The sequence below is a fragment of the Halostagnicola alkaliphila genome (assembly GCF_055379965.1).
Genome location: NZ_AP043824.1, coordinates 173,015 through 403,700 on the forward strand (window position 1 = coordinate 173,015; position 230,686 = coordinate 403,700).

Annotated in this window: 189 protein-coding genes and 3 pseudogenes (1 of these 192 only partly in view); 91 read left to right on the forward strand and 101 right to left on the reverse strand. The window is 58.8% G+C overall.

From position 1 onward, the window contains the following. Positions 1–352 precede the first annotated feature (352 nt). The gene (locus ACZ5C7_RS00730) at positions 353–1,255 is read left to right on the forward strand and encodes an NAD-dependent epimerase/dehydratase family protein (protein WP_464374483.1); all 903 of its coding nucleotides are present in this window, start codon (positions 353–355) and stop codon (positions 1,253–1,255) included. A gap of 750 nt (positions 1,256–2,005) precedes the next feature. Here the strand turns inward: ACZ5C7_RS00730 and ACZ5C7_RS00735 are convergent. Next, positions 2,006–2,428 (reverse strand): universal stress protein, encoded by a 423-nt coding sequence (locus ACZ5C7_RS00735; RefSeq protein ID WP_464374484.1) that lies wholly within the window; start codon positions 2,426–2,428, stop codon positions 2,006–2,008. A 153-nt stretch (positions 2,429–2,581) separates the two neighbouring features. On the opposite strand from ACZ5C7_RS00735, the gene ACZ5C7_RS00740 reads away from it, so the two are divergent. The 3 genes from ACZ5C7_RS00740 to ACZ5C7_RS00750 are packed head-to-tail and all read left to right on the forward strand — an operon-like array spanning position 2,582 to position 6,238. Beyond that, positions 2,582–3,883, forward strand: a complete 1,302-nt coding sequence (locus ACZ5C7_RS00740; RefSeq protein WP_464374485.1) for a four-carbon acid sugar kinase family protein — start codon at positions 2,582–2,584, stop codon at positions 3,881–3,883. Continuing rightward, entirely contained in the window at positions 3,870–4,916 is a 1,047-nt protein-coding gene (gene pdxA / locus ACZ5C7_RS00745; RefSeq protein WP_464374486.1) for a 4-hydroxythreonine-4-phosphate dehydrogenase PdxA, read from the forward strand. The genes ACZ5C7_RS00740 and pdxA overlap by 14 nt, the downstream gene beginning before the upstream one ends. 2 nt (positions 4,917–4,918) lie before the next feature. Beyond that, on the forward strand, positions 4,919–6,238 hold the full coding sequence (locus ACZ5C7_RS00750) for a nickel pincer cofactor-dependent isomerase, group 22 (RefSeq protein WP_464374774.1): 1,320 nt from the start codon (positions 4,919–4,921) through the stop codon (positions 6,236–6,238). A 21-nt stretch (positions 6,239–6,259) separates the two neighbouring features. Here ACZ5C7_RS00750 and ACZ5C7_RS00755 read toward each other — a convergent pair whose 3' ends face one another. From ACZ5C7_RS00755 to ACZ5C7_RS00765, 3 genes are all read right to left on the reverse strand, one after another. Further along, positions 6,260–7,651: a GntP family permease gene (locus tag ACZ5C7_RS00755; RefSeq protein WP_464374487.1), complete on the reverse strand. Its 1,392-nt coding sequence runs from the start codon at positions 7,649–7,651 to the stop codon at positions 6,260–6,262. Positions 7,652–7,743: 92 nt separating this feature from the next. Next, a complete protein-coding gene (locus tag ACZ5C7_RS00760) occupies positions 7,744–8,508 on the reverse strand; it encodes an IclR family transcriptional regulator (protein ID WP_464374488.1) in 765 nt (254 codons plus the stop codon). Positions 8,509–9,595: 1,087 nt separating this feature from the next. Further along, on the reverse strand, positions 9,596–10,357 hold the full coding sequence (locus ACZ5C7_RS00765; RefSeq protein ID WP_464374489.1) for an IclR family transcriptional regulator: 762 nt from the start codon (positions 10,355–10,357) through the stop codon (positions 9,596–9,598). Between the two features lie 650 nt (positions 10,358–11,007). On the opposite strand from ACZ5C7_RS00765, the gene ACZ5C7_RS00770 reads away from it, so the two are divergent. Further along, a complete protein-coding gene (locus ACZ5C7_RS00770) occupies positions 11,008–13,485 on the forward strand; it encodes a glycoside hydrolase family 31 protein (protein WP_464374490.1) in 2,478 nt (825 codons plus the stop codon). Between the two features lie 77 nt (positions 13,486–13,562). Continuing rightward, positions 13,563–13,712, forward strand: coding sequence for a hypothetical protein (locus ACZ5C7_RS00775; protein WP_464374491.1), 150 nt, complete (start codon positions 13,563–13,565; stop codon positions 13,710–13,712). A gap of 617 nt (positions 13,713–14,329) precedes the next feature. Here ACZ5C7_RS00775 and ACZ5C7_RS00780 read toward each other — a convergent pair. The 12 genes from ACZ5C7_RS00780 to ACZ5C7_RS00835 all read right to left on the reverse strand — a co-directional run bounded on the left by ACZ5C7_RS00780 (position 14,330) and on the right by ACZ5C7_RS00835 (position 28,481). Then, entirely contained in the window at positions 14,330–15,097 is a 768-nt protein-coding gene (locus ACZ5C7_RS00780; RefSeq protein WP_464374492.1) for a hydroxypyruvate isomerase family protein, read from the reverse strand. A gap of 1 nt (position 15,098) precedes the next feature. Then, positions 15,099–16,196, reverse strand: coding sequence for a Gfo/Idh/MocA family protein (locus ACZ5C7_RS00785; RefSeq protein ID WP_464374493.1), 1,098 nt, complete (start codon positions 16,194–16,196; stop codon positions 15,099–15,101). A gap of 64 nt (positions 16,197–16,260) precedes the next feature. Continuing rightward, positions 16,261–17,595 (reverse strand): alpha-galactosidase, encoded by a 1,335-nt coding sequence (gene melA / locus ACZ5C7_RS00790; RefSeq protein ID WP_464374494.1) that lies wholly within the window; start codon positions 17,593–17,595, stop codon positions 16,261–16,263. A gap of 50 nt (positions 17,596–17,645) precedes the next feature. Then, positions 17,646–19,715: a glycoside hydrolase family 127 protein gene (locus ACZ5C7_RS00795; protein WP_464374495.1), complete on the reverse strand. Its 2,070-nt coding sequence runs from the start codon at positions 19,713–19,715 to the stop codon at positions 17,646–17,648. A 64-nt stretch (positions 19,716–19,779) separates the two neighbouring features. Beyond that, complete coding sequence (locus ACZ5C7_RS00800; RefSeq protein WP_464374496.1) at positions 19,780–22,140, reverse strand: alpha-L-arabinofuranosidase; 2,361 nt, start codon at positions 22,138–22,140, stop codon at positions 19,780–19,782. Between the two features lie 181 nt (positions 22,141–22,321). Further along, positions 22,322–23,473 carry an ABC transporter ATP-binding protein gene (locus ACZ5C7_RS00805; RefSeq protein ID WP_464374497.1) on the reverse strand — a complete coding sequence of 384 codons (1,152 nt, stop codon included), beginning with the start codon at positions 23,471–23,473 and terminating at the stop codon, positions 22,322–22,324. Next, positions 23,470–23,718, reverse strand: coding sequence for a hypothetical protein (locus ACZ5C7_RS00810; RefSeq protein ID WP_464374498.1), 249 nt, complete (start codon positions 23,716–23,718; stop codon positions 23,470–23,472). Before ACZ5C7_RS00810 ends, ACZ5C7_RS00805 begins: the two co-directional genes overlap by 4 nt. Then, complete coding sequence (locus ACZ5C7_RS00815; RefSeq protein ID WP_464374499.1) at positions 23,715–24,377, reverse strand: YesL family protein; 663 nt, start codon at positions 24,375–24,377, stop codon at positions 23,715–23,717. The genes ACZ5C7_RS00810 and ACZ5C7_RS00815 overlap by 4 nt, the downstream gene beginning before the upstream one ends. Position 24,378: 1 nt before the next feature. After that, positions 24,379–25,254: a carbohydrate ABC transporter permease gene (locus tag ACZ5C7_RS00820; protein ID WP_464374500.1), complete on the reverse strand. Its 876-nt coding sequence runs from the start codon at positions 25,252–25,254 to the stop codon at positions 24,379–24,381. Next, the gene (locus ACZ5C7_RS00825; RefSeq protein WP_464374501.1) at positions 25,247–26,230 is read right to left on the reverse strand and encodes a carbohydrate ABC transporter permease; all 984 of its coding nucleotides are present in this window, start codon (positions 26,228–26,230) and stop codon (positions 25,247–25,249) included. The genes ACZ5C7_RS00820 and ACZ5C7_RS00825 overlap by 8 nt, the downstream gene beginning before the upstream one ends. Continuing rightward, entirely contained in the window at positions 26,227–27,552 is a 1,326-nt protein-coding gene (locus tag ACZ5C7_RS00830) for an extracellular solute-binding protein (protein WP_464374502.1), read from the reverse strand. The genes ACZ5C7_RS00825 and ACZ5C7_RS00830 overlap by 4 nt, the downstream gene beginning before the upstream one ends. Positions 27,553–27,707: 155 nt before the next feature. Further along, entirely contained in the window at positions 27,708–28,481 is a 774-nt protein-coding gene (locus ACZ5C7_RS00835; RefSeq protein WP_464374503.1) for an SDR family NAD(P)-dependent oxidoreductase, read from the reverse strand. A 186-nt stretch (positions 28,482–28,667) separates the two neighbouring features. On the opposite strand from ACZ5C7_RS00835, the gene ACZ5C7_RS00840 reads away from it, so the two are divergent. Continuing rightward, a complete protein-coding gene (locus ACZ5C7_RS00840) occupies positions 28,668–30,173 on the forward strand; it encodes an alpha-N-arabinofuranosidase (RefSeq protein ID WP_464374504.1) in 1,506 nt (501 codons plus the stop codon). 92 nt (positions 30,174–30,265) lie between these two features. Here ACZ5C7_RS00840 and ACZ5C7_RS00845 read toward each other — a convergent pair whose 3' ends face one another. Further along, positions 30,266–31,027, reverse strand: a complete 762-nt coding sequence (locus tag ACZ5C7_RS00845) for an IclR family transcriptional regulator (protein WP_464374505.1) — start codon at positions 31,025–31,027, stop codon at positions 30,266–30,268. Between the two features lie 146 nt (positions 31,028–31,173). Further along, positions 31,174–32,046 carry a fumarylacetoacetate hydrolase family protein gene (locus ACZ5C7_RS00850; protein ID WP_464374506.1) on the reverse strand — a complete coding sequence of 291 codons (873 nt, stop codon included), beginning with the start codon at positions 32,044–32,046 and terminating at the stop codon, positions 31,174–31,176. 192 nt (positions 32,047–32,238) lie between these two features. Here ACZ5C7_RS00850 and xacF point away from each other — a divergent pair, with 192 nt between their 5' ends. Next, on the forward strand, positions 32,239–33,687 hold the full coding sequence (gene xacF / locus ACZ5C7_RS00855) for a 2,5-dioxovalerate dehydrogenase (RefSeq protein WP_464374507.1): 1,449 nt from the start codon (positions 32,239–32,241) through the stop codon (positions 33,685–33,687). Positions 33,688–34,083: 396 nt separating this feature from the next. Here the strand turns inward: xacF and ACZ5C7_RS00860 are convergent. From ACZ5C7_RS00860 to ACZ5C7_RS00885, 6 genes and pseudogenes are all read right to left on the reverse strand, one after another. Then, positions 34,084–35,228 (reverse strand): annotated as a pseudogene (locus ACZ5C7_RS00860) (ABC transporter ATP-binding protein). Between the two features lies 1 nt (position 35,229). Beyond that, on the reverse strand, positions 35,230–36,375 hold the full coding sequence (locus ACZ5C7_RS00865; RefSeq protein ID WP_464374508.1) for an ABC transporter ATP-binding protein: 1,146 nt from the start codon (positions 36,373–36,375) through the stop codon (positions 35,230–35,232). A gap of 3 nt (positions 36,376–36,378) precedes the next feature. Next, positions 36,379–37,311 (reverse strand): carbohydrate ABC transporter permease, encoded by a 933-nt coding sequence (locus ACZ5C7_RS00870; RefSeq protein WP_464374509.1) that lies wholly within the window; start codon positions 37,309–37,311, stop codon positions 36,379–36,381. Between the two features lie 2 nt (positions 37,312–37,313). Continuing rightward, on the reverse strand, positions 37,314–38,276 hold the full coding sequence (locus ACZ5C7_RS00875; protein ID WP_464374510.1) for a carbohydrate ABC transporter permease: 963 nt from the start codon (positions 38,274–38,276) through the stop codon (positions 37,314–37,316). A gap of 80 nt (positions 38,277–38,356) precedes the next feature. Continuing rightward, positions 38,357–39,640, reverse strand: a complete 1,284-nt coding sequence (locus ACZ5C7_RS00880; protein ID WP_464374511.1) for an ABC transporter substrate-binding protein — start codon at positions 39,638–39,640, stop codon at positions 38,357–38,359. A 260-nt stretch (positions 39,641–39,900) separates the two neighbouring features. Next, positions 39,901–40,554 (reverse strand): ThuA domain-containing protein, encoded by a 654-nt coding sequence (locus ACZ5C7_RS00885; protein WP_464374512.1) that lies wholly within the window; start codon positions 40,552–40,554, stop codon positions 39,901–39,903. A gap of 129 nt (positions 40,555–40,683) precedes the next feature. Between ACZ5C7_RS00885 and ACZ5C7_RS00890 the strand changes: the two genes are divergently transcribed. The 7 genes from ACZ5C7_RS00890 to ACZ5C7_RS00920 all read left to right on the forward strand — a co-directional run bounded on the left by ACZ5C7_RS00890 (position 40,684) and on the right by ACZ5C7_RS00920 (position 50,550). Then, on the forward strand, positions 40,684–41,919 hold the full coding sequence (locus tag ACZ5C7_RS00890; RefSeq protein ID WP_464374513.1) for a mandelate racemase/muconate lactonizing enzyme family protein: 1,236 nt from the start codon (positions 40,684–40,686) through the stop codon (positions 41,917–41,919). 853 nt (positions 41,920–42,772) lie between these two features. Next, the gene (gene gfo6, locus ACZ5C7_RS00895) at positions 42,773–43,852 is read left to right on the forward strand and encodes a D-xylose 1-dehydrogenase Gfo6 (RefSeq protein WP_464374514.1); all 1,080 of its coding nucleotides are present in this window, start codon (positions 42,773–42,775) and stop codon (positions 43,850–43,852) included. A gap of 74 nt (positions 43,853–43,926) precedes the next feature. Continuing rightward, entirely contained in the window at positions 43,927–44,970 is a 1,044-nt protein-coding gene (locus tag ACZ5C7_RS00900) for a zinc-dependent alcohol dehydrogenase (RefSeq protein ID WP_464374515.1), read from the forward strand. 121 nt (positions 44,971–45,091) lie between these two features. Beyond that, the gene (locus ACZ5C7_RS00905) at positions 45,092–46,471 is read left to right on the forward strand and encodes a GntP family permease (protein ID WP_464374516.1); all 1,380 of its coding nucleotides are present in this window, start codon (positions 45,092–45,094) and stop codon (positions 46,469–46,471) included. Between the two features lie 92 nt (positions 46,472–46,563). Continuing rightward, complete coding sequence (locus ACZ5C7_RS00910; protein ID WP_464374517.1) at positions 46,564–46,992, forward strand: universal stress protein; 429 nt, start codon at positions 46,564–46,566, stop codon at positions 46,990–46,992. A gap of 96 nt (positions 46,993–47,088) precedes the next feature. After that, positions 47,089–49,326 (forward strand): alpha-L-arabinofuranosidase C-terminal domain-containing protein, encoded by a 2,238-nt coding sequence (locus ACZ5C7_RS00915; protein WP_464374518.1) that lies wholly within the window; start codon positions 47,089–47,091, stop codon positions 49,324–49,326. A 96-nt stretch (positions 49,327–49,422) separates the two neighbouring features. Then, the gene (locus ACZ5C7_RS00920) at positions 49,423–50,550 is read left to right on the forward strand and encodes a M24 family metallopeptidase (protein WP_464374519.1); all 1,128 of its coding nucleotides are present in this window, start codon (positions 49,423–49,425) and stop codon (positions 50,548–50,550) included. 808 nt (positions 50,551–51,358) lie between these two features. On the opposite strand, the gene ACZ5C7_RS00925 is transcribed toward ACZ5C7_RS00920, so the two are convergent. Beyond that, positions 51,359–52,345, reverse strand: a complete 987-nt coding sequence (locus ACZ5C7_RS00925) for an LLM class flavin-dependent oxidoreductase (protein WP_464374520.1) — start codon at positions 52,343–52,345, stop codon at positions 51,359–51,361. A gap of 540 nt (positions 52,346–52,885) precedes the next feature. Between ACZ5C7_RS00925 and ACZ5C7_RS00930 the strand changes: the two genes are divergently transcribed. The 3 genes from ACZ5C7_RS00930 (at position 52,886) to ACZ5C7_RS00940 (ending at position 56,993) form a co-directional block, all read left to right on the forward strand. Next, a complete protein-coding gene (locus tag ACZ5C7_RS00930) occupies positions 52,886–54,778 on the forward strand; it encodes a DUF8034 domain-containing protein (RefSeq protein WP_464374521.1) in 1,893 nt (630 codons plus the stop codon). 120 nt (positions 54,779–54,898) lie between these two features. Next, on the forward strand, positions 54,899–55,990 hold the full coding sequence (locus ACZ5C7_RS00935) for a lactonase family protein (protein ID WP_464374522.1): 1,092 nt from the start codon (positions 54,899–54,901) through the stop codon (positions 55,988–55,990). A gap of 64 nt (positions 55,991–56,054) precedes the next feature. Further along, positions 56,055–56,993 (forward strand): dihydrodipicolinate synthase family protein, encoded by a 939-nt coding sequence (locus ACZ5C7_RS00940; RefSeq protein ID WP_464374523.1) that lies wholly within the window; start codon positions 56,055–56,057, stop codon positions 56,991–56,993. 124 nt (positions 56,994–57,117) lie between these two features. Here the strand turns inward: ACZ5C7_RS00940 and ACZ5C7_RS00945 are convergent, their stop codons facing one another. Together ACZ5C7_RS00945 and ACZ5C7_RS00950 are read right to left on the reverse strand one after the other, a co-directional pair. After that, complete coding sequence (locus ACZ5C7_RS00945) at positions 57,118–58,359, reverse strand: mandelate racemase/muconate lactonizing enzyme family protein (protein ID WP_464374524.1); 1,242 nt, start codon at positions 58,357–58,359, stop codon at positions 57,118–57,120. 186 nt (positions 58,360–58,545) lie between these two features. After that, on the reverse strand, positions 58,546–59,319 hold the full coding sequence (locus tag ACZ5C7_RS00950) for an IclR family transcriptional regulator (RefSeq protein ID WP_464374525.1): 774 nt from the start codon (positions 59,317–59,319) through the stop codon (positions 58,546–58,548). A gap of 350 nt (positions 59,320–59,669) precedes the next feature. On the opposite strand from ACZ5C7_RS00950, the gene ACZ5C7_RS00955 reads away from it, so the two are divergent. Together ACZ5C7_RS00955 and ACZ5C7_RS00960 are read left to right on the forward strand one after the other, a co-directional pair. Next, positions 59,670–60,635: a dihydrodipicolinate synthase family protein gene (locus tag ACZ5C7_RS00955; protein ID WP_464374526.1), complete on the forward strand. Its 966-nt coding sequence runs from the start codon at positions 59,670–59,672 to the stop codon at positions 60,633–60,635. 115 nt (positions 60,636–60,750) lie between these two features. Next, positions 60,751–61,476 carry a ThuA domain-containing protein gene (locus ACZ5C7_RS00960; RefSeq protein WP_464374527.1) on the forward strand — a complete coding sequence of 242 codons (726 nt, stop codon included), beginning with the start codon at positions 60,751–60,753 and terminating at the stop codon, positions 61,474–61,476. 261 nt (positions 61,477–61,737) lie between these two features. Here ACZ5C7_RS00960 and ACZ5C7_RS00965 read toward each other — a convergent pair whose 3' ends face one another. Then, on the reverse strand, positions 61,738–62,172 hold the full coding sequence (locus tag ACZ5C7_RS00965; protein WP_464374528.1) for a PPC domain-containing DNA-binding protein: 435 nt from the start codon (positions 62,170–62,172) through the stop codon (positions 61,738–61,740). 207 nt (positions 62,173–62,379) lie between these two features. Continuing rightward, positions 62,380–63,936, reverse strand: a complete 1,557-nt coding sequence (locus tag ACZ5C7_RS00970) for a glycoside hydrolase family 28 protein (protein WP_464374529.1) — start codon at positions 63,934–63,936, stop codon at positions 62,380–62,382. Positions 63,937–64,077: 141 nt separating this feature from the next. Between ACZ5C7_RS00970 and ACZ5C7_RS00975 the strand changes: the two are divergent. Continuing rightward, positions 64,078–65,615, forward strand: a pseudogene (locus ACZ5C7_RS00975) (pectate lyase). An 81-nt stretch (positions 65,616–65,696) separates the two neighbouring features. Here ACZ5C7_RS00975 and ACZ5C7_RS00980 read toward each other — a convergent pair. The 5 genes from ACZ5C7_RS00980 to ACZ5C7_RS01000 form a co-directional block, all read right to left on the reverse strand. Continuing rightward, complete coding sequence (locus tag ACZ5C7_RS00980) at positions 65,697–65,927, reverse strand: hypothetical protein (protein WP_464374530.1); 231 nt, start codon at positions 65,925–65,927, stop codon at positions 65,697–65,699. Positions 65,928–66,772: 845 nt separating this feature from the next. Then, positions 66,773–68,965 carry an ABC transporter ATP-binding protein gene (locus tag ACZ5C7_RS00985; RefSeq protein WP_464374775.1) on the reverse strand — a complete coding sequence of 731 codons (2,193 nt, stop codon included), beginning with the start codon at positions 68,963–68,965 and terminating at the stop codon, positions 66,773–66,775. A 35-nt stretch (positions 68,966–69,000) separates the two neighbouring features. Next, positions 69,001–70,062 carry an ABC transporter permease gene (locus ACZ5C7_RS00990; RefSeq protein ID WP_464374531.1) on the reverse strand — a complete coding sequence of 354 codons (1,062 nt, stop codon included), beginning with the start codon at positions 70,060–70,062 and terminating at the stop codon, positions 69,001–69,003. After that, on the reverse strand, positions 70,049–71,044 hold the full coding sequence (locus ACZ5C7_RS00995) for an ABC transporter permease (protein ID WP_464374532.1): 996 nt from the start codon (positions 71,042–71,044) through the stop codon (positions 70,049–70,051). The genes ACZ5C7_RS00990 and ACZ5C7_RS00995 overlap by 14 nt, the downstream gene beginning before the upstream one ends. A 418-nt stretch (positions 71,045–71,462) precedes the next feature. Further along, positions 71,463–73,283 (reverse strand): ABC transporter substrate-binding protein, encoded by a 1,821-nt coding sequence (locus ACZ5C7_RS01000; RefSeq protein WP_464374533.1) that lies wholly within the window; start codon positions 73,281–73,283, stop codon positions 71,463–71,465. Between the two features lie 171 nt (positions 73,284–73,454). On the opposite strand from ACZ5C7_RS01000, the gene ACZ5C7_RS01005 reads away from it, so the two are divergent. Further along, positions 73,455–73,670, forward strand: a complete 216-nt coding sequence (locus ACZ5C7_RS01005; RefSeq protein ID WP_464374534.1) for a hypothetical protein — start codon at positions 73,455–73,457, stop codon at positions 73,668–73,670. Positions 73,671–73,812: 142 nt separating this feature from the next. Here the strand turns inward: ACZ5C7_RS01005 and ACZ5C7_RS01010 are convergent, their stop codons facing one another. The 3 genes from ACZ5C7_RS01010 to ACZ5C7_RS01020 form a co-directional block, all read right to left on the reverse strand. Then, complete coding sequence (locus ACZ5C7_RS01010; protein WP_464374535.1) at positions 73,813–74,829, reverse strand: Gfo/Idh/MocA family protein; 1,017 nt, start codon at positions 74,827–74,829, stop codon at positions 73,813–73,815. A gap of 812 nt (positions 74,830–75,641) precedes the next feature. Further along, the gene (locus ACZ5C7_RS01015) at positions 75,642–76,484 is read right to left on the reverse strand and encodes an NAD-dependent epimerase/dehydratase family protein (RefSeq protein WP_464374536.1); all 843 of its coding nucleotides are present in this window, start codon (positions 76,482–76,484) and stop codon (positions 75,642–75,644) included. Between the two features lie 129 nt (positions 76,485–76,613). Continuing rightward, positions 76,614–77,999, reverse strand: a complete 1,386-nt coding sequence (locus ACZ5C7_RS01020; RefSeq protein WP_464374537.1) for a pectate lyase — start codon at positions 77,997–77,999, stop codon at positions 76,614–76,616. 235 nt (positions 78,000–78,234) lie between these two features. On the opposite strand from ACZ5C7_RS01020, the gene ACZ5C7_RS01025 reads away from it, so the two are divergent. Further along, positions 78,235–79,353: an LLM class flavin-dependent oxidoreductase gene (locus ACZ5C7_RS01025; RefSeq protein ID WP_464374538.1), complete on the forward strand. Its 1,119-nt coding sequence runs from the start codon at positions 78,235–78,237 to the stop codon at positions 79,351–79,353. A gap of 193 nt (positions 79,354–79,546) precedes the next feature. On the opposite strand, the gene ACZ5C7_RS01030 is transcribed toward ACZ5C7_RS01025, so the two are convergent. Continuing rightward, positions 79,547–80,533 (reverse strand): Gfo/Idh/MocA family protein, encoded by a 987-nt coding sequence (locus ACZ5C7_RS01030; protein ID WP_464374539.1) that lies wholly within the window; start codon positions 80,531–80,533, stop codon positions 79,547–79,549. A gap of 204 nt (positions 80,534–80,737) precedes the next feature. On the opposite strand from ACZ5C7_RS01030, the gene ACZ5C7_RS01035 reads away from it, so the two are divergent. After that, a complete protein-coding gene (locus tag ACZ5C7_RS01035; protein ID WP_464374540.1) occupies positions 80,738–82,183 on the forward strand; it encodes an MATE family efflux transporter in 1,446 nt (481 codons plus the stop codon). A 428-nt stretch (positions 82,184–82,611) separates the two neighbouring features. On the opposite strand, the gene ACZ5C7_RS01040 is transcribed toward ACZ5C7_RS01035, so the two are convergent. The 3 genes from ACZ5C7_RS01040 to ACZ5C7_RS01050 all read right to left on the reverse strand — a co-directional run bounded on the left by ACZ5C7_RS01040 (position 82,612) and on the right by ACZ5C7_RS01050 (position 85,564). Continuing rightward, complete coding sequence (locus ACZ5C7_RS01040) at positions 82,612–83,067, reverse strand: universal stress protein (protein ID WP_464374541.1); 456 nt, start codon at positions 83,065–83,067, stop codon at positions 82,612–82,614. A gap of 207 nt (positions 83,068–83,274) precedes the next feature. After that, positions 83,275–84,102, reverse strand: a complete 828-nt coding sequence (locus ACZ5C7_RS01045) for an SDR family NAD(P)-dependent oxidoreductase (protein WP_464374542.1) — start codon at positions 84,100–84,102, stop codon at positions 83,275–83,277. Between the two features lie 457 nt (positions 84,103–84,559). Continuing rightward, positions 84,560–85,564, reverse strand: a complete 1,005-nt coding sequence (locus tag ACZ5C7_RS01050) for a Gfo/Idh/MocA family protein (RefSeq protein ID WP_464374543.1) — start codon at positions 85,562–85,564, stop codon at positions 84,560–84,562. A gap of 172 nt (positions 85,565–85,736) precedes the next feature. On the opposite strand from ACZ5C7_RS01050, the gene ACZ5C7_RS01055 reads away from it, so the two are divergent. Then, positions 85,737–86,477 carry a ThuA domain-containing protein gene (locus tag ACZ5C7_RS01055; RefSeq protein WP_464374544.1) on the forward strand — a complete coding sequence of 247 codons (741 nt, stop codon included), beginning with the start codon at positions 85,737–85,739 and terminating at the stop codon, positions 86,475–86,477. Between the two features lie 203 nt (positions 86,478–86,680). On the opposite strand, the gene ACZ5C7_RS01060 is transcribed toward ACZ5C7_RS01055, so the two are convergent. After that, the gene (locus tag ACZ5C7_RS01060) at positions 86,681–87,790 is read right to left on the reverse strand and encodes a Gfo/Idh/MocA family protein (protein ID WP_464374545.1); all 1,110 of its coding nucleotides are present in this window, start codon (positions 87,788–87,790) and stop codon (positions 86,681–86,683) included. Here ACZ5C7_RS01060 and ACZ5C7_RS01065 point away from each other — a divergent pair. Further along, positions 87,790–88,035 carry a hypothetical protein gene (locus tag ACZ5C7_RS01065; protein ID WP_464374546.1) on the forward strand — a complete coding sequence of 82 codons (246 nt, stop codon included), beginning with the start codon at positions 87,790–87,792 and terminating at the stop codon, positions 88,033–88,035. The two genes, ACZ5C7_RS01060 and ACZ5C7_RS01065, sit on opposite strands and share 1 nt — an antisense overlap. Here the strand turns inward: ACZ5C7_RS01065 and ACZ5C7_RS01070 are convergent. The 7 genes from ACZ5C7_RS01070 to ACZ5C7_RS01100 all read right to left on the reverse strand — a co-directional run bounded on the left by ACZ5C7_RS01070 (position 88,027) and on the right by ACZ5C7_RS01100 (position 95,353). Next, positions 88,027–88,230, reverse strand: coding sequence for a hypothetical protein (locus tag ACZ5C7_RS01070; RefSeq protein WP_464374547.1), 204 nt, complete (start codon positions 88,228–88,230; stop codon positions 88,027–88,029). The genes ACZ5C7_RS01065 and ACZ5C7_RS01070 overlap by 9 nt on opposite strands. Beyond that, positions 88,223–89,422, reverse strand: coding sequence for an ABC transporter ATP-binding protein (locus ACZ5C7_RS01075; RefSeq protein WP_464374548.1), 1,200 nt, complete (start codon positions 89,420–89,422; stop codon positions 88,223–88,225). Before ACZ5C7_RS01075 ends, ACZ5C7_RS01070 begins: the two co-directional genes overlap by 8 nt. A 25-nt stretch (positions 89,423–89,447) precedes the next feature. Then, positions 89,448–90,479 carry a carbohydrate ABC transporter permease gene (locus ACZ5C7_RS01080; protein WP_464374549.1) on the reverse strand — a complete coding sequence of 344 codons (1,032 nt, stop codon included), beginning with the start codon at positions 90,477–90,479 and terminating at the stop codon, positions 89,448–89,450. 1 nt (position 90,480) lies between these two features. Beyond that, the gene (locus tag ACZ5C7_RS01085) at positions 90,481–91,497 is read right to left on the reverse strand and encodes a carbohydrate ABC transporter permease (protein ID WP_464374550.1); all 1,017 of its coding nucleotides are present in this window, start codon (positions 91,495–91,497) and stop codon (positions 90,481–90,483) included. Between the two features lie 2 nt (positions 91,498–91,499). Beyond that, positions 91,500–92,972 (reverse strand): extracellular solute-binding protein, encoded by a 1,473-nt coding sequence (locus ACZ5C7_RS01090; protein ID WP_464374551.1) that lies wholly within the window; start codon positions 92,970–92,972, stop codon positions 91,500–91,502. Between the two features lie 262 nt (positions 92,973–93,234). Continuing rightward, positions 93,235–94,308, reverse strand: a complete 1,074-nt coding sequence (locus ACZ5C7_RS01095; protein ID WP_464374552.1) for a TrmB family transcriptional regulator — start codon at positions 94,306–94,308, stop codon at positions 93,235–93,237. 64 nt (positions 94,309–94,372) lie between these two features. After that, a complete protein-coding gene (locus ACZ5C7_RS01100; RefSeq protein WP_464374553.1) occupies positions 94,373–95,353 on the reverse strand; it encodes an aldo/keto reductase in 981 nt (326 codons plus the stop codon). 149 nt (positions 95,354–95,502) lie between these two features. Between ACZ5C7_RS01100 and ACZ5C7_RS01105 the strand changes: the two genes are divergently transcribed. The 4 genes from ACZ5C7_RS01105 (at position 95,503) to ACZ5C7_RS01120 (ending at position 99,516) form a co-directional block, all read left to right on the forward strand. After that, the gene (locus ACZ5C7_RS01105; protein ID WP_464374554.1) at positions 95,503–96,348 is read left to right on the forward strand and encodes a DUF8054 domain-containing protein; all 846 of its coding nucleotides are present in this window, start codon (positions 95,503–95,505) and stop codon (positions 96,346–96,348) included. A 120-nt stretch (positions 96,349–96,468) separates the two neighbouring features. After that, positions 96,469–97,116: a bifunctional 4-hydroxy-2-oxoglutarate aldolase/2-dehydro-3-deoxy-phosphogluconate aldolase gene (locus tag ACZ5C7_RS01110; RefSeq protein WP_464374555.1), complete on the forward strand. Its 648-nt coding sequence runs from the start codon at positions 96,469–96,471 to the stop codon at positions 97,114–97,116. Positions 97,117–97,319: 203 nt separating this feature from the next. After that, complete coding sequence (locus tag ACZ5C7_RS01115; protein ID WP_464374556.1) at positions 97,320–98,426, forward strand: Gfo/Idh/MocA family protein; 1,107 nt, start codon at positions 97,320–97,322, stop codon at positions 98,424–98,426. A 118-nt stretch (positions 98,427–98,544) separates the two neighbouring features. Then, positions 98,545–99,516: a carbohydrate kinase family protein gene (locus tag ACZ5C7_RS01120; RefSeq protein ID WP_464374557.1), complete on the forward strand. Its 972-nt coding sequence runs from the start codon at positions 98,545–98,547 to the stop codon at positions 99,514–99,516. Positions 99,517–99,943: 427 nt separating this feature from the next. Here ACZ5C7_RS01120 and ACZ5C7_RS01125 read toward each other — a convergent pair whose 3' ends face one another. Further along, positions 99,944–101,644: an MBL fold metallo-hydrolase gene (locus tag ACZ5C7_RS01125; RefSeq protein ID WP_464374558.1), complete on the reverse strand. Its 1,701-nt coding sequence runs from the start codon at positions 101,642–101,644 to the stop codon at positions 99,944–99,946. A 167-nt stretch (positions 101,645–101,811) separates the two neighbouring features. On the opposite strand from ACZ5C7_RS01125, the gene ACZ5C7_RS01130 reads away from it, so the two are divergent. Then, positions 101,812–103,182, forward strand: coding sequence for a CoA-binding protein (locus tag ACZ5C7_RS01130; protein WP_464374559.1), 1,371 nt, complete (start codon positions 101,812–101,814; stop codon positions 103,180–103,182). 46 nt (positions 103,183–103,228) lie between these two features. Here the strand turns inward: ACZ5C7_RS01130 and ACZ5C7_RS01135 are convergent, their stop codons facing one another. The 3 genes from ACZ5C7_RS01135 to ACZ5C7_RS01145 all read right to left on the reverse strand — a co-directional run bounded on the left by ACZ5C7_RS01135 (position 103,229) and on the right by ACZ5C7_RS01145 (position 107,100). Beyond that, on the reverse strand, positions 103,229–103,618 hold the full coding sequence (locus tag ACZ5C7_RS01135; RefSeq protein ID WP_464374560.1) for a universal stress protein: 390 nt from the start codon (positions 103,616–103,618) through the stop codon (positions 103,229–103,231). A 210-nt stretch (positions 103,619–103,828) separates the two neighbouring features. Continuing rightward, positions 103,829–105,331, reverse strand: a complete 1,503-nt coding sequence (locus ACZ5C7_RS01140) for an aldehyde dehydrogenase family protein (protein WP_464374561.1) — start codon at positions 105,329–105,331, stop codon at positions 103,829–103,831. Between the two features lie 353 nt (positions 105,332–105,684). Then, positions 105,685–107,100, reverse strand: a complete 1,416-nt coding sequence (locus tag ACZ5C7_RS01145) for a DUF3179 domain-containing (seleno)protein (RefSeq protein ID WP_464374562.1) — start codon at positions 107,098–107,100, stop codon at positions 105,685–105,687. 700 nt (positions 107,101–107,800) lie between these two features. On the opposite strand from ACZ5C7_RS01145, the gene ACZ5C7_RS01150 reads away from it, so the two are divergent. The 3 genes from ACZ5C7_RS01150 to ACZ5C7_RS01160 all read left to right on the forward strand — a co-directional run bounded on the left by ACZ5C7_RS01150 (position 107,801) and on the right by ACZ5C7_RS01160 (position 110,252). Next, a complete protein-coding gene (locus ACZ5C7_RS01150; RefSeq protein WP_464374563.1) occupies positions 107,801–108,676 on the forward strand; it encodes a fumarylacetoacetate hydrolase family protein in 876 nt (291 codons plus the stop codon). A 165-nt stretch (positions 108,677–108,841) separates the two neighbouring features. Beyond that, positions 108,842–109,027 (forward strand): hypothetical protein, encoded by a 186-nt coding sequence (locus ACZ5C7_RS01155; RefSeq protein WP_464374564.1) that lies wholly within the window; start codon positions 108,842–108,844, stop codon positions 109,025–109,027. Positions 109,028–109,175: 148 nt separating this feature from the next. After that, positions 109,176–110,252: a cupin domain-containing protein gene (locus ACZ5C7_RS01160; protein WP_464374565.1), complete on the forward strand. Its 1,077-nt coding sequence runs from the start codon at positions 109,176–109,178 to the stop codon at positions 110,250–110,252. A gap of 241 nt (positions 110,253–110,493) precedes the next feature. Here the strand turns inward: ACZ5C7_RS01160 and ACZ5C7_RS01165 are convergent, their stop codons facing one another. From ACZ5C7_RS01165 to ACZ5C7_RS01175, 3 genes are all read right to left on the reverse strand, one after another. Then, positions 110,494–111,204 carry an acetate--CoA ligase family protein gene (locus tag ACZ5C7_RS01165; RefSeq protein WP_464374566.1) on the reverse strand — a complete coding sequence of 237 codons (711 nt, stop codon included), beginning with the start codon at positions 111,202–111,204 and terminating at the stop codon, positions 110,494–110,496. Beyond that, the gene (locus tag ACZ5C7_RS01170; protein WP_464374567.1) at positions 111,197–112,579 is read right to left on the reverse strand and encodes a CoA-binding protein; all 1,383 of its coding nucleotides are present in this window, start codon (positions 112,577–112,579) and stop codon (positions 111,197–111,199) included. The genes ACZ5C7_RS01165 and ACZ5C7_RS01170 overlap by 8 nt, the downstream gene beginning before the upstream one ends. A 191-nt stretch (positions 112,580–112,770) precedes the next feature. Beyond that, on the reverse strand, positions 112,771–113,982 hold the full coding sequence (locus ACZ5C7_RS01175; protein WP_464374568.1) for an ABC transporter substrate-binding protein: 1,212 nt from the start codon (positions 113,980–113,982) through the stop codon (positions 112,771–112,773). 296 nt (positions 113,983–114,278) lie between these two features. Here ACZ5C7_RS01175 and ACZ5C7_RS01180 point away from each other — a divergent pair, with 296 nt between their 5' ends. Beyond that, entirely contained in the window at positions 114,279–115,106 is an 828-nt protein-coding gene (locus ACZ5C7_RS01180; RefSeq protein ID WP_464374569.1) for a UbiA prenyltransferase family protein, read from the forward strand. A gap of 83 nt (positions 115,107–115,189) precedes the next feature. Here the strand turns inward: ACZ5C7_RS01180 and ACZ5C7_RS01185 are convergent, their stop codons facing one another. The 4 genes from ACZ5C7_RS01185 to ACZ5C7_RS01200 all read right to left on the reverse strand — a co-directional run bounded on the left by ACZ5C7_RS01185 (position 115,190) and on the right by ACZ5C7_RS01200 (position 118,632). Further along, a complete protein-coding gene (locus tag ACZ5C7_RS01185; protein ID WP_464374570.1) occupies positions 115,190–115,894 on the reverse strand; it encodes an ABC transporter ATP-binding protein in 705 nt (234 codons plus the stop codon). Beyond that, a complete protein-coding gene (locus ACZ5C7_RS01190) occupies positions 115,891–116,610 on the reverse strand; it encodes an ABC transporter ATP-binding protein (RefSeq protein WP_464374571.1) in 720 nt (239 codons plus the stop codon). The genes ACZ5C7_RS01185 and ACZ5C7_RS01190 overlap by 4 nt, the downstream gene beginning before the upstream one ends. A 160-nt stretch (positions 116,611–116,770) precedes the next feature. Then, positions 116,771–117,796, reverse strand: coding sequence for a branched-chain amino acid ABC transporter permease (locus ACZ5C7_RS01195; protein ID WP_464374572.1), 1,026 nt, complete (start codon positions 117,794–117,796; stop codon positions 116,771–116,773). Continuing rightward, on the reverse strand, positions 117,793–118,632 hold the full coding sequence (locus ACZ5C7_RS01200) for a branched-chain amino acid ABC transporter permease (protein ID WP_464374776.1): 840 nt from the start codon (positions 118,630–118,632) through the stop codon (positions 117,793–117,795). Before ACZ5C7_RS01200 ends, ACZ5C7_RS01195 begins: the two co-directional genes overlap by 4 nt. A gap of 327 nt (positions 118,633–118,959) precedes the next feature. Between ACZ5C7_RS01200 and ACZ5C7_RS01205 the strand changes: the two genes are divergently transcribed. The 18 genes from ACZ5C7_RS01205 (at position 118,960) to ACZ5C7_RS01290 (ending at position 142,119) form a co-directional block, all read left to right on the forward strand. Then, positions 118,960–119,727, forward strand: coding sequence for an IclR family transcriptional regulator (locus tag ACZ5C7_RS01205; RefSeq protein WP_464374573.1), 768 nt, complete (start codon positions 118,960–118,962; stop codon positions 119,725–119,727). A gap of 438 nt (positions 119,728–120,165) precedes the next feature. Continuing rightward, positions 120,166–121,716 (forward strand): class I adenylate-forming enzyme family protein, encoded by a 1,551-nt coding sequence (locus ACZ5C7_RS01210; RefSeq protein WP_464374777.1) that lies wholly within the window; start codon positions 120,166–120,168, stop codon positions 121,714–121,716. A 127-nt stretch (positions 121,717–121,843) separates the two neighbouring features. Beyond that, the gene (locus tag ACZ5C7_RS01215; RefSeq protein ID WP_464374574.1) at positions 121,844–122,470 is read left to right on the forward strand and encodes an MBL fold metallo-hydrolase; all 627 of its coding nucleotides are present in this window, start codon (positions 121,844–121,846) and stop codon (positions 122,468–122,470) included. A gap of 143 nt (positions 122,471–122,613) precedes the next feature. After that, positions 122,614–123,948, forward strand: coding sequence for a methyl-accepting chemotaxis protein (locus ACZ5C7_RS01220; protein WP_464374575.1), 1,335 nt, complete (start codon positions 122,614–122,616; stop codon positions 123,946–123,948). A gap of 361 nt (positions 123,949–124,309) precedes the next feature. Continuing rightward, entirely contained in the window at positions 124,310–127,396 is a 3,087-nt protein-coding gene (locus tag ACZ5C7_RS01225; protein WP_464374576.1) for an FAD-binding and (Fe-S)-binding domain-containing protein, read from the forward strand. A 107-nt stretch (positions 127,397–127,503) separates the two neighbouring features. Continuing rightward, positions 127,504–127,872 carry a cupin domain-containing protein gene (locus ACZ5C7_RS01230; RefSeq protein WP_464374577.1) on the forward strand — a complete coding sequence of 123 codons (369 nt, stop codon included), beginning with the start codon at positions 127,504–127,506 and terminating at the stop codon, positions 127,870–127,872. 1,056 nt (positions 127,873–128,928) lie between these two features. Beyond that, positions 128,929–129,825: a ParA family protein gene (locus ACZ5C7_RS01235; RefSeq protein WP_464374578.1), complete on the forward strand. Its 897-nt coding sequence runs from the start codon at positions 128,929–128,931 to the stop codon at positions 129,823–129,825. Beyond that, positions 129,822–130,364 carry a DUF7970 domain-containing protein gene (locus tag ACZ5C7_RS01240; protein ID WP_464374579.1) on the forward strand — a complete coding sequence of 181 codons (543 nt, stop codon included), beginning with the start codon at positions 129,822–129,824 and terminating at the stop codon, positions 130,362–130,364. Before ACZ5C7_RS01235 ends, ACZ5C7_RS01240 begins: the two co-directional genes overlap by 4 nt. Before the next feature lie 424 nt (positions 130,365–130,788). Beyond that, positions 130,789–131,799: a HEAT repeat domain-containing protein gene (locus ACZ5C7_RS01245; RefSeq protein ID WP_464374580.1), complete on the forward strand. Its 1,011-nt coding sequence runs from the start codon at positions 130,789–130,791 to the stop codon at positions 131,797–131,799. 66 nt (positions 131,800–131,865) lie between these two features. Beyond that, positions 131,866–133,014: an ABC transporter substrate-binding protein gene (locus tag ACZ5C7_RS01250; RefSeq protein WP_464374581.1), complete on the forward strand. Its 1,149-nt coding sequence runs from the start codon at positions 131,866–131,868 to the stop codon at positions 133,012–133,014. Further along, a complete protein-coding gene (locus ACZ5C7_RS01255; protein WP_464374582.1) occupies positions 133,014–133,967 on the forward strand; it encodes an FAD-dependent oxidoreductase in 954 nt (317 codons plus the stop codon). Before ACZ5C7_RS01250 ends, ACZ5C7_RS01255 begins: the two co-directional genes overlap by 1 nt. A gap of 370 nt (positions 133,968–134,337) precedes the next feature. Then, entirely contained in the window at positions 134,338–135,498 is a 1,161-nt protein-coding gene (locus ACZ5C7_RS01260; RefSeq protein ID WP_464374583.1) for an ABC transporter substrate-binding protein, read from the forward strand. A 2-nt stretch (positions 135,499–135,500) separates the two neighbouring features. Continuing rightward, entirely contained in the window at positions 135,501–136,688 is a 1,188-nt protein-coding gene (locus tag ACZ5C7_RS01265; protein ID WP_464374584.1) for an ABC transporter substrate-binding protein, read from the forward strand. 477 nt (positions 136,689–137,165) lie between these two features. Next, positions 137,166–138,362 (forward strand): ABC transporter substrate-binding protein, encoded by a 1,197-nt coding sequence (locus tag ACZ5C7_RS01270; protein ID WP_464374585.1) that lies wholly within the window; start codon positions 137,166–137,168, stop codon positions 138,360–138,362. Positions 138,363–138,364: 2 nt separating this feature from the next. Further along, on the forward strand, positions 138,365–139,495 hold the full coding sequence (locus ACZ5C7_RS01275; protein ID WP_464374586.1) for an ABC transporter substrate-binding protein: 1,131 nt from the start codon (positions 138,365–138,367) through the stop codon (positions 139,493–139,495). A 2-nt stretch (positions 139,496–139,497) separates the two neighbouring features. Further along, positions 139,498–140,433 carry an NAD(P)/FAD-dependent oxidoreductase gene (locus ACZ5C7_RS01280; protein ID WP_464374587.1) on the forward strand — a complete coding sequence of 312 codons (936 nt, stop codon included), beginning with the start codon at positions 139,498–139,500 and terminating at the stop codon, positions 140,431–140,433. Between the two features lie 466 nt (positions 140,434–140,899). After that, positions 140,900–141,706, forward strand: a complete 807-nt coding sequence (locus tag ACZ5C7_RS01285) for a DUF7260 family protein (protein ID WP_464374588.1) — start codon at positions 140,900–140,902, stop codon at positions 141,704–141,706. Further along, the gene (locus ACZ5C7_RS01290; protein WP_464374589.1) at positions 141,703–142,119 is read left to right on the forward strand and encodes a metal-dependent transcriptional regulator; all 417 of its coding nucleotides are present in this window, start codon (positions 141,703–141,705) and stop codon (positions 142,117–142,119) included. The genes ACZ5C7_RS01285 and ACZ5C7_RS01290 overlap by 4 nt, the downstream gene beginning before the upstream one ends. Before the next feature lie 344 nt (positions 142,120–142,463). Here the strand turns inward: ACZ5C7_RS01290 and dpsA are convergent, their stop codons facing one another. Continuing rightward, the gene (gene dpsA, locus ACZ5C7_RS01295) at positions 142,464–143,009 is read right to left on the reverse strand and encodes a DNA starvation/stationary phase protection protein DpsA (RefSeq protein ID WP_464374778.1); all 546 of its coding nucleotides are present in this window, start codon (positions 143,007–143,009) and stop codon (positions 142,464–142,466) included. 437 nt (positions 143,010–143,446) lie between these two features. On the opposite strand from dpsA, the gene ACZ5C7_RS01300 reads away from it, so the two are divergent. Both ACZ5C7_RS01300 and ACZ5C7_RS01305 read left to right on the forward strand, forming a co-directional pair. Then, positions 143,447–143,818: a hypothetical protein gene (locus ACZ5C7_RS01300; protein ID WP_464374590.1), complete on the forward strand. Its 372-nt coding sequence runs from the start codon at positions 143,447–143,449 to the stop codon at positions 143,816–143,818. 1,205 nt (positions 143,819–145,023) lie between these two features. Beyond that, positions 145,024–145,170, forward strand: coding sequence for a DUF7563 family protein (locus ACZ5C7_RS01305; RefSeq protein ID WP_459890885.1), 147 nt, complete (start codon positions 145,024–145,026; stop codon positions 145,168–145,170). 74 nt (positions 145,171–145,244) lie between these two features. Here ACZ5C7_RS01305 and ACZ5C7_RS01310 read toward each other — a convergent pair whose 3' ends face one another. After that, entirely contained in the window at positions 145,245–146,177 is a 933-nt protein-coding gene (locus ACZ5C7_RS01310; protein ID WP_464374779.1) for an NAD-dependent epimerase/dehydratase family protein, read from the reverse strand. Positions 146,178–146,774: 597 nt separating this feature from the next. Here ACZ5C7_RS01310 and ACZ5C7_RS01315 point away from each other — a divergent pair. The 4 genes from ACZ5C7_RS01315 (at position 146,775) to ACZ5C7_RS01330 (ending at position 152,504) form a co-directional block, all read left to right on the forward strand. Beyond that, complete coding sequence (locus ACZ5C7_RS01315; RefSeq protein WP_464374591.1) at positions 146,775–148,205, forward strand: O-antigen ligase family protein; 1,431 nt, start codon at positions 146,775–146,777, stop codon at positions 148,203–148,205. Positions 148,206–148,542: 337 nt separating this feature from the next. Next, positions 148,543–150,000 (forward strand): sugar transferase, encoded by a 1,458-nt coding sequence (locus tag ACZ5C7_RS01320; protein WP_464374592.1) that lies wholly within the window; start codon positions 148,543–148,545, stop codon positions 149,998–150,000. A gap of 194 nt (positions 150,001–150,194) precedes the next feature. After that, positions 150,195–151,358, forward strand: coding sequence for a glycosyltransferase family 2 protein (locus ACZ5C7_RS01325; RefSeq protein WP_464374593.1), 1,164 nt, complete (start codon positions 150,195–150,197; stop codon positions 151,356–151,358). A gap of 15 nt (positions 151,359–151,373) precedes the next feature. Next, on the forward strand, positions 151,374–152,504 hold the full coding sequence (locus ACZ5C7_RS01330) for a glycosyltransferase (protein ID WP_464374594.1): 1,131 nt from the start codon (positions 151,374–151,376) through the stop codon (positions 152,502–152,504). Between the two features lie 140 nt (positions 152,505–152,644). Here the strand turns inward: ACZ5C7_RS01330 and ACZ5C7_RS01335 are convergent, their stop codons facing one another. Next, positions 152,645–154,249 carry an asparagine synthetase B family protein gene (locus ACZ5C7_RS01335; RefSeq protein WP_464374595.1) on the reverse strand — a complete coding sequence of 535 codons (1,605 nt, stop codon included), beginning with the start codon at positions 154,247–154,249 and terminating at the stop codon, positions 152,645–152,647. A 325-nt stretch (positions 154,250–154,574) separates the two neighbouring features. On the opposite strand from ACZ5C7_RS01335, the gene ACZ5C7_RS01340 reads away from it, so the two are divergent. The 4 genes from ACZ5C7_RS01340 (at position 154,575) to ACZ5C7_RS01355 (ending at position 159,702) form a co-directional block, all read left to right on the forward strand. Further along, entirely contained in the window at positions 154,575–156,041 is a 1,467-nt protein-coding gene (locus ACZ5C7_RS01340; RefSeq protein WP_464374596.1) for a lipopolysaccharide biosynthesis protein, read from the forward strand. Between the two features lie 129 nt (positions 156,042–156,170). Next, on the forward strand, positions 156,171–156,971 hold the full coding sequence (locus ACZ5C7_RS01345) for a hypothetical protein (RefSeq protein WP_464374597.1): 801 nt from the start codon (positions 156,171–156,173) through the stop codon (positions 156,969–156,971). A 558-nt stretch (positions 156,972–157,529) separates the two neighbouring features. Continuing rightward, positions 157,530–158,618: a hypothetical protein gene (locus ACZ5C7_RS01350; protein WP_464374598.1), complete on the forward strand. Its 1,089-nt coding sequence runs from the start codon at positions 157,530–157,532 to the stop codon at positions 158,616–158,618. Between the two features lie 190 nt (positions 158,619–158,808). After that, entirely contained in the window at positions 158,809–159,702 is an 894-nt protein-coding gene (locus tag ACZ5C7_RS01355; protein ID WP_464374599.1) for a glycosyltransferase family protein, read from the forward strand. A 284-nt stretch (positions 159,703–159,986) separates the two neighbouring features. Here the strand turns inward: ACZ5C7_RS01355 and ACZ5C7_RS01360 are convergent, their stop codons facing one another. From ACZ5C7_RS01360 to aglF, 3 genes are all read right to left on the reverse strand, one after another. Then, positions 159,987–160,706 (reverse strand): phosphatase PAP2 family protein, encoded by a 720-nt coding sequence (locus ACZ5C7_RS01360; protein ID WP_464374600.1) that lies wholly within the window; start codon positions 160,704–160,706, stop codon positions 159,987–159,989. Continuing rightward, positions 160,703–160,954, reverse strand: coding sequence for a hypothetical protein (locus ACZ5C7_RS01365; protein ID WP_464374601.1), 252 nt, complete (start codon positions 160,952–160,954; stop codon positions 160,703–160,705). The genes ACZ5C7_RS01360 and ACZ5C7_RS01365 overlap by 4 nt, the downstream gene beginning before the upstream one ends. A 156-nt stretch (positions 160,955–161,110) precedes the next feature. Continuing rightward, on the reverse strand, positions 161,111–161,845 hold the full coding sequence (gene aglF / locus ACZ5C7_RS01370) for a UTP--glucose-1-phosphate uridylyltransferase AglF (RefSeq protein WP_464374602.1): 735 nt from the start codon (positions 161,843–161,845) through the stop codon (positions 161,111–161,113). Positions 161,846–161,949: 104 nt separating this feature from the next. Here aglF and aglM point away from each other — a divergent pair, with 104 nt between their 5' ends. The 4 genes and pseudogenes from aglM (at position 161,950) to ACZ5C7_RS01390 (ending at position 166,795) form a co-directional block, all read left to right on the forward strand. Beyond that, positions 161,950–163,236: a UDP-glucose 6-dehydrogenase AglM gene (gene aglM / locus ACZ5C7_RS01375; RefSeq protein WP_464374603.1), complete on the forward strand. Its 1,287-nt coding sequence runs from the start codon at positions 161,950–161,952 to the stop codon at positions 163,234–163,236. Between the two features lie 195 nt (positions 163,237–163,431). After that, positions 163,432–164,928: an alkaline phosphatase gene (locus ACZ5C7_RS01380; protein WP_464374604.1), complete on the forward strand. Its 1,497-nt coding sequence runs from the start codon at positions 163,432–163,434 to the stop codon at positions 164,926–164,928. Positions 164,929–164,953: 25 nt separating this feature from the next. Beyond that, positions 164,954–165,096 (forward strand): annotated as a pseudogene (locus ACZ5C7_RS01385) (IS701 family transposase); the annotation flags it as partial. 247 nt (positions 165,097–165,343) lie between these two features. After that, positions 165,344–166,795 (forward strand): glycosyltransferase family 2 protein, encoded by a 1,452-nt coding sequence (locus ACZ5C7_RS01390; protein WP_464374605.1) that lies wholly within the window; start codon positions 165,344–165,346, stop codon positions 166,793–166,795. A 296-nt stretch (positions 166,796–167,091) separates the two neighbouring features. On the opposite strand, the gene ACZ5C7_RS01395 is transcribed toward ACZ5C7_RS01390, so the two are convergent. Both ACZ5C7_RS01395 and ACZ5C7_RS01400 read right to left on the reverse strand, forming a co-directional pair. Then, a complete protein-coding gene (locus ACZ5C7_RS01395) occupies positions 167,092–168,366 on the reverse strand; it encodes an IS4 family transposase (RefSeq protein WP_464374780.1) in 1,275 nt (424 codons plus the stop codon). A 415-nt stretch (positions 168,367–168,781) separates the two neighbouring features. Then, entirely contained in the window at positions 168,782–169,000 is a 219-nt protein-coding gene (locus ACZ5C7_RS01400) for a hypothetical protein (protein ID WP_464374606.1), read from the reverse strand. Positions 169,001–169,633: 633 nt separating this feature from the next. Between ACZ5C7_RS01400 and ACZ5C7_RS01405 the strand changes: the two genes are divergently transcribed. From ACZ5C7_RS01405 to ACZ5C7_RS01420, 4 genes are all read left to right on the forward strand, one after another. Beyond that, complete coding sequence (locus tag ACZ5C7_RS01405) at positions 169,634–170,953, forward strand: P-loop NTPase (RefSeq protein ID WP_464374607.1); 1,320 nt, start codon at positions 169,634–169,636, stop codon at positions 170,951–170,953. A 254-nt stretch (positions 170,954–171,207) separates the two neighbouring features. Beyond that, positions 171,208–174,807, forward strand: coding sequence for a molybdopterin-dependent oxidoreductase (locus ACZ5C7_RS01410; protein ID WP_464374608.1), 3,600 nt, complete (start codon positions 171,208–171,210; stop codon positions 174,805–174,807). A gap of 16 nt (positions 174,808–174,823) precedes the next feature. Continuing rightward, complete coding sequence (locus tag ACZ5C7_RS01415; protein WP_464374609.1) at positions 174,824–176,023, forward strand: 4Fe-4S dicluster domain-containing protein; 1,200 nt, start codon at positions 174,824–174,826, stop codon at positions 176,021–176,023. 22 nt (positions 176,024–176,045) lie between these two features. Further along, positions 176,046–176,930, forward strand: coding sequence for a TorD/DmsD family molecular chaperone (locus ACZ5C7_RS01420; protein WP_464374610.1), 885 nt, complete (start codon positions 176,046–176,048; stop codon positions 176,928–176,930). A 415-nt stretch (positions 176,931–177,345) separates the two neighbouring features. On the opposite strand, the gene ACZ5C7_RS01425 is transcribed toward ACZ5C7_RS01420, so the two are convergent. Continuing rightward, a complete protein-coding gene (locus ACZ5C7_RS01425) occupies positions 177,346–177,675 on the reverse strand; it encodes a cupin domain-containing protein (RefSeq protein ID WP_464374781.1) in 330 nt (109 codons plus the stop codon). A gap of 169 nt (positions 177,676–177,844) precedes the next feature. Between ACZ5C7_RS01425 and ACZ5C7_RS01430 the strand changes: the two genes are divergently transcribed. After that, positions 177,845–178,297, forward strand: coding sequence for a pyridoxamine 5'-phosphate oxidase family protein (locus tag ACZ5C7_RS01430; protein WP_464374611.1), 453 nt, complete (start codon positions 177,845–177,847; stop codon positions 178,295–178,297). Between the two features lie 28 nt (positions 178,298–178,325). Here the strand turns inward: ACZ5C7_RS01430 and ACZ5C7_RS01435 are convergent, their stop codons facing one another. Beyond that, entirely contained in the window at positions 178,326–178,475 is a 150-nt protein-coding gene (locus ACZ5C7_RS01435; protein ID WP_464374612.1) for a DUF7560 family zinc ribbon protein, read from the reverse strand. A gap of 139 nt (positions 178,476–178,614) precedes the next feature. Beyond that, positions 178,615–179,280 (reverse strand): helix-turn-helix domain-containing protein, encoded by a 666-nt coding sequence (locus ACZ5C7_RS01440; protein WP_464374613.1) that lies wholly within the window; start codon positions 179,278–179,280, stop codon positions 178,615–178,617. A 268-nt stretch (positions 179,281–179,548) separates the two neighbouring features. Between ACZ5C7_RS01440 and ACZ5C7_RS01445 the strand changes: the two genes are divergently transcribed. Then, positions 179,549–179,986, forward strand: a complete 438-nt coding sequence (locus tag ACZ5C7_RS01445; RefSeq protein WP_464374614.1) for a helix-turn-helix domain-containing protein — start codon at positions 179,549–179,551, stop codon at positions 179,984–179,986. Positions 179,987–180,053: 67 nt separating this feature from the next. Here ACZ5C7_RS01445 and ACZ5C7_RS01450 read toward each other — a convergent pair whose 3' ends face one another. From ACZ5C7_RS01450 to proC, 5 genes are all read right to left on the reverse strand, one after another. Further along, positions 180,054–180,314 carry a DUF2061 domain-containing protein gene (locus tag ACZ5C7_RS01450; RefSeq protein WP_464374615.1) on the reverse strand — a complete coding sequence of 87 codons (261 nt, stop codon included), beginning with the start codon at positions 180,312–180,314 and terminating at the stop codon, positions 180,054–180,056. A gap of 262 nt (positions 180,315–180,576) precedes the next feature. Next, on the reverse strand, positions 180,577–181,242 hold the full coding sequence (locus ACZ5C7_RS01455) for a helix-turn-helix domain-containing protein (protein WP_464374616.1): 666 nt from the start codon (positions 181,240–181,242) through the stop codon (positions 180,577–180,579). 103 nt (positions 181,243–181,345) lie between these two features. Next, on the reverse strand, positions 181,346–182,653 hold the full coding sequence (locus ACZ5C7_RS01460; RefSeq protein WP_464374617.1) for a glutamate-5-semialdehyde dehydrogenase: 1,308 nt from the start codon (positions 182,651–182,653) through the stop codon (positions 181,346–181,348). Next, positions 182,646–183,479, reverse strand: a complete 834-nt coding sequence (gene proB / locus ACZ5C7_RS01465; protein ID WP_464374618.1) for a glutamate 5-kinase — start codon at positions 183,477–183,479, stop codon at positions 182,646–182,648. The genes ACZ5C7_RS01460 and proB overlap by 8 nt, the downstream gene beginning before the upstream one ends. Beyond that, positions 183,472–184,248 (reverse strand): pyrroline-5-carboxylate reductase, encoded by a 777-nt coding sequence (gene proC, locus ACZ5C7_RS01470; RefSeq protein ID WP_464374619.1) that lies wholly within the window; start codon positions 184,246–184,248, stop codon positions 183,472–183,474. The genes proB and proC overlap by 8 nt, the downstream gene beginning before the upstream one ends. Positions 184,249–184,380: 132 nt before the next feature. On the opposite strand from proC, the gene ACZ5C7_RS01475 reads away from it, so the two are divergent. The 7 genes from ACZ5C7_RS01475 (at position 184,381) to ACZ5C7_RS01505 (ending at position 192,570) form a co-directional block, all read left to right on the forward strand. After that, positions 184,381–186,504: a beta-glucosidase gene (locus tag ACZ5C7_RS01475; protein ID WP_464374620.1), complete on the forward strand. Its 2,124-nt coding sequence runs from the start codon at positions 184,381–184,383 to the stop codon at positions 186,502–186,504. Between the two features lie 182 nt (positions 186,505–186,686). Next, positions 186,687–187,298 (forward strand): hypothetical protein, encoded by a 612-nt coding sequence (locus ACZ5C7_RS01480; protein WP_464374621.1) that lies wholly within the window; start codon positions 186,687–186,689, stop codon positions 187,296–187,298. A gap of 165 nt (positions 187,299–187,463) precedes the next feature. Further along, positions 187,464–188,066 (forward strand): hypothetical protein, encoded by a 603-nt coding sequence (locus ACZ5C7_RS01485; protein WP_464374622.1) that lies wholly within the window; start codon positions 187,464–187,466, stop codon positions 188,064–188,066. 28 nt (positions 188,067–188,094) lie between these two features. Next, the gene (locus ACZ5C7_RS01490; RefSeq protein ID WP_464374623.1) at positions 188,095–188,964 is read left to right on the forward strand and encodes a magnetosome magnetite crystal formation protein family; all 870 of its coding nucleotides are present in this window, start codon (positions 188,095–188,097) and stop codon (positions 188,962–188,964) included. 214 nt (positions 188,965–189,178) lie between these two features. Beyond that, on the forward strand, positions 189,179–190,513 hold the full coding sequence (locus tag ACZ5C7_RS01495; RefSeq protein ID WP_464374624.1) for a sulfatase-like hydrolase/transferase: 1,335 nt from the start codon (positions 189,179–189,181) through the stop codon (positions 190,511–190,513). A gap of 497 nt (positions 190,514–191,010) precedes the next feature. Continuing rightward, a complete protein-coding gene (locus ACZ5C7_RS01500; RefSeq protein ID WP_464374625.1) occupies positions 191,011–192,132 on the forward strand; it encodes a tyrosine-type recombinase/integrase in 1,122 nt (373 codons plus the stop codon). A gap of 114 nt (positions 192,133–192,246) precedes the next feature. After that, a complete protein-coding gene (locus ACZ5C7_RS01505; RefSeq protein WP_464374626.1) occupies positions 192,247–192,570 on the forward strand; it encodes a hypothetical protein in 324 nt (107 codons plus the stop codon). A gap of 248 nt (positions 192,571–192,818) precedes the next feature. Here ACZ5C7_RS01505 and ACZ5C7_RS01510 read toward each other — a convergent pair whose 3' ends face one another. After that, positions 192,819–194,048, reverse strand: coding sequence for an FAD-dependent monooxygenase (locus tag ACZ5C7_RS01510; RefSeq protein ID WP_464374627.1), 1,230 nt, complete (start codon positions 194,046–194,048; stop codon positions 192,819–192,821). An 851-nt stretch (positions 194,049–194,899) separates the two neighbouring features. Between ACZ5C7_RS01510 and ACZ5C7_RS01515 the strand changes: the two genes are divergently transcribed. Further along, positions 194,900–196,822 (forward strand): asparagine synthase-related protein, encoded by a 1,923-nt coding sequence (locus tag ACZ5C7_RS01515; protein ID WP_464374628.1) that lies wholly within the window; start codon positions 194,900–194,902, stop codon positions 196,820–196,822. Beyond that, a complete protein-coding gene (locus ACZ5C7_RS01520; RefSeq protein WP_464374629.1) occupies positions 196,806–198,008 on the forward strand; it encodes a carboxylate--amine ligase in 1,203 nt (400 codons plus the stop codon). The genes ACZ5C7_RS01515 and ACZ5C7_RS01520 overlap by 17 nt, the downstream gene beginning before the upstream one ends. 36 nt (positions 198,009–198,044) lie before the next feature. On the opposite strand, the gene ACZ5C7_RS01525 is transcribed toward ACZ5C7_RS01520, so the two are convergent. The 6 genes from ACZ5C7_RS01525 to ACZ5C7_RS01550 all read right to left on the reverse strand — a co-directional run bounded on the left by ACZ5C7_RS01525 (position 198,045) and on the right by ACZ5C7_RS01550 (position 203,306). Further along, positions 198,045–198,875, reverse strand: a complete 831-nt coding sequence (locus tag ACZ5C7_RS01525; RefSeq protein ID WP_464374630.1) for a phosphate ABC transporter ATP-binding protein — start codon at positions 198,873–198,875, stop codon at positions 198,045–198,047. Then, positions 198,872–199,732 (reverse strand): PstA family ABC transporter permease, encoded by an 861-nt coding sequence (locus tag ACZ5C7_RS01530; RefSeq protein WP_464374631.1) that lies wholly within the window; start codon positions 199,730–199,732, stop codon positions 198,872–198,874. The genes ACZ5C7_RS01525 and ACZ5C7_RS01530 overlap by 4 nt, the downstream gene beginning before the upstream one ends. Beyond that, a complete protein-coding gene (gene pstC / locus ACZ5C7_RS01535) occupies positions 199,732–200,661 on the reverse strand; it encodes a phosphate ABC transporter permease subunit PstC (protein WP_464374632.1) in 930 nt (309 codons plus the stop codon). The genes ACZ5C7_RS01530 and pstC (ACZ5C7_RS01535) overlap by 1 nt, the downstream gene beginning before the upstream one ends. An 8-nt stretch (positions 200,662–200,669) precedes the next feature. Next, positions 200,670–201,647, reverse strand: coding sequence for a PstS family phosphate ABC transporter substrate-binding protein (locus tag ACZ5C7_RS01540; RefSeq protein WP_464374633.1), 978 nt, complete (start codon positions 201,645–201,647; stop codon positions 200,670–200,672). A 533-nt stretch (positions 201,648–202,180) separates the two neighbouring features. Next, a complete protein-coding gene (locus tag ACZ5C7_RS01545; RefSeq protein ID WP_464374634.1) occupies positions 202,181–203,164 on the reverse strand; it encodes a YeiH family protein in 984 nt (327 codons plus the stop codon). A 4-nt stretch (positions 203,165–203,168) separates the two neighbouring features. Continuing rightward, positions 203,169–203,306, reverse strand: coding sequence for a hypothetical protein (locus ACZ5C7_RS01550; RefSeq protein WP_464374635.1), 138 nt, complete (start codon positions 203,304–203,306; stop codon positions 203,169–203,171). Between the two features lie 220 nt (positions 203,307–203,526). On the opposite strand from ACZ5C7_RS01550, the gene ACZ5C7_RS01555 reads away from it, so the two are divergent. After that, positions 203,527–205,524 (forward strand): hypothetical protein, encoded by a 1,998-nt coding sequence (locus tag ACZ5C7_RS01555; protein WP_464374636.1) that lies wholly within the window; start codon positions 203,527–203,529, stop codon positions 205,522–205,524. A gap of 144 nt (positions 205,525–205,668) precedes the next feature. Here the strand turns inward: ACZ5C7_RS01555 and phnE (ACZ5C7_RS01560) are convergent, their stop codons facing one another. The 5 genes from phnE (ACZ5C7_RS01560) to ACZ5C7_RS01580 all read right to left on the reverse strand — a co-directional run bounded on the left by phnE (ACZ5C7_RS01560) (position 205,669) and on the right by ACZ5C7_RS01580 (position 209,730). Next, complete coding sequence (phnE, locus tag ACZ5C7_RS01560) at positions 205,669–206,466, reverse strand: phosphonate ABC transporter, permease protein PhnE (RefSeq protein WP_464374637.1); 798 nt, start codon at positions 206,464–206,466, stop codon at positions 205,669–205,671. Beyond that, the gene (gene phnE / locus ACZ5C7_RS01565; RefSeq protein ID WP_464374638.1) at positions 206,466–207,305 is read right to left on the reverse strand and encodes a phosphonate ABC transporter, permease protein PhnE; all 840 of its coding nucleotides are present in this window, start codon (positions 207,303–207,305) and stop codon (positions 206,466–206,468) included. The genes phnE (ACZ5C7_RS01560) and phnE (ACZ5C7_RS01565) overlap by 1 nt, the downstream gene beginning before the upstream one ends. A 32-nt stretch (positions 207,306–207,337) precedes the next feature. Next, positions 207,338–208,159 carry a phosphonate ABC transporter ATP-binding protein gene (gene phnC, locus ACZ5C7_RS01570; protein ID WP_464374639.1) on the reverse strand — a complete coding sequence of 274 codons (822 nt, stop codon included), beginning with the start codon at positions 208,157–208,159 and terminating at the stop codon, positions 207,338–207,340. 56 nt (positions 208,160–208,215) lie between these two features. Beyond that, the gene (phnD, locus tag ACZ5C7_RS01575) at positions 208,216–209,364 is read right to left on the reverse strand and encodes a phosphate/phosphite/phosphonate ABC transporter substrate-binding protein (protein ID WP_464374640.1); all 1,149 of its coding nucleotides are present in this window, start codon (positions 209,362–209,364) and stop codon (positions 208,216–208,218) included. A gap of 138 nt (positions 209,365–209,502) precedes the next feature. Next, positions 209,503–209,730: a DUF7511 domain-containing protein gene (locus ACZ5C7_RS01580; RefSeq protein ID WP_464374641.1), complete on the reverse strand. Its 228-nt coding sequence runs from the start codon at positions 209,728–209,730 to the stop codon at positions 209,503–209,505. 206 nt (positions 209,731–209,936) lie between these two features. Between ACZ5C7_RS01580 and ACZ5C7_RS01585 the strand changes: the two genes are divergently transcribed. The 7 genes from ACZ5C7_RS01585 to ACZ5C7_RS01615 all read left to right on the forward strand — a co-directional run bounded on the left by ACZ5C7_RS01585 (position 209,937) and on the right by ACZ5C7_RS01615 (position 215,635). Continuing rightward, entirely contained in the window at positions 209,937–211,091 is a 1,155-nt protein-coding gene (locus ACZ5C7_RS01585; RefSeq protein WP_464374782.1) for an extracellular solute-binding protein, read from the forward strand. A gap of 21 nt (positions 211,092–211,112) precedes the next feature. Next, positions 211,113–212,033 (forward strand): ABC transporter permease, encoded by a 921-nt coding sequence (locus tag ACZ5C7_RS01590; protein WP_464374642.1) that lies wholly within the window; start codon positions 211,113–211,115, stop codon positions 212,031–212,033. 14 nt (positions 212,034–212,047) lie between these two features. Next, on the forward strand, positions 212,048–212,872 hold the full coding sequence (locus ACZ5C7_RS01595; protein ID WP_464374643.1) for an ABC transporter permease: 825 nt from the start codon (positions 212,048–212,050) through the stop codon (positions 212,870–212,872). Next, entirely contained in the window at positions 212,869–213,126 is a 258-nt protein-coding gene (locus tag ACZ5C7_RS01600) for a hypothetical protein (RefSeq protein WP_464374644.1), read from the forward strand. Before ACZ5C7_RS01595 ends, ACZ5C7_RS01600 begins: the two co-directional genes overlap by 4 nt. Then, a complete protein-coding gene (locus ACZ5C7_RS01605) occupies positions 213,119–214,138 on the forward strand; it encodes an ABC transporter ATP-binding protein (RefSeq protein WP_464374645.1) in 1,020 nt (339 codons plus the stop codon). The genes ACZ5C7_RS01600 and ACZ5C7_RS01605 overlap by 8 nt, the downstream gene beginning before the upstream one ends. 265 nt (positions 214,139–214,403) lie before the next feature. Next, complete coding sequence (locus ACZ5C7_RS01610) at positions 214,404–215,360, forward strand: TIGR03557 family F420-dependent LLM class oxidoreductase (RefSeq protein ID WP_464374646.1); 957 nt, start codon at positions 214,404–214,406, stop codon at positions 215,358–215,360. 14 nt (positions 215,361–215,374) lie between these two features. After that, positions 215,375–215,635 carry a hypothetical protein gene (locus tag ACZ5C7_RS01615; RefSeq protein WP_464374647.1) on the forward strand — a complete coding sequence of 87 codons (261 nt, stop codon included), beginning with the start codon at positions 215,375–215,377 and terminating at the stop codon, positions 215,633–215,635. A gap of 96 nt (positions 215,636–215,731) precedes the next feature. Here the strand turns inward: ACZ5C7_RS01615 and ACZ5C7_RS01620 are convergent, their stop codons facing one another. Then, positions 215,732–216,028, reverse strand: a complete 297-nt coding sequence (locus tag ACZ5C7_RS01620; protein ID WP_464374648.1) for a hypothetical protein — start codon at positions 216,026–216,028, stop codon at positions 215,732–215,734. A 287-nt stretch (positions 216,029–216,315) separates the two neighbouring features. Between ACZ5C7_RS01620 and ACZ5C7_RS01625 the strand changes: the two genes are divergently transcribed. Beyond that, entirely contained in the window at positions 216,316–217,329 is a 1,014-nt protein-coding gene (locus ACZ5C7_RS01625) for a metallophosphoesterase family protein (protein ID WP_464374649.1), read from the forward strand. Positions 217,330–217,534: 205 nt separating this feature from the next. On the opposite strand, the gene phoU is transcribed toward ACZ5C7_RS01625, so the two are convergent. From phoU to ACZ5C7_RS01685, 12 genes are all read right to left on the reverse strand, one after another. After that, positions 217,535–218,194 (reverse strand): phosphate signaling complex protein PhoU, encoded by a 660-nt coding sequence (phoU, locus tag ACZ5C7_RS01630; protein WP_464374650.1) that lies wholly within the window; start codon positions 218,192–218,194, stop codon positions 217,535–217,537. A gap of 18 nt (positions 218,195–218,212) precedes the next feature. Further along, a complete protein-coding gene (pstB, locus tag ACZ5C7_RS01635; RefSeq protein ID WP_464374651.1) occupies positions 218,213–219,073 on the reverse strand; it encodes a phosphate ABC transporter ATP-binding protein PstB in 861 nt (286 codons plus the stop codon). A gap of 1 nt (position 219,074) precedes the next feature. Then, entirely contained in the window at positions 219,075–219,974 is a 900-nt protein-coding gene (gene pstA / locus ACZ5C7_RS01640; protein ID WP_464374652.1) for a phosphate ABC transporter permease PstA, read from the reverse strand. Beyond that, positions 219,971–220,963, reverse strand: a complete 993-nt coding sequence (gene pstC / locus ACZ5C7_RS01645; protein WP_464374653.1) for a phosphate ABC transporter permease subunit PstC — start codon at positions 220,961–220,963, stop codon at positions 219,971–219,973. The genes pstA and pstC (ACZ5C7_RS01645) overlap by 4 nt, the downstream gene beginning before the upstream one ends. A 14-nt stretch (positions 220,964–220,977) precedes the next feature. Further along, positions 220,978–222,021, reverse strand: a complete 1,044-nt coding sequence (locus ACZ5C7_RS01650; protein ID WP_464374654.1) for a PstS family phosphate ABC transporter substrate-binding protein — start codon at positions 222,019–222,021, stop codon at positions 220,978–220,980. Positions 222,022–222,277: 256 nt separating this feature from the next. Beyond that, on the reverse strand, positions 222,278–223,657 hold the full coding sequence (locus ACZ5C7_RS01655) for a fibronectin type III domain-containing protein (protein ID WP_464374655.1): 1,380 nt from the start codon (positions 223,655–223,657) through the stop codon (positions 222,278–222,280). Continuing rightward, positions 223,650–223,877: a hypothetical protein gene (locus ACZ5C7_RS01660; RefSeq protein WP_464374656.1), complete on the reverse strand. Its 228-nt coding sequence runs from the start codon at positions 223,875–223,877 to the stop codon at positions 223,650–223,652. The genes ACZ5C7_RS01655 and ACZ5C7_RS01660 overlap by 8 nt, the downstream gene beginning before the upstream one ends. A 140-nt stretch (positions 223,878–224,017) precedes the next feature. Further along, on the reverse strand, positions 224,018–224,545 hold the full coding sequence (locus ACZ5C7_RS01665) for a hypothetical protein (RefSeq protein ID WP_464374657.1): 528 nt from the start codon (positions 224,543–224,545) through the stop codon (positions 224,018–224,020). 203 nt (positions 224,546–224,748) lie between these two features. Further along, positions 224,749–225,714: a TIGR03885 family FMN-dependent LLM class oxidoreductase gene (locus ACZ5C7_RS01670; protein ID WP_464374658.1), complete on the reverse strand. Its 966-nt coding sequence runs from the start codon at positions 225,712–225,714 to the stop codon at positions 224,749–224,751. 699 nt (positions 225,715–226,413) lie between these two features. Beyond that, entirely contained in the window at positions 226,414–227,130 is a 717-nt protein-coding gene (locus tag ACZ5C7_RS01675; protein WP_464374659.1) for a DUF8159 domain-containing protein, read from the reverse strand. A 183-nt stretch (positions 227,131–227,313) separates the two neighbouring features. After that, on the reverse strand, positions 227,314–229,185 hold the full coding sequence (locus ACZ5C7_RS01680) for a midas domain-containing protein (protein WP_464374660.1): 1,872 nt from the start codon (positions 229,183–229,185) through the stop codon (positions 227,314–227,316). A 268-nt stretch (positions 229,186–229,453) separates the two neighbouring features. Beyond that, a protein-coding gene (locus ACZ5C7_RS01685) for a hypothetical protein (protein ID WP_464374661.1) crosses the window boundary here: on the reverse strand, positions 229,454–230,686 show its 3' portion. It continues 657 nt past the right edge of the window; the window shows 1,233 of its 1,890 coding nt (coding positions 658–1,890); its start codon lies off the right edge, out of view; its stop codon occupies positions 229,454–229,456.

Sequence of the window (230,686 nt, forward strand, 5' to 3'; positions counted from 1 at the left end):
TGACGATTCTCCGATCCCCTTCGCTCTTCGGTATCCATCCGGATCGGTCGGGCGTCCAATCCGAATGTGTTTACAATCATAGGGTTGTAATGCAAAGATTGCTGTCGCCGATATTTCAACGATGTCGAAACAGTGGTGGCGTCGCCAACTCGTTCGCACACGTCCGTTTCCTGCAAGAATTTCCAGTCGGACCGAGCGAACACACTGGGAACTTCCGACTTCTGTTTCACCGATCGTGAAACGGAAGCGGCTCGGACGAACGACCGGATTCTGAACGCAGAATTCTCCTACTGCCCGAAGAGTCCCGAATACGCAATCTATAAGTGCGGCCCAGATGTACTCGAGTTCGTAAATGGCCAAACAGAACGTTCTAATCACGGGTCCGCACGGCGAAGCCGGACAGGCCTTGCGGAAACACCTGTTCGAGAAAGAGCAGTACGAATTCACGCTTCTCGACCTTACCGATCACCCGGACTACGAAACGCACGTCGCAGACGTCAGCGAGTACGACGAGATTCGACCCGCGTTCGACGGCCAGGACGCGGTAATCCATCTCGCAGCGCAGTCCGACGCGGGCGCGTCGTTCGAGGGCGTCATCGAACCGAATCTTGTCGGTACCTATAACGTCATCAAAGCGGCCGAAGACGCTGGTGTGGAGAAGGTAATTTTCGCGTCCTCACAGCGAGTGATGGGGCTGTACGAGGACGACAACTCTCCGGAACTGTACGAAGAGGATCATTCCCTCCTGCTCGACCACGAATCGCTGCCGAAACCGGACGGTTATTACGGGGCAACGAAGATGTTCGGAGAACACATCGGCCGCGTCCACGCACGAGACGACTCTCCCCCGTCGCAGTTTTTCTCCATTCGTATTTCGAGCGTGCGTCCCGACCCGTACGATCACCCCTACGGCGACGCCGAGCGGGGCGTTCGGCGGGGGACCGACGATGGAGTCGACCCTGAGGACGGTGCCTGGGACCCCTCACAGACGGGATCCTGGGAGCGCGGTAGCGAGGAGTACGAAGAAATGGTGAAGCGCTTGAAGTGTACTTGGACCTCCCAGCGGGACTTCGCCCACCTGATCGAATGCTGTCTCGAGAACGAGACGGTGACATACGATACGTTCTACGCGGTCAGCGATAATTCGGGAAGCTGGTTCGACGTCGAACACGCAAAGGAAGTACTGGGCTACGAACCGCAGGACGACGGTGCCGAATGGGAACAGCCGCCCGACGTCGAAAACCCGCCTCAATGAGACACTTTCGATCACTAAAACCCCAGTTTCGTTGGTGAACGATCCCGTGCAAGACGAGTGCGTAGCGACGCGTGTTAGTGACACGTAATTCTTGTCGTCGGTGGCGGTTTTTCGAACGATAGTTAGTCGGTCCGTCTCGAGTGGTCTCCTGCGAATACAGGAATCATCAGCAAAAATAACTTCTCACTTCACTTCCGAAGCTGTTATAATCGCTTCCAGTTTGCCTATCGTCTCTTCGTCCGTTTACTGTCGACCCCATTCGATCGGTAGGACCCCGTTGATGCGGAATTACGCCTCTTTCCCACACTTAAATAATTCGCGTGACCGACTGGCGTTCGTACGGACCTCTTCGGCTGGCGTCGGTTCTGGGCCCGAGCCGGGATAAATTCTTTTCAATCCGATCGGTAAAATCTATCTCGTTGCCGGCTAACCAAAGAACCCGGTAAAAAAGTGAACAATAACGACAATGATTGGTTTCGCGGTTACGGGCGGATATCAACGCTTCTGATACGAAATACGTCTGTGGTCATTCAACAAACGATATCAAATCTATATCGAGATGCGACGAAATAATTTTCGAGAAAATAATTATAAACCTATCCGGTCGCTATCGAGTCGATGGGTGACCAGAGACGATCTCGAGACGACTACCGCGTACCCGATCGGCGAGCACGCTCTCCTCGAGCGCCGCTGGACAACGGTGGTAGTGTCTCGAGAACCTGTCCGGATACGTCGTCGCGATCCGTTCAGTTACTGCATAACTGCAACGACCGGCTGCGTTGCGTCGAGGAGTACCGACTGTGTGACGCTGCCGAATAGCGCTTTGCCGACCGGGGACCGCTTTCGGCCGCCGATAACGATGTAGCGGGCGTCGACGTCGCTTGCGAACTCGAGGACTTCTTCGGCCGGATTTCCGTGACGGCCGTGGATTTCGCAGTCTCGGGAGACGGCTTCCGCGGCGTCCGCTGCAGCCAGCCGCGCGATTTCTTCTTTTTCTTCGTCCGAGTCGACGTGGTCTGTATCGATAGCCTGATTGACGAGGTGTTCGTGTTCCGATTGTTCGTACACGGAAACGATATGGACGGGTTCGTCAAATTGGTCGGCCAGGGTTTCAGCCTCCCGGACTACCGCTTTCGATCCGTCACCGCCGTCGACTGCAGCAACGATTGGCATGGAAGGAAATCATCACAAACAAGTAAATAGATTCGGGTTGGAGCTGTCTTTCGATTCGTTTCCCGGTCGGATCGCGCGAAAACCGCGTTCCACGAAACCGCCGTCTCTCCGAGACGAACAGTTTTGTATCACCACCGGTGAACTACGCGTGTGATGAACGCCCTCATCGTCGCGGATGATTACACTGGAGCGATGGATACAGGTCACGGGTTCGCCGCTCGCGGGCACTCAGTTCGTGTCCAACTCGCCGGTCCTGAACCCGGCGAATACGAATCGATGACTCCCCTGATCAACTCGCCGTCCGAAACGGATTACGACGTTCTCTCCGTCGATATGAACACTCGGGGTGTCTCCGCAGAAACGGCTCGAAAGGCCGTTTCGGGGCTGTTGAACGACGATATTTCGGCCGTCTACAAAAAAATCGATTCGACGTTGCGCGGGAACGTCGTCGCCGAGGTCGATGGAGCCGCGGATGCGATGGGGGCGGATTTCGCGCTCGTGGCTCCCGCGTTCCCTTCGACGGGCCGGAAGACGGTCGATGGGGTCCACCTCGTGAACGGCGTTCCGCTCGCTGAGGCGGGTTACGGCGCGTCCGCATCGGACCTTCAGGCTGTCTTCGAACCGTCACGGTATCCGGTCACCGCGCTCGGGACTGAAACGGTTACTCGAGGCGTCGACGCCGTGCGCTCGGCGCTCGCCGACGCGCTCAGCTCGGAACCAGTCGTCGTCACGTGTGACGCGGCAACGACGCGGCACCTCGAGACGCTCGCGTCGGCGGCTGACTCCCTCGAGGCGACCGTCCTGTTCGTCGGGAGCGGCGGACTCGCAACCTGTTTATCTCTCCCGAAAACGACGGCTACTCGAGAACTGTCGGGAACCGATAACCCGGCGGGACACGCGACCGGCAGTGCACTCGGCGTGGTCGGGAGCGTTAACGAACGGACGCTCGAGCAACTTCGTGCCGTCCCGGATCGTCTCGTCTACCGTCTCGACCCGGGTGCGGCCGTTCGGGAACCGGTCCGGGTCGGTCGGGAGGCGGCCACTGCCCTTACGGACCGGCTGGAATCGGACGGACGGGCGGTCGTTACCGGTGCGACTGAACAGGCGGATATCGAACGCGCTCGAAGTGCTGCTGGTGAACTCTCGTCCGATATCGATGCGGGTGATCGGATCGTCACCGCGCTCGCAACTGCCGCCGCAGAGACGGTTGAATTAGCTCCGCCATCGGGCCTCGTCTGTACCGGCGGATCGGTTGCACGCGGCGTCTTAGAGAGCCTTTCGGCGACGGCGATCGACCTCACCGGTGAGTCCGCCGGCGACGGAATCCCGGAAGGCCGCATCGTCGACGGGCCTGCGGCCGGAACTCGCCTCGTCACGAAAGCGGGCGGGTTCGGGGCAAAGGGGAGTATAGTTAACTGTCTCAACTTCGTAGGTGATGGCGATGACGGAAACTGACCGCCCAGTCGTCGCTATAACGATGGGTGACCCCGCCGGTATCGGAAGCGAAATTATCGTCGACGCGTACGACACCCTCCGAGAGGACGCTCATCCGCTCGTAATCGGAGACGTCGGAGTACTCCGATCGGCGATCGATGTCCGCGACTCGGACAAATCGGTCGAGGCTGTCGAAACCGTCGAATCGGCTTCCTTCGATTCGGATATCATCCCAGTTATCGACCTGGACAACGTCGCCGACCTCGAGTACGGAGTCGTTCGCGAAGCGTACGGCGAAGCGAGCCTCGAGTACATCGAACGGGCGATCGAACTCGCGAAAGCGGGCACGATCGACGCGATTACGACCGCGCCGATCAACAAACAGTCGACTCGGCTTGCCGGGAGCGAATACGCCGGTCACACCGGCATGCTCGCCGACTATACCGATACCGAGAACTACTCGATGATGCTCGTCGAAGACGACCTCGTCGTCACTCACGTCAGCACGCACGTTCCGCTGCGTCGAGCCTGCGAGTTGGTCACCGAAGAAACCGTCCTCGAAACGATTCGGGTCACCGACGACGGACTTCGGGATCTCGGCATCGACGATCCGACGATCGCGGTCGCCGGACTCAATCCCCACGCGAGCGACGGCGGACTACTCGGCGGGGAAGACGACGCGGAGATTAGGCCAGCGGTCGAGCGGGCGCAGGGCGAGGGTATCGATGCGGTCGGACCGGAGTCCCCCGATACCGTCTACGTTCGGGCTGCCCGTGGCGAGTACGACTGCGTGGTCTCGATGTATCACGATCAGGGCCACATCCCGATCAAGACGCTCGGATTCTCGAGCGGCAACGCCGTTTCCGGCGTCAACGTCACCGTCGGCTTACCGATTATCCGGACGAGCGTCGATCACGGTACCGCCTTCGATATCGCGGGTGAGGGAATCGCTTCGTCGGCCAGCCTGGTCGACGCGACCGAAGTCGCCGCCGACATGGCGCGTCGCCGTCGCCAGCGCGAACGAACGCCATCGGATGCGGAGGGCGGCGAATGAAGGTGGAACTCGAATTCCCCGACGCCGACGTCCTCCGCGATGCGAACGATCACACCCTCGAGGAGTTACCCCGGTTTGCGCCGGTTCACCGGAAGCGTGATCACGAGTGCATCGACGATGTCGAAGCCATCTCAAAAGGGGCGATCGACGACATTGACGCGTTCGACTCGCTTCCCGTCGGAGCCGAAATCGCGGTCACCGCCGGGAGTCGAGGCATCCACGACATGCCCGAGACGCTTTCGGCTGCGATCGACGAACTCCAGAATCGGGGCTACGAGCCGTTCATCATCCCGGCTATGGGAAGTCACGGCGGTGCGACCGCCGAGGGACAACGAGAGACCCTCGAGGCGCTCGGGATTTCCCCGGAGACGATGGGTTGTGAGATCCGATCCTCGATGGCGGTCGAAGCCGTCGGCGAGGATTCGTTAGGTCGGCCCGTCTACGCGGCGCGGGACGCGCTCGAGGCTGATGGGATCCTTCTGGCAAACCGGGTCAAGGTTCACACGGATTTCAACGGGGACGTCGAGAGCGGCCTTTCGAAAATCGCCGTCATCGGGCTGGGCAAACACCGCGGTGCGGAGTCGTTACACAACGCGGCCATCGCGACCGACTTTTCGGACGTGATCCGGGACAGGATGGAGATCCTGCTTTCGGAGACGCCGATTGTCGGCGGCATCGGGCTCATCGAGAACGCCGCGGACCGCGCGGCGCACATCGAGGGCGTCTCCGCCGGCCAGATTCCGGAGCGCGAGCCGGAGCTGCTCGAGCTGGCTCGCGAGTATTTCCCGCAACTCCCGGTCGACGAGCTCGACGTGCTCGTCGTCGACGAAGCGGGCAAGGACAAATCCGGAACCGGGATGGACACGAACGTCCTCGGTCGCTACCGCTTCCACGGCGAGGACGAACCGGAATCGCCGAGCATCACTCGAGTGTACGTTCGCTCGCTTACCGACCCATCACACGGGAACGCACTCGGCGTCGGGCTCGCGGATTTCGTCCACCGCGATTTCGTCGCAGATATCGATTTCGAGGATACGTACGTCAATATCGCGACGAGCGGCGAGACGAACCGAGCGAAGCTCCCGTTCGTGGTGCCCGACGATCTGACCGCGCTTTTGCTCGCCTGTTCGACGACCGGCGTCTCGAGCGCCGAGAACCTTCGCGTCGCTCGAATTCCGAGTACGATGGAACCCGATACGCTCGTCGTTTCCGAACCCGTCGCGAACGAACTGTCCGCTCGAGACGACCTCACGGTCGGCCCGCTCGAGCCGCTGTGCGTCGAAGACGGGACGTTGGCATCCGATCCGTACGGCACCTATTGAGCCCAAAAGAGAGTAACGGTGTCAGAACAGCACGTCGGGGATGGCCGATGGATCCGGAAGGAGCGCAGCGGCGATCAACACCAGGATAAGCCCGGTGACCGACATGATCGTTGCCGTTGCGGAGTACGTCTTGAACGTTTCTTCCTCGGTGATTCCAGCTATTTTGCTGACGGTCCAGAAGCCGCTGTCGTTGTACCACGGCGCGATCATGCCGCCGAATCCGACCGCCATCATCATGTAGACCGAGTTCGCTGCTAGCTCCCCGGTGAGTGGAGCCATCATCGCCGCTCCGGTCAGGATGGCGACCGTTCCCGAACCCTGTGACACTCGAACCATAGCGGCGATAAGCCAGCCGGCGAACAGCAGCGGTAATCCGTACTCGACGAGGCCGTTTGCGATATAATCGCCGACGCCGGCGATTGCCATCATTCCGCCGAACGTTCCGCCGGCAGCGGTAATCGCGGTGATGTTGCCGCCCGATTTGAGCGCCTCGGTCAACTCTTCGTTAAACAGCGACCGGTTTCCGACCATTTCCATCCGGTAGTACGTAAACGCGGAGATCGCGGCGGCGGCGGTCAGTGCGAGGTTTGGATCGCCCAGGAACGTCGCGACGTCCCGAACGATCATCCCTTCGGCAAACACGGCGTCGGTGATCGTCGCACCCGCGATGAACACGACGGGAACTGCGACCGGAAGCGAGGACTCGAGGAGTCCCGGAAGCTCCTCGGTCGGTCGTTCGGCTTTTTGTTTGAGACTTTCCGGAGTCGACCCCATCGCCTCACGAAGCGGGAACTCCTCCCGATTGTGGAGGAATCGTCCGTAAACGATCCCGGCGAACAGGGACGTGGGCAACGCCAGGGCGGCACCGACCAGCAGTGCGAGTCCGAGATCCACGCCGAGGTCGCTCGCCATCGCGAGTGGACCCGGCGTCGGCGGGACGAGCATGTGCGTCGCGAGGGCGCCCGAACACAACACGGCGATATACAACGAAAATTTCACGCCGGTCTTCGCCTTCATCGAGCGTCCGAGGGGGGCAAGAAGGAAGAACACGTTGTCGAAGAACACCGGAATCGACAACACGTAACTACTCCCCATCAGTGCGTACTCGGAGTTGTTATCCCCCGTCAGCGACTGAAACGCACGAACGATACGTTCCGCGGCACCGCTGTCCATCAACGTTTTTCCGATGAGTGCCGCCATCAGAATGGGGATACCAACGCTTACCATCACGTCCCCGAACTCCTGGGCGACAGTCGCCGGGACTGTCTCGAAGGGGAGCTCGGGGGTCACGACCCCGATGGCCATTGCTGCGATGATGAGCCCGAAAAACGCCGGTAGCTTTAGCCATACGAGCAACGCAACGACGACGATTAACCCGATGAGGAACGGTATAAGTGGGTTGGACAATACCATGCACTGGTATCTACATTATTAATATAAATTTCTTGCGACTGAGTATCACGATACTCTTCCAGTCAGGGGATGTTCCGTGATTCCCCAATTGCTCACTCGACGGACGAACTCCGGAGCTGGAGTTGTATTTCGTTCGCCGTTCCCATCGTCATCTCCGGAATCGTTCGCTCGAATCGATCATCCTGAAGGCGATTTTCGGGACCGGCTACGGCGATCGCACCGTAGAGGTCGTCGTCGAGGACGATCGAACTGGCGACGGCACGCCAGCCGTCGATATTTTCACCTCGATTCAGCGCGTAACCGCGTCCGTCGGTCCGTTTACGGCTTTCCTCGAGTTCGCTCGCGCTCGTAATCGTGCGATCGGTCCGTTGCTCGAGTCCGTGCTCCTCAACGATCCTGTCGACGTTCTCGTCGGGAAGTGCGGCGAGGATCGCTTTTCCGCCCGCGATACTGTGAAGGTCACACCGGGTCCCGATCGAGGCGTACGGCTGGAGCGCGTCGTTTCCGGTCGCCTTTTGAACGTACACCGCCTTGCCGTCCTCTTCGACGATGTACCAGACGATTTCGCCGGTTCTCGACGCGAGACCCTCGAGATACGGCCGAACGACGGCGGCGAACGCGATATCTTTCTGGACGTACCGGCCGGGAGTGAGAAATCGGAGACTCAAGTCGTACGTTCCGTTATCGTTGGTCAGATATCCGAGTTGAGCGAGTGTGCGTACGTAATCGTGCACCGTGCTTTTCGGTAACTCGAGCGCACTAGTTATCTCAGCGACGGTTGCGCCATCCTGGTTACGGATATATTCGATTATTTCGAATGCTCGACCGACCGTACTGAGTGGGACATCCGGTATCATTGCTCACATATCTGCCGGTCAAACGAATAAGAATTGCGTCTTCGAGCGGAACGCCTGACCGAGTATGTCGAATAGGCCGGACCGCACTCGGACGGATGGCGTTTGCATACTCGGGTTACGACAGATACAGGAAATATCGAGTAATATCTTCTAAATAATGCAAGATAATTACGTGAGATTGGAATGATTATCTTCCCGTTCGATTTACCCGGACAACAGAAGTTTACAAAGGTATCGATGTAAAACGAGGGCGTTCTGGTAGGTCGAAATACACTCGATAGAGACGACTGGGTTTACCGATTGGCGTCGGTGTTCTTCGTACGCCCGGTGTCTGTCGATCTTACTATAAAATTGAAATATAGATCACTCTGATCTTTATTCCGTTCCGGAATGAAATCTCATGGCGATTACGGCGACCCCTCGGTGAACCATTGTACGTTCTACCCAACACCGTGTCACGTGCAGGCACGCTACTACGAACGTCACTTCCCGAGTTCGTTTCAAGCGTCCGTATAGAACAATAACGACCGGCGCTATACAATATAAAAACCGATTTTCACCCTTTTTTTAGTTACAACTCTCGACAGTTGGTACTATCTTCGGACTTGCCGGTCCCGTTCCCCCTCTAGTTCGATGTCCGTACCGATATGCGGTCGGTCTCGGATGATGGTACGGACCAACCATTACTACGAACGGTTGAGTATGTCAATATGGGTCTTCGACTTTGTTCACATTTCATGACTCTTGTACAACGAAATATGCCGGAAAAGGGTTCCATTACAAAATATGGTCGCTCTTTCCGGAAAACCCGTGAAAAAGCACCGTGTTTGATGTTACCTTCTATCGAGGAATCAAAACGTCCAATAAGAGATAACATCTGATAATCATTACTAAGTTGTTAGTAAGCCGGACGAATATCGCGTTATGGAGGATTCGGTTTGATCCCGCTCCTCTCAGTTCGGACGGCGAGACTCCGACGTCGCTCGAGTCGGGATACGACTCGTTTCCACCCTATAGGGGGGTAGTTAGACGGGACTCGAGGGAGAGTTTGGTTAGCTGCACGTTCGCCGACCATCGAGATGCACCCTTAGGAGTAGTTGTGTTTGAGTTCGATGACGTTCGCCGTTCCCAGTACTGAGTCGGGAAGTTCCTCGTAGAACCGTTCATCGCTGATGCGGTGAACCGGGCACGCGACGCTGATTGCTCCGACACTTCGGTCGTTAGCGTTGGTGATCGGAGCGGCGACACAACAGAGTCCCGTTAATCGTTCCTCCCGATCGAACGCGTACTTGCGGCTGCGAATCTCCTCGAGTTCGTCGAAGAATCGCTCCCGGTCTGTTATCGTTTGCTCGGTCAGCGGTTCCATGCCACGTGCGTCGAGAATAGTTTCGACCTCTTCTCGAGGGCGGAACGCGAGAATAGCTTTTCCGAGTCCCGTACAGTGGAGTCCGACGCGTTTTCCCTCGTACGTATCGAGCTCGACCGCGTTCTCGCCTTCCGTCTGGTACAGATAGACGCCCATTTTGTTCCGTTCGATGAGAAGGTTTGCGAGCTCTCCGGTTTCGTCCGCGAGTTTGTCGATTTCTTGCCGTGCGTCGTCGTAAATATCGGTTCGATTTCTGGCGTACGCTCCGAGGCCGAGAAACGAGATTCCAATATGATACTCGTCCCCTTCCTTGGAGAGGTACTCGCGGTTGACGAGCGTATTGAGGTGGTTGTGAACGGAGCTCTTTCCGACGTCGACGCGCTCTGAAATCTCTGAAACCCCTGCGCCGTCGAGTTCCTGTACGACTTCGATGATTTCGAACGATCTGTCGACTGTTCGGACCGGGTGCTTCGGTTCGGCCATACCACACCTATACAAGGGAGGCGTATATAATTTTACTGCCATGTGGCCGATACGTTCCTGGGCTGGTGGTCCCAGTTATTGGTGACCCATCGGCGGCGCTCGAGATATCGAGTTTTGGATTGCGGAGGGTTCTGTGCCTAATACACGCGGTTTGGTTATTTTTATTCGAGACCGACTTTGTCGCTATCGTCCTCTCCATTCGAAACGTTGGCAAATATATAATTAAATAAATAACTACTGGTCTGCAAATCTTCCGTTCGCGTATCGAACGAGAGCCATCTCGTGAGACTCTCTGTCGCGTTCGAGCAGGGACAACTGCGTCTGGCCGCCGTGGTTCGTTTGTGCCGGTAATTCCGAAAAGACCCTTTCTAGACCAGCATTCTCGGAATATTACAAGATAGCATCTTGTTGTAATCTGTATTACTTATTCGTGGCTTTACACAACCCGATTCGGCTACGGGGAACTGAAATGTCGCAACTAGTCGAGGGAACCGACGCTACGAGAGTCCCGACTCAGCCACACGTCAGTCGCTCTCCGCCGCCTCGGTGACGAACGCCGGCAAGATTTCCCCGCCGGAACCGATACGGAGCGGACGAACGATCTGTCGACAGGGGGAACAGTAAAGAGACCACGGTTGTCTTTATGTAGTATGCAGTACGAAGACATTCGAACGGAATCGGACGGTCCGCTCGTCCGAACGGACGAGGGAACGCTAAAGCTTCAGGTCATCGACGATGCCATCGTCAGAGTTGTCGTTGCCGATGACGAGTCGATCAGCGATCCGTCGGCGAACAGCCCGATGATCGTCGAGCAGCCCGCTCGCGAACCAGATTGGTCGGTTTCTGAAACGGCGACGACCGTTACGCTCGAGACGAAAACACTCCGCGTGGAGATGGCAAAGGAAACCTGTGCGCTCACCTGGCGAGATATCGACGGTACCCTGCTCGTTCGCGAACCCGAAGCGGGCGGCAAGGAGCGGAATCCGATCGATGTCGAGGCGATGGCCGGTGAAAACGCCGCCACTCCGGCCGATACCCTCGAGCGTCGCGGATACTCGACGAAGCTCGAACTCGAGTTCGACGACGAGGCGCTCTACGGGCTCGGTCAACACGACGACGGCATCTCGAACTACCGCGGAAACGCTCAGCATCTCTATCAACACAACACGAAAGTAGCGATGCCGGTACTCGTCTCCACGCGTGGGTACGGTATTCTCTGGGACTCGTACTCGCTGTCGACGTTTCACGACGACCAGCACGGGAGCTATTTCTGGTCGGAGTGCGTCGACGAGTTCGACTTCTACGTCGTCTACGGGCCGGAGTTCGACTCGATCGTCTCCGGATTTCGCGAACTGACCGGCGAAGCGACGATGCTTCCGAAGTGGTCCTATGGGTACATCCAGTCGAAAGAGCGATACGAAACGGGCGCGGAACTGCTCGAGGTCGTCGACGAGTACCGCGAGCGGGAGGTCCCGATAGATTGCATCGTTCAGGATTGGCAGTATTGGCCCGACTCGACCGAATCGGATCCGGACTTCGAGGAGTGGGGTGGCCCCGGCGGTGACTGGGGACGGTGGGGACAGAAGTCCTTCGAACCCGAACGGTTCCCGGATCCCGGCGCGCTTACGGACCGGCTCCACGAGCGGAACGTCAACCTGATGATTTCCCTCTGGCCGAACATGCTCGCTGGCGACAATCACGAGGAGATGGCGGCGGCCGGCCACTTACTCGAGGACGGTGATCTTTCGGCTCCCGACAACGAGCGCCACTATTACGACGTGTTCTCCGAAGCGGCTCGAGAACGCTACTGGAATCAGACGGAGGCGGGACTGTTCTCACACGGCGTCGACGCGTGGTGGGCCGACTCGACCGAACCGTACAATCCCGACTGGGGGCTCGAGGCCCCTCTCGAACCGGAACAGCGTCTCGAGTTGATCACCAACGATTACAAGCAAGTGTTCGACCCGGCTTACATCAACGCCTACTCGATTTACCAGGCGCGGGGTCTCTACGAGGGCCAGCGAGGAACGACCGAGGAGAGCCGTGTACTGAACCTCACCCGGAGCGGGTATCCGGGTCAACAACGGTACGGGGCGATCACCTGGTCGGGCGACGTCGAAGCGACCTGGGACCGGCTCGAAAAGCAAATCGCCGATGGCCTGCAGTTTACGGTGACCGGTAACCCGAAGTGGACGCTGGATATCGGCGGTTTTTTCGTCCACGACGGGACCGACGAGGAGTTCTACGCCGACGGCGACTTCGATGCGGGCTACGAGGATGCGGGCTATCGCGAGCTGTACACGCGGTGGTTCCAGTTCGGTGCCTTTCTGCCGCTGTTTCGGTCCCACGGCACCGACACCCCTCGAGAGATGTGGCGATTCGGCGAGCCCGGGGAGCGGATTTACAACACCCTCGTCACGTTCGACGAACTGCGGTACCGGTTGTTGCCGTACATCTACTCGCTCGCGGGGCGGGAAACGCTCGAAAATTATACGATGTTTCGCCACCTCGCGTTCGAGTTCCGCGAGGACGAAGCGGTTCACGACATCACCGATCAGTTCATGTTCGGTCCGTCGCTGTTAGTGTGTCCCGTCACGGAACCGATGTACTACGGCCCAGCGTCGACGCCCCTCGAGGGGAAAGCGAAGGCTCGCGAGGTCTATCTCCCCGAGGGGACGGAGTGGTACGACTTCTGGACCGGCGAACGCTACGACGGCGGACAGACGATTCTCGCGGATGCCCCGCTCGAGAAGCTTCCGCTGTTCGTCCGAGCGGGGAGTATCGTCCCGATGGGACCCGTCGTTCAACACACCGGCGAAAATCCCGACGCGCCGTGGGAAGTCCGAGTTTATCCCGGCCGCGACGGTTCGTTCGACGTGTACGAAGACGCTGGCGACGGCTACGCGTACGAGAACGGTGAGTACGCCGTCACGCCCCTCGAGTGGGACGACGCCGCGAACGAATTTTCGATCGGGGAGCGGGACGGAACGTTCCCCGAACTGGTCGAACGACGCCAGTTCGAGACCGTCGTCGTCACGGAGGGTGTCGGAACCGGGGCCGAGACCCACGAAGCGCACGCGACTATTTCCTACGACGGGAGCGAGGCGAGTGCGGCGGTCGATCGGTGAGTTCGTGAGTCCCAGACCCGCCCTCGGTGTCCGTCCCGATCAGCGAGCCCGAGTAACTGCCCGGTGCCGTCGTAGAAATGGCGGGTCCACCAGCCGCTCGCGACCGCTCCGTCACCGAACTCTCACTCGAGCGTGTCCTGTGTAAAGGCAAGACGGACGGCGGCCGGATGCCAGCCCGTTCGGGATCCGTCGCCCACTCGAGTACCTCGGTTGCGCTTTTCGGGTGATACAGCTCCTATAAGCTCGGATCGCCCGGAGCGACCCCACGAAGTGTTACGCTGTTCCCGTCCTGATCTTCGGTCCATCTGTCGTTGGTCTGAAGACGCCGTATCGATGTCTTCGTCGTTGTCGCGGTAGCCGTCGGGAGACCGAATCGAGCGCCCTCATACCGATCCCCGTCGTGTTCTAGGTTGTCGTCGCTCTCGAGCGCTCACTACACCAGGGATCCTCGAGTTATCCAGGGATTCTTTCTTCCAGCAGAAACGAACTACGTTCGGCATAGAACGATTAACACGGTACACAGTACGCTCCCTCGCTGTCGTGTGGCGTCTGTTAGCGCGGTAGTACTCGGTTTCGCTCTCGTTCGATTCCCCCAATGGAACTGTGATGATTACACACGTATGGGTGTAACGACAACGCTCTCCCCATCGTACGCTCCCTTCGGTTCGTCCGACACCTTCCGTTTGTTTGATTACTGGATAGTACTGAGTCAGAGTGGAAGTCGTGCTATCGCCGGAGCTGTCGAGCAGTACACCCTCTGGACGGCCGTCGGATCGAGGTCCTGCTCACCCGTTTCACGCTGTTGTCACCGGTCGAGACGCCCGCTTCGCCGGTCGTTGAACTACTATTCGACCCCGCCCTCGAGCACGTCTAGGGCTTCCGCCACTGCCGTGTCCGGGTCTCCGGTCGGCGCAAACTCGAGACCGACGTAGCCGTCGTAGCCGCCGTCTTCGAGTGCATCAACCACATTCGCGTAATTCAGCTCTCCGGTGCCCGGTTCGTGGCGCCCGGGGACGTCCGCGACGTGAACGTGGCCGATGTGCTCGACGTTCTCCGTCAAATTCTGGATGATATTTCCCTCCGTAATCTGCTGATGATACACGTCGTACAGCAGTTTGACGTTGGGGGAGTCGACCGCTTCGATAATCTCGTATCCTTCGTGAGACGAGGTGAGGAAGTACCCCGGGTGATCCACGGCCGCGTTCAACGGTTCCACAACGATGGTCACGCCTGCGTCCTCGGCGTCCGGGGCGACAGCCGAAAGCACTTCGACGATGTTCCGGAATTGAACGTCCCGATCGAGTTCTGCATGGTCTTTGCCGACTGTCGAAATGACCGATTGACAGCCGATCTCGCTCGCGGTTTCGATCGATTCTCGAATCGTCTCGACGGCCGCCTCTGCCTGGGACGGATCGGTGAGTTCTCCGCCCGCCACACAGCCGACGATCGGAAGCTCCGTCTCCGCTGTCGCCGCTTCGATCGCCTCGAGATCCTTCTCGCGCCAGTCCCAGAATTCGATGCCGTCGGCCCCGGCATCGGCCGCACGGTCGACCCGATCGGCGAACGGCTCGTCGTCGTACACCATCTCGAGACAGAGCGAAACGTCCACCACGTCACTCCCCCTCCGTCGGCTCGGGCTGCAGTTGGCCGGATTCGACCATCGCCTCGAGCGGGTTGTCCTCGATGTCGAGCGGGAGATCGACACGGCCGCGTCGACGCGACGATTCCCAGGCTGCGAAGATGAGTTCGGTCGCGTTCAGCGCGTTTCGTGCGCCGAGTTCGGCTTCTTTCCCCGTCTCGAGGCTGTCGACGATATCGGCGATCGCTCTTTCGACGAGTTCCCAGTCGTGGAGGTCGCCCTCGGTGTCCACGGCAGTCCACGCGTCGTCGCCGGCGCGTCGGATTCGAAGCGACGGTAGGTCATCACCGGACGGTCCGACCTCGATCGTCCCGTCTGTTCCGATCAATCGGTTGTGACAGCCGATCGCTCCTGCCGGACCGCCCTCACCGGTCGCGTCACTCGTTCCGAACCCGTGAACGCCGTTCTCGTACTCCCAACAGACGATCGCCTGGTTTTCGTTGTGCGTGCCGAACTGAACGTTTTCTTCCCGGTAATCCACCTGTGCCATCACCCACTCGGCCGCCGTTTCGTCGTTGAAGTAGTTACAGAGATCGAACGAGTGAGAGCCGTAGTCGAAGATGCCGATCGGTGCCGAGAACTCGAGTCGCTCGAGGTCGCCGATTTCGCCCGCATCGAGGAGTTCCTTCGCCGTGCGAACGGGATCGCTGAATCGGCGCTGGTGGTTGAAGGTCACCTGAACGCCGTGACGGTCGGCTTCTTCGACCATCCGTCCGGCACCACCGTACGTATCGTCCATCGGCTTCTCGCAGTGAACCGCCTCGACGACTCCCGACTGAACGCAGTCAATGACGATCGAGTCATGAATCGCCGGCGGAACGCACACCGAAACGATGTCCGGTGCTACCGTTTCGAGCATGGTGCTGTACTCCTCGAAGATGCGGCCCTCGTCGATCTCGAATTCGTTCGCGAACGCCTCGGCGTTCGCCCGGACGATGTCGGCACACGCGACGAGTTCGCACTTCTCTACCGATTCGTACGCTTCGGCGTGGCGATACGCCATCGCGTAGCCGTCACTGCCTGGATTTTCCGGTTCAGAGCCTGTTCCGATTACGGCAACTGTGTAGGCCATATGAACACTTCATCGTCGATGATTATACACTTTGTGTGTCGTTGCCACAGATAGCGCTCCGTATTCAGGTGTACTCGGGAACGTATTCCGCGTTCGTCTCGAGCAGGGCGTCGACCATTCCGTCTATCTCCTCGAGCGTACAGACTGCGGCCGTCAAGGGATCGAGTTTCAGCGCCTGCCGGAGTTTGTCTTCGTCGCGCTCGAGTGCGGCATCGACGGCGAGTGACTGGACGTTGACGTTCGATCGGTTGAGTGCGGCGAGTTGGGGCGGAAGTTCGCCGACTGCACATGGGTGAACGCCCGTTCTGTCAACATGACAGGGGACTTCGACGAGCGCGTCGCCGGGAAGGTTCGTGATCAGCCGACCGTCGTTCGGAACGTTGAGGTTCATTCGGCGCGGTTCGCCGGTCTCGAGGGAGTGGATGATGCGTGCGGCGTACTCGCCCGACCGCGAGAGCGAGCGGTCCATCTCGGCTTCGTCGAACTGATCGGCGTGGTCGAGCGAACTCCACTGGTCGAAGTACTCGCCGGTCGGAAGCCAGCAGACGGGGGAGTATTCGAACTCCGCTTCGTTCGGGTCGTAGGCGCTGGTCTCGACGAGGCGTTCGATTTCGTCGTCGTCGTGGCGAAAGTACGGAAGGTACTCGCTCAAGTGATGACTCGACTCAGTGATGAACGCCCCGAAGTGATCCATCGTTTCGAAGCGAACGACGTCTTGGGCGTAGATTTCCGGATCCGTCATCGCCTCCCGAAGCTCGGGATACATATCTCGGCCGTCGTGTTCGATCTCGAGGAACCACGCCATGTGATTGATCCCGGCAACCCAGTACTCGAGTTCCTCGAACGGAACGTCGACGTAGGAAGCGACGTCGTGGGCCGTTCCGACGATGCTGTGACAGATCCCGTAGACGTCGATTTCGGTCTCCGCTTCGATAGCCCAACAGACCATCGCCATCGGGTTCGTGTGCTGTAAGAGCGGCGCGTCGGGACACAACTCCTCCATGTCTCGAGCGATGTCGACCATCGTCGGAATCGTCCGCTGTGCCCGGAAGACGCCGCCGGGACCGAGCGTATCGCCAACCGACTGGTTCACCCCGTAGCGCCGTGGAATGTCTATCTCGTTTCGGACCGGTTCGACGCCGCCGACGTGGATCATCGTGATGACGTAATCCGCACCCTCCAGCGCTTCTCGCCGGTCGGTCGTCGCTTCGACGGTCGCGGGGAGGTCGTGTTCGTCGACAAGGACGTTCGTCGCGGCCTCGATCCGCTCGAGTCGATCTGCGTCGATATCCATCAGGCTGAGCGTCGAGTCCTGTAGCGCCGGAAACGAGAGTACGTCGCGGACGAGCGTTTGCGTAAACGTGTGGCTTCCAGCGCCGATGAACGCGATTTTCACCATTAGCGATACGTTATCACCGTTCACAATAAACGTGAGGGTCGTGGTCGCGGTTACTCGTCCGGAGACGCTCTCCGAATCCAGACGGCCATTTCGCCGGGAGTTCGGTTGTCCCAGAGGAAGTACGGGACGGCAGTTACAGACACCGTCTCGTCCCCTACGTATTCGTCGGGCTGGTAAAGCGGTGGTTGCGCTTCGACGTCAGCTCTGCCGGACGTTTCAGATTCGCTCGTCGATTCACGCTCGGGTTTCCACGACTCGAGCGACGGGACAGTCGCGTCACAGTCGATGACGACGAGGTCCGAACCGTTTACGCCCTCGAGCGAATCGCCGATTTCGTCGCCAGCACGCGAGTCGAACCCGCCGTCCAACTCGAGACTGTACTGGTCGAGCGGGCGGTCGTTGTCTACCCCCTCGAGACAGTACACTAGCGGCCCTCGAGTAAGCGCGACGCGACCGCAGTTTTCTCCGACGGCGGGATGGGTTCGCATCGGGACGACCGATTGAGCGAACGTCACCTCGACTCGATCGTCGCCCCATTCGCGTTCGATCGTGACGTACTCGCCGTCGTCACTGGATAGCACGTCCTCGTTGATGCTGATTGGCTCCCCGTTGACGCGAACGGTCGCGTCGGAACACCAGCTCGGAACCCGGAGCTCGAGCGAGAACGTCGTCGGCTCCGCGGTTCGGACCTCGATCGTCACGTCGTCATCCCAGGGATACGCCGTCGTCTGCTCGAGTTCGACCTCACGATCCTCGACCGTCGTCGTAACCGTACTCCCGACGTACTGGTTGACGTAGATCGAATCTCCGGCGGTTGCGTACAGATACTCCTCGAGCGAGGCGAGCAGGCGCGTGACGTTCGGGGGACAGCACGCGCAGTCGAACCAGCCCCGACGGTGGTGGTCGCCGCTGCTCTCGAGGCGGTTGTCGTAGAAGAATTCCGTTCCGTCCACCGACACGCCGGAGAGAACGCCGTTGTACAGCGTTCGCTCGATCAGATCGGCGTATTTCGCGTTTCCGGTGAGTTCGAACAATCGCTGGTTCCAGAAGAGGCTCCCGATCGCCGCACAGGTCTCGGCGTAGGCGGTCTCGTTGGGGAGGTCGTAATCCTCGGTGAAGCGTTCGCCGTGCTCGCTCGAGCCGATCCCGCCGGTGACGTACATGCGCTTTCTCGTCATGTTCTCCCAGAGCGTCTCGAGCCGTGCAACCAGATCTTCATCGTCTGTTTCCGCGGCGATGTCCGCGACGCCCGCGTAGAAGTACACCGCCCGAACGGCGTGACCCTCGATCGTCTCCTGTTCGGAAAGCGGAGCGTGCGCCTGCGCGTACTGTCCGTCGTACTCGCCGTCCTCGTAGAAGGCCCCGCGAGCGTCCGTCGCGATGCCGCCGTCGTCGGGATCGTAGCCGGCGAGATCCTCGACGCGTTCGAACTCCCGCTCGAAGCGATCCGACCCGCCGCGACGGTCGACGAACGTCTTCGCGAGCTCGACGTACCGATCCTCGCCGGTGACGCGAGCGAGTTTCACCAGGGCGAGTTCGATCTCCTGATGGCCCGGTGCGCCGTCGATTTCGTCGTCGACTCGCGAGTCGATGTGATCGGCAAATCGCGCCGCCACGTCCAGTAGCGCCCGATCACCGGTCGACCGATAGTGGGCGACGGCCGCCTCAATGAGGTGGCCCGCACAGTAGAGTTCGTGCATCATGTTGAGGTTCGTCCAGCGCTTTTCGGGCTCCTCGAGCGTGAAATACGTGTTGAGATAGCCGCCTTCTCGTTGCGCACCGGCGACGAGGTCGATGGTTTCGTCGACTCGATTCCGAAGTTCGTTTCGTCGCGCGTCGGCACGCTCTTGACCGGGATCCGAGCTCTCGTCTGCCAGCACGTAGCTCGCGGCCTCGAGCCACTTGTAAGCGTCCGAGTCGGCGAACCACATACCCTCGAATCCGCCGGTTTTGCCGTTCGCGACCCGACGGAAATTATCGAGACAGCCGCTCGATCCGAGCTGTTCGTACTGATACTCGAGGGTTACCTCGCGGTTCCGTTCGAGCCGCGAGTTCCAGAACTGGTCGTCGATCGCGACGTCGGTCAGGTCGACTGACTCGGCGTGGGGAAAATTCGCCATCGATGTGAACTAACACGTTGGACGTGCGTAACGTTTCCCCTTCTGGCAATCGCCTCGAGATCCCTTATGCGTCGATTCGAACGCGTGCGATTGCCGAAGGCTCGAGCGATATCGTCAGCGATCCGTCTTCGACTGTCGATTCGAATTCGTCGATTTCGTACCCCTCGAGATCTTCCCAGTCGTACCACGCGTCAGGGAACTCGCCGACCCCTTCCTGCGGGTCGTGGGGGTCGTCCGTCGGCCGCTGAACGATCACGTCCGCCTCCGCACGGTCGAACGATTCGGGAACCTCGAGCGTGACCGATGCGTCATCCCGAAGGTTTCGATTCGTCAGGAACGCACAGAACGCGTCGTTCTCCGGCGTCGTCATCGACGTCGAGTCGACGTACGGGACATCGTCCATCGCGCGGATTCGGTAGCCCGTCTCCGGAATGTCTCGCGTTTCGCTGTCGACGGTCGTCTCGATCACTTTCCACTCTTCGTCTCCCTCGAAGGCGGTTGCGTACAGCCGGAGCGCATAGCCGACCGGTTTCAGCGGGTTCGGATTCGCCGGATGCTCGACGTTTTCCGGCGGAAACATCCGCACCGGAAGGTGGGTGTGACAGCCGCGTCGGATGTGGTCGCTCTCTCGGATGAACGCGTTGTACATCCCCGCCACGTACGACGCGCCCGCCATCGTCGGCATTCCCGGCCACGGGTCGCCCTCAGCGACCGTCGGGAACAGGCCCCACTCGCCGACCATGATGTGGGTATTCTCGAGGCCGGCCTCTTCGGCTTTCTCGGCGGTTTCGGCCAACAGTTCGCCGAACTGCGTCGGGAACATAATCAGCACTTCACTGTAATCGATGCCGTCCGCGTCGTGTTCGTCCTTCCACTCCTCGACGCTCTCCGAGTCCTCCTCGCGGATTCCCCAGTTGTATCGGTGCATGCCGATTCCGTCGAGGTACTCTCCCGCGATGTCGAAGAGCGCCTCGTTCCACTCCCGGGGATTCGGGAGGTTTGGATCGTCGTACTTCGGATCCATCCCGTCCGGGATGATCGTAATCGAGTCGTCGACCTCGAGCATCGCCGCCGCGAACTCGGTCACCCGTTCGGCGAACAGCTCCGGATCGTGGGTGCCGCCCGCTTGCCACCCGCCCCAGATTTCATTGCCGACCTCCCAAACCGCCACGTCGAAGGGCTCTTCGTAGCCGTGTTCCGCACGGAGCGCGCCGTATTCGGTGTCCGCGTCGCCGTTGCAGTACTCGACCCAGTTTGCAGCGTCCTCGGGGGTGATCGGTTCCGGCGGTTGGAACTCTCGTTCGTCGTCTTCGTCGACTGTTACGCCGACGGTGATCGTCGCCTCCACGTCCGTCAGTTCGCAGAATTCAACGTACTCGGCCGTTCCCATCTGGTTAGTATCCAGCCCGTCCCAGACGACGTTCGGCCTAATCGGACGCTCCTCGACCGGCCCAATCCCGTCTTCCCACTTGTACGTGCTGGTGACGTTTCCGCCGGGCCACTTTAGAAGGCTGACATTCCGATCATCCATGAGATCGACCGTCGTCGGATTGAATTTCCCCTCGATTGCATCGTCCGGCATTAGCGAAACCCAATCGACGTCGACGGAACCGTTCCCTTCGGCGACTATCTCGAGTACGTATTCGCCGTAGGGCGATTCGATTTCGTCGAGCGCACCAGCCTCGAGCTGACTCTCGCTTTGGTCGTTCAACTCGAGTTCGATCCCCTCGTACCGGTTCCACTGTTCGGTGAGACCGTCGAGACTGACGCTGGCGAGTTCCTCGCCATCCGGTGCGGTCAGACGGACCTCGAGGTCGTCGATTCCGTCGGCCCTGGCGGAGATGGCAAACTCGTAGGCGAGTGTTCGCCAGTCCGGAAGGACGAGCTGTTGGCGGATGCCACACGCGTCGCCTTCGGAGATGATTCGTTGGTGCGTGTTGGAGTACTCTCGATCGACTTCCGGCCAACCGCCGTCGGAGTCCCAGGTTCCGTAGCCGCGAACGCCGCCGTCGTCGGGACGCTCGAGGGTCACGTCCTCGCCTAGGGGTTCCCACGGAAACGGAACGTCGTCGTACTCGCCGATCCGATCGATTCCGTAGACGTGCGAGTCGTTCCCCTGAATCTGGGGCCAGTCGACGAACGAGGTGTTCGTCACGTGTTCCGCGTAGATGCCCGGATAAATCTCGTGAGAGCCGTAGTGTTCTCCAAACCGTCCGAACAACGTCTCCGGTACCGTTCGTTCGCCGCGCTCGTCGTCGTTTACCGTTACCGTCGCTTCCATTGGACCGTCCGCCTCCTCGTCGCCGTTTGCCCCGAATTCAGTACAGCCGGCCAGCAGCCCGGTCGCGGCCGCGCCGTTCAGGGCTAGGTACGTTCGACGAGAGAATCCACTACTCGAGTCTGTTCGCTTGTTATTGCTAGCCACACACATATACAAAGAACGAGTGGTAATAATACTACTGATTACTAGTATTGGATTTATATAACCACATCCGAATCATTTCTGCTGGTTCGCTGCTGTGTCTCTATATTCACACTCGTTCGAGTGGATTTGCTGTTTGCTTTTTGCCCGTATCGATCCGTTTCGGATCGAACTGAATCGCCGCTTAGGGCTTCGAAGCCGAAGAGGCGCTCGAGGCGGCCGCTTCGACCGAGACTGAATCCTGTTCGTCGAGCAGTAGGTTTTGCCCGCTCTTCGTATCGAAGACGTGGATATCCGAAACGTCGAACGTTGCGTCTACTGCCCCTTGTGCCGTAATCTCTGTGCTGCTCTCAGTTCGGACGGTGAGTTCGGTCCCGTCACGATCCAGATAAATGTAGGTATCACTTCCAGCGGGTTCGACAACATCGATTTCCGCAGGAATGCGACATTCGTCGGTTGAGTCGTCAATCGATAAGGTCGCGGGTCGGATCCCCAGTCGGAGTCCGGACCCCGAGCGTCCGGCTTCGATCCTGTCCGCTATCTCCGACGGAAGATCGACGCCAAACCCGTCGCCGACGAGGGATCCTTCTTCGTACTCCACCTCGAGGAAGTTCATCGTCGGACTTCCGATGAAGCGGGCGACGAAGAGGTTCGCGGGCTGTTCAAACACTTCCTCGGGCGTTCCGACCTGCTGGAGATCCCCGGCGTCGAGGACCACGATCCGGTCGCTCATCGTCAGCGCTTCCTCCTGGTCGTGCGTGACGTACACCGTCGTCGTCTCGAGGTCGTCCTGTATCCGCTGGAGCTCCGTACGCATGTGAAGCCGGAGCTTCGCGTCCAGGTTCGAAAGCGGCTCGTCCATCAGGAAGACGTCGGGGTCGCGAACGATCGCGCGGCCGGTCGCAACCCGCTGTTGCTGGCCGCCCGAGAGTTCGCTGGGGCGTTTGTTCAACAGATCCTCGATCCCCATCATTTCCGCGGCTTCCTCGACGCGTTTTCGAACGTCTTCTTTCGGAAGATCGCTCGTGAGCTTCAACCCGTAGGACATGTTCTTGCGCACGTTCATGTGGGGGTATAGTGCGTAGTTCTGAAAGACCATCGCGACACCCCGGTGCTGTGGTGGAATCTCGTTGACCGGCCGGTCGCCGATCGAAATCGTCCCGCTCGAGATTTCCTCGAGGCCTGCGATCATCCGCAAAAGCGTCGATTTCCCCGACCCCGACGGGCCGACGATGGAGACGAATTCGCCGTCTTCGATTGTCAGATCGAAGTCGTCGACCGCGATGATTTCCTCGTTGTACACTTTCCGAACGCTCTCGAAGCTAATGTGGCTCATTGATATTGCGTGTATTGTTCGCTACTAACTTGTTTCTTCGGTCGGTACTCGTTTCGCGTCGGATGGGCGAAACTGACGGCCACCCAGTCGCCCACCGCCGACTGATCTGCCATCGAAGCGCTCACCGCGGCCCGCTCCGTCTCCGGTACGCCTGTCGCCGCTCGCTCAGTTTGCGGTGTGCTCGTTTTCGACCGATCGACCTGCGGTGGGCTCACCGTTGATTGATCCGTATTTGGTGCGTTCATGGTGTTGTTGCCCCCGTCGTCGTCTGCTTCGGCGATCCGGTTCGCGGCTGATCCTCTCCGTAGAGCACGACGTGGTAACTAAAGGCGATTCCGGCGAAGATAAGGACGAACGCGACCATCAACAGGATCGTGACGATGGCGACGGCGGTCGTGAGCACCAGCGTCGTCAGGCTGAGCGTTGGCCGACCGGCCGTCCACGTGCGAGCGGTTCGAAGGGAGTCGCCCATCGACGCCCCGCCAGCCATCGAGACGAATGTCGGAATAAGCATGATGACGGCGTACATCCCGGCTGTAACGCCAAGAACGCCGAGCGCGCCGGACTGAATCGCTCCCGTAACGGCGTACTGATAGAGATACAGCGAGCCGATCACGGTAAACACGGCCGGTAAGAGACCGAGGGCGGCGGCATTGGCACCGTTCGTTTTGACGACGTGACGGACGTGGTTTCGATCGATCGTTCCCGCCGGACTCGAGCGCATGGACTGAATCGCGGCGTACGCGGCCAGCGTCGCCGGACCAGCGGTGACCACCGGGAGCGACGCGAGGAACCAGCCCACGCTCACGACGATGAGCCGATGGACGTTCTGGAAGACGAACCGGCCGGTCTCGCCGACAGCTGACATGAACCGTTCGCCGTCCGAATCGATGGTCGTCGACACGTTACTTCACCGTCCCTTGTAATGCGACCGCTTTGAACAGGTAATCCTGCATCGCCAGGAACAGGATCAAAAGCGGTGCCGAGGCGATGATCGCGCCGGACATCACGAGTCCGGGATCGGTCACTTCCTGGGTCTCGAGGGTCACGAGCCCGATCGGGAGCGTGTACATCGCTTCGTTCTGGAGGATGATCAGCGGCCAGAGGAAGGAGTTCCACAGGCCGATGAACGAGAACAGTCCCAGCGCGGCGATCGCGGGGAACTGCATCGGGGCGGCGATCCGGAAGAAGATCCGGGTCGTCGAAAAGCCGTCGAGCCTCGCGGCCTCCTCGAGTTCCTCGGGAATGTTCTTGAAGAACTGGTAGAGCATGAACACGCCGAAGACCCCGGCCGCGTACGGGAAGATGATCCCCAGCAGGTTGTTCACGAGCCCGAGTTCGGAGACGATCGCGTAGATCGGGATCAGGTTGACGGCCGCCGGAACCATGAAACTCGCGAGGATGATCCCCATCACGATTCGTCGACCCGGCCACTCGAGACGTGCCAGCGCGTAGGCAGCCATCGAGTCGACGAGGACGACGACGAGCGTCCCGACGGCGGCGAGCGCAAACGTTGCGATCGTCCAGGAAACGACGGGTGATTCGAACAGAATCACGCGATACCATTCGAAGGTAACGTCCGTGGTCAACCAGTGCGGACTGGAGTCGTAGATGAGGTGTTCGGGTTTGATCGAGGTGGAGGCCATCCACAGATACGGGACCAGGAACAGTCCCGCAAAGCCGTAGAGTCCGAGATGGAGGACGACGGACCTCACTCGGCTTTTGCTGATCTCGATACCGCCGATTTCGTAGCCGCGTGCGTACTGCGTTTCGTTACTCATTGGTATCCTCCTCGATGACTTCTCCCTCGACTCGAGACGTGTAGCCCTCGAGCAGGTAGTAGTTCGCGACCGAGATGATAAACAGGATCACGAACAGGACGTAGCCGATCGCCGCCGCGTAGCCGAAGTTCTGATTGCCGAAGGCCGCCTCGTAGAGGAAGACGACCATCGTTTGAGTGTTCTGTCCGGGGCCGCCATCGGTCATGATGAAGATGATCTCGAACACCTGGAAGGATGCGATCAGGGAGGTAATCATGACGAACAGCAGTGCGTGTTTCATCTGTGGAAGCGTGATATCCCGGAACATCTGCCACGTGCTCGCTCCGTCGAGTCGCGCCGCTTCGTAGAGCCGTTCGGGAATCCCTTGGCGAGCGGCGATGAAGATAACGAAGTTGACCCCCATTCCGCCCCACAGCGACGCGATTACGACCGCAGGCATCGCGTACGTGTGAGAGTTCAGCCAGTTCGGCGGGTTCTCCATAATGAAGCCGAGGTAGTAGCTTATCGGACCGTAGGTCGGCTCGTACAGCTGCATCCAGATGAGCGCGACGACGGCAACCGTGAGCATGCTCGGACTGAAAAACACCGTCCGGAGGAACCACTTGCCCTTCACGTCCTTGGTGACGGCGAGCGCGAGAACGAGTGGTACCGTGACGACGAGCGGAACGATCATCAGGGTCCACAGCAGACTATTGGTCAGGGACGTCCAGAACACCGGATCCTCGAACATGCGCGTATAATTGCTCAGTCCGACGAACTCCGATTGCCCGATGAAGACGGGGTCCCAGTTAAACAGGCTGATGTAGAACCCGTATGCGAGCGGGAACAACAAGAACAATCCGAACAGTGCGAGGAACGGACTTGCGAACCCGATTCCTGCGATACTTTCTCGAGCCGAACGACTGTTAGGGACGAACGGGATCCGCTCGAGCATCCCTTTCGATCGTTCGGTATCGGCCGATGAACCAGTGCTCATAGCGTCCACTCTCGTTCTTCTTCGATAATTCGGTTCGACCGCTCAGCGGCATCCTCGATCGCTTCTTCGGGTTCCATGCGGTGTGAGTATAACTCCTCGAGGTTTTCGTTCAACGGCTCCCACCACCGATCACCGAACTCCGTTCGTGGGGGATACGCCAGCGCGTCGTCTTCGGCCATCTCCTGTAGCGGCCCTTGAACCTTCCAGGATTCCGCTTCCCGTAGGGTATCCGATTCGGTCGCGGCGATACTCCCCGGAAGGTGGCCGCCGTTTAACGCCCACTCCTCGATGTGCTCGGTCGTCAGTTCTCTCGTAAACTCGATTCCCGCATCGGTTTCCGTGCTGGTCGAGGAGTGGCGGAGTTCCGGAAGCGGAACCGAGACGAGGTGCGTGTCCGCACGGGTAACCACCCGCTCGACGTCCGGGGCGATATTCGGTTTGAAGTAACCCCAGTCGAACTCGGCGCCGGCCGCAACCGGATACGCCCACGTCCCTTCGTAGACCATGGCGACGTTTCCGCCACGCCAGCCGTCCAATCCGGCGGCCATATCCGTGTGGTCCCATCCGCGTTCCCCGATTTCGTACATGAATTCTGCGGCTTTGATCCCGGGCTCTTCGTCGTATCGGACTGCCGTGTTATCTTCGTTGAGCATCTGTCCGCCGTACTGGCGGAGGAACATGAAGAACTCGCTGTCGATAATTGCGGACCGAAACGCGTAGGCATCGGTGTTTTCGACGATTGCGTCACAGGCGTCTGCGAACTCGTCGTAGCCGTCCGGCGGATCTTCCGGATCGAGGCCCGCTTCCTCGAAGAGGTCCTTGTTGTAGTACATCCCCTGCGGGTGGGCGTCCATCGGAATGCCCAGTTGTTCGCCGTCGTACTGGCCGCTTTCCCAGATCGCCTCGGTGTACTCGTCTTCGAGATCCGCGAACTCGTCGCTCAGATCCATGAAATAATCGTTGTATTGACCGAGTACGCTTCCGTGCGTAATCGTGAGGTCGGGTGCGTCACCACCCGTGAACGACGTGTACAGCCGGTCGTAGTGATCGTCCGGCGGAATTCGTTGTCGATCGATAAACGCTCCACTGGCGTTTTCGTTGTACGATTCGACGATCGCCTCGAGCGCCTCGCCATCACCACCGCCGAAACGCTCCCAAAACGTTACGATGGTCTCGTCGCTCTCGGCCCCGTCCGGAACGGCACCGCCGCCGGTAAAGAGGCCGATGCATCCCGACAGCGAGGCTAGTCCCCCGGCGCCGAGACCACCTAATATTCTCCGACGGCTGAGGGTACTCTCCCCATGAGTGGCTCTGTCTGCCATGTCAGTAAGATCATAACCATAACACATAAACATTTGGTTTATCGGGTGATCCGTTGAACGAAGCTCGGATCGAATCGATATCCCCGTTCCGCTTTCGTCGCCTCACACGATTTGACTGGACGAAACAACGACGCCGTGTGATTTCGCTTTCAGAGTCAGAACGCGCTATCCGCGAACCCGCCGTCGACGGTGAGGACTTCGCCGGTGACGAACGAGGAGGCGTCGCTCGAGAGGTAGATCGCCGCCCCGATCAGTTCTTCGCGCTCTCCGACCCGCCCAAGCGGCGTTCGCTCGTCGATTCGCTCGCGCTTTTCGGTTCCCTCCGCGTAGGTGTCCGCGTTCTGTGGCGTGATGAAGAACCCCGGCGCGATCGCGTTGACTCGAATGCGTGGCGACAGTTCCTTGGCCGAGGCTCGAGTAAACGCTTCTACTCCGCCTTTGGCCGCCGAATACGCCGGTAGGTTTTCCATCGAGAGCCGTGCTGCGAGCGAGGAGATGTTGATGATAGAGCCGCCGTCGTCCATTGCGGGTGCGAAGACCTGCGTTACGCGGCGTACGCCGTCGAGTGCGACGTCCGTGACGAACTCCCAGTCGTCGTCCTCGATCCCGACGACGGTCTCCCGCGAGATCGCTCCCTGCGAGGCGACGACGATATCGATACCACCTAGCTTGTCCTCGGCAACGTCACGAACGTTCTCGAGCGACTCGCGATCGGTCACATCACACGTGACTCGTTCGGTGTCCGACCCGTGATCCTCGAGCAGCTCGGCGGTGTCGTCGACTGCTTCTTGTCCGCGACTCGTCGCGATGACGTCCGCGCCATCGGCCGCAAACCCGACGGCGATCGCCTGACCGAGTCCACTCGTTCCGCCGATAACGATCGCACGCTTGTCCGCGACTGAAACGGGTGCGTGTGAGTACTCCTCCATGCGCGGAAAAAGCCCATCCGGTATCATGAACGTTTCCATTGGTAGCGGCGTTCATGCTCCACTGCTCGACCCGCGATGGCAAGGGCTGTGTCGGACGGTCCATCCGCTCTCGAGAGCGGTATCCGGTATCGTAATTGATACGTTTCGAAGTATTTATGCCACTCTCCGAAAATATCAAATTAGTGCATGACTGACGCACGAGTAGCAGTTCATACTGAGGCGACTATCGATCGCATCGCGCCCGAGGTACACGGCCACTTCGCCGAACACCTCGGTCGCTGTATCTACGGCGGTATCTGGCACGCCGACAGCGCGGACGAGGACGGATTTCGCGAGGATACCCTTTCTCTCCTGAACGATCTCGAGCTTCCCGTGCTCCGGTGGCCGGGCGGCTGTTTCGCGGACGACTATCACTGGGAGGACGGCGTCGGTCCACAGGAGGATCGGCCGCGCCGACGAAACCTCTTTTGGGCGCAGGGGCCCGAGGAAACGCCCGAAGAATCGAACGCCTTCGGCAGCGACGAGTTCCTGGAGCTGTGTGAACGGATCGACACGGAGCCCTACCTCGCGGCGAACGTCGGCTCCGGCGATCCACAAGAGGCCGCAAACTGGGTCGAATACTGTAACTACGAGGGCGATACTGAACTGGCCGACCGCCGCCGCGAAAACGGCCGCGAAGATTCCTACGGCGTCAAATACTGGGGACTCGGAAACGAAAACTGGGGCTGTGGCGGCCGCATGACACCCGAGCAGTACGCTCGAGAGTATCGGCGGTACGCGACCTACGTCGGAACCATGGACAACCTGCTTGTCGAAGAGGACCTCGAGCTCATCGCCTGTGGCTTCGAGGGCCACGAGTGGAACCGTCGCTTCATGGAGGAAGTCGCGGGCGCACCGTGGGGCGCGGAGTTCCCGCTCGATCACCTGACGCTCCATCACTACTACGGGCAGACGATGACCGTCTCGGAGGCCGACGAGGACCAGTACGATACGTTCCTCGCGGACGCACTCGAAACCGAACAACACATCGAACGGATCGCAGCTGCGATCAACGCGGTCGCGACGACACGCGATATCGGCGTTATCATCGACGAATGGGGATCCTGGCACCCCGAAGCGACGGCCGACAACGGCCTCGAACAGCCAGGTACCGTTCTCGACGCGCTCTCTGCTGGTGCCGTTCTCGACATCTTCAACGACAACAGCGACGTTGTCACGATGTCGAACATCGCCCAGACCGTCAACGTGCTCCAGTGTCTCGTCGAAACGGACGAAGACGACGCCTGGGCGCGCCCGACCTACCACGTGTTCGACCTCTACGCACCGCACAAGGGCAACGAAGCCGTCCAGACGTCCGTGACGACCCCCGCTCGAGAACTCGACGACGACGACCGCGAACTTCCACTGGTCGGCTCCTCGGCGTCGGTCGGCGAGGACGAAACGTACGTCACGATCACGAACCTCGACTGTCGCGAGTCTCACACCGTCGAACTTTCGCTCGAGGGTCCAGCTCCCGGTGAAGAAGACGTCACCGGAAAGGTCCTGTTTGCCGACCAGGAGCCGGATCTGGAGGTTACGGCCGATAACGCGGACGAGTTCGGTGCCGAAGAACTGGCCGTCTCAGTCGATACCAACGGAACGCTTACGACGGAACTTCCACCGTCGACGGTCGCGTCGGTTTCGATTCGGTAACCGCAACGGCGATTGGCCATCCCATAGCACCGTTTTGCTTTTCGCTCGTTCTCGAGAACACCTGTTCGAACGACTCGACCCGACTGGACCGACTAGGAGTAGTTGTGCTCGAGTTCGATGACGTTCGCGGCGGCGAGGACGGATTCCGGTAGGTCCTCGTAAAATCGCTCGTCACCGACGCGATGGACCGGACAGGCGACGCTGATAGCTGCGATACTTCGATCGTCGTCGTCGGTGATGGGGGCGGCGATACAGCGCAATCCGTTGAGTCGTTCCTCGCGATCGATCGCGTACCGCTGCTCGCGAACCTCCTCGAGTTCGTCTATGAGTTCGTTACGATCAGTGATCGTTTGTGATGTCTCTTCTGGGAGACCGTGATTTGAAATAATGCGTTTCACTTCCGCTTCCGGGCGGAAGCCGAGTATCGCTTTGCCGAGCCCGGTACAGTGTAATCGGACACGCTTTCCCTCGTGAGTGTCGAGTTCGACCGCGTTGTCGCCTTTAGCCTGATAGAGGTAGATTCCTTTCCCGTTTTTTTCGACGAGCAGATTGACCAGTTCACCCGTTTCTTCAGCGAGTTTGTCCGCTTGTGCCTGTGCGGTATCGTAGATCGGTGTTCGGTTTCTCGCGTAGGCGCCTAGTCCGAGAAACGCCAGTCCAATGTGGTATTCGTCGCCTTCCTTGTCGACGTACTCGCAGTTCGTCAGCGTCGTGAGGTGGTTGTGAACCCCGCTCTTTCCGATGTCGACGCGTTCGGCGATTTCGGAAACGCCGGCCCCGTCGAGTTCCTGTATTACCTCGAGGATTTCAAAAGTTCTTCCGACCGTACGAACTGGATGGTTCGGTTCTGCCATATTCCCATGTTACAGCCGAGACATATAAATCGTTCTGTCACACTGAACGCCATTCCCTATCACTTCATCACGACTGCCCATATATGAATCCCAAACCCAAACGCACAGCTCCTCGTCCGGAACTGACAGCGGTTCCAGACAGCTGATCAGACTTCGATTACGGTATTCGTGAGCGTGCCGATCTCTTCGATACCGATTTCGACCACGTCTCCTTCCTGCAGTGTGAACCCCTCGTCGGGGACGAGTGACGTGCCGGTCAACAGTACCGAGACGTCGGGAACGGCGTTGTGTTTGACGTAGTATTCGGCCAATTCCTCGACCGAACGGACCATTTTCGATGTATTCGTCGATTCGTCGTAGCGAATCTCGTCGTCGCGCGTGATCTGCATCCACATCTCGAGGTCGTGGGGATCGTCGATGGCGTCGGCCGAGACGATGCAGGGGCCGATCGAACAACATCGATCGTAAACTTTCGCCTGCGGAAGGTAGAGGGGGTTTTCTCCTTCGATCGATCGACTACTCATATCGTTGCCGATCGTGTAGCCGACGATTTCGTCCTGAGAGAGCACGATTCCGAGTTCGGGTTCCGGGACGTCCCAGTCTGAGTCCGCCCGAATGCCGACCGCTTCATCCGGCCCGACCGTCCGATTGGGCGTCGCCTTGAAGAACACCTCCGGACGGTCACTTTCGTAGACGTCCAGATACATATCCGGCATCGAACTTTCGGCCTCCCGCGCTTTTTCACTAATCTGGTAGGTAACGCCTGCGGCCCAGACTTCAGCGGACGCGACCGGGGCTTCTGTCGTGTGGTCGTCCACCGATTCGATTTCTCGAGCCGTCTCATTTTCGAGAAGCTGATCGACGACGACATCGATGGGCTGTTCGGTGATATCGGCCGCATCGAGCAGATCATCGAACGTTTGTAACCGGGGTTTTGCCGTCGTGAGATCGTAGATCGACCCGCCCGCTTTCACTGCGAGACGGGGAGTCTTTCCATCACGTAGTTGATAGTAACGCATGTGCGTATCCTTCAATTTATTCGCATCCGTAATAGGTCTGGTGCTCGTGTACTCTTTCACCGCTTCGAGTACCGTTCATCGAATACTTGCAGGGTACGGGTTATTTCCCCGGTCGCTTCGGACCGTTCGCATGAGCCGGAGAATCCTGTAAGAATCATAAGACCCGTATACGAGTATCACATACGACGACCCGTGACTGCGAATTACCAAAACTACGTGGACGGAGCCTGGATCGACGCGGAAACCGGCGAGACGTTCGAAACTACCGACCCGGCGGCACCCGAGGAAGTCGTCGCGACGTATCAAGAGGCGTCTGCTGACGATGCGGATGCAGCGGTCGAAGCGGCGGCCGGCGCTCAGTCCGAGTGGGCAAACACACCGGCACCGGAGCGGGGCGCAATCCTTCGAGAGGCGGGCTCGATTCTCGCCGACCGGAAGGACGAACTCACCGAACTCCTCACTCGCGAAGAAGGGAAGACTCACGCCGAAGCGGGCGGTGAAGTACAGCGCGCCATCGATATCTTCTACTACTACGCCGAGAAGACCCGCGACCTCGGCGGCTCGGTCAAATCCGCGAGCGGTCCGCGGACGAACCTCTACACCGTCAACGAACCCGTCGGCGTCACCGCGCTGATCACGCCGTGGAACTACCCGATCGCCATCCCGGCCTGGAAACTCGCACCAGCACTGGCGACCGGAAACACCGTCGTGCTCAACCCCGCCTCCGTCGCGCCCGGAGTCGCGCTCGAGTTGTTCAAGGCGCTGAACGAAGCCGGACTTCCGGACGGTGCCGCGAACGTCGTCACCGGTCCCGGAAGCACGGTCGGCGATGCGATTATCACACACGACGATGTCGACGGCGTCTCCTTTACCGGCTCCGGCGAAGTCGGCCACATGGTCTACGACAAGGCGACCGACGACGGCAAGCGCGTCCAGACGGAACTCGGCGGAAAGAATCCGACGGTCGTTTCAGACAGCGCAGACGTCGACGAAGCCGCCGAAATCGTCGCCAACGGCGCGTTCGGCGTCACTGGACAAGCCTGTACCGCCTGCTCCCGTGCGATCGTCCACACGGATGTCTACGACGAGTTCGTCGACGCAGTCGTCGACCAGGCCGAGTCGATCTCGATCGGGCCCGGCGATGAGTACGATATGGGGCCGCAGGTCACCGAAAGCGAACTCGAGGGCACCCTCGATTACATCGACGTCGCACAGCAAGAGGGTGCGACCCTCGAGACCGGCGGCGGTCAACCAGAAGGCGAACGCTTCGAAGACGGCTACTACGTCGAACCGACCGTCTTCTCCGACGTCGACAACGAGTACCGGATCGCCCAGGAGGAGGTGTTCGGTCCCGTTCTCGCCGTGATCGAAGTCGAGGACTACGAGGACGGCGTCGAAACGGCGAACGACGTTCAGTACGGCCTGTCGGCGAGCATCGTCACCGACGATCACACCGAAGCCGAGCGATTCGTTCGCGAGGTCGAGGCGGGCGTCGCCAAGATCAACGCGAAGACGACCGGACTCGAACTCCACGTTCCCTTCGGCGGGTTCAAACGCTCCTCGAGCGAAACGTGGCGCGAACAGGGCGACGCCGGGATCGACTTCTACACGATCGAGAAGACGGTCTACGACACCTTCTAACGGGCAACTGACCCAACGCGGCCACGATTCTTTTTCGATTGCGTACGGACGCTGTTCTACCTGGTGCTCCCGTCGGAAAGTGTGGCGATTTCGGTTCCTGCCGGACGAAATACCTGCACAGTCGTCTTCGTGTTGCTCACAGAGATAACGCGTCTAGTAGTCCGAAACGCTGTTCTTTATTACAGAACACCCCTCACCCTTCACAGAACACCACCGAAGCGAATCACAGCGTCAATTTTGAGGGGTAGTAAAATGGTCTTCTTCGCTACGAAAACGACCGTATAGCACCGGGGCGTTCGAACCGTTCTCCGCTGCGCTCGGATCGTTCTTCTCGATTTCCTGCCCGCAGACCGCCGGGGTACTCCGTCAGTATCGAACGTCCGGTTCGATCGGTTCCTACGGAATGACCTCACCAGGCGTTCCAGAAAACGATAACGTCCTATTTTTGATCGCGACGCCGCTATCGCCGTCGAAGAGGTGGACTACCGCCTCGGGAAATTCGACGTCGACCCGGTCACCGGCGCTGACGGTTGGAACACCTTCGGTCGTTACGATGAACTCGTCACCGGCTGTCGCGTCGTCGAACCGAAGGTGGATGACGTTCTCGTTCCCCATCGGCTCGACGACGATGACTTCGGTCGCGAACCGCTGGCCGTCCGACAGTGGCTCGTCGATTCGAACGTCTTCCGGACGGATCCCGAGCACGAAATCGGTTCCCGCTTCGATATTTCGCCGCAGATCCGGGGACAGTGAATACGCGAACGATTCGGTCACGAGCGCATCCTCTTCCAGAGAGCCGTCGAAGAAATTCATCGATGGTTCGCCGATAAAGCTCGCGACGACTGGTTGTTGGGCTCGTGGTAACACTCGAGCGGGGTCCCGGTCTGCTGGAGGACTCCCTCGTTGAGGATCGCGATCTGGTCGCCCATCGTCATCGCCTCCGTCTGGTCGTGCGTGACGTACACCGATGTTACTCCGAGTTGTTCCTGAAGGTGCTGAAGCTCCGTTCGCATCTCCGCGCGGAGTTTCGCATCGAGATTCGACAGCGGTTCGTCCAACAAGAACAGGTCGGGATCGCGAACGATCGCCCGACCGAGCGCGACGCGTTGTTGCTGACCGCCGGAAAGCTCCCCGGGCTTGCGGTTCAGTAGGTCCTCGATACCCATCATTTCCGCCGTCTCTTCGACCGTTTCGGCGATATCCGGGCCGGAACGCTCCGTCGACTCCTCGAGGCCGAAGGACATGTTTCCCCGGACGGTTTTGTGCGGGTATAGCGCGTACGACTGGAACACCATCGCGATATCTCGTTCCTGTGCGGGAACGTCATTGATGGATCGATCGTCGAGTCTGATCTCTCCATCGGTGACCGTTTCGAGGCCAGCGATCATTCGGAGCGTCGTCGACTTGCCACAACCCGAGGGGCCGACGAGAACGAGAAACTCTCCGTCGGCCACGTCCAGAGAGACGTCCTCGACGGCAACGACATTCATCTCTCCGTCCCGGTACTCCTTGGTCACGTCGTCGAGTGTTAAGCGTGCCATGTTAGATGGTGAGTTCGCGTGCGGTTTCGATTCGACGATTACAAACCGTTTCGCCGGTCTTTCCGTCGAAGACGTGAATCGTCTCCGGATCGATCGCGACGGTGACCGGTTCGCCCGGTTTGACGATGTGCATTCCGTCGGTGACCGCACGTAACACGTCGTGGTCGACCGACTCGGCTGCGTGCGTGAGTGACAGTATATTTTGATCGCCGTGCGTTTCAGTGACGGAGACGGTCATTTGGAACTCGTGCGAACCGAGGTTCGGTGCTGACGACTCGTCGACGCGGCGAACGTCCACAGATTCGGGACGCACCCCGAGGACGAGATCGTCGACACCGTCGACGGCTCGCTTGAGCCGTTCGTCGAACGGATACTCGATGTGCTCGCCGACAAATCCTGCGTCGGCCCGGTTCCCGTGGAGGAAGTTCATCATGGGCTCGCCGATGAATCCGGCGACGAACTGATTCGCGGGTTCGTGATAGAGCTCGAGCGGTTCGCCCACCTGCTGTAGCTGTCCGTCGTTCAACACTGCGATCCGATCACCCATCGTCATCGCTTCCGTCTGGTTGTGGGTGACGTATACCGTCGTCACGTCCAGATCCGCCTGCAAGCGTTGGAGTTCCGTCCGCATCTTCGCGCGGAGTTTGGCGTCCAGATTTGCAAGCGGCTCGTCCATCAGGAACACTTCCGGATCGCGAACGATCGCTCGGCCGAGCGCGACCCGCTGTTGCTGCCCGCCTGAAAGCTCGCCGGGTTTTCGATCTAGCAGGTCGTCGATTCCAAGGGTCTCGGCGACCTCCTCGACTCGTTCGTCCATTTCACTAGCCGTATACCCCGATTCCTCTTCCAGCCCGAATCGAACGTTTTCGTGAATCGTCATGTGCGGGTAGAGGGCGTAATCCTGAAAGACCATCGCGATGTCCCGATTCTGCGGAACGCGATAATTCATGTGCTCGCCGGCGATGTAGAGGTCCCCCGCCGTCGGCGTTTCGAGACCGGCCAGCATGCGGAGCGTCGTCGATTTTCCACAGCCGGAGGGGCCGACGAGGACCAAGAATTCGCTGTCCGCGACGTCGAGTGTGACGTCCTCGACGGCGGTCGTCTCTCCGAACCGCTTCGTCAGGTGATCGAGTTGAATGCTTCCCATTTGTTATCCACTCTCCGTTTCCAGTCCTTTGGCGAACTGTTCGGCGAACGCAACGTACAGAATGATCGTCGGCAGTGCCGCGAGGAACGCCGCCGACATCCGGATTCCGAAATCGATCCCGGAAGTCGAGGTCCCGATCGCCGGGATGATCAGGGTGACCGGCGCTTCCGGCGAACTCGCGCTCGAAACGAGGGTAAACGAGAACAGAAACTCGTTGTAGATCTGGGTGAACTGGTAGATGAAAACGACCCCGAACATCGGTTTCGAGATCGGCAGGATAATGCGTCGGTAGATCTTCGTGATGCTCGCGCCGTCGATTTTGGCCGCTTCGACGAGCGAATTCGGCAGACTCTGGTAGTACGACCGAAAGAGAATCATACAGATCGGAATGCCGTACGCAACGTGGGTGATTATCAACGGAACGAGATCGGCGTGATAACTCTGCAGGAGCGGTATTCCCGCGAACAGCGGCGACAACATGTCTGCGAGCGGGAAGGTATTGTTCCAGAACCGAGCCAGCGGCACCAAGACGGCCTGATACGGGACGAAGATCCCGATGAGGAACAAAATCAGTACCACGAGCTGGCCGCGCCATTTGACCATCGTGAGACCAAACGCCGCCATGCTCGCCAGCAACACGTTGATAATCGTCGCCGGGATCGCCATCAATAGCGAGTTGATGAACGCGTGCGATAGCTGGCTGAACGCGTACTCGAGGTTTGCCAGCGTGAATCCCTCGCCCAGTGGTGGCATGAACGGAACCGTCCGGGCGATGGCTTCGTTGGTTTTCAGCGCCGTCATGATCCCCGTCACTAAGGGGAGGAGAAAGAATCCGAGGAAGAAGATGATCAGCGTATAGTGACCGATACGTCTGAGATTGACATCCTCGACGACCGATGCAACGTCGATGTTCGTGTCGGGTGTTGATTGTGACATTATTAGAGCGCCCCTTGTCGGTACTGGTAGACGAGATACGGTGCGATAACGGAGAGCGATAGCAATAACAACATCGTCGCGATCGCTGCGCCGTACGCCCATTGTCCGTACTGGAACGCTTCTCGAACCATCAGCGTCGCCAGGATGTCGGTTCCGTTCGGCGGCCGATAGTCGCCGGTGATAGCGTAAAGGAAGTCGAACGCTTTGAGGGCGAACAGCATGAGGACGACGGCGGCTCCGACGGACGCTTGCTTTAGTTGCGGAATGATGATCCGGATGTAGGTCTTGGCCGTACTCGCGCCGTCGACTTTCGCCGCTTCGAACTGGTCCGACGGAAGCGACTGAAGCCCGGCCAGAAAGACGACCATCGCGTACCCGCTGAACTGCCAGACGAGCGCGAAGATAACCGCCGCGAGTGCGATCCGAGGATTACCGAGCCAATCGATCGAACCGAACCCGAGCGCCGTCACGAAGACGTTCAACACGCCGTTCCCGGGGCTGTACATCCACAGCCAGACCTGCGCCGTTACGACGAACGAGAGGGCCATCGGCAGGAGATAGATCGTCTGAATCGTCTCCTTGTACCTGATACCGTAATCGAGGAGGACGGCGAGAAACAGCCCGAGGGCGAGAGAAACCGACGTAAAACCGACGAGAAGAACGAAGTTTTGAAACGCGGCTTGTCGGAACGACCCGTCTGCAAGCGCCGTTCGATACATCTCGAGGCTCAAGTTGGAGAACTCCGGACGGCCGATCCCCGCGTAATCCGTAAAGGAAATCGCGAGATTGTAACCGATCCCGCCGTACACTGCGATTCCCATGAGAACGAACGGAATCCCCCAGTACGGTGAGGACCGAACGAAGTCGCTGTTGAGGAAGTATCGGAGTTTGGTCTTCCAAGTTATCACCTCTTTGCTCGGTCCCGTCGTCGAATCCGTCGTTTCGGTCGTGTCGTGTGTTGCCATTTAACTATTTACTCTCCTTTACCTTGATACAGGATTTATTACTTGTCGCATGTCGATCTCACGCGATTGAGTTTCCGCGGTTACTCGGATACGGCATCGAGCAACCCGTCCGCCGCCGCTTGGGCATCGTATGGATCCATGAAGTGATCCCCGATTGCACCTTCACAGTCGTTTTGCTGTTCGGGCTCGACTGCGAGTCCGTGTGCGAGTGTCGGTGGATACTCGTCGGAATCCAGAAGGTCCTCGTACGTCATCGCGAGGAAGTCCGACAACTCGTCCGACTCGATATCCGTTCGAAGCGGGACGGATCCTTTGAGGTTATTGAACTCGATCTGTGCTTCCCGGGTTCCGACGAACTTTTGCCACTCGACGGTCTCTTCCGGGCTCGGATTGTCTCCCGGCGTAACGAACGCGTCGAGGTGGTAGAAGTACACGCCTTCAGTTCCGGGGAACGGGATCCAGTCCCACTCCTCCCCGTAATTGAAGTCATCGTCGGCGCGAAACATTCCGTAGAGCCAATTTCCGCCGTGAATACACGCGGCATCGTCGGATATCAGGTTCTGTGCAGCCTGCGTGTAGCCGATCGAAGACGCGTCGTCGGTGATATAGTTCTCCTGAATCTCCTGTAGCGTTTCCAGCGCGTCGATTATAGCGTCCCTGTCGCCGTTCCCCTCGATGAAGTCCGTGTAGGCGTCGACGCCGCTCTGGCTCGCGAGAATCTGGACCCAGGTCTGTAACCCGAGGAACGCCGACCGCATTCCGTGAGCGAACGGGACGTAATCGGTGTCCTGATCGACCGTCTCGAGTGCATCGAGCAGGTCGGATGCGCTTTCGAGAGCCTCCGCGTCGATACCTGCTTCGTCGAATGCGGCCGTATTGTAAAACAGGTTGTTCAACCGGTGTGACCCGATTGGTACCGCCGGCATCTGCCCGTTGAACGTACAGAGTTCGACGGCTCGATCCTGCATGTTCTCTTTTAACCCTTCGGCCTCCCAGACGTCTTCCTCGAGATCCATGAGGACTCCTTCGTACCGCTCGAGGTTGTTTCCCGGCCAATTAGCGAACGAACTCATCGGATTTTCATTGGTCAACCGTTGCAGAATGGACGTATTCAGTTCGACGTTTCCGTCTCCGCCAACGGCTTCGAAGGTCCCGTCGATATCGGAATGCTCCTCCTTGAACGCGTCCGTAAGCGTCTCGATTGCGTCGGCTCCGTCGCCGCCGGTCCACCCGTGGAGCACTTCGAGTCCGTCCGCTGTGTTTCCGCTTGCACAGCCTGCCAATCCGGCCGCTGCTCCTGTTGCGATGCCCCCGAGATACGTTCGTCTCCCTATCCCATCGACAGGTTTGTCATTGTCAACCATGCTGTTTTGATGGTATTACCAATCGTTAATAAATGTGCCGATACGATGGGGTTCACGTCAGATGTCACGAGGTGGCGGTAGACGCTCCGGAGTTTCCGTTTAGGGGTCAACCGAACGGTGTGCAGTGATCTATCCGCGACCCACTCGATTGACCGATTACTCGATACGCGTGCGTTCCCGTCGATGAGACGGTAAGTTCGCGAGAACCTGTCACGATGTCCGGTTGGAGAGGTATTACCCGCAATCTGTTGGTCCGGTCATCAATCGCTTCCAGCGGCCCAACGGACTCCCCGCTCGAGTAGCGATTGCACGCCGTCGTTCCTGATCGCCGGGAGGTCGTGTCCGAGCGAGCAATAGAACACGCGGCCGTCGCCGTAGGGTTTCACCCACGTGACAGGCATGTCTCCGTTCTTTGGATGGTCCATGCGTGCGAGCACGCGAACGTCGTCGTCGTACTCGAGGACGTACGGTTCGTCCCAGACGGAAAACCCGTTTAGGTCGGCCGTGACGGGGTGATGGGTATCGACGACGGTCACGTCGAACGTCGTCTGCTCGGGGTGGGTGAGAAAGTGCCCGCCGAGGAGCGCTCGGAGTTCGGGAACCGGTTCGTCGCGGTTCTCCTCGGTCGTTGTCGTCAGATCCGCAGCGCCGTGGATGCCGACGTACCCGCCGCCGTCCTCGACGAACGAACAGAGACCGGATTGCTGGGATTCGTTGAACGTGCTGTCCGTCGTAAAATCGACGAGGACGTCGTACTCGCGTATACGGTCAGTTGCGAGTATTTCGCGGTCGGCACTGACGGTGGCTTCGATCTCTCGGTTCTCCAGAAATCGTTTGACCGGCGGCCCGAGTCGTTCGATTCGGTGAAACGGAAAGCGGTTTCCGCCGAGAATCGCTGCTTTTAGGTTCGGCATCTATCGTTCTCGTTGACGCGGAGGAGCTAAAATCCACCGCTCCCGCCGTTTCGTTCAGGGAGGGATGCTGGTCCTGTGAATATCCGACATGCCAAACGTGATATACCATGAGGAGTAAAATGCAGTTGTATGCCGAACTACCGGACGCTACGCGATCCGAACGCAGAGTATACCATGCGCGACCTCTCATCCGAGACGATGGAGTTGACCGCCGACCGCGGTCCGCGCGATGTCGAAATCACGGACGTTCAGACGACGATGGTCGACGGGAACTACCCCTGGATCCTCGTCCGCGTCTATACTGATGCCGGACTCGTCGGAACGGGCGAATCTTACTGGGGCGGCGGTGACGATGCGATCATCGAACGGATGACGCCGTTCCTGGTCGGCGAAAACCCGCTGGACATCGATCGACTGTACGAACACCTCGTCCAGAAGATGTCCGGCGAAGGCTCGATTTCCGGGAAAGTCATCTCCGCGATTTCGGGGATCGAAATCGCGCTTCACGACGTCGCCGGCAAAATCCTCGACGTACCCGCCTACCAGCTGGTTGGGGGCAAGTACCGCGACGACGTTCGGGTCTACTGTGATCTACACACCGAAGACGAAGCCGACCCGATTGCCTGTGCCGACGAGGGCGAACGCGTCGTCGAGGAACTCGGATACGACGCCATCAAGTTCGATCTCGACGTTCCCTCGGGACACGAGAAAGACCGTGCGAACCGCCACCTCCGCGGTCCCGAAATCGATCACAAGGTCGAGATTGTCCGCGAAGTCACCGAGCGCGTCGGTGACCGCGCCGACGTGGCCTTCGATTGTCACTGGTCCTTTTCGGCCGGCTCGGCCAAACGGCTCGCACGCGAGCTCGAGCCCTACGACGTCTGGTGGCTCGAAGATCCGGTCCCGCCGGAAAATCACGACGTCCAGCGGGAGGTCACGCAGTCGACGACCACGCCGATTACCGTCGGCGAGAACGTGTACCGGACCCACGGCCAACGACAGCTTCTCGAGGAGCAGTCGGTCGACATTATCGCGCCAGACCTTCCACGGGTCGGCGGAATGCGCGAGACCAGAAAGGTGGCCGACCTCGCGGACCTCTACTACGTCCCGGTCGCGATGCACAACGTTTCCTCGCCGATCGGGACGATGGCCTCGGCGCAGGTCGCAGCGTCGATCCCGAACTCCCTCGCGCTCGAGTACCACTCCTACCAGCTCGGTTGGTGGGAAGATCTCGTCGAAGAGGACGGCCTGATCGAGAACGGCCGGATGGAAGTTCCGGAAAAACCGGGCCTCGGGCTGACCCTGGATCTCGACGCCGTCGCCGAGTATATGGTTGATGGTGAGACGTTGTTCGACGAAGCGTAGCTTCGTCGTGCCCGCAAATCCTTGATTTGCATTGTTCGACGCGGCTTATGCCGCGTCGAGCTCGCTGAGTTCTACTCAGCGTTGTTCGACGAAGCGTACCTTCATCGTGGTCGCAAATCTTCGGTTGCGTTTTCAACGACTGCGATCCGAGCCAAATTCACAGCTGATTCTTCGGGAGCTGACCAGGCGGCCAATACGGCAGGACCTTCCAGCGTAGTCGTTGTTGTGCGTGACTCGAGGGGGTGAGTTATCATTTTCTCTGGTTTGACAAACGGACCGGCCCATCGGGCGTTTCCCGGAACGCAAATTTCGGTTGAAGCTGGCCGACTACTGTGTATGTGTTTCGGAGTTCTATTGTTGTGTAATACCGAAACCCATCTGAAAATCATGTGTCCCATATAAGAACAATCATTTACTAATAGAAGATAAATGAAGGGGAGGCAATTACTAGCAAGCGACGGTCGAAAACCGGTTCAAACGGTTGAATATTCGGTCTACCTGCCTGGACAGCCTGTATTCTAATGTAGTGCCGGTCGATGAAACGCCGACGGTAGAAGCAAGTCTAAGACGCACACAACGGACTTTTACGCCAATATGAATGTAAAATACTGCGATAGAGACTATCATAATCTTGTCACTGTCTGTCTCACAGTGATACCTACGTATTGGGGAACGACTGTTCCGGGTATAAGAACGATACTAGTCTACCAGAAGACGCGATTCTCGAAGAGTAACCAGCGGAGGATCTCCGTCTCGATGGTCACTGTCCGCAGTGGTGGTACCCTCCCAGTCGATTTGGGACCTTCTCGAGCACACCGAACGATTTTATTCCCCTCGCGCGAAACGGCTCGTTATGGAAACACATTCCGTGCTTGGCCGGTTCGAAGAACGCGACTGGGAGACGGGTGCAGACGGCACCGTTCGGTTCGCTCTCGTTGGTCTCGGGTGGTGGACGGTCGATGTCGTTATCCCCGCGATCGAACAGACGTCCCACTGCGAAACGAGCGTACTCGTCAGTTCGACTCAGGAGAAGGCCGACCGCCTGGCGGACGAAAACGACGTCGAACGCGGTCTCACGTACGCCGACTTCCACGACGGCGCCGCGGTCGACTCCTACGACGCGGTCTACGTCGGCACGCCCAACGCCTACCACCTCGAGTACGTCGAAACCGCCGCCGAACTGGGGAAGGCGGTGCTCTGTGAGAAACCGCTCGAGGCTACCGTCGAGCGCGCCGAGCGGCTCGTCGAGGCGGCCGAAGCGACCGACATTCCGCTGATGACGGCCTACCGGATGCACACCGAACCGGCGGTTCGACGCGCCAAGGAGTTGATCGACGACGGCTTCATCGGAGAACCGACGCACGTCTACGGAAACAACACCCAACCGATCCTCGAGATGAACCCGGACCCCGACCAGTGGCGTCTCGATTCCGACGTCACCGGATACGGGACGTCCGTGATGGATCTCGGTATCTATCCGATCAACACCGCTCGATTCCTCCTCGAGCGGGATCCGGTCGCCGTCACCGCTCGAATGTCCTCGTCCGCGGACGCCTTTAGCGACGTTCCGGATCAGAACGCGACGTTTACGCTCACGCTCGAGGGCAACCTGCCGGTCGTCTGTACGACGAGTCAACACGCCCAGACGGATACGCAACTCAAAATTATCGGGACCGAGGGATCGATCGAGTTCTCCCCTGCGTTCCACGGCGAAGCGACGCTTCACCTCTCCTCGGGAAGTCTTCGCGCCGAAATCGAGGTCACCGACTACGGTGCAGTCGAGGAGATGCGCGAGGAGTTCGACTACTTCGCGGATCGCATGCTCGGCGACGAGCCGATCCTTCCGGACGGTCGCCACGGGCTCGAAGACATGCGAACGATCCGAGCTATCCACGAGGCGGCCGAACGCGACGAACGCGTCGACATCGAATAGCTTCTCGAGCCCGCCCGGGTTCTTGGCTCGGACAGTCCAATAGAATTATACCGTTCGACCGAGCACTCGACAGCATGCGTGCACTTGCGAAAACGAGTCGAGAGTACGGGCAGATGGAACTCGCGGATCGGCAGCGACCCGATCCCGGCCCGGGAGAAGCGCTGATCGAAGTCGACTACGCGGGTCTCTGTGGCAGCGACGCGGGAATCTACAAATTCAAATCCGCCTTCGAACGAATGGCGCTTCCGACCGTCATCGGCCACGAGTACACCGGGACCGTCGTCGAGGTCGGTGACGACGTGTCGGAGTTCCAGACGGGCGATAGAGTCGTCGAGCGCCCGATCAGGGGTTGTGGGGAGTGTTACCAGTGCAAGCTCGGCGAGGAAAACGTCTGTCAGGACGCAGTGATCACTGGCGTCGATCACGACGGCGCATACGCCGGCTACATCGCCGTTCCGGAGACGGCCCTCCAGCACGTACAGGACGGCGTCGACCCGCGACACGCCGCGCTGGTCGAACCGACGAGCATCGGCGCTCGAGCGGTCATCCAGAACTCTCGAGTCGGGGCTGGCGACCGCGTGCTCGTTGCGGGACCAGGTCCGATCGGTCTCCTGACTGCCCAGATCGCGGATTCTCAGGGCGGTGACGTCGTCGTCGCTGGGGTCGGCAGCGACACGAGTTATCGACTCCCCCTCGCCGAAGAGCTCGGATTCCCGACGCTCAACGTCGAAGAAGACGATCTCGAGGGCGTCCGCGAAGATCTCACCGACGGTGCTGGCTACGATGTCGTATTCGATACCACCGGACACCCGTCCGGACTAACGATGTCCGTCGACGAGGTCCGGAAGGGAGGCCAGATCGTGATGGTCGGCCAGACGGGGGAGACGACCATGCCGTATTCGCCGCTCGTCCGCGCCGAAATCGACTTGCAGTGTTCCTACGCGTCGACGTGGGAGGATTTCGAGCGCTCGCTCCGACTCATCGAATCCGGCGACATCGATCTCGAGACGTTCCTCGACGAGCGGTATTCGTTGCTCGAGGCCGACGAGGCGTTCGAGGCGTTTTTGGCTGGTGATACCTGCAAACCGGTCTTCGACGTTAGCGTCCTCCGAGAGTAAGCTTCGACGGTTTCTGTTGATTTTTGCCGAGCGACGGATAGTGGCAATTGACTCTCCGGCTTCGGTAATATGTTAAAACAATCACCAAAGATTATTTCATAGCTCCTCTGAATGTGTGTGTATGGCATTCGAAAACCCACTCATCGTCTTCGGAATCGGATTGATCGTGGTCGTTGCGTTGCTGGTCTGGTTGCGCGTTCCCGCTTTCATCGGGCTGGTAATTGCGACGGTTGTCGTCGGAGCGGCGACATCCGAAGTGCCGTTGAGCCAGGTTCCTGAGGAGACGGCAACCGGCTTCGGTGAGACGATGATCAGCATCGGTATTCCGATTCTCATGGCTGCCATCATCGGGAAAACGATGATGGAAAGCGGAGCCGCAGAACGAATCGTTCGTTGGTTCCAATCGTTTACGAGCGAGGGGAACTCGTATCTCGCATTGGGTGGCTCGAGCGGCGTACTCGCTATTCCCGTCTTCTTCGACAACGTGTTCTTTTTGCTAGCGCCGTTGGCACGTTCGATGCGTGCACGAACGGGCCGAGATTACGCCTTGTTCATCACTATCGTCGGCGCAGCCGGGGTAACGGCACACGGCTTTATCCCGCCGACGCCCGGACCGCTCGCAGTGGCGCTCGAACTCGGCGTCGATCTCGGGGCGACGATATTGGTGGGTCTCGTCGTTGCTCTTCCCACGGTATTCGTCTCTGGCGTCCTGTACGGAAAGTGGGTTAACCGACAGATGGAGATTCCGCTTCGAGAGACGATGGGCTCGTCGGTCGATCGCGTCGAGGAGTTGGCCGACCGACCGACAGCCGAATTACCGGGGATGGTCGAAGCGACGCTTCCAATTTTGCTGGCGGTGTTTTTGATCGCCTCGAACACGACGGTGGACACGTTAATCGAAGCCGGATTCCTCGTCGAAGGTGGCGTTGCGGACGTGGCATCTAGCTTCGTCGGGGATGCAAACATCGCGTTGACCGCCGCCGCCCTCGCCGCGGCGATCACCTACTATCGGATGGAATCGCTCAGCCGAGAAGTGTGGTCCGACGAACTAGTCGAATCGCTTCAGAGCGGCGGACACATCGCTGCGATCACCGCCGCCGGTGGTGCCTTCGGCGGGATGCTCGCGCTGTCTGGAATCGGTGACTACATCGCGACCACGTTGGAAGGTATCGGCATTCCGGTATTGGTCGCCGGATTCGTTATCGCCGCGACAATCCGTATTGCCCAAGGGTCGGCCACTGTCGCCCTCCTCACGACTGCAGGCATTATGGCTCCGCTCGTCGGTGACCTGTCGGTCCACCCCGTTTACCTCGTCATGATCATCGGTGCAGGTGGAACGATTTTCTCCTGGTACAACGACAGCGGATTCTGGATCGTCAAAGAAATCGGCGGATTGACCCAGGCGGAGACGTTCAAAATCTGGACCGCGCTCACCACAATCGTCTCGATAACCGGGTTCGCCGTCGTGATGGTCCTCTCGACGCTCTTCCCGATGACCTAGTATCCGTTTATCTTTCGTTTCCGTCCTTCTCGTCTCCGACGGTCCTCTTCAGGCGCAAATCTATTTACGGGTCGACGTGAAATGGTCTGCGTATGACAATCGTCGCAGCGATCGACGGGGAGGAGGGCTCGGATAGTGTCCTTTCCGAAGGGAGCACGCTTGCCGAACGGTTCGACGAACCGCTCGAGGTTGTCCTCGTCTACGAGGCGGGCGACCATGCCTACCTTGTCAACCAGTACATGAACGAGGTCGAGTCACTGTCCGCGGAGCAAGCCCAGAAACTCGCCGAGAAAGTAATCGCCGATGTCTCCTCGGGCGTCATCGACAACTACGAACCTGTCGGTCGAGTAGGCGACCCCGCCGAGGAAATTCTCGGCTACGCTGACGAGGTTGGCGCGAATTACCTTGTCATCGGCGGTCGATCTCGCTCTCCCGTCGGAAAGGCGTTGTTCGGGAGCGTCACCCAATCGGTACTGTTGGACGCTGATCGACCGGTCGTTACGGTAATGGACGAGCCCTAGCAGTCGAGTATCCTGTGGGATTTCCCCTCGTGGAGCAACATTCTTCGACTGTTCCGAGAGGAATGAACTTATTACCCTCGGCGAAAATTCATAACTATGACGAGTCGACAGTTGTTAACGCACCACCCGGAAGCCAGCGACGACCACGGCGATACGGCGACGATCGTGGTCGATCCGACGGAGCGTTCCGCGGATCCGATCGATCCGAACCTGTTCGGGAAGTTCGGCGAACACCTCTATTCGACGCGGAACGCGAAGAACTCCTTTAGCGCTCAAATCCTTCACAATCCGACGTTCGGTGACTGGAAGTTTCAGGTCGAACACGCGTCCGTCGACGGCGGGCGACCGGCCGTCCACGACGCCGAGACGAAGGCCGAACGGATCGAGGCGTACGCCGAAACTCGAGGCTATCCCGACGTGGACCGCCTGATCGAAGCCTATCGTAACGCGAGCGCACTCTGGTGGTTCCCATTCGGTGACGAGGCCAACCAAGCCGATCACGCTGACGGTATCGGTGTTACGACGAGCCCGGATGTGGGGATCGCTGGCGACCGTGCACAGCGGATCGAGATAACGGCTAGCGGTGTCTCCCATCCATCCGAATCGCCGAGCGAAGGATCGTTGGACCGTCCAGCTGGCATCGCCCAGTGGTGTTACCTCCCTACCGACCGAACAAAGCAATTCGAGGGCTCGCTCACGGCGCGAGCGACGGCACCGACGACGGTCGCCGTCGCGATCCACGAAGTGGGGTCGAACGGGACGCTCAAAACACCGTTCGACAACACCACGGTGTCCGTAGATAAATCGTGGGACAGAATCGACTTCGATCTCGAAATCCCCGACGAGATCGAACCCTCTCTGGAGACGCAGTTCGCCGTTAGTATAACGACGGAATCGTCGGCCAATATCGTGCTCGACAAGGTTCTTTTGTACCCTGACGATCACGTCGGCACAGCCGACCCCGAAATACTCGAGTTTCTCCGCGACGCGGAGCTACCCGTGTTCCGGTGGCCCGGCGGAAACTTCGTTTCGGGCTACCGCTGGCGCGATGGCGTCGGCCCGATCGAGGAGCGACCGACGAAGCCGAACCTGGCGTGGGACGGCCTCGAGACGAACCTGTTCGGGACCGTCGAGTTCCTCGAGTTCTGTGAGCGGATCGGCTGCGAGCCGATGATCTGCGTTAACGCTGGCGACGGCTCCGCCGAGGAGGCCGCCCGCTGGGTCGAGTACTGCAACGGATCTACCGAGACGGAGATGGGCGCGCTTCGCGCGGAACACGGTCACCCGGACCCCTTCAACGTCACCTACTGGGAGGTCGGCAACGAGGTGTACGGCCCGTGGCAAGTGAGCTGGACGACCCCGGACGGCTACGCGGATAGGTTCCGCCGATTCCACGAGGCGATGGTCCAGGCCGATGACGATATCGAGGTGTTGGCCTGCGGGAATCGGTTGACCGACTGGAATGATCCCCTGCTGTCGACGAGTGCGGACAGGATCGATTGGCTGACAGACCACGTCCTCGTCGGGACCCACGTCGGATCGGAGACGGACCAGAACGAGCTGTACAACGCTCACATGGCACTCGCCGCTCGAGTGATGGACGAGTACGACGACGTTATTACGGATATGCGAGCGGCAGGCGTCGAGGATCCGAAGATCGCACTCACCGAATTACAGCTCTTTACGTTCCCGGATCGGGATCAGTGGGAGGGTGAGGAGGAGTCGCCGGAACTGCCGACCAACAGATCCGTCTCGGAGGCCGTCTACGACGCGACGTTCGTCCACGAGAGCGTCCGTTCGGGTGCCGTCGACATGCTCACCCATTCGGGAGCCGGAAACCACGGCGGCGGGCTTCGAAAGCACCGCGAGCGCGTTTGGGCGGATCCGTGTTACTACTATCACCGAATGGGGTCCTCGCTGTTCGGCGCGATGCCGCTTGCGGTCGAACTTAGCTGTGACTCCTACGAGACCGAGACGGCGTTCGCGACCGACACCGCCGAACTGTTCGGCGAACTTCCCCCTGTCTCGGCGGTTCCTGCTCTCGATCCGCTGGCAGTTTCGAGTCGGTCGGGAGACGAACTGCTCGTCGAGCTAGTTCACCGCGATGCGACGGCGGGGGAGATCGACGCCACGATCGACCTCGAGGACGGATTCGATCCCGCTCCGGAGGCGACGGTGACGACGCTTGCAGGTGAGACGATGGCGGACGAAAACACGATCGAAGACCCCGAAAACGTCGTTCCGTCGCGACAGTCCGTTTCCGTCGACGGGCGGTCGACCACCGTTTCCGTTCCGCCGTTTTCGATCGTCCGCGTGACGTTCTCTCGAAACTAACCGACGAGCGTCCGACTCTCGGCCGCACGAAGTTCCGTTCAACCCGCTCAACGAAGTCGAGAAAGACTTATACTCGAGACAGACGGTGTGAACGACATGACCGCTCCTGTGAGTGTCAAACACGATCGAATCGTGGCGGAACTCGAAGAACGCTCGTTGGAGGAACTGTGGCTCCTTCGTCCGGAGAACGTGGCCTGGTTCGCAGGCGGAACCACCGTCGTCGATGCGGCGAGCGATGTCGGGGTCGCCGCACTCGGTATCCCCGCCGACGGATCGGCCGTTCGATTGCTCGCGCCGAACAACGAACTCGATCGCATTCGAACGGAAGAACTCCCACTGCTCGATGATTCTGCCCACGATGTCGACCCCGAACAGTACGAATGGCACGAGTCGCCGTTGCCGGATGCCGTCGCTGACCGGGCCCGATCACCGGCAGGATCGGATGTTCGAATCAACGGAATGCAGACGGTTGACCCATCGCCCCTTAGAGTACCGCTTCCGAGGGCCGAACTCGATCGGTATCGGACCGCCTGTCTCGAGACGACACGCGCCGTCGAGACGGTCGGGAGGGAGGTGTCCGCCGAGACGACGGAACGAGAGGCTGCAACGGCGCTCCGGCGCGAACTCTCAGGTAGGGGGTTTACCGCGCCGGTCGTTCTCGTGGGCGGCTCCGACCGGTCGATGCGGGAACGACATTTCACGCCGACTGCGGCCCCGCTCGAGGTGTTCGGTCACCTGACGGTCGTCTCTCAACGGGGTGGCCACAACGTCGCCGTTACCCGGACGGTGGCGTTCGATCCGCCGGAGTGGTTCCACGAACGCCACGAAGCGACCGCTCGAGTTGCCGCGACGGCTATCGCCGCGACTGCGGAGGCGGCCCGAACTGGCGGAACTGCAGGCGACGTCTTCGCCGCAATTCAGGACGCGTACGCCGACGCCGGATACCCCGACGAGTGGCGTCGGCACCATCAGGGTGGCGCAATCGGATACGAGAGCCGCGAATGGACGGCCACACCCGATTCGGCGATGCCGATTCGCGGACCGATGCCGTTCGCCTGGAATCCGACGATGCCGGGAACGAAAAACGAGGAGACGGTGCTACTCGAGGCCGAGAGCGAAGGATTTGACGTACTCACCTCGACGGGCGAGTGGCCGACGGCGAGTTACGACGCGGTCGGGTTCGATGATACAGTCCCGTTGCACGAGCCGTTACCGGTGGAGTGAGGTGTGAAAAACCACATCATTCATAAGGTGTGGCGAGAATAGCCGAGTGGGTCGTCGACGGTCGTCTGCCCGCCTACTGACTCGATGCGACCGGACTATCATAGCGTCGTAGCTCACTGACTGTCTCCGACGACCCCCTCTGACTACGCGTCGGTTGTCCGTTAGAGACCCTTCTTTCTCCCATCGATTATTTGGTGGATTTCCTCCTGGAGTGAATGGCCAGTGAGACGAGTGCCCGTTCTTTCGACCAGGTGAATTCATGATGTCTTCTATATATGACCTAATACTAATAAAATAAAAACACATATCATATGACGTTGTTTAGTACTATAGCCGTGTCTAGAGGATATCGGATAGTTCACTCGGGAAAACCATCTATTTGGGATCTCTGAGAGGAGTTCCAACGATATCACCTCCGGTTTGCGGAATTGAATCGCACGATAGTATCTGCCTTCGAGTGATCAATTCAATACTCTCGAATTACTAACGGCCGCGCATCTCGAACGCTTCTCCACCGTGCCATTTGACCGCAATATATACCGACCATCCGGCTGTCGAATCATCGACTGTCTGTTCCTATCCAAATCATAACGAAAGCTAAAACTCTCTAAACAAATCAATATAATTATATAGTATGGTATAGAGAACACGTTCGTAGTGAAATAGCAATGTCTTAACTAAGTTGGTTGGTCTTGAGCGGTGGCTTCCGAATCTTCAACTGTCCTTTCGAGAGGACGATTTGGATTGGCATCGAAACGCCAATACTCGAGACTCGGTTCGATTATCTGGTAGGGTGCTCTCCTCCGTCTCACCTGAACTCGGGGATGACTTCGTCGCCAAACAGTTGTATTTGGTCTCGGACCAGCTCCGTTGACATCCCCGAGTGGTGGAATCGGAGCGCGAGGTGGTCGACCGGGAATCGCTCGCGCATATCCTCGATCTGTTCGACGATCTGACTGGGGGTCCCGTATATAAACCGGTCGTCGGCTAACGATTCGAACTGCTCGACGGAGTCGGCGGTCATCAACGGATGTGAAAACTCGCCGCCGTACTCGTCGCGGTACGTTCGGTGGACGTACTCCTTTCGTTCCCTGACCTCCGCTTCAGTCCGGCCGATGACGGCTTCGCGCATGAGCGGATGGTCGACCGACGCCCAGTCGACGCCCCGTTCGTCGGCGACTGCCCGCTGTTTCTCTTTTCGGTCCTGAACGGTCTCGAGGTCGGCGACGACGCCCGGAACCCACGCGTCGCTAAATTTGACCGAGCGAGCGATCTGTTTGTCGCCCCAGCCGCCTATCCAAAGCGACGGACGGGGGTTCTGTACCGTCTTGGGAAGCGGTTGCCAATCCTCGACCTGGAAGAACGGACACTCGTAGGAAATCGGTTCTTCCGAGGTGAGAAACTCGTCGATGAATCGAATCCCTTCGATCATCCGACCCGCGCGTTCATCCATCGGCGCATCGAACGCCTCGAATTCCTTTTCGATGTAGCCGAGTCCGACCCCCAGCGTCAGTCGTCCACCGGAAATGTTGTCGAGCATCGCGGCGCGTTGTGCGACGTGAAGCGGGTGATACAGCGGGAGAATCAAGACCGACGTGACCAACTCGAGTTCGTCGGTCGCGGTTCCGATGCTCGTGAGTCGCGTCAGCGGAGATGGCCAGTAGTTGTCTCCTTCCGTCGCCTGATGGTCGTTTACCCAGCACGATCGAAAACCGACGGTTTCTGCGAGTTGGCACGTTTCGTTGACTCCATCCCAGGAGTCACCACCCTCTGTCGGGAAGATTCCAAACTTCATGCTAGCTACGAAATCCCTCGCTCCGTACAAAAGTGTTTTCCTCAAATACGCTCGAACAGTGCTGTTGGAGGCCTTGTATCCGTTGATCTGACCAATTACGAGTTCCGCAGACGGGAACGCGGTCGCGGTCGGATATGATGCGGGAACGGATCGTTCGTTCGCGTTCGGCGTTCGTTCGCATCGAAGCCGATTGCAGTCTTCCAATCACGCTCTAAACTGTTCCCGGAAACCGAACGTACGGTTCGTTCACCCTCCCGAATCGATTTTGATCTCTTCGAGAACTAGCGGTGCCGTTCTGAGTAAGTACCGCATTTGGCTGGTAACGACATCGATGTCTCGAGCGACGATAGTCGTCTCCAATTACAAATATATGGCTGTAATCTTTACCCGGAATACGTTCCCGCTACGGGAACGGCTGTTAGCGAATATCCGACTCACAGCCCATGCTGGTTCGAGCCTGATTATTCGACGAACTCGTCGAATCGGTGGTCTCCTCGTGACCCAAATATTAATGAGACTAACAGACGCGTCTACTAGAATATGTTCGAGATAACGGCGCGTACACAGCGGAGAACACAGCCAGAATGGGCGAGACTCCAACGAAGTCTCTTCGAAGTGATGCGAACGTCCGTCGACCGCTTCGTAGACGACTACATCGACGACAATGGTGAGCCGCTGTGGCCTCCCGACGGTCACGTCGGCTCGGACGGCTTCGACGATATCGTAGAGGGGTTCTACAATTGGCCCCTAGTGTACGCAATGGGCGGCGACGATACCTTACTCGAGAACGCTCGAGACGTGTACGAAGGCGCTCTGCGGCGAGGGGCCGAGACTCCGACACCGTTCGGTCATTCGATGGTCGTCGACGAGTTCGAACACTGTCGGGACTGGTTTCACATGGGTGAGGGGAACCTGTACACGTACAATATGGGGCTTGCGGCCCCGGAGCACGACGGCGTCGTCGAACGGGCCAAGCGATTCGCACAGTTGTACTTCGAGGATGCCGACGTGAACAACTACGACGGGGAGAATCGTCTCGTTCGCGGCCCCATGAACGGCGGTGCGGGGCCGGACCACGCCGATTTTTCGGCGTACGAACACCACCCCTATGGGGCCGACTACCGGTGGGCGAGTCACGGACTCCCCTGGCGGGACCTCGAGTTCGAGGAGGCCGCCGATCTCCTCGATCCCGACTCCGAAGATCGGCTCTTCGAGGTGTTGAACGAGCGGTGTGGAAGGGGGGATATCCCGCTCAATCTCACCATCACGAGCCTGATGACCAACGCGTATCTCCACACCGGGGACGAGCGGTACCGCGAGTGGGCGATCGACTATCTCGAGGCCTGGCGTGAGCGAACGGCCGAAAACGGCGGGATAATTCCGGACAACGTCGGCCGATCCGGGGAGATCGGTGAATACACGGATGGGCGCTGGTACGGCGGTTACTACGGCTGGTCGTGGGGCGGCTGGCACTACGTCGGTATCGGGCCGACGGTCGCCGCGGAGAACGCCGTGTTGCTCGAGGGCGATCGAGCGCATCTCGAGTTCCCGCGGTCGCAACTCGAGACCTTGATCGAAAACGGGATCGAGGTGAGCGAGGACTCGGTTCACGATACGCTCTACGTACCGCACAAGTACGGCGGCGACGGGGACTACCACTACGACGCAAGCGGCGTTCTCACCGAAGACGATGGCGAAGTGTTGTGGCGGGACGGCTGGTACGAGTTTAAACCCCACAGAGACGACCCCTACGCCGTTCACCTCTGGTACATGTCGATGGACGAGAACGACCGTGAGCGGATTCGTCGGCTTCGAGACTGGAACAAACAGGACTGGCGACGCGTGGACCCGAGAGCGTCGACCAAGCACGGTGCGGGCCACGAGTACGCTTGGTTGGCCTATCTCGACGGCGAGTTTCCCGACTATCCGTCGCGTCTCATGGACGCGAACCACGAGCACGTTCAAGAGCAACTCGAACTCATGCGCCAGGAGGGTTCCGCTCCCGCGGAGCTGGACGAGGATTATCTTCGCGAACGGAATCCTGTCTTCCACCGCGGCTTACTTCAGCTAACGATGGGTGCCCCTCAGCCGGTGTACTACGGCGGACTCGTGATGGCCCAGGTTCGTCACTTCGACGTGAACCGTAAACGGCCCGGGTTACCCGAAGACGTCGCGGCACTCGTCACGAACGTCGACGCGGACGGCATTGACCTCACCCTAGTCAACTGCGGTGGACGGGATCGGGAACTGATCGTGCAAGCGGGCGCTTACGCCGAACACGAGTTTGCGACCGTCCAGTACGACGACGAATCGGCGCACGTCGACTCGAACGCCGTTCGCGTCTCGATTCCGTCGGGCACTCGCCTGTCTCTGTCTGCGGAGGTGAACCGGTTCGCAAACGACCCGACGTACGCACTCCCGTGGAATCGGTGACCGATTCACCGAGCCGTTGGCCGATCGCGGTTTCCGAACCCGAACAACTCCCGGGCCCAAAACAGCTGGCGAATGCCGGTTTTCGGTGGAGTTAAGCGCCGAGCGGTTGCACAACGTGTTGTGACCAGTCAGCGTTCGTTTCTGGTAGTCGTTTGCTCGAGTGCAGGTGAGAACGTCGGGGCCGTACACGGATATCTGTTCGATCCGGGTTCGAGTCGATTCCGTCGGAAGACCTCGACGAGACTCGCGGATCCCTCGTTCGTCGCGATCCATCCGGATCGGCGGTCGTTGTACGCGGTCGAACGGATCGACGGCGGAGTGATTTCCGCGTTCGACTTCGACGTCCGAACCGGCGCTCTCGAGGCGCTGAATCGGAAGTCGAGTCAGGGCGCCGGCCCGTGTTACGTCACCGTCGACGCGGACGGGCGGGTCGTCACGCTCGCCAATTATCGGGACGGAACCGTCGCCGCGTATCCGATCGAAGCTGACGGCCGTCTGGGCGATACCTGCACCGTCGTCGAGCACGAGGGCTCGAGCGTCGATGCGGACCGTCAGTGCGAACCGCATCCCCATTCCGTTCGCTTCGGCCCGGAGAGCCGCTTCGTTTACGTTCCTGATCTCGGCACCGATCGCATCGAGTGCTACAGACGGTTCGTAAGCGACGAGCCCCCGGAGACCGCCACCGGGAGAACTCCAGTTCTCGAGCCTACCGACAGCGGGGCGTCGATCCACGAGGGGGCGGGTCCTCGACACCTCGAGTTCCATCCCAACGGCCGGTTCGCATACGTTGTGAACGAACTCGATTCGACGGTGACCGTCCTCGAACGCGATCCGGCGACGGGCACGCTCGAGCCGGTTCGATCCGTTTCGACCCTTCCGCCGTCGTTCGCCGGCGACAGTACCGCTGCCGACGTGCATGTTCATCCGACCGGACGGTGGGTCTACGCAACTAATCGGGGCCACGACAGTATCGCAGTCTTCGCGACCGACGGCGGTGCCGATCGCCTTCGTCCCGTCGATCACGTATCCACTCGAGGACGGACGCCGCGAACGTTCACGATCGCCCCAAACGGCGAGTACCTCCTCGTTGCGAATCAGCACGGCGAGAACGTCGTCGCCTACCGAATCGACAGTGATTCCGGTTCGCTCACAGCGGTCGCGGAGGTACCCGTCCAGAAACCGGTGTGTGTCCACGCATTGGAACGACGGTAATCGGTCCGTCTCGAGGGTGGTGTTCGCCGGTGGGTTTATGCTCCCCGCAACGTACAATAATTTCATGCCACAGTCTGTTGAGCAGGTACAGGAATGCCTCCGTGGCGTTGCCGTCGGGCTCCTGACGCCGTTTGACGACGATCATCGTATCGAATACGAAAAGCTCCGCGAGAACGCGCGAACGCTTTCCGAAAGCGGTATTGAAACGTTCCTCGCGGCCGCTAATATCAGCGAGTATCACTCGCTCTCGCGGGACGAACGGGTTGCCGTTGCCGAAACGAGCGTTGATGCCCTACCGAACGATGCTTGCGTTCTCGCCGGAGTCGGCGGCAGTACGAGCGAGGCCCAGGATCTCATTCGAGCGTACGACGAGGTCGGCGTCGACGCGATGATGATTATGCCGCCGGATCACACGTACATTCACGAGCAGGGGCTGCTCGATTATTACCGCGAACTCGACGGCGTGACGGAGACGCCGCTGGTTCCGTACGTCCGCGGGTTCGATCCCTCGGTCGAGTACCTCGGCGCGCTGACCCGGATCGACGGCGTCGCCGGGATCAAGTACGCGATCGCGGATCCGGTAAAGCTCGGTGCAGGCGTCGCTGCCGGAGCCGACGACGTCGTCTGGGTCGACGGACTCGCGGAGCCATACGCGGTCTCGTTCTGGGCGGAGGGTGTCGAGGGGTTCTCGGCGGGCGTGAGCAATTTTCGTCCCGAGGTCGGACTCGAACTTTTCGCTGCGCTCTCAAGCGGCGAGTGGGAGTACGCACGCACCCTCCGAAACATCTGTCTGCCCTACCAGCGCTTCAGGGAGGAATGCGGCCAAGGGAACGACATCGATGGCGCGATCAGCGTATCGGTCGTCAAAAAGGGATTGCAGTTAGCCGGACTCAACGGCGGTTGCGTTCGAGAGCCGATCAGGCCGCTCGCTCCGGAGACGGAAAAACGGGCGACGGAACTCTACAACCAACTCGACGACGATATCGAACGGCTCATCGGTTGATACTGTTCGACGGCATGTCTTCCACTGCCGCGAACGTCGCATCCCCTCGTAATCGTCCGGCTCGATCGGGCGGTCGTACCGATTGTCCGTCTCTCCGAACGAACTGACTGTGCGATCGACCGTTCTACGCCTCGTCGTACCGGAACTCCGTCCACGGGCCGTCGACGAAGGGGTACTCCTCGAGCACGTCGAGGTTTACCTCGACTCCGAGTCCGGGACCGTCCGGAACGGTCAACTGGCCGTCCGCTACCGGAGGTTCGCCCTCGATGATGTCGAACGCGAGGTCGAACGGGTACATTCCCGGATCCAGTGCTTCGTCGAAAAGCGGATCGTCCTCGAAGAGGGGATACTCGAGCACTCGAGCGCCGGGAGCTGCCGCGACGAGGTGAGCGTTTGCGACGAGGCCGAGCCACGTTCCGAAGTTGTGCGGGACGAACTCGATATCGCGCCCGCGACAGTACTCGACTGCCGGCTCGCAGCCGGTAAACCCCTCGTGGTGTCGAACGTCTCCCTGCAGAAAGTCGATCGCGCCGGTCTCTCCCAGTTCGACGAGGGAGTCCGGCGAACCCTTGCTCTCGCCCCCCGCGAGCGGCGCTCCGGTTTCTGCGAGCGTCGCGTACCCCTCGTGGTCGTCCGGCTCGACCGGCTCCTCGATCCAGTACGCGCCGGCTTCCGCGGCGTACTCGACGAGGTCTCGGACGACATCATTACCGTAGGATTGGCGCAGCTTCCACCAGGTGTGGACGTCGAGCATGAACTCCATTTCCGAGAGCGTTTCTTCGAGGAGGTCGATGGTCCGGCGGTCGCCGTCGGGTCCGATCCCCGGCCGGTACTTGTATCCGAAGAACCCCAGTTCCTCGAGGACCTCGGCCTGGCGCGCGTACCCCTCCGGCTCCATGTACATTCCCGCGCTGGCGTACAACGGCATCCGTTTCGTCGGTTCGCTCCCGTACGCTTCGGCGAGAAGTTCGTAGATCGGAACGCCGAGTTCCTTCCCTCGGAGATCGTACAGAGCGACGTCGATCGCGGAGATCGCCTCCGTTCGGAGGTGCGTCGGAAGATTCGTTTCGGCGATGTAGCCGGCGGCGTCTGCGATCTCGTCGATCGTCCGTCCCTCGAGCGCTCTCGCCACGGACTCGCCGATAACGTCGGCGAACGTCCCCTGTGAGTCTCCCTCGAAGTACTCGCGCATTTCTGAACTGCTCGCCCCGGCCGTCGAGAACCCTCGCCGTCCGTCGGCGGTTTCGACGACAACGAGCACGACGTCTCGCTTGTTCAATCGCCGCGTTCCGCCATGGAATGACCGATCCTGCGGCGGTTCGATCGGCGATGACAATGCGTATCCGGTTACTGCGCTGATCTTCATACGTACACATACGAACCCGGTAGTATAATGGTACCGTCTCGCAAGGTTGTGGTACACGTCTCGCAGGGAAATAGTCCAATTTTACAGGCTGACGAGCGATGTTCGACAGTCTGGCGGAACGAACCGGTCCACTCATCGGTTCGGGAGGGTCTGATCGCGATCGACTAACCCGGCCGCGTTCGACAGTTACGAGAACTTCGTGTTGACCTCGATGACGTTCGCGGCCCGAATTACGTACTTCGAGAGGTCGCCGTGAAGTCGCTCGTCGGTAAATCGACTCGAGGGGCCCGTAATGCTGATGGCACCCATGACCGACTCGTCGTCTCTCACCGGCGCGGCGACGCAACGGAGCCCTTCGAAGTTTTCCTCGTCGTCGATAGCGTACCCTCGTTCTCTCGTTCGCTCGAGTTCCTCGAGGAGTTCGTCGCGACAGGTGACCGTTTTCGACGTTGAAGTCGTGTAATCGATCGAATCGACCAACTCTTGCGTTCGTTCGGGCGGGAGAAACGCCAATATCGTCTTGCCCAGGGACGTCGAGTGAAGGGGTTGCTGTGTCCCGACTCGAGACGCCGTGACGACGGCTCTATCGCCGCTTGCCTTGTAGAGATAGGAAATTTTTTGGTGTTCTTCCATTCCGAACTGGGCTATCTCTCCGGTTTCGCTCGCTAACTCCTCGGTTTCTTCGCTGATGACGTCGTAGTTCTCGACCTGTTTGCGCACGTGGTTCGCCATATCGAGAACGCGGAGGCTCAACCGATAGCCGTCGTTCTCACGAACGATAAGCTCTCGCCCCTCTAGCGTTCGGAGATGGCTATGGATCGTACTCTTCGAGTGACCGAGCTCCGTCGCGAGCTCCGTGACGCCGATTCCCTTTCGCGTCTGTAACTGATCGATGATGTTGAAGGCGATTTGGACCGAGCGAATCGTTCGGCCAGGGTTTCCGTCCATAGCGCGTGACATACTGTACCAATGGGATTATTAATACATAAAGTTGTTCCCGTGTTGGGAATTAAACACGTACTCGGTTTTCTGTTCCTCGAGACGGATCGGCCCATTCCATCGTTCGCAAGATGCGTGATTCGGACCGGAGACGTTCGAAACCCGCTGTATCGCGATCTCGAGGGCGGTGTCCAGCCCGGGTGGATGTCGCGCTTCGGAACGCTCGTAGTACGACGAAGAACGAGTCGACGATATTCACTCGTGACCGCGCTCGAAGTCACGGTATCGTTCGCCGCTCTCCGATTTGGACCGACTTCAAGCCGCGAGAAACCAAATCTTTTTCGTGACCGGCATCGATGCTCAAATAGCGCATGTTGAACGACAACTTTCGAGAGCTGAAAGACCGGATTGCAGGTGGAATCATTCCGGCAACGGCGACCCCGTGGACGCCGGAACCCGAGTACGAACTGGCCGAAGACGACCTTCGGCGACTCGTCAAATACCTGACCGGGGTCGACGGCATCGTCGCGGTGATCGCGAACGCACACACAGGTGAGTGTAAACTTCTGTCTCGAGCGATGAAACAGGAAGTCATTCGCGTCCACAAAGAGGCCGCGGGCGACACTCCCGTCTTTTCGGGCGTCTACGGCGAGAACTCGATTCAGGCCGCCGAGATGGCACGCGAAGCACAGGATGCCGGTGCGGACGCGGTCATGCTATTGCCCCTCGACACCTACGCGAATCAGGATCCCCGGACGCCCGTCGAGCACTTCGAACGCGTCGCCGACGCCGTGGATATTCCGCTCATCAACTTCCAGTTCCCGACGTGGGGTAGTTCCGGCATCCCGATCAGCGCACACGTCGAAATCTGTCGGCATCCCTCGGTTATCGCGTTCAAGGAAGCGTCGTTCGACCCGGTCCGCTACGAGGAAACGGTGCGCGCGCTCGATCACGTCCGAGACGACTTCACCATGATGACGGGCAACGATACGTTCCTTACTCACGCGTACCACCTCGGCTCGGAGACCGGCCTCATCGGGTACGGAAATCTGGTTCCGGAACTGCAGGTCGAGAAGCTTCGAGCGGTTAGAAACGACGATATGGACCGTGCGAAGGAGATTCGTGAGAAGATGTTGCCCCTGACCAACCACATCTTCGGCGAACCGCAGGGCCGGTACCGTGCCCGTACGAAAGTCGCGTTGGAGATGCAGGGTATCTTCGAACACGATACGTTGTTGCCGCCACAACAACAAATCGACATGGAGGAACGCCAGGAACTCCGAGAAATTCTCGCCGATCTCGACGCACTCGATCCGCTCTCTCCCGACAACGCGTAATCGACCAGTACGTCGGCCGATCAACGCGAACGACTGATCCGAGAGTGAGTGGAAGTAACGCCGGACCCACCGTTGTGGCGAACACTTTTATCGTTCTCCGCCGATCACTCACCATATGACAGTTCAGGTTACAGTCTGGAACGAGAACGTCCACGAACTCGAAGACAACCACGTCCGTGAGCTGTATCCGGACGGTATCCACGGTGCCATCGCCGCCGGTCTCGAGTCCCCCGAACGACAGGTCCGAACGGCGACGTTACAGGAACCGGACCACGGACTCGCCGAGGACATCCTCGAGGAAACGGACGTGCTCGTCTGGTGGTCTCACTGTGCGAACGATGACGTGCGCGACGAAATCGCCGACCGCGTGGTCGATCGGGTACACGACGGGATGGGGTTCGTCCCGGTCCACTCTGGGAAGAACTCGAAGCCGTTCGAGCGGTTGATGGGCACGACCTGTAACATCAAGTATCGCCACGGCGGGGAGACGGAACGAATCTGGGTCGCCGACCCCGGACACCCGATCGCCGACGGGCTCGAGGAGTACTTCGAAATTCCATCGACGGAGATGTACGGCGAGCCGTACGACGTTCCCGAACCCGATCGGACCGTCTTCATCTCGTGGTTCGAGGGCGGCGAAGTGTTTCGTTCAGGGCTCTGTTATCGGCGGGGACGCGGTCGGATCTTCGCGTTTCGGCCGGGTCACGAGGAGTACCCGATCTTCTTTCAGGACGAGGTCCGTCGCGTACTCTCGAACGCCGTCGATTGGGCGGCCCCGACGACGGGTGCGACCGTAGTTCGAGGCGAAGTCGGACCGCTCGAGCCGATCGACGACCCGTAGGCGGCCGCCTCGCCGCCGATTTACCGACCATAACGCGGCTTTCACCGCCTATTTGACGACGATGCGTTTCTCACTGCCTATACCGAAGACGCTAATCGTTCATCGACGGTTCCGTCGACGCGGTAGCCCAGCGATCGATCGACGCACGATGGTTCTACGAGTGCAGTCAGCATTCGATCGGCCATCGCCTTGATCGCCCGGCCGTGAACGCCGAGGCTGGCATCGATATCCGAACCATCTCCCCGAACGACAGTTGGTGAATTACCGTTCCTGTAACACGGACACGTTCATGTCGTTCTTTCGGCGCGTCATTTCGAGACCCTCGACGGGCCGGATGACGATTTCGCAGGTGATGTGGACTTCGTTTCCGTCCTCGAGGTGGCCCGCGACCGTCTCGTCGCCGTTGTACGCAATAACGTGGAGGTGGGGCTCGCCGTCGGCGATCGCTCCGTCGATCGTTCCGACCTCCCACGCCCCCTCGAGTTCTTCGAACGCGTTTCGCTCGTCGGGTTCTTTCGGGAACTCAGCGGTCGGGACGTAGTGATAGGTTAGGGTTCGAAGCGTTGCGATTCCGGAAACGATGACGCCGGAATCGACGTCGTATTCGTCGCACACGGTGCGGATGGACTCGAGGACCAGATCGCCCGAGCCGAGACGGACGAATATGTGGCCGTCGTCTGCCTGAGAGACGTTCATTTGAAAGCTCCAGACGGAATTTTCCCAAGGATGCGTTTAAGCGCTTCGACTGTTGACGGCCTCTGCCGATAATTCGTGACCGTGATCAAGCGTTCGCCGATGGGCTTCTAATTATTCGAGGCGGAAACCGACATCGCGAATCGAAAACGGTGTCGGATCCGCCGACGCGTTTGGTCTGTTTCTCCCTGGATCCTTCTCATCGCCGACCTATTCGAAGACGAGTTCGGGACACTCCGCATCGATATCGACGGTATCCCGAAGGTCCCCGTGATTCCCGGCGAGCGAGAGCCTGCGGCTGTCCGAACCTGATACCTCGAGAAACGTCCGGTCCCCGGCGGGAGCTACACAGCCTCGAACTCGCGTCTCCCCGACGTTCTCGAGCTCGATCGCCGGCTCGTCGCTCGTTCGCGCTCGCTCGATCTCGAGGCCGTCGATGGACACCAGATCGGTTTCTTCGAATCGGAGCGCCGGGTTGTCGGGGACTCGAACGCGAACGTCCGCAAACGACACGTCGCTCATCGACTTACAAAAGAAGCCGTGTCGCTGTTCGTAGTCGTCCGCCATCGCGGGATCGAGATCGGTTGCCTCGAGCGATCGCGTCGCATCGATCCGGACGTCGTCGAACGTGATGTCCTCGAACCGCCGCTCCGGCAAGCCGGCGAAGAATCCGGCCGATTCGACGTTTCGAGCGCTGATGTTGTGGAAGTGGACGTTTCTGACCATCGGCGTCCCCTCGTCGACCGGCTCCGGATCGCTGTCGATTGGCGTGAAGTAGTAGCCGTTGATGACGAACGGACAGGCAACGTCTCGCATGACGATCGTATCGAAACGCAGGTCTTCGACGACGCCGCCACGACCTCGTTGGGACTTGATTCGAATGCCTCGATCGGTATCGGTAAACGTACAGTTCGAAACGGTCACGTCACGAACGTCACCGGCCGTTTCGCTTCCGATAACGACGCCGCCGTGGCCGTGTTTGATCGTGCAGTTGGTGATGGCGATGTTCTCCGCCGGCTCGCTCACCGCTCGGCCCTGTTCGTCTTTTCCCGACTTGAGACAGATCGCGTCGTCGCCCGCGTTGATGAACGTATCGCTGATACGGACGTTTCTCGAGGAGTCGATGTCGATCCCGTCGCCGTTGGGCGCGTGTTCGGGGTTTACTACCCTGACGTCGGTGATCGTCACGTCTTCGGAGTAGACGACGTGCGTGTTCCAGAACGGAGAATTTTTGAGGGTAACACCGGAAACGCTGACGTGTTCCGAATCGCAGATCTGGAGTAACGGCGGTCGGAGTGTAAACGAACTCACGTCGTCCTGCAGGTCGTTTCGTTCGTCGAACTCCGCGACGCGTTCTCTGAGGCGTTCGGGATACTCGTCCGCTGGCCGGTCTCGATACTGCCACCAGTGTTCGCCCGATCCGTCTATCACTCCGCGACCCGTAATCTCGACGTTCGAGGCGTTCGCGACGAACAGGCACGGATGGAAGCCGAATTGGTCCCATCCCTCCCACCGGCTTTCGACGGTCGGAAAGGCGTCGAAATCTTCGACGAATCGCAGCGTCGCGCCGTTTTCGAGGTGAACGGTCGTTCGATCGCCGATCCGAAGCGGTCCGGTCAGATACTCGCCCGGTGGAAAGCGGATCGTCCCGCCCGTTTCGGCACAGCCGTCGAGTGCCGCCTGAATCGCGTCGGTATCTCGAGTTTCTCCGTCTCCCGTCGCGCCGAACTCGCGAACGTCGTATGGCTCTCGCTGGGTTTCTGCCATCGTTCGACTATTTCTGAGTGAGTTGATAAGCGTTGTGCCGAGCGAACCGTCCCGTGCGGATTCCCCGATATCGATACCCCGACGAATCGAATCACACCGGGCCAAGCACCCAAGTGTGTTGCTCTCACACGACCGAACGAGATGTCGCTACCACTGCCGAGCGAATTCCTCGAGCCGGTCCGCGAACACGCGGATTTCGTCCTCGAGGCGCGATCGACGGCTGAGAGGAGTCGAGCGCCGCTGTTCGCCGATGCGATCGATTCCGATACTGGCGAGGCGCTCCCGTACGACGGACGCGACGTCGCTGACGGACGGCGTTTGTCGAACCTCGCAGTCCAACAGGAATTCGTTCGAGCGCTCGTCGCGCTCACAACCCTGACCGATACCGAACGGTACCGGGACGCGGCCGAATCGGTCGTCGCGTGGGCGTTCGACGAATTGACCGACTCGGTCGGACTCCTCTACTGGGGCGGTCACACCGCTTACGATCTGGACGCGGGGGAGATCGTCGCCGGAAAACCGCACCACGAACTCAAGTTCGAGTATCCGTTCTACGACTTCCTCAGGGAGGTCGATGCGTCCGCGACGAGGCAGTTCGTCGAGGCGTTCTGGAACGCACACGTTATCGACTGGGCGAAACTCGACTTCAACCGCCACGGGGACTGGGACGATCCCGTGGGTCGGCTGTGGGATCACACGTACGATGGCGGCGACGTCTTCTTCTGGGCGACGGGCTCACGTTCGTAAATACGGGAAGCGATCTCTACTACGCCGGGGCCCTCCTCGCCGCGTGGACCGACGACGACGCGCCGCTCCGGTGGAGCCGGAATCTGGCTCGTCGGTACGTCCAGACCCGTCAGGATCCGGGGATCAGCGGCTACCAGTTCAGCCAGCACCCGAGTTACTGTAACGGGCCCGAAATTCGCGGCGACCGCGCGCAGTATCAGTTCGCTCCCTACATCACCGGCGATCACCTCGTTTACGAAGGGACGCTGTTTCGACCGCGACCGATCGTTCAGCGTAGGCAGTTGGAACTCGGAGCGCGCCTCGGCGAGCGCGGCGAGGCGTTCACGCGATGGGCGAAAGAAGAACTCCGCGCGTGGCGTCGCGGGCCGTACCGTCCGGTAGACAACGAATTCGACCCGATACTCACCGACGGACGAAGTCTCGTGGGGCTCGTCATCCGCCGCGAGGGCTACTTCGGCCCGAAGGGTCGGATCGTCGAGCCCATCGACTGTGGCCCGGAGTTCCTCTGGACCTACGCAACCGCCGTTCGACACACCGGTGACGAGTGTTGCTGGCGAACCGCCCGCGATATCGCTCGCGGTCTCGGACTCGGGGATATTGGCTCGCTCGAGGGTGACGGCGGGGAGACGAGTCTGGCGACCGGCCGGGGCGACGCCTGCCGGGCGTACGAATCGCTGTACGCGATGCTCGAGTTGTACCGCGCGACCGATCGAACCGCGTTTCTCGAGGTGGCCACCGAACTCGGAGGACAGCTCCTCGACGAACGGTTCCGAGACGATACGGGCGCGTTCACGGGCGAATACGGGCGAATTTTGCTCGACGATTCGGTCCCACTCGCAATGGTCCACCTCGCGGCGGTCTGCAACGGGCAAAACGCTACGAGCCTTCCGACGCCAGTTGGGACCCGCGGATCGTCGTCAGGCGGATTTTAGCCGGTGTGTTGGGATCATGTTCTGACGGGGTAGCCGGTGTGCTGGGGTCGTTGCCGGCGGATTTAACCGATGGGAGGAGGACTATTTTCTGGACCACCAGATCAGCCCGTAGGCCGTTGAGCCGACAACGGCCAATCCCGTCCCCCAGATCGGTAACAGCCCGGCCAAAACACCGGTTTGCATGACGAATCCGATCGCTATGAGCAAGATTCCTGCGGCGGCGAGCGTGAGCGTTACCGAACTGAGAACGGTCCGTACTCCCTCGCCTAACGTACCGACTAGAGCGGAGTCTTTGAACGTCTCGATTGCCATACCGGAACCAAGGTGGCGGTGAACATAAAGCATTCCCAAACTGCCGGTTGTGAGTGGAACCGCGCTATCGAGTGTTGTACCGGCACGCTGTGTGGTCCGATGTGCAGTCGTTTCGGCCGTTTCAGATTCGTCGACTGGAAGCTCGGCGATCGGCTCTCTCGAGGAGCGGTGCCGTCTCGAGATTCCGCCTGTACGGCTTTCGCTCGAGGACGAGGGGGTGCGGTAGCGTCATCGGTCGGTTCCGTGAGGTCCTCTGTTGTTGGGTTTTTTCAATCGTGAGACTTCGGTTATCTTCGTTCCCCCAAGAAGAACGCCAATCACTGACTTTCACCGACTAATCAGTGCCCGCGCCGTGAGCCGAATCGGTCGTTTGTTCTCGTCGGATGCTGTCGATGTCTTTCGTGACGAGTGCACTCGCCAGAGCGGTATTCCCTATCGCGTTCCGCTGTTCCCGCTGTGGGAACTACCTGTCCTATCTGTTTACACAGGTATGAGTGTAATAGATTCGGCCACCGACCGGGTCAATTGATTGGCCGTAGTGCTCTCACAGAGTCGTTTTCAATCACTTTCGTAATGAGAACCTCGTGAGAACTAGACGTTTTAACTCGAGTCTCACGTGAGAAAAATTCGTTTCACCTGCGAAACATTCCCTTCTGGGGAACAGCACGGTTTTCGCCCGTCTTCTATCAGTAGTGCGCATCGTGATTCTCGCTGTCGAACGCTCTTTCGAGACCACGAAGCGATCGTCTGTCGAGAATACGCACCTCGAGAAGAGCGGTTCGTCGCTCGGTCCGTGAGCAATTGGTTGGGTAAAGCGCAGACCGACGTGCCGGCCGATAGCCGTCTTACTCCTCGACGATGGAATCGCTCGTCCAGTACTCGTGGTCATCGACGGCTCGGAAACAGGCGGTTCGTTGATGGGTCTCGTCCGCGGATACGTCGACCATTCCCGGCTCGGCTTCGCGACAAGCTTCTCTCGCTTCGGGACAGCGCGTGTGGTATCGACAGCCCGAGGGCGGGTCCGTGGGATCCGGAATGTCGATCTTGCGCATCGGCGACTCGCCCGTTCGGTCCGTCTCCGTCATTAGTTCCGGCGTCGCCCAACAGAGCGCCTTGGTGTACGGATGTTGCGGATTGTTGATGATCTGTTCCGGCGTGCCGATCTCGACGAGCTTTCCGAGGTACACGACCCCGATGAGCCCGTCCGTTTTTTCGGTGATGTAGCGAGCGTTGGCGAGATCGTGTGAGATGAACAGGTACGAGGTGCCGAACATGTCCTGTAGCTCGAGCATCAGGTCCATCATCTCGACCCGAAGGGAGACGTCAAGGGCGCTTACCGGTTCGTCCGCGAGGATGACATCCGGATTCATCAACATCGCTCGAATCAGTGCAACTCGCTGTTGTTCACCGCCGCTCAACTGGTGTGGATACCGTTCGATATAGTCCTCCGGCGGTGACATCCCGACGTGCTCGAGCATGCTGAGAATCCGCTGACGCCGGTCGTTTCCGTCGAGCTCGTCGTACCACCTGACGAGGGGCTCCTCGAGGCTCGAGAACACTTTCCGGTATGAGTTCAACGCGTTTCCGGGATCTTGGTGGACGATCTGGAGAGCCTGTCGGATATCCTCGAACGGGACTTCCCCGCCGTCGTCTTTTGTCGCCCAGATATCCTGTCCTCGATACTCGATACTGCCGGCGGTTGGCCGCTCGAGTCCGACCGTCGCCTTACCGAGGGTGGTTTTTCCACAACCGCTCTCTCCGACCAGGACGACGACGTCCTCCTCGTAGATGTCGAACGAAATCCCGTCGACCGCTCGAACCGTTTCCGGGTCGGTGAACAGATTCAACAGCCCCTCGTTTTGGGTCGCTTCGAAGTGGACTTCGACGTCGTTCAACGAGACGACCGGCTCTTCACCCGCCCATCGAGGCCGAGTTTCTTGTGATGGAATCAATGACGGTTCGACGGTGTCGGCGCTACCGGTATCCGCTCCCGATCCTTCGTTCGGCATCGGTATCTCCTCGCTCGCGTCTTCCCAGTAGTGACAGTGAACGTCGTGATCCGTGTCGACGGTGTACGGACCGGGATCCTCGACTTCGCACCGTTGGTCGGCCATCGGACACCGCGAGTGGTACGAACAGCCCGAGAGTTCGTTTACCGGATCGGGGGCGCTCCCTTCGATCGGTTGCATTTCGTCGACGGGGGCGGTGAGGTTCGGCGTCGACTTGAGCAACGCCCGCGTGTACGGATGTGCTGCGTCCTCGAGTAATTCGTCCGCGGGACCGATCTCGATGAATTCGAACGCGTAGAGCACGCCGATCCGATCGGCGAGGTCGACGACCAGCGGGAGGTCGTGCGTGATGAAGACGATAGTCAGGTCGTACTTCTCCTTGATATCCTCGATGAGCGAGATGATCGAGCGTTGCATCAACAGATCGAGCGCCGCCGTCGGCTCGTCCATCACGAGCACTTCCGGCTCGAGGACGAGGCTCAACGCGATCAACACGCGCTGTTTCATCCCGCCGCTGAGTTCGTGGGGATAGGATTGGAGCACTCGCTCCGGGTCCATGTACAGATCCGAGAGGATCGTTCGTGCGCGGTCCATCCCCTCGGAAACGGTATGCCCGTGTGCGGTAAGCGTTTCGACGAAGTGGGTGTTGATGGTTCGAACCGGGTTGAACGAGCTCATCGCACCCTGAAACACCATGGCGATCTCTTCCCATCGGAACTGGTTGAGTTCGCTCTTGTTGAGATCGAGGATGTCGATCTCCCCCCCGGCATCCGGGTGATAGGTAATCTCACCGCTTATCGTTCCCGGGTCGACGATCGCGTCGAGAAACGCGGAGGCGAACATCGACTTTCCGCTGCCGCTTTCTCCGACCACGCCGAGTATCTCGTTTCGTTCGATGTCGATGCTGACATCGTCGAGAACCCGCGATTCACCGCGGTCCATACCGAACCGGACCGTGGCGTTTCGGACCTCGAGTATCGGGTCGCTAATCGTCGTGTTTCGAGTATCGTTCGGTGCGCCCTGTTCCATCATACTGCGTTCGTTTCGAGCCATTGGTATCTGTGTTAGACTTGTTTCATCATTCCGGTGTTGTCCGCCTCGCCGTCTTCGCTACCGGTATCCTCGGTCTGGCCGTTCTTGTGTCGGGCCCGGACGCGTGGATTGAATACCCGGTCGAGCGACTGACCGAGCAGTATGAGCCCGACAGAGATCCCGATAATCGCGATCATCGGGATGAGCAGCCAGTGCAGCGCTCCGGGCCGGTAGTGAGCACCGGCGTCGTAGGCTAGGTACAGCGTGATTCCCCAGTTTTGGTCCTCGAACGGCAGAACCCCGAGGAAGTACAACCCGACCGCCGAGAAGATGATGTTTCGAGTGGCGTTCATCAGGTTGATGACGATGTACGGCATCAGCCGCGGGAGGATATCCTTTCGAATAATTCGCGGCGTCGAGACGTCCATCGCCCGCGCCGCTTCGGTGAACGACTCCTTTCGCATGGTGAGGACCTGCGATCGGATCGCCCTCGCGAGTCCGGCCCACGCGGCGATGCTCAGCAGGATACCGACCAGTATCGGGTTTCCCGGCTCGAACATGACCGCGAGCACGATGACCAGTGGGAGACCGGGGATGTTGATGAACACGTCGGTGATCGAACTCAACACTGTGTCGGTCATCCCGCCCTTGTACCCTGCAATCGTTCCGAAGAGCGTCCCGACCGTGATCGTGAACAGTCCGCCCGAGGCCATCATGATGAGGATCGGACGAGTCGAGTGTATCACATCCGCGAACAAATCACGGCCCATACGATCCGTTCCGAACGGGTGTTCCCACGTTTCGAACGGTTGGATGAAGGCGGATCCGTCTAGATTCGTGGTCGGTTCGACCAGATAGACGCCGACCGTCCCGACGAAGATGTACAGCGCGATGATCGCCAGCCCGATGCGTGCACGCCAGTCGTCCCAGATGATCGAGAACGGCGCGTAGACGTACTCATCGTAGCGCTTTTTGTACCGATCTCGCCGAGTCTCTTCGATATCCGAAATCGCCTCGAACGGCGAATTGACGCTCCCGCCGTCGGCGGCCGTTGGCTGTTCGTCCTCGTTCGCGGTTTCTCTAGAGTCCTTCATTCTCACCACCTCCCGCACGCGGATCAATTTTCGAGTACGTCAAATCTGCGATCAGCAACGCGATGACGACGGCGACCGTGATGATCGTAAACGCACCCATCATGAGCGGATAATCGCGTTGATTGACCGCCGACATCATGTAGTATCCGACCCCCCGATAGGCAAATACCTCCTCGAGGATAATCGAGCCACCGAACATGCTCCCGATGCTGATCATCAGTCCGGTGTACATCGGGAGGATCGCGTTTCGAGCGACGTACTGGATCGCGATCGTCGAATCGGGAAGTCCCCTGAGACGCGCGACGCGGAGGTAATCCTCCCCGAGCACTCGGATACTGTTCCCTCGCATGCTCAACGACGCGGCTCCCGAGACGACCAACATGGATATCACCGGTAACGCCGCGTGGTGGATTACCCCGCGTATGTACGTCAAGTTGAATCCGGGTTCGACGCCGGTTGGTTGCCTGCCGCCCGTCGGGAAGATCCCGTATCGATACCCGAAGAAGACCAGGAGTAAAATGGCGAGAACGTAAAACGGAACGGATCCCATGACCGTCGCGTATCCGGTCAGTCCGAGGTCGAACTTGCCACCCTCCCAGTAGGCCATCAACGCTCCGAGCGTGATTCCGAGGAAGAAACTGATAAAGGCGGCCCAACTCAGCACGAACAACGTCCACGGAAGCGCGGTCGCGAGCACCTCTACCACTGGCCGGTCGTAGTACATCGAGTGCCCAAGATCGCCTTGCAGCATCGACCCGACGTAGTTCACGTAGGCGATCGGAATCGGCTCTTCGGGGTCGATGTTAAGCCGTAACTCGACCAGGTATCTCGCCTGTGTCGGCGAAATTCCTTGCTCTTCGAGTTCTACGATCATCGCAGACATCGGATTTCCCGGCATCAATCGCACGAGTAAGAATGAAATTGTTATCACACCCCACACTGTAAACAGTGCCTGTCCTATTCGCCGAACTCTCCAATCCATACGTTAGAAAGTACTCTCGCTAGTCACTATAAATGTGTGGGTTCACCACACACCACAATCGGCAGGGGGCTGTTCGGTAGCGAAGAGCGGAACCGAAACCCCCTTGGAACATTACGTGCTGGATACCTAAACTGGATTCGTACTCGGGTAGACATTCTTGCCTTGACACGTATGGTCGTCGAAACTGCACTGTTTCGGTGACTCCGCTGGGTCCGGTAGCGTGATTCTGTCGACATTCAGCAGCGTGGTGGCGCGTTCGTTCGGTCGCCCGGTGTTCGTTTCCGATTGTACTCCGTTGTTCACTCACACGGTCTGCTATCCGTCATTTTCGGAGCGTCCGCGACCCGTCCTGCGGTCTCCGGTAACCCGTTACAGCAGACCGTACCACTCGTTGCCGGTCTCCGTCTCCGGTGGACCGTTACGGTTCGTTCCACGTTATGCCCCCTTCCGTGATCGACGGCGCGTCGTAGAGGACCGTATCGAGACCGTGTTTGATTCCGTGCTCGGCTTCCAGTTCCCAGCCGTGTCCCGTATTGATGACCCCGTTCGAGGGCTCGACGCCCATCTCCACTTGCGGAATGTGTTGATTCCAAGCCCACATGAGTTCGCGGTGGTACTGGTCGTCGTCGGTAATGCGCCACTCGGTGAGGTGATCTTCGAGGGTAATCGTTTCCTCGCCGTCCGAACCCGACGGATCGCCGACCGGCATCGGTACGGTCATTTCGGGACTGTGGTGTGTGAGATCGCTGATCCAATCCCAGAGATCGAGCGACCACATTTCCGAGATACTGTCCGCGGAGGATCCGTCCGGAATGATGTCGTACTCGCCCGCCATCCGGCGTTCGTCGAGCGTCGCATCGTCGACCTCCTCCTGTTCCGTCTCGATTCCGAACTCCTCTAGGTTCGCGATGAGCGTCTGGATGACCACGTTATCGATACCGGTCAGGATGGTAATCTCGAACACGTCGCCGTCGGGCGTGTACCAGGTCCCGTCATCCAGGGAGTACCCTTCCCCCTCGAGCAGTTCCGTCGCCCTGTCGGTATCGTTCTGACCGTACTCGGTGAAGTCGCCGACGTCAACTTCGCCTTCTTCGATAGCGCCGTGTGGGACGCGACACGGCGGATACTCGAAGACTTCGACCTCGGTGTCCTCGGCCAGCGTTCGGAGCCCTTCTTTGTCGAAGACGTGAGCGATCGCCTGTCGAGTTTCGGGGGTATCGAACGGTGTGTCCCACACGTCGACGTCGTAGCCGCAGTTGAACGTGATGAGATTGTTGTGGGCCATATCTTCCGAGATGAGTTCCGACCCATCCGGCATCTGTCCCTGCAGATCGGGAGAAACCGGCCAGCCGCTGTGTGACGCATCGATGTTGCCCTGGAGGTACGCCTGAATCGGGTCTTCGAAGTGGTGGATCGAGAATTCGTTGAAATCGACGTTATCCGCATTCGGGTGGTCTTCGAATAGTTCGCAGACGATCTCGTCGTCGCCGATTTCACTCACCTGGAACGGACCGTTTCCGATCGGATCCTCGGTTAACTCCGGATGCGGGGTCGTGATGACCTCTTCGATAGCGTCCATTCGATCGCTATCGTCACCGTTGACGATTTGATCGTGCCATTCGCTCCACTGCTCGTCGTCGTGTTTCGTGAACACGCCGTGATCGGCGTCTCCGGGTGGCGTCGCGAGTGCGTTGATCGCAGCGAAGTGTTCCGACAGCGGATCGCGGAGCGTGAGACGAGCGAAGTGGTCGTCTACGACTTCGATATCTTGCACGAACGGTCCCGCGTCCTGTTCTTCGTCGTCTCCGACCTCCCCCTCGCTAATGAGTGCGTTATTGATTTGCACTTGCGTGACCCAGTCGTCGATGACGAACGGATCACCGTTTTGCCAGAGCCAATCGTCTCGAATTTCGACTTCCAGCGTATCCTCGTCGGGCTTGCTGTAATCTTCGACGATTACCGGATAGATGTCGTCGGCTGGAGCCGAATAAATCGCCATTTTGTCGAACACCATCCGTCCGGGGTGCCACGCGGCGGACCCGGTCGGATTGAACGGGTTGAAATGCCGATCTTCCGGTGCCGCATAGTCTCGGTCGTCGGTGCGGAGTCGATCCCCGTCAACGTCTCCCATTCCGTCGCCACCCATACAACCTGCGACCATTGCCGTGGTTCCGAGAGCACTGAGACGGAGGAAGTTCCGTCGCGTTGCTCCCCTTATACGATTGTTATCACTTGCCATTCCGGTTATTCATCTGCTGTCTTTTATGATAAACATTTCGGTGGTAGGACAGAACCACTCGTGACGCTGGCTCTCGCTTGTAGGTGCCTAAGCTTTCCCGGCGAGCATCTCACGAATTCGGGTCAGTTACGGAGTGCTAACATTTATCAGGAGTTACAGCGAAGGTTTCGTATGACATTCATGCAGTCCGTCTGCAAGACGATGATTACGCTCGATATTTTATTCGTCCTCCTGCTCGCGTTTTCGTACCCGTACGTAGAACCCGGTGGCGGCTCCTACGTCGTCGCGCAATTGACGCTCATCCCCATCGTTCTCACATTTTGTGCGAGCGTTATTATTCTCTACTTCGAGTGGGACCCGTTCGCCCAGTCCCCGACGGAGTACTGATCGATTACACTTTGACTCTTGACTCAAGAGAGAACGCCGCGTTCCGGAGCTGGGACGGCCGTTCCAACATGATGGGGATCGGCTATCGGTATTCCAACTCATCGGGGACCAACTATCGGTATTCCAACTCATCGGGGACCAACTATCGGTACTCGTCACGAATGGTTGCGACATCGACCCACTCTCCTCGGTCCGTTGCTGTTTCGATCGCAAACACGATATCGTGTGATTTGCGGGCCTCGTCGATCGGGATCATCGGCTCGCTATTTTCCCGAATCGCGTTTACGAAGTCCCGGACCTGCCCGAGATGTTCCGGTCCCAGGTGGAACTCAGTCGGCGTCTCGGTCCCCGTTCCGTCGACGGTTTCGAACGCCTCGAGTTCGTTCTGACGCCATCGGAGTGACCCCTCGGTTCCGTGCAATTGAAGCGTCATCGGCTCCTGGGGGTACGTCGCGGTCGTGGCGGTAATCTGGCCGTATCCGCCGTTCGAAAACTCGACGCTCGCGACGACGGTATCCGGAACGTCGATATCGTGGTGTATGGTTTCGGTCTGAGCGGCGACTCGGTCGATCCCACCGGATGTCCACTGGAGGAGGTCGATTCCGTGAAGCGCCTGTGTGAGAAGGATTCCGCCGTCGAGATCCTCCGTTCCGTGCCACCCTATGTCTTCGTAGTACGACCGTTTTCGGTGCCACTTCACCTGAACATTCCCGAGAACGATGTCGCCGAACCGGCCGTCTTTCACCGCGTCCCGAGCAAGTCGCGGCCCGCCGAACGTTCGCCGTTGAAAGACACACCCGAACGTGATCTCCTCGCGGTCGACGGTTTCGGCTATTCGAGCGACACGCTCGCGTGTGACCTCGAGTGGCTTTTCACAGAGGATGTCGACGCCTTCACCGGCTAGGGCGGTCACGATCTCAGCGTGTGTTCCGTTTGGCGTACAGATGCTGACAGCGTCCAACCCCTCGTCGACAGCCATCTCGAGTGGATCGTCGTACCACGTCGTCCCGTAACGCGTTGCGAACGTCCGGGCGTTTTCCTCGTCGATGTCTGCACAGGCGACGAGCGTCGCCCCGTCGGTTTCCGTGACGGCATCGGCGTGGTTCGTCCCCATTCCGGCACAACCGACGATACCGTATCGAAGTTCTTTCGCTACCATTCCTCGTCTACTAGACTATAGGGTGGCAGTATATTTGTTTTGGTGATTCACACGAAACCCGGCTTCGGGTCGAAGCGATCGATCGATCGAGGAACGGAACCGATCCGACGAAGCCGTCGGTTCTCTCGAGTATCGGTGGACTCGCCGAATCCACGAGCGAGTGAGACTTTCCCGACGGCTGTTTCACGTTTTGCAGGAGGGAACGAACGGTTTCTCGGTCAGAGGATCACGGGCTGGCATACTCCCTTCAAATTCTAACCAGTCCGCCACAAATACCTGTTAAAATACGACAAATGTCGGTGATTGTGGTGCTCTACTGCTGGTACACTTCGCCAGTCCGTTCCGCCTATCCAATCGTTCAGGGTCCGGTCGTCGCCAAACTGTTGGATACCGGCCCATAATCTCCGTCTATTACATTTGTATGTGTGTAACGCACGGCTCGCCGTTTGCGGACCATCTCTATCGGCCGTTTTCGTCAGCTGTTAGCACGCTCCCCGAGACCGGGTTTGACAACGCGTCTGCCATTTTACCCTTCGAAAATAGTTCTCCGGCCATGTGAGTTGGTATTGTTTGATCCAGTCCGGCGTCACATCGGTCTACGGGGGGCGACAAACCGCTCGTAGTACCGGGCCGAGCGGGGTTCGATTGTCTTCTGGGCTATTTCAGGAGCCGTTTCGTTCCTCGTGTGGGAACGGCCGTTTACAGACTGTTCGACACAACGGTGTAGCGCTCCCGTCACGTAGCGAATGCTGTTTGTGGTCGTCGCGTGTTCCGCATCGTCAGAAGGCGTTTGAACGACAATTGGCCCCGTTCTATTCTGGCGGCGCGCTCCACGATTCGGCGTTGTCCCGCGGTTCGTACCCGATTTTCGCTCGAGCGTTCTCGATGCTGTACCAGCGCCGGTCGTTATCACTGACGCCGTTGAAAATTTCGAACCCGGTCTCCTCGGCCTGCAGACAGCAGTCGATCATGTGCGCGAAATCGCGGCGGGACTGCCACATCGCTTTCATCCGCGCAACCTGCTGGTCGTACTCCTCGCTGTCGCTCTCGAATTCTTCGTCGTCGACGCCCGCTTCGGCGTCGCCGTAGGGATGATCGTACTCCGGCATTCGAACGCTACAAATACGGATCGCGTGGAATCGCTTTGGATACTCGAAGTTCTCCACGTAGTACCGCCCGAGATCCTCGCCGAAACTCTTCGAGACGCCGTAGTACGAATCCGGACGAACGGGATCGTCGGCCGAGAGGCGAAACGGAACGTCGGTCCCGGTGTACAGTTCGGGAGCGTTCTCGACTTCGTACATCCCCATGACGTGATTCGTCGAGCCGAAGACGACCGTCTCGAGTTCGCGCGTTCGAGCGGCCTCGAGGGCGTTTACCATTCCGAGTACGTTCGGCTCGAGGACGTCGGTCCACGTGCCGTCTGTATAAGGATATCCGGCGAGATGGATCATCACGTCCTGTCCCTCACTTGCTGTTTCGACAGCTTCGCCGTCGGCGATATCCGCAACGACGGTATCGTAGCCGCCGTACTCGTGACCGACGGGTCTATCGGACCGGTTCAGGTGGGTAAACTCGTACGCCGGGTCGTCGTGAAGGTGATCGATGAGTGCGGTTCCACACCGGCCGTACGTCCCAGTCATTAGTACGTCCATGCGTGGATGGTTGTGACAGGTCACCATATAGACTGCGGCTCAGTTCCCACTCCCAACGCGCGAGTCGGTTCGATTTCACGTCCGGCTTCCCGTTCGAAAACCGCTTTCCGAGCGCCGAGCCTGCTGGGGCTAGCTCGGCGCGGTTTCGTTCGGCAGTTCGACGGCTCGAGTGTGCTGGTCGAGCCACGCGGTGAACTCGGCCGGATCGGACGGAACGGTTAGCTCCCGTTCGGTTTCGGGAAGGTTCGGATAGCCGCCGACTTCCGCTTGGCTGTCGATGTGGGTTCCGCCCCTCTCGATCGTGTGTTCGACGATGCGTTCGTCGATCTCCGTTCGCTGGGCGGGCCGAGCCCCCACGGTGCTCAGTTGCTGCCCGAACGCGTCCTGTACGGGAGTCAATCCGTCGGGCCAGAGGGGCGGTTCGTCGTGCAGGTCGATGATTCCGTCGTCGACCGCACCTTCGTCGAGTAGCTGGAACGAATCTTCCACGTCGTTATCCCAGACGTGCAGGTCGATCGGCGTCTCGTCTCCGGTGTAGATGAACGGGAAGCTGAAGTCCGACTCGTCGCCGGATCGAAACGCGTTCCCGACGAAACTCGTCCGTGCCGGCGGATAGTCGATATCGCCGCCGATTCGGTTTGCGGCTTCGACGTTGTACGTGACATTGCTGGCGACGACGGTCGAGGTACCGCCCTTGAGCCGGACGTTCCGCCGCCAGTTGTTGGCATAGAGGTTCCCGAGAATCGCGGTCGTTTCCGCTTCGTTACCGACGAGCGTGCCGTATGCGCGCTGGTCGTCGCCGTCGTCTCTGACGACGCCCGTCGTGTCCTTCAGCCCTTCCGCGTTGATGTTGTTGCTGAACGTGATGTTCGCACTCGCCGATCCCGCGTTGACGGACATGTTTTCCTCCGATCCCCACGAAACCGAACAGTGATCGAATATCACGTTGTGGCCGTCGTCGCCGACGACCATCGAATCGGCGGGTTCGCCGTACTCGATGTCGGTTCCCGGTCGCGACCGAACGTGTTGGACGAGGATGTTTTCCTCGTCGAACTCGACGCCCGGGCCGCTCGTTCGAATGATGGTAATTCCCGGATCCGGAGCGGTTTGACCTGCGACGAACAGATCCGGTTCCTCGACCTCGATATCCTGCCCTTGCATGTCGATGACGCCGCCGACCTCGAAGACGACGATCCGGGGACCGTCGACGTCTTCGACAGCGTGCTTGAACGAACCCGGCCCGTCTGACTCGAGGGTCGTCACGCGGACGATCTGGAACGAGCGGTCGGTGAGCCAGTCGGTCGATGCCCAGCCGTCGGCCGGTGCGATTCCGGAACCCGGTGAGTTGGCTCCGAGGTCTTCCGTCAGTTCGATCTCGCTCGTTTCCGCACTTACACTCCCGATGCCACCGAGTGCAGTCGCCGTGAGGAGTCCACCGCTCAGTGCGAGGACGCGCCGTCGTCCCGTCTCGCCCTTGTCGGTACCACTGTCGCCTTTGTTGTCATGATCTCTCATGCGCCCCACTATACAACTGTCCGATATTAATAACTATTGGATATTCGGGCGGTGGAATTATGCGTTCTGCCGAGATGATACCGCCTGGAACCGTTTCGGTTACATCCAGCAAATAAGAACGCACGGGTAGTTTCGAAGAACACGATCGACGGTACTCGTTCACTCGTTTGCCGACGCGGTCTCTCGTTTCGATACGTCGTTCGAACGGATCCTCCGCCACCGTTCCACTCGAGGTATGATTATAACTATCTCCACCGGTACACCGTACGTGATGGTCAAAAACGAGTCCGACAACCTTCAGTTCGGATGCCAACTGGTCAGCTACGATGATGTCGACGGGACTGTACGAGATGCCGTTCGAGCGGAAACGGCCGGCTTCGATAGTATCACCGTCCCCGATCACCTCTTCCATCCGACCGAATCGGAGAACTATCTCGTCGATCCCCCGTGGGAAGCTTTCTCCATGCTCGGTGCGATCGCCCAGCACACGGACGAAGCGACGTTGCTGCCGGCGGTAACCGACTCCGTTCGGCGACACCCGACGGAGGTAGCGCATGCGACGGCAACGCTCGATCGGCTCACCGATGGTCGCGCGGCAGTTGGAATCGGAGCCGGCGAGGCGTTCAATTTCGCGCCCATCGAAGACATCGACTGGAGTGATCCCTTCGCCAGGTTCACCGAAACGATCGAGGTGATCGATTGGTTGTGGAGATCGCGGCCCCAGGAGCCGTTTTCGTTCGACGGGGAGTTCTTCCAATTAGCGGACGCACACATGGGATTCGAGCCAGTACAGGAGCCGCGACCGCCGATCTGGGTCGGCGGCTACGGGCCGAGTATGCGCGGGTTTACCGGTGCGGTGGCTGACGGGTGGATTCCCTGGATCCACGCTCCTGACCAGTACGAGGCCGACCTCCAGCGGATCCTCGACGCTGCCGACGACCGCGGACGGGATCCGGACGCGATCGACCGGGCGGTGATGATCCCCACGACTGTCTCCGACGACGACGAGGCGGCTCGACGACTCGCAATCGAGCGAAACCGGACGAGTCTCGCGTTGCGTCCGTCCCTTCTGGCGAAGATGGGATACGAAGACATAGCGAACGAGACGCCAGTTATGTTCGACATGTCCTTCGACCGGGAGCAAAAGCGGAAGTTGGACGCCGCGGCACGACGGATCCCCGACGAAGCGGTCGACCAGGTTACCGCCTCGGGCGATCCCGACCGAGTGATCGATCAACTCGAGTCGTTCGTCGATGCCGGTGTCGACCACGTCGTTCTCATTCCCGTCGGTGATTTCGACGAAACCGTTTCACACTACGAGGAAACGATCATTCCCTCATTCGAAACGACGTGATCGCCCTGCGTTCCGGGAGTGATAGTCCGAATTCGACGCAGTATCGAACTCCGACATGCGATCGCTTCCGGCCGTCGATTTGCGATCGCTTTCGACCGTCGATCTGTGGCCGCTTCCGGCCGTCGACCCGCGAGTGCTCCCGGTGTTTCTGTGTCCCTGCTTTGGGCCGTCGACACGTACTCTCTCCCGTCTGTTAGCTGCCGTCACGAACGTTGTCGACCCGAACTGCTCTCCCCGACGAGGCCGATTCATACGCCGCGAGGACCGTTTCGACGGCGGCACGAGCATCTCGACCGGTAACGAGCGGCTCTCGATCCTCACGAACCGCGTGGACGAAATCCCGAATTTGTCCCCCGAGACCCGTTCCGTGTGGCGGCCGCTCGAGTTCGGGCTCGACCGATCCGCTCTCGAGTACGAACGTTCCCGAATTGTACGACCCCTCGGTTCCGTTGAGCTCGATCCGTTCTCGTGATGCCCCCGTGACGGCTGTCGTCGCTTCGACTGTCCCGTACGCGCCGTTTTCGAACTTGAGGGAAACGGTGGCGACGTCCTCGCAGTCCATCTCGTGGACCAGCGTATCGGTGGTCGCGTCGACGCGCTCGATGCCGCCCATGAGCCACTGGAGGAGGTCGACGAAGTGAATCGCCTGCTGGAGCAACACGCCGCCATCGAGCTCGCGAGTTCCGTGCCAGTCGTCGTAGTACTCTGGGGGTCGATGGTACTTGACCGCCGTCGTTCCGAGAATCATGTCCCCGAAGCGACCGGACTCGACCCACTTGCGCGCGGTCCATCGCTCGGGGGTAAACCGTCGCTGGAAGATTCCCCCGAGCGCAACGTCGTTTTCCTCGGCGGCCCGAATCATTCGGTCGACCCGCTCGATGTCGACATCGAGCGGTTTCTCGGAGAGGACGTTGACGCCAGCCTCAGCCGCGTCGATCGCGATCGACGCGTGTGTCCCGGACGGCGTACAGATACTTATCGCGTCGAGGTCCTCCTTCTCGAGAAGCTCTCGATAGTCGGTGTATCCGGTTGCACCGTACGCCGATTCGAACGCGGCGATGGAGGACCGGCTCGTGGCTGCGCCCGCGACGAGTTCCGTCTCTGCGATCGACTCGAGGCAGTCTGCGTGGTTCGTTCCGTAGCCCGAGACGCCGATAATTCCGTATCTAATCGTCTCCATGGTGGGTGGTCGCACGTGCCACCCTATCAATGTTCTCTTCGACCATTCCCTTCACTGCCCCTTCGTTCCATTTCCCTTCCCCTCACTATCCTTTGCCCTGTTGTTGGAGGTTCCGGCTGTCGGGCCACAATCTCGCGCTCGAGGAACCCTTTGCCGGGTAACAAACATCCTTTGAATGCAACGCAAAAGACCTTCGAACACCTCGTGTCTCGGTATCCAAACCCACTTCATCTCACGATTCTGTACATCGGGCTCGGCCTCGCGTACATGGGATTAATAGACCGCGAGCGGGCCGTTCAGACGACCGTTCTCGCCTGGCCGCGGATCGTCACCGGCATCGCCCGGATGTCGAAAAACGCGGTCGACGTCGCGATGGTCGGCGTCGCGGTCGGTACGTCCGCCGTTGCCGGAGTCGGATTCGCCGGACCGTTCTGGGGGCTCGCTTTCGCGATCGGTGGCGGGGTCGCCGGCGGGACCCTCGCTCTGGTTTCCCAGCGATACGGCGCCGAAGCGTACGACGAACTCGGACTCGCGGTCCGCTCGAGCACCCTTTTCGTCGTCGCGATCACCCTTCCGGTTGCGGCCATCTTCTGGCTTTTTCCGTACGAATTCATCTCCCTACTCAGTAGCAACGAACGGGCGATCGAGCACGGCGGAACGTACCTGCAGGTCGTCGGTCTCGGGATCCCGTTTGCCGGACTCAACCTCGTCGGAAGTCGAACGCTCGTGGGTGCTGACGACGCGTACACCGCCATGCAAGTCCGAGCGGGTGGTGCCGTACTCAACATCGGCCTGAACGCGGTCTTCATCTTCGGCGTCGGGTGGGGTGTCGCCGGTGCGGCGCTCGGGACGGTCCTTTCGAACGTCGCGATCGCCGTCGTCTTCGCGATCGGAATCGCTCGCGGGCGATTCCCGAGGATCGGTGCGTTCCCGGTTCAGGTTGATCCGTTCGGAACGTACGTCGATCCCGAAACGCTTCGAGATATCACGCAGATCGGGCTACCCATCGGCGCTCGGAATCTCGTCTGGACCGTCGCCGAGTTCCCGATGTTCACGATCCTCGATATCTTCGGCGAAACAACGGTTGCCGCGTTCGTCATCGCTCGGCGGATCTGGGGGCTGATGAATACTCCGGGGTGGGGATTCGGATTGGCGTCCTCGAGTCTCGTCGGGCAGGCGCTCGGCCAGAACAACGAGCGATTGGCCGAAGCCTACGGCCGCGATATTATTCGGTTCTCGGTCGCTACGTACGCGGTCTCTGCGGTTCTCATCGCGGTGTTCGCCGAACAGATCGTCGTCCTCTTCGCGGACGATCCGACGAGCGCCGAAATTCCCCTCGCCACGAACCTCGTCTACGCGGCCTGCGTCGCCGTCCTCTTTCAGGGGGTGACGGCCGCCGCTGCCGGCCCGCTCGATGCGAGCGGCGATACCCGAATCCCCTTCGTGAGTCAATCTATCGGCGTCTTCGGCGGCGCTATTCCGTTGGCGTACCTCGGTGCGACGACGAGCCTCGGATATTGGGGACTCTACCTCTCGTTCCTCGCCGAGAAAAGCGTGCCCGCTGCGATCAACTACTGGCGGTTCCGGACGAACAAGTGGAAGTCGATCAGCGAGGAGTACCGCCCGGCAACGACTACTGCTGACGATTGATGGGAGTAGCGTATATTCTCGAGGCGACGAGATGGACGGAAAGTGATCGCAGTCTCGTCTTTCGTACGTTGATCGTCGTAGTAACAGTTTAGTTATCGTCGATTGTACGGCCCGTATGGAGTACATCTGTCCCCGTTGCACCGAACCCGTCACGCTAGGCCACCGCCCCTCGAGTTGTTCACACTGTGGCTACGTCCCGAATCAGGGCGCTGATTGATACGGATTGCTGTAACGATTTACCGGCGCAACCGCCGCCCGGATCGCGGTTGCGCCGGAGATGACTGACAGTAACCCGTATGAGTCGTCTACCCGACCAGAACTGTCAGTCGACCAGGAGCCGTCCAACCGATGCAATCGGTCGCATCCGGGCGGACGAACGGTCGAAAAGCGGGCTCCCCGATTGCCGTCGTACAAAGGCGACCGTCGGGTTAGTTTTTGCTGCAGACGAACGTCACCGGGCACGGCGCGGACAACAGTACCGTCTGGGCTGTCGATCCAAAGAGCGCCTTCCCGACCGGTGAACGGGTTCGACCGGCGACGACGACTCGATCCGCTTCGAGTTCCGTCGCTTGATCGACGATCATCTCTCCGTGTTCGCCGACCGAGCCTCGAATTTCGTACTCGATATCGGCCTCCTCGAAGCCGGCCGTAAAGTCCTGAATCCCTGCGTACCGGTCGGCTACGCTATCGGCGTCGATCGATTCGTCACTCGCGTCGAGATTGAGCTGTTCGAGAACATCGTCGTACTCGTCTTCCGTGAACACGTGCGAGAGGACGACCGTCGCGTCGGTCGGCTTTGCGACCTCGAGAACCGTCTCGAGGATCTCCTCGCCGCGATCGATATCGTTCGGTCCGACTGCTAACAGGATCGTTTCGAGCGTCATCGTCTCGGAGAGGGGTGGCCGCCTCCTTAACTGTACTGAAACCCTGATCTTCAGCTTGTTCACCCGCGTTACTCGAGCGTTCGGTGATCCCGAAAATACGGGTTGTTCACGCAGCGCCGATCGCCGATACCTCTCTCACGTTCGAGACCGTGAACACGGTAGCTCCGACCAGTATTGTGCTCCACACCCCGTCAGTCTCCGTTCCGGTCACACGATCTGGTATCCGCCATCGGCGTACAGCAGATGACCGGTAATATACGACGCATCGTCGGCGGCCAAAAACAGGTACGACCCTGCCATCTCTTCGGGCGAGCCCATTCGATCCATCGGGATCGCCGGCTCTCGTTTTTGTCCCTCTCCGACCGGCATTTCAACGTCGTCGTGGATAAACCGGTCATCGACGTGGCTCTCCGGTTCGGGATTTCCACTTCCAAAGGTGGTTTCGATGATTCCTGGCGCAACGGCGTTGACCCGTATATCGTGTCCGGCCAACTCGAGTGCAGCGACTCGAGTGAGCATCATGACAGCACCCTTCGAGGCGTCGTACATCGTGTGGCCGACCTGGGCGTACTCCGAACTGATCGAGGCTGTGTTGATGATCGAACCGGACTCCTCCCTCGCGAGCATGTCTCTGGCGGCCGCCCGACAACCGGCGAAGACGCCCCGAACGTTGATTCCGAAGACCTGATCGAACGATTCGACGTCGGTCTCGAGGAGCGATCCGTGCCGATAGATGCCGGCGTTGTTGACCATCACGTCGACGCCGCCGAACTCTCGAGCGGCCTCGACGACGGAGACGATGTCGGGCGGACTCGAGACGTCCGTTTCGACGAACGTCGCGCGGCCGCCGTCGTCTTCGATCGCTTCGGCCGTCGGAGCCGATTCGTCGGTTTCTTTTGGCTCCTCGCGGATGTCTGCGACGATAACTGTCGCGCCAGCATCACCGAATCGGCGGGAGACCTCTCGCCCGATTCCCGACGTTCCTCCCGTGACGATTACCGTCTCGTCCGTAAAGTCGTAGCTAACCTGACCCATACACTGTCTGTTTCGGTTCGTTATTTAGGTCTTCCGACGACATTACTGCCCTGTTAGCGGCGAGCTGTCGATTAAGTTTCAAAATTGCCTTCCCATTCTTAATCATCATTATCTTTCTGCCTCTCGTTCGAATTTCGTACCGTGCTTACCTCTTTCGCGTCTAATGACGCTTCGGCGTTTTGCACAATCGGACGTTTTACAATGCTGTTACTGTTTATATAATTCACATTAGAACTCTCCTCTCGTCCTCTGCGTTCCGCATCGTCCGTTAGTTCCGATATGTCTCCTCCTTTTCCTTTCTATGGAAGACGTATCGAAAGCGGATTAGCTCTATTAACAATGTTTCACGAGTTTAATACTTACTGTTTCTCCCCGCTGAACCTCTCTCGTTGCGGGCGCTGGTGCAGTGTCTATCCTTTAGTAGTGTAATAGAACGACGATATGAGTAGTTACTTCTTCAGGCTCTTGGCTCGACCGGTACCCGTTCGCCGCGTCGCGCCGACTCGTAGGCCGCCTCGGTGAGTGCCGTCGCCTGAAGTGCGTTTTCGGCCGTGGCGGGTGGCTCGGTCCCGTTTCGAACGGCCCGGACGAACGCGTCGACCTTTTCGTACGACGAAAGTTCACCCTCGAGCGACGTCCGAACGTCCCCCGTCGAGTCGGTTATCGTCACTTCCCGGTCGGTCCAGCCGGCTCCCTCGAGCAGACAGCGGCCGCCGTCGCCGCGGACGGCGATTCGCTCGGAGACGTCGGACGAATCTCCGGAGACGGTGATGTTCGCGATGGTCCCGCCCGCAAACCGCACCGCGAGTGCCGCTTGTACGTCTATCCGCGTATCCTCGTAGAATTCCATCTCCGCGCTGACGTGGGTCGGAACGTCCTCGAGCATCCAGATGATCGCGTCGAGGAGGTGGCTCCCGCTGTCGTAGAGTTGACCGCCGCCGCTCAGTTCGACGTTCGCTCGCCAGGTCCCAGCGACGTCTTGAATCCAGTCCTGCGTCAGTTCGGCGGTTACGACCTTTGGCTCCACGCCGCCACTCGAGATCGCATCCCTGATCGCGACATACGCCGGATTCACGTGACGCTGATAGCCCACCATCAACACCTGTTCGTCCGTCTCCGCTCGCCGAGCGAGATCTCGCGCTCGGTCGAGCCCCGGCGTGAACGGTTTCTCACAGAAGACGTGGAGATCCCGTTCGAGCGCGGCGATCGTGTGCTCGTAGTGGAGTTCGTGGGGCGAACTGATCTGGACGGCATCGAGATCCTCCTCCTCGAGCATCGCTTCGTGGTCTTCGTACTGGCGCGTCCTGTCGACCTCGAGCGTTTCTCCGGCCCGCGTCCGATTGGCCGTCGTGATGTCCGTGATCGCGGTGACCGCAGCGTCGGGGTGGTCGTGGAACTGTTCTGCGACGTGCGTTCCCCAGCCGCCGGTGCCGATAATTCCAGTTCGAAGGTGCGCTGGCATAGCTCACTAGTCGGGGTCCAGTTTGAAAAGCGATTTCGGTCGTTTCGGTACGTGATACGATCGCCGCTTCCAGCGCTTACCGCCTCTCCCTCTGCCGTATTGTACTCTCCGCTGTCGCGTCCTTCCTCGAGCAAACCGAACGTATTTGTTCGTTGCTGAGTAAATAGTGCCAATGACGACCCGTGTTACCGTCTGGAACGAGTACCGCCACGAGCGAGAGAACGACGTCGTCGCGGATATCTATCCCGACGGTATCCACGAAACGATTGCCGACGCGCTGGAGGACGATTTCACCGTCGAAACGGCGACGCTCGACGAACCCGAACACGGTCTCACGGAGGACGTACTCGAGGAGACGGACGTGCTCACGTGGTGGGGCCACGCCGCCCACGACGAAGTCGAGGACGAAATCGTCGACCGAGTTCACGACCACGTTCTCGACGGGATGGGCTTGCTCGTCATGCACTCGGGACACTACTCGAAGATTTTCAAGCGGTTGATGGGGACGACCTGTTCGCTGAAGTGGCGCGAAGCCGCCGAAACGGAGCGGCTCTGGGTCGTCGAACCGAGCCATCCGATCGCCGACGGCCTCGAGGAGTACATCGAGGTCCCCGAAGCGGAAATGTACGGCGAGCGGTTCGATATCCCTCGGCCGGACACGCTGGTGTTCAACTCCTGGTTCGAGGGCGGCGAGGTGTTCCGTTCGGGTTGTTGCTACACGCGAGGTGCGGGCCGAATCTTCTACTTCAGGCCGGGCCACGAGACGTATCCGGTTTATCACCAGCCCGAGATCAGGCAGGTGCTCCGGAACGCGGTCGAGTGGCTCGACTCGAGCAGCGAAACCCATCGCACGTTCGGCAACGCCGATCCGATCGAGGAAATCGATACGAGCGACGATCGCTCGGTCCATTAGCGATCGTTCGCCCTGCCGGTTCGGTAATTTCGGTCACCACAGTGGGAGAAACGGACCCGAATTCGACCATCTGTCGTATACAGTTGCCCAAAAATGTTACAGCCATAGCTATGTAATCCTCTCCGACGGTTCCATTCGGAGTGGCGCTCACACGGCTCGTACGGACGACATACAGTCAGAGCGGACGGACCCGCCCGTTCGGCCTATTTTGGGGGGGTGACGGGAGCTTCCTGAATTGACGACTCCGATTCGTTCATCACGACCGGCAGTCCGTTCTCGCTCGAGCGGTAGATGCCGTCGATGATACGCTGGACAGTCAACGCCTGTTCGACGTTGTCTTCGGCCGTTTCTCCTGCCGCGATGGCGCTAAAGAACACCTCCTGCTCGTCGCCGTGAGTGTCGTTCTCGGGAGTTCGAATCGTCGTGTCTTCGAACTGATTCGGTCCGGTCGACCGGACGGAGTGAACGGAGAGTTCGTTCTCGAGTAGATCGAATCGTGCGGCGGCGTCGGTTCCTCGGACGACGAACTCGTGGGTGGACGGCCGGTTGGTCGCCCAGGCCGTCTCGAGGCTGATCGTTCGGTTCTCGCTACAGCGGATGAACGCGCTCGTTGAATCGTCGACATCGAACCCCTCGGGACCGACGTCTTCGCCCCACATTTCCAGATAGGAGTAGTCCTCGCGGGGGCCAAATTCGGATCTGGTCACGCCGGAGACGGCGTTGATTTCGGGGTAGCCAAGAATGTGTAGCGAGAGGTCGATGGCGTGGACGCCCAGATCGATGAGCGATCCACCACCGGAGGTGTCCTTTCGCGTGAACCACGACCCTCGTCCGGGAATTCCCCGGCGTCGGACGTAGTTCGCCTCGACGTGGGTTATTCGTCCGAACTCGCCGCGTTCGATTCGATCTCTGATGATCTGGACGGCGTTCAAAAACCGGTTGTTGAACCCGACCATACAGTTCCCGTTCGAGTCGGCCGCGGCGGCTGCGATGCGTTCTGCGCTTTCGAGGTCGTGTGCGAGCGGTTTCTCGAGGAGGACGTGGAGATCCCGCTCAAGCGCGTCGACGGCGTACTCTTCGTGGAATCTGTTCGGGGTCGTGATCACGACAACGTCGACGTCGTCGTAAAGTTCCTGATGATTCTCGTAGACGGCGCTTTCGTATCGCTGTCCAAATCGTTCGCGCGCATCCGCGGAGACGTCCATTCCGCCGACTAGCGAAACGCCCAATTTCTCGAGGCGCTGGGCGTGGTGTTCTCCGATGTTTCCGAGTCCGACGATACCGGTTCGAATCTGTGTGTAGTTAGTACTCATTGATAGAGACGTTCGCAGTTGTTTCGACGCGAGTCAGCGCTGCCGGGACCGACGCGTTGACGTGTGATGTTGCGACGGTCGATGCGGTGATGGAAGCTGTTCCGATGCCCGACGTGTTGACGGACGATGTTGAGACGACTGCCGATGTGACGAGCGATTTCGTAGCGACGCGCCCAGTAGTGACTGGCGGCGTCGATCCGCACTTCACCGTCGAAATCGTTTTCTGCCCCATCGTATCAGTATAGCTGTCGTTCTTTCTCTTCGCGTTCCTGATCCTGTTCGTCCGCTTCGGCGAGCGTTCGCCGTCCCCGTCGGTACTGCTTGAATCCCGGAATGAACCTGTTCTTCAGGTCGCTTGCGAACGAGACGATCCCGTATATCCAGAAGAAAAACAGGACGAGAAATCCGCCGTAGTAGACGACGGGAATGAGGCTACTCATCGGCACCACCGACGGCGGGTTCGCGCTGTTTTTGCGCTGCTCCCGGTAGCACCTCGATACCGTGGGTGAGCGCCTCCCCGGACGCGCCGTCGAAGAGGTGGATCTTCGACCGATCGAGGGCGACGGTTACGCCTTCGTTTGCTTCGATCTCGAGGTCCGGTTCGACGCTCAGGAGGAGTTGATTGGACGACGCGCCCATTCCTCCGTCATCCGTCGACGCAGCCGTTTCGCTCTCGAGGTCGAGGTAGACGAAGATTTCGTCGCCCATCGGCTCGAGCACGTCCGTCGTCGCTTCGATCGGGGCCGTCTCGTCGTCGGCCGATTGGCCGATGTCCGAGAGGTAGACGTCTTCGGGTCTGATCCCCATCGTGACGTTGTCACCGGGAATGACTCCGGGGAGGTCTTCGGACTCGAACTCGAGGTTGAAGGTATCCGTCTCGAGTCCGGCCGCGGTGAGTCGCCCGTCGATGAAGTTCATCGACGGCGAGCCGATAAACCCGGCGACGAACAGGTTCGCGGGCTGATTGTAACAGACAAGCGGCGGATCGATCTGCTGGAGCGAGCCGCTGTTGATGACGGCGATTCGATCCGACATCGTCATCGCCTCGGCCTGATCGTGCGTGACGTAGACGATGGTCGTGTCCAGCTCCTGGTGGAGCCGCTGGAGTTCCGTTCGCATGTGAACCCGGAGCTTCGCGTCCAGGTTCGCGAGCGGTTCGTCCATGAGGAACACCGACGGCTCCCGGACGATCGCCCGCGCGATCGCGACCCGCTGGCGCTGTCCGCCGGACATTTCCTCGGGCATCCGGTCTCCCATTCCCTCGAGTTGGACGACGTCGGTCGCGTGTTCGACGCGCCGGTCGATTTCGTCCGTCTCGTAATCTCGGAGTCGAAGCCCGAACGAGATATTGTCGTAGACGTCCATGTGCGGGAACAACGCGATGTTCTGGAAGACCATCGCGACCCCGCGATCCTTCGGCGGGAGCGTCGTTACGTCCGTTTCGCCGATCCGGATCGTTCCGTCGGTCGGTTTCGTGAGCCCGGCGATCGATTCCATCGTCGTCGACTTTCCACAGCCGGAGGGGCCGACGAGACAGACGAACTCTCCGTCTTCGATCTCGAGGTTCATCTCGTCGACCGCGACGACGTCTTCGTAGCGTTTCGTGACGTCCTGTAGCGTTACTCGTGCCATATGTTCTGTCGTACCATGATTTTGATTACTCTTTGAGTGCTCCTGCGGTGAGTCCGCTGACGATCCGCTCCTGGGCGAGGATCACGATGATCACCACGGGGATAACCCCGATAATGCTCGCCGCCGCCATCAGGTTGAAATCCGTGGTGTACTGGTCCTGATAGCTCAGGATTCCGCCGACCAGTGGCGACCACTGTTCGGGCTGGTTCTGAAGGGACATGATCGAACTGAAGAAGTACTCATTGTACACCGAGATGAACGTCAACACCGCTGCCGTCGCGATTCCGGGCGCAGACAACGGCATGATTACTCGGAACAACGCGCCCAGTCTGGTCGTCCCCTCGACTCGAGCGGCGTCCTCTAACCCGTCCGGAATCTGCGCGTAGAACGTCGTCAGGATGAAGATGGCCAGCGGCAAGAACAGCGCGCTAAAGGGCATGATCATCGATCCCGGCGTGTTGACGAGCCGCGGCGCCGAGATGAGTTCCCACCCGACGAACGGAACCACGATCGCGTTCCCGAGGAAGGCGTCGAACAACGGAACCAAGAACGCCGCGGGCGGGAAGTACGAAACCACCAGCACGGCGAGCATCAGCGGTCCACGTCCGGGGAAATCCAGCCGTCCAAAGACGTATCCCGCGAGGCTCGCGATGGCCAGGACGATGATCGTCGTCGTCGTCGCGAGCACGAAGCTGTTGAACACGTAGAGGTGGAACGGGACCTGCTGGAACACCTCGACGAACGCGTGGACGTTGAATCCCTGCGGATGCGGGAACGGAATCTCGGTTCCAACGAACGGGATCGGAACGCCCCAGTCCCCGCCGATAATCTGGCTGTTCGGCGTCAGCGCGAGGACGAGCAGCCAGTAGAAGGGAAACAGTGTGGTTACGAGGAAAAACCCGGCCGCCACGTAGAACAGCAACTTGTAGAGCCGATCACGTTTGTCCGTGTTCGTGACGAGGCTCTGGGCCCAGCGCTCGAGCGGCCCCCCTTCGGGTTCGCTCGACGACTGGTCCGTCGTCTCCTGTTCGGTCGACGAGTGATCTGTCGTTGCCATGTTAGAGACCCTCCTTGTACTGTTGGTAGATGACGACCGTAACGAGCAGTCCGATGAGGGCCGCCGTTACGAACGCGATCGCCGAGGCGAGCCCGCGGCTGTTGTTGAACGTCATGACGACCATACACGAGAGCGACGGGACGGTCGAACAGCCCGATACGGAGTCGATGAGTCCGTAGACGCGCATCGCGTCGATCGTTCGAAAGAGGATCGCGATTCCGAGCGCCGGAAGAACCAGCGGGAGCGTGATCAGCTTGAACTGCTGCCAGCGACTCGCGCCGGCGACTCGAGCGACCTCGTAGAGGTTCCGATCGATGCTCTGGAGGCCCGCGAGGATGAGCAGGGCCATGAACGCCGTCGTCTTCCAGATGTCGGCGACGGTGATGATCAACAACGAACTCGCCGGATCGTTGAGCGTGTTATTCTGGGCGAGGATGCCGAGGGGGCCCAGGTAATCGACGAGAAACCCCGTATCCGGATGGAACATCAGGTAGAAGATCATCCCCTGGATAACGATGGGAATCGCCCACGGGATGATGATCGCGGCCCGAACCCATCGTCGGCCTCGAAAGTCCTGATCCAACACGAGCGCCTGGCCGAACCCGATTATCGTCTCGAAGAAGACGCTCACGACGGTGAACAGGAGCGTGACGATGAGTGCGCTCCTCAGGAGCCCCTCGATGTGAACGAACGGGAAGCTCCCGCTCGTGCTCACCCCGCCCGGAAGGAACGTCGTCGTTCCCGGTAAGTTCGCGTCCGCCTCCCCGGTGAACAACTGGACGTAATTTTCGAGGCCGACGAACTCCGGATCGCTGAGAACGTTCGTGTAAAGCGACAGCTCGAACGTCCGCAACAGCGGATACAGCGCGATGGTCCCGAGCACGAGAAACACCGGTGTCAACAGGAAGTAGGCGAACCCCGTTTCGCCGAGGTTCTCCATCCACCGGACGATTCTCACGAGCGGGCCCGTCCGCTGCGATTCTCGAGCGGGACCGCTCGGTTGGTTGTCTGTGCTCATCGTTACGATTCGGTATCTTCGAGACTATCCTGGAGGTCCGCGGCGGCGTCTTCCGGACTCTTCTCGCCGGCGACCGCCTGATTCACTTCTTCGGCGATGACGCCCGCCTGATTCGTCCACTCGCTCGTCGACGGGCGCGCCATCGCGTTCTCGCCGGCAACCCGAAGCGTATCCATGTAATCGCCGATCGGCTCGGCGTCCTCCACTTCTTCCGTCTCGAACAGGTGCGGCTTCGGAGGGATCCAGCCCCAGAGTTCGAACAGGCCCAAGTTGAGGTCGTCGGCCATCGCCGCTCGCATCACCTCGAGCGCTTCCGCTTTGCGCTCGGAGTTCGGGTTAAGGACGACGTGCCAGCCGCCGAGCGCGGAGGTCGTTCCGCCCGCTCCGGGTTGGGCCGCGTCTTCTTCGGAGACGGCGTAGGGCATCGGCATCGCGCCGTAATCGTCCGCGGAAACGCCGTTCTCGTCGTCCTCGATCGTATCCACGATCGCGTACGGCCAGTTGCGTTGCATGGCGGCGTCGCCGCCGGCGATCGCTTCCCGGGCGTCTTCTTCCTCCCACGACGTGATCGACGATGTGGCCAGTCCGGTCGGATACTCCTCGAGGGTGTCCTCGTCGTGTTCGTCGGCGACGAACGTCCGCATCATGGCGAGCGCCTCGATGAACTCGTCCTCGTCGACCGTTACGGGTCGGTCGCCGACCGGCCCGAGGAGGTTCTCCTCGCCGCCGAAGTACGCGCCGCCGAAGGAGGTCATCACTTCGTTCCACGTACAGCAGGCGGTTCCCTCGTAGGTTTCCCACTGCGTCGCCAGGCCGTACTCCGCGTCGGAGTTGTCGACGATATTTTCGGTGATATCGGCCCACTCCTCCCAGGTCATCGGTTCGGTCGCCCACTCCTCGAAGTCTTCGTCGTCGTAGCCGGCGTCTCGAGCGTAGTCCTTGCGATACTGCATCGTCGCGTAGTCCGGGAACAACGGTAGCCCGTAGAGGTCGCCGCTGTCCGGGTCTCGAGCGGTCTCGGTGAACGCCTCGAAATACTCGTCTTCGATTCGCTCGAGTTCGTCGTCGTCGAGTTCGTCGCTGAGGTTGGCGATGTCGCCTCGTTCGATGAACGTGTTAACCCAGCCGTTGTCCATCAGGAACAGATCTGGTTCCGTCTCTTCTGCCTGGAGGAGGTTCGTGTAGGTGTCGCGTCGGTCGCCGGTGTCGCTGTCTCCCGGTTGGAGTTCGATTTCGGTGTCCTCGTCGACGCCGTTTTCGTAGAAGAGATCGAGTATTTCTTCGCCGACGGCATCCTCCGCGTCCGGGTCGAAGCCGAACGTAACCCCGTCCGTGCTTGCACTGCCCCCGTAGATACAGCCTGCGAGGCCGACCGAGGCTCCGGTTGCTCCCGCCGCCCCCGCCGCTTTGACCAGTGTTCGCCGCGAAACGCCCGGTTCGTTTGTGCTTGTTCCCTGTGAGCCGTTATCAGGCATGAGCGAATGTCTCGATTGTAAGTATTTATAATTAGCGGATAAGTTACAACGGGTGTAGTCAATGACCGGGAGTTGCGCGATAATTGCCGCTCCCGTCCGCGAGAGGCGTTACATATCCGTTCGGTCAGGAGCGTGCAATCGCGAAAATGTGGCGTTCGTCTGCGGTATTCACCAGCCGACGGAGCCGCTTCAAAATCGTTTGTCGCGGCTGTCCGTAACTCGAGCAGCGTCGGCGCGGATTACTCAGCGGTATCGACGCGCACTACTCGGGCGGTTCGATCGTTATTCGCGTCGCTTCGATATCCTCGAGCAGGGCCGACCAGCCGCCGACGGTGTACGTTCCCTGGTCGGTCTCGAGACTGATCGAAACCTTCCCCGCGAGCTGGGAGACGGGCGCTTCCTGGTCGTCACTTGCGTTTATTCCGGCATAGGTCGCGTCTGTTATGGTGCCGTCCAACGTCACTTCCCGGCCCGTGTCGGTTTCGAAGCCGTGAACGATCGCTTCGATGTGGGTCCCCTCCCTGAGAAGCGGGTCGATGTCCCTGACACACTGGCGCATGTCGACGTAGGTAATGGGTTCTCCGTCGTGTTGTTCCGAGTAAATCGACTCGTGGAACTCCCAGAGACCGGTGAGAAAGTACCAGTGGAAGACGTACGCGTACGTCAGGTCGTTGACGATGATGCTGTACTGATCCGTGGCCCGTCCGTGGGGTGAGAAACAGGCCCACGACCGATCGATCAGCGCGACGAACGGCGAGGGGAGCTTCCGGTACCGCGCTTCCGTACACGTCGTTTCGAACACGTCGTCCGAGGGAAGCGACGCCCCCTCGTCCATCGTCGACAGACAGACCTTGACGTTCACGCCTCGCTGGTAGGCGTCTTCGAGCGCGTCCGAGAGTTCGTCGAACTGGCCGATCGTCAACGCGACCTTCACCTGGTCCTCCGCCGATCGGATCAGTTCGTCCGTCTGTGCCAACACCGTATCGAGGCGCTTGACGATGCTCACCTTGTGATCCTCGAGGTCGGGTCGGCTCCAGCGCTCCTCGATTTCGTCGGCGGCCGTGTTGAACTGGTCGGCTCGCGACCGCAGGTCCGAGAGTACCTCGCTCGGATCGTGTGCCCGCGCGTGAAGGCTGTCCTGCTCGTAGGTTTCGATGTAGCCGTCTTCCTCGAGATCCCGCAACACGTCGTAGATCCGCGCGTCCGGCACCGAACTCGCCTTCGCGATATCGGTGGCCGACGCCGATCCGCGTTCGAGCAGCGTGACGAACGCGTCGGCCTGATACGGAGAGAGCCCCGCATCCTCGAGCGTGTCGGCCAAATTGTCGCCGTTCATGGTGTATACGTACGTGGTTTCAGTTCACACACCTCAACTTGTCGGAACTCGATCCGGCGCCCGATCACCGGTCTTTCCCCGCCGGCGGCCAAACAGGCCGCTTCGGCGCTTCGATCCGTTCGATTTCCTCGTCGGTGAGCGAAACCTCGAGCGCTCCGACGTTCTCCTCGAGGTGGTCCATTCGGCGCGGGCCGATGATCGGAGCGTCGACGAGGTCCTTGTGGCAGAGCCAAGCGATGCTGATCTGTGCGGGCGTCTTTCCCTTCTCGTTTGCAATCTCGGAAATCGCGTCGAGCACCTCCCAGTTTTCGTCGGTAAATCGCGCCTGCGTGTACTCGTCAGTCGCCGCTCTGTTGTCCCCGTCCGGTTCGATGTCGCGGTCGTACTTCCCAGTCAGAAACCCGCCGGCGAGGGGCGACCACGGAATCACGCCGATGTCCTGATCCGCACAGATCGGCAGCAGGTTCCGCTCTTCGTGGCGATCGACGGCGTTGTACTCCGGTTGAAGACACGTGAACCGTTCGTAGTCCTCGATATCCGCGGTGTACAACGCCTTCGAAAACTGCCAGCTTGCCATCGTACTCGCACCGACGTACCGAACGAGATCCTCCTCGATCAGGTAATCCAGTGCCGAGAGCGTCTCTTCTATCGGCGTTTGGTCGTCCCAGCGGTGGATCTGGTAAAGGTCGATATAGTCGGTTCCGAGACGCTCGAGACTCGCTTCGCACTGATCCAGAATATGCTTTCGAGACAATCCCTGCTTGTTCGGTCCCTCGCCCATCCGCGAGTAGACCTTCGTCGCGATAACGAGTTCGTCCCGTTCGTAGCCGTCGATCGCTCGACCGACTATCTCCTCGCTTTCACCGTACGAGTACACGTTCGCCGTGTCGAAGAAATTGATCCCCAGTTCGCGGGCCCGATCGATGATTTCGCGACTCCGCTCCTCGTCGTCGATCATCCACGTCGCGTCGCTGCCGAAGTTCATACAGCCGAGACAGAGCCGTGATACCTCGAGGCCGGTCGAGCCGAGTCTCGTATACTCCATTTGAGTGCTACTCGTTCGTCGTCGTATATAACGCTGGTGCGGAGTCGGGGTATCGTGAACCGATGTCGTCGATTTGCTCTCGAGGAGATCGCAATTCCTCCTTCTCGCGGACACTACATTCAAGCGAGTGGGCCGAGAACGGACGAGCGATGACCGATCCGATGGAGCGCGTTCACCGTCCCGAACACGTCGGCGAGAATCGGTGCTGGCCGTGTACGATCGCAAACTCCGGTATTCTCGCCCTCGTCGTCGCGATACTCACAGTGCGTCGCCGTCTCTTTGTGGCCGCGGCTCTCGCCGTGACCGGCATTGTAGCGATCGTCTTTAGAGGGTATCTAATCCCCTATACGCCCCGGTTCGCACCTCGACTCGTCGCCGGGCTTCCGGGAGATCCGTTCGGTCACGACCGGGCGGGCTCGCTTGCCGATACGCAGGATTCGACCCCGTCGAACTCGAACGGAACGGACGGAGTTGGCGACGCCGCGGAGGCGTCCGCACCGAGCGGTGAGGATATCATCGCTGCGTTGCTCGAATCCGGCGTCGTCGTTCCCGACGGTGAAGAGTTCGTTCTCGAGGACTCGTTTCGACGCGAGTGGCGCGGGGAGATCGAACAGCTTCGCGAGCGCTCGCTCGAGGAACTCGCGGTCGTCGCGGATGCCCTTACCTCCCAGCCGATCGAGACGCGCATCGAACGGACGTGGGGTCGGCCTGCCGTCGTCCTCGAGGGTCCTGACGGGATCGTCTCGTTGCACGAACCCGTCGCACTCGCGGAACTCGGCGCGGCACGCGCGCTCGAGCCTCGTCTGGACGATGCGCCAATCCGCCTCGTAGCGGGTCGTCCCCTGCGCCCGTTCCTTCGCGAGTGTCCGCGCTGTGACGGCGAGTTGACCGTTACCCAGCGTGCCTGTTGTGGAGCGGTGACGCCGATCGGATCGTCGCCCGCGGAAAAGCTCGTTTGCCGATCTTGTGAGACAACCCTCTTTACGTACGAATAACGACGCACGGGCAAATACCGACGCTGTTGGTACATCGTGATCGACGCGGCCGTTGTGGTCGGTTCATCGGACGAGAACCGTCTAGTTAGATTTTAACCAGCGGCAGGCCAACCACCTCGTATGGTAACCAACGAATCCGTTACGGATCGCCTGGTGGAAAGCGGTGTCATCGCCGTCCTTCGTGGCATCGACGACGAACAGATCGTTCCCGTCGCTCGAGCGATTCACGACGCCGGCGTCAACGGAATCGAGGTCACGGCCGATGGCGACCGAGTGCGCGAAAAGATCGCCGCGGTCGACGAGGAACTGTCGGACACCGACGCGGTCATCGGCGCGGGAACCGTCCTGGACGCCCCGACCGCACAGTCCGTGATCGACGCGGGCGCAAAGTTCGTCCTCGCACCGGACGTCAACACCGACGTCATCACCACGTGCAACCGTCACGGCGTCGTCTCGGTTCCGGGCGTCATGACGCCGACGGAAGCCGTCACCGCTGTCGAGGCGGGTGCGGATATCCTGAAGATGTTCCCGGCGACGACGGTCGGTCCGGGCCACATCAGTGCGATTCAGGGGCCGCTCGGTGACCTGCCGATCGTTCCGACCGGCGGCGTCTCGACCGACAACGTGGCCGACTTCTTCGACGCTGGGGCGCTCGCAGTCGGTGCCGGAAGCGCTATCGTCGACTACGACGCGATCGAGGCCGGAGATATGGACCAGGTCCGGGAGACGGCCGAAGAGTTCGTCGCAGCCGTCGACGCGGCGCGCTAACCGAACGCAAGTGCGTAATCGCCCACTGGATGGTCGTATCGCGACTCGAGCCGACCGGACGAACTCGGTAGTATGAACTTCGGGTGGGAAATATCCCGAGAACGGAGTCTCGAATCCGCTGAGAACCGCTCGCAATCCGTTCTGCAACTCGCTGCGATCGCCGCAGGGAAAAAATTAATTACGTCTATTGATAATATCGAGATATGACACTCGACGTCGGCGTACTCGGCTATCGGTTCATGGGTAAAGCACACTCGAACGCGCTCGAGCGACTCCCGATGTTCTTCCCCGACGCGCCGGATATCGAACGAAACGTGCTCGTCGGTCGGAACGAATCCGAACTCTCGGATGCCGCCGAACAGTTCGGATTCGACTCGATTTCGACCGATTGGGAGGAGGTCGTCGACGACGTCGACGTCTTCTACAATCTCGGTCCGAACCACGTTCACGCCGAGCCCTCGATCGCTGCCCTCGAGGCTGGAACCGCCGTCTTCTGTGAGAAACCTCTCGCGCCGACTCTGGAGGAGGCAGAACGGATGGCCGAGGCGTCGCGCGAGGCCGGCGACGACGTTCCCGCCGGCTGCGCCTTCAACTATCGATTCGTCCCCGCGATTCAGTACGCAAAGGGTTTACTCGAGGCCGGCGAACTCGGAGAAATCCGCCACGTTCGCGGGCGTTACCTTCAGGATTGGCTGGTCGATTCCGATGCGCCGTGGTCGTGGCGAAACGACGAAGAGATGGCCGGTTCCGGAGCCCTCGGCGATCTGGGCGCGCACACCGTCGATCTTCTGCAGTTTCTCGTCGGCGACATTACCCGCCTGAGCGGCCACCTTCGAACGTTCGTCGACGAGCGACCGGTAGAAGGATCCGACGAAACGCGCCCGGTCACCGTCGACGACGCCTACTCCGCACAGGTCGAGTTCGACGGCGGAGCCATGGGCACGCTCGAGGCGTCCCGGTACGCGACGGGCCACAAGAACGATCACACGATCGAAATCGAGGGTTCGAAGGGAAGCCTTCGCTTCTCGCTCGAGCGCCTGAACGAACTCGAGGTGTGTCTGGAGCACAACCGCGGCTACGAGACGGTGCTGGTGACCGACGAGGACGATCCGTACCTCGATCACTGGTGGCCGCCGGGACACGTCCTCGGCTGGGAGCACACCTTCGTTCACGAGAACTACGAGTTCCTCTCGGCGGTCGAAGCCGGTGAGCCGTTCGAACCGAGCTTCGAAACCGGACTGTCCGTCCAGCGCGTGCTCTCCGCTATTCAGGACAGCGACGAGCGGGGCGAGTGGGTCGACCTCGAGTAATTCGCTGGATTTTCACTGTCGCCGTCAAATCTCGAGCCCGCCTCCGTTCGCTTTCGGGTTTCGGCTCCGCTTTCGGTCCCTCCGTAACGCATTACTCACCCCCGCGTGAACTCAGGGTATGTCACACGAGGTGGTCGTTGCCGGTGAGACGTTGATCGATTTTCTACCCGAACGGCCGGGCCCGCTCTCGACTGTCGACGGATTCGATCGCAGACCGGGCGGAGCACCCGCGAACGTCGCGGTCGCGCTCGCTCGACTCGAGTCGACGCCGCTGTTCTGGACGCGAGTGGGAGACGACCCGTTCGGCAGATATCTCGAGACGACGCTTACGGAACACGGACTTCCCGCCGACTACATCGAACGAGACCCGGAGGCGAAGACGACACTCGCGTTCGTCACGCACGACAAAACGGGTGATCGTTCGTTCTCGTTTTACCGAGAGGACACGGCGGATACCCGATTCGAATCCGGCACCGTCGACGATTCGACCCTCGCGTCGGCCGAGTGGGTTCACGTCGGCGGTGTCGCGCTCTCGAGTGGCTCCTCTCGAGGTGCGATGCGTACCTTGATCGAGCGGTCTTCCAACCACGGTTGTACGGTCTCGTTCGACCCGAACGCGAGGCGTGAACTCTGGCCGGACGAGGAAACGTTCAGACGGGTTACCAGGGAGGTACTCACCGATGTCGACGTACTCAAAGCGACCAGAGAGGAACTCGAGCAACTCGGATTCGAGGGGGAGTCGGTCGAACGCGTCGCCCGAAACGCGCTCGAGGTCGGTCCGCACACGGTTTTACTCACTCGCGGGAGCGACGGAGCCGTCGCCGTTACCGGTCCGGAGTCCCCCTGGTCGGGACCTGCGAGCCATCCCGGATACGAGGTCGACGTGACCGATACGACGGGTGCCGGAGACGCCTTCGTCGCAGGCGCAATCGCCGGATTGAACGACGGGCGGGGACTCGAGGACACGCTCGAGTTCGCCAACGCGGTGGCAGCGACGACGACGACGGCTACGGGGCCGATGACGGCGCTCCCGGATCTGGCGGCCGTCGACTCGGTCGTTGGCGAGGATGGACTCGAAAAAATCGATTGACCGATACTTGGGCTCGATTTCTCGATATCGTGCCCCTTCTCTCATATGATGTATTTAGATATGATTGAACGAAACTCACAATATTCCGGTGGGAGATACGACTGGTGGACGAGAATAACCACTGCCGAAGGGACGGATTAGCGTTTTTGTTTTACAATAACCAAGTGAGGTCTGGGGAATTTATGACGATCATTTTATATTCACAGCTATTCCTTCTGTCGGTCAATTATCTCCCTTTTCCCGATCTCGAAATAGCATTGCCGATTTCGCTCGTTCCGAGCTGCTCTTCCCGATTGTGCTCGATACTGTTGTATTACTTGCTCACACAGAACAATACTATAGCGATTACCCTCTAATAGACAGCTTCGTCCTTGACTGAATAGCGATCTCGTCTGATTCCGACTGATCGTCGCTCCCGCGCGTCGAACTACTCTCGGACAAGAATATCGACCTCGACGACGTTTCCGGCTTCGACGTCGGTGCGTTCGAGCAACTGGAGGAACTGCGTTTCGTCGTCGCCGCCGAGCACGCGGGCGAGGACCGTTCGTTCGCTCCGATCGAGCGCTGCCTCTATTTCGGTGAGCCGCTCTCGAATCTCCGCCTGAACAGTCTCCGGGGATTCGGCAACCTCCCCCTCTGTCGTGGCGGGTTCCCCCTCCGTCCGATCGGCGACTTCCGAACTCGTTTCTTTCTCGAGTCGTTCTACGGACTGACTCGCGGCTTCTTCATCCGAGACGTACGTGTGATATCTCTCCGGCGGCTCTCGAGAAAAGGCTTCCTCGAGCGCGTCGATATCCACGCCTTCGGCTTCGATATCGATCTCTCCTCTCCCGACGGTGGAGAGTTCGCCGTTTGTCGGAATTGAGGACTCTCGAACTGCTTGCCACTGGTTCCTTCGGATCTGTTTCGCAGCTTTCTCGCTAATCCATTGAGGTGCCTGCCACTCCCCGCTATCGTAGAGTCGGTACCGTTCCGAATCGTTGGTTCCCCACGTAAAACAGTGATCGAACCGGCGCTGTAACTGCTTCAACCTGTACCCTGATGCGTGTTTGATGACGACTTCTTTGGGTGCGAGCCGTTCCACTAACGCGTCGATCGTCGTCGGATTCGGGTGATTGCTACACTCGTAACTGTACGTCGTACAGCGCCCGTCGGATACGCCGCTTTGTTCGTTTGCTGACAGCTGAACGAACACCCCATCAGGATCTGGTTTAATCGTTCGAAAGAGTCGTCTCGTACTTCCTCTCTCGGGTGTATTCGGTCCCGAGATGGTTATCCCTCCGTGCTCGAGCACCTCCGTCGGCGATTCGAATACGTCGTACGCATCGACTCCGGGCGCGTCTATCCCGAGCGATTGGTACAATTTCGCCGCTTGGCCGACGATAGAGACGGGTATCCGTCGGTCGAGCGCGTCGATGGTGGTTCCCAAAAGCGCCGCGTAACGAACGCCGGTCAGCGAACTACAGGCGACGACCACCCGCGACCCGGCCGACGCTCGCTCGAGGACCGTTCGAATCGATTCGTTGCGAACCGTCGTCGGCGAGTCGCTCGTCGCGACGTTTACCAGCACGGTGTCGATTTCGAACGGATACTCCGTCGGCAATCCAGCGTAGCCTGCACAGGGACGTGTCGTGAAATCGCCGGTCACAAGGATGTGCTGTTCGGTGTCCAACTCCCGGGCTGACTCGCTTTCGTCACGAAACCGAAGCAGGAATCCCGACGCACCGGGTGCGTGTCCCGCCGGTACCGGTCGAACCTCCAACGCGTTGAGGATCGAAGTCCACGTCGTTATCGGTTCGATCGCCTCGAGTGCGTTCTGGACGTTTCCCAGATCGTTATCCTTCTGCGCTTCCGGGAGTGCGTGTTCGAGAATCGTCGCCGTGCTCGGAGCGGTATAGATCGGCGCGCTGTGTGTGGTGTTCTTTGCGAGGGTCCGATAGTGATCGATGTGGGCGTGAGTGAGGAGAATGGCATTTAGATACTCGTCTTCATCGAGTAGCGAGTCAATATCGACCTCGGCTCCAGAATCGATAAGGACACATGCTCGAGTCCCGTCGTCCGCAGTAAACCGGAGCAACGAAGACTCGTTACCGCCCCTGACGTTAGCGTGTTGATAGGATACTCGCATCGGCTTTTGATACTGATCGACGCTCTCAATATTTAAATAATGGTAATTTCGATTGGCAATTCAATCTAATCGCTGTTTGAGTGGTATCTGGTATATCATGACATGCATCAGCTCATTCTGGAACCTAATATCCAAATATATATTACAAACTTCGATAACACCTTAGTATGACTTGTTCCCATCTCTTCGATCCTGACGGTATCGCCGTTATCGGCGCGTCGAAAACGCCCGGAAAACTCGGCAACGACGCGATGACGAATATCGAATCGTACGACGGAACGGTGTACCCGGTCAATCCCTCGAGTTCCGGGACGGTCTATGGCTACGAGTTCGTCGATTCCGTTCACGAGACGGACGCTGATCTCGCGCTCTGTTGTGTGCCGGGTCCCGTACTGCCAGAAGTTATCGAAGAATGCGGTGAGGCTGGCATCGAAGCGGCGGTCATCTTCGCGGGTGGCTTTGCGGAAGTCGATTCGGAGGGTGAGCGGTTAGAAGGGACGATAACCGAACTCGCGGCTGAGTACGATATCACGTTACTCGGCCCGAACACGGCGGGATACGTTCTTCCACACCTCGACCTCTACGGGTCGTTCGTTCCGCGGATTCGGGAGGTCGAAGCGGGTAACGTCGGTATTCTTGCACAGAGTGGCGGCGTCGGCGTTACGGCTGCGTTCCAACTCGAGCGAGAGGGGTACGGCGTCTCCGCGATGTTCGGTCTCGGCAATCGTGCGAACACCGGTTTCGCGGAACTCATTCCGGCCCTCGACGAGGATCCGAATACGGATGCGATCGCGCTTCACATCGAGGGGACGGAAGACATCGACGGATTCCTCGAGGCGTGTAAAGCAGCGGATACGCCCATCGTCGCGTTCAAAGTCGGCAGATCCGACGTTGAGGACTTCGTTCAGTCTCACACCGCAGCACCGACTCAAGCGACCGCTCGGTACGAGAACGAACTCGCCGGCCACGGGGTAACGATAGTTTCCTCGCTAACGGAACTGATCGACGTGAGTCGCGTCCTGGCCGACACACCGGTTCCCGACGGGAAAAACGTCGGCGTCGTCACGGCTCAGGCGGGGCCCGGAATTATCGTCGCCGATGCCCTCAAGCAGGCTGGAATCGACTTCCCAGATCTGTCGGTGGAAACCCAGGAAACTGTCGATGATCTACTACACGGTATCACCTATACCGAAAACCCAGTCGATACCGGCCGTCCGATGCCCGAGTTCGGCGCCGTCGTCGAGGCCGTCGCTCGAGACGATAACGTCGATATCGTGCTCGTCTACGAGATTTACGAGGATTCGCTCGGCTACCCCGTCGAAGAACTCGAGAACCTTACCGATGAAGTGGACAAACCAGTTCTGTTCACGATCGCTGGTCCGAACGAGGCGCTCGCGGCCGAACGCGAAGCGATGGAAGATGTAGGCGTCCCGACGTTTCAGTCGCCGGAACGCGGTGCCGATGCGGTTGCGGCGCTGGTCGACTCGGTATCGGATGAGTCCGAAACCGAAACACGTACAGTAGAAACGCCGATCTGAGAACGGTCATCGTCTGCCCGTTTTCGACCGTGAGGCATACTGTAACTCAGCGTGGCTGACAGATGACCGGTCGGTCCGCTTCTAAAATCACTTCTTGTGTCACACTTCCGAATATCGCCTTTCCGGTTGGCGAACGTTTTCGGCCGCCGAGGCTAATCAAGTCAATATTATTATTGCTTGCAACTCGTATAATCTCTCGTTCAGGTTCTCCGCTGGTCCCGAGAATTTCCGGTTCTATTCCGTGGTCCTCGAACGCTTCCACCGCTGTACGGACGGAACTGACCTGTGGAGCCGCAATACCGTCCGGATTTTCGGTAAAAACGTGAAGTATGAGGATTTTATGATCGTCAGCATTCATCGGCATTGCGGTGATTTCTTCGGCCTGTTTTCGCGCCTGTTCGTCGGAATTATCGAGACAAACTAATGTCTTGTACATGTACTATACTGTCTCGTCTTACACGGATAAATCCATTCCCAATGAATTCTGACACAATTCTTTTTAGATAAAGCACATCACACTGCTCGTTCGTTACGTTACTCCGTTGCAGTTTCAACGTCGTCCAGTACCAGATACAAATATCGTCCAGTAGCGGAGACAATTATTGAACGGCGTTCGAGCGGTCGACCGTCGCGATCGGTCGACTAGTTAGAAGGGATACTCGCGCGGTTCGTGCTGGAGCGAGATCCACTTTTTCTCGGTGACTTCGTCGAGGAAGTCTTCGCTGTTGTAGCCGCCGACGCCGGACGCTCCGGTTCCGCTGAACGGGACGTGTGCTTCGTCGTTGATCGGCTGATCGTTGACGTGGACCATTCCGGTCTCCATCCGTCCAGCGATCTCCTTTCCGGTACCGACGTCACCTGCGTGAACCGATCCGGACAGCCCGTATTCCGTACTGTTTGCCATCTCGATCGCTTCGTCGACATCCGAGAACGGGATGACGGGAGCGATCGGTCCGAAGTGTTCGAAGCAGGCGGCGGACATGTCGTTGGTCACGTCCGAAAGCACCGTCGGTGCCACGACGAGACTGTCGTCGACGCCGTCGATGTCGACGGTACTTCCGCCGGTTTCGAGCGTCGCGCCGGCCTCGAGCGTTTCGTCGACGTACTCGAGCATTTCTTCGCGCTGGGATTCGTCGATGATCGGACCGACGATCGTGTCCGGATCGTGGGCCGAACCGACGGGGAGCGATTCGGCTCGTTCGGCGAGTCGCTCGACGTATTCGTCGTAGATATCCTCGTGTACGAGATGGCGGTTGATCGAAATACAGACCTGTCCCTGATGGACAAAGCTACCGAACGTCGCCGCGTCGACTGCCGTCTCGACGTCCGCCTCTGCGGTCACGATGTGCGCGTTGTTTCCGCCGAGTTCCATCGCGGCGACGGCCAGGTTTTCACCGGCCGAGGCTGCGACTTGTCGGCCCACCGGCGTCGATCCGGTGAATGCGACGACATCGCTTTCCGGGTGGCTTGCGACCTCGTCGCCGATTTCGGACCCGCGACCGGTAACGACGTTGAGAACGCCGTCGGGGAAGCCGACCTCGTCGAACAGTCGACCGAAGAGGAGTCCGCCGACGACTGGCGTGTTTGTCGACGGTTTGAGGACGACCGTATTCCCTGCGGCAACCGCCGGTGCGACCGCTCTCATCGAGAGGTTCAGCGGGAAGTTCCACGGCGAAATCACCGTCACGACACCTTTCGGTTCGCGCTCGACGATGTTCTCTTTGCCCGGAATGTTCGAGTGGGCGTGTTCGCCTTTCATCCGTCGCGGAAGCGTCGCCGCTTCGGCGAGTTGATCCTCGGCGAGGTGGACCGACGTCCCCCCCATGACGGCCGACCCCCCAGCTTCGTTGGTCAACAGTCCCATGATCTCCTCGCTCCGTTCTTCGAGGGTTTCGAGGAGTTCCTGGACGAGTTCTTCGCGCCGCGCTGGCGGTGTCGTTGCCCACTCGTTCTGTGCGTCTGCGGCCGCTTCGTACGCGTCATCGACGTCCGCCGGTGATCCGCGCGGAACGTGCGTTACCGTCTCACGCGTCGACGGATCCGCAACTGCGATCGTTTCCCCGCTCGCCGATTCGGTCCACTCGCCACCGATGTACAGTTCGTCCCACTTCCCCTCGATACGATATGATGACTGACTCTGTTGAGCCATACCGAACTTTGGACCGAGCCCGTAATCAACCTTTGGGCAGTTCTTCTCGAACGACCACCAAATCGCAAGCGGGCTACGACCCGATAACACGTCTTTTTCCCGGCGTTTCGTCACTCAATGTAATTGAACGCATGCTCTCCCAGTAACGTCAATGTAACCGCTCTCCCCCAGATCGAGATAACGACGATTATTCGGCGAATAGGGTGGTTACCCCTCGTTTTAGCTCTAGCACACCGTTTGACTGAGGAACCGTTAAAGTCAACAATATTGTAAATCGAGTTCGGGTTGAAACTCCGCCACTCAGTACGGAAAGGTGACAAACACTTTTAATTATAATAGCACGGATAGGACTACTATTTCGAGTCTCCAACCACGGTGAGGTCATCGTACTGACTGCGAAACGCGAACCAGAGACCGTGTCGACCCGTAATCCGGTCGAGTGTTTCCTCTCGACTCGAGAGTTCTTCTCGAGCGATCGTCCACTTTTCCCCATCGGCGTCGACGAGTGTGTCACCGTCCCGTTCGACCGGGAGGGGAGGCGCTCGGTAGACGGCTACGTCCCCGGTGGGGTCTTCGAGAACGACTCGTGGATCGCTCGATCCGTCGTCGACGATGACTCCTTCCTGGCGGACTTCCTCGGTCGGGTAAATTCTCGTCCCATCGGATTCGGTTGTGACGCCGTAGACTCGCTCCTTTTCGGGGAGTTCGCTTTCGTCCGCTTCGACGCCCGGTTGGACCACGCTTTCGTTCTCCCAGTAATGACGAAAGATTCCGATTTCGTCGGTGTAGTAGCCGTAGTCGTACTCGTATCCGGTTTCGATATCGAGGGCGCGGGTATCCGGATGTTCTCGCTTCCATTCGCCCCAACTCGTTTGCGTAACCGAACGAACAGTAAGTCGTTTCTCTCGGTTCACATACGTCCCGGCGATCGGGACTCCACGGTGTTGACTCCAGAGACTTTCGGTCTCTTCGTCGAACATTACTTTATTCCCGTCCAGTAGCATTCCTGAGCTCCCGAACGTCAACGTTCGGTCGCCGACCGTTCGGTCGTAGAGAATCGGCGCGTTACAAAGCGTACAGTACGTCAAACTGACCGGATGTCCCTCTATCGTCGCGTTCAACAACTCGTGAGGAAAGAGGATCCAGCGGGGGACTGCGTACGTCGTCCCCTCGATTTCGAACCCGAACACGAGGTCGTCGTCCGTCAGATACCGTCGGTCGCCGCGAGGATCGGTTCCCGCATCGACTTTCGTCCCCGGGACGAAGTCGGGTCCGTTGAGGGCGGCCAGAAACGACCTGTCACAGTTTCCCCAGCGGATGTCCCGCAGATCGAACGTTCGCGGCGTCGCCTCGAGGAGACTGCCGACCGGGGGAAGGTAGGATCGATACAGCTGCAGTTTCCACTCGTCGAAGCCCTCGAGCGGTTCGATATCTTGCTGGGAATACCAGGTTTCCCACTCGACCCAGGCGTGGTCGGAATCGAAGTTCGGTTCGGCGAGGGTACAGAGGGCATCGATGACACCGGGCCACGCTGTCTCCGGTAGCTCGAGGTACCTGGGCGGTGATCGATCGCGCATCACTTCGGGAAAGCCGAACGAGCCCCACTCATTTGCGATGGAGTCGATCATCACGATTTCCACGAGATGCGGAAGTACGCGTTCGTCGCCCTGTTCGCTCAATTTCTCGATCGCCGCCGCGTGACCGTCCACATCGCGGGCGAGTAGTTGCTCACACAATTCGGTTAGGTCGAGGGTACTTTCCGAGTCCATTGCCTGCTACTGTGTTTGCAATCCTGATAAAGCTAGATACTCACACCCACCCAGTACCAGTCCGATCCGTACTGGTCCTTCGGTCGATTATTGCTCTCGGCAGTCGTCGTCAGCCGATACTACAAATCACTGTTTGTAACGCTTGTTTCAAACGCTTGTACTTACATTCTTGCTCCCAATTGAATTACTCTCTCGAGTTTGCTGGTCGCCGTTGGTTCGAACTGTAGATTTTAGTCGACTCTCTGCCTCCGTATTTGTCGGTGTCTGGTAAATTGCTACCCTCATTGCCTGACAAACTCATTTTATCCATCTATTTTTCGATGTTCGCTGTCAGAGAACGCGCGCTGTATCGTCGCCATATACGTCTAGATGTCATGTTGTGGCGTAACAACGATATACATTACAGCCTTATGAATGTAATGTATGGAAAGATAGTTGTCAAACTCCGTTTCTTGCTGTCGAACAGCCGGATAGCGCGTTTCGCGACTAGCTCGTCACCGCTCTCACTGTCAATTCCTACTATGGCGGTATTACGTCCGCCCTCCGATTCGTTCTCTTCGGGCAGTTCCGGTCCGCGGAGTCTGTTCTCGTGCTACCGAATAGGCGTTTCAGCTATTGCACCCGGCTATCGCCCGATAGCAGTTCCGTGACGCGTCCCTAAATGGGATGTTTTATAACGCCATGTCCGAATGAATCAGGTATGCATTTCGTCCGATACGATGGCGACAGACTCGGAGTACTCACCGACGACCAGACCGGAATCGTCGACCTGACTGATCGACTCGGCCTCGAGAGCGAGGATCCACTGATCGAATACATTCAGGGCGACTACGACGCGAGCCAGTATGCTACGGAGGAGGCCGACCACGACGTCGAAGACGTTCACGTCGAATCCCCCGTCGAGCACCCGAAGAAAGTCATCGCCGCCCCGCTTAACTACGAAAACCACATCGAAGAAGCGATCAGCGACAAGGATATCACCACGGACGAATGGTTCTCGATCGAAGACAAGGGCTACTTCCTGAAAGCGCCCTCGAGCGTCGCCGGGCCGGACGACGGAATCGAACTTCCGTTCTCGGACCGTCGCGTCGACCACGAGATCGAACTGGCGTTCATCATGGATTCGGATGTCAAGGACGTCGACGCGGAGGAAGCCTGGGATAACATCTTCGGATACACGATCCTCCTCGACATCTCCGTCCGCGGAGATCAGGATCGTTCGAACCGGAAGTCCTACGACACGTTCACCATCATCGGCCCGTGCGTCGCGACGTCTGATGAAATCGACGACCCGCAGGATCTGGACATGGAACTCCAGCTTAACGGCGAGACCCAACAGGACGACAATACCAACGATATGGTCTACACGTGCGCGGACGTCGTTGAGTACGCTTCCCTCGGTGCGACGATTTCGGCCGGCGACGTTATCACGACCGGAACGCCGGAAGGTGTGAGCGAACTCAACGACGGCGATACGATCGACGCCGAAATCGAAAACGTCGGTTCGATGACCGTCGACGTTACCGAACGCGACGCTCGGTTCGCGGACGTCAACGTCGAGAAGGGCGGACAGTAACTCCGACGAAAGCCGTTCGATTTTTGCGGCGTTGCGTAATCCTATTTCGAACCGACGGAGAGAGCGTGTTCGCCGTCATTTGGTACCGTTTTGCTCGGAGTTTCCGAGCGGCGACCCGTCGGCCGAGGCAGTATTCTTATGACCGATCCGGTATAATGTCCGTCTATGGCTGAATTCGAGAACCCGTACGCAAAAGAAGACCCGTTCGTTCAGGCCCATTTCGACTGTCTCGACTGTGGTGGAAAGCTCTGGGAGTACGCGATCCAACAACAGATGGTCTGTGAAGATTGTCGCGAAGTCTTTCGATCGGAACGCGTCTTCGACGATCAAATCGACGAGCAGGATGTCTGACCCGAAGACAGTCCTTGTCGACGAACGAGACTTCGCTTAGTCAGTCAGCTCAATCAGTCAGGTGGGTAATTCGTGGTCCATCCTGTCGCCGGTGAAGACAGCGTTATTGCTCCAAACACTTATGGTGATTCTTGCGTAATCGTATGGTATGGCACAGCAAGAGTCCGAAGACCCGATAGAGTTGAGTTCCGAGACTCGGAGCATTCTCGAGGAGGAGAACCTCAGACCGCTCTGGGAAGTCGAAGATACGTTCGGCGACGTCATCGACGACCTTCAGGCTGATATCTGGAAGTGGGAAGATATCAAAAACGCCATCGATCACGTCGAGGAGGACATGCCGATCGACGACCTCCCACCGGGGTTCCAACGTCGAGTTGCGGTCCCGATCAACACGGCGCTCGGGAACTCGATATCGAATACGATCTACGTCGGCGTCCAGACCGTTTCACCCGGTGAAACCGCGCCATCCCACCGCCACGGGGCGAACGCGTTGCGATTTACCATCGACGGCCACGAGGACATGAAGACCGTCGTTGCCGGCGAGGAGTTCCCGATGGAGAACAACGACCTCATCACGACGCCCCAGTGGGAGTGGCACGACCACGTCAACGACTCCGACGAGACGGCCATGTGGCTCGACGTGCTCGATCTTCCCCTCGTTCTGGATTCGCTCAACGCCACGAACGTCTTCGAGAATCACGAACTCGAGCGCCAGCCCGTGACCAAAACGGAGGGGTACTGGGACTCACAGTACGGCCGAGCGCGATCGTACGACCAGTCGAAAGACGATTCGATCCCAGGTCCGTTCGAAGGAAACTGCGATCCAACCCCACCGTACCGGTTCCGCTGGGAGGATACGGTCCAAACCCTTCGTCAACGCGCCGATAACGACCAGCCGGATCCGTACGACGGCTACAGCATGTCCTACGTTAATCCGACGTCCGGAGCCCCGCCGTTGTTCCCGACGATGTCGTTCCGGGCGCAATTACTCACCGAGCCAACGGACGCTCACTTCCACAACGCGACGGAAGTCTACTTCGTTATCGAGGGCGAGGGTGTCACGCACGTCGAGGATGAGGTCCTCGAGTGGGGCAAGTGGGATATCTTCTGTGTCCCGCCCGGGGAAGCTCATCACCACGAACCGGACGGCGAAGCAATCCTTCTCGGAATGACGGATCGACCGGTGTTCGAGGCGTTTAACTTCTACACCGAAGCAGAAGCCTGAAAATAGACGCGGTCGTTCTTTCGTCTCTTCGCTGTGTCTTTACGCCGACGGCGAGCCCGCTTGTGCAGTTTTGAGAACGAGAGCAATCTTGGTTTTTCGACGAAAATGTACCGAGGGGATCGCCCTGAACCCTGCTATCGCTAGGTTCAGCGGTTCGCTCATACGGTCTGCTGTAACGATTTACCGGCCCAACCCCAGGATGGGTCGCGGTTGTGCCGGAAATGACTGACAGCAGTCCGTATCAGTCGCCGTGATTGTCGGGAGCGAGCGCGATCAGCGCATCGAGTGCAAGCACGTCGTCGGATCGTGCCAGCAGCGGGTTGATCTCAACCTCCGACACCGCGGACTCTTCGACAAGGAACTCGCCGACCGTTTGTATTGCCGCGGCAATCGCTTCCCGGTCGACGGTCGGTTCGCCACGATATCCGTCGAGAAGTTCCGACGCCTCGAGCTCGTGAGTCATCTCGAGGGCCTGTGCTTCGGTTACCGGCGCGAGCCGATGGCTCGTATCCTGAAGGACCTCGACAGCAACGCCGCCGAGACCGACCAGTACGGTCGGTCCGAACGACGGGTCTCGCGTTCCGCCGACGATGACTTCGATGCCGTCGTCGACCTCGAGCGCGGATTCGACCCGTACCGCCGCATCGATCCCCTGCTCGTCGGCCGTTTCGAAGATTTCGCGGGCGGCGTCGGCGACCGCATCGTCGTCTGCTACCCCCAGAGCGACGCCTGCGCCCCCACCCCAGTCGCTTTTGTGCTGGACGCTCGGCGATTCGATCTTTACGACGACCGGATACCCTAGTCGCTGCGCAGCGTCGGTCGCCGCTTCGGGAGAGTGAACGGTTTCACCGTCGGGGACGGTGACGCCGCGTGCCGAAAGAATTTCTTTGGCCTCCGATTCCGTTAGCGCGGTCCGCCCCTCGGCCGCCGCCGTTTCGATGTGATCAGTCATCCGCGCTCACCTCGCTTTCGACGTCGCCAGCAGGTGGATTTCGCTTCGCGTAGTTGACGAGCGCCCCGACGGCGTCGGCTCCTCGTTCGGGCGTCGTGTACGTCGGGATGCCACATTCGTTCATCTTCTCGAGTTCGGGCTCGAGCGCCTTTCGTGCGCCGCCGGTTGCGAAGACGATCGGTTTCCCGGTCGCCTCCGGGAGCCCCTCGAGGGTCTCCGTCGGGAATCCGAGTCCTTCCTCGAAGAGTTCGTAGACGAGGACGATATCGACGTTATCGTCTCGAGCGACGGCCTCGACGACATCGCCGAACTCGGGCATCGGTCGACCCGTGTCGACGGGATTGGCCGAGAAGGTTATCCCCGGCAGGATGTCCTCGACGACGGCCTGCGTCTCGTCGCTCAGCGAGGGGAGGGTCGCTCCCTCGCCCTTTAATCGGTCAGTGATCGCGATTCCCGGGCCGGCCTGTGCGGTTACGACGCCGACGTTCGGTCCCGACGGGCGCGGACAGTCCGCGAGTGCTGTTCCGGCATCGTACAGTTCGGCAACCGAACGAACCGTCGGGACGCCGTACTGCGCGAAGCCGGCTTCGTACAACTCGTGGTCTCCGGTGAGCGATCCGGTGTGAGATTCGGCGAAGTCGCCGACGTCTTCCTCGCCCACGTTGTACGCGACGACGGGTGTCGAGACGGATCGACAGGTTTCGAGGAGGCCTCGAGCGTCGTCGGTTCCTTCGACGTGCAGGACGATGGAGTCGGTTTGTTCGTCGGTGTCGAAGTAGTCGATAGCTTCCTGAAAACCGACGTTTGCACTGTTTCCGAGCCCGACCATCGCGGATACGCCACGCCCTTCGTTTTCCGCTCTGAACGCGGTTGCAAACGCTATCCCCCCGCTCTGGGCGATAATAGCGACGTTTCCGGAGCGGATGTCTTCAGTCCCGGTTGCGAAGGTGGCGTGCAGATCCTCTGCAGGACGCAAGAACCCGCTCGTGTTCGGCCCGAGCAGGTGGACGTTCCCGTCGTCTGCGGCTTCGACGAGTCGTTGCTGTAACTGTTCACCCTCATCGCCGGCTTCGGCGAAGCCGCCCGAAAAAATAACGGCAGCCCCGATATCCGCCCGACCGCAATCTTCGATCACGTCCGGAACGACCGGCCCGGGGACACAGGAAAGCGCGAGGCCGACGGGACCGTCTATCTCCGTTACCGAGGAGACGAACTCTCGTCCGAACACGGTTCCCGAACCGGACGGGTTTACCGGATAAATGGGCGCATCGTACGTAATCGCGTTTTGCATCGCTTCGTACCCGATCTTTCCTTCCGTCGCCGAGGCACCGACCACGGCAACGCCATCGGGGTCGAACAAGCTATCTAAGGCCATGGGTGGAGTTGTGTATTACGGAGCATAGTGTTTTCCCATACGATCAGTCGTGTCGAAACTGACCGTTCTTCTCTCTCTACGATGACGCTCAGACATGTCTCTCGGAAAGGCGCTTTCGCTCTGCCCGAACGTTTTACAAACCGGACAAACCGCGACGTAAAACCCGTCGCTCACGGTCCGGTTGGTTCCGCTTACGTCCAGTCGTCCGGATCGACGGCATCCATCGGCTCCGTTCGATGTTCCTCGTGAAGATCGAAGTCGCCGTCCGGGTAGTAGTCCGGGGCCTCGAGTTCGAACCCGCTCCAGATGAGCGAGAACTGGTCGAGTTCGCCCCAGTCGGTGTACTGAATCGGCTCGGCGAAGATTGTGTCGACTTCGATTTCGCTCATCGCAGCGGCAACGTCCGCTGGATCGTCACTTTCCTCATGCTCGATCGCTTCGGCGATCAACTGCACGGCGACGTATCCGAGCGCCTGTGCGGGCCCGAAGTAGTCGCCGGTTTCTTCGTAGAACTCCTCGGCGAGTTCCTGGTATTCATCGGAGTACACGTCCGGCAGGTGGCCGAACGTAAAGCCGTCCTCGATGTCGTCGCCGATCGCTTCGTAGTTGGACTCAGGTGGGGACACTGCCGCAGTGAATAGTTCCGGTTCGTACTCCCCGGATTCCATGAGATCCAGGTACATATCGTTGATACCCGGCGAGTGCCCGGAACCGATCAGCAAGTCCATGTCGTCCGGGAGGTTGGTGATGTACTCGAAGAAGTCGTCCGCACCTTCCGGTGCTTCTTCGATGTCTGCATCGGGAAAGGTATCTTGTATCGCGTCGTTCGCAGCGACACCCCACGCGTAGTCGGCAGTAATCGCACCGAGCGTGTCGAACCCGCGGTCTTCGACGAGCCCCTCTTGGCCTCGGATGAACGCTGGCGACGGCGGCAGTCCCGTTCTGAACGTGTAGTTCGAATCGTGGCTTAAAATCTCGACGTCCCCCGCTGCGTGGAGGAACAGCGGAATCTCGAGGTCCTCTGCCGTGTTCGCCGCGTTCACACCCACGTCGCTCGAGACCGGACCGACCGCCGCGACTGCCCCACCGTCTGCGGCGCTCGTGAGTATCGTCGACGCTTCGGACGGGTTCGATTCGGTATCGACGGCGTCGTGTTCGAGGTCCTGGTCGAGCAACCCACCGTCGTCGTTGATTTCGTCGATTGCGAATTCGACGCCGGCGGTGTGAGATTCGCCGTACAGTGCGAACGGGCCGCTGTAGGGTTGTAACCCCGCAATCGTAATGTGATCGTCGTCCCCACCGAGGAGTGCTGAGCATCCAGCAAGAACACCAGCTGCCGCCGTCCCAGCGGTTGCCTTGAGGAATTTCCGTCTCCCAGCACGACCCTGTGTACCGTTTGACATACGTATGCGAATAGTGTGCACTTGCCCCTCTTTAATCTTCTCATATCTATCATGCTCATTAGGAATTTTTTATTTTCTATCTGGTTTCTGCGATAGAACTATTAACTGGCTTTCCGGTTAATAAGTTACAAAAACTTGCTTTCAGTCGTGTATCTCGAGTGTTATTCGATACCGTATAGGTTCTGTGGCCAAACACCCACATGTCATATTCCACTGGTATTTTTCCTAATGAATGTGCCGATCGGACAACGCTAGTCGATGAACAATGCTAACTATTTCTGGACGTGTGCTCCCGTATGGGGACGGATTCGATCCGAAACGGGCTACTCGAGCAGGTCAAACCGTTCTTTCTCGCCCCTGCCGTTGCAGTGGCCGGATTCGGTGGTGCGCTCGCGATCGAGGTTTCTGTGAGAATCGTCGTCGTTCACTGCTCGACCGTCGGAGTCGCCATTTACGTTGCGCACTTGATGGATGCGTACGTCGACTACTACGTTCGCGGGGAGGATTCCGAGGTTGGTCTGTCGAGTCGCTCTCTCGCGGTTACTATTGTCGCGTCGTCCGTCGGATTCTTTCTCCTCGTCGGTGTTCTGTGGCGGTCCGCTGGAGCGGGGTCCGTCGCGGTGACCGTTCCCCTGTGGGTCCTCGCGATTGCACACGCCCCTCTCCTCGACCGTAATCCGATCACCGGGACCGCGGGTTACCCGGTGGGGATCGCGCTGGCGTTCATCGGAGGGTACGTCGCACAGACCGACGAGGTAACTTCCCCAGTCCTGTTGGTCGCCGCGAGTTACGTCGGTATCCTCAGCGGCTGTAAGATCATGGTCGACCAACTCGACTACGACGCCGATTCGGCGCTCTCGAAACGAACCGTTCCGGTAGTCCTCGGCCGAACACGCGCCAGAGTTTCGGCCGACGCACTCGTCCTCACCGGTGTCGCAACGATCGTCGCGGGAACCTTCGTCGGAGTTTTCGGCCCGCTCGCGGCCCTCGCCAGTGTATTCCCTGCCCTTGCGTTGGCCGTTGCCCGATACGTTCCTTCCGTTTCCCCCGTTATCGCCGTTGGCCTCTCGATGTATCCGTTCTCGGCCCTGCTGTTCGGGAGCCTGATCGGATTGCTCTCGTAACGAAACTACTCGTGGAATATCCGCAGAATCGACCCGACGATGGTGGTTTATTTTCGAGTCTCAGCCGTCGCGTTTGTCGCCGATCACCCACGAAGGTACGCGTCCATCACGTGGTCGCTTTCGAGCAGTTCGTCACCCGTCCCGGAGGTGACGATCCGCCCGTTCTCGAGTAGGTACGCTCGATCCGCGATCTCGAGTGCCCTGTCGACGTGTTGTTCGACGAGCAACACCGGCACGTCGTCGCTAATGTCCTCGATTTTTTCGAACACGCGTTCGGCAAGCTGGGGAGCCAATGCGCCGGAGGGTTCGTCGAGTGCGAGCAACTGCGGTTGTGCCATTAGCCCGCGACCGATCGCGAGCATCTGTTGTTCGCCGCCGCTGAGCGTCCCGGCTTTCTGGTCGCGGCGCTCTTCGAGGACGGGAAACATCTCGTAGACCTCTTCGAGGGTGTCGTCGAAGGCGTCTCGTTCGGTGTAAGACCCCATCCGAAGATTTTGGTACACGGACATATCGCCGAAGAGGTTGCGTTCTTCCGAGATGTGGACGAATCCGTTCCCGACGATTTCTTCGGCGGAGTAGTTCGAGATATCGGTGCCGAGGATTTCGATTCGGCCCGAACTCGGCTCGAGGATCCCCGAAAGTGTCTTCAATAAGGTCGTCTTGCCGACGCCGTTCGGCCCAACGAGGGCGATCACCGATTCGCCTTCCTCGATCGCGAGGGAGACGTCCCAGAGGATCTGCAGATCGCCGTAGCCGACGTTGACGTCTTCGACGTCGAGCAGCGTCATACTTCGGCACCTCCAAGGTAGGCCTCCGTCACTTGCTCGTTTTGCTGTACTTCCGTGGGCGTCGCGTCGGCGATCTTTTCGCCCTGATTGAGCACGATAATTCGGTCGGTCGATCCCATGATCGCCTCCATGATGTGTTCGATCCAGATGATCGAAATGGATCGCTCCTCGCTTGCCTGCTGTAACTTTTCGGTCAACTCCTCGAGTTCGACGGGAGTGAGACCGCTGCCGATCTCGTCGACGAGAATGAGATCTGGATCCGACGCCAGCGCGCGTGCGAGTTCCAACAGCTTTCGGTCGACGAGATTGAGGCTGCTGACTTCCTCGGCCTCGAGTTCGGAGAGGTTGACGAACTCGAGGCACTCTCGAGCCCGTTCTTCGGCGACTTCGATCGACTCATCGTTTCCGAAGATCGAGCCGACGGCGACGTTCTCGAGGACGCTCGACTCGTTGAATGTCCGTGCGGTCTGGAACGTTCGGGCGATCCCTTCCTGGGCGATTTCGTGCGGTTTGAGATCCGTGAGCTCGGTGCCGTTGAACTCGATCGATCCCTCTTCGGGTGGATGGACTGCCGTAATGGTGTTGAACAGCGTCGTCTTGCCCGCCCCGTTCGGGCCGATTAATCCGACGATTTCCCCCTGTTCGATCTCGAAACTGACGTCGTCGACGGCCGTCAGCCCACCAAATCGCTTCGTTACGTTTGTCCCGCGTAGCATACTGCGATATTTTCTCCCACCGATATAAATCGTTTGGGCTCTGTTGGTCAGTCACACTCTGTGACGGATTTGTCGTTCAGCTTCGAATACCCGCGCGGATACTGGAAAAAATGTTCGTTGCCGTCAATTCAGCCCTGGAGGCGATTTTCCTCGCTGGTGGTCAGTCCAACCAGTTCGTGAACCGCTCTCTGATGCGAAGGTGTTCCCGTTCGATCTTGTCCGCGTACGGAACGACGCCCTGTCTGAAGTACAGGAACATCACGATCAACAGGAATCCGAAGAGGGCCGTCCGCCACTGTCCGAAGCCCTGGAGCTCTTCGTTGACCATGATGACGATCGCGGCACCGATGACCGGGCCGAGCGTCGTTCGGAGCCCGCCGATGATGAGGATGATTAGGACCAGCACGTCGATCGCGTCGAACGCGAACAGGCCCGGGAAGATGATCCCCTCGAGCTGTGCGTACATCGGTCCGATGAATCCGATGATGAACGCGCTCACGAACCCGGCAATGGATTTGTAGCGCACGACGTCGACGCCGATCGCTTCCGCGGCGACTTCGTCCTGCCGGATGGTGTTAAACGCGACGCCGTACTTCGAGGTTCGAAGCCACTGGTAGAACAACAGGAGCGCCGTGAGGATGCCCAACAGCATGTAGTAGAGCACGAAGTGTTCGTGCACGCCGAGGGCGTTTTGGACCGGCTCGAGCCCGAGCCCGGAGAACGTGAATCCGGTACTCCCGCCGGTGATATTACGGGCTCCGACGAAGATTTCGATGATCGCAAACTGGAGCGCGAGCGTCAGGATCGAGATCAAGATTACGGTGAACCGCCGTCTCGCGGCGACATAACAGACGACGAGCCCGACCAGGCCGACGAAGATCGCACCCGGAACAATCGTGACCCAGGGCGAGACGCCGAGGTAGTCGGCTGTGAGTGCCGTCGAGTAGGCACCGAGCCCGGTTAAGGCCCCCACGAAGAGGAATAACTGATCGGTATGGCCGAACACGATGTTGAGCGCGAGCGCCAGCACCGAGAAGATAAGAATCATAACGAACAGCCGAGAGATCACCTGTAGGTGGAAGAACAACGGCGGTATCGTTGCGAAGAACGCTACGAGCAAGGGGACCTTGATCCGGTCCCACGTCGTCATCGAGTTCAGGCTTACAGTCGATTGAGTGTCAGTCATGCTACCTCCTCCGGTCGCGCGATGAGAACGATAATAGCGATCACGAACAGGATGACTTCCGCAACGTACGCGCCCACGTACGCGCTCGTGAACGTCACGATGATGCCGATAACGAGCCCGGCACCGACCGCCCCCACGATGCTCGTGACGCCGCCGACGATCGAGACGATGAGTGCCAGAATCGTGAGTTCGAAGCCGGTCGCCACGCTCACCGTCGCCGAGAAGCTGTAGAGGATTCCGGCGATGCCGGCGATAACCGCGCTGAGAACGAAGACGAACGTTCGCATTCGTCGGGGGCTGATCCCACACAGAATCGCCCCGGTTTCGTCCTGCATCACGGTTCGGGTCGCCGCACCGAGGTACGTGCGACTGAAGAAGTAATACAGGATGGTAAAGATCAGCATCGAAATGCCGATTACCGCGATCGACGAGCCCCGGATCTGGACGCCCGAAATCGTCATGGACGGGACGCCGCTCGAGAGCGAGTAACTCGAGGGGTAGTACGTGACCAGCAGTCCCTCGAGGAAGATCGCTAGCCCGAGCGTGACGAAGATTCCCAGCAGGATCCGTTCTTCGCCTTCTGATTGGTAGACGAGCGAAAGCGCCGATTTGTCGATCGCTAATCCGGCCAGCGCGACGATAACGATACTAGCGAGGATGGCCGCCGGTGCGCTCGGGACGACGCCGAGAATGGCGACGGCGGCGACGACTGCCAGGACGGCGAAAATGCCGATTGCGAGATTCAAAACCCCGCCGAGACCGAAGACGATGGTGATGCCGATTCCGAGTAGTGCGAGCACCACGCCCTGAGCGATGCCGTCGATCAGGAGTTCCATCACTCGGGTTGCTAACTCTACCGCCATCTATCAGCCCTCCCCGTTGGTGGACGCGGCCGATTCCCTTCTCGAGGGTGATTGTGGTAGACTATCACGGGTTTCTGTCCCATGTGTCCCCCATTTCCATGTGGCGTTCTAACCATGCTCTATCGTATAGCTTGCCAGCAGACTATTATAAATTCTGGTTGGTATTGTCAACTAATCGCTTCGAACGAACGAATACGAGTCTCGGTTGCGGATTCGAGTCGTACGGACGATTCTCACCGAGTAACCGCTCTCGAGAATTCATGAATAACCTTCAATAGAACCGGTGAGTAATCGTCTCCCATGAGTGATCCCGGTCCAGAAAGCCAATCGGTCAAATCCGACGAAACACTGTTCGCTATCGTCGAATGCGTCCAGGAGGGTGGGCGTGCTGGCGTCACGGAAATCGCCAACACGCTGGATCTCGCGAAAAGCACTGTCCACAAGCATCTCGCAACTCTCGAACAACACGGGTACGTCGTCAACGAAGGCGGAATCTATCGACCGGGACTACAGTTTTTCGGCGATGGCATAGACGTCAGAAACCAGTACGACGTCTTCCACGCGGCCAAAGATAGGGTAGATATGCTCGCCGCCGAGACCAACGAAGCGGTCTGGCTCGTCGTTCACGAAAACGACCGAGTCATGTTTCTCTACGGCTCAGTGAAAAATAACACGTTTAACAGTCATTCCGTTGTCGGGCAGTGGAAACAGCTACATTCCACCTCGGGTGGAAAAGCGATTCTCGCGCATTTGCCCGAACAAACGGTTGACGAACTGACCGCACAGGATGATCTCCCGAGCCACACCGAGAACACGATCACCGATCCAGCGGAACTCGAGGAGGAACTCGAGCAAGTTCGTACCACGGGCGTCGCGTGGAACAAGAAAGAGGACTTTACGGGCGTCCACGCGATTGCGGCCCCGATAATTCTCGACGGGGAACCGATCGCTGCGATCACGATCGCGGGGGCCGCGAGTCGACTCACTGAGGAGTACTGTACTACCCAACTTCGAGGCTCATTACTGGAAGCGGTCAACGACGTCGAACTTCGTCTCGCGTACGACTGATCGGTCGAGCCGTCGGCCTTTCTGCGCTCGTTTCGATCTTCTGTTCTCGGTTCCGTTCCTCCCTTTCCCGGTGTTACTTCGCCCCTTCCCTTGGCCCCATTCCTCTTTCATGGTCCGCTTCGCCCCTTCCCTCGGCCCCATTCCTCTTTCATGGTCCGCTTCGCTCCTCCCTCTGCGCTCGTTTCGATCCTCGTTCTTCAGTTCGTTTTCTTCCTTGGGCTTCGAACTGCTTTGGCCCCTCTCCTCCGAGTCGGCTGACGACCATTCGATCACCCCCGCGTTCCGGTGTCCGACGCCCCGTCCCATACCGATGGAAGATCGTCGATCTGTCGGTCGAACTGCTATGGAGACGCTCGTGTAGCTCGCACCGATATCGATGACGGCAGACGAAAATTATTAATGTAGATGGGAAGTGGTATGACGTACCTTGGAAAAACGATGAACTTTATTGAGTCTTTTAACAGGTCAGTACGGTGCTATTCGGCCAAAACAGCGATTATTACTGACGACGGGTGGAGCGAGACGTACGGGGAACTCGATCACAGATCGTCTCGATTGGCGAACGCATTGACGGAGCGGTGCGAGGGGGACCGTATAGCGACGTTGGCGTGTAACAGCGTGTTGGCTATCGAATCGATGATCGCCAGTCACAAGCGCGGAATCGGAAACGTCCAATTGCCGTTTCGGGAGAGCCCAGGGAGCATCGTCTCGATGCTGGAACCGACCGAGGCGACGGCATTACTGTTCGACGACAACAACGTCGAGAAAGCGGTGGAAGTTCTCGATCGGACGGCTATCCAGACCGGTATTCACCGCGGCGACGCAACCGTCGATCACGATGCCGTCGAGTCCTACGAGGCAATCCTCGAGGAGGCCTCGAGCGACCCGATCGAGACGGATTCTGCCTACGAGCACGGAGTCTTCTACACCAGCGGAACGACGAGCACGCCCAAAGCCGTGTTACACAGTCAGGAGTCGATGTGGCTCGGAAGTACACAGGTGATAATGGAGATGGGTATCGAGCAGGCTGATACCGCACTCGTTACGTCCCCGTGGTATCACATGGTGACGTGTGACGCGTGGATTCTTCCGCACATCCAGGCCGGTGCGACGATGGTTGTACAGACCCATTTCGATCCGCACGAGGCACTCGAACTCATCGACGAGCACGATGTTACCGGGCTGTTAGCGGTACCGACGCAGCTTCACGCGCTGATCGATGCCCAGCGCGAGGGCGACTACGCGATCGACGACCTCTCGTACATTCGAACCGGCGGGTCGATTGTTACGAAGGCGCTCGTTGCGGACGTTTCGGACTATTTCACCGACAATCTTTACAATACGTACGGGTTGACGGAAGGGGGGCCGAACCTTACGTACGCACGTCCATCACTCCAGTCGGACCACCCCGGCACGATCGGTAACGAATCGTTCATGTGGGAGGTTCGGGTCGTGGAACCGGCGGGGACTCCCGACTCCCTCGATCCCGACGCGACCGTCGGCACTGGCGAAACCGGCGAAGTGATCGCTCGAGGCGAGGGAATGACGGACGGCTACCTCGCCCGTCCCGAGGAAACAGCGCAACTGTTCGTCGGGGGGTGGCTCCGAACGGGTGATATCGCGGAGGTCGATTCCGACGGCAATCTCCATATCATCGGTCGCGCGGACAACATGATCGTCAGCGGCGGCGAAAACATCTACCCCGAGGAGGTAGAGGAAGTCCTTGAGGGATACGACGTCATCGATGAAGCGGTAGTGATCGGCCTCCCGGACGATCACTGGGGAGAGCGAGTCGTCTGTGTCGCCTGCGTCGAGGACGAGACTGACGCCGCTGAACCCGAACTCGACGAATTCTGTCAGGATCACGATCGGCTGGCGAATTTTAAGCGGCCGCGAGAGTACGTCTTCACGGAGAAGCAACTCCCCCGGACTGATACCGGAACGATCGAACGGGAGACGGTTTTGCGAGACTTTTTCGACATCAAATAACCGACCCGATGGGTTTCACTGATTGTTCGATCTCACTCCCCGAGACGAATATTCGGTCTGCCCCCTTTTCGCCTCTCTGACCGGTTTTCGACGGCAATTTTAATAAAATTGCGAACGAAGGTGTGGTATGGTCACAGAGGTCGTTTCAGGAGTGTACGATATCACGGTACAGGACGATGGTAACGGACGCTACCGTGCGTATCTCATCGATTTACCAGTCCCGACTCTCGTAGACACGGGTCTTCCCGATACTACTGAAACCCTCTTCGAAGCCATCGCGGACATCGGTATCGAACCCGAACGCGTCATCATCACTCACGGAGATGGAGATCATATCGGCGGACTCGAAGCGGTGAACGAACGGTACGACGTCGAAACGTGGGTTCCAACGCAGACGGACGTCGACGACTCTCTTGTCGACCGCCGGTTCTCAACTGGCGATACGATCGGGCCATTCGAGGCCGTTTACGTCCCCGGTCACACGCCCGATCACCACGCACTGGTCGACGAATCGAACGATGTCGCCGTTCTCGGCGATGCGGTATTCGGCTCCGACGCTCGAGGGTTGCCGTCGGGGTACTTCGTCCTGCCAACCGGCTACTATTCGGCGGACCTCCTCGAAGCCGACGAGCACCTCGACCGGCTACTCGAGTTCGAGTTCGATGTCGGTCTCGTCTATCACGGTTCGTCCGTGAAATCGGATGCGGCGGCCAAAATCGACGAGTTCGTTAATTTCGACGGCAAACCACAGTAACGGTTCGCACAGGAACTGCAATTTCCCATGCTGGCGTGGGCCGGTGTTTTGAAGGGGCCTCTCTCGAATAGTAGAATAGCCTATCTTCTCCGCCTCTTGGCGGCCAATAGTTATATGATACTCGTCTGGTTAGAACCTTGTAAATGACTGATGGGAACTTATTGCTTCAACCTTCTGCTGAAGCCGAAACTAACGGTGACGAAACCGAGTTGGAGCAGCTTCGTGAACAGCGGGATTTCTGGCGCGGTCTTTTCGGCGATCTTGTCGACGAATTTCCGGAGCCCGTAGTCGTCGTCGACGACGACGGGACGATCACCCACTGGAACGAAGCGCACGTCGAAATGACCGGAATTACGAAAGATGACGCCGTCGGCAACAAGGCGATGAACGTTATCGGAACCGACGGCGTGGACGAAACGTTGGCCGAGGAAATCGCTCGGACGGGCGAACCGGTTCGAGAGGATCAGATCCGCTCCGGCGAAAGCGATGGCGACAGCTGGCATATTCGTGCAGCAGGGACGCCTTTGCGCGCTCCCGACGGTGAATCTATCGGTGCGTTCGAGTACGTTTCGATCGTCACCGATCTGGTTGAGCAGCGCAAAGAACTGGAGCGAATCCAGACCGCTATCAGCGAGACGGTCGAGGGAGCAGTTGGGGATCTGTTGGCGGCCGCCCAAACGAACGCTGAAACGACCGAAGAAGTCGACAAACTCGCCGAAGAGCAAGTCGAGAACCTCGTCGAAGTGCGAAATGAGATGGAATCGCTTTCGGCGACCGTCGAAGAAATCTCCGCCAGCGCCGAGGAGGTCAGTAGCCAGAGCCAAGCAGCGGCCGAGCTAGCCGAGGAATCGAAAGACGCCACCGGCGAAATCGTCACGATGATCGACGACGTTCGAGGCGCGACCGATACCCTTTCGAAAAGCAGTCGCAACCTCGAGCAGCGGATGGAGGAAATCGACAAAGTCGTCGACGTCATCGACCAGATTGCCGACGAAACGAACCTTCTCGCCGTCAATGCGAACATTCAGGCGGCACAGGTCGATGCAGGGGCAGAAGGGTTCGGCGTCGTCGCCGACGAAGTGAAAGAACTCGCCGACCAGTCGAAAGAAGAAGTCGAAACCATCGAAGACATCGTCGACGAAGTCAGCCAGAACACGACCGAGACAATCGAAAGCGTCGAAACGACGATCAGCCGGGTCGACGACGCAATCGAGCGAGCACGCACGGTCGACGACAAACAATCCGAAATCAAGGCCGCAGTCGAGGAAGCGAACACCGGTATCGATCAGATAGCCGGGGCAACCGACGATCAGGCCGCGACTGCAGAAGAGGTCGCCACGATGCTCGGCAGGTCCGTCGACCAGATCGAGGATGTCGCGGCCGAAATCGAGACGCTCGCCGAGACCAACGACGACCAGGCCGAAAAGGTTCGAGAAGTTCGGGACGACGTTCGGGAACTCGAGTCCGACCTCTCCTAACAACGGTATTTCGGTCTTCTGGGTTCGATTCGCTCGCAGACGCCCGATCGAGTGAGGTGGTTGTCAGGAGAACGTTCGAGAAAAAATGCTTAAATAGCGCTGGTGACTGGTATTCAGTGAATGCGAAACCGTCTCATCGGGAGAGCATCGAGCCCCGATGAATTTCCTGTGGCGAATTTGGCCGGTCGCGGTACCACGAGTCTCGACTCTCTGCTGAGGCCCGTTCCCGATATCGGAATCCATCGTCCCGGTGATGCACAATGATCGGCGTTCTTCGGTCTGCAAATCCGATATCCATACCTCGATCCAAGGCCTCCGTTCGCGGCCGTAAACCGCTGTTCGACTCGGTCACTTCCAAGCGATGACTACGAGCTCCAACAATCCACTCGACGGCAGTACAGCAACCCCAACAGCGGATTCTAGGGCGGAATACGAGCACGTTTCTACGGACGTGGACCGTCCGGGTCTCGTCGACGATCTCAGAGAGCGTATCGACGGCGACGTTCGCTTCGATACGTACACACGGCAGTTGTACGCAACCGATGCGAGTGCGTATGAACAGACGCCGATCGGCGTCGTTTTTCCGGACGGTACCCCGGACGTCGCAAGCGTCGTTTCCTACTGTGCAAAACGCGAGATTCCCGTCCTTCCGCGTGGTGGCGGAACGAGCCTCGCCGGGCAGGCCGTCAACGAGGCGGTCGTGCTCGATTTCACCCGACACATGGACGGGATCGTTTCCGTCTCTCCCGAGGATGAACGCGCTCGCGTTCAGTCCGGAACCGTGCTCGAAACGCTCAACGACGCGCTCGAACCGCACGGTCTGAAGTTCGCCCCCGATCCAGCGGCCGGAAATCGAAGCGCCATCGGCGGCGCAATCGGCAACAACTCGACCGGCGCGCATTCGCTCGTGTACGGAAAGACTGACGCGTACATCGAGGAGTGCGAAGCGGTTCTCGCCGACGGGACCGTGACGACGCTCGGAGAGATTTCCGTCGACGAGATCCGTTCCGAGGCGGATCCAAACGGGGAGCTTCTCGAGCGCGTCTACGCACAGATCACCACGGTTCTCGACGAGCAGGCAGACGCCGTTCGGGAGCGATTTCCCGATCTGAAGCGGAACGTCTCCGGGTACAATTACGACGTCCTCGTCGAGGAAGCCGAAACGGGGACCGTCAACCTCGCCCGATTGCTCGCCGGGAGCGAGGGAACGCTCGCTATCGTGACGGAGGCGACGGTCTCGCTCGAACCGCTTCCGGAAACCAAGGCAGTTTCGCTGTTGTTTTACGAAAGCGTCCTCGAGGCCGTCACCGACGTTCAGTACGTTCTCGAACACGATCCGGCAGCCGTCGAACTCATCGACGACGTGTTACTCGGGTTGGCTCGGAACACGGCGGAGTTCGAAGAGGCGGCTTCGCTCGTTCCGCCCCAAGCAAACGCCGCGTTGCTCGTCGAGTTCTACGCTGAAGACGATGATCACGGGCGGGACCAGACTGCAGGTGTCCTCGCCGACCGAGTTCCGGACGGCGGCGACACCGAGAATTCGCCACCGGAAGATCATCCCCGGACTGACGAACGTCTCGCCTTCGCGGGTCTCGAGGCCCACGAAAGCGGGGAGCGAAAGATGTTCTGGACGCTTCGAAAAGCCGGACTCCCGATCTTGCTCTCGCGGACCTCCGACGAAAAACATATCAGCTTTATCGAAGACTGCGCAGTGCCGCCGGAACACCTCCCCGAATTCGTCGAGCGGTTCCAGGAACTGCTCGCCGAGAAGGACCGCGACAACGACGCCGCGTTTTACGCCCACGCCGGGCCGGGGGTCCTCCACGTTCGCCCGCTCGTGAACACGAAAGCGGACTGCGACCGTTCCGATATGGTCGATATCGCCGACGAGGTGACCGACATGGTCGTCGAATTCGGCGGAAGTGTTTCGGGCGAGCACGGCGACGGTCGCGCGAGAACCCAGTGGAACCACAAACTCTACGGGGACGAACTCTGGCAGTCGTTTCGCGACCTGAAAACCGCCTTCGATCCCGACTGGTTGCTCAATCCCGGCAACGTCTGTGGCGACCACGACATGACCGAGCACCTGCGCTATGACGATGATTACGACTACGATGCCGGTCTCGATCCCGCGCTGAACTGGGACAACGAGAACGGCATGCAGGGAATGGTCGAGCTCTGTCACGGCTGTGGCGGCTGTCGCGGAAGTCAGGAGACGACCGGCGGCGTCATGTGCCCGACCTACCGCGCCGCAGACGAGGAGATCACGGCTACTCGAGGACGGGCAAACTTGTTGCGCCAGGCCATGAGCGGCGACCTTCCCGACGATCCGACCGACGACGAGTTCGCCGAAGAGGTGCTCGATCTCTGTATCGGCTGTAAAGGCTGTGCTCGAGACTGTCCGAGCGAAGTCGATATGGCCAAGCTCAAAACCGAGGTTATGCACGCACGCCACCAAGAACAGGGCGCGAGTCTGCGTGACAAACTCTTCGCTAACTTCGATACACTCGCCTCGCTCGGAAGCACGCTCGCACCGGTTTCGAACCTCGCACAGTCGATTCCGGGATCGAAACTTCTCGCCGAGAAAACGGTCGGTATTGCGCGGGAACGCTCGCTTCCGAAATTCCACCGCGAGACCGTCCAGGACTGGTTCGAGGCACGCGGAGGTTCGAAAGTCCCGCTTGCGGAGGCGAATCGGAAAGCCGTCCTTTTCGCCGACACGTACACCAACTACAGCCACCCCGAGGTTGGCAAGGCGGCTATCATCGTCCTCGAGGCTGCCGGCGTACACGTCGATATCGCCGAAAGGACTGGGAGCGGTCGGCCACCGCTCTCGAAGGGATTCATCGATCTCGCTCGCGAACGAATGGAGGGGAACGTTGCGGAACTCGAGCCACGCGTGAACGACGGGTGGGACATCGTCCTCGTAGAGCCATCGGATGCCGTCATGTTTCAGTCGGATGCCCTGGATCTCCTTTCGGGCGACCGGGTCGAAGCTGTTGGCGCGAACTCCTACGGTATCTGTGAATATCTCGACCAGTTCCGCCTCGATCAGAATATCGACTGGAACGCGCCGGGCGATTACGTCGCCTACCACGGCCATTGCCACCAGAAAGCGTCGAAAAAGGAACACCACGCAGTCGGCGTCCTTCGCCGTGCCGGCTACGAGGTCGATCCCCTCGATTCGGGCTGTTGTGGGATGGCAGGCACGTTCGGCTACGAGGCCGAGCATTATTCGATGAGTCAGTCGATCGCTGACATCCTCGTCGACCAGATCGATGCAAGTGACGCCCCCGTCGTGACGGCACCGGGGAATTCGTGCCGTACTCAACTCCAGGGACGGGAAGTAGACCCCGTTCCGGTCGGTAGTTCGCTTTCTGGATCGAAACTCGACGGAGAGTCTCCGCCGACCCCGATCGAACTGTTAGCCCACGCCGCGACTCGCTAACCGAGAACGAATCCGAATCACTCTTCGCTCGAAACCTTTCCAGCCCACCGTCGGAGCTTTGCTCTTCTTTGAGAAACTGTTAACATGCTATCTGCGTACACTTCACTATGGGATACCACAATATCGATCCGAACGAGCTTCCAGCGATGGACGACCGATCGGCGACGGCACGTTCGATTACGGACGTTGCCGATCTGAATAACATCGGTATTCGAACGTACGAGGCCGCTCCGGGCGAGAAAATCCCGCTTGCCTATCATTATCACGAGGAACAGGAGGAGGCCTTTTTCGTTATCGACGGGCAACTCCATATCGAAACCCCGGAGGGAGAGTTCGTTACGAAAGCTGGAAACGTATTCGTCGCGGAACCGGGGAGTCCACACAGGGCGTACAATCCGGATGATGCGTCCGATTCCGTCGAGGTACTCGCCTTGGGAGCCCCCTCCGTGGACGACGCTGAGGTCTACGAGCCCTAACCAGTACGTCCTGCTCGAGGTCACTCCGCCGATTCGCTCGAGCGGCGTCGAATCGGCTGGCTCATACCCGCCACCACCGGGGTAGCACCGGTACAGGAAGGTTGCAGTTTTAAGGCCAGTACGACAGCACCGAGTCCGAGCCCACCCATTTGACTGGCGATCCTGTTGTCGCATTCGAAGCCGAGCGCTGGTGCCAGCACTGCGTACTGTTCACGACCAAAGTTTGGGTATCGCAGTATGTGGTTTATACAATCTACTCTGCTCGTTTCGCATTCGAACTCTTCGCCTACTCATTGTCTTGGCATCCGAAATTTCGAATCTCTTGTGTTCGCTAAGCGTTATTGCATCTCGGTTGCTGCAATTTTCCTTGTCGCTGAAAACAGTCTGGAGATTTCTTGATCGATTGCACCCACTGGCGTTCCAATCCTGAGCTGGTGGGTGAAATTGATGGCGCCAACTGTGCTCGCTCACCAGTCGACGCTTGGAACGGGACTAGATCTTCACCGACGACTCTTCAGCCATGTCGTCGTGACCCGTCACATCAACTCATTTTGACAGACCGCTCGTTTTGTGTATTTGATACCGTTCAGGAGCTGGTCGCTCGGATTGTCTTCGTTCGTTGTATTATGGATTTGTGCTGTTAGTACGACTCGACTACTTGTCTCTAGCGTTTTATCGGTATATTTGATCCAAACAAGTGTTTGGAATGGTGTTGTTGTACGATCAAACCAACTATTTGATACAAACAATAAAATGCTCTGTACAAAACTCACACTTGATGTTACTAATTGTTACTTCCATTCGTTGTCTGTCATTCGTACAAATGGACGTTGGGAGTAATAATATTGGTTGTTTGTGCCGTTCGTATGTTCCAAACACTGGTTGCAAGTGTTGGGTACAAATGTATGTTTCAAACGTTGGCTTCAAATGATTGTTTCGGGCAGTGGTTACATTCGAAGTATATAAATGACACCTCTATTTGTTGGCGATGGGTGTGTGCTCTGTTTGAGTGGTCTGACGAAAACTTATAGTTGATGCCTTCAATGAAACTCATACATGCTTTCATACGCGGTATACAGTGAAGCGGGCGGCGTCGGGAAAACGACGCTTAGTGCGAATTTAGCGGTTGCACACGCTCGAGCAGGGCTTGACGTCCTCGTCGTTCCACTCGACCCACAGGACGGTGACCTGAGTTATCTCTTCGATGTCGACGACGATCGGGCAAATACAGACACGGACACGCTGGTACACCATCTCGTCGGGCGCGCGAACGGGGACTTCAGCGACCTCGTTCGGACTGTCGAACACGGCGTCGATATCATCCCGGAACACAACCGACTCGAAGATCTGGGCGAAGCGCTGCGAAAAGAACAGGAGGCTCGCAGTGATTTCGGCGAATCGTTCCCCATGTGGACCCAACTCCAACGGGTTCTCCGCGAAGCGAACGTCAACAAACACTACGACGTGTTGATCGTCGATCCGCCTGCGAGTTCGGGGCCGCATCTGTACAACGCACTCGATGCGACGCGGAATCTCGTTTTGCCGCTCGAACCCTCGGGCAAGGGACAGGCATCCGTAAGCGGTCTCGATGATCTCGTCACGAACTTAGAGGAACAACTTGAGATCAATATCGGGGTCCTCGCGGCAGTGCCGAACCGATTCAAGGGCACCCGTGATCAGGACACCATCATCGAGGAGATCGAAACGCAGGGATTCGACGTCCCGGCTATTCTCCGAGATCGAACGTCGTTACTTGAGGGCTGTTGGCGCAAGAAGTGTAGTGCGTTTACGTACGTGCGCGAACACCGCGACCGTCGACGGGAGTACGAACTCGAGACCCTCGAGAAATTCGATCGATTGGCCCGCCATCTCGAATCCCAGGGCGATATCGAGGCACCGAATCCTCCGGAAGAGGGATCGATCGAGCGCGAGGACGTGGAGGTCCACGCATGACCGGTCTCAAGTCGGGATCCGGCGACGATCTATGGGGGGATGACGAAGAGGCGACCGACGAGAAACCTGCCGATGGGAGGTCGGACGATGAGACGGGGACCGAAACTACAGGAGAGACATCGGTTCAGTCGGAATCAGCTGAGAGCATACCGCTCTCGGACCAAGACCAAACGAGTTCGGACTCCGTCGGTGCTTCCGAGGCTACCGATTCCGCTCCGGGCGGGTCCGATTCGACCACTGAACGACAAGCGGAATCTACTCGGCGTTCATCTACCCAGTCAAAGCAGTCGCATTCCTACATCGTTCGCCGTGCCATTCAGGACAAATCCGTCCAGTTCGAACGCGACGAACGACTCACGTTTTTCGTCCACGACGATGTTATCGAGGGCGAACGAGATCTCGTAACTGATCTCGAGTCCACACTCGGTCGCGACGTTCCGAAGTTCGATGTCCGTGAAGCGGTGTATCGTGCCGCATTACGGAACCGAGACGACATTCTCGAGGAATTGCTACAGATGGGATACTCAGAAAACGAGTAACGAGTCAAGGCATATACCCCATAACGCGATATTCATCTAGTGCGTGTCTCAGACTATCTTCGAAGAGATTCCACTGACTTTGCATCATTTAGCTGATTCTCTTCTTAAAAACTCTATAATATCCTACGAAGTATATTAGGTCGCTGGAATTACTGAACAGATGTCCAGAATTACGCGACGGCCGTTTTCGGATGGTGCGGACAGTTGAAGCCGATTAATTCGCCGCAGGCTCCCATGAGGAACCTCGTCATCGGTGCCAAAGCGGTAGACGTCGTCGAGCGAATTCGCGTTTACGAGATTCGAAAACGGCCGATCAACTGCGTAGACGGCGACATTCTGAATACGAAGGAGCTGTCCGTCCGATGGAAACTCGTTCGTACCCTGAGGTTTTTGCTCACCCGGTGTGACGTCTCTAACGAGTTCTATGGACTCCCCTTCCGATCTGCCTTCGGTTGACGAACTAACGCGGCGACTTCGGGACGGCCCATACGACGGCATTCGTGACCTTCTACGTGCGTATCATCGCGTTGAATCGGAGCGCCGAAAGGACTTGATTCGGAACGTTCGATCGCTCGCGACGGAACAGACGGCTGCTGTCTCGCCTGTTGTTCCCGATCTCGTCCATTTTTTGACGGATGAGCAACGGGCTGTTCGGCTGACGACCGCGAAGCTATTCGTTACGCTGGCCAAGTCGGATCCGGATTCGGTCATCGGCGTCGTCGACGACTTGGCCGACCGTCTTGGAGACGAAGAAGAATTCTATTACGTGCGGGCACGGTCGGCTGAGGCGATCGGATACGTCGCCGCAGAGTACCCAGCCGAAGTCGCAACTCCCGAACTCCTCGCGGATCTTCGAATCGGATTGTCGTTCGACGAACCGGCGGTCAAAGAAAAGCTGTCCAAAGCGCTCGCATACATCGCGTTCGGGAACCCGGGCCGGTTACGCCATCAAATCTCCGACCTCTCGGAGCATCTCGACGACGAGAACGAACTCGTTCGGTATCACCTCAGTACGGCGATCGTGGCGGTGGGTTGTGATCATCCGAAGCTCTTGTCCGAAGCGATCGACGCGCTTTCGGCTCGCCTCGATGACGAGTGTCCCCACGTTCGCGGACGTGCTGCCGAGGCCCTCGGCTTGCTTATTCGGGACGCTCCGGACACGCCCTCATTCCCGGAGAAACAGCTCGCTACTATGGTTGACAGTAGCGAGGAACCATTTACAATTGAACGGGCCCGTTTTGCCCTGGCTGGCGTTGACGGATCGAATCACCGGTCCGACTCTGCGGACGGGATCGGATCGCTTGACTCGATCCGCGAACGAACGGACGGGATAGTCAACGAAATCACGGCACTCGACGGGGGGTGTCCGCACTGTGGGTTCGCCCTTCCGGAGAGTAGACCGCCGATGTGTCCTCGCTGTGGCGTGCCGTACTAACTCGTCCTGCTTTAGGCTGGCCAAAAAACCGAAACCACTATCACATTTTAGGTTTGCCTAAACATTATGGGACACGACCGGACAACGCAACGCGCCTTAACCCGACGAGACTACGTCACATACGGTAGTGTAGCGATCAGTGGAGGGATACTCGCCGGCTGTACTACTGGGAGGGATAGTGAGCCCGAGATGACACCGAGTTATACCACGACGATGGCCCCGATGGGCGAGGTCGCGTTCGAGGAAGTGCCCGAAACCTGGCTCGCCTTTCTGAGTACGTACGGCGACATGGGTATCGCGCTCGGTCAAGCGGACGGGCTTCGCGGGCTCTGGAACCCCGCTGACGTTCCGACCGAGTTTTACGACTATCTACCGGGGGTCGACGTTTCACTCGATGATGTCACGGCTATCGAGGGTCTAGACAGGGAGACGTTCTATGAATTGGACTGTGATCTCCATCTGATGGACCCCAACTGGCTCGAGGTCATCGTCGACGACTGGGGGCAGGCGGACACGGACGAGATCGCACGCGAGGTCGGCCCCTTCCTCGGGAACTACATCCGTCGACGCGGGGACGACTGGCACGACTACCGGTACTACTCGCTGTACGAGGCCTTCGAGATCGTCGCCGAAGCATTCGACGAGAGCGAGCGATTCGAGGCGCTTCGGGAAGTTCACGACGACTTGCTGTCCCGCGTCCAATCGACCCTCCCATCGACCGAAAAGCGGCCTTCGGTCGGGCTCGTCTCGGTGAACTCGGATTTCGAGGGCGGCTCGTTCTACGTGTATCCGGTCCAAGGCGGCAACAATCACAAGCAGTACCGCGACCTCGAGATGCGGGGAGCCTTCGACGACCACATCGACGGGAGCAACGCACAGTGGGATTACGAGCAGCTCCTCGAGGTGGATCCCGATGCCCTGTTGTTTCAGTACGGCTTCTCGCACGTCTCAACGGCGGAGTTCGATGGTCTGATGGACATCATTCGCGAGGACCCGCTCGGGCGTCAGCTCAGCGCCGTCCAGAACGACCGGCTGTACCGCGGCGGCGCATCCTATCAGGGCCCGATCGTCAACCTGTTTCAGACGGAGGCGGCAGCCAAGCAGTTCTACCCCGAGACGTTCGGTAAGTGGCACGGGATGGAGACGCTCGCCGACGAGGACGAACAACTGTTCGACCGACGGCGGGTTGGGGCTGTCATCGAGGGTGATCTCTGATGACAAGCGTGAGCGAGACGGCGTTTCGGGAGACAGCCGACTACGATTACGACGTTGCCATCGTCGGCGGCGGTCCAGCCGGCTGTTCTGCTGGGGTCTTCATCGCCCGATACGGCCTCGAGACGGTCATCTTCGATCGTGGTCGGTCGTCCATCCAGCGGTGTGCTCACCTCGAGAACTACCTCGGCTTTCCCGCGGGAATCGATATCGAGACCCTCTACGGGTTGATGCACGATCACGCGGAGGGGGCGGGTTGTAAGATTGTTCCGGACTTCGTCGAGTCAGTCGACCGTCTCGAGGCTGAAGAGAACGCTGCATGCGAGTGGACAGGTTTTGTTGTCGAGACTCAGGAAGGACGTCGCGTCACTGCGAGGCGAGTCGTCGCGGCTACCCGCTACGATTGCGAGTACGTGCGCGACCTCGACGAAGACGAAATGATGTACGAGACGTACGAGTACGACGGCGAAGAGCGAGACCGTTTCGACGAGACGTACGCCGAACCCGACGGGACGACCCCCGTTGGCGGGTTCTATGTCGCGTCGCCATCACCGGTCGATTACCAGGCGATTGCGGCCGCAGGGCGGGGCTCGCGAGTCGGCGTTGCGGTCGTCGAGTCCGTTCGCCGGGATCGTGGGTATCCCGAACCACTCACGAACTACTACGACTGGGTACGCCAGGCGGCCGAACTCGAGGCCGAGGAGGACGACGTTCGAAAGCGCGTACACGAGCACTTCGACGACCGTCTTCCCGACCGCAGGTTCGACGAGAAGCGGCTTGCCACTTTGCGAGCCCGAGAGGTCGATCGGCGACTCGAACGGTACGTTGATCGCGACGAGATCGATCGCCGGGCCGAACGTGCCCAACGACGACTCCTCGAGCACGTCGACGACGAGTTGGTTCTCGAGCAAGCACGGAAGATTGCCACAGAGCAGGACGACGGGACCGGCGAGTAACCGTGGGAGGTGAACGGCTTCCGACGTCGAGTAGGCACGGAACTGGTGGCTCGAGCGATTCGAGGATCGTTGGGTACGCTTCGACTGGAGCGTTGCCGTTGGTGACCCCGTTTCGGTGACCTTTGGCGTGCGATTGTCGACGCTTGAGAAAGTGTGAAAGGTCGTCTTCGGTCTGATACGGCTCCGTGTGCGAGAGGAACCGTTCCGGTTGAGAATAAACGGACACGAGGTGAGTCGAGAGTCAGGCCGTCTGAGCTATTCCTCTTCTGTGGTGGTCTGGGGCCCCGTTGAAACGATTTTGGTCACTCTGGGATATTTAGGCTCGCCTAAAATCGGTACGGTTATCAATGTTTAGGCTAGCCTAAAATACATGGTCTGTAATTGTAGTAAGTTCGAATCGCCAACCCGGCGGAATTACGTAAAGTACAGCGCGACGATCGTCAGCGGGAGCCTCCTTGCGGGCTGTACCACCGGCGAAGACGTAACCGATGCGTCGGGAGGAGGTTCCGAGTCGACTGACTCGTACACCGTTTCGATGGAGCCGGCTGGCGACGTTACGTTCGACCGGACGCCCGAGCGATGGGTAGCTTACGACGGCGGGTACGCAGACATGGCGGTCGCGCTCGGTCGGGCAAACGGAATGGCTGGAATCGGCGGCAGAGACCGATATTACACCCACGTTTACGACGAACTCCCAGGGGTCGGCGTCGCCCAAAGCGTCCTCGAGGACTACCCTGAGGTTCGGACGAAAGAGGAGTTTTACGAGTTGGATTGTGACGTCCACCTGTACGATCCGGAGCTACTCATCAACTGGTTCGGTTGGGACGACGACGATGTCGCGGAGATTGCCGACAGGGTCGGGCCGTTTGTCGGGAACTTAATCTTCCGTCGATCGGACGAGTGGCACGATTACCGGTACTACACGCTGTATGAAGCTTTCCAGAAGATCGCCGAGGTGTTCCAAGCGAAAGCGCGTTACGACGCGTTCGCCGAATTGCACGACGAGTTCATCGCGGAGATACATGCCCAACTCCCGCCGGAGGAAGAGCGCCCGAACGTGCTGGTTACTTACAACGAAACGGAGCAGCCGGACTCGTTCTCGCCGTACCGGCTCAATGACGGCGGGACCAGCACCAAACAGTGGCGCGATCTCGGGCCGACCGATGCGCTCAAGGGAACCGGTATCGACCACCTGAGCACGACCGAACGGGGGAATCTCGACTACGAGTGGTTACTTGAGGTCGATCCGGATGTCATCCTCGTCCGCGGTCACGAGCGAAAATCGGCCGCTGATTTCCGGAACACTGTGCTCGCGTATATGCGCGAGCATTCGGCCGGAAATCGCCTCGAGTCCGTCCGGAACGGACGGGTCTACCGCGGCGGGTATCTCAACCAGGGGCCGATTCACAACCTGTTCTTAACCGAACGCGGGGCAAAACAGCTCTATCCGGAGATATTCGGGGAGGTAACCGGTGACGCAGAGCTGTTCGACCGGGAGCGCATCGCGGACATAATCAACGGAGACTTCTGACAATGACATACCAGACCGATACGAACAGGAATAGACAGCCGACACGTCGAGAGTACATGAGGTATGGCAGTGTGGTGGTCGGCGGTGGATTAGTTGCCGGTTGTACGGGAATCGACGATTCGAACTCGTCCGGCACAAACAGTTCTGACGGAGGTGGATACACAGTGACGATGGCCCCTGTCGGCGAGGTCACCTTCGAATCGCCACCGGAGACAATCTTTACGCGGCTGACTCACCTCGCCGGGATGGCGTTCGCGCTCGGGCGGGGTAACGACGTTAACGCAATGCACGCGCCGGACTACTACGACGCGCTGTGGAACCAATTCACGCCGCACCTCGATGGCGTTTCGCTGGATTGGACAGGTCTGTATTCCTCCTGGGAACCGAACAAAGAGAAGCTCTACGAGCTAGACAGCGCCGTTCACCTTGCGGATCCTGCAAGCGTGTTTGCGCTCGGAAGCTGGGATATGGACGATATCGAGGAAATCGGAGACAACATCGGTCCCTGGTTCGGGAACACATTCAGCGATAGAAACGAATCTCCCCCGAACGAGTGGGCTGACCGTTATCGGTATTACACGCTGTGGGACCAATTCGAGCGGGTCGCACAGGTATTCCGTGAGGAGGACCGCTATCAGGCGCTTGCAGACATCCACGCGGACGTGCTCAACACTATAGAAACAACCCTTCCACCGACTGTTGATCGACCGACTGCAGTACTGGTTGGGATGAGCGATATCGAAAATATCTACGCCTACACGTTGAACTCGCCCGGATTTCTGACGGCTCATCTCAGACCACTCGAACCGGTGGGGGCATTCGGCGATGGGCTCTCGTCCGGCGACACGGTTGATATGGAGGCGATGATGGAGGCGGACCCTGCTGTCATCTTCTCTCTGGGCGGGATGCACCCGGATACCGATATGACGGAAATTCGGGAACGCCTCAACGAGCATCCGGTCGCCCGCGAAATTTCCGCAGTCAGGAACGACCGCGTATACGCTCAGGGTGCGCGGTACCAGGGACCGATTCTGAACCTCTTTCAGCTCGAGATGACGGCAAAGCAGCTCTACCCGGAGGAATTCGGTTCGTGGCCCACCTACGAAGAAGGGCGGTATCCTGAGATTCCTGCGGACGAACAGTTGTTCGACCGGCAACGCGTTGCCGATATCGTGAACGGAGATTTTTGACAGGTGGTGAGACGGGATTGGAGACGAGATACCTCACTCGAGTCTGATACGCCGGAACCGGTTGAAACCCGTTCGTGGTAACCCACTCTGTTTGCTATGAGCGTTTGGCGGTGCGGTTCGGATGGGCGTGACCGGCGAGGGTGTATCGTACCGTCGATTCGTAGAGCAACCGGCACATCGTCGAAAAATACGTTCGGCCGATAGCGATTGGCGGTCCCCACACTGTGGGCTTTTCCGGCGTGGAATCGGTCCGCCGATGTGTCCAGATGCGGTGTTTCGTACTGACAACTATTTGTCTTCTTGAGGTTTTGGTCTGCCTAAAATCCGAAACGACTATATTATTTTAGGCCTCCCTAAAATCATGGAGCGTACCTTCGCTCGACGCGAGACAACCAGGTGGAAAAGAGACACGAAGGACGACGAGACGATTTCCGATCGTCAGCCTGCGGCACTTCGTCGTACTGGTGGTGGCTCGCCATGACGACCGAAAACGCCGGTCGCGACGAAACGTCGACGCGACGGCAGTATCTAAAATTCGGTGGATCCGTCGTCGCCGGCGGATTACTCGCCGGGTGCCTGAACAACGATCGGACGGATCAGGAGGAAACAGATTCAAACGAGACGTACACAGCCGCCATGGCTCCGACGGGCGAGATTTCCTTCTCCGAGATTCCGGAAGAAGTGATGGTTTACAGCCTGTTGTACGCCGATATGGCGGTCGCGTACGGGCACGGCGATGCGATCAATTCGCTCGGATTCGACGCCGAAGCGGAGGGACGGGCATTGGACGCCTTTTACGACGTTCTCGAGGATGTTTCGTTCGACGGAAGCGGACTGGCTCAGCTCAACACGGGATCAGGAAGCGTGACGATCGATAAGGAATTAATCTACGAACTGGATTCGGATCTGCATCTCGTCGATCCGTGTCTCGTCTCGTCGATGGACGGATGGGACCACTCCGATGTCGAAGAGATTGAAACCACTATCGGTCCGTGGTTCGGAAATACGTACAGTCGCGAACACGCCCAGCCGCCGGAAGCGTGTCGGGACGAGTATCAATATTACACGCTCTGGGAAATAGCCGAAAAGGTTGCTGCGGTTTTCCGGGCCCAAGATCGATTCGAGGCGCTCTCTGGGGTACACGATGAGGTGATCCAGACGATTCAATCGAATCTCCCACCCGAGAACGAGCGACCGACGGTTGGTTCGATCATCGTTATGGATGAGACGTTTTACCCGTCGGAAACGAACGCCCCAGGATTCGCAACTGCCGATCTCCGTCCACTCGGGGTTCACGATGCCTTCGCAGCTGAGGACGTGACGTACGAGACGGCGTACGATTACGAGATGATGCTCGAGATCGACCCAGATGTCCTCCTGCATCGGTTCGGAATTGCGTCCTACGACGTGGCCACTGTTCGTCAAACGCTCGAGGATCATTCGGTCGCTAGCCAGTTCACTGCCGTCGAGGACGATCGCGTCTACGTGTCGGGGAATCCGATACAGGGGCCGATCATGAACCTCTTCCAGCTCGAAATGGCGGCCAAACAACTGTATCCGGACCAGTTCGGCGAGTGGCCGGGATACGGCGGGGACACGTATCCCGAGGTACCCGAGGACGAACAGCTGTTCAATCGCGAGTACGTCGCAGACGTGGTCAACGGGGATTTCTGAGAATGACGAGTTCCGACGCAAATCGACTCGAGGAACCGACTCGACGAACCTACATCAAGTACGGCGGCGCGATCGCTGGAAGCGGATTGTTCGCCGGTTGTATCAACGGTACCGAGTCCGAGCCGGCGGACTCACCTGCGGAGACGTATTCGGTAGAGATGGAACCGGTTGGGTCGGTCGAACTCGAGGCAGTTCCCGAAACGTGGTTCTCGTACACGGGGGATTATGCCGACATGGGTGTCGCACTCGGACAAGGGGAGGGACTTTCCGCGATCGGCGTTCGTGCCCGTTTCGGGTCCCATTTATACGAAGAGTTACCCGGAGTTTCCGTCAACAAGGGCGATCTCACGGAGCTCTGGCAGGAAGGAACCGGCAAAGAAATCTTCTACGAACTCGACGCGGACGTCCACATCATCGATCCCAACTTCGTGGTCAATCGATTGCAGTGGAGCCAAGACGACGTCGACGAGGTTGGCGAACACGTCGCTCCGTTCGTCGGAAACACGACCTACACGAGTGCCTACGGGTGGCACGATTACGCCGAGTACTCCATGTACGAAGCCTTCGAGAAAATCGCACGGCTCTTCCAGGAACGGGAACGGTACGAGGCGTTCGAGCAGTACCACGACGAGATTCTCGAGGGCGTTCGGGAGCGGCTCCCGGATGAGTCTCCCACTGTCGCGATTCTCTACCCCGAGAACGTTCCTCCCGAGTCGTTTTATCCGTATCGCATCGGATCCGGCACGCAGTCCAAACACTGGAACGACCTGAAGGTCGACGATGCGCTGGCACAGAACGACATCACGGACGCACAGGCGGGTGGAGGGACGATCGATTACGAAACTTTGTTCGAGACCGATCCGGATGCCATCGCGATCAGGCTCCAGGGTGAAATCACAGCGGAGTACTTCGAACAGGAAATCAACTCGCACCTGCAAACCCACAGCATCGCGAGCGAACTTCGAGCAGTTCAGAACGACCGGGTTTTCTACGGCGGGCTAACGTATCAGGGGCCGATTATTCACCTCTTCCAGCTCGAGCGAGCTGCACAGGGGCTTTATCCCGACGAGTTCGGCGACGAACGGTTGTTCGACCGACAACGAGTGGCGGATATAGTCAACGGGGTGCTTTGAATATGGTCGGTGACGCTTCCGGATCGACCGATTACGACGTTATCGTCGTCGGGGGAGGTCCCTCGGGCTGTGCAACGGGGGTGTTCACCGCCCGGTACGGCCTCGAGACCGCCATTTTCGACCGGGGAAACGCGGCGCTCCGCCGGTGTGCGTACCTCGAGAACTATCTCGGCTTTCCCGCAGGTATCGACATCGACGCCTTCTACGATCTGATACACGGTCACGCGAAGGAGGCCGGTTGCGATATCGTCTCGGATTTGGTCGAATCCGTCGATCGAGCCGAAGACGACTCGGCGTTCGTCGTCGAGACACAGGACGGTCAAAGCGTCACTGCCGAGACGGTCGTTGCGGCTGCGTGGTACGACGGTGAGTACCTCCGACCGCTCGGCGGCGACGCGATGTTCGAACGCCACGACCACGACGGTAACGAGCACGAACACTTCGATCCGGACTATCCCGATGCGGACGGACGAACGCCGATAGACGGGCTATACGTCGCCTCACCGGCTGGCGAGCGGAGCGTGCAGGCCATCGTCGCCGCCGGCCACGGTGCACACGTCGGACGGTGCGTGCTCGAGGATCGCCGGCGTGAACGGGGGTATCCCGACGGCGTTACCGAACACTACGACTGGCTCCGTCGGGACGCGGAGTTCTCGGGTGAGTGGGGCGGTCGCGACCGCTGGCGAGAGTGGTTCGAGAACGAGGTCGCCGACGATCACGATATGGAGGACGAACGATTCGTCGAACTTCGCGAGCGGTATATCGACGGGGCGTTCGAGACGCGCGTTTCCGAGGAGGACGTTGAGGAAAGATCAGAGCGCGGAACTCGTCGACTCCTCGAGACGCTCGGAACCGAGCGAGTTCTGGACGCGTTGGATGATCGCGAAATTTTGGAGTACGTCGAGGGCGAAGAGCTCGATGCACTCGATTCAGCATAACCCATTCGGTCGAGAGTGAACTCGACGTCTTCCTAGCCCACCGGTTCGAACTGAGAACGCTACATTTTAGGCTTACCGAAAGCCCGAAAATACTATTATGTTTTAGGCTGACCTAAAAATATGGGCGCTAGTTCACTCGTTCACGATCATACGCAGAACCGTCCTGTCAGGGGCGAGGTGACAGGGGTTCAGAACAGAACTGTCTATCGCGGACGATATCGTCATCGGAGACCCGTTCACAAGCTCTTCCGTTCCAAGCGCGCCACAACACAGCTGTCTTCGGATATTTTCAGTGAAGCGATAGAAGATTCCCAGCTTGTCGTTCGGCAACGGGTTGGAGCTACCGTTAACGGGAACGTATGACCTCGGCTGAACGGTTCGATCATCCGTCGGCACGCCCCCGGCGGATCGCGGCGGACACCCCGGGTCTCTCACGGTGGCCTGTCCGTTCCCGAGGTGGTCGTTCGTGACGATATCTCCCTCGATTTACCACGCACTCGATCGAGTCAACGAGGAACGAACGGACGTCACCGGTACGTTAACCGCGTACGACCGGTTCGAGGCCCGTGTCCGCGAACTGGACCCTGTCGCGTCAGTCGACGCATCCACAGAAATCTCCCAGTGGGATCGTCGTACAGTCTCTGACGCGCGATTACTGAAACGGAACGCAAACGAGACAGCCGAATTAGATCGTATTCGGGAGCTTTTCACGCGGATCATCCGGCCTCAGAGTGTCGCCGATATCGATGAGACGGCGCCGCTTCCCGAACTGATCGAAGCAGAGCTGGGGACAGAAATCTCAATCGCTCTGTCGCCGCCGACATCGAGCGGATTTACCGCCGAGATGAAAGGTGCAATCTGTTCCGCCGTTGGACGCCGAAAAGTCGAACTCGAGACGATGGACCGTGCGCTCAACACCGAGGGCCAGTCGGTTGCCGCCGCGGTGGAGCGCTTCGAAACGACTGTCGATTACGCTGATACAGTACCCGAGCCATCGCTTCTTACGCTCGAGTTCGGCGCGCTTTGCGATCGACACGAGACGCTTTCCGCACACCGTTCTCGTTGCGAGGCGATCGTTCGCGAACGGCAGGAGACCCTTCACGGAACGATACACGGGGAGCAAGGATGTAGCCTCTCTCATTCGGTGCTGACTGGATATCTGTATCGAGAACTCCCGACGTCCTATCCGGTTTTGTCGACTGCCGTCCGTCTCACCGATCTCTGTACAGCTCGAGAACGAACGGTTCGTGACCAACTCACTCGACGCGTATGACTCACCGCTCTCGCTACCTACTCGTCGTCTACATGGCGGCCCAGAGCGAACAGGAGCCGATATCGCCGGGAACTGTCGGCAAGAAACTGAACCGCTCTCCGGCGGCGACGACAGAAATGTTACAGCGACTCGAGGCCAAGGGGTTGCTTACGTACGAACCGTACCACGGCGTGACACTCACAGACGAAGGACGAGACGCAGCCGGTGATCTGTATGAGAAATACGAAGTTCTCTTGCAGTTTTTTCGTGCTGTGCTCGAGGTCGACGAGCCCGAAAAAGAAGCGGCCGAACTCGCAGGGAGCGTGAGTGCTGTGATTACTGACCGACTCGTCGAAACGGTTCTCGACCAGCCCGACAATGGGATACTGGCCGATGATGAGTCGTCGTTATCGACGTTTTCGGACCGATCCTGAACCACGATGATCTCCCATCGGAACGGGGCCACGTGGTCCGATCATCCGTGGTTGATTTTGAGCACTCAAACAACACACTTTTTAATTTAGGCACGCCTAAATACTGGCGATGCCAGACACCACCCGGTCTTCTGATTCGCCCCGAGAGACGACAAACGAACCAGCGAGGCCTGAAATATCGATCTGTGAGAGCTGTCCGGAGAAGGCGGTGTTTCTCGAGTCAGGAAATACAGATGGATGGATTGCCAGCGATACGACCATCGACGTCAATCAATAAGTTCTGGATCAAATCGGTCGTTCAACCGGTTCGTTCCTGTCGCGGTCAGAGTCAGCAGAGAGGCCAATCAGTTCGTCGCAGATTCGAGAACCAGCGTGTCGTCTTCGAGGTAGTGTTCGATGTGGTGGGTGTGTTCTTCGATCGTCTCGAGTTGGTCGCGGAGCATGTCACCGTTCGCGTAGTCGCCGAGGCCTTCCGCGAGTTCGATGTGCTGGCGGTAGCTATCGATAATGTCGCCCATCATGTCGAGATCGTTTGCGAGTGACGTCCGGATATCGTAGACGTCCTCGGCTTCCGGTTCGACCGTGGCGTTCTCAGCGAGGGTCATCATGCTCGCGTGTGGAACGCCGCCAAGCGCCTGAAGCCGTTCGGCAAGATCGTCCGCGGCGATTTCAACGTCCTCGTAGACTTCCTGAAGGAACACGTGAATCTCGAGGAATTCGGCCCCTTCGACGTTCCAGTGGTGCTTGTGGAGTTGGTGATATAGAACGTACGCATCCGCAAGATCGGTGTTCAGAGCGTCGATGATCTGGCTCGCCTTTTCCGAATCGAGTCTGAGCGCGTTTTCTTCGACGGCCGCTGCCTTTTGACGAATCGTTTTCTGTGTGTTTATCACAGCTACTGCTCGGTCTTGCACCAGGATAGATCTTCAAATCCCTTACAATTTTTCACATGGCCTAAAATAGACGGCTGTTTCACCGGTTCCAGACACGAAGTGGTCGTTCCATCAGATTGGTCACTCGACGCTGCAGTAATCTCTTCTCGAGTGTCATCGGTCTCCGCCTCCGCCGACTGTCCCGGGTGAGCTTCGGGGTTGTCCACTCGAGAGTTGGTACACCTCGCTGTTTGTCTGTCTGACTCGCTTCCACAGGTTCTCACAACCGAAACATTCCCACGCTCGCACTGATCGCCGTTTTCACACGATGGTGAGATGATGGGGTGGGGATGAGCCAGCTTTCACTGGGCATCAAAGGGTGAGGCACTTACGTTTGGATTGATAAACTCGAACGATCGCATGAGTACCAAATCGTCAGCGAGGAGGTGTGGACGATGAAAAACGACGAGCCAATCGACTCTTCACAGTCCGTCGAAGCTCTCGAGGACCTGCGTGAGGAAGTCCAATCGGATCCAATCGAACAAACGCGGCTATCGGGACTCTACGAGGAAGCAAGTACCGCTCGAGTTGATCTCTGGAATACTGTTACCGCGTTCATCGACATCGAAAACGGCGAAGCAGTCGTGACGGAAGAATCGAAGCTCGCGGCGGGCAAGTGGGCCCCAGAAATCGTCGACGACTGTGACGTGATGCTAACCGTTGACGTTCAGCACGGGTTGACAGAGCAGATGTTCGAATCGATCATCCAGGAGAAGCTCTCGGAACTGATCGGCGAAGCGACCGATACCGAAAACGACTCTCGATAGTTGACGGACGAGTTCGATTCGATAATTCTGCTCGGTATCGGATTTGGTTTCGCGGCGATCAGTTCCGTTCGCCTTCCCATCCGCGTTCGCTGAACAGCGGACGCCTTTGGGAGTGAGTTTCGGCTCAGGTCATCGCCGAGCAACACGATGACTGAATCGGAAACAGTCAATCAAATATATTTTCTCAAACTCAATTTGAGTCCCGTTCGTCTGTTCGATTGATCATCCGTTGTCTAATATTTCTATTGGTGTTGACTGCTACAGTGTTTACGTTCTTCGATTACACGATTTTGCACCTAAATTAGCAGAGGCTGTGGCTTTTCATCATGTGAGCTATCGGTATAGTCTTATCCAGCACTGTCTGCCAACGCTGACTATTCAATATTGCTTGTATTGACGGTTGAACGTACTCATTCCCTCCTTCTCGTGTTGCTTATCAAACTCGAGCCGTCGACCAGCTCAGCTCTGTCAAATCGTCCTTTGAGTACCCTTTATCTGCTCAGTAAGACTTTTTCATTTTCCGTTCTCGAGTATTTTCAGCCCTCGATGAGCTGTTAATCGATCTCCCATGTCCTGCATATTGAATGGGAAAAATATTTTACTGGTTATCGGCTTAGAGACATCGCTACCGGTTGGTGGTACTACCTTTCGAAGCCATTGATGACTCCTTTGTAAACCGTCTGAATTGAGCACATACCCGTTCTTCCTGTGATGTATTCCTCATCTGTGAGATCCCGACGCTGTGATGGGTTTTCGCTGACCCGAACGTTTGGACTCCGCTATCTGTTTTCATCGTCACAGGTACAAGCAATCTTGTTTACAACCATATGAGTGTAATATATCTGCGAGTCGGTATCACGTCCTCCGTTCGATACTGTAAATATAAAAAAGCGCCTCTCATTGAAACGTTCAGTTGCCTCATTCCCACAGTGTGCGTAGAGCCATTACTAGGCAGGAAACGCTCGTATAGGTGTTTAGCACCGTCTTAAACACTAACTTGTAGTTCTTGTAACTATATTCGTGGGTAGGAGCACCGAAAACGGTAGCGATGTGGCGGTGAGATCGTTTCGGTCGTTCGCCCCGAATAGCTGGTTCCTCGGTTTATTCTCATCACGTGGTTACACCCGGGGCTGACTCACAGCTACCCGTAATTCATATACCGACAACTGTATATGAACGGGGTCCACTAGTAAAAATTACTGAACATGGCTTACTGTGACAACTGTGGTGCACACGTAACAGATCGATATCGGCGCGTCTTTTCGGCAAACGACGGGTCGTTACAGGGGTGTTCGAACTGCCAAAATCAGACTGACATGCTCAATGGTGCCGGCTCGAAGTTGACCGAGTAATGAAATAATCGTGGGCGTACGTTAACGATCGTCGTGCTGATAACGCGTTCGGAGGGTGTATTGTCGCCCGTCTGCTACTCCTCTCGAATCCACTCAGCGGTTCGCTTTAGGCCCTCGCGAAGCGAGACGCTCGGCTCGTATTCGAGATCGGCTCGAGCCGCGGTAATATCTGCTTTGCTGTGACGAATATCACCGTTTCGCCCCTCAGTGTGGATAACCTCAGAGTGTGAGTCGGTTACCTCGATGATCACCTCGGCGAGTTCTCGAACGGTGACGCTGGTTCCGGTACCAATATTGTAGGCTGTTCCGACAGCGTCGGTCGTGGCCGCGCGCAGATTCGCCTGAACCAGATCGTCGATATAGACGAAGTCACGCGTCTGTTTGCCGTCGCCGTGGACCGTGACCGGATCGTTCCGTTCGGCCTGGTCGCAGAAAATGCTGATTACGCCGCTGTAGTCGCCGGCCGTCTGACCCGGGCCGTAGGCGTTGAAATACCGTAGTGAAACGGTTTTGAGCCCGTACAAATCGTGGTACTGTCGAGCGTAATGATCGATCGTTAATTTATCGAGTCCGTACGGGGAGGTCGGCGATTTCGGGTCGCCCTCCGAGATGGGGACGTGCTCCGGCTGACCGTAGATCGCGGCACTCGAGGCGAGTACGACCCTCGCGTCCGATTTTCGAGCGGCCTCGAGCAGATTCAGCGTTCCCCTGGTGTTGATCTCGTGGCTCGTCAACGGATCCTCGACCGAACTTTTGACGCTCACGAGGGCGGCCTCGTGGAATATTAGGTCGACGCCGTCGGTTGCGTTGGCAAGCGCGTCTTCGTCGAGGAGATCCCCCTCGAAAAACGTCGCTTCGTCGGGGACGTTCGCTCGCCGTCCGTTCGTCAGATTATCGAGCACCCGAACGTCGTTGTCCGAAACAAGCGCTTTCGCGAGGTGACTTCCGATAAATCCGGCTCCACCCGTAATGAGAATCGTCTCGTCAGTAACCGCTCCGGGTTGCATAGCAATCAGTAGCAACGCATCGTACGTGAGTTTTCTGGTTCGCGTTCGGGTTCGTTGCGTTTCGGATACTCCGATGTGCGTCGAATCGCGTCGAGCGATTAGTTGAGCGACGGTCCGTGTGGCCATTACGATTTCGTCTCCGTTCCGTCGGGTGGATCGGTTTCTGATCCACCACGATCGTAACTGAACACGTCATTATATGAGAACTAATCGTTTGTTCGGATTCGTCGATGGAACTCGTGTTCGATATTGGCGTTTGGGGCCGTGAACTCGTTGTTAGTTCACCCTCGCGAAATAGCGGGGACGTCACCGTTCGAGGAAACGTTGCTGTGTATACAACTCAAACAGCGATTCGATGTTTACGGAGGTACCGTTGTAATTGCTGCAACTGCCTTAGGAACTGATTCAGGGCCGATATCGACACTCTCCTCAACGGACGGTATAACTCTTAATTCGCCAAAAACTACTGAAATCGTTTCCCGGCGGATCGACGAACGCCGGTCGGCCGACGATTTCTGCACGCGGTCTTATTTCATGTGCGCTCGCGTGCGAAGCTATTGGGGTAGATATTTATTGATACCGCTGATTAGTAGACCTGTGAGTACAACCGAACGAGAACCGACGGTGCTCCTTGCTCCAGATTGGAGCATCGATCGGCTCATGAACGGAGCGATCTATGGACTGTTCGGGGTTCACCTAGTTTTGGTTATTCTCGCACACGCGACTACCTCGGTACCAGCGTGGTATCTCGCGGGTTCTTGTGTCTTCCTCGGTGGTGTTCTCGGCTGTCGTTACTCCGTGGAAGCCTTCCAAGACCCCGAAACCATCCAGTCGGGCATTCTCACAGCGCTCGGCTTCACCCTCGTTATCTTGGCCATCATTTATCAGGCTGTTTCGACGGGCTTCGGTTTCGGCCGGTACCGAACGCCTGCAGTCATCGGGGCATTTTTGCTCATTATTACCTTCATGCTCGTCGTCAGCGACCCGAGAGAATTTACGATCGCCGAATGGACCGTGTTTGGCTGCTTCGTGGTTTTCACAGGTATCTACGTTCTTCGAACCCTTGCGTTTCACCCCACAAGTGCGCAGGCTCGGTGGCCGTTGTGGGCGATGATCGTGATGGGAAGTAGCCTGTTCGTGATCCCGAAACTCGTTCCCGAACGAGTGTTCATCTGGTTTCTGTCTCGTCTGGCGGCAGTCGTCGTACTGGCGGGTCTGGTTACCTACGCCGTCGGCGACTACACGGTGTGGATTTTCGAGATCCAACAGTGGACGGACACCCCGTCGGTTCCGGGGATCGAAACCGACGCCACGACGCTTCGTTCGATCTTTCCGAACCCGAACTCCTTCGGTTTACTTTCCTTTGCTGGCTTTGTCGCTGCGTTCGTCGAGTTCCATCGCTCCATCGTCGCCCGTCGACCACTCGGTTCGATCATCGCCCTCGGTCTCACGGGAATCTGCGGTCTCGGACTGTTCTTATCGAACGCTCGAGCGGCAATGCTCGCCGCGGCAGTCACCGCGGCGATCTACGCGGTGTACGCCATTGGTGGTCGAATTACCGTTCCGATAATGGTTATCGCAGGCTCTCTCGGCGTCTGCGGATTGCTCGCCGGAATGTACACGAACGTTATCGATATCTCCGCAACGAACAGATTCGAACTCTGGCGCGCGAGTCTTGCTGCGGTCCGTGACGGTCCGTTGCTATTGGGACACGGAAATCTCGCACCGAGTAACGCTATTGAACCGTACCTTCCTAGCGATCTCTCGGCGTCGCCGCACAACTCGTATCTTTCGGTACTCGTCCAGACAGGAATCATCGGGAGTCTCGCGTATTTGGGTATCATTGGCGGGAGCATCGTGGCTGGTCTGATCAATTTCCGCGATGTCAACGTCGCGATGCTCGCGTTTGCAATCGGCTGGGCTGTACATCAGCTGTTCGAATCCTATACGCTCTTTCAGTGGTCGATAGGTGCCGTGATCGCGACGCTAGCGATCGGATATCTCCTCCAGGGGGTTCGATCGAATTGAACCGCTGGAGTCAACGCCAGAACGGCTCACGTTTCCGTTGCGTTACTGGAATTGTTCGCCCCACTGGACGGCGTTGTACTCGCGACCACACCTGTCATGTTTGTTACTATGGGTCGGATCTGGAGCCTTCTGCATCCGGAAGACGGCGCCTGAGTCGAACCGTTATCGGATCGAGAACTCGTACCAATGACGGCGCTAAACAGTCTATTAATCGTGCCGAAATGCTAGCTTCGACCCATTAGATAATTGATTCCCGAGTAGATATTTGTCTCCACTACAATTGAACTGGACCATCACACAAGCTTTAATATAATCAAACCCAAATTAAATTTGTTGAATGGTATTTCGTTGGAAGCACGGTGGAGTAACCGCCGGTGGAACGGTACTGCTCGCACTCGTGGCTGGGCTCGTTGGAAGCTACCTGACCGGAACGCCGATGACACTTACGACCGATCAGGCGATCTCGGTGGTGCTTGTCGGTGTAGTCGTCGGGATAACGCTTGCACCATTGTACGTCCCGCGCCCGCGATCGGTGAGAACGCTGGTTAGACAAACAGGACAACAGGTCGTGGTCGCCTGTCTCGTCCTCGCAAGTCTGGGATCCGTTGGGATTACCGCCGCACCTCCACTCCAGACGACGATTCTGCTTGGTGTACTTCTCGGCGTAACGTTGCCGATTTGGTACGGGAGACGCCAGCGTCGCGCGAATCCCCGACGAGTGGTGGTCGTTGGCGACGACCCCTCCTTGATCGAGTCGGCTATTCAGTCGCTTCCGGTCGCGCCGATCGGCTTCCTCTCGCCGCTCCAGATCGACCGGGCTGTCGAGATAACGCATTCGACGCCGTCGATCGAGAACACTCCGGAGACGGTCGTCGCAACCGACGGCGGGCTGTCCGCAGCCGACCGGATCGACTCGATATCCGGCGTCGATCGACTGAGCGGACTCTCGAGGCTCGAGCACGTCCTCAAACAGCGCGATATCGACACCGTCACGCTCGCGTTTTCTCACGCCGATCGTGAGGAGTGTTTTGGCGTGTTGCGAACCTGTCGTGACCAGGGTGTCGACGCCCTCGTTCACGAGTCGATCGCGGACCAAGTCCTCGACGGCGAGGAAGTCGGTACCGAGTTGGTGCGGGCCGAAATCGAACCGTGGCCGTGGTACAGTCGGGTTGCCAAGCGGGCGTTCGATCTGGCGTTCGCGACCGTTGGAGTGATCGTGTTGGCGCCGCTAATCTTGCTCATCGCAGTCGCGATCAAGTTGGATTCTCCCGGGCCGGTGTTGTACAATCAGACGAGGTCCGCTGCACTTGGAGAAACCTTTACGCTCGCGAAATTCCGGAGTATGGTTACGAACGCGGAGACCAACGGGGCTCAATTGAGCGAGGAGGATGCCGGCGGCGTTGATCCGCGCGTTACGCGAGTCGGACGCATCCTTCGAAAGACCCACATGGACGAGATTCCGCAGCTGTTCTCGATCCTCAGCGGCGAAATGAGCGTCGTCGGCCCGCGGCCGGAGCGCCCGGAAATCGACCGCGAGATTGCGGCCGACGACGTCGATTGGTCCAAACGCTGGTTCGTAAAGCCCGGTCTGACCGGTATCGCGCAGGTCAACGACGTTACCGGCTTTCAGCCCGAGAAAAAACTCGAGTACGATCTCGAGTACGCCCAGCGTCAATCGCTCGGGCTGGACGTAAAGCTCGTCGTACTGCAAGTGACGTCGGTCCTCAAAGACGTGATCGAGCTAGTATCGAATCGGATGGGTGACAATATCGACAAGGATTCGAGTCCGAAATGACGACGTTGCGCTAACGGGTATAGCGATGGACACGACACCGCTTGCAAAGCGGATGTACTGGTGGATATGACGCTTGTAAAAATGGATGTACTGCTGGAGTGGACTACTGATCTTCCCAACCGAGCGACGTTGGGGAGAGTACCTCTCCGCGACAGGGTTATCGATTCGGGAACAACGAGTGCGACGAGAGACAGATGATTGAAAGTACACTACTAGTAGCGCTCATCGCGTCGGTGGTACTGTTGCTATGGACATATTTCCTTTACCCCGCGTTCCTGTTCGTCTGGGTTTTCCTCACGTCGGAGACGGACCGGACCGAGCCGGACGAGCTTCCGTCGGTGGCTCTCGTGATCGCTGCGTACAACGAGGAAGCGGTGATCGCCGAGAAAATCGAAAACAGTCTCGAGCTCGACTATCCGACCGATCGATTCTCTATCGTCGTCTTCTCGGATGCGTCGTCCGATCGAACGGACGAAATCGTTCGCTCGTACGAAGACGAGGGAGTGGAATTGATCCGGATCGAGGGCCGCGTTGGCAAAACTGAATGCCAGAACAGAGTCGCTGAACGACTGGACGAAGAAATCATCGCCTTTTCGGATGCAAACAGCATGTACGAACCCGACGCGATCATGGAGCTCGTCCGCGGGTTCGAGTCGGATGTCGGCTGTGTCGTCGGCGAACTCAAGTACCGTGATTCGAGTGATGTCGAGGGGGAATCGTTCTACTGGAAGTACGAATCCGCGATCAAACAACTCGAGTCAACGATTCACTCGACGGTTGCCGGAAACGGTGCCATTTACGCCGTTCGCAACAGCTCGTACGTCCCGCTCTCGAGGGATACGATCAGCGACTTCGCCGAACCGTTAGCTATCGTTAGCAACGGGGAAAAAGCAGTGTACGCGAAAGATGCAATAGCCTGGGAGAGTACGGCCGAACAGGTTGAAGAGGAACTCAGCCGTCGGAGTCGGATCGTAACGCGTTCGTGGCACACCATCGCAAAATTTGGACGCCTTCTAAACCCGGTTTCGTATCCGCTCTTTTCGCTCCAACTGTTCTCCCACAAAATTCTCCGATGGCTTTCTCCGATCCTTCTGGCGGGTGCTATCGTCTCTAACCTGGGACTCGTTCTCGTTTCGGCAAGCCCGGTTTATGTCGCTTTGTTAGGAGCACAGCTCCTATTCTACTCGCTGGCGGCGGTCGGCGCTATTCACGATCGAATGGGGCTCTTGAATCCGATCGTCACCTACATCCCGTACTACTTCCTTACGTCGAATTACGGAATGTTGGTCGGCCTCTGGAACTTCGTCGCCGGACAGAATATCGTGACCTGGGATACCGCCACTCGAAAAACGAACTAACACGCTCTCACTCCAATGACACACGCTGTTCATCTCACATCGGTTCACTATCCGTTCGATCCCCGAATCTTTCACAAGCAACTGCGGTCGCTCTCCGCGGAGGGGTATCGAACGACGCTGCTCGCCCATCACGAGGAATCGACGACCCGAAATGGCATCCGCGTTCGGTCGGTCGGAGATGTTGACTCCCGACGCGAGCGCTGGCAGAATCTGCCGTCCCTTTATCGAACGGCAAAACGTATAGATGCGGACGTATACCACTTTCACGACCCGGAACTCCTCCCCATCGGGATACTCCTCTCACGAACTACTACAGCGAAGGTCGTCTACGATGTCCACGAAGACTACACGGACGCCATCCGGGTACGTGAGTGGATACCCGACGCGGTCAAACCGACCCTCACGACGCTCTTCCCGAAACTCCAATCGAAAGCAATCCAACTGTTGGATATGGTCGTGACGGCGGACGAGTCGACGGCTCGGAAACTCAAGACGAAACACAGTGTCCCTGTCACGACGGTCCGCAACTTGCCTCGAACGAACGATATTGACATTCGCGACATCGACGTCGAACGTTCGACCGACTACGTCCTGGCGTACGTCGGTGGACTGGATCGCGAGCGTGGATTGCTGAACATGTTACAGACCACAGCACGGTTGCGGGAGGCTGGCCTGGATGTTAGCTTGTGGCTCATCGGACCGTTCCAGGACGACGAAATCGAACGCGAAGCGAGGGCGTTCATGCACCGGGAGGGGATCACCGACTCCGTCCGTCTCTTCGGCTACGTCGATTACGACGATATCTTCTCGTACCTCTCGCTCGCCGATATCGGCCTTCTCCTCGTCGACGAGGAACGGTTCGAACGGAACGTGCCGACGAAGTTTTTCGAATATATGTACTGCGAGTTGCCAGTCGTCTCGACCGAGGTCGCCTCCCTCGAGCGCGTTTTCGACGACGACTACTGTCTCACGGTGTCCGAGGATCGCCTCGATGCGGCCGTCGGTCCGATCGCTGACCTCCTCGAGGACGATCGTCGCCGACAGCGAATGGGAGATGCCGCTCGCGAAAGCGTCACCTCGGAGTTCAGTTGGGAGGTCGAAAAAGACCGTTTGCTACACGCGTACCAGTATCTGGTCGACACGTAGTTTCTGGTCGAACGAACCGAGTTCGGCAAGTACTGACCCCAGTTGGAAATGGTGAACTGTGCGCGATCGAGTATCGGTCCCGGTGTGTGCCGCCAATCGCTTATTCTTCGCTGGAAATCGGTTCATATCCCAGGTCTCAGTTACTCGAACGGCGCACGAATAATAGAGTCCGCTGGCATTCGGTGTGAATCGGGGTCACAAAAATCGAGTCGGTCGACAGCCTCGGCGGCTCTGAAGGAATGATTCGTTTCGTTTCCAGTCGTGTGTGCCGTGTATTGCCCGTCGGCCAGAAGCGCGTACATTGCCAGTGGTCCGGTGTCTCCTCGGTCGGGATTCTGGAAATACTTCCGGTAGAGTACCTGTGCGTAGGGCCGAAGCCGCGAGGTCTTCACTTGCTCTTTCACCCTCATTGGTATCGACGATTCTGATTCTGATTTGGCTGCATCGGCCGAATCAATATCGGCGAGCGTGCTGTAGAGTGCGGCGCTGTACGCTTCGATCAACGATTTGTCGCGTCGACGATCTTCGGGAAGGGTTTCGAAAAATTCCACTAACTGTCGATCAGCCATCGGATACCAGTAGTCGTACTCGAAGAGATCGTATGCGATCCAGTCTTGATACAGGTACTTCGATTGACGTTCCCGTTGTTCCCAGTGGGCGTACTCGGCGAGCCAATCGGTACTTCGGTTCGGCAATCGGTCGGAGATACGCTCCTTGAGGACGGATTCCAATGTTTCGCTCGAGGGCCAGATCGAGTAGTGTTCGTCGAAGATGTACTCGATGAGTTGGTCTCGAGACGACGGAGACGGGGGAAGGTGACTGCCAACGCCACCGATCGTCTGCCCCGAAACGATGAACGCATCGTCATCGATCCGGGAGTCGGTTTCAAGTTCCACTAAGGCGGGAAGTACCTGAACGCCTGGAATCGAATCGAGATTGAACGCGCGGTCGTAATAGTCGTTCCAGATATCTGAGTCGTACAACTCGTTCCACATCTGGGGCGTGTATTCGACGAACACGCACTCGATGTCGAGGTTCGCTGCGATTTCCTGTGCCATCACCGGGTCGACGCCGTCCGGTTTTCCGAAGGTGAACGCGATGATGTTATCGTACCCTTGCTTGAGGAGCGAACAGAGCATCACTCTGGAATCGTGACCACCGCTGAGAGAGACACAAATTTGGCGCCCATCAGCGGCCGTGATGACGCGTTGGGAGATATCGTCCATCACGCTGTCCAGTTCCGTTATCGCCTCCCGTTTCGTGTACCGCTGGGGGGTGGGATAATAATCCGAATAGGATCGTACCGTTACCCCCGATCTCGAGAGGCTAACGCTGGTTCCCGCCTCGAGTTGCTTGAGCTCGGGATGAAGCGTATCCGATCCGGTCACGTAACTCGCGGTCAGAAACTCTCGCTCGGCAAAGGGGTCGAATTCAGCTGACTCGACGTCACCAACGACCGCTTGGGACGTCTCACCGATACGGACCGGATCCGTTGTATAGAACAGCGGATGACTTGCGCAGTGATCGACCGCGGCACAGATTCGTTCTTCCAGATGGACGATTACTGAAAAGTAACCTCTGAGCGACGAAACGAACTCGTGAAACGCCGCTTCAGAAGAGAGGCCCCGTAATTTCGCTTCGAGGTCGTTCGTCTCGAGGTATTCTCCGTTCCGGAAGGCATGGCCTCGAGCGGAGACGCTGTCGATGGACGACTTGCCGCCGTCTCGGTGAAGTCGGATAGACATATCAACAACCCACTCTCTATCTCACGTGGCTGTCCATATTAATGGGTTTGGTTACGATATCGATGTTCGCAGGCTGACCTGTCTCTTCTACCGTTTATGCAGGTAATCTGAGGTCGAGTTACCGATCATCGCGCCTGTTTGTTTGTCGGTGCGAACGAGAACACCTCTGATTGCAGAATTTTGCTGTACCAACTCATTGTTGACCGAATTCGGCTGCGACCGAACATCCGCTGTTATCGTCTTCGATCAGCATGTTTATCATGATTAGAAGACCAATTGGTGACCATAGTGTCGGTATCTATCGAATCAAATCTGGTTCGTGTCTATGAGCCTTAGGAAAAAAATCGTCTCCGGATTTTCGGCCGAGCTAGTGGCGCAATTATTCGGCGTTATATTCAGCGGTTTGCTGCTGGTTATTCTCGCTCGATTGCTTTCCGCAGAACAGTACGGATTGTTGTACCTATCGATCTCTATATTCTCGGTTATTATACTGCTTACGAGCTTCGGATTCTCGCGGTCGGCGGCGAGATATATCACGAATTATGAGGAGAACGATCCCGGACAGATTCCGTATATCATACGGGCGTCGTTGCTATACTGTGCCGTGGCATTATTGCTGGTCGGTTTTTCGTTTACAGTGTTTCGCGAACAGATCGCTCACTGGCTTGGTGAGCCAGATTTACAACCGCTATTGCTCGTCGGGATTCTGTACGTCATCTTCTATAGTTTCGTTGAGTACTGTCGTCGGATTTTCCAGGGGTTCAAGAGCATTAAGAAGAGCGCGACCCTTCACGTCGTGAACACGTCGTTCAAGTTCGTGTTCGTCGTTTTGTTGGTGGTGATCGGGTTCGATGCTGTCGGTGCTTTGGTCGGGTACGTTGTCGGATTAGTCGTCACATCGGTGTTCGGCGCCGTATTACTTTATCGCACGGTCACTAGCTACAAGACTTCCGCGAAGGTTGAACCGGGATTGCGCCGCAAATTGTTCGAGTACAGTCTGCCAATCACGCTTACGTCCAGCGGAACGGTCCTCATTAAACGTGTCGACGTGATCCTGATCGGATTCTTTCTCAATCCTGTTGCAGTCGGGTACTACACGGTTAGCAAGCAGATAATCGATTTCGTCGTCAAACCGGCGAACTCGCTTGGCTTCTCGATATCCCCTCGATATTCGGAGCAAGTATCGAACGGGAATTACGGCCAGGCGGCGACGCTCTATCAAGATGCGTTACACAGTATGGTGCTTCTCTACGCCCCGGCGGCGATCGGGCTGTTTCTCGTCGCCGACCCGGCTGTAACGCTTATATTCGGTCAGGAGTACCACGGTGCAATACCGGTTGTTCAGGTATTTTCGTTCTACGTGCTCATTCAGGCAATTAGTTACGTGACCGGTAGTGGACTGGATTATCTCGGAAAAGCGAAGTACCGCGCGGTCCTAAAGGGGACGATAGCAGTCGGAAACGTGATCCTCAACATTATACTGATCCCGACCATCGGAATTACCGGTGCCGCTCTGGCGACGGTACTAACGTATGGATTCTACGTGACCGGGAACGTCTATTTGATGCACCGCGAACTTCCGCTCGATTGGCCGGAAATACTCGCGAACACGACCAAGGCGCTCCTGATTGCTTCGGTAATGGGTGCTATCGTGTTCGCACTTTCGGCGTATATTACAGGCTATCTCTCTTTGATAGCCGTCATCGGAACCGGGATCGCTATCTGGGCGGCCCTCAGTATCGCAACCGGCGTGATCGAGCCCCAGGAAATCAGATCACATATGGGGATCTAACCTCGTGATCCACTTTCCTCCCTCACCAGATCTGAGACGCTCGTCTGGAAGGACAACAGCTGAATCGTTCGACGAACCAGTTGTACCGATTACTAACCACAACCGAGCACGATCCATCAACAGCGACCCATGATCCGATCTCAAGATTCACGTCGTCGATTTTCGAAGCACCGGGCGCGCTATCGTGCGCTCGAGAAGAAACTCAAAACGGGGAGTTCTCTCTATATCCCATGGGCCGTCCAGAAACGTCTTCTAACTGGCATTCATCACACACAGCGGGCTATCCAACCCGAACGCTACGTCGACGCGGACCCGTACAAATTGTTGTACGTTGATCCGAGCAATGTCGAGTACCACGTCAACTGGGATACCACGCCACGCGTCTTTGGGACGGTTGCTGACGGCGACTGGGACCGGCGACGGGAACTCCTCTCGGACGTCCCCATCTACCAATCGCTCGTCCAGCGGTTCCGAGACGAGGAACCGTGGGAGAACACCGAACTGTACGAGGCGCTGGTCGAAGAACCGAACGGCCAACTGTGGAATCGAGTCTGTGACTCCGAGCGGGAACGGTCGTCACGGTTAGCAGAAATCGACGCGCTGTTTCAGGCGATCGCTTCGGAGGGATATCTCTCCCAACGCGAGTTACTCGAGCGGAACTCGTCGAACACGCATTCGCTCAACAACGAGGAGTGCCACCCCGTTCTCAACGAGATTGGGATAAATATCGGACGTGACGGTGAATTGTTGTGGCGCCACCGCGGTTTGCACCGGCTTTCGATCGCCAAGATCCTCGACCTCGATCGGATCCCGGTGTTGGTACTCGCCCGTCATCGGAACTGGAAGCGAACTCGAGACCGCGTTAGAGCGGGAGCAACGGAGCGACTCGATTCGATTCCACCGCATCCAGATCTTCGGGATCTCAGATAACGTTTTGCCGAACTGCATTCGAGAACGAGTTCGGACGGTGACCACCTGAGCATCCATCCTTACGGCCATGATAAACGATCACCGCCGCGGTCCCCTGTAACGAATTACGGTTTACGAACTGCATAGCTATGTTGAAGCGGTACGTCGATATCGATAGAAAGTAAAGCGGGTGCGACGTAGACGAAATACACGACTAAAATGGGGCGAAGGAAATTGCGAGTTCACGCTCGAACTGGAAATTGGGAATGATACGGCGTGATAACGTCTGTACGATTGCTGGTATCGGAGTAGCAAATGCTGATTTCGAGGGAGCTGTATGCACCTGAGTATGGGAACCAATATAATGAAGCCATTTCTTCGGTGTATTTGCCAATACACTGAGGTGTGACTCGAGTGACTAGATCGTCCAATGCGTCGGCTGTCATTATCACCGTAGCACTGTTAATCACAGGTGTTCTTTCCCGGTCGCAGTTAGTACAGTCTTGGATCGGTGTCGTCGCAACCGTGTTCGTAATCGGGTCGATTCTTTTGTGGCTTTTTATAACAGACTGGCTTCGAGTGCAGCTCCCGATTCCCTTACTAATTGGTATCGGGGGATTGTTTGCCATTTTTACTGGGCACGTTCTCGTCGGGAATTTCGATTCAAGATCGCTCGCTGTTTGGCCGTTCTACACGACCTTCATCGCGGGGAGTCTCCTGTTTGTCGTTCCAACTGTCGTTCCAGAACGGACCGCTTTTCGAGTCGTCTCCCGATTTGCAGCTTTTGTCGGCTTGGTCGGCATGGTTATCGTCTTCGTTCGACCGTTCACGATTCCAATTATTGCGATCGAACTAACCCCGTGGCACGATAAGTCCGCACCACTTCTCCCAGCCGAGGCCGCGATGCGTTCGGTTACGGCCAATCCGAATGAGGCGGGGATCTTATTTGCTGTCGGTGCCGTTGCTGGCGTTCGCGAGTGGATTGAAGAACGAACTATCGTTGCAGGCCTGCTTACTCTCGTGACAACGTTGAGCCTTTATCTCTCTCAGAGCCGCGGGGGGTTTGCACTATTCTTGGTCGCAACGACGCTCTACGTGATATTTCGTCGCTCTCACCGACGTATTGGTTTGGGTGTAATCGCTGTTGGTCTCATTGGTACGATTCCCTTTATCTTTTCTCGAATCGGGTTTTTGCCAGATTTTGGGCCGTTCGAGCGAATCCCGTTAACCCATCGTGACGACCTGTGGCGGGGGGCTGTCGATGCACTCTTCAACGAAGGCGTTCTTCAGTGGCCGTTTGGCCCTGGTATCGTCGACACAGGTGCGTGGATCGAGCCGTACGTCAATTCCGAGCAGGTTTCGGGGACACCCGTGCACGGTGCCTATTTCCACTTTCTCCGATTTGGAATCATCGGAGCGGCCCTCTGGTTGTTTACAATTTGGGGATCAATTCTTTCCGCTGCGGTGACGGAGAATACGAACAAGTTCGCTCTCGCTCTCTCGAGTGGCTTCGGCGTCTTGATGATCTTCGAAGCGGTCAACGTCTTCGATGCCCGTATTGGTGCCGTTTTATTGTCACTCTCGCTCGGCTATCTGTTCGTCGGAGTCTCGCGGACGATGGAGGTGAGGCCACCGTGGCTTTCAGCTCGAAAGACACCTCTGTCGTGACTTTCTGAGTTTTCGTTCAGACGGAGCGACGTTCTCATGAGGGATACGGATGTGAGACTGCTCACTCCGACGGATTGGTCGATGTAGTCTCTGATCTTTTCACTCCCTGTCGCCGAACACACCTCTTCGAACCCTAATCGATCGCACGAAAAGCATAACGACCATATGTCGTTCCGAGGTAGGAATCACCATGAGTTCTCCTGATGAAGGTATCGTGTATATCGCAACTGGACGGGATTACATCGAAGAAGCGTGCCTCTCCGCGAAGAGTCTGAGAGAACACAACGAGGACGTTCACGTTACCATTTTTTCAGACCGAACGTTCGATTCCCCGTATTTCGATCGAGTACGCCCGATCGAAAACCCAGAGTACGATTTCGGCGATTCGGTTATCGATCCCGAGATGACTCCGTACGACCGAACGCTCTTTTTGGATACGGACACGTACGTCTGCGAAGATATCACCGGGATGTTCGATATACTCGAGCGGTTCGATATCGCCGCATCACACAATCCGGGAAGTCGGAAAGACTCAGTTACCGGCGGATATACGGCACAAAACGTACCGGATGCGTTTCCGCTATACAACACCGGCGTCCTGTTGTTCGCCGATACGCCGAACGCTCGAGATTTCTTCACTCGCTGGTCGGACATCTACGAACGGGCGAAACAAGAGACCGGTTCCGGATTGAACCAACCGGCTTTTCGAGAAGCACTGTATCACAGCAGCCTCCAGATTGGGACACTTCCATCCGAGTACAATCTTCGCGTTCATTACGACGGCAGCGTTGGGTTTATGGCTGACTCGGTAAAGATTGTGCACGGAAGACATCCCGCCGGGCTCCCGAAGATTTCTGAACGTCTCAACGAACAGACCGATATGCGGGTATTCTCGCTTCGAAAGTGGCCGATCGAGATCACAACAAAGCACCCTTCGTATCGGTATTACGTTCGTAGTATTCTCGTCGAGGAGACGAAGCCACACACGTTCCGTGGACGGCTGTACTCGTCGCTCAAGGATCGTGGAATCCGCGAGACTGTCTCGCGAGTTGCAAGAGACGTAAAGAACGCGTCGCCGCTGTGATGATTTGTACTCCTACTCGGCAACTTCGCTGGCTCGGAACTGTCTACGAGGCAGACTCCGTGATGTTTCAGACGGTCAAGTGAACGCTGGAAACGCAACTGGCAGCCTTCTATGTACAGTACTTACGGTCGTTCCGAGTCCGTCACTAATGGAGTTGTCTGGTAACCCGTAGGCCGTTCAGACCAACAAACTTGTTGACATTTGAGTGCAGGTACTCGAGAACACTTTCGTGGATTACTATTGCAGCGACGAGATGTCGGTTTCGAGGATGAGAACGATACTCATCAAATCCTCATTCGCCCGACCGCATCAACTAGTCGCCGTCGAACAGGTGACAATTCGACAATCCGCCATCCGATAACCGCGCCGACGCTCCCGACGAACGCCAGAACGGCTCGAGAACTGCCGTTGGTCACACCGAGCGCAAGCGTTGCGATTCCGATTGCGACCGCGAACGTTCGTAATGGCTGTCCTCGCGCGAACCAGACGATTCCGAAGAGATACATCGCACCGAAGGCGACGGACGCGAGCACGTCGACGAGGAAGTGGACGCCGAGAACGAGTCGCGAAAGGGCGACCAGTGCGACGACCGTCCCGGCGAGTGCACCTCGAGAGAGACGAGTTCCTGCCGACGACCACAGTGCTATCGCGCCCCAGAATATCGTCGCCGACATCGTATGGCCGCTCGGAAACCCGTATTCGCTGGGGGAGATAACGTGCAACTCCGCGGGCGGTCGCGGAAACGTAAAAATGCCCTTCAGTAGGACGACGAGTGCGAGTCCACCGAAAACGACGCCAATAAACGACACCGTTCGATCCGAACAGAGCGGCCCCTCTCGCTTGTTCTGTCTGAGCGTTCGTCCGACGTCCGCGAGGTACACCAGCCCTAGTATGGGGACGATGAGGACGAGGTCGCCGAGCATCGAGAGCTCGACGAACCCCTCGAGCGCCCAGTTGGGAACCACCTCGCGGAGCGTTTCCGTCACTCCCACGCCGCGACTCATGGACTCGGTGTGACAGCCAGTTGCTGTGACGATCCCAATTCCATTCGACGGCCGTGTGAGCACGCCATCAGCGGGTAGTGCTGTCCCGGATACTGTGGGACGCGGTCGTCGGTAGGTGGTGTTTCGTCGCTCACAAGGCTGTCATCGCTCGAACTGCCCGCACGGGTGTTTCCCCCGAGAATCCCCGCTTGCTCCGTGCCGACATCCCTTCCAGAGAAATAAATTCCGCCAGTCACGTGAATGTTCATCGTCCGATCACAACAGGTTGTCTCCCAAAAACGTACCGTCTCGAGTCTCCTCCCGTTCTATTTTCGGTACTCGGCGCTCATCTCCCTCTCGGCTTCGAGAACGGGATGTCTACTTCTGATTCACGCTGGAGACAAGACCGGCCGTCTCGAACCCGCTCAGTCCATCGCCGCCAGCGGTTCCGGATCCTGAAGCCGGTCTTCCGCCTCGTCGCGGTCTTCGGGATAGCCGACGTCGATTCGCCAACCCTCGAGGCCGATCGCATCGATCGTTCGGCCAGACTGGATCAAGAGATCGATCGCTTCGCTGATTTCGTACTCGCCGCGGTCGGAGGGTTGGACGAGATGGCAGGCGTTGAATATCGCCGGCGAGAAGGTATAGAAGCCGGTCATCACGAGGTTCGACGGTGGATCGTCGGGCTTTTCGACTACGTCAGTCACCTCGCCGTACTGGTTGGTATCACAGACTCCATACCGGGAGGCTTCGTCCCAGGGCACTTCCTCGACGAGGAACGCGGCGTCGGCGCGCTCTTCGCGCTGGCGACGAACGACGTCCTCGAGGTTCGCCTGAAAGATATTGTCGCCGAGAATCAGCATGAAGTCGTCGTCGATGTGTTCTTCGACGGTCAACAGCGCATGGGCTAGGCCCTGTTGCTCGCGCTGGTGGGCGTACGTGATCGGCACGCCGCGATACTCGTCCCCGTAGTGATCGATGATTTTCTCCTTGAGGTAGCCGACGACCACGACGAATTCGTCCGCACCGAGTTCGACGAGCTGGTCGAGACAGTGGGTGATGATCGGTTCACCATCTACCTCAACCAGTCCTTTCGGCTTGTCTTCGGTTAGCGGACGGAGGCGCGTTCCTTCTCCGGCGGCGAGGATAACTGCTTGCATTAATATCAATTAACGGGACCATGGTTACAATAACGTTCTGATTTCGCTACTCGTCGTGCCGGCTATCACAACGTTCTTGAAGATAGCCCCAATCTCCCTATTCAATGCATATCTCCGTCATCGGCAGCGGATACGTCGGAACGACGATTGCGGCCTGTTTCGCAGAGCTCGGTCACACTGTTACGACAATCGATATCGACGAAGAGATAGTTACGGCGCTTTCGGAGGGGCGCGCACCGATCGACGAGCCTGGTATCGAGGATTTACTCGAGACTCACGCGGGCGATCGCCTCGAGGCGACGACCTCCTACGACGCCGTCCCCGAGTCGGACGTGACCTTTCTGGCGATCGGCACGCCCTCTAACGATGACGGGAGCATCGACCTCGCGGCGCTCGAAGCCGCCGCTGAAGCGACCGGCGAAACGCTCGCCGACAAAGCAAAACGCCATCTGGTCGTCATCAAGAGTACGGTCACGCCGACGAGTATCGAAACCGCGCTCGAGCCCGCAGTGAAGAGAGGGTCCGGAGGAAACGAGAACGTCGAGGTTGGAATGAATCCGGAGTTCCTTCGGGAGGGTAGCGCCGTCTCGGACTTCATGCACCCTGATAAGCTCGTCTACGGAACGGATTCGGAGTGGGCGACGGAACGACTCCACGCGATCTACGAGCCGTTGCTCACGGATCACGACGCCCACATCGTCGAAACCGATCCGTCGACGGCCTCGATGATCAAGTACGCGAACAACGCCTATCTCGCCTCGAAAATCAGCCTGGTCAACGACCTCGGAAATATCTGCAAGGAGTTCGGTCTCGACGCCTACGAAGTGATGGAAGCGGTCGGCCTTGACGACCGGATCTCCGAGCGCTTCCTGCGCAGCGGCGTCGGATGGGGCGGGTCGTGTTTCCCGAAAGACGTGAACGCGATCATCGCGGCCGCACGCGAGGAAGGATACGACCCGGCGCTCCTCGAGGCGACCGTCGAAATCAACGACCGGCAACCCGAGCGGATGCTCGAGTTGCTAGAAAATCACGTCGATCTCGACGGAAGCCGAATCGCGGTTCTCGGCCTGTCGTTCAAACCGCAGACGGACGATATCCGAAACTCTCGAGCGATTCCGGTTATCGAACAGCTCCGAGAGCGCGGCGCCGAAGTCGTCGCCTACGATCCCGTCGCGATCGATCCGATGAACGAGCGGTTTCCCGACGTGGAGTACGCGAATTCGGCCGCCGAGGCGTTAGACGGCGCGGACGGCGCTACGGTCGTCACCGATTGGGACGAGTTCGCGGTGTTAGATAGGGAGTTCGACGCGATGGACGAACCGGTCGTCGTCGACGGTCGCCGGATCGTCGAGCGACGGGACGGTATCGTCTACGAGGGACTCACGTACTAAGTCGTTTCTCGAGATCCCATACTCACCGCTGGCGGAAATTACTGGCAGGAAGGTCGGAGATCCCCTCGAACGTGCCCAACGTTTGTTGATGACTCCGTACAGCTACTAATTCCTATGTAACCCACCACGCGAAAATTTTCAGTATATTCGGGTATTATAAAAGTACTATGTGTCGCGATGGAATCGTTCACTTGCATGTCCGACACTTCAGACAGCAGTGACAAAACGGATGATCGATCGATCGTTTCGGCTAACCGGCGAACCTTCATGGGCGCAGTGGGGGCGATCACGGGCGCAAGTGCGATCGGCGGATCTGCGCTGGCGAACGATGACGGTAGCGAGACGGAACTCAGCGGCGGCGACAGTCGGTCGGGGGACGCACACAACGCGATCGTCGTTATCCCCGACGGGGCAGCCCAAGCCCACATCAGCGGCGCTCGATACCTGAAGGCCTGGCAGGAAGATCCGGAGGCGTTCCCACTGAACATTACGCCTGACGGAACATCCCTCAACGTCGACCGCGCCGAGCAGATTGGAGGAATGAGCACGCAGCCTGACGATCCGGATCAATTGATAACCGACTCCGCGGCGGCGGGGACGGCGATGGCGACGGGGACGAAGACCTATTCCGGTGCAATCAGTGGAACCGGAACGGAAGAAAATTTCACACCGGTGCGTACGATCCTGGAAGCAGCTCACGACGCAGGGATGGCCACCGGCTTGGTAACGACCACTGAGATCACCCACGCGACCCCTGCAACGTTCGCCTCGCACGTACCCGACCGGGGCATGGGCGAAGAGATCGCTCGACAGTACGTCGAGAACGCAACCGTTGACGTATTACTGGGTGGCGGAAAACATCACTTCGATTCGGAAGAGCGAGAAGACGGTGAGGATCTGATCGGTCGGGCCCGGGAGCAAGGGTACCAGTACGTCGAGACCGACGACGAACTCGACAGCGTCGACTCGAGAAAACTCCTCGGGCTGTTCGGGAGCGAAACTGACCGGTCGACTCACATGAGCTACTACGTCGACCGCGAGTACGTCGGGGATACGGACGAACCTGGCCTCGTCGATATGACCGAGACGGCGATCGAGACGCTTTCGGAGTCTGACAACGGATTCTTCCTGATGGTCGAATCCGGTCGGGTCGATCATCAGGGCCACGCCCACGACAACGCGATCACCCACGAACAACTCGAGTGCGACGAGGTGTTCGGGACCGTTCTGGACTACGTCGAGGACCCTTCGACGCCGGAGACGTTTGCGATGCAGGTCGCCGATCACGAGACCGGAGGAATGTCACTCGGTGCGGACGCGTACGACATGGATTGGGAAGCGATCGACGATATCCGGGCGAGTCTCGAGCATCTCGACGACGCGATGGACGACTACCAGGGTACCGACGAACTCGCTGAATTTGTCGAGGAACACACCGGACTCGAGCTCAGTTGTGACGAGATAATGGACGTCACCGACGGGCAACTCGCCGATGTGCTCAACGCTCGCACGCAAATGGGATGGTCCTCTGACTCGCATACGGCGGAGGAAGTTCCGGCCTACGCGCACGGGCCGGGCGCCGAAGTGTTCGGTCGATACTTCGACAACACGGCGGTTTCAGTCGGGATCGCAGAAATTCTGGGCCTCGAGTTTGAGCCGGGTCAAGAGATCGACTACGAGTACCAGGAATAGCTGATCCTGATTCGAGCGCTTTGTGAACATCGAGCGCTCCCTGAAAGAAGCCATGTACAACCTTCTTTCATGGGTTCGGGACAATGGTGGTTGAAATATCAACGACCTCATAGACGAAATCGGTTACCTCTCATTCACTCAATAGCCGAGGCTAACGTACAAAGCTGAGTCACGGTTCTCAAGAAATATATTCCATTGAATAAATAGCGTGGATGTTATGAAGGCTCTCCCGCTAAGACTGGCGCAAAATCGTGTTCAAGTTATCCGGGTTGAACTGCACCATGGAACCTTGCAAACTCAAGAATTTAAGACGGTGTTAGTAATATAGCAATTGTTAGATTAGATAATTTCCAATAGTATCTCTATTTTCCATACACTATTATATCTAAAGACTTATTTGGTTTAAAACTCGGTATTGAGTGAAGAAGAAACTAATATGGGCAATGAGTCTGGAGCTATACGGCCAACCAAATCGGATATAAATAACCAATTGCCGTTTACACTCAAACGATATGTGATGGCTATTATGTTAATTGGTGCAGGGTTTGCGATACTACTCGCTCCAATACCGTATGTTGGACAACCAATTTACATATTGTATTCCTCTCCAATATTCCTCCTATTGCTATTAGGATGGTATTTTGGACGAACAGGATTGGCAACATTAGCTCATTACAAACATCGGAAGAAAAGTAAGATCTCTATTGATGGAGATTTAGGCGATAGAGATGCTACACCATCTGTATCATTTCTCACACCAGCATACAATGAGGCGAAAGACATTGGTAGTGTTGTTGAAGCTATCAGCAACTTAGACTACGATGGTGACATTGAAACAGTAGTAGTTGATGACGGTTCTGAAGATGGAACATGGTATGTTCTAAAGGCGCTAAAAGAGGTGTATCCCAATCTAAGGGTATTTACACAAGAAAATGGAGGATCTGCTTCGGCGAGGAATACCGCTCTCACAAAAGCAACGAATGAAATCATCATTAGCCTAGACGCAGATACAGTATTACACAGTAATTCATTGAAAGAAATTGCTCGACACTTCACATCAGATGAGATTGTTGCTGTTGGAGGAAATGTCTCTGTAGAAAATAGAGATCACTGGTGGGCAAAGGCACAAATCTTCGATTATGCACTAGCAATGGAGATTGGACGAATGTTCCAAAGTCGGTTAGGATATGTCCTTTGTCTTAGTGGAGCATTCGGTGCATTTCGAAGAGAAACGTTGATAGAAGCAGGTGGATGGACAGATCATTGGCTCTATTCAGACGACTTTGAAGTCTCTGTGCGTATGCATGAATATGGAAGGATTCGATATACTCCATCTGCTCAAGCAGATACCATCGTTCCAACAACGTTCAGAGGTTGGTTTGATCAACGAAAAGCATGGGCACAAAGAGGGATTTCAGTTATGCTTCTTCATCATAAGAAACAACTGAACTTTAAGGAAGGGATGATTGGAATCATCGGATTACCACTTAGAGCACTGCTTACATCCTTTATTATTATTGAAGTTATAGTTTTCCTACTTACAATAGCTATTGGTCCAGAATCATTCTTCCAATCAGTAGGGTGGGTATTGGCAGTTGGAATGCTCAGTATGACTGGCTTCTGTGCTATCGTTGTTGGTATCCTCTCTGTCCTCATAGTCAATGATCAACCGATTGACTACGGTCGATGGGTAATTGCATATCTCTTAATCTACCGACCTCTGCATGGGTTTGTACGCCTCTATGGATTTGGACAAGCCATTTGGTGGGAGATCAGTAGCTTTGGTGGATCACTTCGATCTAACCCGACTCACTATCTTCAAGAGAAGGTGCTCTCAAAGCAGAAGACTATCGAAACTGCTGATTAAAATGATCTATATAGTTGAGTGAGTCTGACGTATTGAGGCGCTTCAATGTCTTTTATCGGCTTATTTCTAAGGTCGAGATAGTAACTTCCTGAGTTTGCTGAAGTAGCCGAAATCCGCTGTTCGTAGAATCTAATCTCTTTGTATCAGATTCTACGTGGTGGTTTCACAGCCGGTATCGAACTGTCTCTGCTGTACTTATGTTATACGATTTTCCCTTCTCATACGATATAGACGGTCGTTCATACCCTTTTACCCACTCTAAAGAGGGTGAGAGTGTTTGCAGTATTCGTCTTTAGCTAAGACTCACACCTCGGTTGCGTAGCGGTAGCGAGCGTCTCTTGTAACACTGGGCGTTGCTGGTGGATCTTCTGTGCGTCGTCGATCAGTCGGTCGAGCAGCGGTGGCGGCGAATAGCCGAGATATTCGCCAAGTTCGTGGAGGATGAGCTGGGCGTGCGACCGGAAGGTCGCCGCCCAGCGTTCCGGCGGAAACACGATCTCATCGTCCGCCTGTTCGGTGACCAGATCGAGCAATTCACGACTCACGAGCAGTGACAACAACGCTGCGTACAGCAGAATTTCGACAATATGCTTCTTTGTCGTGTCGAACTCGTCCAGTTCGTACTGCGTCTTCAACTCACGGAATAGCAACTCCACCTCCCACCGACACCGATAGACCGTCCCTAGATCCGACGGCAGGAACTCTTCTCTCGGGAGATTCGTGATGTACAGGTGGTAGTCGTCGGCGTCCTCTTTGCGGACGCCGACGACGCGAAACCGCTTCGTATCGCGTGACTGCGTTCCTCCGTACGGTCTTCGGTCGAACTCGGCTTCGACTTCCACGTCGATGTACTCGCGGTGCAGATCATCCACAACATCGTGGATCTGCTCACCTTCCAAGGGAATGGCGCGGCCGCGCCATTCCCGTAATTCCTCCGTTACGACCGGATTTGCGCTCTCTTTCAGCCGACTCACGAAGTAGCCGTCGTTCTCATCGATCAACGCGAAGCGGCGGTACTTGAAGTAGGCTCGGTCGAACAGAACGAGCCGATCTTCGAGCCACGATCCTGTGTTAAACAACGTGCTGTCGTGCGTTTTCTCGTCAGTCACGTCGAGACGTTCTATCGTCTGCTCAGTGGCATTGTGGAGCAGGTGGAGCTTCGCTCCAGCCTGCTCCTCCTTGCGAGCTTCGTACTCATCGGCAAGGAACTCGTGCAACCGCAGGACGGTTCCATCAGCGATCATCACGTCCCTGAATCGGTCGATATCGGCGTCAACAGTGTCAGGGACAGCGACCTCGTCGAGGCCACGCTCGACGAGGTCGCGGAAGTACTCTGCGAGAGACGGCGTCAACCGGTGATAGAAGCCGCCGGGAGAGATCGTCTCGTCGCCTGTCGAGTTGTAGCTGCGTCTGAAGCCAGCGAGTGTTCGGCTTTCGCCTGCGGCGAAGCCGAACACGAATGCCCAGACGAAGGCGGGAATCTGGAGCTTGCGGTCACGTTCGACCACGCCGAGTTCCTCGGCGTGCTCTTCGAGGAACTCGGAGGGAAACAATGTAGTGAGCCGACGCATAATCCGAGATGAGGAGGCTTCGTTGTGCACACTCGTCGCCTCCTCATTCCTCTCGAAAAGATGCCTCGATAAGCCGCCGCTGTCACGTGGTTTCTCGCTTAGCTAAAGACGGATAGTGTTTGCAGTATACTTCTTTGACTTTGATGAATCGCTATACGACGTTAGGTTGGGTGATTTTGGAGGGCTGTGACAGAGTCTATTTGCTCTCTTATCGTGGAGTCTTCTGAGGTTGTGGCTGGAATTGTTCAGCGCAGCGCCTCTCGGGTCTAATTCTCGTCCATAGAAGTCAACGCCGTTTAGTGATTCAACACTGCCCTGCATCAATAGCAGAAATACCGTGCCCAATCTATTCTCGCACGGAGTACGTTTGGTCCGTGAAACCTGGCGTCAGCTCATCGCGTGTCGGCGCGATTACTCACGGGTGCCCATATTGGTCCCGCCCTGACTCTTCTTGTTCTGGGAGCTGTTGACGGATTTCGTACACTCGTTCACGTGGAATTCGCATGATCTCACCGCCGCGAGTGGACTCGCTTTCAAACCGCCAGACCTCGGATGTCGATTCGTATTCTAACTCCTCGACCGTTGTCGTTTCAGATCCCGAGGGCGTCTCGTACGTGATCGTTTTAGCGCTCATCACTGAAGTCGTTGCTCAGCGGCAAAATAACGGTTTATAATAGTGATACTGCGAGCAAAAGAGAGATATAGAGAAGCGACCAGTCGCCGCGAAGTGAGGGCCGAACGAGGTGCAGTGCTCGAGTTTGGCGAGCTCCGTATTCGTTTCATCGTCCGTATCGTACGATTTAGTTGCTTGTTCAATGATGTATAATTATCATCTATGGCTAACATATCTATTATATTTGTGGTATAGTGATGTATAGTATTGTGGCTATTATAAAATAATATTGGTGGGTAAAATCAAACGATCATCATGATTCTAGCCGATTCAAGCAACTCTACCTATGTGAATAGTGTCTAGCTATATCAAACCCAAAATACTCACTGTATTTATTGATCGATTCTATTCTTCTGCTATATTGACATTCATATACTGAATAAGTGGGTTTCGAGGCTTTAGCCGATTCAAACAGCGGTTATCGGATTTTGAGTGGTTGCTATAGTATTGTTTAATATATACAATTAGAGCACGATAGAGATAACTATTATCGAAAATAGTATCTGTACGATAACCCGGACATTTAGACGCTGTCTTCCTACGGTGTGGGAACTCTCAACACGTAAAATACCCGTGCGGGGCGAACTGCCGCCTATGGAAGCAACCCCTCCTCGACCGGACGACGAAATCAGGCGGGCGGTTGTCGACAGCGTTCGAACTGTCCAGATTCCCGGCGGCGACCCGATCAGCGAGCAACTTCTCCAGGATATCTCCGTCGAGGACGGTATCGTCACGTTCGTGGTGAACTTCGGCCGACTCGACCAATCCATGGCGAATCGGCTTACCGATCAGTTACGGGGTGTTGCCCTCGCGACGCCGGATGTGGAGCACGCTCGAGTCGAGGCGGTTGAGTCGGCGGCACCAGAGACCGGGTTGCCGGTCACGGGCGTCGAGTCGATGATCGCCGTTGGAAGCGCGAAGGGTGGCGTCGGAAAGACGACGATCACCGTCGCGCTCGCGCGAGCGCTCGACGGGGCGGGGCTAGACGTCGCCGTTTTCGACGCCAACGTCCACGCACCCGATGCGCCGGAGTTACTGGGTGCGGAGGGGCCGGTCCAATCGACGCCTTCGGGGAGTCCAATGCCCGTATCGGCCGACGGAATCGAGGTTATGAGCGTCGAATTGATCGCCGAGGACGGACCGGTCGCCTGGCGGGGTGCCATGGTCCACGACGTCGTGACCGACCTGCTCGGCAACGCCGTTTGGAAGGACCGAGACGTGTTGCTCGTCGATCTCCCGCCGGGAATCGGCGAGGCCGTGACGACGCTCGTCCAGCAGGCCCCGCTCGATGCGGGCTTACTCGTTACTACCCCGACCGACGCGGGCGCTCGGTCGACGGAACGAACCGGCGCCCTGTTCGAGGCCTACGGCGTTCAAACGATCGGCGTCGCCCCGAATATGGTTGCGACCGAGGGCGAGGATCTCGAGTCTCCGTACGCGGGCGATGGTCGCTCTCTCACGAACGAGATCGACTCCGTCGATCCGGTAAACGACTCACTCGAGCCGATTCCGTTCGATCCGGCACTTCGCGATCCGTTGACTATGGACGTCGTCGAGCCGTCGACGCAGGGGGAGGAGGCGATCGCCTCGCTCGCAACGCGCGTACGGGAGTTTCTCTCGGGGTCGACCGGACCCGAGGTGCCCGAGGAGGCGGTCGATCTTCGCGGACTTCCGCCGACGAGCGTCCGTCGGCAGGCGATCGGCGAGTTCGGCGTCGTCGACGACTCGCCAGTTTCGATCGTGATGCGTGGGGATCCCGAAGCGCTCGCCGACGTGGTCGAGGAGCGTCTCGAGCGCGACGCACGTTCGCTCGCACGAACGTCGATCGACGACCTCGGCCGGGACGGGTGGCTGCTCGAACTCGAGGCCGAAACCGACCCGTCGACTCCCTCGACGTCGGAGCCGACGCCGTAGGCGGTCGCTCGGGCCAGTGGTACTTACGACTCCGTTCCGACGGTATTCGCCCTCGTATAAAGCCCCGCTATTCGGAGGGTTTTGGCCGAGCAACCCCCAGACCGTGGGAAGAGGCGGTTTTAGTTAACCGATAGGTCACGGAGTTTGCCTGTGATGGCAGACGGACAATCCACGACCGATCGGCACCGTCCGAAACGACGGACGAGGGAATCGCCACCCGACTCTCCGCACGCCGTCTGGAACGGGGTGGGACGATGAGCGAGTCGGACGACGACACGCCTGATGAGGCCCTCGCGGACGCGACGAACGGATCCGACGAGGGCGGATTCGACCTAACCCGGCGGGAACTCGGCGCGGCCGCGGCTGGCGTCGCCGGCGCGTCCGGCCTCGGACTGCTCGGACTCCGACGGCTCACGAGCGACACCGACGAGGCGGACGAGCCCGGCCATATGAACCCGTTCGAGGAGTATCCCAATCAGGGATGGGAAGACCACTACCGCGACGTGTGGGAACCCGACGACTCCTACATGCTGACGTGTACGCCGAACGACACCCACAACTGTTACCTCGAGGCCTCGATCAAAAACGGTGAGATCACTCGCCTCGGTCCCTCGATGAACTACGGCGAGGCGACCGACCTCGAGGGTAACGAGGCGACCCAGCGCTGGGATCCCCGAGTCTGTAACAAGGGGCTGGCGATGATCGAGCGCTTCTACAGCGAACGCCGGGTGAAAGACCCGATGGTCCGAGAGGGATTCATGGAGTGGGTCGAAGACGGCTTCCCGCGGGACGACGACGGCTCGATGCCCGAGGCGTACGCCAACCGCGGCGAGGACAACTTCATTCGCGTCGACCACGAGGAGGCATACGATCTCGCCGCCCGGACGTTCCTCGAGCTCGCCGAGTTCTACAGCGGCGAGTCCGGGATGCAGTCCCTTCTCGAGCAGGACTACGACGAGCGCGTCGTCGAACAGACCCAGGGCGCGGGCGTTCGTTCGATGAAGTTCCGCGGTGGCATGCCCCTTCTCGGGGTCATCAAGCTCTGGGGGCAGTACCGCAACGCGAACTCGATGTCGCTGCTGGACAACTACGTCCGCGACGTCGACGAAGACGACGCCCTCGGCTCGGTCGGGCTCGACAACTACTCGTTCCACACCGATCTGCCGCCAGGGCACACGATGGTTACCGGCCAACAGACGGTCGACTTCGACCTCTCGAGCGTCGAACAGGCCGACCACGTCGTCGTCGCCGGGCTCAACTTTTTGACGACGAAGATGGCCGACTGTCACTGGCTGACCGAGGCCCGGCTGAAGGGGACGAAGGTCACGGGGATCTTCACCGACTACAACGCGACCGCCTCGAAGTGCGACGAACTGATCACCGTCAGACCCGCCACCGACTCGGCGCTGTTTCTCGGTGCCGCACGGGTCCTCATCGAGGAGGAGCTGTACGACGAGGACTTCGTCCGTCGGTACACCGACCTGCCGCTGTTGGTACGGATGGACACCAACGAGATGCTACGGGCGAGCGACGTCTTCGAGGACTACGAGCCCGAAGAGTTGGAGAAAACCCGAACCGTCGAGGGCGAAGCGGGTCGGCCCGACGCCGGCTCGCTCAACCTCGACGAACAGATAATCACCGAGGAGCTTCGCGGCGAGTGGGGCGACTTCGTCGTCCGCGACGAGGAAAGCGGCGAGTTCGAAGCGGTGACGCGAGACGACATCGGCGACGACTTCGATACCCGAGCGACGCTCGAGGGCCGTTTCGAGGTCGAACTCGCCGACGGCGGTTCGACCGTCGAGGTCAGGCCGGTGTTCGACCTGATCAGCGAGCACTTACTTGAGACCTACGACCTCGAGTCGGCCGCCGAGATCGTCGGGACGGATCCCCAGGCCGTCGAGAACCTGGCCCACGACTTCGCGGACAATCAAGAGGAGACCCTCGTGCTGACCGGGATGGGGCCGAACCACTACACCAACGCGGATCAGAAGGACCGCGCGGTGTTTCTGCTGGCGTCGCTGACGCGAAACGTCGGCTATCGGACCGGCAACGTCGGAAGCTACTCCGGCAACTACCGATCGGCGTACTTCAACGGGCTTCCGAACTACGCCGACGAGGACCCGTTCGACATCGAACTCGATCCAGACGAGCCAGCGAATGTCGACCAGCGCTACGACGAACAGTCGGCGCACTTCTACACGAACCTGGACGAACCCCTCGAGGTCGACGGCGAGTACTTCCAGGGCGACTCGCACATGCACACGCCGACGAAGTCGCTGTGGGTGTCGGGCTCGAATTCGATCCTCGGCAACGCGAAGGGTGCGTACAAAATCATCGAGAAGATGCTCCGAAGCGGGAAGATCGAGGCCTTCTTCACCAACGAGTGGTGGTGGACGATGACCTGCGAGTACTCCGACATCGTCTTCCCGGCCGATTCGTGGGCCGAACACCACGTTAACGATATCACCGCGTCGGTCACTAACCCGTTTATCACGACGATGCCCGAGACGGGGATCGATCGGATCTACAACACCCGAAACGACGCCCAACACTACAAGGGCGTCGCCGCGGAGCTTGCGGAGATAACGGACGACGATCGGTTCATCGACTACTGGGAGTTCATCGACGAGGACGAGTATCAGGCGAAACCGTACCTCCAGCGGATCATCGACAACTCGAACACCGTCGCGGGCTACGACGTCGAGGAGCTGCTGGACGATGCCGAAGAGGGGACGCCGGCGATTATCATGACCCGGAGTTACCCAAAGCAAGTCGGCAACGAACAGATGCAAGACGACGACCCGTGGTACACGAAATCGGGTCGTCTCGAGTTCTTCCGCGAGGAGGAGGAGTTCGCCGAGGCGGGCGAGAACATCCCGCTTCACCGGGAGCCGATGGACGCGACGCCCTACGAGCCGAACGTCATCGTCGACGACAGCGAGAGCCCCGTGATCGATCCGGAGACGCCCGAGGATCGGGGGTGGGATAGCGAGGCGAAAGTCAGGAGCACGAACGACCGACAGGTTCGCAACGTGATCAAGTCCCCGAGTGAGCTGGTCGACAGCGCGCACCCGTTGACCGAGCTCGACGAGGGCTACGACTACGTCTACATGACGCCGAAGTACCGCCACGGGACCCACACCTTCGCGAACGCGCTCCCGAACATCGCGGTCTGGTGGGGGAACTACGGCGACATGGGCCGACGAACGGAGCGAGATAGCTTCGACGAGCGAAAGCCCTACATCGGCGAGGGGTACATCGAGATGAACCCCGAGGACGCCCGTTCGGAAGACCTTCAGGACGGGGATTACGTCTGGGTCGACGCCGATCCCTCCGATCGACCGTACGAGGGGTTCGATCCCGACGACGGGGACGACGAGTACGCCCGAGCGATGATGCGGATTCGGTACCAGCCGAGCCTGCCGGAAGGAGTCACGCGGAGCTGGATGAACGTCAACCAGACGTCGCACAAGACCTACGAAGCTCAACAAGAGCGCGAGGACGGGATGGCCAAAGCCGAGGATACGAGTTACGTCTCGCTCTATCGGAGCGGGGGCCACCAGTCCACGACGACGACCTGGCTCCGACGGACGTGGCTAACGGATTCGATGCCGCGGAAGGATCTCGGCGGGATGAATCTAAACGTCGGCTTCGAGCCGGACGTCCACGCGGCGAACGGCGCGCCGAAGGAAGCCTTCGTCAAGATCGACAAGGCCGAAGACGGCGGCGTGGACGACGACGGCGAGCCCGATGGCGCGTGGGAACCCGTCGACCGCGGGATCCGACCGACCCAGGAGGACGAAACGATGGACGACTACCTGAGCGGCGGCTTTGCGAGCGAATCCGACGACTAACACGAGGTGAACACAAATGGCGCAAGTCTACAATTGGCAGATCGGACGCGAGATGGAATTCCCGTACGCCGAGTCCCGACCGGATCGACAGTGGGGCGCGGTGTTCGATATCAACAAGTGCATCGCTTGCCAGACGTGTACGATGTCGTGTAAGACGACGTGGACCCACGGCGAGGGTCAAGAGCACATGTTCTGGAACAACGTCGAAACGAAACCCTACGGCGGTCATCCGATCGGTTGGGATAAAGAAATTCTAGACCAGCTCGGAACCCAGAACTGGGGCTCCGACGGCGTCTACGAGGGCGACACGATCTTCGAGGCCAACGACGTCGACTGGGACGACATGCTGATCGACGACGACATCGGCAACCAGCACGGCGAGGACATCGTGGGCTATCGGCCCGACGACGAGGACTGGGCCCACCCGAACCTCGGCGAGGATGAACCGGCGGGCGAATCGTTCGAATCGGACACGCACATCCCCGAAGACGAGCAGACCCATCCGATGTGGTTCTTCTACCTCCCTCGAGTGTGCAATCACTGTTCGTTCGCGGCGTGTGCCGGTGGCTGTCCGGTCCAGGCGGTCTACAAGCGGGACGAAGACGGCATCGTCCTTATCGACGAGGACAGCTGTCAGGCCGCTCAGGAGTGCGTCCGCGCGTGTCCTTACGGAAAATCGGTCTACAACCCGAGCGAACACGTCTCACAGAAGTGCGTCGGTTGCTACCCGAAAATCGAGCAGGGGATGGTCCCGCAGTGCTTCGAAAACTGTCTCGGCAAGATCCGACAGCACGGCTGGGTCAACCCGCCCGAAGAAGCCGATCCCGACAACCCGATCGACTTCATGGTCCACGAGGCCGAGGTCGCACTGCCGTTGTATCCCCAGCTCGGACTCGAGCCGAACGTCTACTACGTCCCGCCGACGAACGTTCCTACCGACTATCTCTTCCAGATGTTCGGTCCCGGCGTCGAGGATGCCAAAGAGACCTACAGAGCCGCCCGTCGCGGAGACGAGGAACACCGCAAGCTTCGCGGGCTCCTCCACCTGATGGGCTCGACCGAGTGGCGCATCGAGCAGTTCGAGGTCACCGACGACGAGGCGATCGGCTACGACGAGAGCGGCTCGACCGTCGCTCGCGTCCCGATGGAGGAACCGACCTACGAACGCGAACGGTACGACGAAGATAACGACGTCTACCGCCTCGACGTCACGTAACCGTCTCGTAATAGTGATCACGATGACTCCAGATACACACGTCCACCGCGCACGATTGTACAAGCTCGCCTCGTTGGCGTTCGACAGGCCGGACGACGACCTCGAGGAAGCGCTCGTTTCCGGCGAGTTTACCGAACACCTCCTCGAATCGGCCTCGGCGATCGAAGAGGACCAACTCCGGGAGCGCGCCGAGGCAGTCGCCGAGTCCGCACCGACCGACCCGGATCGCGTCGCCGAGCGTTACTCCGATTGGGCGACGCTATTCGGCTTCGAGAAAGGGGGCGAAATCCAGCAGTACCAGATCGAGTACGCCCCCGGAACCCTCGTGACCAGCACCGACACGCTGGCGGATATTTCGGGGTTCTACAAAGCGTTCGGACTTTCGCTCGAGCCGGACAACCGCGAGCGATCCGACCACCTCTGTCTTCAGCTCGAGTTTCTCTCGCACCTGTCTCTGCAGACGGCCGCTCTCGAACTCGATAGGGATGAAACCGGTCTCGAAATCGTTAGAGACGCCCAGGGTTCGTTTCTCGAGGATCACCTCGGTCGCTGGATCCCGCGGTTTAGCGAAACGGTGCGAGAAGACAGCGGGGTGGAGTTCTATCGAGCCCTCGCCGAACTGATCGAACGGCTCGGGGAACTCGACGCCGAGCGGTTCGACGTCGAGCCGGACGTCTTCGCCGAAACCCCGCCGTCGCCGCTCGAGGATTTTACCGGCGACGACGGGAGCGATTTCCGCTGTGGAACCTGTGGCTCGACGCCGTCGCCGACGACCGACGCGCAGGACGGACAACAACAGGCGGAGACCGGGCAGCAACGCGCGGATAGCGGCCAACAGCACGCGGAACCCGACCAACAGCACGCGGAGCCACAGCCGCCACGAGGCGACCGGTCAGGCCCGTATTGATGCGTCGGTGAACTGGTTTTACAGGTTGTCGGGGCAACTCACAGTCGTCAATGAGCGCCGTTCGGAGAGATCTGGTTGTCGTACCCGTTCAATACGTTTTCTCGGTTATCCCCTCTCTCAGTGAAGATGCACCAGTCATTATCGCAGTAATCATTACCCAACGTATGACCGTCTACGACGGAACGTCAATCTCTATTCTGTCGTACGAGTAGTCGTCTGAACGCTTCGGGAGACGATTTGCTCGAGAAGTAACACCGGTGGCGACGAAAGCGGACGAAGTGCAACGAGAACCCGACTCGAACCTCCTCCTCGAGAATCCACCGGACGTCGGATTACGCTGAGTACGAGAACCACTTCGGAGACCGACTTGCGTGCCGATTGCGTCTCAGTTCGAGTCCGGCGAACGGCCCAATACTCAGGACGGTAACGGACACAGGCTCGCGGTGAAGATCACCGTCTCGTCGGTTTCGTTTCTTGCGCCGTGTTCCGCGCCGCGTGCGTGCTTGACGACGCCCGGTGCCGAAATTTCCTCGCTCTCTCCGTCCCGAATGACGGTCACGGCACCCTCGAGCACGTGAAAGACGTTCGTGCTGTCGGGGTGTTCGTGCGGCTCGAGTGTCGCGCCGGGACCGAGCGCGAACGCTTTTACGAGCACGTCGTCGGTGACGACGAGTTCGGCGGTTTCGATCGCTTCCTCCTCCGGTTCGAGCTCTGCCGTCGCGTCCGCGTAGCTGTCGAGTGACATGGTGTTCGTGACGTTCAGGGGAACGGTCCCGCCCACCATGATAGTATTGGTCACCGTCCCGACGTCGGAAACGCCGATACCGCGAGAACGATCGAGTCCACGGGTGCGATTTGAGCGCGCGATGGCAACTATAAAGAGTGTGTTCGCCCTTTCTCAATCCACTGAAACGATGGCAATCGACCAGGAGACCGAAATGACCGCGGCGGAAATCGACGACTTTCTCGGTCAGCACGAGACGGGGGTGTTATCGCTCGCTCGAACCGATGATCCCTACGCGATCCCGATTTCGTACGGGTACGACGGCGAAGAGCGGGTATTCTACATGCGGCTTGTATCGACGCCGGAAAGCGAAAAGCGGGCCTTCCTCGAGTCCGCGCCGTCCGCCCGGGTCGTGGTCTACGACGAGCGGGGCTCGACGTACCGAAGCGTCATCGCGACAGGTTCGCTCGAGAACATTCCTCCGGCGGAGCTGTCGCCCGAACAGATCGCACAGTACGGCGATGCGAAACGACCATTGTTCGAAATCTGGGCGCAGGGAAAACAGGATCTCGATATCGACCTCTATCGTCTCGATCCGGAGTCGCTGAGCGGGAGACAGACGGAAATCGATCGGTCGGAGTAAGTCGAACGGTTCTCGTCGCACCAAGGACTCAGTTTGTTTGCTGTTTTACGGCAAAATCTTCAGCCGTCACGTCAGCGCTGCAGACCGGACACCCGTGTGCCACTGTGGCCTCTCGCATCGATTCGTTGACCTCGATTTCTTGTTCGCACTCCGGACAGGTAAATTCGTATCTGCTCATGGGCGGGGGTGTACTCGTGTGAAACGTGCGTTGGCTACGTTCATAGCTGCGCGACCATCACATATAGGGTTCCGGTTTGGTGCCAATCGGTCGTAGTTTCCGAAGCGTTCTTCACTCGTGAGGTAGCCGCCGTTCGAAATCATGCATCCCCGTACTCGAGAATTGCATCGAGTAATTTCGTCTGTGCTGCGGCGAGATGTTCGGTGAAGGTCGTTCCGGTGATCTCGAGTTCGTCGGCCACCTCGCCGGCGTTCGCTCGTTTCGGGTATTCGAAATAGCCCATTCGGTGGGCCGTCTCGAGGACCTCCAATTGGCGGGTGGTTAGGTTGCTCCGGTCGACGAAGACGAGGTTCTGCTCGGCGTGGTCCTGTTGTGACTGCAGCAGCCGCTGGACATCGAGATTCGAGTACTGACGCTGTAGATCGCCGATAATCGCCTGCAACCCCTCCATATCTGGCGCGTGGAAGGTCAGAAACAGCGACGACTCCTGCGTTCGAACGTCGATAACGGGTGAATCGTGCGCTTCGATACACTCGCACGGACACCCGCGTCCGAGATCCCGCTCGAACCGGTAGACCTCGCTCGAGCCGTACGAAAAGATCGGCGATAGTTCGATGTCGGTATCGAACTCGTCGGGATACGCCTCGGCCTCGAGCATGAACTCCTCGGCAACGCGCTCGGGCGCATTCGGGTTCGTGCTCTTCGAGACCGATTGGACGTTCCCGGCCGCCGCCTTCGACGCCTGGGTGACGATGCAGTCGACCGGGTCGTCGAGTTTCACCTCCGCGCGGATCCCCGAAGCCATTAGCCGATAGTGGGGGCGCTGTCCCCCTAAACCCTGTTATTTCGAGTCTCGAATCCGCGTCGTGAGGCCGTTCTGACGAATTCAGCGATTTGAGGTTGTCTTGCTGAACCAGGTGTCGGGGTGTGTCCTCCTGGACCCAAGGCCGGAGACGACCTCTATCTTCACCAATGAGCGAAGGACCTCCCCGAGGCTCGGGCTCCATATAAAGGACCCTGTATTTAGGGGGTCTCAATTGGTGGCGCCCCAGTCGCTACTAGAAACCAAGACAATGGCCGCGACAAACTCTACGACGAACGGGAGACGACCGAAAACTGACGAACCCGAGGATCCCCAGACGGTACTCGATGCCCTGAACGATACGGGCTGTCGAGCGATTCTCGAGGCGACCAGCGACGAAACGCTGACCGCGACGGAGCTTTCCGAGCGGTGTGCGATTCCGATGTCGACGGCCTATCGGAAAGTCGAAAAACTGGCCGCAGCGGATCTCCTCGAGGAACGTGTTCGAATCAACACCTCCGGGAAACACGCGACCGAGTACCGCAGATGCTTCGGCGACGTGCTCGTCTCGGTTGATGCGGGCGAACTCGAGCTTCAACTGACGAACCCCGCCGGAGAAAACAGGACGAGACGTGCTTCGGATTCTGCGAACGGCGAAGCGACGAACGAGACTGACTCGGGCGTTCCGTATGCCGTTGCTGACGACTGATCTCGAGTGACGACTCATCTCGAAGACAGTTTACCCGAGCGAGGCGGTTTGTGTTCAGGTTAGCGGATTAGTGCGACGGGCTCTCTTCTTCGAGTCCCCAGGAGATGTGCGCCCAGAGGCGTTCGTAGCCGTAGTACGTCCCGGTTTTCAGCAGGTTTGCGGCGATTCCGATGTTGATCGAATCCGACGTGCTCCCCGTGACGACGAACGCCACTGAAATCGTAACGACGATCATCAGAACGCGGTAGGAGAGCGTCTTGACGAGCGTCCGCGAATGGGCCTGAAACGGGGAACGGGACACGAGCGTCGTGTATAGTCTCGATTGCATCGACGATCACCCCGAGTCCGCCGCTCGATCGAGGCCCGTCCGTGATCGACTCGTACAGAACCGTTCGCTACCTGCCCAAAATCCGCCGTACCGCCTTCGGAATCGATTGCGACCAGTGCTCGAACATCGACGTCTGCGAGCGGCGCTCGTCATTTTGTCGTCACCAGTACGCGATGGTATGGCGGGGAATGCATTGCAAATACCGTCACTTCCCACGGTTCTGGAATTCTTTCGAATCGATCGACGGGAGCACGATTCGTACTTATTCGCTCGGCGACTCGAGAAGATCCTCGAGCACCTTCGTCTGAGCCGTAACGAGGTGTTCGGTGAACGTGGATCGCGAAATGTCGAGCGCGGACGCGACTTCGCTCGCGTTGGCCCCTTTCGGGTACTCGAAGTACCCCAGATCGAACGCGGTCTCGAGGACGGTCCGTTGTCGGCCGGTTAGCCGCGCTCGATCGACGAGGACGGAATCTCCCGCCGATTCGTCTCCGATCTGGGCGAGTTTGTGGAGGCGAACATCGTCGAAGTGTTCCCGGAGCCGTCGAATAATCGTCGACATCGAATCGACATCAGTTGCTCGGACGGTGAGAAACAACGCTCCGTCCACCGCCCGGATCGAAGCGACGGGCGCTCCTTGTTCTTCGATCACTTCGCAGGGACACAGATCGTCGAATTCCCGAGTAAATCGATACGTTTCCGTCCGTTCGGTCGTCGAAACCGTCGTTGTCTCGAGGCTACTGTCCTCGACGTCGAACCCCATCGACTTCTCGGCGTCGATCGTAAACTCCTCGACCGCGGGCGTGTCGGGAGTTGGGTTCGACGAGCGGGCGACGGAGTCGACGGTCGTTTCAGCTTCGTCGGAAACTCGAGCGATCGGGCATCCAGTCGCTCCGGAGAGCACGACGGTTGCACTGAGACCAGTCATAGTTGACACTCGCCCCGCTAACAGGATAACCTCCGTCCAGAATTCCCGCCCGATGAAAAGATGATTTTCGGTCGGTCGTCACGTTCGCCGTCGTCAGTTCAGCTCACCGCTTTTCGTCTATCTCTTCGTGGAGGAACTCCTCGGCATCCTCCCCGGCGTAGGTCCCGACGACCTGTCCGTCGCCCTCGAGATAGTACTGATAGGTGGTGATTCCCTCGAGACCGACCGGCCCTCTCGCGTGGATTTTTCCGGTGCTGATCCCGACTTCGGCGCCGAGTCCGAACCGGTAGCCGTCGGCGAACCGCGTCGAGGCGTTGTGGAAGACGCTCGCCGAATCGAGGCTCCGCATGAAATCGCTCGCCCGCTCCGAGTCCTCGGTGACGATCGATTCGGTGTGCTTCGAGCCGTAGGTCGTGATGTGGTCGATGGCGTCCTCGAGCGAGTCGACGACCGTGATCGAGAGGATCAGGTCGCCGTATTCGGTCGCCCAATCTTCGGCCGTCGCCGGTTCCGCGTCGATGATTTCCTGCGTTCGCTCGTCACCTCGTAGCTCGACGCCCGCATCGGCGTATTCGTCGGCAATCTCTGGAAGGAACTCCTCGGCGACACCCTCGTGGACCAGCAGGGTTTCGACCGCGTTACAGACCGCAGGATACTGAACTTTGGCGTCGTAGGCGACATCGACCGCCATCGACTGATCGGCCTCGCTGTCGACGTAGACGTGACAGATCCCTTCCGTGTGCCCAAGCACCGGAATGCTCGTGTTGTCCTGAATGTAGCTCACGAACTCCGAACTGCCCCGTGGCATGATGAGATCGATCGACTCGTCCATCTCGAGGATCGCGTCGACGTCCGCTCGAGCCTCGATCAGTTGGGCCCACCCCGTTGGCATCTCGGTCGTCGCCTCCCGGATGATGTCGAACAGGACGCGGTTCGATTCGCTCGCTTCGCTCCCGCCTTTCAGGATCACGGCGTTTCCGGATTTGAGACTGAGCGCGGCGATCTGGACGAGCGCGTCGGGACGGGACTCGAAAATCGTACTGATGACGCCGATCGGAACCGTCCGTTTGTACAATTCGAGGTCCTCATCGAGCTTTCTTGCCGTCTGGGTCCTGCCGAGTGGATCATCTTGTTCGGCGACGCTTCGGACCATCTCGGTGATGCTCTCGAGTTTCGACGGCGAGAGTTTCAGTCGGTCGACGAGCGCCTGGCTGTACTCTCCCTCCTCGAGGAGTTTTTCGCCCTCGCGGACGTCCACTTCGTTGGCCTCGAGGATTTCGTCGTGTCGCTCGTCGATCGCGTCGGCGATCGAACGAAGCGCCGCTGATCGCTTCTCGTCCGAGCGTTTCGCGAGCTCGAGGGCCGCGGTCTGTGCTTCGTCGACCTTGACTTCGGCAGTTTTCTCAGTCATCGTTCACACCGTTCGTTGGGACGAATATGGTCCCCACGGGCTTGCCGGCATCGATTTTCTCGAGGATGTTTTCCTCCGTCGATTCGGCGATGATGGCGGGGATCCCGTGTTCGCTCACCGACCGGGCACCGGACACCTTCGTCTGGATGCCGCCGAAGGTCGACGACGCGCTTTCGTCGATGAGTTGCTCCACTTCGTCGTAGTTTTCTCCGACCGCTTCGATCCGTTCCGCGTCCGGGTTTCGCTTCGGATTCTCGGCGTAGACGCCGCCGACATCGGTCAGCGTGACCAAGAGGTCGACATTGGTTCCGAGGGCGACCGACGAGGAGAGCATATCGTTGTCGCCGATCCGAATTTCTTCCGTCGTGACGGCGTCGTTCTCGTTGATTATCGGGACGATTCCCCACTTTAGCAACGCTTCGATCGTGTTCGTAAAGTTCGTGAACCGGTCCGGATTCTCGAGGTCGCTTTGCGTGATCAGAATCTGAGCGATCTTCCGGTCGTACCGTTCGAAGCTTTCGGTGTACCGACGCATGAGGTGTGACTGGCCGACCGTCGAGAGTGCCTGGGATTCCTCGACCGTCTCGCTCGAGTAATCGATGCGCCCCTTTCCGGCCCCGATCGCACCTGAAGAAACCAGCAAAACGTCCGTGTCGCTCTCGTGGAGGTCGTGGATGTCGTCGACGAGTTTGTCCAATTTCTCGTCGTCGAGTTTGGACTGGTCGTCCGTCAACGAGTTCGTTCCAGCTTTGACCACAACCCGGTCAGCGTCGGCGGCGAGCTGGCGTGCGGTTTCGACTTCGTTCAGTTCGACTGTATTATTCATTTGCAAATTCCTGAGCTAACTCCGCGGATCGGTCTTCGGCGGCGGTTACCGCGTCTTCGACCGTTTCTTCGACAGTACTGTCCCTGAGCACTTTCATGCCTTCGATCGTCGTTCCCTGTGGAGAGCAGACGGCGTCGATGAGTTCGTCGGTGCTCCGTTCGGATCGAAGGACGGTCTCTGCGGCACCTTTGAACGTTTGTGCGGCCAGTGCTTCCGCGTCGTCGGGATCGAGTCCGCTCGAGACGCCGGCCTGTTTCATCGCGTTGAGCAAGTAAAACACGAACGCGGGTCCGCTGCCGTTGACCGCGGTCGCGATATCCATCTGCGCTTCCTCGACTTCGACGAACGTGCCGACGTCGTCGAGTACCGATTTGACGTCGTCGCTGATCTCCGAACCGGCGACAGCAGCCGCCATGTTGCCCGATTCGGCGGCGAGGTTCGGCATCAATCGAACGACGGTTGCATCGGTTCGTTGCTCGAGAAAGTCGGTCGAGACGCCCGCTGCGATAGAGACGAGCGTTTGATCGGGAGACAGATCGAGATCCTCGAGGACCGCTCCGACGATGTCCGGTTTGACGACGACGAAGACGAGATCGGATTCGGTCGCCGTCTCGAGGTCGGTCGTGGTGTTCGCACAGTAGCGTTCGACCTGCTCGAGCACCTTCGGATCGACGTCGCACGCTGTCACGGTGTGGGTTCCAGTTCTCGCGAGCCCCTGTATCAGGGCGGATCCCATGTTCCCGCACCCGATGACGCTGGCATGTACCATTCTACCTCCATCTTCGTGGTGTGGGGACCATAGCAACTTTGATTTGAACTCAGTCGATCCGCCGCCGCCCCGTTCCGCTTCGGGGTCGAATCACGAACGACTAAATGACTATTTAGTAAATATGCAGTAAACATGAGTCAGGATACCGTCACGACCATCGTGAACAACCTCACCCTGTCGGAAAAAGTCGATCTCGTACACGGGTCGATGGACACAGTGGGGACGGCGACCGGATTCATTCCGGGCCTCGAGCGCGTTGGTCTGGCGCCGGTAAGACTGACTGACGGGCCGCTGGGAGTCAGGACGGACGAACCCGCGACGGCGTTCCCGGCGTCGCTGGCGCTCGCCTCGACGTTCGACCCCGAGCTCGCGGAGCGATTCGGTCGGGCGCTCGGCCGCGAGGCGACTGCGCGAGACCAGGACGTCCTCCTCGGACCCGGCCTCAACCTGATCCGGGTCCCCCACTGCGGGCGTAACTTCGAGTACTTTGCCGAGGATCCGGTCCTTTCGGGCGCGTTCGCCGCGAACGTCGTGGAGGGTATCCAGGCCGAGAACGTCGTCGCGACGCCCAAACACTACGTCGCGAACAACCAGGAAACGCGCCGGGCCGACGTCAGTGCCGAGGTCGAAGAACGCGTCCTTCGGGAACTGTACCTGCCGGCGTTCCGGGACGCCGTCGAGGCCGGTGCCGGTTCGGTCATGTCCTCGTATAACCGCGTTAACGGTACGTACGTAAGCGAACACGAACGCCTCCTCACGGCGGTGCTCAAGGAGGAGTGGGGGTTCGACGGGTACGTCGTCTCGGATTGGTTCGGCACCGAAAGCGTCGTCGGCACCGCAAACGGCGGCTTGGACCTCCAGATGCCCGGCATCTCCGCCGAGGAGCTACTCGCCTCGATGGGAATGACAGCAGACGACCTCGTCGACGAAGACGACCCCCAGGGAGACGGGTTCGACATCGAGGGAGGATTCGAGTTCGCCGAGGGAATGCCAGACCCGATGTCCGGAGGGCTCTACGCCGAGGAACTCGCCGACGCCGTCGAGCGCGGCGAAGTATCCGAGTCCCGTCTCGACGACATGGTGGCTCGGATCCTCCGGTCGCTCGAGGCGGTCGGTCATTTCGACGGTCGAGAAGACGAGGGGGCGATCGACACGCCGGAACACCGCCAGCTCGCCGTCGATATCGCCGCGTGCGGGACGGTCCTGCTCGATAACGACGGTCTGCTTCCGCTTTCCGACGACGCCGATGTCGCGATCGTGGGGCCGAACGTCGACGAAGCCATTCTCGGTGGCGGCGGCTCCTCCGAGGTGACGCCGTTCACCGAAACGAGCCCTCGAGAGGGATTGGAGGCTCGCGCCGACGGGACGGTCACCGTCGCCCACGGACTGCCTCGAATCGAGGACATCTCGATGTTCGACGAGTCCGCAGCCGGAAAGCAGCGAGAACCCGATATCGACGCCGCCGCTGACGCGGCCGCCGAGGCCGATGTCGCCGTCGTGTTCGTCCGGGATCAGGCAACCGAAGCCGTCGACCGCGATTCGCTCGATCTGCCCGGTCGACAGGACGAACTGGTCTCCGCCGTGGCCGACGCGAACGATCGGACGGTCGTCGTTTCGAACACGAGCGGTCCCGTTGAGGTACCGTGGCGCGACGACGTTGGCGCAGTTATCGCGAACTGGTATCCCGGTCAATCCCACGGCGAGGCGGTCGCGTCGATTCTTTACGGCGACGTTGATCCCGGCGGACGCCTCCCGGTTACGTTCGCTCCCGAGGGCGAGTATCCGACGGCGGACGAGCGGCGCTTCCCCGGTGTCGCCGACGAGAGCCACTACGAGGAAGGGCTGCTCGTCGGCTACCGCTACTTCGACGCGGCAGGCGTCGATCCGACGTATCCGTTCGGCCACGGACACTCCTACGCCGACTTCAAGTATCGCACCCTCGAGTCGATTGACGACTCGACCGTCGAGGTGACCGTCGAAAACGTCGCCGACCGCGCCGGGCGCGAGGTCGTTCAGGCGTACGTCGCATCGCCGGATGCGGCCGACGATCTCGAGCGACCGCCCCGGGAACTCGGCGGGTTCGAGGCCGTCGAACTCGAGGTTGGCGAGTCCGTGACGGTCGCTCTCGACCTCGACTCCCGCGCGTTCGGTCGGTACGACGAATCCCAGGGCTGGACGATAGACGCCGGGGAGTACACCGTCGACGTGGGCCGATCCTCGCGGGATCTGCGCGGATCGGTGACGATCGAACGATAACATCAGTTCGTGTCGTCCTCGTTTCTATCGAGCCAATACTGTGGACCCGACCGCATCCGGTGCGTCGAGGTCGCCGGTCGGACGTTCCACTGCCGTCGAACTGGTTGCCACCGACCGCGAAACGAGTGCTTTCGAAGCGGCTCCACGTACACGAATCGCGTTGGTACGCCGAGAATGGGTTCGTGTCCGCCAAAATCCCTCGGGGCTTTATCGCGACACCGTACGAGCCACCGCTTACCGTGTCACCCCTTCCACCGTGGGTGGAGAATCGATTGACCAAAGAGCCGTCGATCCACCCTGCCCAGCGTCGCCTGGTCGAAGCGCTCGTCGAAAGCGATCGACCCGTTCTCTCCGTCGGACAGCTCCGACGCCGAGCGGATCCAGATGCCGACGAGTTGACCGTTCGAGATCGCCTCGAGATGCTTGAGGAACTCGGCATCCTCGGTGCCGCGTCGTATCCAGATTCGGTCACGCTGTATTATCTGAACGAACCGGAATCGAATTCAGTCGGTCCGTCGAGCTCGAGCTCCCGATCGGCAAGGACCAATCCTCTCGACGAGTTGTCCGCAAAAGGTTTCCTCACGCTTCGAGAATCGGACGCGATCCGGACGCTCGTTCTCGCCGGGTATCAGCTCAGTCTCGTGCTCTTAACAGCAGGGATCGTCCTCTCCGCGTTCGGAATCGACGGCGTCATCGAAACTGGGAACGACCTCGGGACTGCGGCGATGTATCTGTTCGCGCTGTGCCTGCTGGTCCACGGGGCTGAATGGGTCGTCCGTCGGAGCAGGTCCTAGCCCTTGTCCCCGATTTACTGGATGTCGCTCGTTTCCCGATCGATTGGATTGCTCGAGTGAAAACCGTTCACAGACGGTTTTTCGGCCGCCTAACGGCGTTTGGCGACCGCAAAATCGGCACGGGGGTTTAAACCCATCCTGTTCATACCACCTGTCACTGATACGATGAAACATCTTCCGCCGTGGATCGAGGACCGGATCGACTCCAACCTCAACATGAAGCTCACGCAGCGCCACGTCGTCGAGACGATGATCGATGCGGAGCGACCGTTCTTTTCAGCGCAACAGATCCGCGCTCGCGTAAGCCCCGACGTGAGTAAGGAGACGGTCCGGAACCGGCTGAACGAACTCCGCGAAATCGACGTCATCACTGCGGAGACGTATCCGGAGTCGATCACGCTTTACTACATCAACTATCCAGAATCATCCTGGCCGCTTTCCCCTGAAGGAAAGGAGGCACTTTCACGCGAAACCCCGCTCGAGACGCTGTCGTTCGGCGACTTTATTCGCCTTCGAAATCCCGCCGGAATCAGAACGTTAGTCCTCGCGGGGTTTCAGTTGAGTCTAGTGTTGTTTGCGTTGAGTTTTCTCGTTGCACCCGCGCCGATCGACCTTGCGGTGCAGTCAGATAGCGCCTTCATGGCGGCAGCACTGAACCTCTTTACCGTCTGTGTCGTTCTGCTCGTTGCCGAGCGTATCGTCCGAACGTTCCGCGAGAGTGGTTCGGCGGATTTCGTTCCGACAGTCGAAGAGTTCGTCTCGAAGTAATCAGCTTACCATCTCACACCAGCAACTAATGTCAAACGAAACCGATACTCCCACGACGACCGCACAGCCAACACAACCTGGTCCGGATTTACTCACAGAACGAACGCTCGCAGGAATCTTCGTTCATCTCATCGGTCTTGGTACTGGATTCATCGGTACGAGTTTCATTTACCTGATCTCAGATTCTGATTTCAGTCGGAAGAACGCCCGGAATGCGACCAATTGGCAGCTCCTGTACTGGGGCACGCATTTACTCTGGTTCTGTGCGTTCGGCCTATTGTTCCTTTTCGACGCCGTTTTCCCTGATTCGACTCCGTTCAATCTTCTCTTCGCGGGGTTGTTTTTGGGACTCGCGGGTTCGTTCTTCGTGATAGGAATTTTGTTCCTATTACAGATCGCCTTCGTATTCGTCGCGTTCGCCAAGGCGATATTCGGCACAGCGTGGGAATATCCGATAGCTCCGGACATCGTGGGGTGGATACAGTCCAGAACGTCGGATAGCCCCAGTTGGTGGCTTCCGGTCGCGGCGTACGCATTAGTCGTCCCGCTGTTGTTCGGAAACCTCGCCTGGCTTGCGAACGGCGGCCCTGATTCTGACGTGTTGTTCTTCGCCTCCTTCGTTCTCTTGCTAGGGTCGATGTTCGTATCCGTCTTCGCGGTAGCAGCACTCTATCGTGATGCTTGCCATCTAAATGCGGCAGACGTCGGCTGGCAGCCGAACTGGATCGCGTACATCGGAACACCGATCATCGCAGGCATGTTGGCGTACATCGCCGTCTCGGTTAACTTTGGGTCGGAAATCCCGTCTGGCGTTGCCGTCTACGTGTTCATGTTTGCACTTTGGATCGCGACCATCATCTATCTCTTTAAGCGGTATAAATACGTTCGATCGGCGTAACGCTTTTCGGCTTCGTACGGCTGAACGTCGGAAGCGGATCGATCCCGGGCTACTTGGTCTGGTCGTCTTGGCTTGTAATGTTCCGCTTTTCGGACGGGAACCGACCGTTCCGCTTTCGTTCCCGCGATCCCCCTCGAGTACACGCGGAGGAACTCTCCGAATACGTAATTCGCCGGCCTATGCTTTTCACCCGTTGAAACTGACTCTCCCATTGATGACGCGTATCGCACTCGTCGTACTCGACACGCTACGAAAAGATGCGTTCGATCAGCATTTTTCGTGGCTGCCCGGTCGCCGCTTCGAGCGGGCGTGGTCGACTGCAAAGTGGACCATGCCCGCCCACGCCTCGCTGTTTACGGGAACGTACGCGAGCGAAGCGGGCGCAAACGCCAACTCGGAAGGGTTGGATTGTCCCGAACCGGTACTCGCTGAACTCCTCTCCGATGCTGAATACACGCCTCGGGCATTCAGTGCGAACCTCATGGTTTCGCCGATCTTCGGGTTCGATCGCGGATTCGACTCGTTCGAGGGGACGTGGCGCATTAATATCAACAGCAAAGGCATAACGGGATGGCGAGAACTCTTTCGGAACAGCCATTCCGGAGCAAAGAAGTACGCTACGCTGGTGAAAGGGGCGGCTGCCGGCTGGTATCGAATCCTCCCTTCGGTCAAAACCGGACTCGCACAGCGCTTGACCGACCGGTGCGTGAGAACCCTCTTTGAAAACCCTCGTCGAGATGACGGGGCGGCGGTACTGTTAGACTCCCTCCGACAGAACCGATACGCGGATGCGGATTTTCTTTTCGCGAATTTGATGGAAGCGCACGCACCGTACGTGCCCCCGAAGTCGTATCGAACAACCGGAGATGCATCGTACGACGAGGTTGCTGCGACGCTGACCGACGACGAGCCAGATGAACGATTGGTTCGCGGTGCGTACGACGACTCGGTCCGGTATCTCGCCGATCAGTACGAACGAATTTTCGCGGAACTACAGCGGCGCTTCGATTACGTCATCACGCTCAGTGATCACGGAGAACTCTTCGGCGAGCACGGGAGCTGGCGTCACTTGCACGGTGTGTACCCCGAGTTGACCCGGATCCCGCTCGTAATCTCGGGCGACGGAGTATCCGGAACATGCTCGAAGACGGTAAGTCTCCTCGATGTCCATCGGACGGTTCTCGCCCTCCTTGATGTCGAGGCTGCCTCCCGTGGACAAAACCTGCTCGGCACGCTCGACGATCAATTTTACCTCGTCGAATACGAAGGGCTTCGAGCCGCTCGCCTCGAGAAGATGCGCGATCGGTACCCCGATCAGTTGGTCACGTCGTACGATCGGCCGCTGAACGGTCTCGCCGGGCCGAACGAGTACTACGGCTATCAAACGCTCGAGGGGTGGGAAGAGCAGGGATCTCCGCCGGCGGAAAATCCGCGGCTCCTTCTGCGGGAACTCGCCGCATCGATCACGCGCAGGGATGAAGACCGAAAGTCCAGCGTAGCCGTCTCGGAGGACGTGCGGGCGAAGTTAGAACATCTCGGCTACGCGTGATCGGCAGATAGTTCAAACATTTGTCTGGGATCGACGGATCCACTCCGCAGACCCCTCGAGTATCGGACTCGTCGAGGGTCCGGAAACAGGTACGGAGCGTCGGATCGTTCGCACTCTCCGTTGCGACCACGTCGCGGAATCGATGGGATTCCGAAGTGTGGCGGTGGATCCCGACGGTCGACCGACGATTCACCGGGGTTCTCGAGCAGAGATGGTGAGCACGAATTTTGCTTCAGACGTCCTATAGAGGGTTTGAGGTGCCAAAATTCGCCAAAAACTCTTGGAATTGGCTTCATCGGTGTCGTTGCAATCTGGTTGCTCGAGTTCGAGCCGATACTATTTGATATACCGTTATAACATTTACACATGGTGGGTCCTCCGTGTTGGAGGCCTGAACCGCACAATATCCAATGATTCGGCGTCCAGCACATCTACTGTACTAAAGAACACTTTAGTGCAGTAGATTTAGGTGGGTCGATACTGTACCCGACACACGAATGTCGCCACCAGCGGAAGACGGCGCTACGCCGGAAAAAACGAGAGTTACGGACGCCCTCGAGCGCTATCTGACCAGCCTCTCTGCGGGCGGATCGCGAAACACCCTCGAGTGGGTCCTCCATCGCGGCGAGCAGTCCTTTCGATCGTACCTCGAGGAAAACGGTATCGCATACGTCGCCGAAATCGATACCGCGTGCTGTCGCGATTGGGGGATGGAGCTCCGCACCCGGAACGCCCAGGACGAAATCGCCGCCTCGACGGCTCACAACTATTACATGTACACCCGCGCGTTCCTCTCGTTTTGTGTCCGGGATCAGCTTCTCGAGACGAACCCCGCCGCGACGGACGCCGCTCGGGAGTTCCTCCCGGAGGACACGGGCAAACGAGATCGCCAGTTTTGGGATCAGGAGACTCGAGAAGAGCTCCTCTCGTTCGCCCACGCTCGAGTGGATCGCGCGTACGACGACGACGGGACCGACCTCGAGCGCGCATACCGGGACCGGGCGCTCGTCATCTTGCTCGCGCTCGCCGGACTTCGTGGCGCGGAGGCGTTCGCGGACCCGCACGACGATCGACGGAACGGACTCACCTGGGAAGACGTCGAGTTGAACGACGAACGCGGCCGCGTGACGGTGCTCGGCAAGTCCCGCCAGTACGAACGCGTCGGCCTTCCCGCGCGCGCGAAAGACGCACTTGAACGCTACCGTGCCGTGCTCGAGCCGCCGGCGGAGGACTGGCCCGTGTTTCCGACGGGCCATTATCCTTCGAAGCGACGAGCCCTCGAGGCCGAGTATTCCCCTGAGAGAGTGGATCGGATACTCGAGGAGCGGACGACCGACGAAGCGCTCCGGGAGTTCGAGGTTTCACCGCCCGCCATCTCGAAAAACGGGGCCCGGAGTGTGATGAAACGCCTGTGTGAGGAGGCGAACCTCGAAATCGATGGCGAGTACCTAAAACCCCACGGCGGGCGGCGCGGCCTCGGCCACGAACTGTACGCGAGTGGCAACTCGGAACTCGCCCAGTCGGCACTGCGACACAAATCCATCGAGACGACTCACGAGGCATACAGCGATATCCAGCCCGAAGACGTTGCAGAGCGGATCGACGACGTGATGGACTAGCGTTCGACGGCTCTCATCGATCGAGTCGACTCGCGGCTTACGATCCACGCTGTTTTTCTCGATGAGTCTGACTGAATGGGGTGGATTTACATAATTACAAGACAACGTGTGACCATGGTACTCGAAATCGACCTCGAAGATGCTGCACAGAAACGCGAGGATCTCCCGGCAGCCGACGAAGTGTACGATCAGGACGAAGCAATTTCGCTCGCAGAGATATTCGACGACGCGTTCGTTCAGGCTCGAACCGAGTTCGACTCCTTTGAGGACCTGGTCGCGGCCAGCCCGAGCGACGCCGAGACCGGTGACGAACTCGAGAAGGTGGGCCACGGCGAGTGGGACGAGTTCGTCGCCGAGACGACCGAGTTCGAGGACGGCGAGGAACTCGTGATGGAAGCTCGAGATCACTGGGTCGCCAAACGACTCGACCTGGCCTAAGATCGGTTCGATTACTGGCTCCGTTATCTGACAGGCGATGCGTTGGGGGTTTTGTGAGATTCGTCGCCGAAATCGATACCGTTCGATCGATGTCTCCGTGGACGAGTCTGGTGAATACTGTTGTCCGCGTTTCCGTTCATCGCGTGCGAACGGAAAGGGGGCCGCTAATCGATGAAGAGTGAACCCCCAGCAACAGTGTCCGATAGTGCGACTTCGGGATATCTGTAGAAAAACGGTCGATTTTCGATTTAGTAGTTACCGGTCGAAACGATCGGCGGCGATCCGTGCGGACCGTACGGTGCGTCGTCGAGCCATTCGCCCGCGGCTTCGAAGTGATCCGAGAGCGAAGCGGCGACCTCTTTTCGGAGGACCGTCACCGGATCCTCCCCCTGGAGATACTCGAGCGCTTCTCCCGCGGCTTCGAGGTTGAATTCGGCCGCTTTCTCTCGTCGCGCCGCGTAGAGTTCGATTTCGTCGCGGGCGACGGCGTCGGTTCGTGCACCCAGTGCGACCGCAATTGCCGACGCCGCTTCGTCGGCGTCGGCGACGCCGGAGTTCATTCCGCGCGCGCCGAAGGGAGCCAGCAGGTGGGCGGCTTCGCCGGCCAATAGCACGCGGCGGTGATCGTCGACGAAGGTATCCGCCATAACCTGAAGGAAATAGTACGTCGAGACCCATTTCAGGTTGTCCACGTACTCCTCGCCCATGATGTCGCGGATGAACTCCTGCATTCGCTCGTCGCTTTTGAGGTCCTCCGGATCGTCGTCGCCGAGACACTGAATATCGAGTCGCCAGCCGCCGGTAAACGGAACGAGCAACACGTTCCGACCGTCGGTTTCCGGCGCGTCGTAGTGGAACAGCCGCTCGAGTTCTTCCGAGTGTCCGCCTTCTTCTTCGATGTCGGCGATGAGGAACGCGTTCTCGGACTGGTCGCCTTCGAAGTTCGCGCCGATTTCGCTGCGAACTTCCGAGCCGCCGCCGTCGGAACCGATGAGATACTCGGCCTCCCACTCGGTTCCGTCGCTCGTTTCGACGTGAACTCCCTCCGGCGAGGTATCGACGGTGACGACTTCGGAATCCCAGTGGATGTCGATGCCGGCGTCCTCGAGGGCGTCGTGCATGTACGCTTCGGTGACGACCTGTGGCACGCTGGTAAAGTGGGGAATGTCTCCGCTTCCACCCGGCGAGTCGTAGGTCCGGTTGAACACTTCTTTGCCGCGGTACAGCGTGCGTCGAGTCGGCCAGACGAGCCCTTCGTCGACTAGATCGGTCCCGAGCCCGGGGTGGACGCGCTCGAGCGTTCGAAGGGTCGAACCGTGGACGTAGATTGCGCGGCTGCCGTCCCTGTCCCGGTCTTCCGATTCCGCCTCGAGGATGGCGGTGTCGATCCCCCGTGCGTGTAGCGCGAGTGCTGCGCTCATCCCGACTGGACCAGCGCCTGCGATCAGCACTGGTTCGGTGTTCTCGTTGGTGCTCATAGTCGTATTACTATGTAATCTAAAATGCTCCATAATGTTTACGGTACCCGATCCCATTTTTAAGCTTCATTTTTTAAACCGATGGAAATGAGATATAAGGTATTTGGCTCGTGTAATCACGATGCCGTCCATTGCGGAGATAACGCGCTTTTAGCGCTTGTCTGGCCGGTCACTTGGGGTAATTGACGCACAACGGTATATCTATCGACACCGGTATGTCCGCTGTTGTTCGTTCTCCCCTACTCGAGTAACGAACTGCTGATACGGATTACTGTAACGATTTACCGGCGGTGAGTCGAACCGTGTGAGACGAGCCTCGGTGGAGGAGCGGAGCGAGTCCACCGGCGCAACCGCAGGACTAGACGCGGTTGCGCCGGAAATGACTTACAGTAAACCGTATGACGCCCGGTGAGCAACCGGGATGAACAGAATAACCGCTTGGCCGGAGAGTGATCTGTTCGATACCAGTCGGCTTCTCTTGATTACAATTACCGTTCTCTGATTGCGACCGTTGTTTTGTTGTTTGCGATCGCCGGTTATCGATTTCGACTGTGACTTTTCCATTTGACTTGGTCTACTTGGGGGGACCTCTGACAATCGCCGCCCAATACCTTGCCTTAAAGACATGTTAAACCGTGTTTTCGGGCGGCTACAGGCTTTTGATTGACACGTTTCTCATCGCGTTACCGATACCAAAACCGTCGCCTGCCACGAGACGTGTCGACTGTTATAGTAGTGATAATAAATAGGTTAGCAAGATTGCATTCTTCCGTGATGCGATTAGCACGGACACGACGATTGCAGACCACCAGTGGGGATCGATCGGTCGACTGGGGTGGGGGTGAGGATGGATGAGCCATACACGTGGGGTGATTCGGACAACGGATGCATTGTCGGTTTCGACGCTCGAAGAGTGGGGGAGTGCTGATGACGGTGTCCGGTATACGACTGACGACGTGGCCATCGAATCCGATCCGCACACCTGTCAGTTCGCGGGTCGACCTAGTGAGGGGGATGCGGTTCTGTGTTGGGTAATCGGCGACGTGTACGGGTACGATGCGGGCTCGACCGGTCGCTTCGTCGAGTACGAACCTCGACCTCCTGATACCAACGCGGCACAGTTTTGCGTCTCGCTGTACGAACAGGAAGGCTTGGACTTCGTTTCTCGCCTCAACGGCAATTACACGCTGTTGTTGTACGATCAACAAAGCCAGCGATTGTCGCTGTGTACCGATCGGTTCGGAACGGTTCCGCTCTACCTGACTGAGACGGACGACGGCGCGACCGTGTTCTCGACGAACGTCCAGCACCTGCCGTCTCATCCGGCGATCGATACCTCCTTCCACACCGGCTTCCTGCACGAATATCTCGCGTTTCGACGAACTTTCGGCGTTAAAACGCCCCTCGAAGGTGTCGAGAAACTCGAGCCAGGGACGATTGCGACGATTTCGCTGGCCGACGGAAGCCAGACGACCGAACAGTACTGGCGTCCGCAGTATCAGCCGCGCGATGAGCCTTTCGAGTGGTTCGTCGAAGAGTTCACGCAGCGATTCCGGACGATTATGGACGAGTGGACACACGACGACCGCGAGTACGGGGTGTTGCTCTCGGGTGGAAGTGACTCTCGTCTCGTTCTGTCCGCTCTCGAGGACGCGACGGCCTTCCACATGAACGACTGGAAGAACCGCGAAGCCCGCATCGCAGAACGGGTTGCGCGGGAGGGTGGTGCCGACTTCGAGGTGCTCAAGCGGGGGCCACAACACCGGATCGGCGCACTCGAACGCAACCAGTGGGCGGGCTCGTTTAACGGATGGTTCACTCAGCCGTATACGGCCGGGTTCGAAGCGCAGATTACGAGCCAGGTCGACGGACTGTTGTCGGGACTGTACGCCGATTCGCTCTTTGGCGGGTACAGTATCCCGTCTCCGTCGGTTTCCCTCGGTCCGATCGGATCGATGACGATCCCGGTCGAGCGCTCGGTAGAGACGGTAGACGAGTACATCGATCTGCTGCTCGAGGACGCCCACGACGGCCTCGATATGCCGACGGATCTCCGCACGGTACTCGAGTCGAACATCTCTCGAGACGGAGAGCGAATCGTTCACCACGGCGTTACCTACGAATCGCTCGACGAACTCGTCTACTACGGCAACTGCTACCCGCTGTCGAACGACGACGACATGCGCTTTCGAACGGCGCTTCGTCAGTTGTTGCCCTATCGATCGCCGTTTCTTGACGATCGGTTACTCGAGCTCTCCCTGTCGATGCCGATCCGGTATCGCCTCCGGCGGAATCTGGTCGGACAGGCGGTCGATCGACTCGCCCCCGATCTCGCTTCGATACCACACTCGAGCACCGGCGTTGCACTTTCACAACCGTTCCCGATCGAATACGTGAGCACCCACCTCCGCGAATTTTGGGCAAAGCACGTGAGCAATCGGGAGCCACCGGAACCGTACCTAACCGAAGGACCCTGGTTAGACGACGCCGAACTGCTTCGCTCGTTCGGGTTCGCAAACGACGTCCTCGACGAACAGGAACCGCTCGCCGACGCGTTACCCGGTCCCGACGTCGATTCGATCCGCGAGGTGTATCAAGACCACCACGACGGCTCGGATCACGTCGTCGAACTGTACACGTTATTGACCGTTCTAACGATGCCAGTAACAGAACACGTACTCAACAGCGAGACGAAGACGGAACAGATCGATACGACCGCAACACCGCCCGTCGCTCTCGAAAACGAGGTGATCGACGTTGCCCGACGGACGTGATTCGGTCGTCGTTACTGCATCGCGATATCCCCACGGCTACGCGTCGGTTCGATCACTCGCCGATCGGGATATCCACACGGTCGTCGCCGTCGACGATCCCGAACTCAGCGTCACCGCCTCCCGCTTTTGTGACGAGGCGGTGTTGATTCCGCCGCCGAGTAATCTCCCGGCGTACAAGGACGCGTTGTTGGGTCTGGCCGCCCGACGTGACGTTCGGACGATCGTTCCGCATCGACCCCACGATACGTATCTGCTCTCGAAGTACGCCGAGGAGTTCGAGCGACACGTCGACGTCGTCGTTCCGCAACTCGAGACGTTGAAATCCGTTCACGACCGAAAACGGCTCGCGGACGCCGCGGAACGCGCGGGCGTATCGATACCCGAGACGAAGCTGTTGGGCGACGTCGAAGAGTGGAGCGGCGAACAAATCGTCAAATCGCGGTACAACGTCCTCACCGACGAGTATCTCGAGGACTTCGAACTCGAGGATTCGAAAATCGCCAAATCCGTCGAACACGTTTCAGCCGGCGAGTCACCGGATACGGCCGCACTCGTCGACGACATGTCACACGAACCGATCGTTCAGGAGTACGTCGAAGGCAGTGACGAGTACGTGTTCGGTGCACTGTACGATCACGGCGAAGCCGTCGGTACGTTCCAGCACCGCCAGATCCGCGGCGATTCCTACACCGGAAGCGGCGGCGTCTACCGCGAGTCGGTCGACATTCCGGCACTCGAGGAGGCCGGTCGGGCGATCCTCGACGAACTCGAGTGGCACGGGCTCGCCTGTATCGAGTACATCGAAGACGCGCAATCGGGCGAGTTCAGCATCGTCGAGATCAACCCGCGAATGTGGCAGTCGCTCGCGTGTGCAACGCGTGCGGGAGCGGACTTTCCGTACTGGTACGTGCTCCAGGCCGGAAACCGGTCGGATCTGATCGATCCCGAATACGAGGTCGGCGTCGGAACGCACTACCTGTTCGGAGAGCTCGAACACCTCGTCAGCATCGCCCGCGAGGACTCGCCGTTCGTCGAACGTCCGTCATTGGCGGTGCGGTCGGGCGAAATTACGCGCTCGTGTGTTTCCACGCCGAACTTCGATTATCTCCACCTGGACGATCCGAGACCGATCGTTCGACAGCTCCGATCCGAACTCGAAGGGGCGGTGAAAAAGCGGTTCGGGTGACGGAGATACTGTGGCGATCGGTTCACTGCGTGGGTGCTACCGTTTGGCGGGGACCGCATCGGGGGAAACATCGTTGTCGGTCTCGTCGTATTCGACGATGGTGTCGCCGTCGATGAACTTTTGTGTCCGTTCGTTTTCGGGGTTCTCGAAGAACGTTCGAACGTCGTTTTTCTCGATAACCTCTCCGAGGTAGAGGAATACGACATCGTCGGCGATGCGTTGTGCCTGTTCCATGCTGTGTGTAACCATGATAATCGTGTACTCCTCCTTGAGGTCGACGAGCGTCTCCTCGACGGATTCGGCAGAAATCGGATCGAGCGCAGACGTGACCTCGTCACACAGGAGAACGTCGGGTTCGACGGCCAACGAACGGGCGAGACAGAGCCGTTGTATCTGGCCGGTGGACAGTTCTGCACCGGGGGTTTCGAGTCGATCCTCGACTTCGTCCCAGAGGTTTACCTTTTGCAGGTAGGACTCGACGAGGGCGTCGAGTTCGTCCTTCGAATCGTAGTCGCCGTGGAGTTTCACCCCGTAGGCGACGTTCTCGTAGATCGACAGCGGCAACGCCGTCGGTGTCTGTGGGACGTAGCCGATCCGTTTTCGCAGCTTTGGTATCGGTTCGTCGGTGTTGTAGATCGACTGATCGCCCAGGTGGACGTCGCCGGAAATATCGACGTTGGGTTGGATCTCGTGAAGCCGGTTTAACGACTTTAGCAGCGTTGATTTCCCACAACCGGAGGGGCCGATGATAGCCGTCAACTGATTTTCCGAAAAATCGATACTGACGCCTTTGAGTGCTTCTACTTCGCGGTCTCCGACGTACGTTACGCTGAGCTCTTCCGTGGTAAGTGCAGTGTTCGTTGTCATGAGTGACGACCTCCTGGTGCGTACCGGGCGTATCGCCCGGCCAGTAGTTTCGAGACGAGAATCAGTCCCAATACGGCGATGATCAGGATGAACGATGCCGCGTAGGCGTGAGACCGAACTTCAGCGTTGAACGACATCGCCTGATCGAAGATGAGTACGGGGAGCGTCGTCGCCCCGTCGAAGGGTCCCGAGGGCATATTGGTGCTTCGACCGGCGGTGAAAAGGACCGTCGCGGCGTCGCCGATTCCGCGGGCGAAGCCCATGACGATTCCGGCGATGACTCCCGGAAGCGCCGCGCGTGCTGTCATTAGCGCCGTCTCGAACCGTGTCGCCCCGAGACCGTACGTCGCTTCCTTTACCGAATCCGGTGCGGAGCGCAACGCCTCGTCCGTATATCGGGTCATAATCGGGTACTGGAAGATCGCGATCGCGACGATTCCGAAGAATAGCGACGTTCGGGCACCGATTGCGATGATCACCGTCAGCACGAAGACACCGTAGACGATCGGCGGCGTTCCCCAGAGCACGTTCAGAAACATGTTTACGGTGTCCGAGAAGCGCTCGCTCGAGTAGTCGCTCTGGAGGTAGATTGCCGTCGAAACGGCGAGCACCGCCGAGACAACTGTCGCCGGTCCGACGATGAAGATACTTCCGAGAACTGCGTGCAAGAATCCGCCGTCGCCCTCGAGCATGTATCGGGAACCCGGCGGTGTTATCGCGATCGCCGGATCCATGAGGAAAACGCGCCCCCCTCTGTAGATCGTCACGCTGATCACGAGCACCATCACGGCGACGACGAGGGTGGCCGCACCGCGTGCGAGCAAGCCGAAGAGTCGTTGTTCGGTGTATCTATCCATTAGAACTGCCACCTCTGTTGGAGTCGCTGCCGGAGAATCATCGCGCTGAAGTTAAACAGCCACACGACGACGATGAGCATCAGTCCGACGAAGATTAGCGCGGATTGAGTGAGCGGCAGCGACATTAGCTCGCCGAAATCGTTGACGATCAGCGTCGGAAGCGTCTGTCCCGTCGCAAACGGTGAGCTCGGTAAGTGGGTCTGGCCGCCGATGAGCATCGCCGGGACGATAGTCGCGCCGAAAACGCGTCCGAACCCAAGCAGTATAGCCGAAAAGATGCCGGGGCCTGCGGCTCGCAACAGGACGATCCTGATCGTCTCCCACTTCGTCGCGCCGACGCCGAGTGATGACTCCCGGAGTTCGTCCGGAAGCGCCTCGAGCGATTCGACGGACAACGAGATCATAAACGGCGTGACGACGATCGCCATCACGAGACTGACGGTGAAGATGCCGAGACCGGTCGCACTGGAGCCGACCGCCGGTGCGAGATAGTCGCCGACGAACGGGACGACGACGATCAGTGCGACCAGGCCGAAGATGACGCTCGGGATCGCTGCGAGGACGTCGATGAACGACGAAACGAGCGTCTTCGTTCGCCCTTCCGCGTATTCGGCGATGTAGATCGCCGCGAGAATCGCGATCGGGGTCCCCATAATCATCGTGAGGGCGGTCACGTATACCGTGCCCACGATAGCCGGCAAGAAGCCGAACTGGTTCTGCGCGGGATCCCAATTCGAGGACGTTAGCATTTGTACCAGCGAGTACTCCGAAAGCAATGGGAGCGACTGGTAGAGCAACGCCAGAACGATCAGGGCAAACAGTGCGATAGCGAAGTAGCCAGCACCCTGAAGCCAGTACCCACTCACTCGTTCCGTGAGCAGGCGCCGACCCAGACGACTTTGACTTCCTGAGTCCGTCGAACCCCCCATCGGTTAGGTTATGGCCCCTCGTTTAGGTCGTCCTGCGCTTCCTCGAGTCGATCCTCTTCGAGCGGGACGTAACCGTTGTCTCGGACGTACTGTTGTCCGTCCGTGAGAACCCACTCGACGAAGTCGTGGGAGTCCTCGCCGAACTCGCCGTTCGACGCGAGGAACATCTCGCGTGCTGGTGGCGCTGGATACGTGCCGTCTTCGACGGCGGCGAGGAAGTCGTCGCGCGTCTCGTAGAAGTCCTCCTCGTCGGAAAGACCCTCGCCGTCGAGGTCGAGCGGCACGGGACGGATGTCTCCCTCGAGTTCGCCGCTCTCGTGATGGTAGACGTAGTTGATATTGTTCAGCGAGATCGCGTTTTCGTTGCCGGCGATCGCCTCGGCGACCGGCTGGTCGCCGTTATGGTTTCCGTCCGAGAGACTCTCGAGTTCGTTCTCGGTGTAGGCGTCGTCTTCGCCGCCGAGGAAGTCGCCCCACTGTTTGTACGCGGCGGATGCATCCGACCGTCCGTAGACGGTAATTTCCTCGTCGACATCGGCGTCGACGACCTCGCCCCAGTTCGTGACCTCTTTCGTGAAGATGTCCTCGAGATCTTCTCGAGTGAGCCCGTTCTCTTGCAGTTCGTCGATGACCGGGTTGTCGGCGTTGACGGTGCCGACGACGGTGTCGATGAGCATCGGAACGGCGAACAAGCCGCCTTCGATCTCTTCGGGCTCGGGCTCGCGCCCCATCATGGCGATGTCGACCTGGTCGTTGGTGACGTCCGAGACGCCGACACCAGTTCCGCCCCCCGAAATATCGAACGACGTGTCCGTTTCGTCTTCGTAAATATCTGCCCACACTTCGACCATCGGAAGCGGACCGACCCCACCGGAGATCCGGACTGTATCACTTGAACCGAGGAAAGATGTACAACCGGCGAGTGAGATCGCTGAACCGACTCCTGCGAGTTGCAACGCAGATCGACGCGAATAGGTACGTTCCATAGGTAACTCCCCTAGTAACTAGCTCCTTGTATTCCCTCGGCACCCAGCAATTCTTTGGGACGTACCTCGGAACCAGCAAAACTCTCCAGTCGTGCGTGTGAAAAACAGGCAAAATCGACTCTACACCGATCAAACCCAGAATACGCCCGTATAGGTCGTCGAAACCCAGAATTAACAGGTATCTTGATATTCCGCCCGACTTCGAAAATCTTTCTTCGCTCAAGAGCTGGCCGAGTAGCGGCACTAATAATCGAGAAAACGAGCTTCTCGCGCATCAGTGCTCCTTCAGGACCGCTATCGCAAATATTGCGTCTACCTTCGACGGCAAATATCTCCGTACTTCGACGGCGAACACTTCCGTACTTCGACGGCGAACACTTCCGTACTTCGACGGCGAACACTTCCGTACATCGACGGCGAAACGATTCTTGGCCGCCGACCGCGAACCCGCTCTCGTGCACTCGGCTCCGGCTGACGTTTGTCGTTCGATAACGGCACTTCGGCCGGTCGGCTGGACCGAACTGCGCGAGCCCTCACAACAGTATCAGTAGTGCGACTAGCGAGAGGGAACTAGTAGCGATTAATGCCAGAAAAACGACGAGGGCAGGCGTCATGCCGGTGTTTCGAAGGTGGTTGAGCTGTATCTCGGTTCCGAGCCCGACGAACGCGAGCACGAACAGCCAATTGTACGCGTTTTCGATCGACCGTTGTTGACCCTCGGAGAACATGCCAGCACTGGCGACGAGGACGAGCACGAGGAATCCGAGAACGAATTTCGGGAACTCGTCCCACAGGGTGCGGACGGAGACGTTTCGGTTCGTTCCCGAACCCGCATAGTACGTTGCGTAGCCGAGTACCACGAAACCGATCAAGGCGTTTCTCGAGAGTTTCGTCATCGTCGCCCACTGTCCAGCGGCCTCCGAATGGGCGAATCCAACCGCGACGACGGGTCCGGTGGAGAACATACTCACGCCGGCCCAAATTCCGAAGATCGTTCCCGATAGGTCGAGTAGTTCGCCGATGATCGGGTAGACGACGATGGTAAACGCGTCGAACAGTAATACTGTCGCCGCAGCGTACGCGATTTGCTCTTCTCGAGCGTCAATCGAACCGGCAACTGCGACCACGGCAGAGACGCCACAGATACTCGCTCCCGCCGCGAGCAACGAACCGAGCCGAGTCGCGAGCCCGAAGACGTTTCGCGAGAGCACTTCGACGACCAGAATCGTGCTCGTCGTCACGAGAACGACGACGAGGATGATCGTCGCCCCGACTTCGAGGATTGTATCGAGCGTCAATGACGCTCCCATGAGGACGATACCTGCTCCGAGCCAGAGTTTGTGAGTGGCGATTCCTGGCCCGAGACGACCCGGGATACCGATACTGTTCGCCAGGACGAAGCCGATCCCGATTGCGATCAATAGGTGATTGAATCCCACAACGAGTTCGAGACTCCGTGCGAGGACGGCACCCACGCAGAGAAACCCGATCCCCGGAATCACCCGATAGGTGTCCATCTATTTACCAGGGAATCCGTATTTCGAGCGTTATGGTGAGCGCAACGATCACCGCTCCGACAGTGACGCTTTGCCAGTCGCGCTCGAGCCTCGACCAGTACGCCCGCGCGGCCACAACCAGTCCTCGGTGGTCGATCGTCATTCGTTCGCGTTTGAACGAGCGCCGTACTTAACCCTTGCCGATTCCGTCAGTTATAGAAGAAAATATTTCCTGTACCTGTGACGTTTCATTTTTGCCTTCGGTTGTAACCCACTTCATTTCAGTGAACACCTGATATCAATGAGAAATTCCTCTACACAATAGATTATCGTATTGAACTATATTGGAAACTTACTTGTGTGATTCCTATCCAATCTCACCTATGCCGAACGCTCCCCGCCGCACGCTCCTCGGTGGCATCGGTTCAACCCTCGCCGTCGCCGCCGCAGGGTGTCTTTCAGCTTCCCAAGACGGAGACGAAGCGGACGACGAAGCCGAAGCGGTTCCCGATATCCTCGGGTACCTCCCCACCGCCGCCGGTGACGAGTCGATGCTGCTCACCGTCACCGATATCGAGGCCCGGGAACTCGTCGACACGGCGATGAGTACGTCGATGGTCTACTACGGAGACGTTCTCGACGAAGATGCCTCGCCGACGAAATCGGTATCGATCGCGAACCTCGAGCAGGACGATCCAGAAGTCATCACCGTCTTTTCGGGCGATCCGTCAGTCAACGACGATGTCGCTGGCGTCCTCGAAGGACAGGAAACGGCCGACGGGATCGAATACGAACTCGCCGATCCGCATCCGGCTATCGAAGAGATCGTCGTCGGCGTTTCCGGCGAGACGGTCATCGCCGCCGAGTCGGTTTCGCTCCTCGAGGATGCCCTCGAGTCGGCGACCCAGGACTCCGTCTCGTTCCTCGAGGAGTATTCGACCGTCGGAGACGCGTTCGAAACGTTCTCCCGCGCCGATACCCTCCGGGTTTTCGTCGGAATGGACGACGACGGTTCCGGTTCGACTATCGACCCCGACGACGTTCGATTTACGGCGACGGCATCGACGGTAATCGACGAGTACACGATCGAAGAGCAGGTCGGGATCGAATTTGTCGACGAGTCCGCGATCACCGACGAGGTCCGCGACGAACTCGAAGCCGATTTCGGCAACGGCACTGGAACCCGATCTCCGGAACTCGAGGAGGACGGCTCGCTCGTGACGGCGACCTGGATGCGAGACCTCGAGGCCGAACAGGAGGCGCGCGATCACGAGAGCCCGAGCGTTTCACCAGCCGTTGAAGTCGATCCCGACGACGACTTCCTCGAACTCGAGGTCACGCGGGGCGATCCGACGCCGCTCGAGGAACTCACGCTCGAACTGAACGACGAGGCGTACGACGAGTCGATCTGGGCCGACGGACGGGACGAGATCGAAGAAGGCGACACGCTCTCTATCGAGATGGACGATGTCGAACCGAATCAACGGCTCCGGATCCGACACGATCGCCCCAACGGCAGTTCGTCCATGGGCACGACGATCCTCAATCGCTTCCAGTTCGACTTCGAGTACGATCGCGAAACGGAAACGGTGACGGCCACCTATGTCGACGACCGAAAGTTCCCGCTCGAGGGGGATCACGTCTATCTCTCGATCGTCGACGGGACGTACCACGGCGGCGGAACCGTCGGTCAGGAACCGACCGTCCTCGAGTCCACTCAGCCGTGGGAGGGCGCTGAACTGAGCGTCGGTGACGAAGCAACGATCGACGGTGTCGAAATCGATTCGCGCGTTCTCGTCGGCTGGAAGGGCGACGAGACGCAGGATTCGATCGCAAACCACGTCGTGACGCCGCCGGGGAACGCCCGGTTCGAGTACGATTACGACGCGGACACCCTCGATATCGAACTCGGACTAGACGGCAGCGAGCCAGCCGACGCCTACGAACTTCGGGTCGACGACGAGTCCGCCGCCGTGCAGTGGACCGACGAGTACGAAACGGTCGGCGATGGCGCGTCGATCACCGTCGAGGATTTCGATATCGGTTCCACGGCGACGGTCGTCTGGGTCGAGGACGACGTCGATATCGGTCGGACGACCGCGCGACCGCAGATCTTCCTCGCGCTCGAGGGTAGCGACGACGAACTCGAGCTCACCCACGAGGGCGGCCCGTCGCTCCCGGCGACCGATCTCACGGCGGCGATTCGCGCTGATGGCGAGGATGAAGCGGTCGATCTCGAGACCCTGGTCGATGGCGAGTTCGCCGACGGAGAGACCGTCACGTTCGACGCCCCGCCCGTCGAAAACGTCGTGGATGTCAGGCTCGAATATCAGGACGAGTACAGAGTTGGCTCGGCGTGGCTCAGCGCGGACGAACTGTAACTTTTCTGGCGCGCTTCAAACACTCGGAGCGTATTTTGAGAGCGGATGGGGAGATGGGATTGATCGCACCACGAGACGGATCGTTTTCCGGTCTGCTCTCCGGCTCCGTTTTCGAACGTTGTAGCCCAGTCTGTCGCTTCGATACTACCGAGTTTTCCCTCGAAGATACGCGGAGATTCCTTCGCTCACGAGTACGATCCCGAGCATCGCGATCAGGATGGTCAACACGTTCGACCACTGGAAAAAGTCGATCGAGGCGTCGAGGGAGGCGCCGATTCCGCCGGCACCGACGAACCCGATGATCGTCGCTTCGCGGACGTTGATGTCCCACCGGTACGTGGCGACGCTAACGAACGTCGGCTTTATCTGCGGCACGATTCCGTAGACGACGACATCGAACGGGGAGCCGCCCACCGCGCGGATCGCCGCTACCTGTCCGGGGTCGATCTCTTCGATCCCTTCGGCGAGTAATTTGGAGACGAAACCGATCGATCGGAACGCAACTGCGAGGACACCGGCCAGTGCGCCGGTTCCGAAGATGATGATGAACAAAAGTGCCCAGATGATCACGTTGACCGACCGCGTGCCGACGATGAGGAATTTGCCGACGGCGTAGGTGATCGCGTTCGGTGTCGTGTTTTCGGCACCGAGGTAGGCGATCGGAATCGAAATGAGAATCGCGAGACCGGTCCCCAGGATCGCGATGTTGATCGTTTCGACGAGCGGCGGAACGATCTCGAGGCTGTAGGAGAGGTTCGGCGGGTACATTCGACCGAGCAAGTCGCCCAGGTTTCTCGGCGCGTTTACGACGAAATTGTACCGAATATCTAGCCGCCACCACGAGAGTACGGCGACGACCACCACTCCCACGACGGCGAGAAATTGGAGCACTCTCGTCCTCGTATCGTACTTGCTCCAGGAGGTTCGAAATTCGGCCGACATTACTGAACCCTCCGTCGAATAAGCGCGCTCACAATCTCGCCGATCATGACGACAGTGATGATCGCGAGCACGATTGCGAGGCTGAAATCGTATTCGTACCGATCGAAGGAGTTGAGCAACGTGACTCCGATCCCGCCAGCGCCGACGATTCCGACGATCGTGCTGGCGCGGATGTTGATGTCCCACCGGTAGATTGCCAGTCCGACCATTCGCGGAATCACCTGCGGCGCGACGCCGTAGACGAGAACCTGCAGTCGACTTCCGCCGACGGCCCGAATCGCGTCGGCTTGTCCCTCGTCGATGTCCTCTAACTCCTCTGCGAGGAGCTTAGCGTAGAACCCGGGAGTCGCGATCACCAGCGCGATGACCCCTGCTAGCGGGCCGAGACCGACGGCGACAACAGCGACGATCGCCAGCACCAGTTCGTGAAGCGATCGCGAAACCGAAACGATCGTCCGCCCGACGTAGTACACGGGCCGCGGAACCAGGTTTTCGGCCGCCATCACGGCGATCGGAACGCTGATCGTGACCCCGATGAGAGTCGCGACGATCGACATCGCGATACTCTCGATCATTCCATCCCAAATTCGCTGGCGGGCTTCGGGAGTGAAATCCGGCGGGAACATCGTGGCCAGCAATCCCTGTGTGGCTTCCGCTCCGTTGATCACTCGAGCGGGCGATGGCCGAAGTTCCCACGCACTCCACAGGACGAACAGGAGGAAGACGCCGTAGACGATGTACTTCGTCTGCCTGTTGTAGAAGACGGTCGGCCGGGCCCACGAGTCCGAAGCGTCCTCGGTTGGGAGTTGCTCGTTGCCGTTCGATTTCGGACTACTCATCTCTGTCACCGAGAGGGACTCGATCCTGCATTTCAGAACGATCCCTCCGTTTCGAGTTCGACCGACTCCGTCGTGTCGGGTTGCCGGCCGTTCAGCGAGCCGGTCTGGGCCCGTGATTCCCCACCTCGATAGATCGTGTCTCGAGCGCCGTCGTCGAGTTCGCCTGGCGCGCCGTCGAAGACGATCCGCCCGTCGGTGAGGCCGACGATCCGGTCGGTGTGCTCGAGCGCAAGGTCGACTTCGTGGATGTTGATCACGACCGGAATCTCCTCCTCTCGCGCGATTTCGGTCAGCAGTTCCATGACTGCGGCCGACGTTTCGGGATCCAGCGAGCTCGTCGGTTCGTCGACGAGCAGTATCTTCGGTCGCTGGAGTATCGCGCGTGCGATGCCGACCCGCTGTCGCTGGCCGCCCGAGAGCTCGTCGACTCGCTTATCCTCGACGTCCTCGAGGCCGACGCGATCGAGAATTTCGTAGGCTTTACTGATGTCCTCCGCATCGAATTTTCGACGAAACGCCTTCCAGTTGCTCATATAGCCGAGACGGCCGGAAAGCACGTTTTCCATGACGGTGAGCCGTTCGATCAGGTTAAACTCCTGAAAGATCATTCCCATCTCTCGACGAGTCCGTCGCAGGTCCCGCTTCGATAACGAGGTGATCTCGGTATCGTCGAGGACGATCGATCCTTCGGTCGGTTCCGTAAGGCGGTTTATACAACTGATAAGGGTACTTTTCCCCGCGCCGCTCGGGCCGATGACCGAGACGACTTCGTCGCCCGATACCCGCATCGAAACCCCTTTCAGCGCCTCGTCCCCCGTCGGATACTCTTTTCGCAGATCTGTGATGGTGAGCATAGTGTGTTCGTGGATAATCGCCGTCTTTTGTGAGAGCCGATCGCAGACGCCCGTTCTTAGATGTCGCTCGGATCGGTCAGGTCGACGTCGTTCGCTTCGTGGGTAACGAGGATGTCGTGCCAGTGCGTCGCGTAATCGATCTCCGTGAACTGCCCCCGTCCGTCGAACTCTTCGGCGAGTTCGGTATCGGAGTAATCGTACTCGAGAAACGCGCGCTCGATTCCGTTTTGAACGTCCGACGGGAGGTTGTACAGATACGAGAACCCGGTCGTAACGATCGGTTCGCTCTGCCAGACGACTTTGATGTGCTCGGGGTCGACGTCGCCCCGATCGGCGACTCGAGTCACGCAGTAACTACAGACCGGTGCGACCTCGTGATCTTGGTTGTAAATCGAGAGGACGAGGTTTTCGTGGCTCCCGATGTGTTCGACATCGTAATCCTCACCGGGCTCGACGCCGAACTGGTCGTCGAACATCGCTCGAGGCATGAGGTTGCCGGAGTTCGAGGACTGGTCGCCGTGTGCGCCGTCGCGGCCGGCGAAGTCCTCCACGGAGTTGATATCGGTGTTGCTCATGTGGGTGATCGCCCACAGGAAGTAGCCCGCGTCGTCTTCGGAGACCTGGATGCCGAACGGAACCGCGCCCGCGAGGTTGACCGCAAACGGGAGCGGACCGGTCGAAAAACCGCCGATGTGGAGCTGTTCGCTCCGCATCGCTTCGACCTGTGCTGCGTAACTTTCGACCATATTGGTCTCGACGTCTCGACCGGTCTCCTCCTCGATATTTTCCATGATAGGGTCGAAAACACCCTCGTACTGTGCCGGATCCTCCGTGGGCGTCATCGCGAACAGAAGCGTATCCGGATCGATAATTTCGCTGTCATCTGTGGGCGGGCTTCGAACGGGGTCGCCGTACACCGGTTCGTCGCGTTCCTCGAACGCCTCGATATCCTCGACCGAGCCGTTGTCGTAGTCCATCAGCGTGGACATCCGTTGTGGGAATTCCGGACTCTCCGGATCCCACTCCGGGAAGTCTTCGTCCGCACCGTCGGGAATTTCATCGTCGGTATCGCTCAAACAGCCGGCCAGCGCTCCCGTGACCGCCCCACCGGCCCCCGCTAAGAGCGTCCGCCGACAGACCCGACAGCAGGAAGTCTTCCGCTTTGCACCATCTGCGTCGCCGTCCGTTCGGAACTCGTCGGACATCGTCGGTTGATCCAACCGAGAGAACGGGTAAAAGCCGTTATAATATCAATATGGTGAGTAAAAGAGCGATATATAGCGCTCAGTTCGGATACGTATTCGTACGGAAGGGGGTGTCCCGTTAGGCTTCGATCCTCGAGCTCACCGCATGTTTTCGAGGGCGACGAACGCCTGTCGGTCGGCGGTGAACCACGTGGTGAGTCGTTCGCTCTCGGAGCACTCCCGAGGCGTAACCGTACACCGATCGGGTTGGTTCTCGTATCGAACGACGACCGCCTCAAGGTCGATCGACTCGATCGAGTACTGGGTGGCCCGTTCCAATCGTTGCCGAACACCGTCAGTGCCGTATCCGCTCGAGGACCCGTTCATGGTTTTTGACCTCCGGTAGGTTCGAAGACGCTCGAGCGGTACATAGCCGCTTCTAGTTGCCCTATTGAGAGATATAGACCGGCGGTGAACCGAACGTATCGATCGTCGATACTGTAGGATAGTTCTCAATAGTATTCCGTACGTCACTTTCACGTCAGTAGACATATTATAAATGAACTAATGTACGGTGCGAGCAGGTCTCGATGATGCGACAACGGCTAAAACGCACGACACGCTCGAGACGACAGGTGCTCGTCGGTGGGAGTACGGTTGCTGGAACGGCACTCGCGGGCTGTCTCGGCGGCGACGACGATACAACCGACGGCACGGATTACGAGGTGGGGTTTGGCGATTCGGAGACATCGGTCAACAGCGCCACGTTTCCGGACACGCTGTACGTCTACTGCGTCCAGACGGGGTGGTCCGGGTGGGACGATCTCATGGAGGCGTTCGAAGACGAGTACGGCGTTTCGCTCAACGACGACCAGCGCTCTTCCGGCGAGGCGCTGACGCACATGCGATCGAACGCACAAAACCCGAGCCACGGGGCGTTTAACGGCGGCTACTCCTTCGCCCTCGAGGCCTGGGAGGACGACTTCCTCACCGCGTACAAACCGCAACACTGGGACGAAGTCCCAGAGGAGTTCAAGACCGACGACGGGCACGTGACGACGACTCGGGAGATGACGACGGCGGTGACCTACCGCACGGACGTCTACGAAGAGCGAGGGCTCGACGAACCCGAGACCTGGGAGGACCTGAAACACCCCGATCTCGCGCAGGATCTTGCGTTTACGCCTCCCCATACCGCAAACGGGCTGAACGCCGCGCTGTCGGTCAACGAAGCCTACGGCGGCTCGCTCGAGGACGTGGATCCGGTTATCGACTACCACGAGGAGATCGAGTCCCACGGTGCGGACTTTCGGCGAAATATCGACGGCGACTTCACGTCGGGAGAGATTTCGACCGTCGTCGAGACCGACTATTCTGGGTTGAATCTCAAGTACAACGTAGAGGAGTTAGACGAGGAGCAGGTCGACGTCGCGCTCTTGACCGGACCCGACGGCGGGCCCGGCGTCTCGGCGATGCCCTACGGGTTCGGGCTGATCGAAGGCGGCGATAGCACCGAGGCGGCGAAGCTGTTCATGGACTACTGTCTCTCCGACGAGGGTCAGCAGCGCTTTTACGACGCGTACGTCCGTCCCGTGCGCGCGGACGACCTCGAGGAGCCCGACGGCTTCCCCGAGGACGCGCGCTACGAGCAGACGCAGTTCCGCCTCGACCAGCAGGAACTGCTCGAGCGTCAGGAGGCGTTGATGGACGAGATCACCGAGCGCACGCCGCTTCCCGGTGCGGCGTAACTCGACACGTTCAACGAACTGATGTCTATTTCAGCAACTGCGGCCCGGTATCGAGAGACCGCAACCGAACTCGGATCGGCTCTCGTGTCGCCGTCGACCGAACGCGAACGGGAGCGCCGACGGATCGCGATCATGTGTTTGCCGTTTTTCGTGTTAGGGACGTTCGCCGCGTTCATCCCTCTGGTCGTGATGGCGCGAATGAGCGTGTCGGCGGACCCGTTCGAAAACGCCGGTTACAGCCTCGAGGCCTGGCGGACGCTCGCGACCGATTCGACGTACCTGACCGTCGCCTGGAACACCTTGTGGTTCGCGGCGCTGACGACGATCGTGAGCGTGGCCCTCGGCGTCGCGATCTCTCACGCGCTCGAGAAGTACTCGTTGCCGTTCGAGAACGTCCTCGTCGCGGTGCTTTCGTTTCCCATCGCGCTCCCGGGGATCGTCGTCGCGTTTCTGATCATCACGCTGCTCGGCCGACAGGGGCTCGTGACGAACCTCGCTGCGGTCGTCACCGGGCAAAGCGCCATCGATCTGGCGACCGCGACCGCCGTGACCGGACTGTTCGTCGGCTACGTCTACTCGCTGGTCCCGCGTTCGACGATGGTTCTCCGGGGCACGTACGCCGAGATCAACACCGACGCCGAGGAAGCTGCTCGAGCGCTCGGCGCGGGTCCGATAGAGACGTTCTACCACGTGACGCTACCTCAGATCAGACCGGGGGTCGTCGCGGCGATCATCCTGACGTTTCGATCTGCGCTCGCCATCTTCGGAACGGTGCTGGTGTTGGGTGGCCTCACGGTCGCGACGGTTCGGATCAACTACGAGATTTCGGTCGGTTTCGACAGCCAGCTCGCGGGGGCGATCGGCGTCGTCTACTTCCTGTTCATCCTGACGTTCACCGTCGCAAGTTTACGGTTCGTCGAAACGAGCGTGGTGGAACTATGACGAGGTGGCAACGGATGATCTCGCGACTCGACCTCGTCGGTCGGCGTCTCGTTACGGCGGTCGTCTACGCGTTCCTCGCCTTCCTGACGATCCCGATCGCCTACACCTTCGTGGCCTCGTTCGCGTCTTCGGCCGACGGCGTTTTCCCGAGCGGATTCGCGACCCTCGAGAACTGGCGCGTCGTTATGGGCTACGCGGAGTACGGCGTCCAGACGACCGTCGGTCGATCGCTGCTTTTCAGCGCCGGAATCGCGACGGGCGGAACGGTAGTGAATCTCCTCGTCGGCGTCCCGATCGCCTACGCGCTGACCCGGTACGAGTTCTTCGCCCGCGACTGGCTCAACGCGCTCGCAATCTTGCCGCTCGTCCCCGGGATCATCCTCGGCATCGCGTTCCTTCGGGCCTACCCCGAAAACGCGAGTACGTCGTTCGGGCTCGTCGTCGGCTACGCGCTGTTGAAGTCGCCGTATATGGTCCTCACCGTCCAGAGTTCGTTCCAGTCGATGGATCTTCGACGGATCGAAGAGAGCGCGCGGTCCCTCGGGGCGTCCTGGCCACGAACCTTTCTGACGGTGATCCTCCCGAACGCGAAAAACGGGATCGTCGCGGGGTCGATCATCACGTGGACGCTCGCCGCCGCCGAGTTCAACTTCACGTACATGGTGTATTCGCAGGGTCCGCGCCCGTTCTCGCTGTTTTTGTTCGAGAACATCAACAACGCGCCGTTCTTGCAGTCCGCCGCGGCGATTTCGATCTACTTTCTCATCGTCGTGAGCGCCATCGTCGTGTTGCAGTTCCTCGGAAATCGCGGCTTTACCACCACTTCAACCAACCCATGACCGAACGAATCCAGACGACTTCGACCGACGACTCGAGAACCGAAACCGGAAGCGAACGGGGGGCAGGAAGCGGACGGAAGCGTGGAAACGATCGAGAGATCGACGGCAGCGGAACGGTCGATCCCAGCCGATCGGATTCCGGCCGATCTGATACGGTCCAAACCGATACCGGCCGAACGCTCCCCTCGACACCGGAAAACCCCGAGCGCGACGAAACAACCTCCTCGCCGTGGGCGGTGATCTTCGATGGCTGAGGTCCACCTCAAGGGGCTGACGAAGCGATTCGATACCGAGTTCGCGGTCGACGGAATCGACCTCGCGATTCGAGACGGCGAAGTGCTCGGCATGGTCGGCCCCTCGGGCTGTGGCAAGACGACGACGCTTCGGACCCTCGCGGGCTTCGAGACGCCGACCGACGGGCGGGTGCTGATCGACGGCGAGGACGTAACGCACGTTCCGCCCGAACGCCGAAATATCGGCCTCGTCTTCCAGTCGTACGCGCTGTTCGACAACATGAGCGTCCTCGAGAACGTCGCGTTCGGCCCGAAGATGCAGGGCGTCGAAAAGGCGGAGCGCCGCGACCGCGCGCGGGGGTTGCTTTCGATGCTCGATATCGACGCGTTAGCGGACCGTGCGCCAGAGACGCTCTCCGGCGGGCAACAACAGCGCGTCGGATTGGCCCGCGCGTTGGCGATCGAACCGGACGTTCTGTTATTAGACGAACCGATGACCGGCCTCGATGCGTCGCTCAAGGAACGCCTCCGGACCGAGTTGAGCGGCTTACTCGAGGAACTCGAGGTAACCGCATTGTACGTCACGCACGATCAGGAGGAGGCGATGGTCATGTGCGACCGGATCGCCGTTCTGAACGACGGTTCGCTCGAGCAGATCGGCCAGCCGACGGAAATCTACGAACGGCCGGCGAATCGATTCGTCGCCGATTTCGTGGGCACCTCGAACGTTCTCCCCGCAACCGTCGAGAACGGGCGACTCGACCTGGGATTCGCGACGTTCGAGTCCAACGGATTTTCCGAGACTGCCGAGGGAACCATCGTCGTCCGACCGGACGATTTGATTCCGGGCGAGGGGCCGATCGAGTCGGTTGTTCGCGACCGATTTTACCTCGGCGATTCCGTTCGCGTTCGCGCCGAACTCCCGAACGGCGAATCCGTGACCGTCGGCCTCGATCGAACGTCTCACGACGTGGGCGTCGGTGATTCGCTCGCGCTCGACCTCGAAACGGATCGGATTCACCTTCTCGAGTAACCGTTCTCCACTCTCGAGTAGCTGGTCTCTGAACCGTTGGAGATCGATAGCCTTCGAACGACGTCGCAAGCTCCGACCCGTGCCGAATATCGTTTCGTCCGCCGGGCAAAACGACTGCAAGTGTACGAATTAAGTGTCTGATTCTGGTCGTTTTTCTTGTACTGTTGATCGGCGACCGGAATCAGCCCAACCGCCCCGTAGTCGAGTCCGAGACGGTGCAATCGTCGATCGAGCCTCCGCCGACCGGTTCATTGAACACGATACCATGACAGAAATCGGCTACAAACTCATCTGCGAGGAGCACGGCCCGAACGACCTCGTCGAGTACGCGACACTCGCCGACAAGTCCGCCTTCGAGTACGCGATGATCTCCGATCACTTCCACCCCTGGACCTCGAGACAGGGGGAAAGCCCTTTCGTCTGGAACGTCATCGGCGCGATTTCCCAGGCGACGGATGACCTTCGGCTCGGAACCGCGATCACGTGTCCGATCATCAGGTACCATCCGGCGATCATCGCGCAGGCGGCGGCGACTGCCGGCGTGCAGTTCCCCGGTCAGTTCTTCCTCGGGGTCGGCACCGGTGAGAATCTGAGCGAGCACATCTACGGCGACAGATGGCCCGAACACGAGGTCCGCCTCGAGATGTTACGCGAAGCGGTCGACATCATCCGGACCCTTTGGGAGGGAGAAACGACGAGTTATAGGGGTGACTACTACACCGTCGAGAACGCTCGCGTCTACACGCTTCCGGAGGAGCTGCCGCCGATCCCCATCGCCGCGGACGGCCCGAACGCGGCTCGAGCTGCGGGCGAAATCGGCGACGGGCTGGTCGCCGTCGCTCCCGACGAGGAGTTGGTCGAGGAGTTCGAGGAGGCTGGCGGCGACGGAAAGCCGAAGTACGCCGAAATCGACGTTTGTTACGCCGAAGACGAGCAGGAAGCCCTCGAGACCGCCCACGAGATCTGGCCCCAGGCGGGGCTTCCCGGAGAGCTCATGTGGTCGATTCGGACGCCGGCTCACTTCGAGCAGGCGACACGGGCGGTTTCCGAGGAAGATATTGCGAAACTCGTCGTCTGCGGCTCGGATCCCGACGAGCACATCGAGACGATTCGTGAGTACGTCGGTGCCGGGTTCGATCACATCACGATCCACCAGATCGGACCGGATCAAGCGGAGTTCGTCGAATTTTACGAGGAGGAAGTGCTGCCCGCGATCGACTGAGCGATAGCGGAACAGTGACCCTCTTGGTCTGGATACGCGACGTCGATCCAGCACTCGAGAAACCGTTCGCCATTCAAGTCCGAACGCGCATAGCACCCGACCGGAACTACTGGCCCACGCTGCTCGAGGAGTACGACGTCACCGTCGCGTTCGAACGTCCCACGTACGCAGCCCGAATTCTCTTCGACGGTCGCGGTGGGTGGCGCTGTGCTGGACGCCATACTACCTGCGGGTCAATTCAGCAGTTAAGGGATCATATTTCTCTCCCGTTCTGACCAGTATACTCGCTATCCGTACTGTCTACTTTGTCTCTCCTGAGAGCGGATCCGACACAGCGAATTATCGTCGGCGATCCGCTCGAACCGGCACGATCACGACTCGGGATCGACGTGCTGTTGGAGTAACGTGCTCGTGATCGTACACTTTCGGTGGCTACTCAGCAGGTGTTCGTAGACGTTCGCTCGAGTTTCGTCGTCGAACCCGCAAACCGGACAGGAGTGTTCGAACCGGTCTTCTTGGCGGGATTTCGATCCGGAATTCGGGTTCGGCGAACTCGGTCGGTCGGACGTGCGTCGGCGCGAGCGGCCGCGATTTTCAGATCGGACGCGAGAGCGGTCATCCGGAGCAGTGGTTCGGACGGACGCGTGGTCGGACGGTTGGGGGGACATCCGGTAGAGAGCACCACGACCCGCCACAAGGTCCTTTCTAGGAGTCGTGTACGGCGGTGTATAGGGATCCGTACCGCTCAATACTGTTCCGTCTTCCTCCGCCGAAATCAGTGTTCGACCCTCGGCTATGATTGCCCTATAGCGAACGGTAGATATAATATAAATGATGTTTTACCCCGCCGTCGTACCGGCGGTATGGCTCGACGATTGTGCGACCGTAGCGTCGAATCGACCCGGCGGACGCGATACCCACACTGGAACCACCCGGCCCGACTGAGGGCGTGGCGATGACGGGGCCCGCCGATACCCTCGCCGACGTCGGCGACCGCGTCCTGTTCGCCAGACTCGAGCGGCCGAGAACGGCAGATCTCACACGAATCGCGGTCGTGGGGGACCCACACGTCGCGACCCGGTCTCGGGGAACCCATCGAGTCTTTCATCGCACCGAACAGCGGCTCCGGGCGGTGATCGACGACGTCAACCGGCGCGACGTGGATCTGGTGGTCGTTCCCGGCGACCTCACGAAAGACGGCGAGCCCTGGAATTACGACCGGGTCGACGCCCTGTTGGACGAACTCGTTGCGCCGTTTCTCGCGACCCCGGGAAACCACGACCTTCGAACTCGGGGGGACGAACACGACTGCCCGTCCGCGGCGGCGTTCGCCGATCGGTACGCGTCGGGGTCGTTGCCGGTCCGTCACCGACTCGGCGAGGTCGACCTCTTCGTAGTGAACAGTTCGGCCGGGTCGGACGGACCGTACGCCGACACCCACCGCGGACGCGTCTCCGAACGACAACTCGAGTGGCTCGATACGGAACTCGCGGATGCAACGACACCGGTGGTCGTCTCGCATCACAATCCGTTTCCGATCGTGAGCGAACCGCTCTGTACCGTCAGTCCGTGGGACACCTTTACGATTCGCGACCGACATCGGCTCCACTCGGTCCTCGAGAACCACAGCGTTTCGCTGGTCGTCGCCGGTCATCACCACTTGCCGTCGCTGGTCAAACGCGGCGGGATTCGCCAGCTCGTCGCGCCCGCGATCGCATCGTATCCCCAGGCGTATTGCTTGCTCGAGGTCGACGAGACTGGAACGAACGTCTGGTTGGTCTCTCACGCCAGCGAGTCCGGCCGCGACGAAGCTTACGAGTTCGCGGCGGACGGACCGGCGTTCCGGCGGTCGCTTCTCGGAATCACGGAGAGCACGCTCGACGATCTTCCGGTTCTGTACGAACCGCCCCGCGTCGACGGCGAACCGTTGATCGGAGAAGAGCCGGTGTCGAATCGACGCGGACCGTGACGACACCGGGACGTCTCAGATACCCGGATCTTTCGTTTCGCGCGGCCCGCATGAAGCTCTCGTGAGCATCGTGGGTCGAGCCGTCGCCCGACGCTCGACGCGTTCGTACGTTCCGTCCGGCTCTTTCACACCTCGTCGACGACGGCTATCCCAACGTGTTGCTTTTCGCGGCACTCGAGCCCTACGGGATAGCAACCGGATCCGTTCAGTAGATCAATTCGTCATCGTTCTCGACCATGTACAACGTCCGTGCGGCGATATTCACAGCGTGATCGCCGACCCGCTCGAGGTCTCGAACCGTCAGGAGCATCCGCGAAACGTCGTCGAGGTTCGCCCGGTTCTCCGCTTCCGTCTCGAGCAAATCCTGAACGACGACTTCGCTGGCCCGCTCGCAGAGTGCATCGATTTCGTCGTCCGACTCGGCGATTTGAGACGTCGCCGCGGCGTCGTCCGTCGCGTACGCTTCCATCGCCGCTTCGACCATTTCGACGGTCTCTTCCCCGATGTACGTGATGTCGATGTCCGGGTACCGGTCTCGTTCGGCTCGTTTCGTATACTCGCCGAGATTGACGGCGAGATCGCCGATGCGCTCGAGGTCGGTGATGATCTTGAACGACGAAGCGACGAATCGGAGATCTCCCGCCACCGGCTGCTGGAGCGCGAGCAGTTCGATGCAGTCTTGCTCGAGTTCGAGGTAGCGGTCGTTGATCTCGTGGTCGCTCGTGATGATCTCTTCGGCGAGTTGTTCGTCCTTGCGCTCGAGCGCCTCGAGCGCCCGCCGAAGCCGTCCGCAGACGGTGTCGCTCATCTCCAGTACGTCGTCTCGAAGCTCCTCGAGTTGTCGCTGATAGTCGTTTCGTGACATGATTGTATTCGGTTACGATCAGCCGAACTTGCCGGTGATGTAGTCTTCGACGCGGTCGTGTTCCGGGTTCTCGAAAATCTTCGCCGTGTCGTCGAACTCGACGAGGTTCCCGCCGGTCAGGAAGACGGCGGTCTTATCGGAGATTCGGGCCGCCTGTTGCATGTTGTGGGTGACGATGACGACGGTGTACTCTTCGGCGAGGTCGCTGATGAGGTCCTCGACCTTCGAGGTCGCGACCGGATCCAGCGCCGACGCCGGTTCGTCCATCAGAATGACCTCGGGATCGGGAGCGATCGCTCGAGCGATACAGAGGCGCTGTTGTTGCCCGCCCGAGAGGTCGAGGCCGCTCGAATCGAGTTGGTCTTCGACCTCGTCCCACAACGCGGCACCGCGAAGCGCGCGTTCGACTTCGTCGTCGATGTCGACGTCCTCGTCGAGCCCCTGAACCCGAAGCCCGTAGGCCACGTTGTCGTAGATCGACTTGGGGAACGGGTTCGGTTTCTGGAAGACCATTCCGATCTTCCGACGGAGTGCGACGGGATCGACGTTTTCATCGTAGACGTTCTTGCCGTGGAAGGACAGTTCGCCGTCGATGCGACAGGCGTCGATCTGGTCGTTCATTCGATTGATCGACCGGAGGAACGTCGACTTTCCGCAGCCCGAAGGGCCGATAATTGCGGTGACGCAGTTTTCGGGAACGTCTATGGTGACCCCATCGAGGGCCTGGTCATTTCCGTAGTACACGTCGAGATTAGTTGCGGTGACGACGGATTCCGAACGGCTCGGCCCTCGGTCGGTTTCGGGTGGATTGATGTTCGTCGTGATGAGCGTGTTGTCCCCCTCGGTCGTCGATGCGGATTCAGATTGATCTAGTGACATTTCATACCTCCGTTTCGTACTTGTTTCGTATGTAGATCGCGACGGCGTTCATAACGAACATGAACGCGAGCAACACGACGATTCCAACCGCCGCGAGGTGAACGAAGTGTTGGCTCGGTTCGTTCGCCCAATTGTAGATCTGGGTCGGCATCGCACTGAATCGGTCGAACGGTCCGAACGGAACGCGATTAACGAATATCGCCCCGACCATAATCAACGGGGCCGTCTCGCCGATGGCCCGTGCGAGCGCCAGAATCGTCCCCGTCATGATACCGGGGATCGCAGCCGGGAGCACGACCTTGCGGATCGTCTGCCATTTCGTCGCGCCGGTGGCGTAGGAACCGTTCCTGACGCCGTCGGGAACGGCCCGCAGGGCTTCCTGGGTCGAGACGATGATGATCGGCATGACCAACAACGAGAGCGCGATTGCACCAGCGAGCAGGATCGGCCCCATTCCGACTCCGTTGACGAACGCCGCAAGCGCTAACAGTCCGTAGACGATCGACGGAACGCCGGCGAGGTTCGCTAGATTCGCCTCGATCAGTCGAGTGGTGCGGTTGTCCGGCGCGTACTCTTCGAGGTAAATCGCCGAGCCGACGCCGACGAAAAACGACAGAATCGCCGTCAGGACCATGAGAAAAATCGACGCGACGATCGCCCCTCTGAATCCGGTCAACTCCTCTCGCCGGGAACCGTCTCGGGTGAAAAAGTCACCGAGACTGATGTTGTACTCGGTGATCCCCGTGTAAAAGTCGGTGGCGACGTCGAGTAATAGCAGCGCTAACATGACGACGCCGAACATCGACGCGGCGAAGATGAGCGCGAGGAAGATTCGGTTCTTGCGGTGTTCCCAGCCGAGGTCGACGTCGGTAAACAGGGTGTCGTCAGTTTCGGTACTCATCGATACTCCTCCTGGAAACGGCGTTTGAACCAGTCATTAAGCAAGTTCATCGTGAGCGTCATGACGAACAGCAGTAATCCGACGGCGAACAGGCTCTGGTACTCGACGGTACCGACCGCCGAGGTGCCCCGCGCCATCGTTACCATGTACGCCGTCATCGTCATGATTTCGTCGAACGGATTGGCGGTGATGTTCGCGCTAAAACCCGCCGCGAGCGAGACGGCCATCGTCTCGCCGATAGCCCTCGAAACGGCGAGAATGTAGGACGCGAACACGCCGGAAAGCGACGCCGGGAGCACGATCTTCGTCGAGACGTCGTACTTGGTCGACCCGAGCGCGTACGCACCGTTTCGAAGATCGTCCGGAACGGCCGACATCGCGTCCTCGCTGATCGACGAGACCATCGGAATCGTCATGATACCGACGACGAGCATCCCCGAAATTAGGCTGTAGCGTCCGACGTTGATGCCGAACAACGCATCCGCGATCGGGCCGATGACGACCGGGTTGATAAAGGCTATCGCGAAGTAGCCGTAGACGATCGTCGGAATTCCGGCGAGGATCTCGAGCGTCGGCTTGAGCTTTGCTCGGACTCCCTCGGAAGCGTACTCCGAGAGGTAAATCGCCGTCGCCGTTCCGATCGGGATCGAGACGAACGCCGCACCGACCGTAATCGCGATCGTCCCGAACACGATCGGGAGCACGCCGTGAGCCGGCGTCGCGTGGTCGGGTGCCCATCTCGTTCCCGTGAAGAATTCGGTGAAGGTGACGGCTTGCTCGAGGCTTGCACCCGTGAGCATCTCGGTGAACTTGGCACCGAAGAAGTAACTTGCGGCGTTGTCAATCAACACGAAAAAAATCGCGAGCGTGGTGAGAACCGTGATGATGGTACACCCGAAGAGCGCACGTCGAACTCGTCGGTTCGTGTCCTGATCGGCCCGTGCGCCGCCGCCGGCGATACCCGGCTCCGGGTTGGTTTTAGTGCTCATCGTATCCTACGGGATTAGTCGCGTTGAACGGTCAGGTCATCCGGCGATGAGTCTACTTGCTCGAGCCACTCGTCGATCTTGTCGTGGTTTTCCTCGGTGACCTCGTCGGGAGCCGCGTAAAACCCCTCGTCGCGAGCGAACTCCTGAGCGTTGTTGGTGTAGAACCTGGCAAAGGAACCGATAAGGTCCGGTTCCTCCTCGAGGCTCGCGAGATTGACGTACGCGAACAGGGGTCGAGCCAGCGGCGAGTAGCGTCCTTCTTCGATGTTGTCTTGCTCCGGCAGATAGAAATCGCCGTCCTCGTCGCTTTCGACGGGAACGGCCTCTATCGGCTGATCGTCTTCGATGTCTCGAAGGTAGCCCAGACCGCCCCAACCGAAACCGTGTTGGTTGTCCGCGACCGCACCCATGATTTCGTTGGTCTGGCTGGTCGCAGAGTAGTCGTCGCGGATGTCACCCATCTCGCCGTTGATGGCTTCCGTGAAATAATCGAACGTTCCGGACGCGCTGTCACGAGCGTGGAGTTGCATTGCTTCGTCCGGCCATTCGTCGCGAACGTCGCTCCAGTGAGTTACCTCGTCGGTCGCGTCGAATTCCCAGATCAACTGTAGTTCGTCGAGTGTGATGTTGTCCACCCAATCGTTCTCGGAATTTTTCACCACCGACAGCCCGTCGAGACCGACCTCGAGAAACCCGTATTCGACGTCGTTTTCGTCGCAGAGGTCGATTTCGTCTTCCGTGATTTCCCGGCTCGCACTCTGGACGCCCGAATTGCCACGACAGAACTCTTCGAAACCGGCACCCGTCCCTTCCGGTGCAACGTCTACCAGTACGTCGGGGTATTCGTTCTCGAAGTTTTCGCCGGCCCACGACGTGATCGGTGCGACAGTGTTCGAACCGGACGCGTCGATGGTTCCGGACGGACCGTCGCCGCTTCCACCGCTGAGGAAATCGCTACAGCCAGCGAGACTGGCGATACCTGTTACCGAACTGATCGTCAGGAAGTTTCGCCTCGATACCCCACCGAAACCGGCTCGTCCGGACTTGTTGTCCGACATCACCTGAGTGATTCCGTGGATCGTATAAAGCTAATTATAATATCTATATAGCTACTCGAGTATCGCAATAGACTGCTATGTAGGTCACAATAGATCGCACGAACGGGCGGTCGAAGACGTGATCGATGACGAGGATTCGAAACCCGTTCGAGCGAGAACGAACGAAATGATTGGGTCGACTGCTTGTCGCACAACCGACCTCGAACGGGGGCAAACGATGCGTATCCGATCCACTGCTTCCGTGGCTATCTCTTTTTCAGTCCGTCTGAGGCGTCCACTCGAGATCGTTCCGACCGGTTTCGTGGAGCAATCGTTTTCGAACCCGCGGAGCTTCCAGAACCCGGTGACGGTCGATCATGTGTCCGTACTGATCCCACTCGGTGACCTCGATCGACGCGTCGGAACCCAATCTGACGGTCTTGACGTTCGCCTCGCTGACGTCTTCGAACTCCTGTACGTTGAGGTACCACGTCCCGATCGGCGGATCCTCTGTCCGGGCGTTCGGCCAGCCGTCGCCGAATCCCCAGACGCCCTCTTTACCCTCGTCGCGAACGATCATGTACTGATCGTCCCCGAGGTCGAAGTACTCGTCGTGGGCGGGCTCTTCGTCGACAACATCCCACGGGTACGTCACCTTGCGGGCGTGTTCGTTCCCGCAGAGCGTGAAGTAGACGTTGTCGGCGTCGGCGATTATCGGAGCCCATTCCTCTCGCATGAGCCGCATGAGATCGGTGTGGCTCTGGCCGCCCCGTGCAGCGCCGGGAAGCCACGCGGCGTGGGTAAAGGGCACGACGAAGGGAATATCGTCCCGAATCTGGTCTTCGAACCACGCCGTTTGATCCACCGGAAACGCGGAGTAGGTGTCGAGGGCGATGAACTGCACGTAATCCGAAATGGTGATCGTGCCGTAGTTCTCTCCCGTCGGCTCGAGGGCCGGAAGATTGGGGAAGAACAGCTGGAAGTATCCCGTCTCGGGCGTGAGGTCCTCGTAGTCCCAGTCGTCCTTGCTTCCGTTCCAGGTACCCGACGTGATCGCCGAGACTTCGTGGTTGCCCGCGCAACCGAATCGCGGGTACAGTTTGTCGGTGTCCATCGCGCTCAAGGCGTCCTCCCACCACGTCAACCACGTCCACGTGTTGTTCTCCGAGGCGGTTGCCGCGGAGGTCATCCAGTCTCCCGGCTCGAGGATCATGTCGTATTCCTTCTCGGCGAAGTTCTCCATAACCGCCGCGCCGATCCCTTGGTCGACCATTCCGACGCCGGAGCGCCACGGGTGGTGATCGGAGCTGACGGCCACGTCGAACGACTCGGGCATTTCCTCCGGGAACGTCTCGAACTCGTGCTCGACGGTTTCGTTGGAATCGATTCGAACGAAATACCGCGTTCCCGGCTCGAGTCCAGCCAACACGGTGTGGTACACGTACGCTTCGTCGTGGTCGTCGACTTCGTTCGATTTCGGGATGAATTCACCGCCGTCGCTTTCCGTCCCTTCGACGGAATCGCCCTCGCGTCCGTACTCGACGACCTGCGTATCTCCGCCGTCGCCAGTTTTGTCGATCCAGCTGATCCCCATGACCGTGGTCGGATCGCCCGTCTCGGTTTCGTACAACAGCGCGTAAGGGATGACGTCACTCATAGTTCTCCGCCTCGGATTCGAGCGCTTCGATCGCCTGTTCGATCCGTTTCATTGCGGTCTCGTAGCGGTCCATCCGCTCGTACTCGAAGCCCTTGCCTTCTTCCATGCTTTCGGCTTCGACGGCGATTTTGAGGCGGTCGATCGCTTCTTTGCACTCGTCGAGGTGGTCGGTGATATCGGCGAACTCTTCCGGTGTGATTTCTGTCGTTCGTTGGGTCATTGGTGAAGGTGTCGATCGGGTGCTGATCTGAGTCGATGGCGTTCTGGTCGTTCATTCGGTCGAGCTTGCATCGTCGTCCGTCGACTGCGGCTGGGCTACCGTCCGCCAGCAACCGTCGACGAGCACGCGTTCTCTGGCTCTCATCGGTCGAGTTCTCCCGTATCGTACCACCGGTCGTTTTCTTCGACGTGGTCCGGAAACTCCTCGAGCGGGTCGTCGCTTCCCACCCAGACGCCGCCCACGTGAAACGTCAGATCCGCGTCGGTGTCCGGGAGGTCTCTATCGCCGTCGGCGTGCAAGGAACCGTCGTCGATCCTGAGGTTTCGACCGGCGAAGTCCCGGATGGGGGCCGGATTATCGCTCGTCCGCACTTCACCGAGCCCCTTCAGAGCGTGGTTGCCCGCGTCGACGTCCTCTCGCCAGTTGTAGTGGGGCGGGCCGCCCGAAGCGGCCGACGCCGACTGTGAAGAGACGAATCCGAGCCCGGCGAGCCCCGCCAGCGCCATCGCGCCGCGCCGAGTCGCGGTTACTGCTCGGTCCTCGGTTCGTTCGACCTCACTGGTGCCGTGCTGGTCGTTCGCTTCACCTCCGCTAGAATCATACTCATCGTTCGGCTCCTCGTCGTTGGGACCGGACTGACCGTCCGGTTCGATGTCGTGTTCCGACATGCGGTTTCGAGTGAAACGCTGAGACTAATAACCGATTATAATATACCTATATTGAACTAGTATTTGAACATATGGGGGCCAAAAATATATTCCAACGGGGACGGATCGATCCGAGTTCCGAGCAACGGGATAGTTCGAAAACGGTCCTTCAAATCCGTCACTACCGATCGAATCAACTACTGTGAAGCGAATGATCTGACAGCCTACGAGGGATCGAACTCGGGCAGAACGCTCTCGCCGAACGCCTCGAGAAACGCCTCCTGATTCGTGTTGACGTTGTGGACGAAAACCTTCTCGACGTCGAGATCGAAGTCCGCCTCGAGCCACTCGCGGTGATCCTCGAGATCCCCGGAGACGCGGACGTTCTCCTCGACTTGTTCCGCGTCGACCGTTTCGCGAAGCTCGTCGAAATCCGCGGCCGTCCGGAGTTCCTGCGTGACCGTTCCCGGCACGCAGTTGGTGCCCCACTGCTCGGTCGCGGCCTCGAGGGCCGCGTCGTCGTCGGTGTCGTAGGAGTGTTGGGCCTTGAGGTACACCGGCTTGTCCGGAGCTTTCTCCCGGAAGGCGTCGACCCGGTTGGCGTCGTCCTCGTGATCCGGCGTCGCGATCGTGATCATCCCGTCGGCCCACTCCCCGAGCCACCTCGCCGTCTCTTCGGACAGCGCAGCGCCGATCAGCGGCGGCGGCGTTTCGGGCCGAGAGTACAGCGTCGCTTGCTCGACATCGACGCGGCCGTGGTGAGTGACTTCCTCGCCGTCCCAGAGCCGGCGCATGATTTCGGCGCACTCCTCGAGGCGGGCGTTCCGTTCCTCTTTCACCGGCCAGTCCGTTCCCGTGATGCCTTCGTTGAGCAACTGACCGCTGCCGACGGCGAGCCAGAACCGCTCCGGGTACATCTCTCGCAGGGTGGCCGCCCCCTGTGCGACGATGGCCGGGTGGTACCGATAGCCGGGTGCGTTGACGGTTCCGAAGGTCATCGACGTCGCCTCCATCGCCGATCCGAGCCACGACCAGACGAATCCCGATTCGCCCTGTTGTTCGCTCCACGGATGGAAGTGGTCCGACGCGAGAGCGTGCTCGAAGCCCAGCTCGTCGGCGAGTTGCACCCACTCGAGCAGATCGCTCGGCGCGAACTGCTCGTGGGAGGCGTGGTAGCCGAGTTCAGTCACGACCGAACCACCGCCCTGTCGGTCGTTGCGTTCCGATTCGTTCGCGAAACGGCTGCGGTATTCGAATCCGGGGGCCTGCCAGGTATCGACGTCGTCACGCTCGTTTCATCCACGAACCGTCACTTAACTCCCCAGCCCGCGTGTGCACAACGAGAGATCGACCGATGGGTAACCATCCCATCCGGTTGACCGGTCGGAAACGACTCAGTTCGGCTGGTATTCGAGTCGCTCCTTGTCACGGTTGACGGTGTCCCATCTCCGGATACAGTGCTGTGAATCGTTCCGGAATGGGCACGTACGATGGGTTGGACCCAACGCGATAGCGCCCTTGTAGCTGCCGGCTCAGAAAACATTCTGGTCGCGGTGTTCGATCAGCTCCGCTGCGGTTTCGCGACCGCCGAACGCTCTCAACTCGAGACGCCGAATGTCGACCAGTCACGGCGCGTGGATCGCCTTTCCGAACGCGTATACTCCGATCGGTATCGAGTATCGCTGCCGATCCGTTATCAGCGATTGAGAAGGTCGGCAACGGCATTATCGCTCACTCTATCTGGTGGCTGAATACGAATCAGCGAATGGAACTCGAAAAGTGTTCGTTGATTGGGACGGATCGGCGACTGAAGCCTCACCTGAGAAACGAGAAGCCGGACTCGACCGGAACGCGTACACCGTTACCGTTTCGTTCTCACCGGCTTCCTCTCACTCGTCTCCGTTTTCGGCTTCCTCGTCGCCACTGGAATCGGAGTTTTCCCCGCTTTCGCCCTCTTCAGCAGCCCCCTCTTCGGTTTCCGCTTCGTCTTCCGTTTCTTCCTCCCCGTCCGATTTCGATTCGTCACTCGACACGGACTCATCGTCCCGATCGTATGAGACGAACGTGTCCGCAACGCTGGTGAGCAACTCGTGCCACTCGAGCGAGCCCGAGAGATAGGCGTCGACCAATTCGGTTTCGATCACGAACGAATCCAGCACGTCGCCGTCGTTCTGATCGTACGCGGACGCCTCGAGATACACGAGCGACAACCCCTCTTCGACGGTGGTCGTGTAGCCGTCCGTAATCAGCTCGATTTCGGTTGCAACGTCGCTCTCGCCGGTTCCTGTCGCGTCGTAACTGACCTCGAGACTGTCGTCGGCGCGTTCGATGTCGACCCGTTCGAATCCGGCGTCCTCGAGAGTCGACCTGAACTGTTCGATGATCTCCTCGTCGCTCAGCTCCTCGGTTTCGGATTCGTTCTCGGCATCGCTCGCGTTCTCCTCGCTTTCATCTTTTTGCGCGTCGTTCTCTGCGGCTGACTCGTTCTCATCCTCTGACTCGTTCCCGGCACCCGCATCGGTATCGCCGGTCTCCCCGTCGGGGGTGGTGGTAGTACAGCCTGCGAGGGCTACTCCGGCGGCTGCCAACAGTGTTCGGCGTTTCATAGGTACCACTGTCCCGGTATCGTCGTTAACACTCGAGGTAAGACGGCCGCGAATAGGGAACAGTCGGGGAGAATCGGGGACAAAACGCCATCAGTTGACTGCCTGACTATCCGTTATCCGGGTGACGTGGTGCGTCGATTTCTGGGACGCTGAAAAAAGACGTGTCGGGGTAGCTATCCGTTGTTATCCGATAACGAGGGAGACGAGGCTGTCGACTGCCGCGCCGATGCTCGAGGTCACGCTCGAGCGGTTGTCGGAGTCGTTTTCGTCGTCTGCATCGTTCTCGTCATCGTCGCCGTCGTCGTTGCCGTGGCCACAGTTGGAATCGTAGGATTCGTCGTAGCTACTCTCGTCGCTGTCGCTCTGTGAGCTCTCGGTCTCGGAGTCAGTGTCGGAGTCGGTTCGGGAGCTGTCCCGGGTGTCGACGTCGCTGTCACTGGTGCTCTCCTCGAGGCTGCTTTCGGACTCGTTGTCGTCGCTGCTCTCGTTGCGGTCGGTCTCGCTCACGTCGGACTCGCTGTCCTGCTCGCTGCTGGACTCGTGTTCGATGTCGTTGTTCTCGATCGTGTCGACGCCGGTGTCGCTGTCACTTTCGGTATCGAGTGCGGAGTCGCTGCTTTCACTGCGATCGCTCTCGTTCATGTCGCTCTCGTCGGTGAGCGTACTCTGATCGTTCTCGCTGTACGTGCGGTCGCTGGAGCTCTCGCTCTCGTCGAACTGGCTGTTCGTTCGTTCGTCGTCGGCGTCCGTCGTCTCTAGGTTACTTTCGTTCTCGTCACTCTCGGATTCGCTGCTGTCGCTCGCGTTCTCGTCTGCGTCGGACTCGCTGTGGACTCTATCGCTGTCTGCCGTGCTCACGTCCCGGTCACTCGCGTCGGAGGTCTTCTCCGAACCGTGTCGGTCGGTTTCGCTCGCGTCGAGTTCGGAGTCGTCGCTCTCGCTGTAGTCGCTCTCGTTGTCCGAGCTACTGCGGTCGCTCTGGGTGAGTTCGCTCTCGCTCTCGTCGCGGTCCGATTCGTCGAAGGAGCTTTCGCTCACGCTGCGGTCGTTTTCGCTCGTATCGCGATCGCTCTGGGAGCTCTCTTTGGCGTCGCTGTCGCTGTCGCTATCGATCCGGTCGTAGCTGTCGCGGTCGTTCTGTCCGCGGTCGCTCGCGTCGCGTTCGTCGAGGTCGGACTCGCTCTCGCTTTCGGAGCTGTCGCTCTCGTCGGATTCGCTCTCCTCGAAGTCGCGTTCGTCTTCGTCGCTATCGGACTCGCTCGCGTCGTGTGAACTCACGGAGCTGTCGCTCTCGTCGATATCGCTTTCGTCGGAATCGCTCTGACTGTCGCTCTCGTCGAGGGTGCTCGCGGTGCGTTCGCTCACGTCGAAGTCGGAGTCGTCGTAATCGATGTCGCTCTCGGAGCGGTCGCTTTCGCTCTCGTCGCTCGAGCTGTCGCTTTCGTCGGTGTCGCTCGAGCTATCGCTCGAACTCGAGTCGCTCTCGTCGCTTTGACTGTCGCTCGCGCTCGAGTCGCTCTCGCTGTGGGTGCTGTCGGAGCTTTCCTCGCTGTCGTCGATATCGCTGACGTCGCGGTCGTTCTCGCTCTCGTCTTCGTTGATCTCGAGGTCGGTATCGTCGACCTCGCTCTGACTCTCGGAGCGGTCGCTTTCGTCGATATCGCTGACGTCGCGCTCGCTGCTGGCGTCGTGGTGTTCGTCGCGGTCGTTCACTTCGGACGTGCTTTGGTCGCGATCACTGTCGCTGTCGCTCGAGCTGTCGCTGTCGCTTTGATCGAACGTACTCTCGTCCATGTCGCTCGAGCTATCGCTCGAACTGTCGCTGTCGCTTAGATCGGAGTCGCTCGACTGTTCCCGGGTATCGCTCGACGTGCGATCCCGGTCGCTACTACTTTCGTACTCGGTTTCCTCCTCGTCGTTGGACGACATCGTGCTGTCGTCAACGTGTTCTCCTTCGTCACACCGATCGTCCACTTGCATCGCGGCCTGGCTGGAGCTCGCTCCGGCCGTCCCGCTCACGCCGGCCGCGCCGGCTAATACAAGGAGACCAATCATTGTGATGACTGTTAGTTTCTGTCTCATCGTTACTCTCGAAACCTATACCGTAGGTCATTGGACCCTCCGCTCGGGTATCTTAAAAACCGGAGACGAAGCCCCGGGGAGATACGGGATAGATGGGGGCTTCTAGGGGTGATCAGTCCCGAACGGACTCGGACGAATCGCGATCAGCGACGGGACCGTCCGTTCGATTCGTCGGTCCGAAAAAAGTCGCTCGCGAACCCGACTCGCGCCGGACTCGCTCTCCGCTTTCGTTCGGTGTCGCTCACTCGAGTTTGCTGACGTCGACGTCGAAGGTACCGTCGGCGTTTTCGGCGATGATGCCCTTGCGCTCGAGTTCCTCGATGCTGTCTCCGGTGACGATCAACCGTTCGGAGATCGTCTCGCAATCGGAGTCGGTCGTCTGTTCGCGTTCGGTCTCGTCGCGTTCGGTCTGAGTCCGTTCGCTCTCGTTCTCGCTGTCGGAGTCGCTCCGGTCGCTGTCGCGCGTCTCGAGGTCGGACTCGCTCTCGCTTTCGTCGCGTTGACTCTCCCGTTCGCTGTCGTCGGTCCGCTCGCTACGATCGCGTTCGCTCTCGTCGCGGCTGCTGTCGCGGTCACTGATGCGTTCGCGTTCCGTGTCCGTGTCCTCGCGTTCGTCGGTACCGGTGTCGCTCTCGCTCTCGGTGTCGAGTTCGGATTCCGCGTGCTCGCTTCGGTCGCGGTCGCTCTCGTCGCGCTCGTCGGAGTACGTGCTGCCGTCGCGTTCGCTCGAGGTTCGTTCGCCGTCGCTGGCGCGGTCGGTGCGTTCGCTCTCGGTGCTCTCCTCGTCGCTGTCGGCGCTCTCGGCGGTCCGATCGTGTTGATCGCTCTCGGAGTCGCTGCTGTCGCTGGCGTGTTCGTCAGTGGCGGATTCGCTCTGAGAGCGCTCTCCCTCGACGCTGCTGGCATCGCGCTCGCTCTCGTCGACGCCGCTTTCGCCGCCGTCTCGAGTGCTCTCGCTTTCGTCGAGTGCCGTCTCGAGGGCTTCGTCTAGGAACGATTCACTGGTGAAGTCGCTTCGGTCGCTTTCGCTCCGATCGGTCTCGCTGGAATCGGCCTCGCTCTCCGCGCGGTCGGTTTCGCTCGTCTCGCCGTCGCGTTCGCTTTCGCGTTGCTCGCTCGAGTCCGACTCCTCGCTCTCAGCGTCGCTCTCAGCCTCGTACTGCTCTGCGGCGTCCGCGTCGTCGCCGCGGTCGAACCGGTCTTCGTCGATCCGTTCCGACTCGCCGTCGCTTACGAACCGGTCGGACTCGTCGCCCGAACTGGCATCGCTCTCGCTTTCGTGCTCCTCGAGTTCGCCCTCGCTGACATCGCGTTCGCTTTCTTCGACGGCGCTGTCGTCGATATCGCGTTCGTCGGAACCGCGTTCGCTTTCACTCGTCTCGACATCACGGCTATCGCTCTCGCTCGTCTCGCGTTCCGCGTCGTCGTAGTCGATGTCGCTCTCGCTTCGGTCGCGATCGCTTTCGTCCGTGGC

What these genes read in the sequence shown, in the direction of transcription:
- ACZ5C7_RS00730 (WP_464374483.1), top strand. Translation starts at nt 353, where the DNA reads ATGGCCAAACAGAACGTTCTAATCACGGGTCCGCACGGCGAAGCCGGA.
- ACZ5C7_RS00735 (WP_464374484.1), bottom strand. Translation starts at nt 2,428, where the DNA reads ATGCCAATCGTTGCTGCAGTCGACGGCGGTGACGGATCGAAAGCGGTA.
- ACZ5C7_RS00740 (WP_464374485.1), top strand. Translation starts at nt 2,582, where the DNA reads ATGAACGCCCTCATCGTCGCGGATGATTACACTGGAGCGATGGATACA.
- pdxA (WP_464374486.1), top strand. Translation starts at nt 3,870, where the DNA reads ATGACGGAAACTGACCGCCCAGTCGTCGCTATAACGATGGGTGACCCC.
- ACZ5C7_RS00755 (WP_464374487.1), bottom strand. Translation starts at nt 7,651, where the DNA reads ATGGTATTGTCCAACCCACTTATACCGTTCCTCATCGGGTTAATCGTC.
- ACZ5C7_RS00760 (WP_464374488.1), bottom strand. Translation starts at nt 8,508, where the DNA reads ATGATACCGGATGTCCCACTCAGTACGGTCGGTCGAGCATTCGAAATA.
- ACZ5C7_RS00765 (WP_464374489.1), bottom strand. Translation starts at nt 10,357, where the DNA reads ATGGCCGAACCGAAGCACCCGGTCCGAACAGTCGACAGATCGTTCGAA.
- ACZ5C7_RS00770 (WP_464374490.1), top strand. Translation starts at nt 11,008, where the DNA reads ATGCAGTACGAAGACATTCGAACGGAATCGGACGGTCCGCTCGTCCGA.
- ACZ5C7_RS00775 (WP_464374491.1), top strand. Translation starts at nt 13,563, where the DNA reads ATGGCGGGTCCACCAGCCGCTCGCGACCGCTCCGTCACCGAACTCTCA.
- ACZ5C7_RS00785 (WP_464374493.1), bottom strand. Translation starts at nt 16,196, where the DNA reads ATGGCCTACACAGTTGCCGTAATCGGAACAGGCTCTGAACCGGAAAAT.
- melA (WP_464374494.1), bottom strand. Translation starts at nt 17,595, where the DNA reads ATGGTGAAAATCGCGTTCATCGGCGCTGGAAGCCACACGTTTACGCAA.
- ACZ5C7_RS00795 (WP_464374495.1), bottom strand. Translation starts at nt 19,715, where the DNA reads ATGGCGAATTTTCCCCACGCCGAGTCAGTCGACCTGACCGACGTCGCG.
- ACZ5C7_RS00805 (WP_464374497.1), bottom strand. Translation starts at nt 23,473, where the DNA reads ATGAGCCACATTAGCTTCGAGAGCGTTCGGAAAGTGTACAACGAGGAA.
- ACZ5C7_RS00810 (WP_464374498.1), bottom strand. Translation starts at nt 23,718, where the DNA reads ATGAACGCACCAAATACGGATCAATCAACGGTGAGCCCACCGCAGGTC.
- ACZ5C7_RS00820 (WP_464374500.1), bottom strand. Translation starts at nt 25,254, where the DNA reads ATGAGTAACGAAACGCAGTACGCACGCGGCTACGAAATCGGCGGTATC.
- ACZ5C7_RS00825 (WP_464374501.1), bottom strand. Translation starts at nt 26,230, where the DNA reads ATGAGCACTGGTTCATCGGCCGATACCGAACGATCGAAAGGGATGCTC.
- ACZ5C7_RS00830 (WP_464374502.1), bottom strand. Translation starts at nt 27,552, where the DNA reads ATGGCAGACAGAGCCACTCATGGGGAGAGTACCCTCAGCCGTCGGAGA.
- ACZ5C7_RS00835 (WP_464374503.1), bottom strand. Translation starts at nt 28,481, where the DNA reads ATGGAGGAGTACTCACACGCACCCGTTTCAGTCGCGGACAAGCGTGCG.
- ACZ5C7_RS00840 (WP_464374504.1), top strand. Translation starts at nt 28,668, where the DNA reads ATGACTGACGCACGAGTAGCAGTTCATACTGAGGCGACTATCGATCGC.
- ACZ5C7_RS00845 (WP_464374505.1), bottom strand. Translation starts at nt 31,027, where the DNA reads ATGGCAGAACCGAACCATCCAGTTCGTACGGTCGGAAGAACTTTTGAA.
- ACZ5C7_RS00850 (WP_464374506.1), bottom strand. Translation starts at nt 32,046, where the DNA reads ATGCGTTACTATCAACTACGTGATGGAAAGACTCCCCGTCTCGCAGTG.
- ACZ5C7_RS00865 (WP_464374508.1), bottom strand. Translation starts at nt 36,375, where the DNA reads ATGGGAAGCATTCAACTCGATCACCTGACGAAGCGGTTCGGAGAGACG.
- ACZ5C7_RS00870 (WP_464374509.1), bottom strand. Translation starts at nt 37,311, where the DNA reads ATGTCACAATCAACACCCGACACGAACATCGACGTTGCATCGGTCGTC.
- ACZ5C7_RS00875 (WP_464374510.1), bottom strand. Translation starts at nt 38,276, where the DNA reads ATGGCAACACACGACACGACCGAAACGACGGATTCGACGACGGGACCG.
- ACZ5C7_RS00880 (WP_464374511.1), bottom strand. Translation starts at nt 39,640, where the DNA reads ATGGTTGACAATGACAAACCTGTCGATGGGATAGGGAGACGAACGTAT.
- ACZ5C7_RS00885 (WP_464374512.1), bottom strand. Translation starts at nt 40,554, where the DNA reads ATGCCGAACCTAAAAGCAGCGATTCTCGGCGGAAACCGCTTTCCGTTT.
- ACZ5C7_RS00890 (WP_464374513.1), top strand. Translation starts at nt 40,684, where the DNA reads ATGCCGAACTACCGGACGCTACGCGATCCGAACGCAGAGTATACCATG.
- gfo6 (WP_464374514.1), top strand. Translation starts at nt 42,773, where the DNA reads ATGGAAACACATTCCGTGCTTGGCCGGTTCGAAGAACGCGACTGGGAG.
- ACZ5C7_RS00900 (WP_464374515.1), top strand. Translation starts at nt 43,927, where the DNA reads ATGCGTGCACTTGCGAAAACGAGTCGAGAGTACGGGCAGATGGAACTC.
- ACZ5C7_RS00905 (WP_464374516.1), top strand. Translation starts at nt 45,092, where the DNA reads ATGGCATTCGAAAACCCACTCATCGTCTTCGGAATCGGATTGATCGTG.
- ACZ5C7_RS00910 (WP_464374517.1), top strand. Translation starts at nt 46,564, where the DNA reads ATGACAATCGTCGCAGCGATCGACGGGGAGGAGGGCTCGGATAGTGTC.
- ACZ5C7_RS00915 (WP_464374518.1), top strand. Translation starts at nt 47,089, where the DNA reads ATGACGAGTCGACAGTTGTTAACGCACCACCCGGAAGCCAGCGACGAC.
- ACZ5C7_RS00920 (WP_464374519.1), top strand. Translation starts at nt 49,423, where the DNA reads ATGACCGCTCCTGTGAGTGTCAAACACGATCGAATCGTGGCGGAACTC.
- ACZ5C7_RS00925 (WP_464374520.1), bottom strand. Translation starts at nt 52,345, where the DNA reads ATGAAGTTTGGAATCTTCCCGACAGAGGGTGGTGACTCCTGGGATGGA.
- ACZ5C7_RS00930 (WP_464374521.1), top strand. Translation starts at nt 52,886, where the DNA reads ATGTTCGAGATAACGGCGCGTACACAGCGGAGAACACAGCCAGAATGG.
- ACZ5C7_RS00940 (WP_464374523.1), top strand. Translation starts at nt 56,055, where the DNA reads ATGCCACAGTCTGTTGAGCAGGTACAGGAATGCCTCCGTGGCGTTGCC.
- ACZ5C7_RS00945 (WP_464374524.1), bottom strand. Translation starts at nt 58,359, where the DNA reads ATGAAGATCAGCGCAGTAACCGGATACGCATTGTCATCGCCGATCGAA.
- ACZ5C7_RS00950 (WP_464374525.1), bottom strand. Translation starts at nt 59,319, where the DNA reads ATGTCACGCGCTATGGACGGAAACCCTGGCCGAACGATTCGCTCGGTC.
- ACZ5C7_RS00955 (WP_464374526.1), top strand. Translation starts at nt 59,670, where the DNA reads ATGTTGAACGACAACTTTCGAGAGCTGAAAGACCGGATTGCAGGTGGA.
- ACZ5C7_RS00960 (WP_464374527.1), top strand. Translation starts at nt 60,751, where the DNA reads ATGACAGTTCAGGTTACAGTCTGGAACGAGAACGTCCACGAACTCGAA.
- ACZ5C7_RS00965 (WP_464374528.1), bottom strand. Translation starts at nt 62,172, where the DNA reads ATGAACGTCTCTCAGGCAGACGACGGCCACATATTCGTCCGTCTCGGC.
- ACZ5C7_RS00970 (WP_464374529.1), bottom strand. Translation starts at nt 63,936, where the DNA reads ATGGCAGAAACCCAGCGAGAGCCATACGACGTTCGCGAGTTCGGCGCG.
- ACZ5C7_RS00980 (WP_464374530.1), bottom strand. Translation starts at nt 65,927, where the DNA reads ATGGCAATCGAGACGTTCAAAGACTCCGCTCTAGTCGGTACGTTAGGC.
- ACZ5C7_RS00985 (WP_464374775.1), bottom strand. Translation starts at nt 68,965, where the DNA reads ATGGAACAGGGCGCACCGAACGATACTCGAAACACGACGATTAGCGAC.
- ACZ5C7_RS00990 (WP_464374531.1), bottom strand. Translation starts at nt 70,062, where the DNA reads ATGAAGGACTCTAGAGAAACCGCGAACGAGGACGAACAGCCAACGGCC.
- ACZ5C7_RS00995 (WP_464374532.1), bottom strand. Translation starts at nt 71,044, where the DNA reads ATGGATTGGAGAGTTCGGCGAATAGGACAGGCACTGTTTACAGTGTGG.
- ACZ5C7_RS01000 (WP_464374533.1), bottom strand. Translation starts at nt 73,283, where the DNA reads ATGGCAAGTGATAACAATCGTATAAGGGGAGCAACGCGACGGAACTTC.
- ACZ5C7_RS01005 (WP_464374534.1), top strand. Translation starts at nt 73,455, where the DNA reads ATGACATTCATGCAGTCCGTCTGCAAGACGATGATTACGCTCGATATT.
- ACZ5C7_RS01010 (WP_464374535.1), bottom strand. Translation starts at nt 74,829, where the DNA reads ATGGTAGCGAAAGAACTTCGATACGGTATCGTCGGTTGTGCCGGAATG.
- ACZ5C7_RS01015 (WP_464374536.1), bottom strand. Translation starts at nt 76,484, where the DNA reads ATGGACGTACTAATGACTGGGACGTACGGCCGGTGTGGAACCGCACTC.
- ACZ5C7_RS01020 (WP_464374537.1), bottom strand. Translation starts at nt 77,999, where the DNA reads ATGAGAGATCATGACAACAAAGGCGACAGTGGTACCGACAAGGGCGAG.
- ACZ5C7_RS01025 (WP_464374538.1), top strand. Translation starts at nt 78,235, where the DNA reads ATGATTATAACTATCTCCACCGGTACACCGTACGTGATGGTCAAAAAC.
- ACZ5C7_RS01030 (WP_464374539.1), bottom strand. Translation starts at nt 80,533, where the DNA reads ATGGAGACGATTAGATACGGAATTATCGGCGTCTCGGGCTACGGAACG.
- ACZ5C7_RS01040 (WP_464374541.1), bottom strand. Translation starts at nt 83,067, where the DNA reads ATGACGCTCGAAACGATCCTGTTAGCAGTCGGACCGAACGATATCGAT.
- ACZ5C7_RS01045 (WP_464374542.1), bottom strand. Translation starts at nt 84,102, where the DNA reads ATGGGTCAGGTTAGCTACGACTTTACGGACGAGACGGTAATCGTCACG.
- ACZ5C7_RS01050 (WP_464374543.1), bottom strand. Translation starts at nt 85,564, where the DNA reads ATGCCAGCGCACCTTCGAACTGGAATTATCGGCACCGGCGGCTGGGGA.
- ACZ5C7_RS01055 (WP_464374544.1), top strand. Translation starts at nt 85,737, where the DNA reads ATGACGACCCGTGTTACCGTCTGGAACGAGTACCGCCACGAGCGAGAG.
- ACZ5C7_RS01060 (WP_464374545.1), bottom strand. Translation starts at nt 87,790, where the DNA reads ATGAGTACTAACTACACACAGATTCGAACCGGTATCGTCGGACTCGGA.
- ACZ5C7_RS01070 (WP_464374547.1), bottom strand. Translation starts at nt 88,230, where the DNA reads ATGAGTAGCCTCATTCCCGTCGTCTACTACGGCGGATTTCTCGTCCTG.
- ACZ5C7_RS01075 (WP_464374548.1), bottom strand. Translation starts at nt 89,422, where the DNA reads ATGGCACGAGTAACGCTACAGGACGTCACGAAACGCTACGAAGACGTC.
- ACZ5C7_RS01080 (WP_464374549.1), bottom strand. Translation starts at nt 90,479, where the DNA reads ATGGCAACGACAGATCACTCGTCGACCGAACAGGAGACGACGGACCAG.
- ACZ5C7_RS01085 (WP_464374550.1), bottom strand. Translation starts at nt 91,497, where the DNA reads ATGAGCACAGACAACCAACCGAGCGGTCCCGCTCGAGAATCGCAGCGG.
- ACZ5C7_RS01090 (WP_464374551.1), bottom strand. Translation starts at nt 92,972, where the DNA reads ATGCCTGATAACGGCTCACAGGGAACAAGCACAAACGAACCGGGCGTT.
- ACZ5C7_RS01095 (WP_464374552.1), bottom strand. Translation starts at nt 94,308, where the DNA reads ATGAACGGCGACAATTTGGCCGACACGCTCGAGGATGCGGGGCTCTCT.
- ACZ5C7_RS01100 (WP_464374553.1), bottom strand. Translation starts at nt 95,353, where the DNA reads ATGGAGTATACGAGACTCGGCTCGACCGGCCTCGAGGTATCACGGCTC.
- ACZ5C7_RS01105 (WP_464374554.1), top strand. Translation starts at nt 95,503, where the DNA reads ATGACCGATCCGATGGAGCGCGTTCACCGTCCCGAACACGTCGGCGAG.
- ACZ5C7_RS01110 (WP_464374555.1), top strand. Translation starts at nt 96,469, where the DNA reads ATGGTAACCAACGAATCCGTTACGGATCGCCTGGTGGAAAGCGGTGTC.
- ACZ5C7_RS01115 (WP_464374556.1), top strand. Translation starts at nt 97,320, where the DNA reads ATGACACTCGACGTCGGCGTACTCGGCTATCGGTTCATGGGTAAAGCA.
- ACZ5C7_RS01120 (WP_464374557.1), top strand. Translation starts at nt 98,545, where the DNA reads ATGTCACACGAGGTGGTCGTTGCCGGTGAGACGTTGATCGATTTTCTA.
- ACZ5C7_RS01125 (WP_464374558.1), bottom strand. Translation starts at nt 101,644, where the DNA reads ATGCGAGTATCCTATCAACACGCTAACGTCAGGGGCGGTAACGAGTCT.
- ACZ5C7_RS01130 (WP_464374559.1), top strand. Translation starts at nt 101,812, where the DNA reads ATGACTTGTTCCCATCTCTTCGATCCTGACGGTATCGCCGTTATCGGC.
- ACZ5C7_RS01135 (WP_464374560.1), bottom strand. Translation starts at nt 103,618, where the DNA reads ATGTACAAGACATTAGTTTGTCTCGATAATTCCGACGAACAGGCGCGA.
- ACZ5C7_RS01140 (WP_464374561.1), bottom strand. Translation starts at nt 105,331, where the DNA reads ATGGCTCAACAGAGTCAGTCATCATATCGTATCGAGGGGAAGTGGGAC.
- ACZ5C7_RS01145 (WP_464374562.1), bottom strand. Translation starts at nt 107,100, where the DNA reads ATGGACTCGGAAAGTACCCTCGACCTAACCGAATTGTGTGAGCAACTA.
- ACZ5C7_RS01150 (WP_464374563.1), top strand. Translation starts at nt 107,801, where the DNA reads ATGCATTTCGTCCGATACGATGGCGACAGACTCGGAGTACTCACCGAC.
- ACZ5C7_RS01155 (WP_464374564.1), top strand. Translation starts at nt 108,842, where the DNA reads ATGGCTGAATTCGAGAACCCGTACGCAAAAGAAGACCCGTTCGTTCAG.
- ACZ5C7_RS01160 (WP_464374565.1), top strand. Translation starts at nt 109,176, where the DNA reads ATGGCACAGCAAGAGTCCGAAGACCCGATAGAGTTGAGTTCCGAGACT.
- ACZ5C7_RS01165 (WP_464374566.1), bottom strand. Translation starts at nt 111,204, where the DNA reads ATGACTGATCACATCGAAACGGCGGCGGCCGAGGGGCGGACCGCGCTA.
- ACZ5C7_RS01170 (WP_464374567.1), bottom strand. Translation starts at nt 112,579, where the DNA reads ATGGCCTTAGATAGCTTGTTCGACCCCGATGGCGTTGCCGTGGTCGGT.
- ACZ5C7_RS01175 (WP_464374568.1), bottom strand. Translation starts at nt 113,982, where the DNA reads ATGTCAAACGGTACACAGGGTCGTGCTGGGAGACGGAAATTCCTCAAG.
- ACZ5C7_RS01180 (WP_464374569.1), top strand. Translation starts at nt 114,279, where the DNA reads ATGGGGACGGATTCGATCCGAAACGGGCTACTCGAGCAGGTCAAACCG.
- ACZ5C7_RS01185 (WP_464374570.1), bottom strand. Translation starts at nt 115,894, where the DNA reads ATGACGCTGCTCGACGTCGAAGACGTCAACGTCGGCTACGGCGATCTG.
- ACZ5C7_RS01190 (WP_464374571.1), bottom strand. Translation starts at nt 116,610, where the DNA reads ATGCTACGCGGGACAAACGTAACGAAGCGATTTGGTGGGCTGACGGCC.
- ACZ5C7_RS01195 (WP_464374572.1), bottom strand. Translation starts at nt 117,796, where the DNA reads ATGACTGACACTCAATCGACTGTAAGCCTGAACTCGATGACGACGTGG.
- ACZ5C7_RS01200 (WP_464374776.1), bottom strand. Translation starts at nt 118,632, where the DNA reads ATGGAACTCCTGATCGACGGCATCGCTCAGGGCGTGGTGCTCGCACTA.
- ACZ5C7_RS01205 (WP_464374573.1), top strand. Translation starts at nt 118,960, where the DNA reads ATGAGTGATCCCGGTCCAGAAAGCCAATCGGTCAAATCCGACGAAACA.
- ACZ5C7_RS01210 (WP_464374777.1), top strand. Translation starts at nt 120,166, where the DNA reads ATGAACTTTATTGAGTCTTTTAACAGGTCAGTACGGTGCTATTCGGCC.
- ACZ5C7_RS01215 (WP_464374574.1), top strand. Translation starts at nt 121,844, where the DNA reads ATGGTCACAGAGGTCGTTTCAGGAGTGTACGATATCACGGTACAGGAC.
- ACZ5C7_RS01220 (WP_464374575.1), top strand. Translation starts at nt 122,614, where the DNA reads ATGACTGATGGGAACTTATTGCTTCAACCTTCTGCTGAAGCCGAAACT.
- ACZ5C7_RS01225 (WP_464374576.1), top strand. Translation starts at nt 124,310, where the DNA reads ATGACTACGAGCTCCAACAATCCACTCGACGGCAGTACAGCAACCCCA.
- ACZ5C7_RS01230 (WP_464374577.1), top strand. Translation starts at nt 127,504, where the DNA reads ATGGGATACCACAATATCGATCCGAACGAGCTTCCAGCGATGGACGAC.
- ACZ5C7_RS01235 (WP_464374578.1), top strand. Translation starts at nt 128,929, where the DNA reads ATGCTTTCATACGCGGTATACAGTGAAGCGGGCGGCGTCGGGAAAACG.
- ACZ5C7_RS01240 (WP_464374579.1), top strand. Translation starts at nt 129,822, where the DNA reads ATGACCGGTCTCAAGTCGGGATCCGGCGACGATCTATGGGGGGATGAC.
- ACZ5C7_RS01245 (WP_464374580.1), top strand. Translation starts at nt 130,789, where the DNA reads ATGGACTCCCCTTCCGATCTGCCTTCGGTTGACGAACTAACGCGGCGA.
- ACZ5C7_RS01250 (WP_464374581.1), top strand. Translation starts at nt 131,866, where the DNA reads ATGGGACACGACCGGACAACGCAACGCGCCTTAACCCGACGAGACTAC.
- ACZ5C7_RS01255 (WP_464374582.1), top strand. Translation starts at nt 133,014, where the DNA reads ATGACAAGCGTGAGCGAGACGGCGTTTCGGGAGACAGCCGACTACGAT.
- ACZ5C7_RS01260 (WP_464374583.1), top strand. Translation starts at nt 134,338, where the DNA reads ATGGTCTGTAATTGTAGTAAGTTCGAATCGCCAACCCGGCGGAATTAC.
- ACZ5C7_RS01265 (WP_464374584.1), top strand. Translation starts at nt 135,501, where the DNA reads ATGACATACCAGACCGATACGAACAGGAATAGACAGCCGACACGTCGA.
- ACZ5C7_RS01270 (WP_464374585.1), top strand. Translation starts at nt 137,166, where the DNA reads ATGACGACCGAAAACGCCGGTCGCGACGAAACGTCGACGCGACGGCAG.
- ACZ5C7_RS01275 (WP_464374586.1), top strand. Translation starts at nt 138,365, where the DNA reads ATGACGAGTTCCGACGCAAATCGACTCGAGGAACCGACTCGACGAACC.
- ACZ5C7_RS01280 (WP_464374587.1), top strand. Translation starts at nt 139,498, where the DNA reads ATGGTCGGTGACGCTTCCGGATCGACCGATTACGACGTTATCGTCGTC.
- ACZ5C7_RS01290 (WP_464374589.1), top strand. Translation starts at nt 141,703, where the DNA reads ATGACTCACCGCTCTCGCTACCTACTCGTCGTCTACATGGCGGCCCAG.
- ACZ5C7_RS01300 (WP_464374590.1), top strand. Translation starts at nt 143,447, where the DNA reads ATGAAAAACGACGAGCCAATCGACTCTTCACAGTCCGTCGAAGCTCTC.
- ACZ5C7_RS01305 (WP_459890885.1), top strand. Translation starts at nt 145,024, where the DNA reads ATGGCTTACTGTGACAACTGTGGTGCACACGTAACAGATCGATATCGG.
- ACZ5C7_RS01310 (WP_464374779.1), bottom strand. Translation starts at nt 146,177, where the DNA reads ATGCAACCCGGAGCGGTTACTGACGAGACGATTCTCATTACGGGTGGA.
- ACZ5C7_RS01320 (WP_464374592.1), top strand. Translation starts at nt 148,543, where the DNA reads ATGGTATTTCGTTGGAAGCACGGTGGAGTAACCGCCGGTGGAACGGTA.
- ACZ5C7_RS01325 (WP_464374593.1), top strand. Translation starts at nt 150,195, where the DNA reads ATGATTGAAAGTACACTACTAGTAGCGCTCATCGCGTCGGTGGTACTG.
- ACZ5C7_RS01330 (WP_464374594.1), top strand. Translation starts at nt 151,374, where the DNA reads ATGACACACGCTGTTCATCTCACATCGGTTCACTATCCGTTCGATCCC.
- ACZ5C7_RS01335 (WP_464374595.1), bottom strand. Translation starts at nt 154,249, where the DNA reads ATGTCTATCCGACTTCACCGAGACGGCGGCAAGTCGTCCATCGACAGC.
- ACZ5C7_RS01340 (WP_464374596.1), top strand. Translation starts at nt 154,575, where the DNA reads ATGAGCCTTAGGAAAAAAATCGTCTCCGGATTTTCGGCCGAGCTAGTG.
- ACZ5C7_RS01345 (WP_464374597.1), top strand. Translation starts at nt 156,171, where the DNA reads ATGATCCGATCTCAAGATTCACGTCGTCGATTTTCGAAGCACCGGGCG.
- ACZ5C7_RS01355 (WP_464374599.1), top strand. Translation starts at nt 158,809, where the DNA reads ATGAGTTCTCCTGATGAAGGTATCGTGTATATCGCAACTGGACGGGAT.
- ACZ5C7_RS01360 (WP_464374600.1), bottom strand. Translation starts at nt 160,706, where the DNA reads ATGAGTCGCGGCGTGGGAGTGACGGAAACGCTCCGCGAGGTGGTTCCC.
- ACZ5C7_RS01365 (WP_464374601.1), bottom strand. Translation starts at nt 160,954, where the DNA reads ATGAACATTCACGTGACTGGCGGAATTTATTTCTCTGGAAGGGATGTC.
- aglF (WP_464374602.1), bottom strand. Translation starts at nt 161,845, where the DNA reads ATGCAAGCAGTTATCCTCGCCGCCGGAGAAGGAACGCGCCTCCGTCCG.
- aglM (WP_464374603.1), top strand. Translation starts at nt 161,950, where the DNA reads ATGCATATCTCCGTCATCGGCAGCGGATACGTCGGAACGACGATTGCG.
- ACZ5C7_RS01380 (WP_464374604.1), top strand. Translation starts at nt 163,432, where the DNA reads ATGTCCGACACTTCAGACAGCAGTGACAAAACGGATGATCGATCGATC.
- ACZ5C7_RS01395 (WP_464374780.1), bottom strand. Translation starts at nt 168,366, where the DNA reads ATGCGTCGGCTCACTACATTGTTTCCCTCCGAGTTCCTCGAAGAGCAC.
- ACZ5C7_RS01400 (WP_464374606.1), bottom strand. Translation starts at nt 169,000, where the DNA reads ATGAGCGCTAAAACGATCACGTACGAGACGCCCTCGGGATCTGAAACG.
- ACZ5C7_RS01405 (WP_464374607.1), top strand. Translation starts at nt 169,634, where the DNA reads ATGGAAGCAACCCCTCCTCGACCGGACGACGAAATCAGGCGGGCGGTT.
- ACZ5C7_RS01410 (WP_464374608.1), top strand. Translation starts at nt 171,208, where the DNA reads ATGAGCGAGTCGGACGACGACACGCCTGATGAGGCCCTCGCGGACGCG.
- ACZ5C7_RS01415 (WP_464374609.1), top strand. Translation starts at nt 174,824, where the DNA reads ATGGCGCAAGTCTACAATTGGCAGATCGGACGCGAGATGGAATTCCCG.
- ACZ5C7_RS01420 (WP_464374610.1), top strand. Translation starts at nt 176,046, where the DNA reads ATGACTCCAGATACACACGTCCACCGCGCACGATTGTACAAGCTCGCC.
- ACZ5C7_RS01425 (WP_464374781.1), bottom strand. Translation starts at nt 177,675, where the DNA reads ATGTCACTCGACAGCTACGCGGACGCGACGGCAGAGCTCGAACCGGAG.
- ACZ5C7_RS01430 (WP_464374611.1), top strand. Translation starts at nt 177,845, where the DNA reads ATGGCAATCGACCAGGAGACCGAAATGACCGCGGCGGAAATCGACGAC.
- ACZ5C7_RS01435 (WP_464374612.1), bottom strand. Translation starts at nt 178,475, where the DNA reads ATGAGCAGATACGAATTTACCTGTCCGGAGTGCGAACAAGAAATCGAG.
- ACZ5C7_RS01440 (WP_464374613.1), bottom strand. Translation starts at nt 179,280, where the DNA reads ATGGCTTCGGGGATCCGCGCGGAGGTGAAACTCGACGACCCGGTCGAC.
- ACZ5C7_RS01445 (WP_464374614.1), top strand. Translation starts at nt 179,549, where the DNA reads ATGGCCGCGACAAACTCTACGACGAACGGGAGACGACCGAAAACTGAC.
- ACZ5C7_RS01450 (WP_464374615.1), bottom strand. Translation starts at nt 180,314, where the DNA reads ATGCAATCGAGACTATACACGACGCTCGTGTCCCGTTCCCCGTTTCAG.
- ACZ5C7_RS01455 (WP_464374616.1), bottom strand. Translation starts at nt 181,242, where the DNA reads ATGACTGGTCTCAGTGCAACCGTCGTGCTCTCCGGAGCGACTGGATGC.
- ACZ5C7_RS01460 (WP_464374617.1), bottom strand. Translation starts at nt 182,653, where the DNA reads ATGACTGAGAAAACTGCCGAAGTCAAGGTCGACGAAGCACAGACCGCG.
- proB (WP_464374618.1), bottom strand. Translation starts at nt 183,479, where the DNA reads ATGAATAATACAGTCGAACTGAACGAAGTCGAAACCGCACGCCAGCTC.
- proC (WP_464374619.1), bottom strand. Translation starts at nt 184,248, where the DNA reads ATGGTACATGCCAGCGTCATCGGGTGCGGGAACATGGGATCCGCCCTG.
- ACZ5C7_RS01475 (WP_464374620.1), top strand. Translation starts at nt 184,381, where the DNA reads ATGAGTCAGGATACCGTCACGACCATCGTGAACAACCTCACCCTGTCG.
- ACZ5C7_RS01485 (WP_464374622.1), top strand. Translation starts at nt 187,464, where the DNA reads ATGAAACATCTTCCGCCGTGGATCGAGGACCGGATCGACTCCAACCTC.
- ACZ5C7_RS01490 (WP_464374623.1), top strand. Translation starts at nt 188,095, where the DNA reads ATGTCAAACGAAACCGATACTCCCACGACGACCGCACAGCCAACACAA.
- ACZ5C7_RS01495 (WP_464374624.1), top strand. Translation starts at nt 189,179, where the DNA reads ATGACGCGTATCGCACTCGTCGTACTCGACACGCTACGAAAAGATGCG.
- ACZ5C7_RS01500 (WP_464374625.1), top strand. Translation starts at nt 191,011, where the DNA reads ATGTCGCCACCAGCGGAAGACGGCGCTACGCCGGAAAAAACGAGAGTT.
- ACZ5C7_RS01505 (WP_464374626.1), top strand. Translation starts at nt 192,247, where the DNA reads ATGGTACTCGAAATCGACCTCGAAGATGCTGCACAGAAACGCGAGGAT.
- ACZ5C7_RS01510 (WP_464374627.1), bottom strand. Translation starts at nt 194,048, where the DNA reads ATGAGCACCAACGAGAACACCGAACCAGTGCTGATCGCAGGCGCTGGT.
- ACZ5C7_RS01515 (WP_464374628.1), top strand. Translation starts at nt 194,900, where the DNA reads ATGAGCCATACACGTGGGGTGATTCGGACAACGGATGCATTGTCGGTT.
- ACZ5C7_RS01525 (WP_464374630.1), bottom strand. Translation starts at nt 198,875, where the DNA reads ATGACAACGAACACTGCACTTACCACGGAAGAGCTCAGCGTAACGTAC.
- ACZ5C7_RS01530 (WP_464374631.1), bottom strand. Translation starts at nt 199,732, where the DNA reads ATGGATAGATACACCGAACAACGACTCTTCGGCTTGCTCGCACGCGGT.
- pstC (WP_464374632.1), bottom strand. Translation starts at nt 200,661, where the DNA reads ATGGGGGGTTCGACGGACTCAGGAAGTCAAAGTCGTCTGGGTCGGCGC.
- ACZ5C7_RS01540 (WP_464374633.1), bottom strand. Translation starts at nt 201,647, where the DNA reads ATGGAACGTACCTATTCGCGTCGATCTGCGTTGCAACTCGCAGGAGTC.
- ACZ5C7_RS01545 (WP_464374634.1), bottom strand. Translation starts at nt 203,164, where the DNA reads ATGGACACCTATCGGGTGATTCCGGGGATCGGGTTTCTCTGCGTGGGT.
- ACZ5C7_RS01550 (WP_464374635.1), bottom strand. Translation starts at nt 203,306, where the DNA reads ATGACGATCGACCACCGAGGACTGGTTGTGGCCGCGCGGGCGTACTGG.
- ACZ5C7_RS01555 (WP_464374636.1), top strand. Translation starts at nt 203,527, where the DNA reads ATGCCGAACGCTCCCCGCCGCACGCTCCTCGGTGGCATCGGTTCAACC.
- phnE (WP_464374637.1), bottom strand. Translation starts at nt 206,466, where the DNA reads ATGTCGGCCGAATTTCGAACCTCCTGGAGCAAGTACGATACGAGGACG.
- phnE (WP_464374638.1), bottom strand. Translation starts at nt 207,305, where the DNA reads ATGAGTAGTCCGAAATCGAACGGCAACGAGCAACTCCCAACCGAGGAC.
- phnC (WP_464374639.1), bottom strand. Translation starts at nt 208,159, where the DNA reads ATGCTCACCATCACAGATCTGCGAAAAGAGTATCCGACGGGGGACGAG.
- phnD (WP_464374640.1), bottom strand. Translation starts at nt 209,364, where the DNA reads ATGTCCGACGAGTTCCGAACGGACGGCGACGCAGATGGTGCAAAGCGG.
- ACZ5C7_RS01580 (WP_464374641.1), bottom strand. Translation starts at nt 209,730, where the DNA reads ATGAACGGGTCCTCGAGCGGATACGGCACTGACGGTGTTCGGCAACGA.
- ACZ5C7_RS01585 (WP_464374782.1), top strand. Translation starts at nt 209,937, where the DNA reads ATGCGACAACGGCTAAAACGCACGACACGCTCGAGACGACAGGTGCTC.
- ACZ5C7_RS01590 (WP_464374642.1), top strand. Translation starts at nt 211,113, where the DNA reads ATGTCTATTTCAGCAACTGCGGCCCGGTATCGAGAGACCGCAACCGAA.
- ACZ5C7_RS01595 (WP_464374643.1), top strand. Translation starts at nt 212,048, where the DNA reads ATGATCTCGCGACTCGACCTCGTCGGTCGGCGTCTCGTTACGGCGGTC.
- ACZ5C7_RS01600 (WP_464374644.1), top strand. Translation starts at nt 212,869, where the DNA reads ATGACCGAACGAATCCAGACGACTTCGACCGACGACTCGAGAACCGAA.
- ACZ5C7_RS01605 (WP_464374645.1), top strand. Translation starts at nt 213,119, where the DNA reads ATGGCTGAGGTCCACCTCAAGGGGCTGACGAAGCGATTCGATACCGAG.
- ACZ5C7_RS01610 (WP_464374646.1), top strand. Translation starts at nt 214,404, where the DNA reads ATGACAGAAATCGGCTACAAACTCATCTGCGAGGAGCACGGCCCGAAC.
- ACZ5C7_RS01620 (WP_464374648.1), bottom strand. Translation starts at nt 216,028, where the DNA reads ATGTCCCCCCAACCGTCCGACCACGCGTCCGTCCGAACCACTGCTCCG.
- ACZ5C7_RS01625 (WP_464374649.1), top strand. Translation starts at nt 216,316, where the DNA reads ATGACGGGGCCCGCCGATACCCTCGCCGACGTCGGCGACCGCGTCCTG.
- phoU (WP_464374650.1), bottom strand. Translation starts at nt 218,194, where the DNA reads ATGTCACGAAACGACTATCAGCGACAACTCGAGGAGCTTCGAGACGAC.
- pstB (WP_464374651.1), bottom strand. Translation starts at nt 219,073, where the DNA reads ATGTCACTAGATCAATCTGAATCCGCATCGACGACCGAGGGGGACAAC.
- pstA (WP_464374652.1), bottom strand. Translation starts at nt 219,974, where the DNA reads ATGAGTACCGAAACTGACGACACCCTGTTTACCGACGTCGACCTCGGC.
- pstC (WP_464374653.1), bottom strand. Translation starts at nt 220,963, where the DNA reads ATGAGCACTAAAACCAACCCGGAGCCGGGTATCGCCGGCGGCGGCGCA.
- ACZ5C7_RS01650 (WP_464374654.1), bottom strand. Translation starts at nt 222,021, where the DNA reads ATGTCGGACAACAAGTCCGGACGAGCCGGTTTCGGTGGGGTATCGAGG.
- ACZ5C7_RS01655 (WP_464374655.1), bottom strand. Translation starts at nt 223,657, where the DNA reads ATGAGTGACGTCATCCCTTACGCGCTGTTGTACGAAACCGAGACGGGC.
- ACZ5C7_RS01660 (WP_464374656.1), bottom strand. Translation starts at nt 223,877, where the DNA reads ATGACCCAACGAACGACAGAAATCACACCGGAAGAGTTCGCCGATATC.
- ACZ5C7_RS01665 (WP_464374657.1), bottom strand. Translation starts at nt 224,545, where the DNA reads ATGTCGGAACACGACATCGAACCGGACGGTCAGTCCGGTCCCAACGAC.
- ACZ5C7_RS01675 (WP_464374659.1), bottom strand. Translation starts at nt 227,130, where the DNA reads ATGAAACGCCGAACACTGTTGGCAGCCGCCGGAGTAGCCCTCGCAGGC.
- ACZ5C7_RS01680 (WP_464374660.1), bottom strand. Translation starts at nt 229,185, where the DNA reads ATGATTGGTCTCCTTGTATTAGCCGGCGCGGCCGGCGTGAGCGGGACG.